Origin of the sequence: Novosphingobium sp. YAF33 (assembly GCF_052113265.1) — a bacterium.
GTDB lineage: Bacteria > Pseudomonadota > Alphaproteobacteria > Sphingomonadales > Sphingomonadaceae > Novosphingobium.
Genome location: NZ_JBFRCW010000006.1, coordinates 55,834 through 282,202 on the forward strand (window position 1 = coordinate 55,834; position 226,369 = coordinate 282,202).

At 66.3% G+C, this 226,369-nt stretch carries 217 protein-coding genes, 1 tRNA gene and 1 riboswitch (2 of these 219 running past the window's edge); of the genes, 89 read left to right on the top strand and 129 right to left on the bottom strand.

Annotated features, from left to right (window positions below; translation table 11 throughout):
• Positions 1–1,160, bottom strand: partial view of a 2-oxoacid:acceptor oxidoreductase subunit alpha gene (locus AB4Z00_RS13015; RefSeq protein ID WP_442046267.1) — the 5' portion only. 823 nt of this gene lie to the left of the window's left edge; 1,160 of the gene's 1,983 nt are visible here — the first part of the coding sequence; its start codon is at positions 1,158–1,160; the stop codon falls past the left edge of the window.
• A 293-nt stretch (positions 1,161–1,453) separates the two neighbouring features.
• Here AB4Z00_RS13015 and AB4Z00_RS13020 point away from each other — a divergent pair, with 293 nt between their 5' ends.
• The gene (locus tag AB4Z00_RS13020; protein WP_132264212.1) at positions 1,454–1,936 is read left to right on the top strand and encodes an RNA pyrophosphohydrolase; all 483 of its coding nucleotides are present in this window, start codon (positions 1,454–1,456) and stop codon (positions 1,934–1,936) included.
• Positions 1,937–1,993: 57 nt separating this feature from the next.
• On the opposite strand, the gene AB4Z00_RS13025 is transcribed toward AB4Z00_RS13020, so the two are convergent.
• The 4 genes from AB4Z00_RS13025 to AB4Z00_RS13040 form a co-directional block, all read right to left on the bottom strand.
• A complete protein-coding gene (locus AB4Z00_RS13025) occupies positions 1,994–2,536 on the bottom strand; it encodes a tetratricopeptide repeat protein (RefSeq protein WP_132263758.1) in 543 nt (180 codons plus the stop codon).
• Between the two features lie 13 nt (positions 2,537–2,549).
• A complete protein-coding gene (locus AB4Z00_RS13030; RefSeq protein ID WP_442046268.1) occupies positions 2,550–3,722 on the bottom strand; it encodes an RsmB/NOP family class I SAM-dependent RNA methyltransferase in 1,173 nt (390 codons plus the stop codon).
• A 22-nt stretch (positions 3,723–3,744) separates the two neighbouring features.
• Positions 3,745–5,202: an IMP dehydrogenase gene (gene guaB, locus AB4Z00_RS13035; protein WP_132263761.1), complete on the bottom strand. Its 1,458-nt coding sequence runs from the start codon at positions 5,200–5,202 to the stop codon at positions 3,745–3,747.
• Positions 5,203–5,312: 110 nt separating this feature from the next.
• Positions 5,313–6,872, bottom strand: a complete 1,560-nt coding sequence (locus tag AB4Z00_RS13040; RefSeq protein WP_442046269.1) for a M28 family peptidase — start codon at positions 6,870–6,872, stop codon at positions 5,313–5,315.
• 210 nt (positions 6,873–7,082) lie between these two features.
• Here AB4Z00_RS13040 and ypfJ point away from each other — a divergent pair, with 210 nt between their 5' ends.
• Together ypfJ and AB4Z00_RS13050 are read left to right on the top strand one after the other, a co-directional pair.
• On the top strand, positions 7,083–7,946 hold the full coding sequence (gene ypfJ / locus AB4Z00_RS13045) for a KPN_02809 family neutral zinc metallopeptidase (RefSeq protein WP_442046270.1): 864 nt from the start codon (positions 7,083–7,085) through the stop codon (positions 7,944–7,946).
• 73 nt (positions 7,947–8,019) lie between these two features.
• Entirely contained in the window at positions 8,020–8,658 is a 639-nt protein-coding gene (locus tag AB4Z00_RS13050; RefSeq protein WP_243654104.1) for a hypothetical protein, read from the top strand.
• Between the two features lie 58 nt (positions 8,659–8,716).
• On the opposite strand, the gene AB4Z00_RS13055 is transcribed toward AB4Z00_RS13050, so the two are convergent.
• The 6 genes from AB4Z00_RS13055 to sdhC form a co-directional block, all read right to left on the bottom strand.
• Positions 8,717–10,417, bottom strand: coding sequence for a M56 family metallopeptidase (locus AB4Z00_RS13055; RefSeq protein WP_442046271.1), 1,701 nt, complete (start codon positions 10,415–10,417; stop codon positions 8,717–8,719).
• Positions 10,414–10,812 carry a BlaI/MecI/CopY family transcriptional regulator gene (locus AB4Z00_RS13060; RefSeq protein WP_442046272.1) on the bottom strand — a complete coding sequence of 133 codons (399 nt, stop codon included), beginning with the start codon at positions 10,810–10,812 and terminating at the stop codon, positions 10,414–10,416. Before AB4Z00_RS13060 ends, AB4Z00_RS13055 begins: the two co-directional genes overlap by 4 nt.
• 53 nt (positions 10,813–10,865) lie before the next feature.
• Positions 10,866–11,459 carry an HdeD family acid-resistance protein gene (locus AB4Z00_RS13065; RefSeq protein ID WP_442046273.1) on the bottom strand — a complete coding sequence of 198 codons (594 nt, stop codon included), beginning with the start codon at positions 11,457–11,459 and terminating at the stop codon, positions 10,866–10,868.
• A gap of 147 nt (positions 11,460–11,606) precedes the next feature.
• Entirely contained in the window at positions 11,607–13,415 is a 1,809-nt protein-coding gene (sdhA, locus tag AB4Z00_RS13070; protein WP_442046274.1) for a succinate dehydrogenase flavoprotein subunit, read from the bottom strand.
• Complete coding sequence (sdhD, locus tag AB4Z00_RS13075; protein WP_132263773.1) at positions 13,415–13,798, bottom strand: succinate dehydrogenase, hydrophobic membrane anchor protein; 384 nt, start codon at positions 13,796–13,798, stop codon at positions 13,415–13,417. The genes sdhA and sdhD overlap by 1 nt, the downstream gene beginning before the upstream one ends.
• A 12-nt stretch (positions 13,799–13,810) precedes the next feature.
• The gene (sdhC, locus tag AB4Z00_RS13080; protein ID WP_132263774.1) at positions 13,811–14,206 is read right to left on the bottom strand and encodes a succinate dehydrogenase, cytochrome b556 subunit; all 396 of its coding nucleotides are present in this window, start codon (positions 14,204–14,206) and stop codon (positions 13,811–13,813) included.
• A gap of 233 nt (positions 14,207–14,439) precedes the next feature.
• Here sdhC and bla point away from each other — a divergent pair, with 233 nt between their 5' ends.
• The 3 genes from bla (at position 14,440) to sciP (ending at position 16,912) form a co-directional block, all read left to right on the top strand.
• A complete protein-coding gene (gene bla, locus AB4Z00_RS13085; RefSeq protein WP_442046275.1) occupies positions 14,440–15,396 on the top strand; it encodes a subclass B3 metallo-beta-lactamase in 957 nt (318 codons plus the stop codon).
• Positions 15,393–16,295, top strand: coding sequence for a 50S ribosomal protein L11 methyltransferase (locus AB4Z00_RS13090; RefSeq protein WP_431566690.1), 903 nt, complete (start codon positions 15,393–15,395; stop codon positions 16,293–16,295). The genes bla and AB4Z00_RS13090 overlap by 4 nt, the downstream gene beginning before the upstream one ends.
• Before the next feature lie 314 nt (positions 16,296–16,609).
• Positions 16,610–16,912 (top strand): CtrA inhibitor SciP, encoded by a 303-nt coding sequence (sciP, locus tag AB4Z00_RS13095; protein ID WP_132263779.1) that lies wholly within the window; start codon positions 16,610–16,612, stop codon positions 16,910–16,912.
• Between the two features lie 87 nt (positions 16,913–16,999).
• On the opposite strand, the gene ligA is transcribed toward sciP, so the two are convergent.
• Together ligA and AB4Z00_RS13105 are read right to left on the bottom strand one after the other, a co-directional pair.
• Positions 17,000–19,135, bottom strand: coding sequence for an NAD-dependent DNA ligase LigA (gene ligA, locus AB4Z00_RS13100; RefSeq protein ID WP_442046276.1), 2,136 nt, complete (start codon positions 19,133–19,135; stop codon positions 17,000–17,002).
• Between the two features lie 48 nt (positions 19,136–19,183).
• Complete coding sequence (locus tag AB4Z00_RS13105) at positions 19,184–20,524, bottom strand: cytochrome P450 (protein WP_442046277.1); 1,341 nt, start codon at positions 20,522–20,524, stop codon at positions 19,184–19,186.
• Between the two features lie 127 nt (positions 20,525–20,651).
• Between AB4Z00_RS13105 and AB4Z00_RS13110 the strand changes: the two genes are divergently transcribed.
• Entirely contained in the window at positions 20,652–21,284 is a 633-nt protein-coding gene (locus tag AB4Z00_RS13110; protein ID WP_132263785.1) for a trimeric intracellular cation channel family protein, read from the top strand.
• Positions 21,285–21,311: 27 nt separating this feature from the next.
• Here the strand turns inward: AB4Z00_RS13110 and AB4Z00_RS13115 are convergent, their stop codons facing one another.
• The 30 genes from AB4Z00_RS13115 to rpsJ form a co-directional block, all read right to left on the bottom strand.
• Complete coding sequence (locus AB4Z00_RS13115) at positions 21,312–21,704, bottom strand: hypothetical protein (RefSeq protein WP_442046278.1); 393 nt, start codon at positions 21,702–21,704, stop codon at positions 21,312–21,314.
• A 109-nt stretch (positions 21,705–21,813) separates the two neighbouring features.
• A complete protein-coding gene (locus AB4Z00_RS13120; protein WP_442046279.1) occupies positions 21,814–23,937 on the bottom strand; it encodes a prolyl oligopeptidase family serine peptidase in 2,124 nt (707 codons plus the stop codon).
• A 160-nt stretch (positions 23,938–24,097) separates the two neighbouring features.
• Positions 24,098–24,520, bottom strand: a complete 423-nt coding sequence (rplQ, locus tag AB4Z00_RS13125; RefSeq protein ID WP_132263790.1) for a 50S ribosomal protein L17 — start codon at positions 24,518–24,520, stop codon at positions 24,098–24,100.
• A 219-nt stretch (positions 24,521–24,739) separates the two neighbouring features.
• Positions 24,740–25,807, bottom strand: a complete 1,068-nt coding sequence (locus tag AB4Z00_RS13130; protein ID WP_134095333.1) for a DNA-directed RNA polymerase subunit alpha — start codon at positions 25,805–25,807, stop codon at positions 24,740–24,742.
• A 105-nt stretch (positions 25,808–25,912) separates the two neighbouring features.
• Positions 25,913–26,302, bottom strand: coding sequence for a 30S ribosomal protein S11 (rpsK, locus tag AB4Z00_RS13135; protein ID WP_132263794.1), 390 nt, complete (start codon positions 26,300–26,302; stop codon positions 25,913–25,915).
• Between the two features lie 66 nt (positions 26,303–26,368).
• Positions 26,369–26,737: a 30S ribosomal protein S13 gene (gene rpsM, locus AB4Z00_RS13140; protein ID WP_132263796.1), complete on the bottom strand. Its 369-nt coding sequence runs from the start codon at positions 26,735–26,737 to the stop codon at positions 26,369–26,371.
• Between the two features lie 467 nt (positions 26,738–27,204).
• Entirely contained in the window at positions 27,205–27,852 is a 648-nt protein-coding gene (locus AB4Z00_RS13145; RefSeq protein WP_442046280.1) for an adenylate kinase, read from the bottom strand.
• A 32-nt stretch (positions 27,853–27,884) separates the two neighbouring features.
• Positions 27,885–29,252, bottom strand: coding sequence for a preprotein translocase subunit SecY (gene secY / locus AB4Z00_RS13150; protein ID WP_132263799.1), 1,368 nt, complete (start codon positions 29,250–29,252; stop codon positions 27,885–27,887).
• A 247-nt stretch (positions 29,253–29,499) separates the two neighbouring features.
• Entirely contained in the window at positions 29,500–29,979 is a 480-nt protein-coding gene (gene rplO / locus AB4Z00_RS13155; protein WP_314464550.1) for a 50S ribosomal protein L15, read from the bottom strand.
• Between the two features lie 99 nt (positions 29,980–30,078).
• Entirely contained in the window at positions 30,079–31,347 is a 1,269-nt protein-coding gene (locus AB4Z00_RS13160) for a hypothetical protein (RefSeq protein ID WP_442046281.1), read from the bottom strand.
• Positions 31,348–31,657: 310 nt separating this feature from the next.
• Complete coding sequence (gene rpmD / locus AB4Z00_RS13165) at positions 31,658–31,834, bottom strand: 50S ribosomal protein L30 (RefSeq protein WP_132263804.1); 177 nt, start codon at positions 31,832–31,834, stop codon at positions 31,658–31,660.
• Between the two features lie 5 nt (positions 31,835–31,839).
• Complete coding sequence (rpsE, locus tag AB4Z00_RS13170; RefSeq protein WP_132263806.1) at positions 31,840–32,550, bottom strand: 30S ribosomal protein S5; 711 nt, start codon at positions 32,548–32,550, stop codon at positions 31,840–31,842.
• A 2-nt stretch (positions 32,551–32,552) separates the two neighbouring features.
• Positions 32,553–32,891 carry a 50S ribosomal protein L18 gene (rplR, locus tag AB4Z00_RS13175; RefSeq protein ID WP_086490045.1) on the bottom strand — a complete coding sequence of 113 codons (339 nt, stop codon included), beginning with the start codon at positions 32,889–32,891 and terminating at the stop codon, positions 32,553–32,555.
• Complete coding sequence (gene rplF / locus AB4Z00_RS13180; protein ID WP_132263808.1) at positions 32,891–33,424, bottom strand: 50S ribosomal protein L6; 534 nt, start codon at positions 33,422–33,424, stop codon at positions 32,891–32,893. The genes rplR and rplF overlap by 1 nt, the downstream gene beginning before the upstream one ends.
• Complete coding sequence (gene rpsH, locus AB4Z00_RS13185) at positions 33,424–33,819, bottom strand: 30S ribosomal protein S8 (RefSeq protein WP_132263809.1); 396 nt, start codon at positions 33,817–33,819, stop codon at positions 33,424–33,426. The genes rplF and rpsH overlap by 1 nt, the downstream gene beginning before the upstream one ends.
• Positions 33,820–33,831: 12 nt before the next feature.
• Positions 33,832–34,137, bottom strand: coding sequence for a 30S ribosomal protein S14 (gene rpsN / locus AB4Z00_RS13190; protein ID WP_132263811.1), 306 nt, complete (start codon positions 34,135–34,137; stop codon positions 33,832–33,834).
• Between the two features lie 29 nt (positions 34,138–34,166).
• Positions 34,167–34,748: a 50S ribosomal protein L5 gene (rplE, locus tag AB4Z00_RS13195; RefSeq protein WP_021233434.1), complete on the bottom strand. Its 582-nt coding sequence runs from the start codon at positions 34,746–34,748 to the stop codon at positions 34,167–34,169.
• Positions 34,741–35,058, bottom strand: coding sequence for a 50S ribosomal protein L24 (gene rplX, locus AB4Z00_RS13200; protein ID WP_054440323.1), 318 nt, complete (start codon positions 35,056–35,058; stop codon positions 34,741–34,743). Before rplX ends, rplE begins: the two co-directional genes overlap by 8 nt.
• Positions 35,058–35,426 carry a 50S ribosomal protein L14 gene (gene rplN, locus AB4Z00_RS13205; RefSeq protein ID WP_054440322.1) on the bottom strand — a complete coding sequence of 123 codons (369 nt, stop codon included), beginning with the start codon at positions 35,424–35,426 and terminating at the stop codon, positions 35,058–35,060. Before rplN ends, rplX begins: the two co-directional genes overlap by 1 nt.
• 161 nt (positions 35,427–35,587) lie before the next feature.
• Positions 35,588–35,857, bottom strand: a complete 270-nt coding sequence (rpsQ, locus tag AB4Z00_RS13210; RefSeq protein WP_021233437.1) for a 30S ribosomal protein S17 — start codon at positions 35,855–35,857, stop codon at positions 35,588–35,590.
• A gap of 12 nt (positions 35,858–35,869) precedes the next feature.
• On the bottom strand, positions 35,870–36,070 hold the full coding sequence (gene rpmC / locus AB4Z00_RS13215; protein WP_132263813.1) for a 50S ribosomal protein L29: 201 nt from the start codon (positions 36,068–36,070) through the stop codon (positions 35,870–35,872).
• Positions 36,071–36,082: 12 nt separating this feature from the next.
• Positions 36,083–36,517, bottom strand: a complete 435-nt coding sequence (gene rplP, locus AB4Z00_RS13220; RefSeq protein ID WP_021233439.1) for a 50S ribosomal protein L16 — start codon at positions 36,515–36,517, stop codon at positions 36,083–36,085.
• Positions 36,518–36,522: 5 nt separating this feature from the next.
• The gene (rpsC, locus tag AB4Z00_RS13225) at positions 36,523–37,233 is read right to left on the bottom strand and encodes a 30S ribosomal protein S3 (protein ID WP_132263815.1); all 711 of its coding nucleotides are present in this window, start codon (positions 37,231–37,233) and stop codon (positions 36,523–36,525) included.
• A 3-nt stretch (positions 37,234–37,236) separates the two neighbouring features.
• Complete coding sequence (gene rplV, locus AB4Z00_RS13230; RefSeq protein ID WP_132263817.1) at positions 37,237–37,614, bottom strand: 50S ribosomal protein L22; 378 nt, start codon at positions 37,612–37,614, stop codon at positions 37,237–37,239.
• Positions 37,614–37,892 (bottom strand): 30S ribosomal protein S19, encoded by a 279-nt coding sequence (gene rpsS / locus AB4Z00_RS13235; protein ID WP_054440312.1) that lies wholly within the window; start codon positions 37,890–37,892, stop codon positions 37,614–37,616. Before rpsS ends, rplV begins: the two co-directional genes overlap by 1 nt.
• A gap of 6 nt (positions 37,893–37,898) precedes the next feature.
• Positions 37,899–38,735 (bottom strand): 50S ribosomal protein L2, encoded by an 837-nt coding sequence (gene rplB, locus AB4Z00_RS13240; protein WP_132263819.1) that lies wholly within the window; start codon positions 38,733–38,735, stop codon positions 37,899–37,901.
• A gap of 4 nt (positions 38,736–38,739) precedes the next feature.
• Positions 38,740–39,051 (bottom strand): 50S ribosomal protein L23, encoded by a 312-nt coding sequence (locus AB4Z00_RS13245; RefSeq protein WP_086490055.1) that lies wholly within the window; start codon positions 39,049–39,051, stop codon positions 38,740–38,742.
• A complete protein-coding gene (gene rplD / locus AB4Z00_RS13250; RefSeq protein ID WP_132263821.1) occupies positions 39,044–39,670 on the bottom strand; it encodes a 50S ribosomal protein L4 in 627 nt (208 codons plus the stop codon). The genes AB4Z00_RS13245 and rplD overlap by 8 nt, the downstream gene beginning before the upstream one ends.
• 2 nt (positions 39,671–39,672) lie before the next feature.
• Entirely contained in the window at positions 39,673–40,428 is a 756-nt protein-coding gene (gene rplC / locus AB4Z00_RS13255; RefSeq protein WP_132263823.1) for a 50S ribosomal protein L3, read from the bottom strand.
• Between the two features lie 341 nt (positions 40,429–40,769).
• Positions 40,770–41,081: a 30S ribosomal protein S10 gene (gene rpsJ / locus AB4Z00_RS13260; protein ID WP_007011873.1), complete on the bottom strand. Its 312-nt coding sequence runs from the start codon at positions 41,079–41,081 to the stop codon at positions 40,770–40,772.
• Positions 41,082–41,293: 212 nt separating this feature from the next.
• On the opposite strand from rpsJ, the gene AB4Z00_RS13265 reads away from it, so the two are divergent.
• Positions 41,294–41,794, top strand: coding sequence for a hypothetical protein (locus AB4Z00_RS13265; protein ID WP_442046282.1), 501 nt, complete (start codon positions 41,294–41,296; stop codon positions 41,792–41,794).
• A 114-nt stretch (positions 41,795–41,908) separates the two neighbouring features.
• On the opposite strand, the gene tuf is transcribed toward AB4Z00_RS13265, so the two are convergent.
• The 4 genes from tuf to rpsL all read right to left on the bottom strand — a co-directional run bounded on the left by tuf (position 41,909) and on the right by rpsL (position 46,336).
• Positions 41,909–43,099, bottom strand: a complete 1,191-nt coding sequence (tuf, locus tag AB4Z00_RS13270; protein WP_132263826.1) for an elongation factor Tu — start codon at positions 43,097–43,099, stop codon at positions 41,909–41,911.
• 90 nt (positions 43,100–43,189) lie between these two features.
• Entirely contained in the window at positions 43,190–45,274 is a 2,085-nt protein-coding gene (fusA, locus tag AB4Z00_RS13275) for an elongation factor G (RefSeq protein ID WP_134095327.1), read from the bottom strand.
• A 127-nt stretch (positions 45,275–45,401) separates the two neighbouring features.
• Entirely contained in the window at positions 45,402–45,872 is a 471-nt protein-coding gene (rpsG, locus tag AB4Z00_RS13280) for a 30S ribosomal protein S7 (protein WP_132263829.1), read from the bottom strand.
• 92 nt (positions 45,873–45,964) lie between these two features.
• Complete coding sequence (gene rpsL, locus AB4Z00_RS13285) at positions 45,965–46,336, bottom strand: 30S ribosomal protein S12 (RefSeq protein WP_007682177.1); 372 nt, start codon at positions 46,334–46,336, stop codon at positions 45,965–45,967.
• A gap of 647 nt (positions 46,337–46,983) precedes the next feature.
• Between rpsL and AB4Z00_RS13290 the strand changes: the two genes are divergently transcribed.
• Complete coding sequence (locus AB4Z00_RS13290; protein WP_442046283.1) at positions 46,984–47,841, top strand: hypothetical protein; 858 nt, start codon at positions 46,984–46,986, stop codon at positions 47,839–47,841.
• 108 nt (positions 47,842–47,949) lie between these two features.
• Here the strand turns inward: AB4Z00_RS13290 and AB4Z00_RS13295 are convergent, their stop codons facing one another.
• Positions 47,950–48,267 (bottom strand): hypothetical protein, encoded by a 318-nt coding sequence (locus AB4Z00_RS13295; protein ID WP_314464585.1) that lies wholly within the window; start codon positions 48,265–48,267, stop codon positions 47,950–47,952.
• Between the two features lie 480 nt (positions 48,268–48,747).
• Here AB4Z00_RS13295 and AB4Z00_RS13300 point away from each other — a divergent pair, with 480 nt between their 5' ends.
• Positions 48,748–49,374, top strand: a complete 627-nt coding sequence (locus AB4Z00_RS13300; protein ID WP_442046284.1) for a hypothetical protein — start codon at positions 48,748–48,750, stop codon at positions 49,372–49,374.
• Positions 49,375–49,414: 40 nt separating this feature from the next.
• On the opposite strand, the gene AB4Z00_RS13305 is transcribed toward AB4Z00_RS13300, so the two are convergent.
• The 4 genes from AB4Z00_RS13305 to AB4Z00_RS13320 form a co-directional block, all read right to left on the bottom strand.
• Positions 49,415–50,647, bottom strand: coding sequence for an outer membrane beta-barrel protein (locus tag AB4Z00_RS13305; RefSeq protein WP_132263834.1), 1,233 nt, complete (start codon positions 50,645–50,647; stop codon positions 49,415–49,417).
• Positions 50,648–50,651: 4 nt separating this feature from the next.
• Positions 50,652–51,257: a polysaccharide biosynthesis/export family protein gene (locus AB4Z00_RS13310; protein WP_132263836.1), complete on the bottom strand. Its 606-nt coding sequence runs from the start codon at positions 51,255–51,257 to the stop codon at positions 50,652–50,654.
• Between the two features lie 427 nt (positions 51,258–51,684).
• The gene (locus AB4Z00_RS13315) at positions 51,685–52,941 is read right to left on the bottom strand and encodes a glycosyltransferase family 4 protein (protein ID WP_442046285.1); all 1,257 of its coding nucleotides are present in this window, start codon (positions 52,939–52,941) and stop codon (positions 51,685–51,687) included.
• Positions 52,938–54,338: a pectate lyase family protein gene (locus AB4Z00_RS13320; protein ID WP_165921340.1), complete on the bottom strand. Its 1,401-nt coding sequence runs from the start codon at positions 54,336–54,338 to the stop codon at positions 52,938–52,940. The genes AB4Z00_RS13315 and AB4Z00_RS13320 overlap by 4 nt, the downstream gene beginning before the upstream one ends.
• A gap of 215 nt (positions 54,339–54,553) precedes the next feature.
• Between AB4Z00_RS13320 and AB4Z00_RS13325 the strand changes: the two genes are divergently transcribed.
• The 5 genes from AB4Z00_RS13325 (at position 54,554) to AB4Z00_RS13345 (ending at position 61,708) form a co-directional block, all read left to right on the top strand.
• The gene (locus tag AB4Z00_RS13325; RefSeq protein ID WP_314464592.1) at positions 54,554–55,951 is read left to right on the top strand and encodes a hypothetical protein; all 1,398 of its coding nucleotides are present in this window, start codon (positions 54,554–54,556) and stop codon (positions 55,949–55,951) included.
• Complete coding sequence (locus tag AB4Z00_RS13330; protein ID WP_132263841.1) at positions 55,948–57,390, top strand: lipopolysaccharide biosynthesis protein; 1,443 nt, start codon at positions 55,948–55,950, stop codon at positions 57,388–57,390. Before AB4Z00_RS13325 ends, AB4Z00_RS13330 begins: the two co-directional genes overlap by 4 nt.
• Entirely contained in the window at positions 57,387–58,574 is a 1,188-nt protein-coding gene (locus AB4Z00_RS13335) for a glycosyltransferase (protein WP_165921341.1), read from the top strand. Before AB4Z00_RS13330 ends, AB4Z00_RS13335 begins: the two co-directional genes overlap by 4 nt.
• 180 nt (positions 58,575–58,754) lie before the next feature.
• Positions 58,755–61,124 (top strand): GumC family protein, encoded by a 2,370-nt coding sequence (locus AB4Z00_RS13340; protein ID WP_132263845.1) that lies wholly within the window; start codon positions 58,755–58,757, stop codon positions 61,122–61,124.
• Between the two features lie 14 nt (positions 61,125–61,138).
• On the top strand, positions 61,139–61,708 hold the full coding sequence (locus AB4Z00_RS13345) for a sugar transferase (RefSeq protein WP_314464598.1): 570 nt from the start codon (positions 61,139–61,141) through the stop codon (positions 61,706–61,708).
• A gap of 79 nt (positions 61,709–61,787) precedes the next feature.
• On the opposite strand, the gene AB4Z00_RS13350 is transcribed toward AB4Z00_RS13345, so the two are convergent.
• From AB4Z00_RS13350 to AB4Z00_RS13360, 3 genes are read right to left on the bottom strand one after another with little or no spacing between them, the layout of a single operon-like run.
• Complete coding sequence (locus AB4Z00_RS13350; RefSeq protein WP_442046286.1) at positions 61,788–62,453, bottom strand: HAD family hydrolase; 666 nt, start codon at positions 62,451–62,453, stop codon at positions 61,788–61,790.
• The gene (locus AB4Z00_RS13355; protein WP_442046287.1) at positions 62,446–63,504 is read right to left on the bottom strand and encodes an ATP-grasp domain-containing protein; all 1,059 of its coding nucleotides are present in this window, start codon (positions 63,502–63,504) and stop codon (positions 62,446–62,448) included. Before AB4Z00_RS13355 ends, AB4Z00_RS13350 begins: the two co-directional genes overlap by 8 nt.
• Before the next feature lie 28 nt (positions 63,505–63,532).
• Positions 63,533–64,687 (bottom strand): glycosyltransferase family 4 protein, encoded by a 1,155-nt coding sequence (locus tag AB4Z00_RS13360; protein WP_442046288.1) that lies wholly within the window; start codon positions 64,685–64,687, stop codon positions 63,533–63,535.
• A 364-nt stretch (positions 64,688–65,051) separates the two neighbouring features.
• Here AB4Z00_RS13360 and AB4Z00_RS13365 point away from each other — a divergent pair, with 364 nt between their 5' ends.
• From AB4Z00_RS13365 to AB4Z00_RS13395, 7 genes are all read left to right on the top strand, one after another.
• Entirely contained in the window at positions 65,052–66,821 is a 1,770-nt protein-coding gene (locus AB4Z00_RS13365; protein WP_134095316.1) for a hypothetical protein, read from the top strand.
• Between the two features lie 222 nt (positions 66,822–67,043).
• Positions 67,044–67,880, top strand: a complete 837-nt coding sequence (gene rfbF, locus AB4Z00_RS13370; RefSeq protein WP_132263855.1) for a glucose-1-phosphate cytidylyltransferase — start codon at positions 67,044–67,046, stop codon at positions 67,878–67,880.
• Positions 67,873–69,030, top strand: coding sequence for a CDP-glucose 4,6-dehydratase (gene rfbG, locus AB4Z00_RS13375; RefSeq protein ID WP_442046289.1), 1,158 nt, complete (start codon positions 67,873–67,875; stop codon positions 69,028–69,030). Before rfbF ends, rfbG begins: the two co-directional genes overlap by 8 nt.
• On the top strand, positions 69,021–70,241 hold the full coding sequence (locus AB4Z00_RS13380) for a DegT/DnrJ/EryC1/StrS family aminotransferase (protein WP_132263856.1): 1,221 nt from the start codon (positions 69,021–69,023) through the stop codon (positions 70,239–70,241). The genes rfbG and AB4Z00_RS13380 overlap by 10 nt, the downstream gene beginning before the upstream one ends.
• Complete coding sequence (locus AB4Z00_RS13385) at positions 70,234–71,505, top strand: methyltransferase domain-containing protein (protein WP_442046290.1); 1,272 nt, start codon at positions 70,234–70,236, stop codon at positions 71,503–71,505. Before AB4Z00_RS13380 ends, AB4Z00_RS13385 begins: the two co-directional genes overlap by 8 nt.
• Before the next feature lie 98 nt (positions 71,506–71,603).
• Entirely contained in the window at positions 71,604–72,560 is a 957-nt protein-coding gene (locus AB4Z00_RS13390; protein WP_442046291.1) for an NAD-dependent epimerase/dehydratase family protein, read from the top strand.
• 4 nt (positions 72,561–72,564) lie between these two features.
• Positions 72,565–73,545, top strand: coding sequence for a glycosyltransferase family 2 protein (locus AB4Z00_RS13395; RefSeq protein WP_132263859.1), 981 nt, complete (start codon positions 72,565–72,567; stop codon positions 73,543–73,545).
• Here AB4Z00_RS13395 and AB4Z00_RS13400 read toward each other — a convergent pair.
• Positions 73,499–73,966 (bottom strand): GtrA family protein, encoded by a 468-nt coding sequence (locus AB4Z00_RS13400; RefSeq protein WP_165921343.1) that lies wholly within the window; start codon positions 73,964–73,966, stop codon positions 73,499–73,501. The genes AB4Z00_RS13395 and AB4Z00_RS13400 overlap by 47 nt on opposite strands.
• Positions 73,963–75,051, bottom strand: coding sequence for an NAD-dependent epimerase/dehydratase family protein (locus AB4Z00_RS13405; RefSeq protein ID WP_442046292.1), 1,089 nt, complete (start codon positions 75,049–75,051; stop codon positions 73,963–73,965). Before AB4Z00_RS13405 ends, AB4Z00_RS13400 begins: the two co-directional genes overlap by 4 nt.
• Before the next feature lie 373 nt (positions 75,052–75,424).
• On the opposite strand from AB4Z00_RS13405, the gene AB4Z00_RS13410 reads away from it, so the two are divergent.
• Positions 75,425–76,507: a hypothetical protein gene (locus tag AB4Z00_RS13410; RefSeq protein WP_132263863.1), complete on the top strand. Its 1,083-nt coding sequence runs from the start codon at positions 75,425–75,427 to the stop codon at positions 76,505–76,507.
• Positions 76,508–76,514: 7 nt separating this feature from the next.
• Positions 76,515–77,684 (top strand): acyltransferase family protein, encoded by a 1,170-nt coding sequence (locus AB4Z00_RS13415; RefSeq protein WP_442046293.1) that lies wholly within the window; start codon positions 76,515–76,517, stop codon positions 77,682–77,684.
• Between the two features lie 7 nt (positions 77,685–77,691).
• On the opposite strand, the gene AB4Z00_RS13420 is transcribed toward AB4Z00_RS13415, so the two are convergent.
• Positions 77,692–78,144 (bottom strand): Rap1a/Tai family immunity protein, encoded by a 453-nt coding sequence (locus AB4Z00_RS13420; protein WP_442046294.1) that lies wholly within the window; start codon positions 78,142–78,144, stop codon positions 77,692–77,694.
• 120 nt (positions 78,145–78,264) lie between these two features.
• Positions 78,265–78,723, bottom strand: coding sequence for an Lrp/AsnC family transcriptional regulator (locus AB4Z00_RS13425; protein ID WP_132263869.1), 459 nt, complete (start codon positions 78,721–78,723; stop codon positions 78,265–78,267).
• 100 nt (positions 78,724–78,823) lie between these two features.
• On the opposite strand from AB4Z00_RS13425, the gene AB4Z00_RS13430 reads away from it, so the two are divergent.
• Together AB4Z00_RS13430 and AB4Z00_RS13435 are read left to right on the top strand one after the other, a co-directional pair.
• Positions 78,824–79,786, top strand: a complete 963-nt coding sequence (locus tag AB4Z00_RS13430) for an EamA family transporter (RefSeq protein WP_442046295.1) — start codon at positions 78,824–78,826, stop codon at positions 79,784–79,786.
• A 51-nt stretch (positions 79,787–79,837) separates the two neighbouring features.
• Positions 79,838–80,137, top strand: coding sequence for a YdaS family helix-turn-helix protein (locus AB4Z00_RS13435; RefSeq protein ID WP_132263872.1), 300 nt, complete (start codon positions 79,838–79,840; stop codon positions 80,135–80,137).
• 349 nt (positions 80,138–80,486) lie between these two features.
• Here the strand turns inward: AB4Z00_RS13435 and AB4Z00_RS13440 are convergent, their stop codons facing one another.
• The 5 genes from AB4Z00_RS13440 to AB4Z00_RS13460 all read right to left on the bottom strand — a co-directional run bounded on the left by AB4Z00_RS13440 (position 80,487) and on the right by AB4Z00_RS13460 (position 83,366).
• On the bottom strand, positions 80,487–80,795 hold the full coding sequence (locus tag AB4Z00_RS13440) for a hypothetical protein (RefSeq protein ID WP_442046296.1): 309 nt from the start codon (positions 80,793–80,795) through the stop codon (positions 80,487–80,489).
• Between the two features lie 165 nt (positions 80,796–80,960).
• Positions 80,961–81,036, bottom strand: a tRNA-Lys gene (locus AB4Z00_RS13445).
• Positions 81,037–81,076: 40 nt separating this feature from the next.
• Positions 81,077–81,586: a 2-amino-4-hydroxy-6-hydroxymethyldihydropteridine diphosphokinase gene (gene folK / locus AB4Z00_RS13450; protein WP_132263898.1), complete on the bottom strand. Its 510-nt coding sequence runs from the start codon at positions 81,584–81,586 to the stop codon at positions 81,077–81,079.
• A 41-nt stretch (positions 81,587–81,627) separates the two neighbouring features.
• The gene (aguB, locus tag AB4Z00_RS13455) at positions 81,628–82,491 is read right to left on the bottom strand and encodes an N-carbamoylputrescine amidase (protein ID WP_442046297.1); all 864 of its coding nucleotides are present in this window, start codon (positions 82,489–82,491) and stop codon (positions 81,628–81,630) included.
• A 14-nt stretch (positions 82,492–82,505) separates the two neighbouring features.
• Positions 82,506–83,366, bottom strand: coding sequence for a class I SAM-dependent methyltransferase (locus AB4Z00_RS13460; RefSeq protein WP_442046298.1), 861 nt, complete (start codon positions 83,364–83,366; stop codon positions 82,506–82,508).
• 116 nt (positions 83,367–83,482) lie between these two features.
• Here AB4Z00_RS13460 and msrA point away from each other — a divergent pair, with 116 nt between their 5' ends.
• Positions 83,483–84,028 (top strand): peptide-methionine (S)-S-oxide reductase MsrA, encoded by a 546-nt coding sequence (gene msrA / locus AB4Z00_RS13465; RefSeq protein ID WP_132263904.1) that lies wholly within the window; start codon positions 83,483–83,485, stop codon positions 84,026–84,028.
• A gap of 293 nt (positions 84,029–84,321) precedes the next feature.
• Complete coding sequence (locus tag AB4Z00_RS13470) at positions 84,322–85,398, top strand: choice-of-anchor A family protein (RefSeq protein WP_442046299.1); 1,077 nt, start codon at positions 84,322–84,324, stop codon at positions 85,396–85,398.
• Between the two features lie 180 nt (positions 85,399–85,578).
• Here the strand turns inward: AB4Z00_RS13470 and AB4Z00_RS13475 are convergent, their stop codons facing one another.
• Complete coding sequence (locus AB4Z00_RS13475) at positions 85,579–86,808, bottom strand: RsmB/NOP family class I SAM-dependent RNA methyltransferase (RefSeq protein ID WP_442046300.1); 1,230 nt, start codon at positions 86,806–86,808, stop codon at positions 85,579–85,581.
• A 54-nt stretch (positions 86,809–86,862) separates the two neighbouring features.
• Between AB4Z00_RS13475 and AB4Z00_RS13480 the strand changes: the two genes are divergently transcribed.
• Positions 86,863–87,054: a DUF1674 domain-containing protein gene (locus AB4Z00_RS13480; RefSeq protein WP_134095291.1), complete on the top strand. Its 192-nt coding sequence runs from the start codon at positions 86,863–86,865 to the stop codon at positions 87,052–87,054.
• Between the two features lie 21 nt (positions 87,055–87,075).
• On the opposite strand, the gene AB4Z00_RS13485 is transcribed toward AB4Z00_RS13480, so the two are convergent.
• On the bottom strand, positions 87,076–87,981 hold the full coding sequence (locus AB4Z00_RS13485) for a LysR family transcriptional regulator (RefSeq protein WP_442046301.1): 906 nt from the start codon (positions 87,979–87,981) through the stop codon (positions 87,076–87,078).
• A gap of 91 nt (positions 87,982–88,072) precedes the next feature.
• On the opposite strand from AB4Z00_RS13485, the gene AB4Z00_RS13490 reads away from it, so the two are divergent.
• The gene (locus AB4Z00_RS13490; RefSeq protein ID WP_132263913.1) at positions 88,073–88,477 is read left to right on the top strand and encodes a DoxX family protein; all 405 of its coding nucleotides are present in this window, start codon (positions 88,073–88,075) and stop codon (positions 88,475–88,477) included.
• Positions 88,478–88,505: 28 nt separating this feature from the next.
• On the top strand, positions 88,506–89,294 hold the full coding sequence (locus AB4Z00_RS13495) for a DODA-type extradiol aromatic ring-opening family dioxygenase (RefSeq protein ID WP_442046302.1): 789 nt from the start codon (positions 88,506–88,508) through the stop codon (positions 89,292–89,294).
• Positions 89,295–89,360: 66 nt separating this feature from the next.
• Here the strand turns inward: AB4Z00_RS13495 and AB4Z00_RS13500 are convergent, their stop codons facing one another.
• From AB4Z00_RS13500 to AB4Z00_RS13515, 4 genes are all read right to left on the bottom strand, one after another.
• A complete protein-coding gene (locus AB4Z00_RS13500; protein ID WP_132263917.1) occupies positions 89,361–90,344 on the bottom strand; it encodes a GGDEF domain-containing protein in 984 nt (327 codons plus the stop codon).
• A 264-nt stretch (positions 90,345–90,608) separates the two neighbouring features.
• Entirely contained in the window at positions 90,609–91,103 is a 495-nt protein-coding gene (locus tag AB4Z00_RS13505) for a L,D-transpeptidase family protein (RefSeq protein ID WP_442046303.1), read from the bottom strand.
• A gap of 4 nt (positions 91,104–91,107) precedes the next feature.
• Positions 91,108–92,397, bottom strand: a complete 1,290-nt coding sequence (locus AB4Z00_RS13510) for an adenylosuccinate synthase (protein ID WP_132263920.1) — start codon at positions 92,395–92,397, stop codon at positions 91,108–91,110.
• 166 nt (positions 92,398–92,563) lie between these two features.
• The gene (locus AB4Z00_RS13515; RefSeq protein ID WP_132263922.1) at positions 92,564–93,715 is read right to left on the bottom strand and encodes an ATP phosphoribosyltransferase regulatory subunit; all 1,152 of its coding nucleotides are present in this window, start codon (positions 93,713–93,715) and stop codon (positions 92,564–92,566) included.
• Between the two features lie 287 nt (positions 93,716–94,002).
• Here AB4Z00_RS13515 and AB4Z00_RS13520 point away from each other — a divergent pair, with 287 nt between their 5' ends.
• Positions 94,003–94,758, top strand: coding sequence for an EF-hand domain-containing protein (locus AB4Z00_RS13520; protein ID WP_442046304.1), 756 nt, complete (start codon positions 94,003–94,005; stop codon positions 94,756–94,758).
• A 79-nt stretch (positions 94,759–94,837) separates the two neighbouring features.
• Here AB4Z00_RS13520 and serA read toward each other — a convergent pair whose 3' ends face one another.
• On the bottom strand, positions 94,838–96,424 hold the full coding sequence (gene serA / locus AB4Z00_RS13525) for a phosphoglycerate dehydrogenase (RefSeq protein WP_442046305.1): 1,587 nt from the start codon (positions 96,422–96,424) through the stop codon (positions 94,838–94,840).
• A 130-nt stretch (positions 96,425–96,554) separates the two neighbouring features.
• Positions 96,555–97,688: a phosphoserine transaminase gene (locus tag AB4Z00_RS13530; protein WP_132263928.1), complete on the bottom strand. Its 1,134-nt coding sequence runs from the start codon at positions 97,686–97,688 to the stop codon at positions 96,555–96,557.
• A 272-nt stretch (positions 97,689–97,960) separates the two neighbouring features.
• Between AB4Z00_RS13530 and AB4Z00_RS13535 the strand changes: the two genes are divergently transcribed.
• Positions 97,961–98,683: an extensin family protein gene (locus AB4Z00_RS13535; RefSeq protein WP_442046306.1), complete on the top strand. Its 723-nt coding sequence runs from the start codon at positions 97,961–97,963 to the stop codon at positions 98,681–98,683.
• On the opposite strand, the gene AB4Z00_RS13540 is transcribed toward AB4Z00_RS13535, so the two are convergent.
• Both AB4Z00_RS13540 and AB4Z00_RS13545 read right to left on the bottom strand, forming a co-directional pair.
• On the bottom strand, positions 98,680–99,789 hold the full coding sequence (locus AB4Z00_RS13540; RefSeq protein WP_442046307.1) for a hypothetical protein: 1,110 nt from the start codon (positions 99,787–99,789) through the stop codon (positions 98,680–98,682). The genes AB4Z00_RS13535 and AB4Z00_RS13540 overlap by 4 nt on opposite strands.
• Before the next feature lie 271 nt (positions 99,790–100,060).
• Positions 100,061–101,329, bottom strand: a complete 1,269-nt coding sequence (locus AB4Z00_RS13545) for an amidohydrolase family protein (RefSeq protein ID WP_132263934.1) — start codon at positions 101,327–101,329, stop codon at positions 100,061–100,063.
• 178 nt (positions 101,330–101,507) lie between these two features.
• Between AB4Z00_RS13545 and AB4Z00_RS13550 the strand changes: the two genes are divergently transcribed.
• Entirely contained in the window at positions 101,508–102,815 is a 1,308-nt protein-coding gene (locus tag AB4Z00_RS13550; protein WP_442046308.1) for a cytochrome P450, read from the top strand.
• Positions 102,816–102,884: 69 nt separating this feature from the next.
• Here AB4Z00_RS13550 and AB4Z00_RS13555 read toward each other — a convergent pair whose 3' ends face one another.
• Together AB4Z00_RS13555 and AB4Z00_RS13560 are read right to left on the bottom strand one after the other, a co-directional pair.
• Positions 102,885–104,240, bottom strand: a complete 1,356-nt coding sequence (locus AB4Z00_RS13555) for an MFS transporter (protein WP_442046309.1) — start codon at positions 104,238–104,240, stop codon at positions 102,885–102,887.
• A gap of 55 nt (positions 104,241–104,295) precedes the next feature.
• The gene (locus AB4Z00_RS13560; protein WP_442046310.1) at positions 104,296–105,099 is read right to left on the bottom strand and encodes a 2-keto-4-pentenoate hydratase; all 804 of its coding nucleotides are present in this window, start codon (positions 105,097–105,099) and stop codon (positions 104,296–104,298) included.
• Positions 105,100–105,379: 280 nt separating this feature from the next.
• On the opposite strand from AB4Z00_RS13560, the gene AB4Z00_RS13565 reads away from it, so the two are divergent.
• The 5 genes from AB4Z00_RS13565 (at position 105,380) to AB4Z00_RS13585 (ending at position 111,083) form a co-directional block, all read left to right on the top strand.
• Positions 105,380–106,414 carry a LacI family DNA-binding transcriptional regulator gene (locus AB4Z00_RS13565; RefSeq protein ID WP_132263942.1) on the top strand — a complete coding sequence of 345 codons (1,035 nt, stop codon included), beginning with the start codon at positions 105,380–105,382 and terminating at the stop codon, positions 106,412–106,414.
• Positions 106,415–106,585: 171 nt separating this feature from the next.
• A complete protein-coding gene (gene kduI / locus AB4Z00_RS13570) occupies positions 106,586–107,422 on the top strand; it encodes a 5-dehydro-4-deoxy-D-glucuronate isomerase (protein ID WP_132263944.1) in 837 nt (278 codons plus the stop codon).
• 212 nt (positions 107,423–107,634) lie between these two features.
• Complete coding sequence (gene kduD, locus AB4Z00_RS13575) at positions 107,635–108,405, top strand: 2-dehydro-3-deoxy-D-gluconate 5-dehydrogenase KduD (protein WP_442046311.1); 771 nt, start codon at positions 107,635–107,637, stop codon at positions 108,403–108,405.
• 14 nt (positions 108,406–108,419) lie between these two features.
• Entirely contained in the window at positions 108,420–109,430 is a 1,011-nt protein-coding gene (locus AB4Z00_RS13580; protein WP_314464646.1) for a sugar kinase, read from the top strand.
• A 75-nt stretch (positions 109,431–109,505) separates the two neighbouring features.
• Complete coding sequence (locus AB4Z00_RS13585) at positions 109,506–111,083, top strand: carboxylesterase/lipase family protein (RefSeq protein WP_442046312.1); 1,578 nt, start codon at positions 109,506–109,508, stop codon at positions 111,081–111,083.
• Between the two features lie 3 nt (positions 111,084–111,086).
• On the opposite strand, the gene AB4Z00_RS13590 is transcribed toward AB4Z00_RS13585, so the two are convergent.
• Positions 111,087–111,368: a DUF1294 domain-containing protein gene (locus tag AB4Z00_RS13590; RefSeq protein WP_442046313.1), complete on the bottom strand. Its 282-nt coding sequence runs from the start codon at positions 111,366–111,368 to the stop codon at positions 111,087–111,089.
• 145 nt (positions 111,369–111,513) lie between these two features.
• Between AB4Z00_RS13590 and AB4Z00_RS13595 the strand changes: the two genes are divergently transcribed.
• Positions 111,514–113,682 (top strand): RNA degradosome polyphosphate kinase, encoded by a 2,169-nt coding sequence (locus AB4Z00_RS13595; protein WP_442046314.1) that lies wholly within the window; start codon positions 111,514–111,516, stop codon positions 113,680–113,682.
• A gap of 47 nt (positions 113,683–113,729) precedes the next feature.
• Positions 113,730–115,226 carry a Ppx/GppA phosphatase family protein gene (locus AB4Z00_RS13600; protein WP_442046315.1) on the top strand — a complete coding sequence of 499 codons (1,497 nt, stop codon included), beginning with the start codon at positions 113,730–113,732 and terminating at the stop codon, positions 115,224–115,226.
• A 184-nt stretch (positions 115,227–115,410) separates the two neighbouring features.
• On the opposite strand, the gene virB11 is transcribed toward AB4Z00_RS13600, so the two are convergent.
• The 8 genes from virB11 to AB4Z00_RS13640 form a co-directional block, all read right to left on the bottom strand.
• Entirely contained in the window at positions 115,411–116,481 is a 1,071-nt protein-coding gene (gene virB11 / locus AB4Z00_RS13605) for a P-type DNA transfer ATPase VirB11 (protein ID WP_132263958.1), read from the bottom strand.
• A gap of 18 nt (positions 116,482–116,499) precedes the next feature.
• A complete protein-coding gene (locus AB4Z00_RS13610; RefSeq protein WP_132263960.1) occupies positions 116,500–117,579 on the bottom strand; it encodes a TrbI/VirB10 family protein in 1,080 nt (359 codons plus the stop codon).
• Between the two features lie 3 nt (positions 117,580–117,582).
• Complete coding sequence (locus AB4Z00_RS13615; RefSeq protein ID WP_314464654.1) at positions 117,583–118,449, bottom strand: TrbG/VirB9 family P-type conjugative transfer protein; 867 nt, start codon at positions 118,447–118,449, stop codon at positions 117,583–117,585.
• Complete coding sequence (locus AB4Z00_RS13620; RefSeq protein WP_314464656.1) at positions 118,446–119,786, bottom strand: type IV secretion system protein; 1,341 nt, start codon at positions 119,784–119,786, stop codon at positions 118,446–118,448. The genes AB4Z00_RS13615 and AB4Z00_RS13620 overlap by 4 nt, the downstream gene beginning before the upstream one ends.
• Before the next feature lie 5 nt (positions 119,787–119,791).
• Entirely contained in the window at positions 119,792–122,221 is a 2,430-nt protein-coding gene (locus tag AB4Z00_RS13625; RefSeq protein ID WP_132263965.1) for a VirB4 family type IV secretion/conjugal transfer ATPase, read from the bottom strand.
• Between the two features lie 31 nt (positions 122,222–122,252).
• Entirely contained in the window at positions 122,253–122,534 is a 282-nt protein-coding gene (locus AB4Z00_RS13630; RefSeq protein WP_021233609.1) for a type IV secretion system protein VirB3, read from the bottom strand.
• Between the two features lie 28 nt (positions 122,535–122,562).
• Entirely contained in the window at positions 122,563–122,916 is a 354-nt protein-coding gene (locus AB4Z00_RS13635; RefSeq protein WP_132263967.1) for a TrbC/VirB2 family protein, read from the bottom strand.
• Between the two features lie 252 nt (positions 122,917–123,168).
• On the bottom strand, positions 123,169–123,543 hold the full coding sequence (locus AB4Z00_RS13640; RefSeq protein WP_132263969.1) for a hypothetical protein: 375 nt from the start codon (positions 123,541–123,543) through the stop codon (positions 123,169–123,171).
• Between the two features lie 297 nt (positions 123,544–123,840).
• Between AB4Z00_RS13640 and AB4Z00_RS13645 the strand changes: the two genes are divergently transcribed.
• The 4 genes from AB4Z00_RS13645 to AB4Z00_RS13660 all read left to right on the top strand — a co-directional run bounded on the left by AB4Z00_RS13645 (position 123,841) and on the right by AB4Z00_RS13660 (position 130,158).
• Positions 123,841–125,436, top strand: a complete 1,596-nt coding sequence (locus tag AB4Z00_RS13645; protein WP_134095274.1) for a hypothetical protein — start codon at positions 123,841–123,843, stop codon at positions 125,434–125,436.
• A 98-nt stretch (positions 125,437–125,534) separates the two neighbouring features.
• Complete coding sequence (locus AB4Z00_RS13650) at positions 125,535–128,243, top strand: TonB-dependent receptor domain-containing protein (protein WP_442046316.1); 2,709 nt, start codon at positions 125,535–125,537, stop codon at positions 128,241–128,243.
• 154 nt (positions 128,244–128,397) lie between these two features.
• Positions 128,398–128,581: riboswitch (yybP-ykoY riboswitch) on the top strand.
• Between the two features lie 36 nt (positions 128,582–128,617).
• Positions 128,618–129,208 (top strand): TMEM165/GDT1 family protein, encoded by a 591-nt coding sequence (locus AB4Z00_RS13655; protein WP_243654110.1) that lies wholly within the window; start codon positions 128,618–128,620, stop codon positions 129,206–129,208.
• Positions 129,209–129,378: 170 nt separating this feature from the next.
• Positions 129,379–130,158: a hypothetical protein gene (locus AB4Z00_RS13660; RefSeq protein WP_442046317.1), complete on the top strand. Its 780-nt coding sequence runs from the start codon at positions 129,379–129,381 to the stop codon at positions 130,156–130,158.
• Positions 130,159–130,217: 59 nt separating this feature from the next.
• Here AB4Z00_RS13660 and AB4Z00_RS13665 read toward each other — a convergent pair whose 3' ends face one another.
• Positions 130,218–130,892, bottom strand: coding sequence for a response regulator transcription factor (locus AB4Z00_RS13665; protein ID WP_132265239.1), 675 nt, complete (start codon positions 130,890–130,892; stop codon positions 130,218–130,220).
• Between the two features lie 220 nt (positions 130,893–131,112).
• Between AB4Z00_RS13665 and AB4Z00_RS13670 the strand changes: the two genes are divergently transcribed.
• Complete coding sequence (locus AB4Z00_RS13670) at positions 131,113–132,042, top strand: UDP-2,3-diacylglucosamine diphosphatase (protein WP_134095273.1); 930 nt, start codon at positions 131,113–131,115, stop codon at positions 132,040–132,042.
• Positions 132,039–133,109, top strand: coding sequence for a glycosyltransferase family 1 protein (locus tag AB4Z00_RS13675; protein WP_314464663.1), 1,071 nt, complete (start codon positions 132,039–132,041; stop codon positions 133,107–133,109). The genes AB4Z00_RS13670 and AB4Z00_RS13675 overlap by 4 nt, the downstream gene beginning before the upstream one ends.
• Before the next feature lie 63 nt (positions 133,110–133,172).
• On the opposite strand, the gene AB4Z00_RS13680 is transcribed toward AB4Z00_RS13675, so the two are convergent.
• From AB4Z00_RS13680 to AB4Z00_RS13715, 8 genes are all read right to left on the bottom strand, one after another.
• Complete coding sequence (locus tag AB4Z00_RS13680) at positions 133,173–133,985, bottom strand: IclR family transcriptional regulator (protein ID WP_442046318.1); 813 nt, start codon at positions 133,983–133,985, stop codon at positions 133,173–133,175.
• Positions 133,986–133,993: 8 nt separating this feature from the next.
• Positions 133,994–135,013, bottom strand: coding sequence for an LLM class flavin-dependent oxidoreductase (locus AB4Z00_RS13685; protein ID WP_442046319.1), 1,020 nt, complete (start codon positions 135,011–135,013; stop codon positions 133,994–133,996).
• Between the two features lie 278 nt (positions 135,014–135,291).
• Positions 135,292–135,978 carry a phosphate regulon transcriptional regulator PhoB gene (gene phoB / locus AB4Z00_RS13690; RefSeq protein ID WP_086490131.1) on the bottom strand — a complete coding sequence of 229 codons (687 nt, stop codon included), beginning with the start codon at positions 135,976–135,978 and terminating at the stop codon, positions 135,292–135,294.
• Positions 135,975–136,670 (bottom strand): phosphate signaling complex protein PhoU, encoded by a 696-nt coding sequence (phoU, locus tag AB4Z00_RS13695; protein WP_132265229.1) that lies wholly within the window; start codon positions 136,668–136,670, stop codon positions 135,975–135,977. The genes phoB and phoU overlap by 4 nt, the downstream gene beginning before the upstream one ends.
• A gap of 128 nt (positions 136,671–136,798) precedes the next feature.
• Complete coding sequence (gene pstB, locus AB4Z00_RS13700; protein ID WP_132265227.1) at positions 136,799–137,560, bottom strand: phosphate ABC transporter ATP-binding protein PstB; 762 nt, start codon at positions 137,558–137,560, stop codon at positions 136,799–136,801.
• Between the two features lie 4 nt (positions 137,561–137,564).
• Positions 137,565–138,497 carry a phosphate ABC transporter permease PstA gene (gene pstA / locus AB4Z00_RS13705; protein WP_134095270.1) on the bottom strand — a complete coding sequence of 311 codons (933 nt, stop codon included), beginning with the start codon at positions 138,495–138,497 and terminating at the stop codon, positions 137,565–137,567.
• Entirely contained in the window at positions 138,490–139,863 is a 1,374-nt protein-coding gene (gene pstC, locus AB4Z00_RS13710; protein WP_132265224.1) for a phosphate ABC transporter permease subunit PstC, read from the bottom strand. Before pstC ends, pstA begins: the two co-directional genes overlap by 8 nt.
• 37 nt (positions 139,864–139,900) lie before the next feature.
• Positions 139,901–140,944, bottom strand: coding sequence for a substrate-binding domain-containing protein (locus tag AB4Z00_RS13715; protein ID WP_442046320.1), 1,044 nt, complete (start codon positions 140,942–140,944; stop codon positions 139,901–139,903).
• A gap of 593 nt (positions 140,945–141,537) precedes the next feature.
• On the opposite strand from AB4Z00_RS13715, the gene AB4Z00_RS13720 reads away from it, so the two are divergent.
• Positions 141,538–143,004, top strand: coding sequence for an OprO/OprP family phosphate-selective porin (locus AB4Z00_RS13720; protein WP_442046321.1), 1,467 nt, complete (start codon positions 141,538–141,540; stop codon positions 143,002–143,004).
• Positions 143,005–143,062: 58 nt separating this feature from the next.
• Here the strand turns inward: AB4Z00_RS13720 and AB4Z00_RS13725 are convergent, their stop codons facing one another.
• A complete protein-coding gene (locus AB4Z00_RS13725) occupies positions 143,063–144,061 on the bottom strand; it encodes a sensor histidine kinase (RefSeq protein ID WP_132265220.1) in 999 nt (332 codons plus the stop codon).
• A gap of 385 nt (positions 144,062–144,446) precedes the next feature.
• On the opposite strand from AB4Z00_RS13725, the gene zwf reads away from it, so the two are divergent.
• The 6 genes from zwf (at position 144,447) to AB4Z00_RS13755 (ending at position 153,671) form a co-directional block, all read left to right on the top strand.
• Complete coding sequence (gene zwf / locus AB4Z00_RS13730; protein WP_279388319.1) at positions 144,447–145,904, top strand: glucose-6-phosphate dehydrogenase; 1,458 nt, start codon at positions 144,447–144,449, stop codon at positions 145,902–145,904.
• Between the two features lie 247 nt (positions 145,905–146,151).
• Complete coding sequence (edd, locus tag AB4Z00_RS13735) at positions 146,152–147,966, top strand: phosphogluconate dehydratase (RefSeq protein WP_134095269.1); 1,815 nt, start codon at positions 146,152–146,154, stop codon at positions 147,964–147,966.
• Positions 147,963–148,967, top strand: a complete 1,005-nt coding sequence (locus tag AB4Z00_RS13740; protein ID WP_132265217.1) for a glucokinase — start codon at positions 147,963–147,965, stop codon at positions 148,965–148,967. Before edd ends, AB4Z00_RS13740 begins: the two co-directional genes overlap by 4 nt.
• Positions 148,964–149,590, top strand: coding sequence for a bifunctional 4-hydroxy-2-oxoglutarate aldolase/2-dehydro-3-deoxy-phosphogluconate aldolase (gene eda, locus AB4Z00_RS13745; RefSeq protein ID WP_132265215.1), 627 nt, complete (start codon positions 148,964–148,966; stop codon positions 149,588–149,590). The genes AB4Z00_RS13740 and eda overlap by 4 nt, the downstream gene beginning before the upstream one ends.
• Positions 149,587–152,373 carry a phosphoenolpyruvate carboxylase gene (locus AB4Z00_RS13750; RefSeq protein WP_442046322.1) on the top strand — a complete coding sequence of 929 codons (2,787 nt, stop codon included), beginning with the start codon at positions 149,587–149,589 and terminating at the stop codon, positions 152,371–152,373. The genes eda and AB4Z00_RS13750 overlap by 4 nt, the downstream gene beginning before the upstream one ends.
• A 161-nt stretch (positions 152,374–152,534) precedes the next feature.
• Positions 152,535–153,671 carry a DUF2279 domain-containing protein gene (locus tag AB4Z00_RS13755; RefSeq protein ID WP_442046323.1) on the top strand — a complete coding sequence of 379 codons (1,137 nt, stop codon included), beginning with the start codon at positions 152,535–152,537 and terminating at the stop codon, positions 153,669–153,671.
• 5 nt (positions 153,672–153,676) lie between these two features.
• Here AB4Z00_RS13755 and AB4Z00_RS13760 read toward each other — a convergent pair whose 3' ends face one another.
• Both AB4Z00_RS13760 and AB4Z00_RS13765 read right to left on the bottom strand, forming a co-directional pair.
• Positions 153,677–154,987 (bottom strand): glycoside hydrolase family 130 protein, encoded by a 1,311-nt coding sequence (locus AB4Z00_RS13760; protein ID WP_132265208.1) that lies wholly within the window; start codon positions 154,985–154,987, stop codon positions 153,677–153,679.
• A complete protein-coding gene (locus AB4Z00_RS13765) occupies positions 154,959–157,346 on the bottom strand; it encodes a glycosyltransferase family 4 protein (RefSeq protein WP_243841139.1) in 2,388 nt (795 codons plus the stop codon). The genes AB4Z00_RS13760 and AB4Z00_RS13765 overlap by 29 nt, the downstream gene beginning before the upstream one ends.
• A gap of 311 nt (positions 157,347–157,657) precedes the next feature.
• Here AB4Z00_RS13765 and AB4Z00_RS13770 point away from each other — a divergent pair, with 311 nt between their 5' ends.
• The 4 genes from AB4Z00_RS13770 to AB4Z00_RS13785 are packed head-to-tail and all read left to right on the top strand — an operon-like array spanning position 157,658 to position 162,337.
• Positions 157,658–158,689, top strand: coding sequence for a 2-oxoadipate dioxygenase/decarboxylase family protein (locus AB4Z00_RS13770; RefSeq protein WP_442046324.1), 1,032 nt, complete (start codon positions 157,658–157,660; stop codon positions 158,687–158,689).
• A complete protein-coding gene (astD, locus tag AB4Z00_RS13775; protein WP_442046325.1) occupies positions 158,686–160,116 on the top strand; it encodes a succinylglutamate-semialdehyde dehydrogenase in 1,431 nt (476 codons plus the stop codon). The genes AB4Z00_RS13770 and astD overlap by 4 nt, the downstream gene beginning before the upstream one ends.
• A complete protein-coding gene (locus tag AB4Z00_RS13780; RefSeq protein ID WP_442046326.1) occupies positions 160,113–161,321 on the top strand; it encodes a hydrolase in 1,209 nt (402 codons plus the stop codon). The genes astD and AB4Z00_RS13780 overlap by 4 nt, the downstream gene beginning before the upstream one ends.
• Positions 161,318–162,337 (top strand): arginine N-succinyltransferase, encoded by a 1,020-nt coding sequence (locus tag AB4Z00_RS13785; protein ID WP_442046327.1) that lies wholly within the window; start codon positions 161,318–161,320, stop codon positions 162,335–162,337. The genes AB4Z00_RS13780 and AB4Z00_RS13785 overlap by 4 nt, the downstream gene beginning before the upstream one ends.
• A 31-nt stretch (positions 162,338–162,368) precedes the next feature.
• On the opposite strand, the gene AB4Z00_RS13790 is transcribed toward AB4Z00_RS13785, so the two are convergent.
• The gene (locus AB4Z00_RS13790; RefSeq protein ID WP_442046328.1) at positions 162,369–162,704 is read right to left on the bottom strand and encodes a hypothetical protein; all 336 of its coding nucleotides are present in this window, start codon (positions 162,702–162,704) and stop codon (positions 162,369–162,371) included.
• A 143-nt stretch (positions 162,705–162,847) separates the two neighbouring features.
• Here AB4Z00_RS13790 and AB4Z00_RS13795 point away from each other — a divergent pair, with 143 nt between their 5' ends.
• Positions 162,848–163,549 carry an HAD family hydrolase gene (locus tag AB4Z00_RS13795; protein ID WP_442046329.1) on the top strand — a complete coding sequence of 234 codons (702 nt, stop codon included), beginning with the start codon at positions 162,848–162,850 and terminating at the stop codon, positions 163,547–163,549.
• Positions 163,550–163,620: 71 nt separating this feature from the next.
• Positions 163,621–163,821: a hypothetical protein gene (locus tag AB4Z00_RS13800; RefSeq protein ID WP_132265197.1), complete on the top strand. Its 201-nt coding sequence runs from the start codon at positions 163,621–163,623 to the stop codon at positions 163,819–163,821.
• Between the two features lie 86 nt (positions 163,822–163,907).
• On the opposite strand, the gene maiA is transcribed toward AB4Z00_RS13800, so the two are convergent.
• The 4 genes from maiA to phhA form a co-directional block, all read right to left on the bottom strand.
• On the bottom strand, positions 163,908–164,555 hold the full coding sequence (gene maiA / locus AB4Z00_RS13805; RefSeq protein WP_442046330.1) for a maleylacetoacetate isomerase: 648 nt from the start codon (positions 164,553–164,555) through the stop codon (positions 163,908–163,910).
• Positions 164,552–165,142: a VOC family protein gene (locus AB4Z00_RS13810; RefSeq protein WP_442046331.1), complete on the bottom strand. Its 591-nt coding sequence runs from the start codon at positions 165,140–165,142 to the stop codon at positions 164,552–164,554. The genes maiA and AB4Z00_RS13810 overlap by 4 nt, the downstream gene beginning before the upstream one ends.
• 76 nt (positions 165,143–165,218) lie before the next feature.
• Entirely contained in the window at positions 165,219–166,361 is a 1,143-nt protein-coding gene (hppD, locus tag AB4Z00_RS13815; RefSeq protein ID WP_431568338.1) for a 4-hydroxyphenylpyruvate dioxygenase, read from the bottom strand.
• Positions 166,358–167,215 (bottom strand): phenylalanine 4-monooxygenase, encoded by an 858-nt coding sequence (gene phhA, locus AB4Z00_RS13820; protein WP_442046332.1) that lies wholly within the window; start codon positions 167,213–167,215, stop codon positions 166,358–166,360. The genes hppD and phhA overlap by 4 nt, the downstream gene beginning before the upstream one ends.
• A gap of 107 nt (positions 167,216–167,322) precedes the next feature.
• On the opposite strand from phhA, the gene AB4Z00_RS13825 reads away from it, so the two are divergent.
• Positions 167,323–167,784, top strand: a complete 462-nt coding sequence (locus AB4Z00_RS13825) for an Lrp/AsnC family transcriptional regulator (protein WP_132265189.1) — start codon at positions 167,323–167,325, stop codon at positions 167,782–167,784.
• Between the two features lie 334 nt (positions 167,785–168,118).
• On the opposite strand, the gene AB4Z00_RS13830 is transcribed toward AB4Z00_RS13825, so the two are convergent.
• Positions 168,119–172,849: an NAD-glutamate dehydrogenase domain-containing protein gene (locus AB4Z00_RS13830; protein ID WP_442046333.1), complete on the bottom strand. Its 4,731-nt coding sequence runs from the start codon at positions 172,847–172,849 to the stop codon at positions 168,119–168,121.
• 286 nt (positions 172,850–173,135) lie between these two features.
• Positions 173,136–174,260 (bottom strand): glycoside hydrolase family 68 protein, encoded by a 1,125-nt coding sequence (locus AB4Z00_RS13835; RefSeq protein ID WP_442046334.1) that lies wholly within the window; start codon positions 174,258–174,260, stop codon positions 173,136–173,138.
• Between the two features lie 220 nt (positions 174,261–174,480).
• Between AB4Z00_RS13835 and AB4Z00_RS13840 the strand changes: the two genes are divergently transcribed.
• From AB4Z00_RS13840 to AB4Z00_RS13855, 4 genes are all read left to right on the top strand, one after another.
• Positions 174,481–175,860 (top strand): MFS transporter, encoded by a 1,380-nt coding sequence (locus tag AB4Z00_RS13840; protein ID WP_442046335.1) that lies wholly within the window; start codon positions 174,481–174,483, stop codon positions 175,858–175,860.
• A 22-nt stretch (positions 175,861–175,882) separates the two neighbouring features.
• Positions 175,883–177,043 carry a LacI family DNA-binding transcriptional regulator gene (locus AB4Z00_RS13845; RefSeq protein ID WP_442046336.1) on the top strand — a complete coding sequence of 387 codons (1,161 nt, stop codon included), beginning with the start codon at positions 175,883–175,885 and terminating at the stop codon, positions 177,041–177,043.
• 199 nt (positions 177,044–177,242) lie between these two features.
• Positions 177,243–178,961 (top strand): Hsp70 family protein, encoded by a 1,719-nt coding sequence (locus tag AB4Z00_RS13850; protein WP_442046337.1) that lies wholly within the window; start codon positions 177,243–177,245, stop codon positions 178,959–178,961.
• Positions 178,958–180,685 carry a hypothetical protein gene (locus tag AB4Z00_RS13855; protein WP_442046338.1) on the top strand — a complete coding sequence of 576 codons (1,728 nt, stop codon included), beginning with the start codon at positions 178,958–178,960 and terminating at the stop codon, positions 180,683–180,685. Before AB4Z00_RS13850 ends, AB4Z00_RS13855 begins: the two co-directional genes overlap by 4 nt.
• Before the next feature lie 52 nt (positions 180,686–180,737).
• Here the strand turns inward: AB4Z00_RS13855 and AB4Z00_RS13860 are convergent, their stop codons facing one another.
• From AB4Z00_RS13860 to AB4Z00_RS13890, 7 genes are all read right to left on the bottom strand, one after another.
• Entirely contained in the window at positions 180,738–181,928 is a 1,191-nt protein-coding gene (locus AB4Z00_RS13860) for an NAD(P)/FAD-dependent oxidoreductase (protein ID WP_442046339.1), read from the bottom strand.
• Positions 181,929–182,016: 88 nt separating this feature from the next.
• Positions 182,017–183,669, bottom strand: a complete 1,653-nt coding sequence (locus tag AB4Z00_RS13865) for an NAD(P)/FAD-dependent oxidoreductase (RefSeq protein ID WP_442046340.1) — start codon at positions 183,667–183,669, stop codon at positions 182,017–182,019.
• Positions 183,670–183,783: 114 nt separating this feature from the next.
• Positions 183,784–184,782 (bottom strand): tRNA lysidine(34) synthetase TilS, encoded by a 999-nt coding sequence (gene tilS, locus AB4Z00_RS13870; protein WP_442046341.1) that lies wholly within the window; start codon positions 184,780–184,782, stop codon positions 183,784–183,786.
• Positions 184,763–185,731, bottom strand: a complete 969-nt coding sequence (locus tag AB4Z00_RS13875) for a tetratricopeptide repeat protein (RefSeq protein WP_442046342.1) — start codon at positions 185,729–185,731, stop codon at positions 184,763–184,765. Before AB4Z00_RS13875 ends, tilS begins: the two co-directional genes overlap by 20 nt.
• A 144-nt stretch (positions 185,732–185,875) precedes the next feature.
• Complete coding sequence (locus AB4Z00_RS13880) at positions 185,876–186,790, bottom strand: helix-turn-helix domain-containing protein (RefSeq protein WP_134095252.1); 915 nt, start codon at positions 186,788–186,790, stop codon at positions 185,876–185,878.
• A gap of 203 nt (positions 186,791–186,993) precedes the next feature.
• Positions 186,994–189,270 carry a phosphoenolpyruvate--protein phosphotransferase gene (ptsP, locus tag AB4Z00_RS13885; protein ID WP_442046343.1) on the bottom strand — a complete coding sequence of 759 codons (2,277 nt, stop codon included), beginning with the start codon at positions 189,268–189,270 and terminating at the stop codon, positions 186,994–186,996.
• A 235-nt stretch (positions 189,271–189,505) separates the two neighbouring features.
• On the bottom strand, positions 189,506–189,661 hold the full coding sequence (locus AB4Z00_RS13890; protein WP_132265170.1) for a YdcH family protein: 156 nt from the start codon (positions 189,659–189,661) through the stop codon (positions 189,506–189,508).
• Positions 189,662–189,885: 224 nt separating this feature from the next.
• Between AB4Z00_RS13890 and AB4Z00_RS13895 the strand changes: the two genes are divergently transcribed.
• The 7 genes from AB4Z00_RS13895 to AB4Z00_RS13925 all read left to right on the top strand — a co-directional run bounded on the left by AB4Z00_RS13895 (position 189,886) and on the right by AB4Z00_RS13925 (position 194,408).
• Positions 189,886–190,083, top strand: coding sequence for a YdcH family protein (locus AB4Z00_RS13895; RefSeq protein ID WP_132265168.1), 198 nt, complete (start codon positions 189,886–189,888; stop codon positions 190,081–190,083).
• A gap of 194 nt (positions 190,084–190,277) precedes the next feature.
• Positions 190,278–190,772, top strand: a complete 495-nt coding sequence (locus AB4Z00_RS13900; protein ID WP_442046344.1) for a DUF1465 family protein — start codon at positions 190,278–190,280, stop codon at positions 190,770–190,772.
• A 77-nt stretch (positions 190,773–190,849) separates the two neighbouring features.
• Complete coding sequence (locus AB4Z00_RS13905) at positions 190,850–191,737, top strand: MBL fold metallo-hydrolase (RefSeq protein WP_442046345.1); 888 nt, start codon at positions 190,850–190,852, stop codon at positions 191,735–191,737.
• A gap of 75 nt (positions 191,738–191,812) precedes the next feature.
• Positions 191,813–192,526: a hypothetical protein gene (locus AB4Z00_RS13910; RefSeq protein ID WP_442046346.1), complete on the top strand. Its 714-nt coding sequence runs from the start codon at positions 191,813–191,815 to the stop codon at positions 192,524–192,526.
• Positions 192,527–192,652: 126 nt separating this feature from the next.
• The gene (nadA, locus tag AB4Z00_RS13915) at positions 192,653–193,639 is read left to right on the top strand and encodes a quinolinate synthase NadA (protein WP_134095248.1); all 987 of its coding nucleotides are present in this window, start codon (positions 192,653–192,655) and stop codon (positions 193,637–193,639) included.
• A 296-nt stretch (positions 193,640–193,935) separates the two neighbouring features.
• Positions 193,936–194,142, top strand: a complete 207-nt coding sequence (locus AB4Z00_RS13920; protein WP_132265158.1) for a cold-shock protein — start codon at positions 193,936–193,938, stop codon at positions 194,140–194,142.
• Between the two features lie 95 nt (positions 194,143–194,237).
• On the top strand, positions 194,238–194,408 hold the full coding sequence (locus tag AB4Z00_RS13925; protein ID WP_165921374.1) for a hypothetical protein: 171 nt from the start codon (positions 194,238–194,240) through the stop codon (positions 194,406–194,408).
• Between the two features lie 310 nt (positions 194,409–194,718).
• Here AB4Z00_RS13925 and AB4Z00_RS13930 read toward each other — a convergent pair whose 3' ends face one another.
• The 5 genes from AB4Z00_RS13930 to AB4Z00_RS13950 all read right to left on the bottom strand — a co-directional run bounded on the left by AB4Z00_RS13930 (position 194,719) and on the right by AB4Z00_RS13950 (position 197,270).
• Entirely contained in the window at positions 194,719–194,868 is a 150-nt protein-coding gene (locus AB4Z00_RS13930; protein WP_442046347.1) for a hypothetical protein, read from the bottom strand.
• Positions 194,869–194,901: 33 nt separating this feature from the next.
• Positions 194,902–195,171: a translation initiation factor IF-1 gene (infA, locus tag AB4Z00_RS13935; RefSeq protein WP_132265156.1), complete on the bottom strand. Its 270-nt coding sequence runs from the start codon at positions 195,169–195,171 to the stop codon at positions 194,902–194,904.
• A gap of 180 nt (positions 195,172–195,351) precedes the next feature.
• Complete coding sequence (locus tag AB4Z00_RS13940; protein WP_134095247.1) at positions 195,352–195,900, bottom strand: pseudouridine synthase; 549 nt, start codon at positions 195,898–195,900, stop codon at positions 195,352–195,354.
• 122 nt (positions 195,901–196,022) lie between these two features.
• Positions 196,023–197,000, bottom strand: coding sequence for a TerC family protein (locus AB4Z00_RS13945; protein WP_134095246.1), 978 nt, complete (start codon positions 196,998–197,000; stop codon positions 196,023–196,025).
• Between the two features lie 84 nt (positions 197,001–197,084).
• A complete protein-coding gene (locus AB4Z00_RS13950) occupies positions 197,085–197,270 on the bottom strand; it encodes a DUF465 domain-containing protein (RefSeq protein WP_132265151.1) in 186 nt (61 codons plus the stop codon).
• Between the two features lie 277 nt (positions 197,271–197,547).
• Between AB4Z00_RS13950 and AB4Z00_RS13955 the strand changes: the two genes are divergently transcribed.
• The 4 genes from AB4Z00_RS13955 to AB4Z00_RS13970 all read left to right on the top strand — a co-directional run bounded on the left by AB4Z00_RS13955 (position 197,548) and on the right by AB4Z00_RS13970 (position 200,320).
• A complete protein-coding gene (locus AB4Z00_RS13955) occupies positions 197,548–198,459 on the top strand; it encodes an SPFH domain-containing protein (RefSeq protein ID WP_442046348.1) in 912 nt (303 codons plus the stop codon).
• 13 nt (positions 198,460–198,472) lie between these two features.
• Positions 198,473–198,694 (top strand): toxin-antitoxin system HicB family antitoxin, encoded by a 222-nt coding sequence (locus AB4Z00_RS13960; protein WP_132265147.1) that lies wholly within the window; start codon positions 198,473–198,475, stop codon positions 198,692–198,694.
• The gene (locus tag AB4Z00_RS13965; protein WP_442046349.1) at positions 198,691–199,287 is read left to right on the top strand and encodes a hypothetical protein; all 597 of its coding nucleotides are present in this window, start codon (positions 198,691–198,693) and stop codon (positions 199,285–199,287) included. The genes AB4Z00_RS13960 and AB4Z00_RS13965 overlap by 4 nt, the downstream gene beginning before the upstream one ends.
• A gap of 76 nt (positions 199,288–199,363) precedes the next feature.
• Entirely contained in the window at positions 199,364–200,320 is a 957-nt protein-coding gene (locus AB4Z00_RS13970) for a right-handed parallel beta-helix repeat-containing protein (RefSeq protein ID WP_314464733.1), read from the top strand.
• Between the two features lie 236 nt (positions 200,321–200,556).
• On the opposite strand, the gene ribA is transcribed toward AB4Z00_RS13970, so the two are convergent.
• The 8 genes from ribA to AB4Z00_RS14010 form a co-directional block, all read right to left on the bottom strand.
• On the bottom strand, positions 200,557–201,606 hold the full coding sequence (gene ribA / locus AB4Z00_RS13975) for a GTP cyclohydrolase II (RefSeq protein WP_442046350.1): 1,050 nt from the start codon (positions 201,604–201,606) through the stop codon (positions 200,557–200,559).
• A 47-nt stretch (positions 201,607–201,653) separates the two neighbouring features.
• Positions 201,654–202,442, bottom strand: a complete 789-nt coding sequence (gene xth, locus AB4Z00_RS13980; RefSeq protein WP_132265141.1) for an exodeoxyribonuclease III — start codon at positions 202,440–202,442, stop codon at positions 201,654–201,656.
• 478 nt (positions 202,443–202,920) lie between these two features.
• Complete coding sequence (locus tag AB4Z00_RS13985) at positions 202,921–203,592, bottom strand: LolA family protein (protein ID WP_132265139.1); 672 nt, start codon at positions 203,590–203,592, stop codon at positions 202,921–202,923.
• A gap of 60 nt (positions 203,593–203,652) precedes the next feature.
• Positions 203,653–203,820, bottom strand: a complete 168-nt coding sequence (gene rpmG / locus AB4Z00_RS13990; protein ID WP_039391223.1) for a 50S ribosomal protein L33 — start codon at positions 203,818–203,820, stop codon at positions 203,653–203,655.
• Positions 203,821–203,964: 144 nt separating this feature from the next.
• Complete coding sequence (gene ppk2 / locus AB4Z00_RS13995; RefSeq protein ID WP_134095242.1) at positions 203,965–204,771, bottom strand: polyphosphate kinase 2; 807 nt, start codon at positions 204,769–204,771, stop codon at positions 203,965–203,967.
• 15 nt (positions 204,772–204,786) lie between these two features.
• Positions 204,787–205,599 (bottom strand): undecaprenyl-diphosphate phosphatase, encoded by an 813-nt coding sequence (locus AB4Z00_RS14000; RefSeq protein ID WP_442046351.1) that lies wholly within the window; start codon positions 205,597–205,599, stop codon positions 204,787–204,789.
• Between the two features lie 183 nt (positions 205,600–205,782).
• Positions 205,783–207,930 (bottom strand): M13 family metallopeptidase, encoded by a 2,148-nt coding sequence (locus AB4Z00_RS14005; RefSeq protein ID WP_442046352.1) that lies wholly within the window; start codon positions 207,928–207,930, stop codon positions 205,783–205,785.
• Positions 207,931–208,059: 129 nt separating this feature from the next.
• Complete coding sequence (locus AB4Z00_RS14010) at positions 208,060–209,958, bottom strand: ABC transporter transmembrane domain-containing protein (RefSeq protein WP_132265131.1); 1,899 nt, start codon at positions 209,956–209,958, stop codon at positions 208,060–208,062.
• Positions 209,959–210,230: 272 nt separating this feature from the next.
• Here AB4Z00_RS14010 and AB4Z00_RS14015 point away from each other — a divergent pair, with 272 nt between their 5' ends.
• The 5 genes from AB4Z00_RS14015 (at position 210,231) to AB4Z00_RS14035 (ending at position 214,736) form a co-directional block, all read left to right on the top strand.
• Positions 210,231–211,475, top strand: a complete 1,245-nt coding sequence (locus AB4Z00_RS14015; protein ID WP_442046353.1) for a polyhydroxyalkanoate depolymerase — start codon at positions 210,231–210,233, stop codon at positions 211,473–211,475.
• 348 nt (positions 211,476–211,823) lie between these two features.
• Positions 211,824–212,405: a murein L,D-transpeptidase catalytic domain-containing protein gene (locus tag AB4Z00_RS14020; RefSeq protein WP_442046354.1), complete on the top strand. Its 582-nt coding sequence runs from the start codon at positions 211,824–211,826 to the stop codon at positions 212,403–212,405.
• Positions 212,406–212,496: 91 nt separating this feature from the next.
• Positions 212,497–213,111: a TetR/AcrR family transcriptional regulator gene (locus AB4Z00_RS14025; protein ID WP_132265127.1), complete on the top strand. Its 615-nt coding sequence runs from the start codon at positions 212,497–212,499 to the stop codon at positions 213,109–213,111.
• 18 nt (positions 213,112–213,129) lie between these two features.
• Positions 213,130–214,125: an XdhC family protein gene (locus AB4Z00_RS14030; protein ID WP_132265125.1), complete on the top strand. Its 996-nt coding sequence runs from the start codon at positions 213,130–213,132 to the stop codon at positions 214,123–214,125.
• Positions 214,122–214,736 carry a nucleotidyltransferase family protein gene (locus AB4Z00_RS14035; RefSeq protein ID WP_132265123.1) on the top strand — a complete coding sequence of 205 codons (615 nt, stop codon included), beginning with the start codon at positions 214,122–214,124 and terminating at the stop codon, positions 214,734–214,736. Before AB4Z00_RS14030 ends, AB4Z00_RS14035 begins: the two co-directional genes overlap by 4 nt.
• Before the next feature lie 50 nt (positions 214,737–214,786).
• Here the strand turns inward: AB4Z00_RS14035 and AB4Z00_RS14040 are convergent, their stop codons facing one another.
• Positions 214,787–215,305, bottom strand: coding sequence for a YqgE/AlgH family protein (locus AB4Z00_RS14040; protein ID WP_431568360.1), 519 nt, complete (start codon positions 215,303–215,305; stop codon positions 214,787–214,789).
• A gap of 146 nt (positions 215,306–215,451) precedes the next feature.
• Between AB4Z00_RS14040 and AB4Z00_RS14045 the strand changes: the two genes are divergently transcribed.
• The 5 genes from AB4Z00_RS14045 (at position 215,452) to AB4Z00_RS14065 (ending at position 219,945) form a co-directional block, all read left to right on the top strand.
• Complete coding sequence (locus AB4Z00_RS14045; protein WP_132265119.1) at positions 215,452–216,144, top strand: fumarylacetoacetate hydrolase family protein; 693 nt, start codon at positions 215,452–215,454, stop codon at positions 216,142–216,144.
• 67 nt (positions 216,145–216,211) lie between these two features.
• Positions 216,212–218,173: a TonB-dependent receptor gene (locus tag AB4Z00_RS14050; RefSeq protein ID WP_442046509.1), complete on the top strand. Its 1,962-nt coding sequence runs from the start codon at positions 216,212–216,214 to the stop codon at positions 218,171–218,173.
• Positions 218,174–218,284: 111 nt separating this feature from the next.
• Positions 218,285–218,869, top strand: a complete 585-nt coding sequence (locus AB4Z00_RS14055; RefSeq protein ID WP_132265117.1) for a (2Fe-2S)-binding protein — start codon at positions 218,285–218,287, stop codon at positions 218,867–218,869.
• Complete coding sequence (gene arsC / locus AB4Z00_RS14060; protein WP_132265116.1) at positions 218,866–219,210, top strand: arsenate reductase (glutaredoxin); 345 nt, start codon at positions 218,866–218,868, stop codon at positions 219,208–219,210. The genes AB4Z00_RS14055 and arsC overlap by 4 nt, the downstream gene beginning before the upstream one ends.
• Before the next feature lie 102 nt (positions 219,211–219,312).
• Complete coding sequence (locus tag AB4Z00_RS14065; RefSeq protein ID WP_132265114.1) at positions 219,313–219,945, top strand: class I SAM-dependent methyltransferase; 633 nt, start codon at positions 219,313–219,315, stop codon at positions 219,943–219,945.
• Positions 219,946–220,091: 146 nt separating this feature from the next.
• On the opposite strand, the gene AB4Z00_RS14070 is transcribed toward AB4Z00_RS14065, so the two are convergent.
• Positions 220,092–220,904: a hypothetical protein gene (locus tag AB4Z00_RS14070; protein ID WP_134095237.1), complete on the bottom strand. Its 813-nt coding sequence runs from the start codon at positions 220,902–220,904 to the stop codon at positions 220,092–220,094.
• A 105-nt stretch (positions 220,905–221,009) separates the two neighbouring features.
• Between AB4Z00_RS14070 and lipB the strand changes: the two genes are divergently transcribed.
• Entirely contained in the window at positions 221,010–221,693 is a 684-nt protein-coding gene (gene lipB / locus AB4Z00_RS14075; protein ID WP_132265110.1) for a lipoyl(octanoyl) transferase LipB, read from the top strand.
• Positions 221,690–222,028 carry a hypothetical protein gene (locus tag AB4Z00_RS14080; RefSeq protein WP_442046355.1) on the top strand — a complete coding sequence of 113 codons (339 nt, stop codon included), beginning with the start codon at positions 221,690–221,692 and terminating at the stop codon, positions 222,026–222,028. Before lipB ends, AB4Z00_RS14080 begins: the two co-directional genes overlap by 4 nt.
• Before the next feature lie 101 nt (positions 222,029–222,129).
• On the opposite strand, the gene AB4Z00_RS14085 is transcribed toward AB4Z00_RS14080, so the two are convergent.
• Positions 222,130–223,296: an N-acetyltransferase gene (locus tag AB4Z00_RS14085; protein WP_442046356.1), complete on the bottom strand. Its 1,167-nt coding sequence runs from the start codon at positions 223,294–223,296 to the stop codon at positions 222,130–222,132.
• Positions 223,297–223,443: 147 nt separating this feature from the next.
• On the opposite strand from AB4Z00_RS14085, the gene AB4Z00_RS14090 reads away from it, so the two are divergent.
• Positions 223,444–224,550 carry a fatty acid desaturase family protein gene (locus tag AB4Z00_RS14090; protein WP_134095434.1) on the top strand — a complete coding sequence of 369 codons (1,107 nt, stop codon included), beginning with the start codon at positions 223,444–223,446 and terminating at the stop codon, positions 224,548–224,550.
• Positions 224,551–224,642: 92 nt separating this feature from the next.
• Here AB4Z00_RS14090 and lptG read toward each other — a convergent pair whose 3' ends face one another.
• Both lptG and lptF read right to left on the bottom strand, forming a co-directional pair.
• The gene (gene lptG, locus AB4Z00_RS14095) at positions 224,643–225,740 is read right to left on the bottom strand and encodes an LPS export ABC transporter permease LptG (RefSeq protein WP_442046357.1); all 1,098 of its coding nucleotides are present in this window, start codon (positions 225,738–225,740) and stop codon (positions 224,643–224,645) included.
• A 1-nt stretch (position 225,741) separates the two neighbouring features.
• Positions 225,742–226,369 carry the 3' portion of an LPS export ABC transporter permease LptF gene (gene lptF / locus AB4Z00_RS14100; protein ID WP_132265104.1) on the bottom strand. 599 nt of this gene lie beyond the right edge of the window, so 628 of the gene's 1,227 nt are visible here — the last part of the coding sequence; its start codon lies beyond the right edge, outside the window; the stop codon is at positions 225,742–225,744.

Sequence of the window (226,369 nt, forward strand, 5' to 3'; positions counted from 1 at the left end):
TTGCGCCCGTAGACCGCCTGGTAGAGATCGGACTGCTCGGTCTTGGTCGGCAAGCCCGTCGAAGGCCCGCCGCGCTGCGAGTTGACGATGACCAGAGGCAGTTCGGTCATCACCGCCAGCCCCATGGCCTCTCCTTTCAATGCGATTCCGGGCCCGGACGAGGACGTAACCCCCAATTGCCCGGCGTAACTCGCGCCGATGGCGGAGCAGATCGCGGCGATCTCGTCTTCGGCCTGGAAGGTGGTGACCCCGAACTCCTTCATCTTGACCAGATGGTGCAGGATCGCGGAGGCCGGCGTGATCGGATAGCCGCCGAAGAACATCGGCAGCCCGGCAAGCTGGCATCCCGCGACAAGGCCGAGGGAGATCGCCTCCGCGCCGGTGATCGTGCGGTAGAGCCCCGGCGCGCTCGGCACCGGGTCGATATGCTGGCGCTTCAGCGGACCGGCCAGTTCAGCCGTCTCACCGTAAGCATGCCCGGCATTGAGCGCGGCTATGTTGGCCTGCGCCAGGACCGGGTTTTTCGCGAACTTGGCGTTCAGCCAGTCGATCAGCGGCTGCCGGTCGCGGTCGAACATCCAGAGCGCCAGGCCGAGCGTCCACATGTTCTTGCAGCGCAGCGCTTCCTTGTTGCCCAGGCCGAAGGGCTTCACCGCCTCCAGCGTCAGCGCGGAAATGTCGAAGGCCAGCACGTCCCATCGCGCGAGGCTGCCATCCTCCAGTGGATTGGCCGCGTATTTCGCCTTCTCGAGGTTGCGCTTGCCGAATTCCCCAGTGTCTACGACGACCATGCCGCCGGGCTTGAGCGCATGGATATTGGTCTTGAGCGCGGCGGGGTTCATGGCGACGAGCACATCCGGCGCATCGCCCGCTGTGGTGATCTCACTGGAGCCGAAATTGATCTGAAAGGCAGAAACCCCGAACAACGTGCCTTGCGGGGCGCGGATTTCGGCCGGGAAGTCCGGGAAAGTCGCCAGGTCGTTTCCGGCCAGGGCGGTGGAGAGGGTAAACTGGCCTCCCGTCAACTGCATGCCATCGCCCGAGTCGCCGGCAAACCGCACGACCACGGCTTCCACCGGCGAAGCCTCAGCCTCAGGATCGCCCCCTTCCAGCGGCGCGCGTTGCCGCGCCGAATCGCCAACCGATGAGATCGTCGCCATCATCGTCTCTCCCGGGAAGGCCGGTCTGACGCCGGCAGCATTTGTTTCCCGTTCACCAGACTATGCTGGCTTACTATCGGTGCAAACCGGAAAAATGCCCGGCGCGGCAGACCGCGCGCGGCGGCGGATCAGATCCCGGATCGGGAGCCGATCATCGGTTAGCGGACTGGGAACCATAGATCGCGCTGGCATTGCGCGAGCGCTTGGGCCATTCTACGGCCATGCGCTCCGGTAATCCCGCCGCCGATTTCCGAACCTCGCTTCTCCCAACGATCATGGAATACCGTTCACCGATGAAAGACTTCGCGTCCCTGCCCTACCGCCCCTGCGTCGGCGTCATGCTCGTCAATTCCGACGGCAAGGTCTTCGTCGGCAAGCGGATCGACACCAAGGAAGGCGACTGGTGGCAGATGCCCCAAGGCGGCGTCGACGATGGCGAAGACCTCAAAGCCGCCGCCCTGCGGGAGCTTTGGGAGGAAACCGGCGCGACCGAACAGCACGTCACCATGCTGTCCCAGACCCGCGAAGAGCTGTTCTACGACTTGCCGGACGAACTCATCGGCAAGCTGTGGAAGGGCAAATACCGCGGCCAGCGCCAGACCTGGTTCCTCGCCCGATTCGACGGCAAGGACGCCGACATCGATCTCGAAGCCCATACGCCGGCAGAATTCGCCGACTGGAAATGGATCGAGCCGGAATTGCTGCCCGACCTGATCGTGCCGTTCAAGAAGCGCGTCTATCGCGCCGTTCTGGAAGAATTCCGCGCGCTGATCTGATTCGCGCGTCGATCGATCGGGCTGACCAGCCCGATCGAACCTGCTCCTGCCGAAAAATCAGTTTTCGGAAACGACCGGCTTGGGCGCCGTCGCTTCGGCAGTCATGACCCGAGTCGCGGGAACTTTGGCAATGGCGGCGGCGAGCTTTTCGGTTTCCGCGCAATCCTTGCCACAAAGCGTCTGGAGCCGCGCCAGGTTGCGGCTCGCCTTGTCGGTCGCGCCCTTTTCCGCCAACGCCATGCCTTCGCCCGCCAGAGCCGCGACATTGCGCGGATCGCTGGTCAGCGCGACGCGGTAGTAATGCAGCGCCTTGCCCTGAAGTCCCTGCTTGCGCGTGGCATCGGCCAGGGCCAGCAGGACGGGAACGCTGCCGGGTTCCACGGTGAGAGCGGCTTCATAGGCATCGATGGCGCCATTGACGTTGCCCGCGTCGACAGCAGCGCGCCCTTCGGCCATCAGAGTCGCAGCGCGGGGATCGAGCGCCGCGGCGGGCTCGGACAGGATGGCGCTGGAAGAGATGGCAACAACAAGGGATAGAGCAATCGCGGCAGGCGTGTAACGCATCAAAATGTCCTTGGCCGAGGGCTTCGTCCTCATCATGACGCCGACGCTATCACAGCCGTTCGAAGCGCGCGACGAAAAAGCCATCGGTCCCGTCGTGCCACGGCGACAGCCTCAGCCCGGCGCCGCGCCGGGTACCGACTGGCAGGACGGGCGCTGCCGCCTGCCATCCGGGATTGCGCTTCAGGAAGCCATCGGCCTGGTTTGCGCCTTCCTCGTCCAGCAGCGAACAAGTGACGAAGACCAGCCTTCCTCCCGGCCGTACCAGTTGCGCGGCCACGTCGAGCAGACGGGCCTGCACGGCCGTGTAACGGGCCAGCTGCGCTTCGGTGAGCCGCCAGCGCGCCTCGGGATTGCGGCGCCAGGTGCCGGTGCCCGAGCAGGGCGCGTCGACCATGACCGCATCCGCCGATTCCGCGAAGCGCTGGAGAGCCTGCATTTCCTTGTTGGGATCGAGAAGAACGGTCTCAATCCCGGTCGCCCCGGCGCGCTCGGCTCGCGGGGGCAGGCGCGAGAGGCGGGTCCGGTCGGCATCGCAGGCGATCAGAACGCCGCGATTTTCCATGGCCGCTGCCAGAGCCAGGGTCTTGCCCCCTGCCCCGGCGCAAAGATCGATCACCGTTTCGCCGGGCCTTGCGGCCACGACTTCGCAGGTCAGCTGCGAGCCGGTGTCCTGAACTTCGATGGCGCCCTGGAGATAGGCCTCGGTCTGCTCGATGCGGGTTTCGGGAGGATAGCGCCAGCCGTGGGCCGTTTCGGAGCGTTCCCCGCCCTCGGGAAGATCCAGGTCACCCTGGCGGAGCGTATTCACGCGGATGTCCAGCGAAGCGCGGCCCAGCAAGGCTGCCGCGTCGCGTTCGGAGACGCCGCTGCCGGCAAAGCGATCGACCAGCCAGCGCGGGGCGAGCCCGGCTTCGGCCACAGGCTCGTCTGCAGCGATAGCGGCGGGCGCATGTCCCTCGCCATCGAACAGCGCGGCCAGTTCCGGATCTTCGGCCGCGACGCGAAGCATGGCCGCGCGCCCGGACTCCGGAATCTCACCGCATACGCGTATCGCCCGATAGGCCAGTTCGCGCACGGCACGGCGATCCTTGCTGCCGGCAAAGCGGCGCGCGCGAAACCAGTCTGCGATCAGTCGGTCGGCTGGCGCTCCGCCGGCACGCGCGGCGTCGATCACGAGATCGAGGATCTCGATCGCCGCCTGAACGCGCGCGCCCGGTGTCATGCCCTTGTGCCGCCCTGCGCGATCAGCGCGACGGGTAGTTCGGCGCCTCACGCGTGATCGTCACGTCGTGGACGTGGCTCTCGCGCAGGCCGGCATTGGTGATGCGCACGAACTGCGCGCCCTTGCGCAGATCCTCGATCGTGGCCGAGCCGGTGTAGCCCATGGCCGCCTTCACGCCGCCGACGAGCTGGTGAATGACGTCCTTGGCGGGACCCTTGTAGGCAACCTGGCCTTCGATACCTTCGGGAACCAGCTTCATCTGGTCCTTGATGTCGCCCTGGAAATAGCGGTCGGCCGAACCCCGGCCCATCGCGCCCACCGAACCCATGCCGCGATACGACTTGTAGGCGCGGCCCTGGTAAAGGAACGTCTCGCCCGGCGCTTCCTCGGTGCCTGCCAGCATCGAGCCAACCATGATGGTCGAGGCACCGGCGGCCAGCGCCTTGGCAGCGTCGCCCGAAGTGCGCAGGCCGCCATCGGCGATCACCGGCACGCCCGACTTGTCGGCCTCTTCGGCGGCATCCATGATAGCGGTCAGCTGCGGCACGCCGACACCGGCGACGATGCGCGTGGTGCAGATCGAGCCCGGCCCGATGCCCACCTTCACGCAGTCCGCGCCCGCGTCGATCAGCGCACGCGCCGCTTCGGCGGTGGCGATGTTGCCGGCGATGACCTGGGCCGAGTTCGACAGCTTCTTCACGCGCTCGACCGCGAGCGCCACGTCCTTGTTATGGCCGTGGGCGGTGTCGATCACCACGACGTCGCACTCGGCGGCCAGCAGCGCCTCGGTGCGGGCGAAGCCCTTGTCGCCGACCGTGGTGGCGGCGGCGACGCGCAGGCGGCCGGCGGCGTCCTTGGTGGCGTCCGGGTAGGTGACGGCCTTTTCGATGTCCTTCACGGTGATGAGGCCGACGCAGCGGAAGTCGTTGTCGACCACCAGCAGCTTCTCGATCCGGCGGGCGTGCAGCAGGCGGCGCGCCTCGTCCTGATCGACGCCCAGCTTCACCGTGGCGAGATTCTCATGCGTCATCAGCTCACGCACCGGCTGCGCCGGGTTGGCGGCGAAGCGCACGTCGCGGTTGGTCAGGATACCGACCAGCTTGCCCGAATTCTCCACCACCGGGATGCCGCTGATCCGGTTTGCGAGCATGATGGCCTGCGCTTCCCCAAGCGTGGCATCGGGCGAAATCGTGATCGGGTTGACGACCATGCCGCTTTCGAAGCGCTTCACGGCACGGACCGCCGCGCACTGTTCTTCGATCGTGAGATTGCGGTGCAGCACCCCGATGCCGCCCAGCTGCGCCATGACGATGGCCATGTCGGCCTCGGTCACGGTGTCCATCGCGGACGAGATGACGGGGATGTTGAGCGCGATGTCGCGCGTGAGGCGGCTGCGGGTATCGGCCTGCGTCGGGACGATGTCGGACTTCGCGGGACGAAGCAGTACGTCGTCGAAAGTAAGTCCGAGCTGGATATCCATGAGCGCCACCATAACCTTTACCGGGGAGAATCGTGGCGGCCCATGTAATCAAAGGGGGGCGTCAGGGCTAGAGCCTTTTCAAGCGGGGCTTCGGGCCGGGACGAAACGGCTCACTTGCGCTTCTTCTCCCCGCCCGCGACGGGAGGCCCTACCGGATTGACCGGCACGCGGCGCAAATCGCCGAACCACCTGCCGAGCGCCGTCAGCATCTTCACGTCATCCACCGCCCCGCCCAGTTCGAGCGGATGATCCATATGCACCAGGTCGTCGCTGGGGCGGTGGTAGTCGCCGTCGAAAAAGGCGCGCATGCGGGCGATGTCGCCATAGGCCGTCGTCACCATGACCGCCGGAATGTCGTGCTGGATCAGGGCCCAGCCGTCCTGCCGCTTGAGGTATTCATTGGCGTCGTCGCCCGCGCGCAGCTTGAAGCGCTCTGCCTTGGCGACCTTGGCGATCTCCCCGTCCAGTGCCGTCATGCCCCGCCCGACGATGGCGAAGGGCGTGCCGCGCGGGGCAATGGCGATCGAGTCTATATTGAAGGCGGCAACGATGCGCTCGGGCGGCAGCGGCGGATTTTCCGCAAAGGCATGCGCGCCGAGCAGACCGAGTTCCTCGGCCGTGGTGGCCAGGAAATAGACGTCGCGATCGAGCTGTGGCCCGCGCGACAGGCGGCGTGCCACTTCGGTGAGCGCGGCCACGCCGCTGGCATTGTCGATCGCGCCGTTGCAGATCACGTCCTCGGCGGGTGCCTCGCCGCATTCGCCGAAGTGATCCCAATGCGCCAGGAACAGCACGGCACCCGAATCCGGTCTTCTGCCGGGCAGCTTGCCGATCAGGTTGTGGGTGTGGATCGTGGTTTCGCGGGTGGTCGCCTCCAGCGAGGCGGTAAGGTCCAGCGTCAGCGGCACGAAGTCCTCCTTCGCGGCAGCCGCTTCGAGACTGGCGAGCGAACGGGCGGTACCCTTGAGCAACGCCGCCATGGCCTCGCGCGTGATGAAGGCTTCCAGATCACCGCCCAGCGCATCGTCGGACAGGGCATAACCCGTGCGCTTGCGCCGCGCCGCGACCTGCTCGAGGCTGCGGTCCCCGTCGAGCACGGTCAGCACCGCCGAGGCGCCGAGCGCCAGCAGGTCGTTCTGCCGCTCTCCGTCGGGCGTGTCGCCATCGAGCACGACGGCGACGCGGCCCGCCAGTTCGTTGCGCGTATAGTCCCGGCCCCGCCCCTTGCCCAGGAACAGCATCGGCACATTGCGCACGAGGCTCCGCTTGCCCGAAGTCAGCACCAGCACGCCCTCGGGCGAAACGGTGCTGCGCGCGCCCTTGCGCAGGAAGCGCGCCATCGAAGAGGAAGGCTCCCGCGCGACAAGGGTGACCGGGGCGAACCATTCGTGACCCGGGTCGTTGGTGCCCGAAACCAGGCCAATGTCGAACCACTGCTTGCCGAGATAGCGCAAGGTTTTGGCCTCGCCGTCCGTGCCGGGCTCGCGGCCGTCGAAATCGTCGCTGGCCAGAACCTCGATATGGGCGCGTAGGCGCGAGGCCAATTCCTGGTCGGCGCGGGAGATCGCGGAAAGCAGAGGATTGCTGCTCAACAGCAGGGCGCCGAGCGCCACCGCGCCGGCCGCACGGGCCAGTGCCGCCCGATATCCCCTGTCGTATCCCCTGTTCATCGCGTCGCTGCCTATACGATGGAAATCGGCCGGCTGTTACATTTTCTCGCAAGTGTCCGAACAGGAAGACACTTTTGTGGCCGCAAGGCAACGCCGGAACAACTTGCCCGAAATTCGATTGAACAGGCCTTAGGCCTATGGCTAGTCTGGAGCGCCCTGCTCCGGATCTGCGTGCAAGGCGGCAGGCCTGTTCGGAAAGGATCACATACGATGCGGCTCGACGAGTTCGACCCTGACAATATCCGGGTCAGCCAGGGTGGTCGCAGCTTTCCAGGAGGACGCGGCGGCAAGATGGGCTGCGGCTCGCTGGTCATCGTGCTGATCGGCGCACTGGTCTTCGGGGTCGATCCCGGACAGATGCTCGGCACTTTGGACAGCGTCCAGCAGCAGCAGGCGCCCAGCCAGATCGAGCCCGGCCAGCCGAAGGATACGTCCTCCATCTGCCGTGAAAACGCCTATTCCCTGGAATCCTGCAACGCCCTGTCCTCGCTGAACAGCACCTGGCAGCCCATGTTCCAGAAGGCCAACGTCGCCTTCGACCAGCCAAACCTTCACTTCTACAACGGCTCCGACCAATCGGGCTGCGGCGCGGCGCAAAGCGCGATGGGCCCGTTCTACTGCCCCGCAGACCAGGGCATCTACATAGACACCAGCTTCTATGATGAACTCGACCGCAAGCTGGGCGCCAAGGGCGATTTCGCTCGGTACTACGTGGTCGCCCATGAGTACGGCCACCATATCCAGCACCTCCTCGGCCTCGATGCCCAGGTCCGCCGCGCCCAGCGCCAGAACCCGCAGCAGGCCAACGCCTTGCAAGTGGGCATGGAGCTTCAGGCCGATTGCTATGCGGGCGTCTGGGCAGGACGAAACAAGGACCGCATCGAGCCCGGCGACATGGAAGAAGGCCTCACCGCTGCCAGCGCCATTGGCGACGATACGCTGATGAAGAACGCCGGGCAGCGCGTAAGCCCCGAGAGCTTCACTCACGGCTCCAGCGCCCAGCGAATGCAGTGGCTGCGCCGCGGTCTGGAGACAGGGAACGAGGACGCCTGCGACACGTTCAACCAGAAGTAAGACGAACCGAGGCTGGCGTTTCCCTCCTTCCCCGTGGGTGCGACCGCGCCGCCCGGTGTAACAGGAGGAACCTATGCGCCCCATTCTGATCATGGCCGCCATGGCCGGAACGCTGGCGGCCGGCGCCGCCGAGGCGCGTCAGGACAAGCCGATCACCAGCAACGAACCCAGCGCGGTGGATATCGCCAAGACGCCGGTGACCGACCTGAATCTGGAAAAGACCGACATTCCCCCGGTCCTCATCACCGCCATCAAGAAGCCTTACGATCTCAGCGCCATGCGCTCCTGCAAGCAGATCGGCGCGGCGGTGACCGAGCTGGACGGCATCCTTGGCGACGACATCGACCTCCCGCAGGACGCACGCGACCGTGTCAGCACCGGCCGCATGGCGAAATGGGTCGTCAGCTCCTTCATCCCCTTCCGCGGTCTGATCCGCGAAATCTCCGGCGCCAACGCGCAGGAACGTGCGGTGCTGGCCGCAGTCCAGGCCGGCGTCGCCCGTCGCGGTTTCCTCAAGGGCGTAGGCGCCGAGCGTGGCTGCAAATATCCAGCCTCACCGGCCACGGCCGCGGTCATCCAGGCCAAGGAACTCAAGCAGCATCAGGAAGACGCCAGGAACGGCGACAAGAAGGATGCCGCGGCTGACGACAAGACGGCCGCAAAGGACGGTGTCGCCTACACGGCGCAGCCGGTGGTCCAGAAGGTTCCGTGAACCCGGAAACGGCGCAGCGGCGGCGGATGGCCCGTGAAGCCTCCGCCACCGGGCGTGTTCAATCCGCCTCGCCGATCATCCCGGCTCGGGTCGCGGCCATCTCCTTGTCGAGCTCCGCAACGATCTGATCGCGCACCATGGCGTCGAGCGCGCGGTTCGACGCCACCGAGGCACGCGCCGAAGACATGGCCTGGATCGCTGCATTCATCGCCTGGCGCGGCGCGCCGGTGCAGACGTGCTTGCTCGTCCCTTCCGGATTTCCGGCAGATGCCGGCTTGCGATCGGCCGGGCAGGTGCTGTCGATCGTGATCGTCTTCTGCACCTGGCGGCGACCGCCCTCTGTCTTGTGCAGGATGCGAATGGTCTGGATCCTGCCGTCGGCGCTGGTGGTCTGCTCCACCACCGGGACGTTGCGCATGCGTTCGGCCATCGCCGCCCGGTAGTCGCGCGTCGCGGCCCGGCGAACCGCGTCCATGCTCTCGTGCGAAGGCGGGGCGGGCGGGGCTGGAGAAACGGGCGGCGCAGGCGGCGCAGGCGGCACGTCCAGGCGGCCGAACTGCTGGGGCGCCGTTGCAGCGGACCAGGGGACCGGAGGGGCCTCCGGAACGCTCATGGTCTGCGGAGCGGGCGGCTGCGGCGGCTCGGGGGGGACCGGCCAAGCCTCGGCCTCGTGGGATGACGGCACAGCCGGCGCGGCGGGGACCACGGGCGCAGGCGCGTCTCCCCGAACGTAGAGCGTTTCCGTGGGCGCTTCCGGTACTACCGGCACGTCCTGGTCATCCATGGCCGCATAAGTGACGGTTGCCGTGCAAGGCACCGCGACGACCGCAAAAGCAAACAGGCTTCGCGCCATCACGCGCCGGGTCGGCGAGACGTCCATGGTGCTTAGCGCCTTGAGACGCTGGATGATCGGCTTCTCACCTGCCAGAGCCCCGGCGATCGGCGCGGCCAGTGTCAGGCGCGTACCTGCGGTGAACGATGCAATCACGCGGCCATAGCGCGCGCGAACTTCACGGTCGCACCCGGCCATGACACGCGCATCGCAGGCCGCTTCCTGGTCGGCGCGCAGCGCGCGCCAGGCGGCCCAACCCAGCGGATTGAACCAGTGCAGCGCGAAGAGCGGTTGCAGCACCATGAGCGCCAGAAGGTCGTTGCCGGCGTGATGCTCGAGTTCATGGGCAATGGCGAAATCGGAGCTTTCCGAATCGACCGTCGCCAGGAACCCTTCCGGGAGGGCCACGATCCGGTCCCGCACTCCGAACGCCAGCGGCGCGGCGGCGGCCGGGGTCTCGACGATGCGAATATCTCCGGCGTGGGCCACCTGGCGCGCATCGGTCAGCAGTTCCGCGCGCATCAGCCGATAGTTGCGAAACCGCTGCACCAGGAAGATCGCTGCGCCTGTCAGCCAGATCGCCAGCAACAGCGAAACCCAAGGGATCTGCGTGAGCACGCCGGGATCGACAGCGCCGGTTGTCGCATTGGAAACGGGCATGTCCAGCATCGTGGCAGCCGGATCGATCACCGGTGCCGGCATCATCGGTTGGGCTGCCGCCGTCACGGTCTCGATGGAGACCTCCGGCCGCGCGAATATGCTGCGCGGGAGGGCGAGCGGCGGCAAGACCAGCCGCAGCACCGGCAATGCCCAGAGTGCATAAGCGGCCGCGGGGCCGAACCAACGCGAAACCGGGCGGCGGACCAGCAGGACCAGTGCCATCAGCGCACCGGTCATCACAAGCGTATCGGTAAGCCATTGGATCATGACTTCAGCTCCTTCAACAGGGCTTCGATCTCGGCAATGTCATCTTCGGTCAGGGCGTCGGATTCGGCAAGATACGCGAAAAGCGGTGCGGCGCGGCCTCCGAACAGGCGGTCGACAAGGCGGCGGCTTTCGCTGCCGACATAGGATTCGCGGGCGACGCGGGGGGAGTAAAGAAAGCGCTTGCCGTCAGGCTCGGTGGCCAGAGCCTGCTTCGCCACGAGGCGGGACAGCAGCGTCTTGACGGTGGCCAGGCTCCAGCCTCGCGGGGTGCAGACCTGTTCGCATACTTCAGCTGCGGTAAGGGGGCTGCGCTGCCACAGCACCTCCATTACCGCATGTTCGGCATCCGAGATACGCTCGGGCTGTTCAGGGGACTCGGACACCGCGGCCTCCATCGTTTACATACGTAATCGACTACGTCTGTAAACATGAACGCCAGATGAACGCGTCAGCGCGACAACCTGCGGAGCGACATCGCCAGCATGATCAGGAAGACGCCGCGAACCACGAGGCTGATCATGATGATTACCGCCAGAAACGCCAGCCCGGTCGCCGGGTTGGAGAACAGCAGGATCAGGCCGAGCACCACGTCAAGCACGCCAAGGAACAGCCGCCAACCGCGATCCATCCGCGCCTTCAGCGCGAAGGCGATCTGGAATCCGCCTGAAATCACCAACCAGGCGCCGATCGCCCAGACCAGCGAAAGGGCGCCGGCGACGGGGTTGAGAATGGCGAAGATGCCTGCGATCAGCGCCAGAAGGCCAAGCAGGACTTCCACCCAGCGGGCGCGCTGCGACAGGGAGGTCCAACCGGAGGCAATCGCCGCAATCCCGTAGATCACCAGGACTACGCCGATGAGCAGTCCGGTCGCCACGCCCGCAACCAGCGGATTGGCAATGACGATCAGCGCGATCAGCAGCAGAAGCAGGCCGTAGGCTAACACCCAGCCCCATGCCTTCCCGCTGGCCTGGGCCAGAGTATTGACCAGGGGATCGTTCTCGACGTGCGGTTCGAGTAGCGGATCCATTTCGGTGCGAGTCATGCCCCTRCCTCCAGCGTTGTCAGGTATTCCCGCTGGACAATGCACGAAACCCGGTTCGGTTTCGGCACCAAGGTGCAATTGTGAACGCAAAAAGGGCGGCGCTCCTTCCGGCACGCCGCCCTTTACAAGTCATTCCGACGAAGCGGATCAGTACACGCGAGCCTTGGGCTTGATGTACTCGATGTCGTCAGTGAGCGTATATTCATGGACGGGACGGTAATCGAGACGGACTTCACCGCCCTTGCCGCCCCAACCGTTGAACCAGCCCACGGTGTGCTTCATCCAGTTCGCGTCGTCGCGGTTCGGGAAGTCCTCGTGCGCGTGAGCGCCGCGGCTTTCCTTGCGCGCCTGCGCGCCATGCAGCGTGACCGAAGCCTGCGAGATCAGGTTGTCCAGCTCCAGCGTTTCCACCAGGTCCGAGTTCCAGATCAGGCCGCGATCGGAGACCTTGATGTCCTGCATGCGGTCATAAGTCTTGGCGAGCTGGTTCTTGCCTTCGACCATGAGTTCGTCAGTGCGGAACACCGCGGCATGGCCCGACATCGTGCGCTGCATCWCGGTGCGGACTTCCGCCGTCGACGAACCGCCGTTGGCATTGCGGAAGTGGTCGAGACGGGTGAGCGCCAGATCCGCCGAATCCTTCGGCAGTTCCTGCTGAGCGGCGCCCGCCTTGACGATTTCCTTGAGGCGGTGGCCGGTGGCGCGGCCGAAGACCACGAGATCGATCAGCGAGTTCGAGCCCAGGCGGTTGGCGCCGTGGACGGAGACGCAGGCCGCCTCGCCCACCGCGAAGAGACCCGGCACCACGGTATCCGGATTGCCGTCCGGACCGATGGTGACGACTTCGCCGTGATAGTTACAGGGAATGCCGCCCATGTTGTAGTGCACGGTCGGCACGACCGGCAGCGGCTGGCGGGTAAGGTCCACGCCTGCGAAGATCTTGCCGCTTTCGGTGATGCCCGGCAGACGCTCCGCCAGCACCTTGGGATCGATGTGATCGAGGTGCAGGTAGATATGGTCCTTGTGCGGGCCGACGCCGCGGCCTTCGCGGATTTCCAGCGCCATCGATCGCGAGACGACGTCGCGCGAGGCGAGGTCCTTCGCGGAAGGCGCATAACGCTCCATGAAGCGCTCACCTTCGGAGTTGGTGAGGTAGCCACCCTCGCCGCGCGCGCCTTCGGTGATCAGCACGCCCGCGCCGTAGATGCCGGTGGGGTGGAACTGCACGAATTCCATGTCCTGCAGGGGCAGGCCGGCGCGCAGCACCATGCCGCCGCCGTCGCCGGTGCAGGTATGGGCCGAAGTGGCGGTGAAGTAGCTGCGCCCGTAGCCGCCGGTGGCAAGCACGACGGCCTGCGAGCGGAAGCGGTGGATCGAGCCGTCATCCATGCAGAGCGCGATCACGCCGACGCACTTGCCGCCGTCCATGATCAGGTCGATCGCGAAGTATTCGATGAAGAAGTCCGCATCGTACTTCAGCGACTGCTGGTAGAGCGCGTGCAGCATGGCATGGCCGGTACGATCCGCGGCGGCGCAAGTGCGCTGCACCGGCGGGCCTTCGCCCATGTTCTGCATGTGACCGCCGAACGGGCGCTGGTAGATCGTACCGTCGGCATTGCGGCTGAAGGGCACGCCGGCGTGCTCGAGTTCGTAGACCGCAGCCGGAGCTTCGCGCACCATGTATTCGATGGCGTCCTGGTCGCCCAGCCAGTCCGATCCCTTGACGGTATCGTACATGTGCCAGGTCCAGTGGTCCGGCGTGTTGTTCTGCAGCGAGGCGGCAATGCCGCCCTGCGCCGCAACGGTGTGCGAGCGGGTGGGGAACACCTTGGTGATGCACGCGGTCTTCAGGCCGGCTTCGGCCGAGCCCATCGTGGCGCGCAGACCCGAGCCACCGGCGCCGACGACGACGGTGTCATAGATGTGGTCGATGATCTTGTAGGCAGGGGCGGACATCAATGGGCTCCCAGCGCGAGGCGGATGACGCAGAACGCGCCGAAGGCGATGCCGCCGCAGGCAGCAAGGTTCAGCGCGGCAATGCAGGCGAACTTGTTGGCGTGATCGTGGACATAGTCCTCGACAAGAACCTGGAGACCGATGCGCGCGTGCCAGAACGTCGTGACGACGAGCAGGATCATCATCACGGCCGGGACCGGGCGCGCCATCCATTCCGCGACCGACGCATAGGTCAGGTCAGGAAGGAGAAGGATCGAGACGGCCAGAAACAGCACCGAAAGCAGGTTGCCGATGGCGGTGAAGCGTTGCATCAGCCAGTGATGAACGCCGGTCTTCGCCGAGCCGAGGCCGCGAACGCGGCCGATGGAAGTTCCGTTACCCATGTTTCCCGTTCCTCAGCGAAGCAGCAGGATCGCCCAGAAGGCGACGGTGGCGAGCACGCCCAGGATCGGGCAGACGATCGACCAGGTCTTGTTCGTCTTGAGTTCGAAGCCGCCGCCCACGTCGAGCACGAAGTGGCGCAGGCCGCTCATCATGTGGGTGAAGAACGCCCAGGAGATGCCGACGAGGACGATATAGCCGATCGGCGTCGTCATGACCTTGCTGAAAGTCTCATAGGAGGCCGGGCCGCCCGCGAGAGCGCCGAGCCACCACAGCAGAACGCCGAGTCCGGCGAACGCCATTCCGTCACCGGTCACGCGGTGCAGAATCGAGACGAACATATGAGGGCCCCAACGCCAGATCTGGAGATGGGGCGAAAGCGGACGGTTCCTGGTGCCGTCTTTGGCCATGGCTCTTTCGAATCCCTTTTGCCTTGTGCAGCAGCCCGAGGCTGCCCCTGTCGAAAGTCCCCTTAGACAAATCACCGCTTGGCGCAAGTTCTGCGAAGCACATCGCGGATGCATCGCACACAACAGCCTGCTACCCCCTCTCGCTCGCCGCGCGCTCGGCTCGTCGTGTGGCCGAACCGCGGGCCGCCCCTGCCACTGGCCTTGCGCGCATCTCGGGATTAAAGCGCAAGACCATGACCCGCCTGCCAATCATCCTCGCCGCCGCGCTTTCGCTCATGGCATGCACCTCCTCCCCTGGCAGCGCGGACGCCCCGGCGACCTCGGATCGCCGGGAAGCGCCAAGCGCGCCGCAAGCCGCCGACGGCGCCCGGCTCGCCGCGGCCTGCAAGGGGAAGGAAGGCTGGGGCGATCCCGCGCCGCCTGCGCATCTGTTCGGCAACAGCTGGTATGTGGGTACATGCGGAATTTCGGCCATTCTCGTCACGGGCCGTGAAGGCCATGTCCTGATCGACGGCGGAATTCCGGAAGCCGCCTCCCTGGTGCTCGCCAATATCGCCGCGGCCGGCTTCAAGGCGAAGGACGTGCGCTGGATCCTCTCCAGCCACGAGCACTTCGATCATGCCGGCGCTTTGGCGGCTCTCCAGCGCGCTACCGGCGCACGCATCGCGGCCCTGCCCGCGGCCGCCGAGGTTCTGGAAACTGGCAAGCCCCCTGCCGCCGATCCGCAATTCGGTCAGCTCGCTGCATTTCCTCGCCTTCACGTCGACCGCCACCTGGCCGACGGGGACCGCGTGACGCTCGGCGACATCACTCTGGTCGCCCACGCCACGCCGGCCCATTCCGCTGGCTCGACCAGCTGGACCTGGCGCACCTGCGATGACAACCGCCAGTGCCTGACGATCGCCTATGCCGACAGCGTCAGTGCGATTTCCTTCAAGGGCTATCGCTTCAGCGACCATCCCGAGCGCATTGCCGGGGTCCGTCAGGGCCTCGCGCGGGTAGCCGACCTTCCCTGCGACTTGCTGGTCACCCCGCATCCCGGCGCGAGCGACCTGCTTGCGCGGTTTGCCGGCACATCCCCGCTTGTCGATCCCACCGCCTGCCAGCGCTATGCGGCCGGCGCCACTGCCCGCTTCGATCAGCGCCTCTCGCAAGAGGCCGCGGACGAAGCGAAGGAGACCCGTTCGTGAGTTGGAAAATCACTGCCTACGCCCCGCGCACCGTCGTCGAAGGCGCTCTTGTCGCGCATGAGGACGCATTCGACTGGGATCCGGACATCGTGCTTTCGGGAAGCGAAATCGCGGAAGACAAGCCGGACGACTGGCAACTCGAAGCCTGGCTCGGCCATGAACCCGGCGAGGCGGACCGCGCGGCGATCGCGGCGTTGTTCCAGGGCGAAGCGCCGGAATTTATCGTCGAGGAACTGCCGGACACCGACTGGCTTGTAACCAGCCAGCAAGGGCTGGAGCCGATCCGCGCCGGCCGTTTTCATGTCCATACGCCCGATCACCCTGCCCTCGACGAGCCCGGCGTAATCGATTTCACGATCCCCGCCAGCCAGGCTTTCGGCACGGGCCAGCATGCGACCACGGCCGGATGCCTGGCCATGCTCACGCACATGAAGGCGCAGGGCCTTATCTTCCGGAATCACGCCGACATCGGCACCGGCACCGGTCTGCTGGCCTTCGCGGCCATGGCGCTCTGGCCCCGCGCCCGCGCCACGGCCAGCGACATCGACCAGGTCTGCGTGGGCGTGGTGGAAGACAATGCTGCGGCCAATGGCGTGAAGATGGGCCCCCGCGGAGGCGAACTGGTCATGACCATCGCCGACGGCATGGATCATCCACTGATCGCCGCGCGCGGCCCTTACGACCTGATCATGGCCAACATCCTTGCGGGACCTCTGGTTTCACTGGCCCCGGACTTTGCGCAGTCGCTGGCGCCGGGCGGCAGCCTGGTCCTGGCAGGGCTGCTCGAGACCCAGGAAGACGCGGTGCGCCGTGCCTGCCGCCGCGCGGGACTTCGGCTGGCCGGGCGCCTAGTGAACGGCGACTGGTCGATCCTCTGGATGCGCGCGCGCCGCAGGTGACGCGCAGCTGATCCGAATGCGCGGCAAATTGTCCTCTGCCGCGCAGGGAACCGCGTCCCCTTCAGAGCATTCCTGGTTCCGCCGCGCGAACCCCACTCATCCAAAAGAGCCAAGAGCTACCCCTGAAAGTTAATATGGGTAAACCGGCTATGGATAGTGCAGTAAGAATTGGTTTTGCGGTTTATTGTGTAATTTCATAAAATTACGTACATGCGCGTAATTTCGCGTTAACCATGCCTGGTTACGTCGAATTAAGGGTTTGCACCAAGAATTAAGGCCAAGGGGGGCTGGTAACAACAGCTCAAGAGGCCAACATGCTTCAATCTGAACTCGATCGGCCCAAGGCCGTCGTGGGACCCCTGGGGGAAGCTCTCGACAGGGGCAGCTTGCCGCCGCGCAGTACGTCACGCTGGGTCGTTCGCCGCAAGGCGGAAGTCGTTGCGGCGGTGAACGGCGGACTGCTCACGATCGCGGAAGCCTGCGACCGCTACGACCTCACGCTTGAGGAACTGGCGTCCTGGCAGCGAGCGGTCGAACGCGAGGGCATGGCGGGGCTGCGCGCCACCCGGGTACAACACTATCGGCACCTGCACGAACAGCAGGCTCGCCGCATCTGATCAGAAAGGGGAACCGGCGGCATCTGTCCACCGGTTCCCCTTTTCGATTCTGCCCGGTTTGCGCCCCGGTCCGCGGCGATTCATGAGCTAGCCGGCCGCCTGTACGATCCGCGCCCATTCGGCTTCGTCGATCACCTGGATGCCCAAGTCCGCGGCCTTCTTCAGCTTCGAACCGGCCCCCGGCCCTGCCACCAGCAGGTCGGTCTTGGCGGAAATCGAGCCAGCGGCCTTGGCCCCGAGCCGTTCGGCCTGGGACTTGGCCTCATCACGGCTCATGGTTTCCAGCTTGCCGGTGAACACCACCGTCTTGCCGGCCACTTCGCTGTTCACCGTCTCGACCACATAAGGCGGCGGAGAAACTTCCGAGAGCAAGTCCTCCCAGACTGCGCGGTTATGCTCCTCGTGGAAGAAGTCTCCCAGCGCTTCGACCACGGCAGGGCCGATACCGTCGATCGAGACCAGTTCCGAATAGGCGTCGCTCCCGGCCGCCGCCGCCTCCTCCCCGTCCCGCACCTGGATCGCCTCGGCAACGATCCGGAGGTCCGGCAGGGTCTCGAACCGCTTCATCAGGTCGCGCGCCGTCACGGCGCCGACATGGCGTATGCCCAGGCCGAAAAGGAGCCGCGCCGCATCGGGGCGACGTTTGCTTTCCACGGCCGCCAACAGGTTGTCCACAGACTTGTCCTTCCACCCGTCAAGCGCGAGAATATCCTCGCGGCGCTTGCGCAGGCGGAAGATATCGGCCGGGCCTTCCAGCCAGCCTTTGGCGAAGAATTCATCGATCGTCTTTTCGCCCAGGCCCTCGATGTCGAGCGCCCCGCGGCTGACGAAATGCTTGAGGCGCTCCGTCCGCTGGGCCGGGCAGATGAGCCCGCCCGTGCAGCGCACGTCGACTTCGCCTTCTTCGGCCACCGCTTCGCTGCCGCACTGCGGGCAGTGATCGGGGAACCCGAACGCAGGGCGTTCCTCATCGCGAGTCGCGTTGTCGACCACCTGGGGAATGACGTCGCCCGCACGCTGCAGCACGATACGGTCGCCGGGGCGAACGCCGAGCCGGGCAATCTCGTCTCGGTTGTGCAAGGTCACGTTGGTTACGGTGACCCCGCCAACCAACACCGGCTTTAGGCGGCCGACCGGGGTGAGCTTGCCGGTGCGACCGACCTGGATATCAATCGATTCCAGCAGTGTCTCGGCTCGCTCGGCCGGGAACTTGTGCGCCAATCCCCAGCGCGGCGCCTTGGCCACGAAGCCGAGGCGCTGCTGCCAGTCGAGCCGGTCGACCTTGTAGACCACGCCGTCGATCTCGAACGGCAAGGCCGCGCGGCCGTCACGAATAGCGCGATAGGCCGTCAACATCTCCGCCACCGAATGGCAGAGGCGGAATTGCGGCGAGACCGGCAGGCCCCAGGATTCGATCTTGCGGATAACCTCGTGCTGGCTGGCGCCGGGAACGTGACTCGCCGCCCCCCAGCCATGGGCCCAGAACCGCAAGGGCCGCTTGGCGGTGACACCGGCATCCTTCTGTCGGAGCGAACCGGCAGCGGCATTGCGCGGATTGGCGAACTGGCGGACCTTGGTCTCGTCAAAGGCTTCGCCCTTGGTTTCCGCCAAAGCGCGGGCCTCGGACATCAGCGTCTCGTTAAGCGCCCGGAACGCCGCCTTCTCCATGTAGACTTCGCCGCGAACTTCAAAGACCTCCGGCACGTCGTCGCCCCGCAGTTCCTGCACGATATCGGCGATATGCGCGACATTGGGGGTCACATCCTCGCCCACTTGTCCATCGCCGCGCGTCGCTGCGCGCACGAGCTTACCATGCTCGTAGCGCAGCGAGCAGGACAGGCCATCGATCTTGTCTTCCGCCGTCAGCAGCACCGGCTCCTCGGCGGGCAGCGACAGGAACCGCCGCACGCGGCCGACGAAGTCGGCCACTTCCTCGTCGGTAAAGGCATTGTCGAGGCTCATCATGCGAACCTCGTGCGTTACTTTCGAGAGCGGCGAGGCAGCCACTTCGTGACCGACCTTGTTGCTCGGACTGTCCGGACGCGCGAGATGCGGGAACGCCGCTTCGAGTTCGGCATTGCGGCGAACCAGCGCGTCGTACTCCGCGTCCGAGATTTCGGGCGCGTCCTCGGCATGATAGAGCCGGTTGGCACGGCTGATCTGGCGCGCCAGGCGCATCAATTCGTTGGCGGCTTCGGCTTCACTGGTCTCGGACTGGGTCATGCCCGTGTGATAGGACAGACCGGCGCGGGTTGGAATTCCCCTCCCCGCTTAATCCCCCTCGATCGGATCGAACTCCAGATGGAGGCTGGCGAGCGCACGCAGGATATAGGTCGGCTCGTAGCTGAAGCTCAAACCGCCGTCGGGCCGCTGATGGGCGGGAGCCAAACGAATGTTGCCCATGCGGGCCAGCAACCGCTCGATACTGGTCACGACCTCCCGGCGGGCGAGCGGGGCGCCGATACAAGTATGGGCGCCGCGCCCAAAAGCCAGGTGCTCCTTGATCCTGGGACGGTCCATGTCGAACCGATCGGGCTGGGCGAACCGCGTGGGATCTCGGTTGGCGGCCATGTGCGAGAGGAGGATCGCCGTCCCGGCCTTGATCTCGACACCGCCGAGCGTGGTCGTCTTCTGGCATATCCGTCCGCCGCTCTTCACCGAGCCATCGAAGCGCAGCACTTCCTCGACAAAAGCGGGGATGYGGCCAGGATCGTCCCGCAGCTGTTGCTGGATGTCCGGCCTGGTCGCGATGATGCGGAAGGCATTGGCCAGCAGGCGATTCGTCGTATCCTGCCCGGCCCCGAACAGAAACGCGGCCAGGCTGGTAAGATCGACCAACGAAGGCTTCCTGCCATCGGGATAACTCGCCTGGGCCAGTTCATTGAGAATGTCCTCGTGGGCTAGCAAACCGCGCAAGGGGCGCATCAGCGGGTGGGCCGACATGCGCCGCTGGGCGATCAGCTTGAACAGGTCCTTCCCCACGCCCACGAGCGGGTTCTTCAACATCTCCTCTTCGCTGGCGTCCATGGGCACGGGAATCGCACCCTCCAGCAGGACGCGGAACTTGTTCCGCGTCCGCTCCGACAGCCCCAGCAAGTCGGAAATCACCAGAGCGCCGTAAGGACCGCCATATTGGCGAACGAGGTCCACATGGCCGTCCGCGGCGAACTCGCCGATCAGCCCTTCCGCCGTCGCCAGCAGCTTGGGCTGAAGTTCCTTCAGGCGGCTAGGCGTGAAGAGCCGGGCAATGATCGAACGCAAGTCGGCATGGCGCGCACCGCCCTCAGTGACGATCTGGTCGCCGAAAGCGATCTGCCCGCGATGGGACTCCAACTCGGCGGAGATGTCGTCTCCAGTCGGCTCGAACGGGAGCGAGGCCACCGGACCCGTCACCGCGTTGATCGAGGAAAAGTGCTCGGTATCGAGCATGACCTGAATGGTTTCCTCGTAGCCCGTCACGGCGACGGCATTGCGATAGGGCAGGCGCACGACCGACCCCTTCGCGCGGAGAAAGTCGAAATAGGCGTGCGGATCGTCGACCAGCGAGACATCGGTGTACCAGTCGGCCGTCTCGTAGGCCGAGGGCGCCGGATGAAGTGCTGGACTGGACACGGACTTGATCTCCCGATTCTTATGATCCTTTGTGTATCACAAATTCGAAAGCGGTCAATCGAAGGTGAGACCCGACCGGCGACAGCTTTCGCTCCCGTTTTTCCAGAGGCACGGCTATGAACCGGCGATGCCGACGATCATTCCGCCCGATGCCCCTGCCTTGCCTGCTGCTTTCGACATTCTGGGCATCGCGGTTTTCGCGCTGACCGGAGCGCTTTCCGCGGCGCAGATGCGGCAGACTTTCGTCACTGTCGCGTTTTTCGCGCTGATGACCGGCGTCGGCGGGGGCACCTTGCGCGACCTTCTGATCGGCGCGCCGGTCTTCTGGGTGCGCGATCCTTTCGTGGTCCCGGTGTGCCTCGCCGTGGCGATCCTTGCCTGGTTCACACCCGTGCGGTGGTGGCAGGGTCGCTTGCTGGAATGGGCAGACGCGATGGGCCTGGCGGTCTATTCCGGATTCGGCACGATCAAGGCCATGGCCTGGGGCGTACCGCCGGTGCCGGCCATGGTGATGGGCGTCGTCACCGGCTGCGTCGGCGGGATTGTGCGCGACGTCGTGGCGGGACAGCCGTCGATCCTCATGCGGCCGGAGCTTTACGTGACGGCAGGTGCACTTGCAGCAGCTGTCGCGGCGACCGGACTGGCCCTGGGCTTTGCGCCCGTGCTCACCTGGGCTATCGCCGCAAGCGCCGGCTTTGCCTTGCGCGGCGCCGCAATCCATTGGTCGCTCGGCCTCCCAGCGCACGAGGGGGCGGACTGAGCGGCAGGCAAGGCCGCGTCCGGACCGCTAAAGCCCGGGAACGTCGTCGAAACCGAGATCCACGATCCTTCCGCGAACGATCTTGCATTCGAATGAGCCGCGCGCAGGAGCATTGTCGCGCCAGGCCGGTCCGCCCCCGCCTACACGGACCCACCCTTCGATCTCATAACCTTCCGGCTTTCGCTCGACGCTCTTGAGCCCGATGACGTCGACACCGGTGAATTTCGCTGTCTTCGCCGCGCCCTCGGCGGCGGCCACGCACTTGTGGGCCGCCTGCCGCGAACTGACGCCATAAGCATCGGGCTTGTTGTCCAGCCTGGGATCCGCCGCGAAGCGATCGGTCTGGGCCAGTACCGGAGCCGCCATCACGGCTCCGGCAAGAAGTGCGCAGCGAGACAGTGTCCTGAAAAGGTTCGGCATGGTTCGTCGCTCCCTTGCGGTCGGCCGCCCAAGCGGCCCGCGAACCATGCCATAGTCCGGCTTTCAGCGCCGAACGCAACCCACTCTCATGCCCGCTTGGCGCGGGGCCTCACTTCGGAACCGACAGCCCGGTCCACTGCGCCACGAAAGACAGCACATCCGCACTCTCCTCGATCACCTTGTCCGTAGGCTTGCCCGAACCGTGCCCGGCGCGCGTCTCGATACGAATGAGGTGCGGCTTGTCGCCCAGAGGCGCCGCCTGGAGGGCCGCCGCATACTTGAAGGAATGCCCCGGCACCACGCGATCATCCGTATCGGCCGTGGTGACCAGAATGGCAGGATAATCCGTGCCCGCCTTGATATTGTGGTAAGGCGAATACGCGCGCAGCACGCGGAAGTCCGCCTCACGGTCAGGATAGCCGTAATCGTCGACCCAATAGCGCCCGGCCGTGAACCGGTCGAAGCGAAGCATATCCATCACCCCGACTTGCGGCACGCCGGCAGCAAACAGGTCGGGCCGCTGGTTCAGTACCGCACCGACCAATAGGCCGCCGTTCGATCCGCCCTGAATCGCTAATCCATCCTTGGCGGCGATGCCCTCTGCCTTGAGATATTCTCCCGCAGCGATGAAATCGTCGAACACGTTCTGCTTGTTGGCCCGGCGCCCGGCATCATGCCAGGCGCGTCCGTACTCGCCGCCACCGCGCAAATTCGCCATCGCGAAGGCGCCGCCGGCCTGCACCCAGGCCATACGGCTCGCCGAGAAGCCCGGCGTCAGCGATATATCAAACCCGCCGTAGCCGTAGAGCAGCGTCGGTACCGGCTTGCCTGCCTGCGCCACGTCCTTGCGGCGTACCAGGAACATCGGCACGCGCGTGCCATCCTTCGAGACGTAGAACCGCTGCTCGACTGCGATTTGCGCGGGATCGAAGTCCATCGCCGGTTCCGCGAAGGGCTCCGAAGCGCCGGTATCGAGATTCATGCGGAAAATCGACGCGGGACGGTTGAAGCTGGTGAACGAGTAGAACGTCTCTGGATCGCCCGGTTTACCCCGGAAGCCGGAAGCGGTGCCGATGCCGTTGAGAGCAAGCGCCCTGCCCGGCTTGCCGTCCAACCCGACGATCTCCGCATGGCTGGCCGCATCGCGCATATAGTTGAGAACCAGCTGGCGGCCGACGATGCCTGCCTTTTCGAGGATATCCTCGCGTTCGGCCACGACTTGCGTGAACACAGGATCGCTCGCGGCCAGATCGATGCTGACAAGGCGGTAGCGCGGAGCACTCTCGTTGGTCACGAACCAGAGCTTCTGCCCGGCCCCTTCCACAAGGCGCCAGTCATCCTTGAAGCCGGTGACGATCGAGCGCGCGTGCCATCCGGTCTTCCCGCGCTTAGAAAGATCGACCACCCGCACGTCGTAGCGGGAATCCGTGCCGATGTGCGACGTGATGACCGCCAGGCGGCCGTCCTGCGTAACCTCGGCGGTATGGCCGTAGTCAGGATGGTCGGGTGTGGAGTAGACGAGCTCGTCCGCGCTCTGGGGCGTGCCCAGGCGGTGGTAGTAGACGCCCTGATTGTAGTTCCGGCTCTGGAAAGCCGCGCCATCCTCCGGTGCGGGGAAACGGGAATAAAGGAAGCCTTCCTCCCCGATCCAGGCCAGCGCGCTGAATTTCACCCAGCGCAGCTCATCATCAAGGACTTTGCCACTGACGGTGTCCATCACATGGAGAATGCGCCAGTCGCTGCCGCCGTCCTGTACGCTGTACAGCAGATAGCGGCCCTGCTGCGACGGCTCCCAGGCGTCCAGCGCGGTGGCGCCATCCTTGGCCCAGGCATTGGGATCGAGCAGAAGCCGCGCCTTGCCGTGCAGGCCGTCGCGCACGAAAAGCTGCGACTGGTTCTGCAAGCCGGTGTTGCGCGTATAGAAATACCGGGTGCCAGCCTTCGTCGGCAGCCCAAAGCGCTCGAAGTTCATGAGCGCACTGATGCGCTGCTTAAACCACGCCCGCTGCGGCAGAGTCTCCAGGTATTCCTCGGTGTAGCGCGATTCGCGATCCACCCAGTCGGCCACTTTGGCGTCGTGGCGGACGTCCGCCTCCAGCCATCGATAGGGATCCGCGATCTTTTCCCCGAACAGGGTTTCGACCACATCGTCTCGGCGCGTTTCTGGATAGTTCATCGTGGCCACCGTCTGCGCCGAAACCGGCATGGCTGCAAGCAGCAGGCTGAATGTCATCGCACAAGCCGTCGCAATATGAGCCCCGCCGAGCCCGCCCTTCCAAGGCATTCCATTCCCCTGATTTCAAAAAACAAAAAGCGGCCGCGAGCCTAGCACTCGCGACCGCTCTTGCAATGTCTGGTCCGCCTCCTTGTGGAAAGCGGGCCTTCACAAGCTATCAGGCTTCTGCGTATTCTTCGGTTTCGGCAGCAACCGGACCCGAATCCTGGCCCTTGGCTTCCACGTCGCGATCAACCAGTTCGATGATCGCGATCGGAGCGGCGTCCGATGCGCGGATGCCGGCCTTGATGATGCGGGTGTAACCGCCTTCACGGTTCTTGTAGCGCTCTGCGAGCACTTCGAAGAGCTTGGCTTCCTGCGTTTCGTCGAGAAGGCGCGCGTGCGCGAGACGACGGTTCGAAAGGCCGCCATGCTTCGCCAGCGTGATCAGCTTCTCGATGTAGGGACGCAGTTCCTTCGCCTTGGGCGTGGTGGTCTTGATCTGCTCGTGCTTGATGAGCGCGGCGGCCATGTTGCGCAGCAGCGCGGTACGGTGGCCCGACTTGCGCTGCAGCTTGCGGCCGCCCATTTTATGACGCATGATTTCTTCTCCGTTCGTCAGGCAGCCGTCTCAGGTACTGCCTGCCGGGCGATGTGGTGCGGCCACCGCCCAAAACCGGCTCACGTATCGTGAAGCGCTGCCCTCAAGACGATCTGACTTAAAGAGTCAAGCGCGAAGGGCGGAATTCCGCCCTCATTAAAAGAAGAAGGGCTCCGCATCGCTGCGAAGCCCTTCTTCTTTACATATCGGAAAGACCGATCAGCCGAGCAGTTCCTGCTCGAGCTTCTTGGCCATTTCTTCGATGTTCTCGGGCGGCCAGCCTGGGATGTCCATGCCGAGGCGCAGACCCATCGAGGAAAGAACTTCCTTGATCTCGTTGAGCGACTTGCGGCCGAAGTTCGGCGTGCGCAGCATCTCGGCTTCGGTCTTCTGGACCAGATCGCCGATATAGATGATGTTGTCGTTCTTGAGGCAGTTGGCCGAACGCACCGACAGCTCCAGTTCGTCGACCTTCTTGAGAAGGTAACGGTTGAGCTGGTTGGTGTCGCTCTCCTCCGAAGCAGCAGCGCCGCCAGCAGCCATGCCGATCATCGGCGACTGGCCAACCGGAGCGATGTCCTCGAAGTGGACGAACAGCGCCAGCTGGTCCTGGAGAATGCGCGCGGCATAAGCCACGGCGTCTTCAGGGGTGACGGTGCCGTCGGTTTCGACCGCGAGGCTCAGCTTATCGTAGTCGAGTTCCTGACCGATACGGGCATTGTCGACCTTGTAGCTGACCTGACGGACAGGCGAGTAGAGCGAGTCGACCGGGATAAGACCGATCGGCGCGTCGACAGGACGGTTCGACACGGCCGGGACGTAGCCCTTGCCGGTGTCGGCGGTGAGTTCCATGTTCAGGACCGCACCTTCGTCGAGGTGGCAGATCACGAGGTCCTTGTTCATGACCTCGATATCGCCCGAAACGGCGATGTCGCCCGCCTTCACTTCACCCGGGCCAGTGGCCGAGAGCTGAAGACGCTTCGGGCCTTCGCCCTGCATCTTGAGAGCGATCTGCTTGACGTTCAGGACGATGTCCGTGACGTCCTCGCGCACACCGGCAAGCGACGAGAATTCGTGCAGCACGTTCTCGATCTTGATCGAGGTGATCGCGGCGCCCTGCAGCGAGGAGAGCAGCACGCGACGCAGCGCGTTGCCGAGCGTCAGGCCAAAACCGCGCTCGAGAGGTTCGGCGACGAAGGTCGCCTTCAGCTTGGGGTCGGGTCCCGGCTTGATCTCAAGGCTGTTCGGCTTCTTGAGTTCCTGCCAGTTCTTGATGTTGACAGTCATGGACTTCCCCTGGGAGTGATGGCGGTTACGCCCCGAAGCCTGGTGGAAAGGCTCGGGACGTTCCGAAGCCGGACAGCGACCGGTTCGCCGTCCGGATTAGCTCGATCAGACGCGGCGACGCTTGGAAGGACGCACACCGTTGTGCGGGATCGGCGTCACATCGCGGATCGAGGTAATGGTGAAGCCGACCGCCTGGAGAGCGCGCAGGGCGCTCTCACGGCCCGAACCCGGGCCCTTGACTTCGACTTCGAGGGTGCGGACGCCGTGCTCGGCGGCCTTCTTGCCGGCATCGTCAGCTGCAACCTGTGCAGCGTACGGGGTCGACTTGCGGCTGCCCTTGAAGCCCATCATGCCGGCCGAGGACCACGAAATCGCGTTGCCCTGGGCGTCGGTGATGGTCACCATGGTGTTGTTGAAGCTGGCATTCACATGCGCAATGCCGCTGGTGATGTTCTTGCGCTCGCGGCGCTTAACGCGCTGAGGTTCGCGTGCCATGTTCGTGTATCCTGTCGAAAAATCGCTGGGGGAAACCGGTTGGGTCGATTGCTCAACCCAATCAGCTTACTTCTTCTTGCCGGCGATCGGCTTGGCCTTGCCCTTACGGGTGCGCGCATTGGTATGCGTGCGCTGGCCACGAACCGGCAGACCCTTGCGGTGACGCAGGCCACGGTAGCAGGCGAGATCCATCAGGCGCTTGATGTTCATCGCGGTTTCGCGACGAAGATCACCCTCGACCGTGAGGTCGGCGTCGATCGTTTCGCGGATCTGCAGGACTTCGGCGTCCGACAGGTCCTGTACGCGACGGCTGTGATCGATGCCGAGCTTGTCGGCGATCTCGAGAGCCTTGGTACGACCGATACCATGGATGTAGGTGAGCGCGATGATAACGCGCTTGTTGGTGGGGATGTTTACCCCGGCAATACGAGCCACTTAAATCTCCATGCTCCACAGGGAGCGCCCTAGGGACGACCCCTATCTCAACGCTTACTCACCCGAAAGGTGAAATGACAAAAGCGCCCGGTCGGCGGCACACTTGGTGCCATCGCCACCCGGACTTGCCGAAACCTTTTGAGTGAAGGGCGCGCATAGAACGATTCGCAAGGGCTGTCAACGCCCGCGAACCTGCTGCCGCTCAATCCCTGTCGCATGTCGGAGCGGGGAGAGTGACTTCGCGATCTGTGTATCGCATCCAAGGGCGTTAGTCAAAGAAACGACCGGGTTCCAGGCGGATGCGCTGGCATAGAAGGGCCGGTCGCCGACCGGCCGCCTTTTCCATACTGTCCCTCGGCCGGAAAGACGAAGCCCCGACCCTCTGCGGCTCGCACCGGCAAAGGATCGGGGCTGTCGTCGGATCAGCTCTTGTCGGTCGAGGGGGGGGGGCGATGCCATCCCCTGGATCAGGTCTTCAGCGCGCCCTCAATGGCAGCGGTAACATGATCCATGTCCGCCATGCCATCCACCTTGGCCACGATGCCGCGCGCCTCGTAGATAGGCAGGATCGGCGCTGTCTTGGCGCGGTACTCGGCCAGACGGGTGCGCACGGTTTCTGCATTGTCGTCCGGGCGACGCTTGAATTCCGTCCCTCCGCACTTGTCGCAGACGCCGTCGACCTTGGGCCGCTCGAACGTGTCGTGATAGCCCTTGCCGCAAGTCGCGCAAGTAAAGCGCCCGGTGATCCGCTCGACCAGCGCCTCTTCGTCGACCTCAAGCTCGACCACATGATCGAGCTTGCGGCCACGAGCGGAAAGAATCGCGTCGAGCGATTCCGCCTGCGCGGCGGTACGCGGATAGCCGTCGAAGATCGCGCCGGTATCGGCACCCATCGCATCCAGTTCGTCGCCGATCAGCGCCGAAACGATGGCGTCCGAAACCAGCTCACCGCGTTCCATTACGGCCTTGGCTTCAAGTCCCGTGGGCGTGCCCGCCTTTACGGCGGCGCGCAGCATGTCGCCAGTCGAGAGCTGGCGCATGCCATGCCGTTCGACCAGACGCTGCGCCTGGGTGCCCTTGCCCGCCCCCGGCGGGCCCAACAGGATGATATTCACGCCTTACCCCTCATGTGTCCCTGAATGCGCTATCAGCGCATACGGCCCTTCAGTTTCGCCTTCTTGATCAGATCGCCGTACTGGTGCGCCAGCAGGTGCGACTGAATCTGAGTAATCGTGTCGACCGTGACGTTGACGACGATCAGCAGGCTGGTCCCACCCATGAACAGCAACGGCAGACCGGTCATCGAGAGGAAATACTCGGGAACGGTGCAGACGATGGTCAGGTAGATCGCGCCGATCACGGTCACGCGCGTCAGCACATAATCGAGATAGTTCGCGGTGTTCTTGCCCGGACGAATGCCGGGAATGAAGCCACCGTTCTTTTTCAGGTTCTCGGCCGTTTCCTCGGGATTGAAGACGACGGCGGTGTAGAAGAACGAGAAGAAGATGATGCCCGATGCGTAAAGCAGCATGTAGAGCGGCTTGCCGTGGCCCAGGTACTGGTTGAGCGCGACGACGATCTTGCCCCAGGTCGATTCGGGGTTCAGCGACTTGCCCGCGAACTGGGTGATGGTGAGCGGCAGCAGCAGCAGCGAACTTGCGAAGATCGGCGGGATGACACCCGCGGTATTGATCTTCAGCGGCAGATGGCTGCGATCCGCCTGCATCATGCCGCGCTGCGTGGCGCGCTTGGGATACTGGATCAGCAGGCGGCGCTGTGCGCGTTCTGCGAAGCAGATCATCAGGATCATCGCCACGATCAGCACGATCAGCGCGATGATCAGGAACGAGCCCGTGTCACCGGCGCTGTAGGCCTGCCCTACGTTGCTCGCGAAAGTCGGCATCTGTGCGACGATACCGGCCATGATGATCAGCGAAACGCCGTTACCGATACCGCGCGAAGTGATCTGTTCACCCAGCCACAGCAGGAACATGGTGCCGCCGACCAACGAGATGACGGCGCCGACGCGGAACAGAAGGCCCGGATCGACGACGGCCTGCAGGCCGCTCGACGCGCCGTAAGCCTCCAGGCTGACGGCCAGGAACCAGCCCTGGATGGCGCAGAGCAGCACAGCGCCATAGCGGGTGTACTGGTTCAGTTTCTTGCGCCCGGCTTCGCCTTCCTTCTTCAGCGCCACCAGCGCCGGGTGAAGCGAAGCAGCCAACTGCACCACGATCGAGCTGGTGATGTAGGGCATCACGCCGAGCGCAATCAGGCTCATTCGCGAAAGCGAACCGCCCGAGAAAGTGTTGAAGAGGTCGAGAATGCCGCCCTGGGTCTTGCTGTAAAGCTGCGAGAGAATCAGCGGATTGACGCCGGGCAGTGGAACGAAGCTCAGGAAGCGGAAAACGATCAGGGCGCCGATCGTGAACCAGATGCGGTTCTTGAGCTCGGTCGCCTTCGAGAAATTGGCCAGGCTCAGAGTGCTGGCGATATTGTCGGCGCGTGAAGCCATGACGTTTTGTAAAGCCTCGATAGTCGGTTCGGGTCCAGCCTTAGCGACTGCAAGAAGGCTTGTCGAACACCGGTTCTGGTCCGCTCATATAGACATTCGTACCGGGTCTGGAAGCCCTGTCGCCCCGCGCCCCATCGAATCCGCCATGTTCAAGGCCGATCCAAGTCAAGGCACCCGTTGGAATGAAGAGAGGGCGAAGCGCATGGCGCCCGCCCTCCCTTTATGAGCATATCGCGGTTGCGATGCCTCAGGCCTCAGCGGCTTCCTTGGCAGGAAGGATCACCGAACCACCAGCCTTCTCGACTGCGGCAACAGCGCTCTTCGAAGCACCGGCAACGTTGAACTCGACCTTCTCGGTCAGTTCACCCTTGGCGAGGAGGCGCACGCCGTCCTTACCGCCACGGGCCAGGCCGGCTGCCTGGAGAACAGCGTGGTCGACGACGCCCGAGATGTCGAGCTTGCCGGCTTCGATCGCCTTCTGGATCATGCCGAGGTTCACTTCAGCGTAGTCCTTGGCGAACTTCTTGTTGCTGAAGCCGCGCTTCGGGAGACGCATGTGAAGCGGCATCTGGCCGCCTTCAAAGCCATTGATCGAGACGCCCGAACGAGCCTTGGCACCCTTCTGGCCGCGGCCAGCAGTCTTGCCCTTGCCCGAACCGATGCCACGGCCGACGCGGATACGACGATGACGGGCGCCATCGTTGTCGCGGATTTCGTTCAACTTCATAGTCTGCACTCGCTTTCGCTTTTGGTCGCGCTAATGGGAAGGCGGCCCCATAGGCGAACCGGCCGGCCTTGTCACCCCTGAATCCGCGATGTCGCGGCTTCAGCTGCCCCGCATGCGAATCACCAGCTTCGCATCGCCCGGCATCGTTCGCCCTTCGGCGTTGCGTGCGGGCTTCCAATGCAGTTGCTCCCGGCCGAGCCGGCAAATGTCGGCGTCGAACGCCGTCGAAACGGTTTTTGGCTCAAAACTGCAAGATTTGATCTTGCCCTTGGCATCGATGGCGAACTTCAACTCGTGCCGCGTCATCGTGTCCTTGTTGAACACGGTACCGTAGGTGTCGCCCAGCTTGGCCAGTTCTGCGTTGAAGGCCGCCTTGTTGCCGTCCGGAAGCGCCGGCTCTTCCGCAAGCGCGTTATATTCCTGCTCCGTTACCAGCGACTTCATCCGAAGAACCAAGGCAGTCCAGGACAGCGCCCGCGCGATCTGCATCGGCGAATCGCGATCGACCAGGGCCTGGCACTGGGCACCCGACGGACTGGCATGCTGCGACAGCAGGAATCGCGCGGCCGCCTCGCGGCGATAGGCGATGGCCCAGGCGAGCGGAGTCATGCCGAAGAGATCGGGCGAATCGATCGTCGTCAGTCCGTCCAGCGCGTCGCCGGTTGCATCAGCAGTGGGCGCCTCCAGCAGCTTGCGAAGCACAGCGACATTCCCCCGGCGAGCAGCGTCGGCCAGTGTCGGGCTTTCCGACAAAGGCCCGAGGTTCGCATAGCCATAGTCGCGCCCGTTACGCTTCACGACCTTCCTCTCCGCCGTCTTGCCCGAAGCTGCGGCATCCGCGGGCTTTGCACTTGCGCCCTTCTTGTCGGCCTTTACCGGCTTGGAGTCTTTGACGGCCTGGTCCGACTTGCCTTCGCCCTCAACCGCCGGAACCACGCGGCAGACGTCACGATAGGGATAGGCATCATCGGCGATTAGCGTCTCGTTGAAGGTACGTGCGAAATCTCCAAGGGGATCCTCGCCCTCTTCGCCGGCACCCTCGGTGCCCGTGGCGATCGGGATGGGAGCCGGCGTGGGCAGCGCATCATCGCCGAAATACGTCACGACGCGCGCCATGCGGGGCGAAAGACCGCCGCGAAGCACGCATTGGGCCCCAAACTCAGTCGTGTCGATGCCGTCCAGCGTGACCGCAGCGACAAGACGAAAATCCCCGGAAGCGACCGCCTTGTGCGCTTCTGCAACGGGATCGGCCTGTCCAGTGGCTAGCAACGCCTTCAACGCCTTATCCGCAAGCCGGTCACGCTCGAGCGTCGCCGGATCCGCGAGCGGATCGTTACAGGCCGGTTCGGCAGCCGGGCTTTCCTGCACATAGGTTTCGCCGTTGTCGCTCGGTTCGCTGCCCTCGCATCCGGAAACGGCGAGAGCGGCCAGGCACAAGGATGAGGCCGCGATGGTCCTGCGAAGCAATGTATCCCCCGGGGAAATCCAAATCCCGCCGCGCTTAGCACAAGTCAGGACCGATTGGGGAGCCGGACACGCAGCCACACACAGATTTCGCGCGAGCGCGTCTAGCCTCGCCCTTTCCATAGCCCCCCAGCGCCCTGCCCTTCGCCAAAACCAGAAAGGCCCCGGTGTTTCCACCGAGGCCTTTCCGAATATCGTGCCTGAGGCAAGTCGATCAGTCGACCACCGCAACCATGTGCGGCAGCTTCGCGATCGCACCACGGACTTCCGGGGTGTCTTCGCGTTCGACGACCTTGTGCATCTTGCCGAGGCCAAGACCGATGAGGATCTTCTTCTGGCTCTCGGGGCGACGGATCGGCGAACCGATCTGCTTGATCTTGATCTTCGCCATGAGACTTACTCCACGATGGCTTCGGCAGCGGCTTCAGCCTCTGCCTCGGTGGCACCACCGCGACCAAGCAGGTCAGCGACCTTCTTGCCACGACGCTGTGCAACCGACTTCGGCGAAGTCTGGTTGACAAGCGCGTCGAAGGTAGCGCGGATCATGTTGTACGGGTTCGAGGTACCGACCGACTTGGTCACGACGTCGTGGACGCCGAGGCTCTCGAACACGGCGCGCATCGGGCCACCGGCGATGATGCCGGTACCGGCCGGAGCCGAACGCACATTCACCTTGCCGGCGCCGAAGTGGCCCCGACCGTCATGGTGAAGCGTGCGGCCTTCCTTCAGCGCCACGCGGACCATCTTCTTCTTTGCAGAAGCAGTGGCCTTCGTGATTGCCTCGGGGACTTCGCGAGCCTTGGCATGGCCAAAGCCTACGCGGCCCTTGCCGTCACCCACGACGACCAGTGCTGCGAAGCCGAAGCGCTTGCCGCCCTTGACCGTCTTCGAAACGCGGTTGATGTGGACGAGCTTTTCAATCAGCTCTTCGCCCTGCTCTTCCTCGTTCCGGCCACCACGGCGGTCGTCGCGACGGCCACGGCCGCCACGCTCACCGCGTTCGCCACGGCCACGGCCACGGCCACGACCTTCACGAGTCTCCTGCGCGTCGCCACCCTGGGGGTGCTCGGCCGCGATCGGTGCTTCGTTGATGTTTTCGTCAGCCATGATCAGAACTCCAGCCCGCCTTCACGGGCGGCTTCGGCCAGCGCCTTGACGCGGCCATGGAAGAGGAAACCGCCACGATCGAACACGACCGAGGTGATGCCCGCCTTCTTGGCGGCCTCGGCGAGTTCCTTGCCCACGCGGACTGCGGCATCCGTATCGGTGCCCTTGGCGCCAAGCGTGTTGGCTGCAGCCACGGTGTGACCCTGCGCGTCGTCGATGATCTGCGCATAGATGTGACGGCCGGTGCGGTGCACCGACAGACGGGGACGACCACCCGCACGGGCCTTGAGGGCGGTGCGGACGCGCCGGCGACGGCGCTCGAAAAGGGAAAGCTTGGCCATTACTTCTTCTTCCCTTCCTTGCGGAAGATGAATTCGCCGCGGTACTTGATGCCCTTGCCCTTGTAAGGCTCGGGCTTGCGCCAGCGACGGATTTCGGCCGCGAGTTGGCCGACCTTCTGCTTGTCGACGCCAGAGATCTCGACCGTGGTGTTGTCCGGGGTCTTGACCTCGATGCCTTCCGGCACAGCGATGTCAACGTCGTGCGAGTAGCCGAGCTGCAGCTTCAGGTTCTTGCCCTGAGCTGCTGCTCGGTAGCCGACGCCCTTGATCTCGAGGACCTTGGAGAAGCCGTTGGTAACGCCTTCCACCAGGTTCGAGACGAGGGTGCGCTGCATGCCCCAGTGGCTGCGGGCAGCCTTGGTCTGGTTGGCGGGCTGAACGGCAATCGAACCGTCCTCGACCGCGTAGGTCACGAGGTCGGACAGACCCATGGTGAGAACGCCCTTGGGCCCCTTCACCGTGAGGACACCGTTATCGATGGCGGCAGTGACCCCGCCAGGGATCACAACCGGCTTCTTGCCGATGCGGCTCATTAGAACACCTCCGCCAGCACTTCGCCGCCGACGTTCTGCGAACGTGCTTCGGCATCCGAGAGCACGCCCTTGGGCGTCGAGACGATGGTGATGCCGAGACCGTTGCGCACCACAGGGAGTTCCTTGGAACCCGAGTAGACGCGGCGGCCAGGCTTGGAGACGCGAGCGATGTGCTTGATGGCGGGCTCGCCTTCGAAGTACTTCAGCTCGATGCGAAGCTGCGGGTGTGCGCCGGTTGCGTCGTCGCTGAAGCCACGGATGTAGCCTTCGCGCTGAAGCACTTCGAGCACACGGGCACGAAGCTTGGAAGCCGGCGAGAGGACGGTGTCCTTCTTTGCCTGCTGTCCGTTGCGGATGCGGGTGAGCATATCACCCAGGGGATCGGTCATAGCCATTGCTTCGTACCCTTACCAGCTCGACTTGGTCACGCCGGGGATCATGCCCTTGTTGGCAAGATCGCGCAGCTCGACGCGGCACAGACCGAACTTGCGGTAGTAACCGCGCGGACGACCGGTGGTCGCACAACGGTTACGAACCCGGGTGGGGTTACCGTTGCGCGGGATCTCGGCCAGCTTCAGGCGGGCGATGAGGCGCTCGGTTTCGTCGAGCGATTCGTCATCGGCCACTGCCTTCAGGCGCGCGTACTTGCCTGCATACTTCTTAACGAGCTGCTTGCGGCGCTCGTTCTTGTTCACGGAACTCAGTTTCGCCATGGACTTAAGCTCTCTTCCTCAGCGGCGGCTCACGCCGCTTCCTTCTGTTCCGACTCTTCAGCCGGGAACGGGAAACCGAACAGACGAAGCAGCTCGCGCGCTTCCTCGTCGGTCTTCGCGGTGGTGGTGACGATGATGTCCATGCCACGCACCTTCTCGATCTTGTCGTAGCTGATCTCCGGGAAGATGATCTGCTCCTTGAGACCCATCGCGTAGTTGCCGCGGCCGTCGAACGACTTCGGGTTCAGACCACGGAAGTCGCGAATGCGGGGCATTGCGATGGTGACGAGACGATCGAGAAACTCGTACATGCGCTCACGACGCAGCGTTACCTTGCAGCCGATCGGCATGCCTTCACGCAGCTTGAACTGCGCGATCGACTTGCGAGCCTTGGTAACGACGGGCTTCTGACCGGCGATGGCTTCCATCTCGGCAGCGGCAGTCTGGACCTTCTTCTTGTCCTGGCTGGCCTCGCCGACGCCCATGTTGAGCGTGATCTTCTCGATCTTCGGCACTTCCATCACGTTCTTGTAACCGAACTTCTCGGTCATCGCCTTCGCGATTTCAGCGTCGTACTTCGAGCGCAGACGCGGAGTATACTTCTCAGCCATCGATGGTCTCCCCGGACTTCACGGCCACGCGGACCTTCTTGCCGTCCTTGGTTTCGAAGCGAACGCGCGTCGGCTTGCCGTCCTTGTCGGCAACAGCAATCTTGCTGATAGCCATCGGGGCCGGAATGCGCTCGATGCCGCCCTGCGGGTTCTGCTGGGTCGGCTTGCGGTGACGGGTTGCGACGTTCACGCCTTCAACCACGACCTTGCCGTCCTTCGGGAGAACCTGAAGCACGGTGCCGGTGCGGCCCTTGTCCTTGCCGGACAGGACGACGACGGCGTCACCCTTCTTGATCTTCGAAGCAGCCATTACAGCACCTCCGGAGCGAGCGAGATGATCTTCATGAAGCCCTTGCCGCGCAGCTCGCGAACGACGGGGCCAAAGATACGAGTGCCGATCGGCTCCTCGTTCTTGTTGATGAGCACCGCCGCGTTGCTGTCGAAGCGGATAACGCTACCGTCTGCACGACGGACGTCCTTACGGGTACGCACGATCACCGCACGGTGAACGTCGCCCTTCTTGACGCGAGCGCGGGGCTGCGCCTCCTTCACCGACACCACGATGATGTCGCCGACGCCTGCGAAACGACGCTTGGAGCCACCCAGTACCTTGATGCACTGGACGCGCTTTGCGCCGCTGTTGTCCGCGACGTCGAGATTGGATTGCATCTGGATCATCGATCCGAGTCCTTCTCAACTGGCTTGCCGGAACAAGTCCGGCAGTTCCTAAAAAGACAGGCCCACGAGGGGCCCGAGTCGCCCCGACGGGCGAAGTGCGGCCATTTGCCGCATTCACCCGCGAAGGTCAACACTCTTGTCCGGCCTTGAGGCCGAGGTCCTTAGACCTCGGCTTCGAGTGCCGTACCCTTGCTCGCCTGAAGACGGTCAAGAACCTTCCAGGTCTTGGTCTTCGAGAAGGGCTTCGTCTCCTCGATCCGGACGCGTTCGCCGGTCTTGAAGGCGTTATCTTCGTCGTGAGCGTGGTACTTCTTCGAGCGACGGATGATCTTCCCGTAGAGGGGGTGCTTCACCTTGCGCTCGACCAGTACGGTCACGGTCTTGTCGGTCTTGTCGGAAACGACGGTCCCGATCAGAATACGCTTGGGCATCGTGTTTCCTCCTTAGGCCTGCGCCGAACGCTCGGCCTGGAGCGTCTTGATGCGGGCGATGTCACGACGCACCTGCTTGATACGCGCAGGCGCTTCAAGCTGGCTGGTCGCGGCCTGGAACCGCAGGTTGAACTGTTCGCGCTTCAAGTCGGCGAGGTCAGCAGTCAGCTGATCGTCGGTCTTGGCACGAAAGTCTTCGATCTTGTTTGCCATGATTCGACTTCCTTACTCGCCGCCAAGGTGCGAGGTGTCGCCGAGGCGAGCCACGACCTTGGTCTTGATCGGCAGCTTCATCGCAGCGCGGCTGAAAGCCTCGGCTGCGAGCGGGCCAGCGACGCCGTCCAGTTCGAACAGGATACGGCCGGGCTTGACGCGGGCCGCCCAGTATTCGACCGAACCCTTGCCCTTACCCTGACGGACTTCAGCAGGCTTCTTCGAAACCGGCACGTCGGGGAAGACGCGGATCCAGAGACGACCCTGGCGCTTGATGTGACGCGTGATCGCGCGGCGAGCCGCTTCGATCTGGCGGGCGGTGATCCGCTCCGGCTCGAGGGCCTTGAGGCCGTACGAGCCGAAGTTCAGGTCGGTGCCACCCTTGGCATCACCCTTGATCCGGCCCTTGAAGGCCTTGCGGAACTTGGTCTTCTTCGGTTGCAGCATGACTCTTAGTTCCTGCGGTCATCGCGTGCCGGACGCACGCCGGAGGTCTGCGCCTCCATCATCAGGCGGTCCTGCGCCATCGGGTCGTGGCCAAGGATTTCGCCCTTGAAGATCCAGACCTTGATGCCGATGATGCCATAGGCGGTCAGCGCCTCGGCTTCGGCATAGTCGATGTTGGCACGCAGAGTGTGAAGCGGCACGCGGCCTTCACGGTACCATTCAGTACGCGCGATTTCCGCACCGCCAAGACGACCACCACAGGTGATCTTGATGCCTTCGGCGCCAAGACGAAGGGCCGACTGAACGGCGCGCTTCATCGCACGGCGGAAGGCAACACGGCGGATCAGCTGATCGGCAATGCCCTGAGCGACGAGCTTCGAATCGATTTCCGGCTTGCGGATTTCGACGATGTTCAGCTTCACTTCGCTCGAAGTCATCTTCGCAAGCTGCTTGCGCAGCTTCTCGATGTCCGCACCCTTCTTGCCGATGATCACACCGGGGCGGGCTGCGTAGATCGAGATGCGGCACAGCTTGGCCGGACGCTCGATGACCACCTTCGAAACCGCAGCCTGGGGCACGGTGTCAATGATGAACTTGCGGATCTTGAGGTCTTCCTCAAGCAGCTTGCCGTAGTCCCGGCCTTCCGCAAACCAGCGGCTGTCCCAGGTACGGTTGATCTGCAGACGCAGACCGATCGGATTGCTCTTATGACCCATGGATCAGGCCTCCTCGACTTCGCGAACGACGATCCGCAGGCGCGAAAACGGCTTGAGGATGCGGGTGGACTTGCCGCGACCACGAGCGTGGAAGCGCTTCATGGTGATCGACTTGCCGACCGACGCCTCGGCGACGACCAGAGCGTCGACGTCGAGGTTGTGGTTGTTCTCCGCGTTCGCGATTGCCGAAGCAAGGATCTTGCGAGCGTCCTGAGCCATCGCCTTCTTGGAGAAAGTCAGGATGTTCATCGCGTCCTCGGCCTTGCGGCCACGGATCAGGGCGGCGACGAGATTGAGCTTCTGGGCGGAACCACGGATGGTGGTGCCGACCGCAAGAGCTTCCTTCTCGCCAACGCGGCGGGGTGCTGCCTGCTTGCTCATTAGCGCTTGCCCTTCTTGTCGGCGGCGTGGCCGGGGAACGTGCGCGTAGGCGCGAATTCACCGAGCTTGTGACCGACCATGTCCTCGTTCACCGAAACCGGGATGAACTTGTGACCGTTGTAGACCGAGAAGGTCAGACCAACGAACTGCGGGAGAATGGTGGAGCGACGCGACCAGGTCTTGATCGGACCAGCGCGGTTGCCGGCATCCTGCGCGACCTCGGCCTTCTTGAGAAGGTACAGGTCGACGAAGGGGCCTTTCCAGACGGAACGTGCCATCGTGTCTTACCTCTTCTTCTTGGCGTGGCGCGAACGGATGATCATCTTGTCCGTCTGCTTGTTGTTGCGAGTGCGAGCACCCTTGGTCGGCTTGCCCCACGGAGTGACCGGGTGACGGCCGCCCGAGGTACGGCCTTCACCACCGCCGTGCGGGTGGTCGACCGGGTTCTTGGCAACACCGCGGGTCAGCGGACGACGGCCCAGCCAACGACCGCGACCGGCCTTGGCGAGGGTCTGGTTGGCGTTGTCGGGGTTCGACACGGCGCCAACGGTGCCCATGCAATCGCCACGCAGGTAGCGCTGCTCGCCCGAGTTCAGACGAACGATGACCATGCCGCGGTCACGACCGACGACCTGAACGTACGTGCCTGCCGAACGAGCGATCTGGCCGCCCTTGCCGGGCTTCATCTCGACGTTGTGGCAGATCGTGCCGACCGGCATCTGCGACAGGAGCATGGCGTTGCCAGGCTTCACGTCGGTCTTTTCGCCGGCAACAACGACATCGCCAACGGCGAGGCGCTGCGGCGCGATGATGTAGGTCAGTTCACCGTCGGTGTACTTCACGAGCGCGATGAAGGCGGTGCGGTTGGGATCGTACTCGATCCGCTCCACGGTCGCTTCCATGTCCCACTTACGACGCTTGAAGTCGATGAAGCGGTACTTCTGCTTGTGACCACCGGCGATGCCACGCGAGGTGACATGACCCTTGTTGTTGCGGCCGCCGGTCTTGCTCTTGCCTTCGGTCAGCGCCTTGAGGGGCTTGCCCTTCCAGAGCGACGACTTGTCGACGAGGACCAGGCCGCGGCGGGCGGGGCTGGTCGGGTTGTACTTCTTAAGTGCCATCGGATCAGCCCCGCACGCCTTCGGTGATGTCAATCGACTGGCCTTCGGCCAGCGTGACGATCGCCTTCTTCACGTCGCTGCGACGGTAAGCCTTACCGCGCCAGCGCTTGGTCTTGCCCTTGACGACCAGCGTGTTCACGCCGGTGACCTTGACGTCGAACAGTGCTTCGACGGCGGCCTTGATTTCGGGCTTGGTCGCCTTGTCAGCCACCTTAAAAACGACCGCGTTCTGCTCGGAAAGCAGGGTCGACTTCTCGGTGATGTGCGGCGAGAGGATCACGTCGTAATGACGGATGTCCACGTTGCTCTTAGCCATTGAAACGCGCCTCCAGCTTCTCGACCGCGGCGCGCGTCAACACCAGCGTATCATGCTTCAGGATGTCGTAGACATTGGCGCCGACAGCCGGAAGCACATTGACGCCGATGATGTTGCGGGCAGCCAGGGCGAAGCCCTCGTTGACCTGCTCACCGTCCATGACGAGAACCTTCTTGCCGAAGTTCGCCTTAGCGAGCTGACCGGCAAGCACCTTGGTCTTGGCATCAGCCACGTCGAGCGAGTCGACGATCACGAGGCCGTTCTGAGCCTTGGCCGAAAGGGCCATCTTCAGACCGAGTGCACGGATCTTCTTGTTCAGCGAGATGTTGAACTCGCGGCGACGAGCACCGTGAGCCTTACCACCGCCGATGAACACCGGAGCCGCACGGTCGCCGTGACGGGCAGTACCGCCGCCCTTCTGGCGACCGAACTTCTTGCCGGTGCGCGCGACTTCCGAGCGCTCGCGGGTCGCACGGGCGATGCCGCGGCGATTTTCGAGCTGCCAGGTGACGACGCGGTGCAGGATGTCAGCGCGCGGCTCGAGGCCGAACACGTCGTCCGAAAGCTCGATGTCGGCGTTAGCGGCCGAACCGTCGATATTGAGGACCTGAACCTTCATGATTAGCCCTCCTGGCCTTCGGTCGCTTCGGGAGCCGCGGCTTCAGCCGGGGTCACGGCAGCGGCCGTATCATTGGTGTTGCTGGCCGACTTGATGCCAGCGGGGTACGGAGCCTCGGCGTGACGGTCGACCTTGACGGCGTCCGAAACGGTGAGCCAGGCGTTCTTCGAACCCGGGACCGAGCCCTTGACGAAGATCAGGCCACGCTCGTCGTCCACGCGGACGACTTCGAGGTTCTGCTGGGTGCGCTGACGGTCGCCCATGTGGCCGGCCATCTTCTTGTTCTTGAACACCTTGCCCGGATCCTGACGGTTACCCGTCGAACCGTGGGCACGGTGCGAGATCGACACACCGTGGGTGGCGCGCATACCGCCGAAGCCCCAGCGCTTCATCGCACCCTGGAAGCCCTTGCCCTGGGTGTGGCCGCCTACGTCGACCAGCTGGCCGGGCACGAAGTGCGAGGCTGCGATCGTGGCGCCGACTTCCAGAAGGGCGTCGTCGGCGACGCGGAATTCCGCGACGCGCATCTTGAGGGGAACCTGAGCCTTGGCGAAATGTTCGCGCTGCGGCTTGGCAACGTTCTTCTGCTTTGCTTCGCCCGCACCGAGCTGAACCGCGACGTAGCCGTCGCGATCAGCAGTACGGACCGAAACCACCTGACAGTCTTCAAGTGCCAGGACAGTGACGGGCACGTGGCGACCGTCCTCCTGGAACAGGCGGGTCATCCCGACTTTCTTGGCGATCACGCCTGTACGCATGACCTTTCTCCTTACAGAGGCGCACGCAGGACCATCCCTCGTGCGCGTGTCCAACCCTATTTGTGATACGAACCCCGTCCGGGTCAGGTGTTCCCTGCATGCCCATCAAGGACAGCGGAAACGAGACGGGGGACGCATTCCCGACACTGCCCGAAGGCGGCGGCGGAGGTATCCCTTGTGTCCCCTTACGGGGCGCTGTCTCTGCGGGTTTCTCCCCGCAAAGCCGGCCTGCTGGCCGACAAGGACAATTTGGATCCGAAGATCCGAATTTCGCCTCGATCGTTTAAAGTCCGATCGGAAAGGACTTTCGGGGCAACCTTTCGGTTACCCCGCAAACCGGCTTAGGCCAGCTTGATCTCGACGTTCACGCCGGCAGCAAGGTCCAGCTTCATCAGAGCATCGACGGTAGCTGCGTTCGGCTGCACGATATCAAGCAGGCGCTTGTAGGTGCGGACTTCGAACTGCTCACGCGACTTCTTGTCGATGTGCGGACCACGGTTGACCGTGAACTTCTCGATCTTCGTCGGCAAGGGAATGGGCCCACGAATCAGAGCGCCGGTGCGGCGAGCCGTGTCAGCGATTTCGCCAGTGGCCTGGTCGAGCACGCGATGGTCAAACGCCTTGAGGCGGATACGGATGTTCTGAGCTTCCATTACCTACTACCGATGAGAAAGAGCCAAAGGGCCGAAGCCCCGTCAAATTCGAACCGCGCCACTACACGTTGATGCCGAGTCGGGCAAGCCCTGATTTCACCAAGTGCGGCAGGTTCCCGGGGGTCGCCGATGCAGTTCATCGCATCCCCTCTTCCCTGCCCCCGATCAGCATCCTACCTTGGCATGGCGACGCCTAACAGAAGGCGCTTTCAATGCCCTCCACTACCACGATAATTTCCCGCGCACTTGCCGCGCTAACACTTGCATGTCTGACACCCGAGCCCGCCGTAGCCGGCAATTCCCCCTACGGCCGCAACCAGACGGGAGTTCCGATCGACCTCGACGATACCGACGTGCTCACCGCTCACGCCGCCATGCCCGATGCCGGGAGTGACCCCGTGGACGACGCATGCCGTGAGGCTGCCCGCGCCAGCAATGGCGGCAATGACGGCACGATCGTTGTCTGCTCACATAACGGCGACGGCACGAACCAGCGCGTCCCGGCGTCGAAATCCGTCGACGAAAGCACGCGCACGGGCGCAGCGTACCCGCCAGACCTCTGGGACCTGCCCGGCTGCCTAGGCCCCTGCATCACCATACCGTTCGGCCGCGTGCCGGCGCCCGTTTACTACATCGACCTCGCGTCCATTCCCGAAGCACCCAAGGGCTCGGATGCATGGAAGATCGCACAGGGCGATTTGCGGGCCCGATAAAACTGCAAGCCGCGCTTTGCGCCCTTTAAATCCATTTGGCTCCATGAACGTGAAAAGCCCGGCGCCTCTCTCGAGACGCCGGGCCAATCACGTTAGCCGAAGCCGATCAGCGAATTACTTCGTGATCGTGGCAACGACGCCCGAACCGACGGTGCGGCCGCCTTCGCGGATTGCGAAGCGGAGACCTTCGTCCATGGCGATCGGAGCGATCAGCTTCACGGTCAGCGAAACGTTGTCGCCCGGCATGACCATCTCGGTGCCCTCGGGAAGGATCACTTCGCCGGTCACGTCGGTGGTGCGGAAGTAGAACTGCGGACGGTAGTTGGCGAAGAACGGCGTGTGACGGCCGCCTTCGTCCTTCGACAGAACGTAGACTTCAGCCGAGAACTCGGTGTGCGGGGTCACGGTGCCCGGCTTGGCGAGAACCTGGCCACGCTCAACGTCGTCGCGCTTCAGGCCACGAACCAGTGCACCGATGTTGTCGCCGGCTTCACCCTGGTCGAGCAGCTTGCGGAACATTTCGACGCCGGTGACGGTGGTCTTCTGCGTGTCGCGGATACCAACGACTTCGACTTCTTCACCAACCTTGACGATGCCGGTTTCGACGCGGCCGGTAACAACCGTACCACGACCCGAGATCGAGAACACGTCTTCGACGGGCATCAGGAATGCCTTGTCGGTGGGACGCGGGGGCTGCGGGATGAAGTCGTCGACTGCCTTCATCAGCTCAAGGATCTTTTCCTTGCCGATGTTGTCGTCGCGGCCTTCAAGGGCGGCCAGAGCCGAACCCATGACGATCGGAATGTTGTCGCCGTCGAAGTCGTACGACGAGAGCAGTTCACGAACTTCCAGCTCGACGAGCTCGAGGAGTTCCGGATCGTCGACCTGGTCGACCTTGTTCATGAACACGACAAGCTGCGGCACGCCGACCTGGCGGGCAAGCAGGATGTGCTCGCGGGTCTGCGGCATCGGGCCGTCAGCAGCGTTCACAACCAGGATCGCGCCGTCCATCTGGGCGGCACCGGTGATCATGTTCTTCACGTAGTCAGCGTGACCCGGGCAGTCGACGTGTGCGTAGTGACGGGCTTCCGTCTCGTACTCAACGTGAGCGGTCGAGATGGTGATGCCGCGCTCGCGCTCTTCCGGAGCCTTGTCGATGTTGGCGAAGTCAACGGCTTCACCGCCGAAAGCTTCCGACATGACCTTGGTGATGGCGGCCGTCAGGGTCGTCTTGCCGTGGTCGACGTGACCGATGGTGCCAATGTTGCAGTGCGGCTTGTTCCGCTCGAATTTTGCCTTCGCCATTGTTCAAACCTTCTTTTCGCTTGAAATCGAATCTGCGGGAATGGACGGCGCCCGCTGAAACAGGCGCCGCCCGTAGTCTGATCTTGCCTTTTAAGCAAGCTTCTCCTTGACCTCAGCCGCGACGTTCGCCGGGACCTCGTCATAATGGGAGAAGAACATCGAGTAGTTTGCACGGCCCTGGGTGAACGAGCGGAGCTGGTTCACGTAGCCGAACATGTTGGCCAGCGGGACCATGGATTCGACGACCTGGGCATTGCCGCGGCTGTCGGTTCCCTGGATCTGACCACGACGGCTGTTCATGTCGCCGATGACGTCACCGAGATATTCCTCGGGGGTGACGACTTCAACCTTCATGATCGGCTCGAGCAGCTTGATGCCGGACTTCTGCGCGACTTCACGCATGGCACCGCGACCGGCGATTTCGAAGGCCAGGGCCGACGAGTCGACGTCGTGGTAGGCACCGTCGTAAAGGACGATGTCGAAGTCGATGATCGGGAAGCCGACCAGCGAACCCGAGGCAGCGGTTTCGCGCATGCCCTTTTCGATCGCGGGGATATATTCCTTCGGAATGTTACCGCCCTTGATCTCGTCCTTGAAGGTGATGCCCGCACCGCGCTCTCCCGGCGTGACCTTGATCTTCACGCGACCGAACTGACCGGTACCGCCCGACTGCTTCTTGTGGGTGTAGTCCACATCGACAGGCTTGGCGAGGTATTCGCGATAGGCGACCTGCGGAGCACCGACGTTGGCTTCGACCTTGAACTCGCGACGCATACGGTCGACGATGATGTCCAGGTGAAGTTCGCCCATGCCCTTGATGATCGTCTGACCCGACTCGTGGTCGGTGGTGACGCGGAACGAGGGATCCTCAGCCGAGAGACGGTTGAGCGCAACGCCCATCTTCTCCTGGTCGGCCTTGGTCTTCGGTTCGACCGAGAGTTCGATAACCGGCTCGGGGAATTCCATGCGTTCGAGAACGATCGGCGCCTTTTCCGCGCAGAGCGTGTCGCCCGTGGTGGTTTCCTTCATTCCGGCCAGCGCGACGATGTCGCCCGCGAAGGCCTCGTCGATGTCCTTACGGTCGTTGGCGTGCATCTCGAGGATACGGCCAACCTTTTCCTTCTTGCCCTTCACCGAGTTCAGGTAAGTGCCCTTGGCGAGCGTACCCGAATAGATGCGGATGAAGGTGAGCGAGCCCACGAAGGGATCGTTCATGACCTTGAAGGCCAGCGCCGAGAACGGTGCGCTGTCTTCCGGCGGACGGCTGTCGGCTTCGTCGCTGTCAACCTTGACGCCCTGGACGTCTTCGATGTCGAGCGGCGAAGGCAGGTAGTCGACGACGGCGTCGAGCAGGGGCTGTACGCCCTTGTTCTTGAACGCCGAACCGCAGACGACCGGAACAAACTTGTGGTTCAGCGTGCCCTTGCGGATCAGCGCCTTCAGCGTGGCGACGTCGGGCTCGGTGCCTTCGAGGTAGGCTTCCATGACCGCATCGTCCTGCTCGACAGCGAGTTCGAGCAGCTTTTCGCGGTATTCGGCAGCTTCGTCAGCCAGTTCAGCCGGGATTTCTTCGTAGAAGAATTCGGCGCCGAGCGATTCGTCCTTCCAGACGATTGCGCGGTTGTGAACGAGATCGACCAGGCCCTTCAGGTCGGCTTCGAGGCCGATCGGAATGTAGAGCACAGCAGGCGTCGCACCGAGACGGTCGATGATCGACTGCACGCAGTACTTGAAGTTCGCACCGGTACGGTCGAGCTTGTTGATGAAGCACATGCGCGGAACGCCGTACTTGTCGGCCTGGCGCCACACGGTTTCCGACTGCGGCTCAACGCCGGCAACGCCGTCGAAGCACGCGACCGCACCGTCGAGCACGCGCAGCGAGCGTTCGACTTCGATGGTGAAGTCGACGTGCCCGGGGGTGTCGATGATGTTGATGCGGTATTCCTGGCCCTCGGACGTCCAGAAGCAGGTGGTCGCAGCCGAGGTGATGGTGATGCCGCGTTCCTGCTCCTGCTCCATCCAGTCCATGGTCGCAGCGCCGTCGTGGACTTCGCCGATCTTGTAGGACTTGCCGGTGTAGTAGAGGATTCGCTCGGTCGTGGTGGTCTTACCGGCGTCGATGTGCGCCATAATACCGATGTTACGGTACATATTGAGCGGATGGCTGCGTGCCATGGTGAAAATCCTTAGCAGGAGTGTTTGGGAGCGGAGCGGCCTTCAGATAAGACCTCGCCCCCTGAAATAAAAGTGTGACGCCCGGATGACCGCCGAGAGGCAATCGATCCGGGCGACACCACGCACATTACCAGCGGTAGTGCGAGAAGGCGCGGTTCGCGTCCGCCATGCGGTGCGTGTCTTCGCGCTTCTTCACGGCATTGCCGCGGTTGTTGGCAGCATCGAGCAGCTCGCCCGAGAGACGCGCCGACATGGTGGTCTCGGGACGGTTGCGGGCTGCGGTGATCAGCCAGCGGATGGCGAGAGCCTGGGCGCGCTCCGGACGGACTTCGACCGGGACCTGGTAGGTCGCACCACCGACGCGGCGGCTGCGGACTTCGATCTGCGGCGCGACGTTGTTCAGGGCGTCGTGGAACAGCTGGACCGGGTTGGCCTTGGCGCGGGTTTCCATGGTTTCCATGGCACCGTAGACGATCGCTTCAGCGACCGACTTCTTGCCGTCGTACATGAGGTTGTTCATGAACTTCGACAGGATGAGATCCCCGAACTTGGGATCGGGCAGGATAATCCGCTTCTCGGGACGACGACGACGTGACATCGTTGATATTCCTTGTTCTTTCGGGCGGGAGCGTGAGCATCACCGGCCGGTAAATCTTGTACCGTGCGAGGCGCGAAGCCCCGCGGGCCGGCTTACTTCGGACGCTTGGCGCCGTACTTCGAGCGGCTCTGCTTGCGATCCTTGACGCCCTGGGTGTCGAGCACGCCGCGCAGGATGTGGTAGCGAACGCCGGGAAGATCGCGGACGCGGCCGCCGCGGATGAGCACGACCGAGTGCTCCTGCAGGTTGTGGCCTTCACCCGGGATGTACGAAATGACTTCGCGGCTGTTGGTCAGGCGCACCTTGGCGACCTTGCGGAGAGCCGAGTTCGGCTTCTTCGGGGTCGTGGTGTAAACGCGGGTGCAAACGCCGCGCTTCTGCGGGTTCTGCTCCATCGCAGGAACCTTCGACTTGGCCTTCTGCGGCTCGCGACCCTTGCGGATCAGCTGGTTGATAGTGGGCATCTATACTCTTCTTTCAAATGGGAGTGCGATGGATCCGGGCCGGAGCGATGCCTGCAGCAGCAGGCGCACCGGCGCGAACCCTTCGCACCCCAAGGGACCGATCGACATCGGAGCCCGGAGCATCTGAAAGGGACGGAATATTTTCGAGAGTTCACGCGAGACGAGCCGGATATCGGAACCAGCCCTTTCACCCCGATCCGGAGTTACTGGCGGTTCGCCCCTGGCAACCGTCGAACGTGAGCCGAAAAACACTCCACCCGGGCAAATGCACCGGATTACTTTGCCATGCGCCCTTCCGGCAAGAACCACCCCGCGACTCGCGCAAGGGGTTCCCAAAGCGGCTTTTCCGGCAGCCAGGCTGCGGGAAAGTCCCGGAAATGCTGACATGACAATGTTCAGCTCTATGTCGTTTCCTGCGAGAACACTCACAGGAGATGGGCGCCCTTAGGAGATTTGGGGCCGCGGGTCAAGGAGAGCGGTAGCAAGGGCTCTGGGCCGGTAGGCGACCGTCTGGTTTGGAAAGACAACGGCCGGATAGCTGCCGGTCCCTAGCCTGGACGCGGTCAGCGGCTCTTGGCTCTTCTTTGCCGTTTTGCCATTTAGCACTGCAGCGTTAAGCTTTTTGTTTTTCGGGGTTAAGTGCGACGATGGTTGGATTTGGGGAATGGGTTGTCAGCACAATCGGCTCCGTGGCGATCACTGGTATCGTGATCAGTGCGGCCGCAGTGCTGATGCGCGACACACTCGCGAGATACCTGACCAAATCAGTAGAGCATCATTTTGAAGAGCGGCTCGAGAAGTTCAAAGGTGACATCCGCGGTAACGAGATAGAACTGGAACAGATCAGGGGCTTCCTAACTACAGCCCAGCGGGAACGAGATGCCGCGATACAGGCAAAAAGGTTGGAAGCGGCAGAGTCATTGCTTCGTGAGAGGCAGGTGCTGTCCAGGCTCTCCATGCTGATTGAGTACATGAAAATATTAAACACGGATAAAATGCTCGATGCTACCGGCGATCCGAAAGTCGCTGAGTTTGTCCAAAGTCTGCTACATCCGCTTCAGGTCGATAGAACACTTGAAGATTTAAAATCGTTTGATCGAACGATTTCCCGCCTGTACTTGAGTGAAGCAGCGTTAAAGACCTTTGATGCGTATCAAACTATTGTTATGAGTGCGGTAACGTTACTGAAGATGTTAAGTATACCGTTGGACAAAAAGAGTGATTTTATAAAATCGGGCAAGCTGAGCAAGACGGTGATCGAGTTATTGCCAGGGACTGCGGATGAATTTGAGAAATTCGGAGAGGGTTACGCCTATTATTGGTCCACCCACTTCCATGACGAAGTTTTACGAGTGCTCCGGAATGACATCCTGGGGATGGATGCGTCAGGAAAGGACGCCGCTTCAGCCGAACGATTGGTTCTGGAATCCCGGCTGGCGCAGGCCAACGTTCAAATGTCGTTGCGGGAGAACGGACTCTCTCAGGGTTTGATAAGGACTGACTGACGCCCCGCCTGCCAGATCAACGCGACAGCTTTCTGAACGGCAGGTTCCGGAGAAGACACCTGGCAGGCTAAACGGTTATAATGGGCGCGCGATCGCGTACCAGCGCACCTAAAAGCGGTTCGACATCGGCAGGTCTTTCGCCACATATTCGAAGTACAGTCGTACGGCCCTGCCGCGCTCATCGACTCCGGGCACTGCCTTGATGCGGTCACTCCGGAAGCCAGCGTGAAGCACTTCGGCCTCAGTCATTGCCAGATTGGCCATCAAGTGCATCACGCTCCGGCGACCTTCGTCCGTTGCTCTGCGTTTTTCTTCTTTCAGATAAGTTTCTAACGCTTCGCGGCAGGCACGCTGGGCAAGCCAGTAGCGGCCATAGGCGACCGTGGCGACCAATGCTGTAAGGATTGCCGCCCAATCGGATGCCATTCCTAGGAAATCCTTGCACATCCATCATTCCTCGGTCGGAGATCGCCGCGGCAAACTCTGCTGGCGGCGGAATGAAACTCATTCGTCTGTATGAGTAGCAAATTGAACGACCGCTTCTAGGACTCTTGCAGAGAAGGCTAAATGACCGACAAGGGAGCAAAGCGGCCCTTCGGCCCCATGCCTTCCATGCGCGTGACAAACCATTTTCCTACACGTCCCCGCTCGCGTTAGACCGGCCTGCCATTGGGAACACAGGTCCATCAGCGCGAGCGAGGTTGCCTTATGTCTTCCGGCAGAAAATCTTCAAATCCAGGTTCTTCGAAACGGCGTCACGGCGAGCGGCTTCCTCGACAGGCGCGGGATGAGCGGGCGCGAGGATCCTTCGCGTCTCCGGCGGCCGGCGTGGAATCCTCGGCTCCGGAGGCTCGCTGCGAAACGGCTTGTGCCAGTTCCTCTGCGCGGGTTGCCGCGGAAACGGCGGTGCGCTGCGCTTCCGTGCGGCCGGGGCGGCGGACTTCGCGGACGGCCTTCTTCGAGGATGCCATCGACCCCGAAGATCCCCTGCTGGGCTTCGCGCCCTATCGGCACAAGGCGCCGCGCGCCAACTCGATCACGCCGGAGCGGCAGCGGGCCTTCATCGCTGCGCTCGCGGCCAGCGGCATCGTCACGCAGGCCGCGCGCAGCATCGGCGCCTCGATGGAAGCGCTCTACAAGCTGCGCCACCTGCCCGGCGCGGAGGGGTTCGCGGCGGCATGGGACATGGCGATCGGCCGGGGAATGATGCGGCTGGAGGACTGCGCGCTCGAACGCGCGATCCGGGGCGAGGAGCGTCCGGTGGTGAGCCGCGGCGAAGTGGTGGCCTCCTGGACGCGCCACGACACGCAGCTCATGCTGTTCCTGCTGCGCCAGCGCCTGCCCCATCGCTATGGCGACGGCCGCCGCGATCCCCGGCCGGGCGATCCGCTCTACGAACGTATCCGGGCCGAGATCGAGGCGGAATATCCCTCTCTGGAGGAAGTCCGCGCCTCGATCCGGGCCAAAGTCGCCGGGCTTCGCGCGCAAGTCGAAGCGCGCGCGGCGACGGGGAATGGCGCCCTCGAGGAGTAGCGCCCTTCGCCTTCCCTTGCCGCCCGCTTCCCGGTTCCGATCAGAACCGCAGGCGGAAGGAGACGCCGACCTTGAGGCGGTCGAATTCCTGAGTCGCGTCGTCGCTGTTGCGCTTGCCGAAGTTGGCGTAGCCCGCGACCGACATGTTCCGCGAGAACAGGTATTCCACTTCGCCCGAGACCGTGGGCGTCTGTTCCTTCACGCCCGAGCCGATGTAGCGCGTGCTTCGGTAGCCCGCGCCCACCGAAGCGAAGAGATTGTGGCGGATCTCCTGCTGGAGCGAGAGCTTGACCGTGGTGTCGGTTCGCGACTGGGCGCCGCTGCGGAAAGTGGCGACATCGCCGTTGAAGGCGTCCAGCATGATCGCCGTGCGCTCGCGAGGCCGGTAGGTCAGGCTGCCCGAGACCGAGAGGCCGGTGCGATCGGGCACGGCCTTGTCGTCCGGCGTGAAGCGGAAGAAGCCGGCGGAAAGGTTGCCTTGCAGCACACCGCCGGGTTCGAACTCCACGCCCAGGCGGCCGCCCCAGGTGGTGGTGTTACGCTTGTCTCCCGCGGGGGTATATTCGATGCGGAAGTCGCGCCGCGCGACGAAGGCGCTGGCCGTCACGAAAGTGATGCCGGTCACGCGCCAGCCCACGGTGGCCACGCCGTTCATGCTGTTGAAGTCGCGGTTGTCGTCCACGGTGGAGACGGCATCGTACTTGGTGAAGTTGCCCTGGAGGTCGAACAGCAGGCGGCGGGTCATGTGCCGGAAGCGCAAGTCGGTGCCGAGGCTGTCGATCTCGCGCGGTCCGGCGTTGGGGTCCTGCCGCGATTCCGGGCTGCCGCGCTCTTCGACCGTGCGCTGCCAGAAGGCGCGCCCGACCAGCGAGGTCGTCGCCTCCGGAGACCAGCGCAGGGTGCCGTCCAGCGACCAGGCCTCGGTGTTCTCGGTCTTGAGATTGGCGAAACGGCGGACCGTGGCCGAAGCATGCGCCTGGCCGCTGAGCGTGCCGGGGCCGGTGTTGATCTGCAGTTCCGGCGTCAGTTCCAGGTGGACGTCGTCGCGCGCGTTGTTCTCCTGGGCGTAGACGTTGGTGTCGTATTCCACCCGCGCCTCGCCGCCGAGGCTGACGTTGAGCGAGCCGAGGTGCATCGGCAGCTCGCGATAGTCCTTGTCGTTGGGATAGACCGCCGAGGCGGTCGAGCCGATGTCGCGGGCCTGGGCCAGTGCCTGCTGCGGCATCGCGAGCAGGAACGGGACCGGCGCGGCCAGTACGATTGCCCCCCGCATGGCCTCAGAACCACCGCTCGTAGACGCGGATCCGGTCGCCGGGCTGGATGGTCGCCATCTCGTCGGCGCTGGCGGTGACGTCCTTGCCGCTGACCACGCGGGTCACGGCGACCTTGCCGGTCTGCGCGCGGTAGGTATAGCCCCCCGCGGCCGAGATCGCCGCGAGCACCGTCATCCCCTGGCGATATTCGAACTGGCCGGGCTTGTTCACCTCTCCCACCACGTAGAACGGGCGGAGTTCGACCGGGCCGACGTTGACCACCGGATCGCCGGTCATGATGCCCTGACGCAGCAGCGACGCGGCGATGCCCTGCTCGATCTCGCGATAGGTCAGGCCGGCGACGTCCACCTGCTTGATATAGGGCAGCGAGATCGCGCCGCTGTCCTCGACGATGTAGTCGCCGTTGGCGCTTTGCAGGTCCTGCACCACGATGTGGAGCTTGTCGCCCGCACCCACCTTGTAGGCTCCCGCCGGGGTGGATGCGAGCGTGGGCAACGATGCGGTGGGCGACGAACATCCGCCAAGCATCGAAGTCGAAATGAGCGAAACGGCCAGTGGGACCGCCAGAAGCGGCCGGAACCGGAACAGGCTTGCGAGACCATGTGACATTGGGTTGCCCTCCCTTGCGGAAATTAAGGCCCTTGCGAAAAATTGAGGCCCTTGCGAAATCGAGCCCGGCCCGCCCCCCGCGCGGCCCCTCGAAGCAGCGCGGCCCCAGCGAAACCGTCGTCCGACACGTTGACGCAAAGATCGGCGGAATGCCTTGGTTATTAAGGGTTATCCGGGGGAATACTCGGGCGATGAGAGCTAATCCTCGTGGGGGGAGGATGGGTTTCCTGTCCGATATCGCCAGGCAAAAACGGGGGGAGGATTTGGTTGGAGCGCCTTCGACGGATGTCGAAGGCTTGCGGCACCAGCCCGCAAGCTCGTCACGGACGTGACGAGCGCACCAAACAAAAACTCATCCCGGCACCGCGACCACATCGCGAAAAACGACGAGCGCACCGCCAGACCAGCCCGGTCCGGCGCGGGCGCCCTACCCTCGCGCCAGTTCCTCATAAGCGGCGGTGACCTGGCGGACGTGGTTTTCGCGCGAGAAGCGGCGGCGGGCTTCGCCTCGGGCGCGGGTGCGGATGGCGTCGAGGCGTTCGGGGTCGGCGAGCAGGCCCGCGGCGGCGCGGGCCATGGCCTCGGCATCGTCGAGCGGGCAGAGCACGCCGCAGCCGCCCTCCAGCGCTTCCGGATTGCCGCCCGAATCGGTGGCCACCACCGGCGTGCCGACCAGCATGGCCTCCACCAGGGTCCGCCCCAGGGGCTCGCGCGCGGCGGGAACCAGCAGGAGGTCGCAGCCGGCCAGCCATTCGTGGCCGGGCGTGCGGAAGCCCATCATGTGGACGGCGGAATTGCCCGAGACCCGCGCAATCCGCTCCGGCAGGGCGTCGCCCACTTCGGTATTGCGGGGATCGCCGAACATCAGGCCGACCACCGGCTTGTCCAGCAAGGCCCCGAGCCGCTCCACCGCATCGACGAATTCGAGCGGCCGCTTGCGCTGTACGAAGTTGCCGAACCAGCCGCAGAGCACGGCGTCCGGGGAGCAGCCGAGTTCCTCCACGAGGGTACGGCGCATGGCGGCCCAGTCGGCCGTGACGCTGGTGTCGAAGGGGCTGTAGACCACTTGCGCGGCCCGCGCCGCCCCGCGGCTGCCCTGCGGGAGCGAAAAGCGCGACACCGTGAAGATGCGGTGCGCCAGAAACGGAGCCACATAGCGCAGGCCGCGCGCGTCGGGATCGCCGCGGTGGTGCCAGATCAGCCGGACGCCGGCCAGCCGCGCCGCCAGTGCCCAGCTCGCATGGCTGCGCCCGTCGTTGCTGTGCACGACATCGATGGCATTCTCGCGCAGGAACCGCACCCGGCGCGGCACGCCGGCCATCGCGCGCAGAACCTTGCCGAAGCCGAAGCGCGCGCCGGGCACGAAGGAGCGGCGCGGCCGGGCCGGGTCGGGCACCTGGGCAAAAGCGGAGAAGAACTGCGCGATCGTGCCGCCCGGCACTTCGGGAACCACCAGAAGGCGATAGTCGGCGGGATCGAGCTGCTCCATCAGCCCGCGTGCGGAAACGTGGCTGCCGCCCAGCTCGTCACCGGCGAAGGGATAGCAGATCCGCAGCGGCGCGGACCCGGCGGCCACGCGGGCGGTCCCTCCTTCGATCCTGTCCAGCTCGGCCCTCTCGAATTCGGCGCTTTCGAATTCGGCCCTCTCGAACTTGGCCCCAAGCGGCCCTGCCAGACTGTTCAAAGACCGAACCCTTTCTCTCGGTAGCTCAGGAATTCCTCGATATTCTCGATGCCGTTGCCGTTCTTGTCGCCCCAGGCGTCGTTGCGCGTGGGGTCCAGGCCATTGGCGCGTTCCCAGGCATCGTCCATGCCGTCCTTGTCGTCATCGACATAAGGCGTGCCCGATGCCTGGGCCGGCAGTGCCGGAACCGGTTCGCCGATGCGGCCGGTGCGGTTCTTGACGTCGGCCACCACTTCCTTGTCGAGGGCATCGCGCGGGAAGGCCCCGGCGCGGGCGAGGACAGAGGTATAGGCGGCCGCGGCGGCCATCGGCTGGACGGTCAGCGGGCACGGCGCCTGCTGGATCTGGGCCGGCACCACTTCCGGGCTGACATGCTTGAAATTGCCGTCGAAGGCATTGTCCCAGAGGTAGATCGAGGCCGTGCCGGTCGATCCCTGGGTCTCGCGGGCGACGCCGCGGCTCTGGGCATTGGTATTGGTGCCGGCGATGAAGCTGTTGCCTACGATCGAGACCGGGCTGCCGCCGTAGCTTTCCCAGACTTCCGCGAATTCCGACATGGCGTTGTAGAGCACGTTGTTGATCACTTCCACGCAGGATCCCTTGGGGAAGTTGATGTCCGGGTTGCGGTCTCCGTTATGGGCGCAAAGGTTGCCGATGAAGCTCAGCTTCTGCTTGTCCACCGGATCGCTGGCGAGCAGCGCGCACTTGTCGTGCTTGGGCACGCCCCAGGCGAAGATCGAATTGCTGATGGTGATCTCGTCGTTGTCGTCATAGCCGTTGATCAGCTCGTCGCGCGCCCAGGAGGCGCTGACATGGTCGATCACCACGCGGCTGCTCTTTTCTATGGTGATGCTGTCCTCGGCCTCGCGGTTGCCGCCCACGCGGTCGTTGCGCACGCGGATGCCGCGCACCACGACGTCATGGGTGTTCTTGATGACCAGCGGGGTCAGCCCGTTCTTGCCGCCCGAATGGGCCAGGGTGATGCCGCCGCCCGGCGCGGTCTGCCCGGCGATGGTCAGGTAGGGCGTCATGATCCACGGCGGGCGCTGGGTGAAGCGGATCACGCCGCTGACCCGGAACACGCAGACGCGCGGGCCGCTGGCGGTAACGCAGGCGCGGTAGGATCCGGTGCCGGAATCGGCCAGGGTGGTGACATAGATGATCCGCCCGCCCCGTCCGCCGACGCTGGTGGCGCCGTAGCCGATCGCGGCGGGGAAGGACTTCTTGCCCGTGGGAATGCGAACCACCGGCGCCGCGGCCATGACGCGCTCGCTGACCGTGCCGGCCAGGCCCAGCACCAGGGCCAGCACCGCCAGACCCATCGCCGCCAGCACTATCAGCGCGCGCAAACGGGTCGTTCGGGAACGCGCTGTCTTGGAAAGCTTTGCCGCAACCATGCCGATTCTCCAGCCGAGGACCGGGCCAAGCATCGGAAATGGGCCCGGGAAACATGCGCGCGGCGAAACGTGATCCTTCGGCCGAACGCGCACAAGTTACCAATTGGACTTAGCGCCGCCCGCGCCCTCCTCCTTTTGCGCTAACATCTATGCGCTTGCCTATTGCCCGGACTGGCCTTTGCCTTGGGCCGATCCCCTGCCCATGATCCCGGTCCATGGCCGCTATCCTAACCCAGCTTCCCGACGACGGGGTGCAGCAACCGGCGATCCTGCGGGGCCCGTTCCGGATGGCGGGGGGCTATCGGCCTGCCCGCGCACCGGAATCCCCCTACGACCGCGCCATCGGCTTCCTGCTTCCGGCGGCCGCCTTCTTCCTCAGCTGGTGGCAGGTAGGGCGCATTCCCGCCTTCAACCTGACCATGTCGGACATGATCCTGATCGTCTGCACATTGCTGATGCTCGTCTCGCGCGGGCTGAACGCGCGGATGATGGGGCGCATGTCGGTGCTGTGGGTGGGCGGGATCGTCATGCTGCTGGGCGGCATGCTGGTGGGCTCGACCGTCCACGGCGATTTCACGCGCTGGCCGGTGGTGGCCGGGCAATATGCCTTCGCCCTGGTGCTGATCCCGATGGTCCTGGCCAATTGCTCGCTGACGGCGCTGCGCCGCAGCGGCCTGGCCTATGTCTGGGGCGTGGCGGTATCGCAGGCGGTGGGCGTCGCCCTGGTGAACCTGTTCAGCCGCGACATGATCAACCAGTACGTGAACAAGTACGTGGTTACCGGCAATGGCCGGCTGGGCGCCTTCACCGGCGAGCCCAATTCGAACGGCGCGGTCTGCGTCTTCGCCCTGATCTTCCTGCTCCATGCGGTGATCGAGAAGCGCCTGCGTCCGGTGATCGCCGTGCCGCTGGCGCTCGTGATCGTCGCGGGCCTGGTCTATTCCGCCAGCTTCACCGCCTTCACCGCCACCATCCTGGCGATCGGCTTCATCCTGGCGCTCTCGCGCATGCGCACGGTCGTCACCATCGCGCTGCCGGTGGCCCTGGCGGTGGGCGCCTACGTCGGCCTGGGCGGACCGGTTCCGGCCGTGTTCGAGCAGCGGGTGGGCGACGCGGTCGTCTCCGGCGATCCGACCAAGGCCGGCACGTTCGTCGGCCGCTCGGTCCTGATCCAGGAGGCCTGGCAGATGTCGGGCGACAACCTGCTGATCGGCCTGGGCAGCGACGGATACCGCAAGGCCAGCGTCTACGGCATGCCGGTGCACCAGCTCTATCTCCTGGTGCTCAACGAAGGCGGGCTGGTCTCCTTCATCGGGCTCAGCGTGATGTTCGCCGCCATGTTCGTGCAGGGCCTCTTCATTGCCGGGCGAAGTCGCACCGACGGGGTCTGCGCGCTCGCGATCCTGGGGGTCTTCTTCATGTACGCGATGTCGCTGCCGCACATGTTCGCGCGGATGTGGAACGGGCCGGTGATGCTGATGTTCGCGCTGTCCACGGCCGGAGCCGGAGTCGCCGCCCTCACCGCCACGCGGCGCCCGCAGTGGTACAATCAGGCTGGCCACCGGGATGCAGAACCGGCGGCCGACACAGAACGGACTTCGGAAGCAGGATGACTCCCATCGACAGCGCCAGCAAGGCCTCGTTCCTTCCGCGCCTGCTTTCCCGTTGGCGCGGCAGCGAGATGCTGAAGCCCCATCTGGTCAGCATCGGCCACTTGCTCTCGGGCAATTTCGGCGGCGTGATGATCATGATGGCGAGCCTCGCCATCGCCACCCGCGCGCTTGGACAGGAGCAGTTCGGCATTCTCGCCGTGGTCCTGTCGATCGGGCGCGTCTGCGAACGCCTGATCCGCTTCGAATCCTGGCAACCGCTGGTGCGCTTCGTGGCCGTGGAGGAGGAGAACGGAGACGTCTCGCGGATGTCCTCGCTCTATGCCTACGGGCTGTTCCTGGATGTCGGCAGCGCTCTGGTGGCCGCGGTCCTGAGCGTGATCGTGGCATGGACGGCGGGCGGGCTGATCGGCATCGGCCATGACAACGTGCACCTCGTGGCGATCTACGCCTGCGCCATCGCCTGCAACCCGCGCGGCATGGCCAGCGCGGCGCTGCGTCTGGCGGGCAGGTTCCGGGTGCTGGCCTATGTGCAGCTTGCCTCTTTCGTGGCCCGCTTCGCCCTCTCGGCGCTGCTTTACGGACTGGGCGGGGGACTGATCTGGTTCGTGCTGGTCTGGACGGTGAGCCAGATCTTCGACTCGGCCCTGTTCAACTACCTCGGCTTCCGCGCCCTGGCGGAGACCGGCATCCCCAGCCCGCTCAAGGCCGACTGGCGCGACCTGCCCGGCCGCTTCCCCGGCTTCATGCGCTTCGCCATATCGACCAACCTTTCCTCCACCCTGCGCACCATGACGCATGAGATGGACACGCTGCTGGTCAGCACTTTCGCGGGCGCCAGCGCGGCGGGGCTCTATTACCTCTCCCGCCGCATCGCCAAAGTGGCGCAGACCGCCGGGGACATGATCCAGACGGTGATCTACCCCGACCTCGCCCGGCTGTGGCGCAAGGTCGGCCCGGCGGCGATGGGGCAGCTGGTCTCGGTGCTCCAGGCCTCGCTGGCGGCCATCGCGCTGACGGCGGTGGGCGCCTGCTGGCTGATGGGGCGCCAGGCGATCGAGATCGTGTTCGGGCCGGGCTTCGCGGACAGCTACCAGCTCCTGCTGGTGCAGCTCTTCGCGGTGCTGCTGACGCTCCATGCGACTCCGGCCCGCGCGGCGCTGCTGGCGATGAACCGGCCGACCTACGTGCTGGCCGCCAGCTTCACCTCCACCGCCTCGTTCTTCGCCGTCGCCTTCGTGCTGATCCCCCGCTACGGCGCGCTGGGCGCCAACTACGCGCATATCGCCTTCGGCGTGGTCACGGTGATCCTGCTCGACATCGCGTTCTGGCGCGGCCTCCGCAGTGCCGACCACAACCCGCGCGAAACGGGGCCGGAAGCGGCGCCCAAGGGCCCTGCGGCATCGCCCAAGGCCGCCTTCGCCCTGGAGTCCGAGGCGTGACGGCCCACGCCCCCGCCGGAGACTTCGCCCGCGACGGCGAATTCCCGGGCGGCGACGGGGCGCCGAGGCCGCTGCGGGTCAGTTCGGTCATCACCAGCCTGACCTCCGGCGGGGCCGAGATCCTCGTCACCAACCTCAACGGCGCTTTCGCCGCACGGGGCGCGGCCGGCACCGTCGTCGCCTTCTGCGACGCCCCCACGCTCGGCAATTCGCCCGAGATGGAGGCCGAACTCGCCGGACAGATCGCCGAGAGCGGCTGCCGTTTCGAATCGATGCAGCTCACCCGCAGAAGGGGCCTGCTGCGCGGCGCGCTCGCGCTGCGCCGCCACCTGGCCGCCGCCCGGCCGGACGTCGTCCACGTCCATACCGTGCGCGCGGTGGCCATGATGGCCTTCACCGGTTTCGCCGGCCCGGTGGTCTTCACTTACCACAACAGCCGCCTGAGCTTCCCGCCCGGCCTGTTCGCCGCGGTCGACCGGGTGGTGCATCACTATGTCGCGATCAGCAACGACACCGCGGCCATGTACCGCCGGCTGTCCCGGCGGCCCTATACCCTGATCCAGAACGCGCCCTCGGCCCGCTACAAGGCCAAGGCCCCGCGCGTGGCCGCGCGGCGGCCCGGCAATGTCCTGAGCGTGGGCGCCGTGTCCGACCAGAAGAACTATCCCCTGCTCATCGAGACCGCCCGCATCCTGCGCGACCGCGCCACCGAGGCGATGCCGCCGCCGGTCCTGCGCGTGGCGGGCGGCGGCGAGGGGCTGGAGGACCTGCGCGCGCAAGTGCGGACGCTGGGCCTCGAAGGGGTGGTCGAATTCCTCGGGGAGCGGCGCGACGTGCCGGACCTCATCGCCCGCAGCGACTTGTTCCTCAATACCTCGCACTACGAGGGTTTCTCGGTCGCAATCCTGGAGGCGATGGCCATGGCCATGCCCGTCGTCGCCACTGACGTTGCCGGCAACCGCGGGCTCGTGCGTCCCGCGCAGAACGGACTGCTCTGCGCGCCGGACAAACCCCAGGCCCTGGCGGCGGCTATCATGCGGCTGATGCAGGACAATTCGCTTTACCGGCAGTTTTCCGCGGGCGCGCTGGCCACGAGCCGCGAATATACCATCGAGAATGCCGCCGCCCGGCACCTCGAACTCTACGCGTCGCTGCTGCGGCTGCGCGCTCCCCAAAAGGACTAGTCTCTATTAGGGCGCGCCCGTCCCGGATGCCCTTTTTGCGCGTCCCGGCTTTGATCGCATAGTCCAGACTGAAGATCGCCCCGCGTGGGCGGTCCCGCACCAGGCCCGTCCCGAGGGGGGGCGGCAGGTATTACAGGGCCGCCCTGTGGCGGCGAACTTCACCTCGCTGGAGGGGCACACATGTCAACTGCAATCGCGCCAAGCCCGATCGGCGGCGCGCCGGCGCATTATCGCGGACCGGCGCTGTCGCGGGATGCTTCATCACCATCCGAACAACAAGTCGGGCCACGCGACCTTCTTCGCGTCATCTACCGTCACCGAACGATGATGGCGCTGGTCGTGGGGGTCATCACCCTGGGTGTGCTGGTGCAGCAGTTGCTCTCCCCCACCCAGTACCGGGCCTCCTCGACCGTGCAGGTCGAGCTGATCGACGAGGTCGGCACCAACCAGGCGGATGTGAACTCCCGCAATGCCGAGCGCGTGGCCAATGCCGTGCGCCTGCATCGCTCGCGCTCCGCGGCCGAGCAGGTCGTCAACGACCTTCACCTCACCCGCGACAACGACTTCCTCAAGGAACTCGGCAAGGTTCCGGCCGACCGCCGGGCGCTGCAGCAGGCGGCGACCAACAAGGTCCTGTCGATGGTGACGATCAATTCCGAGGCCGGTTCCGACCTTGTCGAGATCGCCGTCACCGCCCGTTCGCCGGTCGTCGCCGCCGAGATCGCCAACCAGATCCCGATCTCGGTCCGCTCGCTGCGCACGATGAAGACCAACGAGCGCCGCTCCGAGCTGCTGGCCTCGCTGGAGCAGGAACAGCAGTCGCGCGCCACCGAAGCCGAGGAGACCGCCCAGCGCGTCGCCGACTTCCGCGGCCAGCACCAGATGCTGACCGGCGCCGGCGGCGAAGAGGACCTGGCCCAGATCAACCGCATCGCCGTGCAGAGCGCCTCGGCCATGGCCGCGCGTGACGCTGCCGCCGCCCGCAGCGCCGGCATCGCCCGCGCCAGCCGGATGCAGAGCACCGCGCTCGCCAGTTCCGGCGTGCTCGACCAGCTCGAACGCACCCGCGGCGAACTCATCGCCGAAACCTCGAAGCTCTCCACCAGCCTCGGGCCGAACCACCCCGACGTGAAACGCCTGAATTCCCAGCTTGCCACCGTCAACGAGGGCATCACCAAGGAACAGGCCCGCGTCCAGGGCGCCGCCCAGGCCGACGCTTCGGCCAAGGCCTCGCAGATGACCGAGATCGCCCGCAGCGAAGCCGCCGGCGACAGCGCCCAGGCCAACCGCCTGGAAGGCATCGTCGCCGGGCTCAGCTCGACCGCCTATCGCAACACCGCCAATGCCGTGCAGCTCGACAAGCTGGTGCGCGAATCGACCTTGGCCGACGATGCCTACAAGGCCATCGCCGGCCGCGTGGAGCAGGTTCGCGCGCAGATGCAGATGGAGGGCGTGTCCTCCTCGGTCGTCTCGCCCGCCGTGCCGGACTACGACCCGGTCGCCCCGGCGCCGGTCAAGATGGCCATCACCGCCCTGCTGGGATCGAGCGTCCTGGCCTTCCTGATCGCCTTCGCCCGCGACTTCCTGGACGACCGCCTGCGCACCACCGCACAGATCCGCCGCCTCTTCGGGCTGCCGACCCTGGGCATGCTGCCGCTGCTGAACAACAGCCTGTCGGAAGACCCCAAGGACAGCCCGGTCATCAAGGAGCCGCAATCGCTCTTCGCCGAAGTCGCCCGCTCGACTTATACCGAAGTGCGGGCACTGGACCGGCGGCCCGCCGCCGCGCGCGGGAATTCGCAAGTGGTGCTGGTCACCTCCCCGCTGCCCGGCGACGGCAAGTCCACCGTCTCGCTGACGCTCGCCGCCGCCGGCATCGCCATGGGCGACCGCACGGTGATCCTCGACCTCGACTTGCGCAAGCGCGGCGCGCTCCAGCGCCTCCAGAACGAGATGCACATGCCCGACCTCGTGGACATCGTCTGCGGCCGGGCCGATCTCGACAGCCTGGTGGGCCCGCGCTCGGCCCATCCCTATGACGGTTCGCCCAATGCCGGCACGATCGTCACCGGGCCCGACGGCAGCCAGATCATCGAGCCGGAAGGCGCGAACCAGATCGTGCTGCTCAGCGCCAAGGATCCGGTGGCCGAACCCGCGCTGCTGCTCTCGTCCAATCGCCTGAAGACCCTGCTCGAACAGCTGCGGGAGCGCTTCGAACTGGTCATCATCAACGCCCCGGCAGCCCTTGCCGTGCGCGATGCCCGGGCCATGTGCCACTTCGCGGACCAGACCGTGCTGGTCGCCCGCTGGGGCCACACCACCGGGGACCAGATGCGCGCCGCCCTGGAAATGCTGGACGACAGCGTCAGCGGCGTGATCTTCGACCAGGTCGACTACGTCGAGCACGCCCGTCGCCGCTATGGCGACTCGGTCCAGTACTACGCAGACTCGGCCAGCTACTACTCGTCGCCGGTCCCGGCCCGCGACGAATGGGCCGCCAAGATCCGTCGCTTGTTCCGGGGCCACTCCTGGCGCCCCGTGGAAGCGTGAGCAGGAGCGCGCGAGTGGCCTTCGCTTCCCTTCGATTGCTCGCCTCGCTGCTCCTGCTCACCCTTCTGCCGCTGCTCCTGCTGTTGGGGCTCGGCGTCCTGCTCTCGATGGGTCGCCCGGTGCTGTTCCGACAGCGCCGGGCGGGCCGCGACGGGCGGGATTTCACCCTGCTCAAGCTGCGCTCCATGCGCGAGGCGACGGGGCCGGATGGGCAGCCGCTGCCGGACGAAGCCCGCGTCACCGCCTTCGGCCGCTTCCTGCGCCGCAGCCGGCTGGACGAACTGCCGGGCCTGTGGAACGTCGCGGCCGGGGACATGACTTTCGTCGGCCCGCGCCCGCTGCTGCCCGAGACCATCGCCGGTCTCGGACCACGCGGCGCGGCGCGGGGTCGGGTCCGGCCGGGGCTGACCGGCTGGTCGCAAGTCAACGGCAATACCCTGCTTTCGCTGGACGAGAAGATCGCGCTGGACTTGTGGTACGTGGACAATGCCTCGCCGCTGCTGGACTTGCGGATCGTGGCGCTGACCCTCTGGGTCATGGTCGGCGGCGAACGCCGCTCGCAGGCGGTGGTTCTCGCGGATTGAGGGAGCGCGCGGCGCCGCGGGCGCCTGCTCTTCCTGCGCGTGACTCTTCTGAAAACCCGGAACCAGATCAGCCGCCCGATCAGGCCAGCCTCAGTTCGTCCAGCGAAACCACCACATGGTGCGCCGCATGGTCGGGCGTCGGCGCGGTGCAGCCGTGGATGCGCCGCTCGCGCAGGATCTGCACGGTCGTCCACCCTCGGGCGCGGGGGGTCACGAAGTCCTTGGCGGCATTGTCGGCAATATAGACGTGGTCCGCCGCAGGACGGCCGGACCATTGCTCGACCATCTCGTACGCCATGGCATGAGGCTTGCCGCAGCCTTCGGGCAGCAGGCCGGTGAGGATCACTTTGCCGATCCGGTCGTGGAGGCCCAGCGCCGCCACTTTGTTGCCCTGGGTCTGCGCCGGGCCGTCCGTGATGATCGCGCTGGCCCGCGCGCCAAGCCGGTCGAGCAGGCGTCCGGCGTCTTCGGCCAGCGCGATCTCGGGCACGTGGCCACGGTAGAGCGCCACCAGCGGCGCGACCTCGATCGCGGCAAGCCCCATGGCCGCCAGCGCCGCGTCGAACACGGTGCCGCGGTGCCCTTCGTCCAGCAGCCGCGCGCAGTGCTCGGCATAGCCGGTCAGGCCGTGGCTCTCCTCCAGATGGCGCCCCACGGCCGCAAAGCCGCTGCGCGCGAAGTCCCGTTCGAGATAAAGCGTGTCGTCGAGATCCAGCACCACGACCGGATGCAGGATATCAACCACGGAACACGGCGCTGTCGTAGCGCACCATGGTCACGCCCTCGCGCCAGTGCTCGCTGGCGCATTCGGGCAGCCCGGAGACGCGGGCGAGCAGGCTCTCGGCAAAGCGGCCCCCGGCCTGGTCGGCCAGGGGATAGCCGCCGCCGAAGCGGGCATTGATCTCGAAGACGCGGGGACCGCGATCGGGATCGTCGATGAGCTGGAAGCAGAGCACGCCCTCGGCGCCCGGCCCGCTCGGAACCGGGGCGACGAGATCTCCGGCGTTCGGGTCACGCGCATTCAGGCCACGCGCGTTCAGGCCACGCGCATTGAGGGCAGCGGCGATGTCTGCGGCAATGGCTATCATGCGCGGGTCGCGCACGGTGCGCCCCTTCTCCACTTCGCCGGCCCGGGTCGAGATGCGCAAGTGCGGGATCGCCGATCGCATCCGGCCGCGCGCATCGAGGTACATGTTGATCGTGTATTCCGGGCCGCGCAGCAGTTCCTGCACCAGCATCGGCTCGGGATAGTCCGCGCGGATGTCGGCCGCCGCGTGCAGCACGCCGATGCCGCGGCTGGCACTGCCGCCCACGGGCTTGGCAAAAAGCGGGAAGGCCCAGCCCGAGGGATCGGCGCGCACATCCTCGATCCGCGCGGTGCGCGGCACGGGCACGCCCGCCTCTGCCAGCACGGCGATCGTGCGTTCCTTGTCGCGCACGACGTCGATCACTTCGGGCGCGCTGACGTGGACCAGGGTTCCCACTTGCGCGAAGCGGTCCCGCGCCCGCGAGAGCAGGTCCAGCTCGGTATCGATGGTCGGCACCAGCAAGGCGATCTTCTCGCGCGCGCAGTGCTCCAGCAGGCGTTCGACATAATCGGGCGCCGTGCAGCGCGGCACCGCGAAGGCCACTTCCGCCTCCAGGCAGGCGGCGCTCAGTTCGGGCTGCAGGTCGCAGGCATGGACTTCCGCGCGCAGGCCCAGTTTCTCGGCCGCGCGGCGGAAGCACCGCGTCAGTTCCACCCGGCGCCCGGCCGACGTGAAGAGTATCCGTACCACCCTGTTTCCCCCGTTCATGCCTTCGGCCCCATGGCTCCGGCGCCCCTCAACCTTCCGCCCCGGCCCTGCGCCCGGCCGGACCGGACACCGTGACCGACCGCGCGCCACGATGCCGCGGCGAGACGACTTGCGCCAGGACCTGGTCCCATTGCTGGAGTATCCGCGCCGGCTGGAACCGCGCCATGGCCTCTGCGGCCTCGGCGCCCATGCGGCTGCGCGCCAGGGGATCCGCGATCAGGCCCGCCATCGCCTGCGACAGCGCGGCCGGGTCCTCGCTCGCGACCAGCAGCCCGCTGCGGCCATGCTCCACCATGTCGGCCGGGCCGAAGTCGCAGTCGGCAGCGATCGCGGGCAGTCCCGCGGCCATGGCTTCGCCCAGCACATTGGGAAAGCCTTCGTAGCGGGAGGACAGGACGAAGATCCCGGCCTCCTCCACCCAGGCGCGCGGCCGGGGGCTGAGCCCGCGCAGCAGGACGCGGCCCTCCAGGCCGAGAGCGCTCACTTGCGCCTCCAGCGCGGCGCGTTCCGGGCCTTCGCCCCAGATGTCGAGCCGCCAGTCCGGCCAGAGCGGCGCCACGGCGGCGAAAGCCTGCACCAGCAGGTCGAAGCCCTTCTGGTGCGTCAGCCGGCCGACCGCGCAGAGGCGCTTCACCTCGCCCTCGGCCCGCATCACGTCAGGCGCGGGCACCGGGTTGGCGATGGTCACCAGCTTGGCCTGCACGGCGGCGGGAAAACAGCGCCTTACCGCCGCCGTCTGGCAGACGATGGCGTCGGCGCGGCGATAGAGCAGGCGCAGCAGCAGGTTCCACAAGGGATGCGTGCCCTGCCGCTCGGGATTGTTGCGCTCGGCACAGACGAGGCGCGTGGGCGTGCCGAGCGTGGCCAGCGCGGCGATCAGGTTGTTCTTGGTCAGGAACGAGACGATCACTTGCGGCTGCCGCGCCTGCAACACCCGCCGCAGCGCCGCGACCCGCCCCGCCATGCCGGCAAAGCCGCTGCCCCCACCGAGCCGGTGCAGCGTGACCGGCTGCGGCAGGCGGTGGAACACGGGATCCTCCGGCCTGTCGAAGGCGATCACGTCCACCGTATGTCCCGCCGCGCACCAATGGTGCGCGAGCTGGGCGATCACCTGCTCCGCCCCGCCGGCGCCAAGGCCGGAGGCGAGGATCGCGATGCGCATCGTGCTGGTTGGAAGTACCAAGGCCCCCTCTTCCGCCTGCGTGAAAATCTGCCTGCGTGAAAACCGCTTCGTCAATTGCGCCAGAACCTAGCGAAAGCCTGCCGCGCAGGCAGGCGTTCATGCGGTCTAACCCTTTATTGGAGCGGGCGATTTGGGAGCAATGCGGGAGGGCGACCCGGCAGGATCGGGACCATGACGGACCGGGCGCCGGCCGAAACATCACGATGAGCCTTCGGCAGGCCCCGGCACCCCCACCCGGCGGTCCGCCGTCATCCTGAGTGGGTACGCCCTAATCGCGCTCACGGTCGCTGGCGGCATCGGCCACACTCCCGTGTCAGGGGTGCGGCCAGGCTGCTGGCGCCGCAGGCAACAGGGGATCCCGATGATGGAACGCGACAGGCCGCAGAACGCGGGGCAAGCCGCGGGGCAGGGTTTGGGCCAGAACGCAGGCCAGAACGTGGGTCAGGCCGCAGGTCAGGGCCGGGACTACGCCGCGCCGCAATCCGCGCCGGACCTCGGCGCCGAACCCGCGGGGCTCTCGGCCGCCTTGCCGCAAGGCCTGAGCGACGGCCCGGGCAATACCGCGCGAACCGCCCCCAGCCCGGCCATCGTCGCCGCGCTCGGCCTGCTGGCCGTGCTGTTCCTGGGGCTGGCCGGACGGATCCTGGCCTTCCCGATCGGACGGGACGAGAACCTGTTCATCACCGTCTCCCGCCTCTGGGGCACCGGCGATATCTACCGCGATTTCGGCTATAACCACTTGCCTTACCTGCCCTATATCCTGGGCGGGTTCTACTGGCTGACCGGCACCGGGCACGTCCTGCTGCTGGGCCGCATGCTGATCGTGGCCGCCTGGGCCATGGCGATCGGGGCGCTCTGGCTGATCGCCCGCCGCCAGCGAACCGGCTTTCCGGCCTTCTTCACCGCCGCCATGCTGCTGATGGGCAATGTCCTCCTGATCGGCCCCCCGGGCATGATGGTAAGCAACAACTTCCTGCCCATTCCCTTCGCGCTCATGGCGATCCACTTCCTACTCTGCGGGCTGGACCGCGAGCGGCCCTCCTGGATGTGCTGCTTCGTGGCGGGCGTGCTGGTCTCGGTGGCGGTGGGGCTCAAGGCCAACTACATCTTCATCGCGCCGTTCCTGGCGGTGACCACGCTGCTGGCGCCGCTGGCCCATCCGCTGCGCCAGCGCCTGACCTGCGGCACCGTGCCGCTGGCGCTGGGCGGGCTGACCGGCGGCATCCCCGCGCTGATCGCCATCGCCTCCGACCCCGACGCCTTCTTCGCGCATACGATCCGCTACTTCACCCAGCTCCAGCCGGTCTACTGGATGCACTCCACCGAGCCCAAAGTGATCGGCGTGGCCCAGAAGATCCTGCTGGCGGAAGACATCTGGACCTCGAACGCCACGCTCCTCGCCCTCGTCGGCGCGGTGGCCCTGGTCGCCCTCCCCCTGCGGCGGCGCGGCTGGCGGGACGGAGTCCTGGCGGTCTGGTCCTGGCCGGTGGTGCTGGCCGCGGTGCTGGCGCTGATGGGCGTGGTCGTGGCCTTCGTGCCCAGCCCGTCCTTCCCGCAATATTTCGCGCCGCCGATCCCCTTCCTGATCCTGCTGGTGGTGCTGCTGCGCGCCCGCACGCTCAGCGAAAACCGGCTGGCGGCGGACGCCGTGCTGCTCTCGCTGGCTTTCGTGGCGCTGCTCTGCGCGGGGTCCAGGCTGGGGCCGGGCCTGATCTCCCTCGCCCGGCCGACGTCGTGGGAAGGCGTGAAGATCCACCGCGAGATGCGCGCTCTCGCCCGCAGCGCCGGGGCCTCCTCGGGCGACAGCGTGGCGACGCTCTCTCCGGTGCTGGCGCTGGAGGGCGGCTTCTCGCTGCCGGGCGAGTTCGCCGCCGGCCAGTTCGTCTACCGCGTGGCGGACTACATGCCGCCGCAGGACCGCACCTACTGGACGACAACCTCACCCACCCGGCTGGTGTCCTGGCTCGATGCCAATCACCCCTCGGCCATCCTGATCGGCGGGGAAGAGCCGCTGGAGCAGGCTTTCGCGGACTATGCGCGCAGCCACGGCTACCTGGAATTCGCCAGCCGCCGCAACGGCACCGGCCCGGTGCTCTACCGCCGCCCGCTGGACCCGGACGAGGCTTCGCAGTGATCGCGCGGAAACCCGGCGCAGAAGGCGTGGCCGATCCCTCTGCGGAGCCTACCCGAATGGTTCCTTCGGCCATTTGCAGAGCACGGGTTAACCCTTTGGCACCCCTGCTGGCTAAAGCTGCCTAACCCCGATGAACACTTCTCCGCCGGACCGCTCTGCCCTTAACCTTCCCTCATCGACCGGAGAAATTCTCCAGAAAATTCCGACACCGGAGGTGCGGTTATGAAAGTCGTCCTGCTCGCCGGGGGCCTTGGGTCCCGCCTTGCCGAAGAAACGGTCCGCGTCCCCAAACCCATGGTGGAAGTGGCGGGCCGCCCGATCATGCTTCACGTCATGGATATCTACGACCGCTGGGGCCACAACGACTTCATCGTCGCCTGCGGTTACAAGGCCATGGCGATCAAGAGCTTCTTCCAGGACCTCCACCTCATGTCGAACGACTTCACGGTCGGCATCGGCAATGGCGAGATGGCCCTGCGCCCCACTTCCAAGGTCGACTGGCGCGTGTCGGTGGTGGACACCGGCCTGGCCACGATGACCGGCGGACGCCTGAAGCGCCTGCGCTCCTGGCTCGACGACGAGACCTTCATGGTCACCTATTCGGACGGCGTCGGCAATGTCGACCTGGACGCGCTGCTGGCGTTCCACCGCTCGCACGGCAAGCTCGCCACCGTCACCGCGGTCCAGCCGCCCGCCCGCTTCGGCAACCTGGAGCTGGGTGAGTGCGACGGCAACGGCGGCCAGGTGGTCGAATTCACCGAGAAGGTCGTCAAGTACGAGACCTGGATCAACGGCGGCTTCTTCGTCTTCGAACCGGGCGTGCTGGACTATCTCAGCGGCGACGAGGAACCCCTGGAGCAGGCGCCGCTGACGCGCCTGGCCCATGACGGGCAGCTCATGGCCTACAAGCACAAGGGCTTCTGGCACCCGATGGACACCGTGCGCGACCGCGACACGCTGGACAAGCTGGGTACCTCGGCGATGCCGCCCTGGATGGATTTCGAAAACGGCCAGCCGGTGCTCAGCACCGACCTGCCCGCGAAGTTGCAACATGCCTGAACAAGGCACACTGAATCAGGCGCTTGTTTCGGCATATCGGGGCAAGCGGATTCTGGTGACCGGCCACACCGGCTTCAAGGGTGGCTGGTTATGCCTCTGGCTCAGGCAACTGGGCGCAGAGGTCACCGGGGTCGCCTTGCACCGCCCCCCGCAAGGCCCTGACATGTTTCATTCGGTCGACCTGGGGGGGCTGGTCGACCACCGCATTGCCGACATCCGCGACGCCGCCGCCTTCGATACGGCCTGTGCGGACCTGCGGCCGGACCTGGTGTTCCACCTCGCCGCGCAGGCGCTGGTGCGCCCGTCCTACGACGATCCGGTCGAGACTTTCGCCACCAACGTCACCGGCACCGCCGTCGTCCTCGACGCGGTGCGGCGCATGCCATCGGCGCGCGGCGTGGTCGTGGTCACCAGCGACAAGTGCTATGAAAACCGCGAGTGGGAATGGCCCTACCGCGAGACCGACGCGCTGGGCGGGGCGGATCCCTACAGCGCCTCGAAAGGCTGCACCGAGCTGGTCGCCGCGGCGTTCCGGCGGTCGTACTTTTCCAGTCCCGACGGCTGCCAGCTGGCCACCGTGCGTGCGGGCAACGTGATCGGCGGGGGCGACAACTCGCTCGACCGCCTGCTGCCCGACGTCGTGCGCGCCACCATGGCCGGCACCGCCGTGACCATCCGCAACCCGGCCAGCGTGCGCCCCTGGCAGCATGTTCTGGAGCCGCTGGCGGGATACCTGATGCTGGGTGCGCGGCTTCTTGGAGAGGATGCGCCGCGCTTTGCCGAGGCCTGGAACTTTGGCCCCAGCGCCGATGGCTTCATCGACGTCGAGGAAATCGCGCGCCACTTCCAGCGGGCCTGGGGCCCGGGCGTGGCGCAGATCGCCTTCGGGCGCCGTCCCGACGACCCGCACGAGGCGGGGCTGCTCACGCTCGATTCCAGCAAGGCCCATGCCCGGCTCGGCTGGCGCCCGCGCCTCTCGACCGAGAAAGCGGTGACGATGAGCGCCGAATGGTACCGCGCCTACGCGCGCGGCAACGCCGACATGCGCGCCTTCAGCGAGGCGCAGATCGCCCGGTACTCCGATCAGCTCTCCGGCTCGGAGACCGGGATCACTGAAACTCTCCAGGGGGAAACAGCAATATGCGCGTGAATTATGGTCAGACCGTCCACGGCGAGGAAGAAATCGCCGCCGTCCTCGAAGTGCTGCGCACCTCCACCCAGATGGGTCCGAAAGTGCGCGCCATGCAGGAGCAGGTCTCGGCGCTCTTCGCCAAGGACCACGGCATCATGGTCAATTCCGGCTCCTCGGCGAACTACCTCGCGATCGAGCTGCTGAACCTGCCCGAAGGCAGCGAGGTCATCACCCCGGCGCTGACGTTCGCCACCACCGTGGCGCCGATCGTGCGCTCGCGCCTGGTGCCGGCCTTCGTCGACTCGGCGGTCGGCACTTACAACATCGACGTCGAGAAGATCGAGGCGATGATCGGGCCGAACACCAGGGCGATGATGATCCCTTCGCTGATCGGCAACCTGCCCGACTGGGACCGCATCCGCGAGATCGCCGACAAGCATGGCCTGATGGTCGTGGAAGACAGCGCCGACACTCTGGGCGCCACCTTGCGCGGCACCAGCACCGGCACCCGCTCGCACATCTCCACCACCAGCTTCTACGGCTCGCACGTCATCAATGCGGCGGGTAACGGCGGCATGCTCTGCGTCTCGGACGAGGACCTCGCCCGCCGCGCGCTGCTGCTGCGTTCCTGGGGCCGCACCAGCTCGCTCTACGTCGATTCCGAAAGCATCGAGAAGCGTTTCAACGTCGCGCTCGACGGTATCGACTATGACGCCAAGTTCCTGTTCGACGAGCTGGGCTTCAATGTCGAGCCTTCGGAAATGGGCGCCGCCTTCGGCCTCGTCCAGCTCAAGAAGCTCGACAACAACATCGCCGCGCGTGAGCACAACTTCGAGCGGCAGTACCAGTTCTTCAAGCAGTACGAGGACTGGTTCGTCCTGCCCGAACAGCTGCCGGAATCGCGCACGGGCTGGCTCGCCTTCCCGCTGACGATCCGCGAGGACGCGCCCTTCACCCGCACCCAGATGCAGATCTGGCTGGAAGAGCGCGACATCCAGACCCGCCCGGTCTTCACCGGCAACATCCTGCGCCAGCCGGCCATGAAGGACGTGACGCTCAAGGCCCCGCCGGAAGGCTGCCCGGTCGCCGATGCGGTGATGAAGGGCGGYATCCTGCTCGCCTGCCACCACGGCCTGACGGAAGCGCATATCGACTTCATGCACGAGACCTTCGAAGGCTTCGTTCGCTCCCTGACGACAACGTCCTCGCGGGAGGCGGCGAATGCTTGAAATGTCCATTCCCAAGCCGGCCGATGCCGCCGATTCCGCCTCGAAGCTCAGCGAATGCCGCGCGTGCAAGGCGCCTTCGCCCTACCTCTTCCTGCCGCTGGGCGACCATGCCCCCGGCCAGATGCTGATCCGCCCGGAAGACCTGGGCGCGGAGCAGCCGGCCTTCCCGCTCAACACCCAGGTCTGCCTGGAATGCGGGCTGGTGGAGATCGCCGACCAGATCCCGGTCGATTTCTTCCGCCACTACCTCTATGTCCCCTCGGGGGCCGCGCGCATGCACACGCACTTCTCGGACTTCGCCGAAGTGCTGGCCGCGCGCGCGGGTGACGGGCTGATCGTCGACATCGGCAGCAACGACGGCCTGCTCCTGGCCGCCTGCAATGCGCTGGGCTGCCGGACGCTGGGCTTCGACCCGGCCGAGAACATCGCCGCCATGGCCGCCGAGCGCGGGGTCGAGACATATATCGACTACTTCACGCCCGCCTCCGCCGAACTGGTCCGCTCGCAGCGCGGCCCGGCGAAAGTGATCGTCACCACGAACACCTTCAACCACATCGGCGACCTGCACACTTTCATGGCGGCCATCAGCATCCTGCTGGCGGACGACGGGACGTTCGTGATCGAAGTGCCCCGCGCCAAGGAGTACATCGACCACACCGAATTCGACAATATCTACCACGAGCACGTCTCCGAGTTCAGCCTGCTCTCGATCGTCAAGCTCGCCGCCTTCTTCGACCTCGAAGTGACCGACGCGCTCTCGCTGCCCGACATTCACGGCGGCTCGATGCGGGTGTTCCTGAACCGCAAGGCGGCCGGGATCGGCCCCTCGCAGTCGGTCGGCACGATGCTGCGCGACGAACTGGCTGGCGGCATGCTGGTCCAGGAGACTTATGACGCGCTCGCGCTCGAAGTGGAGGACATGGGCCGGGACATCCGCGCCATGCTCGACGAGATGAAGGCCCAGGGCCTGAAGATCGCCGGCTACGGCGCCTCGGCCCGCGGCAACACCCTCATCACCCATTTCGGGATCGACACCGATTACCTCGACTTCCTGGTAGACCGGAATCCGCTGAAGCACGGTCTCTATTCGCCGAACACGCGCATTCCGATCCGCCCGGTCGAGGCGATCGAGGAAGAGAAACCGGACGTGCTCTTCGTGCTCGCCTGGAATTTCTTCGACGAGATCTTCGAGCAGCAGGCCGCCTTCCGCGAGCGCGGCGGCCGCTTCCTCGTGCCCCTGCCCGTGCCGAGGATCGTCTGCTGAACCGATCAAGCCGGGCCGGAGCGTAATTTCCGGCCCGGATCTTTTGCGGAAGGCCGGATTGTCGTGGAAGGCCGCAATTCTTGTAGAAGGGTCGCCAAGTGGCCGAAGGCGTAACGCTGCTCACAGGTGCCGGCGGCTTCATCGGCGCGCATCTCGTCCGCCGCCTTCTCGATGAAGGCGGGGACGTCCATGCCATCGTGCGCCCCTCCACCGAGCTGGGGCGGCTCTCGCCCTTTGCCGAGCGCCTGACGATCCACCGCATCGACTTGTCGGACCGGCTGGAGATCCGCCGCTGCATCCGCGGCATCGCGCCCCGGCGCGTGTTCCACCTGGCGGCCGAGACCCGCCTGCCGCCCCAGCCCGATTTCGCGGCGGCCCGCGCCTCCCACGCCATCTACCTCCAGCCCGCGCTCAACTTGCTCCAGCCGCTGGCCGAGCTGCCCCGGCCCCCGGAAGTGGTCGTGCGCGCAGGGACCATCGCCGAATATGGCCGGGCCGCGCTGCCCTACCGGGAAGACGCCCGCGCGGTGCCCTCCACGCCTTATGGCGCGGGGATGCTGGCGACCACCGAGGCCATCGCCATGCTGGCCCCGCGCCTGCCCTTCCCGGTCGTCACCGCGCGCCTGGCGCTCTGCTACGGCCCGGGCCAGGCCCCCAGCTTCCTGATACCCGCGCTGATCGACGCCTGCCTCTCGCGCCAGCCGATGACGATCCGCCGCCCGGCCGACCGGCGCGACCTGATCCATGTCGACGATGCGGTCGACGCGCTGCTGCAGATCGCCCGGCAAGCGACGCGGCGGGATGTCCCGGACTGCGTGAACATCTGCTCGGGCGACGCGCCGACGATGGAGGAGGTCGCCTGCCGGATCGAGGCCATGACCGGCTGCCCGGAGAACTTCCTGCCGCGGGCCGAGCCCGAGGACGCGCCCGTGGAGCTTTGCTCCAGCCCCGACCTTGCCGCCGGCGTGCTCGGCTGGCGCCGCCGCATCGAACTCGACGAAGGCCTCGCCCGTACCATCGCGGGCGAGCAACTCATGTGCACGAAAGCAGGATAGATCCGTGAACGCCGAGCCGAAGACCCTGGTTTCCATCCTCGTTCCCGCCTTCAACGAGGAACTCAACGTCGTGCGCTGCTACGAGGCGATCGTGCGCGTCTTCGAGAAGCTGCCCGAATACGCCTACGAGATCATCGTCACGGACAACCATTCCACCGATCGCACTTTCGAGCTGCTGGAAGACCTTGCCCGCAAGGACCCGGCGCTGAAGGTCATCCGTTTCTCGCGCAACTACGGCTACCAGCGCTCGCTGCTCTGCGCCTACAAGGCCGCCACCGGCGCCTGTTCGATCCAGCTCGATTGCGACCTCCAGGATCCGCCCGAACTGATCCCCGAGATGCTGGGGCTGTGGCGCGTGGGCCACCAGGTGGTCTACGGCATCCGCCGCTCGCTCAAGGACGGCTTCGTCATCGCGACGCTGCGCCGCGCCTTCTACCGCTTCATTTCCTGGACCAGCGACGACGACCTTCCCGTCAACGCCGGGGAATTCCGCCTGGTCGACCGCCGCATCCTGGTGGAACTGAACAAGGTGGAGGACGCCTCGCCCTATCTGCGCGGGTTGATCAGCGCGATGGGCTTCTCCCAGGTGGGCCTCGAATACGACCGCGGCGACCGTATCGCCGGAGAGAGCAAGTTCCCGCTCAAGTCGATGATCTCGCTGGCGGTGGACGGGGTGCTCAACCACTCGCTGATGCCGCTGCGGATCGCCTCGATCTCGGGGATCGTGATCGGCGTGCTCAGCATGGTGCTGACCTTCATCTACCTCGTCGGGCGGGTGTTCCTGGGCCAGGCCTGGCCCGCCGGTTTCGCCACGACCACGATCCTGCTGCTCATGTCGATCTCGATCAACGCGGTCTTCATGGGCATCCTGGGCGAATATGTCGGCCGCCTGTTCCTCCAGGCCAAGCCGGGCACCCGGCCGATCGTCGAGCAGAAGATCAACTTTCCCGAAGTGATCTCGCTGGTTGCGCGCGAAAGACAGTGATGCGGGTGAGCACGAAGAGCACACCCGCATAAGTGCAGATCGCCAGGCCCTGCACCAGGGCGCTGCGCTCGAAGCCCGCCGCGCGGCCCAGCGCGATCACGCCCAGGTTCGCGGCATAGGACACCAGAAACGCCGCGCCGTAGCGCAGGGCCTCGGCCGTGGAGGCGCGGTGGCGGGCGCGGAAGGTGAGGTGCCGGTGAAGGGCGTAGGAGATCGGCAGGCCCATCGCGAAGCCCGCCAGATTGGCCGCATAGTCGCCCAGCCCCGCCCGCAGCCAGCCCAGGATCAGGCCGTAGCCGATCGCCGTATTGGCCAGCCCCACCAGCACGAAGCGCGCCAGCGTCGCCGCCTCGCGCGCCAGCGCCGACCTGTCCAGTGGGGGCCTGTCCACGGGCCGGCGTTTGCGCGGAATATCGGTCACTCCGCCTCCTGAGACTGCAGCGATTCCACGTCGTAGAACTGGCGATACCAGTCGGCGAAGCGTTGCAGCCCTTCTTCCAGCATGACGCGCGGGTGGTAGCCGCAGATCGCCTGCAGCTTGCTCACGTCGGCATATGTGGCGGTGACGTCCCCCGGCTGCATCGGCCGCATGATCTTCTGCGCCTTGCGGCCGAGCGCCGTTTCCAGCGCCTCGATCATGTCCATCAGCCCCACCGGGCGACTGTCGCCGATGTTGAGAACACGGTGCGCCCGCGCTTTCGCGCCGCCGGCGCCCGGCACATTGTCGAGCGCGCCCAGCACACCGTCGACGATGTCGTCGATATACGTGAAGTCCCGCGCCATCCGGCCCTCGCCATAGACCTCGATCGGCTCTCCGGCGAAGATCTTCCGCGTGAAGCCGAAGTAGGCCATGTCGGGGCGGCCCCAGGGTCCATAGACCGTGAAGAAACGCAGCCCGGTCTGCGGCAGCCCGTAAAGGCTGGCGTAGGACTGGCTCATCAGCTCGCAGGACCGCTTGGTAGCGGCATAGAGCGAGACCGGCTCCGTGGCCGGATCGTCCTCGGAGAAGCCGCCTGCCCCCCCTTCCTGACAGGCCCGGCCGTCCGGCCCGGCCAGCGGCCGCTCGCCGTAGACCGAGCTGGAGGAGGCATAGACCAGATGCTCGAAGCCTTCCGCATGGCGGCAGGCCTCCAGCACGGCGAGATGGCCGGCCAGGTTGGAGCGCTCATAGGCGAAGGGGTTCTCGATGCTGTAGCGCACCCCGGCCTGCGCGGCGAGATGGACCACCCGGCGCACGCCCCGGCTGCGGACCAGCGCGGCCACGGCGGCGGCATCGGCCACGTCCAGGCGGTGGAACTCGAACTCGGGCAGGCCCTCGAACGTGGCGAGGCGCGCATGCTTGAGCGCGGGGTCGTAGTAGTCGTTGACCACGTCGAGCCCGATCACCTGCTCGCCCCGGTCGAGCAGGCGGTGCGCCACGGCATGGCCGATGAAGCCGGCCACGCCTGTGACGAGGACAGGTCCGGTGACATTGGCGGCAGCGAGTGCGGGATCGGTAGGGTTCAAGAGCGGCTTCCTGTTGCGACGGGTTCCGCCGCAAGGTTGGGCATCGCCGGGCGGGCCGACAATCACCCGGAAGCATAGCGCGCCCGGTCATTGGGGCCGCACCGCGACCCAAGGGATTAACCCCTCGCAGGAAACCGGCGATCCCGCATCGCAGGGGCGCGGCTCGGGCGCGGAAACGCGCCGGAACCGGCTGTATATATCGATCCACCCTAGACTTTCGGAGGACCATCCGGGCGATTCATGGCAATTGACCCGACCCGCCCCGTCATGGTCTCTCGTTTGTGTTCAAGGTGTTGTCCTGAACGTGACAAACGATGTCCTCGCGGCCTGACCTTCCCCGGCATGCACGCGCGGAGGAGCCAGGGAGCGCGACGTGAAGGAGCCGGGTACAAGACCACTTGTCCATATCGGATTCCACAAGACTGCCTCAACGCTGCTCCAGAACGCCCTGTTCTCGCGGCGCGAACTCGGCTTCGAGCGGCTGGAGAACGATCGCTATCACATCCAGCTGGACTTCGTGAAACAGGGCGCCTTCGACGACCTCTCTCCCCACCGGATCGAGAGCTATCGCCGCCGCAGCCGCGAGGCGCAGGCGCGGGGCAATACCCTGGTGGTCTCGCACGAGCGGCTGTCCGGCTATCCCGCCTCGGGCGGATACGACGCCAAGCTGATCGCCGACCGCATCAAGAACTGCCTGCCCAACGCCCGGATCCTGGTCTTCGTGCGCGAGCAGCGCTCGATGATCTTCTCGTACTACCTGCAATATATCAGCGACGGCGGCTCGCTCTCGTTCCGCCGGCTGACCACCCCGCTGCAATGGACCCTCTCGCGCAAGCCGGACTTCGACTTCCGCTCCTTCGCCTATGTCCAGTGCATCGAATATTATCGCCAGCTTTTCGGCCCCGAAAACGTGCTGGTGCTGCCTTACGAGGCCCTGCGCAACGACGCGTCGCGCGTCGCGCGCGAGATCTCGCAGTTCTGCGAGCACGACGCCTCGCTGATCCCGCACGACATCTTCGGCGCCCCCGCCAACGAGGGCATGCCGATCCTCATGCAGGCCCTGCGCCGTCCGCTCAACGCCCTGTTCAACCGGAACCAGCTTTCGCCCCAGGCGCCGGTGGTGTTCCCCCCGTTCGACCGCTACTACCGCAAGCTCCGCCCGATCTTCGCCTTCACCGCCATGTTCGACAAGCCGCTCCGCCGCCGCCTGATGCGCCAGATCGAGCAGTCGGTCGGAGAGCGCTATGCGGAAAGCAACCAGCAGCTTCAGCGCATGACCGGCTACGACTTGCGCCGCTTCGGCTACAGCCTGCCCAGTCCCGCCGCGCCGATGCTGGAACCCGGTATCAGGGGCGCGACGGCCGCCGGCGTCCCGCGCAAGACCAAGCGCTCGCGCGCCGCCCTCCACGCTCACGGCCAGGCGCACAATCACACAGGCGGGTCGCGCACGGCATGACATCCTTGTGACCCGGAGCTGCGCCACTGCCCTCCCGCTCGAGCGCGAGCCGGGCGGGTCGCCCGCGCCTGCGGCCGATGCCGCAAGGACGGGTGACGGCAGGGCGTCCCGATCCGGCGCAGGCTTCAACCCCACCGTCCACGGCCTGCGCGGCGTCGCGGCGATGATGGTCTTCCTTGCCCATGTCCTGGGCGGCCTGGGCGAGAACATCTACCCGCACGACGCCGCCTACCTGGCCGTTACCGAGGCACCGTGGAACTTCGGCCGCTGGGGCGTCTGGCTGTTCTTCGTCATCAGCGGCTACGTGATCCTGCCCAGCGTCATGCGCTATTCCGCGCGCGAATTCGCGCTGCGGCGATTCTTCCGCCTCTATCCGCTGTTCCTGGCCTTCTCGCTGCTGTTCATCGCGGTGAACGCGGCGACGGGCACCATGCCCGAACTGAACACGCTGGAATCGATCGTGCCGGCGCTGCTGCTGGTCAACCTGCTCACCCATACCGAGCAGCTCACGCCCAATGCCTGGAGCCTCAGCTACGAAGTGCTGTTCTACGCGATGGCCTGCCTGACGGTGCACACCGCGCTGCGCCGCGGGGACCGTGTGCTGACCGTGCTCCTGGCCCTGACCGCGGCCGGCCTCGTCTACCGTTTCCCGGCCATGGCCTTCTTCCTCACCGGAATGGGCGCGAGACTGCTCGACGAGCGGGGCCTGCGCCCGCCCCCCGCCTGGCGCCCGGCGCTGGAGGCCCTGGCGTTCGCCGGGTGCCTCTATTTCGGTTCGATCCAGCACTACGATTTCATGCTGAAGAACATGGGCGACCCGCGTAACTACGCGATGCTGTTCTTCACTTCGGCCTATTTCTACATGGCCATCGCCCCGGGCAGCGTGACCGGCCGCCTGCTCGACCGGCCCTCGGCGTTCTACCTCGGCACCGTCAGCTACAGCCTCTACCTGGCTCACCCCTACACGTACCTGACGACGCGCCTGCTTTTCGTGCGCCTCGGCCTGTTCAGCGCCCACTGGGCACTGTCGCTGGCCCTGTTCCTCTCCGTGGTGATCCCGGTGACGCTGGTCTTCACCGAGATCGTCTACCGCCTGCTCGAACGCTACCCCTACCAGTGGTACTTCCACGAACGCATCTTCCACCGCCGCAACCGCGAGCGGCTGGAGTCGGAGTAGAAGCCCCCTAGCGGTTCTTCTTCGTAGTCGTCTTCTTGCCCGTGCTCTTCTTGCCCGTGCTCTTCTTTCCAGTGCTCTTCTGGGGCGTGCTTTTCGTTGACGAGGCGCAGGGCCAGGCCTTGCGGGTGGCCTTGAAGACCTGCTCCGAGGCCGAGCCCTTCCGGTCGTTCGGGTTGCGCGCCAGGTAGTCCATGGTGACTTCCTTCAGCTGGCCGATGGTCACGTCCGCCGGCAGGCAGCTGTCGAGCTTGTTGGTCTTGCGCGTGGTGTTGAAGGCATCGACGGCGCCGGTGATATAGGCGATGCATTCGTAGCTCTTCTCGACATAGGTATTGCTGCCGCGCTCGGTCATGCAGGCCGCATAGAGGTCGTCGCCGGTGTAGAAACTGGCGTTCGCGGCAACGGGGAACAGGCCAAGCGGAGCGATCAGGAAGACGCAGGCCAGCTTTACGGATTTCATTCTCGAGTCTCTCCAACCAATTCGCGAACCCTTGGGACAAATCCCCGGCGCGTCAATCGCTGCCGGCAGCCTGCTGCGAAAGCGGGCAGCGACCCTCATGCCTCGCCGGCCGGTTCCGACCTAGGCCGCCGGCAATGCCGCCGCGCGTTTCGCATGCTGCATCACCACCAGCGTCTTGAACGCGCGGACGTGTTCCTCGCCGTGAAGCACCCGGCGCGAGAAGGCATCGTAATGCGCCATGTCCTGCGCCGCCACCTGCAGCACCAGGTCGTGGTCGCCGGTGACGTACCAGACATCGATCACCTCGCGGGTCTGCCGAAGCCGGGCGACCAGGTCGTCCACCACGCGGCCCTTGTCGGTCTCCAGAGAGACCAGCACGATCATCGTCACCAGCCAGCCCATCGTCCGGGGCGAGACCAGCGCCATTTCCCGCTCGATCGCGCCTTGCTCGCGCAGCGTCCTGACGCGGCGATAGCAGGCGGGAGCGGAAAGCCCGACCGCCTCGGAGAGGTCCGGCATGGAAATCCGCGCGTCGCGCTGAAGCTCGGTAAGGATGCGCAAGTCGAACGCATCGGGCATGAGGCTGATCTCCGATAAATATTATCGCCGCGCGGCAATCATAGACCGCTTTTATCGCCGTCCCCGGATAAAAGCATCGCCGATTCCAGCCGAGGGTTCCATGGTCATTCGCCGCATAGCAACGCGTTCCTCCTCCAATGACTTCGCGCCGCTTGCCGCGGTGGCGACGGCCATGGTCTCGATCTGCTGGGGCGCCTCGGTGGCCAAGTCGCTCTTCCCGGTGACCGGCCCGGCCGGCACGACGGCGCTGCGCCTGGCGCTGGCGGCGGCCATCCTCTGCGGCGTGTTCCGCGTCTGGCGAAAACCGCTGGACCGGCAGATGCTCCGCGCCGCCCTGCCCTATGGATTGGCGCTGGGCTGCATGAACATGCTGTTCTACTTCGCGATCCAGCGCATCCCGCTCGGCATCGCCCTCGCCACCGAATTCACCGGCCCGCTGGCCGTGGCAACGTTCTCCTCGCGCCGCCGCATCGACCTCGCCTGGATCGGGCTGGCCATCGCGGGCCTGGCGCTGCTGGTGCCGATCTCCGCCTCGCCAGAGGCCGCCGCCGCCCCCCGGGCCATCGACCATGCCCTCGACCCTGCAGGCGTGCTGCTCGCTCTGGCCGCCGGGGTGTTCTGGGGGGCCTACATCCTCATGGGCAAGCGCGCGGGCGAGGCCCTGGGCGCCGCCGCGCCCGCTTACGGCATGACCGTGGCCGCGCTCGTCGCCCTGCCTTTCGGCATCGCCCAGGCCGGCATGGCCATGATCCAGCCGCATGTCCTGGCCATAGCGCTGGTCGTGGCGATCTTCTCCAGCGCCATCCCCTATTCCCTGGAGATGTTCGCGCTGCGCCGCCTGCCGACCAAGAGCTTCGGCATCCTCACCAGCGGCGAACCGGCCGTAGGCGCGCTGACCGGCGCCCTGCTGCTGGGCGAAGTGCTGCCCCTGGCCAAGTGGCTGGGCATTGCCGCGATCGTCGGCGCCACGATCGGCACCACGCTCACCGCGGGCACCGGCGCAGCCTCCGGAGAGCCCGGGAATTCCGGGGCCGGTACGAAACCTGTCGGTAGCGAGGCCTGACCGGCCCGGCGCCGCTTGCGCGCGGCGCCGATTACGCCCATGCCTCCCCACATGCCGCAAGCCTCCGATATCCAACTCGCCATCTTCTCACAGGCCGTCGACGCCCTTGGCGGCCAGCGCGCGCTGGCCCGGCACCTCGGCATCGCCGAACGCGACGTGCGCGAATGGATCTCCGGCGAAGCGCCGCTGGACTATGCCACCCTGCGCGAGACGGCCCGCGCATTGATCGCCCATTCGGACATGTGCCGCCGCCTGGAGCGCAAGCTCTCGCCCGCCTTCAGCGAAAACCTGACCGAAGCGCAGATCGAACACCTCGGCAATCCCGAAGGCAAGCGCCCCACCGCACTCTGATCCCGGCGCTCCCGGGCGCTCTGATCCCGGCGCTCTGATCTCGGTGACCTCGGGCAAAAAGAAAGGCCCCACGGAAAATCCGCGGGGCCCGAAGGATTGGGTCCAGTCCGAAATGCATTCCGAAAGTGCACGATGGCGACCGACGGGAAGCGTTCCTAAATTGCCGCGCGCGCATCCCGTGGGTGCGGGATAGGGTTCGCAACTGCGCCCGGCAGTGACTTAAGTCATTGGCGATGTCTTTGTTCCTGCGCGCAAAAATAAATCTCGCAGTTGCGAGATCGCACTGCCGCAAAGTCTCCCCGAATGCGCGGGAGACCTCTGCTTGTCTGGGGCCACCCAGATCGGGCCGTTACTCCATCTGCTGCTGCGCGAAGGGCATTTCCTCGGCGGGACCGAGCTTCTCCGCGCCGGAGAAAATCGCGTCCAGACGCGCGCAGACATCCCGGCGAAAATCCTCTCGCAGTATCGGCCGCGGCGCGGTGAGAGCGATCTCGTTGGCGATCGCTTCCTTGACGCGGCTGACGGCGGCATCGCCCAGCACGCCCACGGCCTGCAGCTCCTTGCAAAGCTGCACCAGCCCCGCCGCCGTCGCCTGCGCACGAAGCCCCACGTTCTTGAGGTCCTGATGCAGCCTCTTCTGTTCCACGCCGATCGACATCGCTCTCTCCTTTTCTGGCCGTTATAAATCTAACGCACAAATGCCGGAGAGTTCCGAAAAAGAACGATATATCGCGCTCGATCGCAGGGGCGCCGCAAGGCAGCACCGAGGCGAAGAGCAGCGACCTGGAAAGCCGCCGGAATGTCCGGAAAGCGGCAAAAACGGTGGTGAGCCCTGCTGGGTTCGAACCAGCGACCTACTGATTAAAAGTCAGTTGCTCTACCGACTGAGCTAAGGGCCCCCGTTGCCGGGCGCGGCCGGCGAAGCGGCTGCGGAAGGGGTCACCTAAGGGCAGGGCGAGGCTTGGTCAAGCGGGCATGAAGCTGATTAATGGTGAGACCCGTCAAAGGATCGCGCCAGGGCCCCGCAATCCGCCGCGCCGGGCCGAGCACGAAATCGCGGCTGCGGAAGGCAGGGTGCGGCAGAATCAGGCTTTTCTCGCCCTCGCCGCCCGCCCAGGGACCGCCGCTCCAGAGCACGAGGTCGAGGTCCAGCACCCGCGAGCCCCAGGCCTGGCCCATGCGGCGGCGGCCGAACTTGTTTTCCAGCTTGTGCAGTTTGTGCAGCATCTCGTCGGGTTCGCGCTTGCTGCGCACCAGCGCCACGCCATTGGCATAGCGGCGGCGCGAGGGGCCGAGCGGCGCGCTCTCGATGATGGGCGAGGCAGCCAGCACCTCATACTTGCCGCTATCGAGCGCGGCCAGCGCCGCGGCGAGCACCTGACGGGGGCCGCCGTGGCGCGGATGGCGCATGTTCGAGCCGAGCGCGACGAGATACTGGTGCTTGGCCAAGGCCGATGTCCCCCGATGATGTCGTAACTGTCGAGGGTGTATCAGATATCCTGCGCAATGCGCGTGTAGAGTTGCGGACGGCGATCGCGGAAGAAGCCCATGCCGGCACGGTGCTTTGCGGCGCGGGCAAGGTCGATCGTGGAGACCAGCACGCCGCTTTCCTCCTTGCCGAATTCCGCGACGTAATCGCCCCATTCGTCCGTGATGAACGAGTGACCGTAGAAGGTTTGCTCGGTGCCGCATTCGGTTTCGACGCCGATGCGGTTGGCGGCGATCACCGGCATGCAGTTGGACACCGAGTGGCCCACCATCGCCCGGCGCCACATGCGGCTGGTGTCCAGCGTCGCGTCATAAGGCTCCGAGCCGATCGCGGTGGGGTAGAACAGCAGTTCCGCGCCCATCAGCGCCATCACGCGCGCGCATTCGGGATACCACTGGTCCCAGCAGACGCCGACGCCGACCTTGGTGCCGAGTACGTCCCATACCTTGAACCCGTCGTTGCCGGGGCGGAAGTAGTACTTTTCCTCGTAGCCGGGGCCGTCGGGAATGTGGCTTTTCCGGTAAGTGCCGATGATCTCGCCATCGGCGCCGATCATCGCCAGCGTGTTGTAGTAGTGGTGGCCGTCGCGTTCGAAATAGCTGGTGGGGATCACCACTTTCAGCTTCGCCGCCAGTGCCTTCATCGCGATCACCGAAGGATGCTCGGCGGTCGGGCGGGCGAGCGCAAAGAGTTCCTCTTCCTCGACCTTGCAGAAGTAGGGGCCGGAGAACAGCTCGGGCGGCAGCACGATCTGCGCGCCCCTGGCGACGGCTTCCTCGACGAGCGCGGAGACGGCGGCGATATTCTCGCCCTCGTCCGCGGAATTGAGCGCGAGCTGAAGCGCGGCGACGGTGATTTCGGTCATGGAGGGGGCCTCTATCAGTCCCGCTTGCGGAACAGAAGGGTCATCCGGTCGCTCTCGCCGATGGCGAGGTACTTGTCGCGGTCCTTGTCCTTCAGCGCCAGGCTGGGCGGCAGGGTCCAGACGCCGTCCGGCCAGTTCGCGGTGTCCTTGGGATTGGCGCTGATCTCGGACTGGGCGACGAGATCGAAGCCGTTGTCCTTCATGAAGCGGATCACGTCGGCCTCGCGCAAGTAGCCCTTGGAACCGTCGGCATAGTCGGCCGGGGCGTCCGGGCGGGCGCGGTGCTGCTCGATGCCGATCAGGCCGCCGGGCTTGAGCAGGTCGCGCATGGCCGCGAATTCGCTGCCGGCGATGTTCCAGCGCAGCAGGTTGTGCATCATGCGCGGGACGACGATGACGTCGAAAGTGCCCTTCTCGCCCTGGGGGATGGCGCCGAGCGTGTAGGCGGCGAACTTGTCGGCCGGCATGCCGGTGAACTTGGCCACGTCTGCCGGGTAGTTCGCGGCGCCCTTGCGGATGCCCTCCCGGGTCTCGGGCTTGAAGGCCGGGGCCTCGGGGTTGAAGTAGAGGCCGACGAGGTGCCCCTGCTGGCCGAGGTAGAGCCCGAGCAGGCGCGAGTACCATTCGCCGCCCGGCGCATATTCGCCCACTTTCATGGTCGGCGCGACGCGGAAGAAGCTGAGCGTTTCCACCGGGTGACGATACTTGTCACGCGCGCGGTCTTCCTTGCGCGAAGGATTGGAGGCGGCGAGTTCGAGCAGCGCCTCGCAGCCCTTGCAGGATTCCGCCTCGGTGGTTTCGTCGGCAGCGGTGGCGGCGCCGGGCATGGCGATGACGCCGAGAAGGGACGAAAGGGCGATGAGGGCGCGGCGCATGCGATTCTCCCGTGGAAGCTGGTCAGTCCTGAACCTAGTTTCCGACGCCCCAATGACAAGCCGTCCCAGTGTACCTATCTAGCGACAAATTCCCCCTCATGAGGACATTCAAGACAATGGAAACGGCAATCGTTGCAGGCGGGTGCTTCTGGTGCACCGAAGCGGTGTTCCGCGACGTCATCGGCGTGGACTCCGTGGAAAGCGGTTATATCGGCGGCACCGTGGCCAACCCGACCTACAAGCAGGTCTGCGGCGGCGACACCGGCCATGCCGAGGCGATCAAGGTGAACTACGACCCTTCCGTGCTGTCCTATGGCGACCTGCTCGACGTGTTCATGGGCACCCATGACCCGACGCAGCTCAACCGCCAGGGCAACGATGTGGGCACGCAGTACCGTTCGGCGATCTTCCCGCTCGACGATGCCCAGGCCGCCGAGGCCGAGGCCGCGCTCGCCCGTTCGAACCAGGACAACGCCGGCAAGGTCGTCACCACGATCGAGGGCTTTGCCGAGGGCAGGCAGAACGAGGCGTGGTATCCCGCAGAGGACTATCACCAGGAATACTGGGACGGCGAAGGCCAGCGGAATCCCTATTGCCTCGCGATCATCCCGCCCAAGCTGATGAAGCTGCGCAAGAGCTTCCAGAACAAGGTCAAGGGCTGAAGCGCCTGCTCTTCGGGGCTTCGGACTGTGTGGCGACGGACGTGGCGGAAGCCATCCCGTCCTTCGTCATTGCGCGCGTAGCGAAGCAATCCAGGGGCAGTTCCGTGCCGCTCTGGATTGCTTCGTCGGCTTCGCCTCCTCGCAATGACGAACTGGGTGGCTCTACCCACTTCGCGTAAGGCATTCGCTTTCGCCGTGTCTCACCATGAGACACGGCGAAACGAACCATATCCAAACCTTCCCGGACAAGTACTTAGCTCGCCTATCGATCCGTTCCATTGGCGAGTCCCATCATGTCCCGTCTCCGCAAGCTGTCGCTTTCCGTCGCTGTTGCCGCCGTCGCCTTCGCGGCCAGCCCCGTGCTCGCATCCTCGGGCATGATCGCCGGGATCGACGTGCTGAAGACCTGGAACCTGGTGGTGCTGGGCGACCTCACCTCGTCCTCCGAAGTCGAGGGTCGCACGTTCGTCGGCGGCAATCTCGAAGGCAATGCCTCGAACTACCAGATCACCGCCCTTCCCGCCTCCAGCACCGGAACGCCGGGGCTGACCGTGGTGGGCGACGTCAATGGCGGCTACAAGAACCTCAACAACGGTTCGGGCGCGATCGTCGGCGGCAACGTCAACAGCGGCCTCAACCTCAACGGCGCGGCGCAGACGGTGCTGGTGGGCGGCACGATCAGCAACACCAACGTCAACAACAACACCGTCACTTCGGGCCTGGCCTCCAGCGATCCGCAGTTCGCCCAGAACCTCACGCAGCAGAAGAGCCTCATCGGCACCTCGATGGAGGGCCTGAGCCATTCGATGAGCACCGAGACGGCCAACAGCCAGCTCTCGATCAGCGGCAACACCGGCACTTTCAATGCCCAGCCGGGTGCGGGCGGCGTGGCCGTGTTCAACATCTCCGCCGCCGACCTCGACAAGATCGGCGAGATCAAGTTCAACCTGAACGGCGCGGACACCGCGATCGTCAACGTCTCAGGCACCTCGATCAAGCTGGACGACAACTTCCTCGGCGGTACCGCCAACCTGGGCGAGCACGTCGTCTGGAACTTCTACGAGGCGGAAAACCTCGCGCTCACCACCGCCTGGGGCGGCTCGGTGCTGGCGCCGGGCGCCAATGCCACCACGTCGAACTACATCCAGGGTTCGGCCGTGTTCGGCAATCTCGTCCAGAACGGCGAGATGCATGTCGGCACTTATACCGGCGGCTACACGCCGGGCGATCCGGGCAGCTCGACCAGCTCGGGTGGCGGCAGCAGCTCGGGCGGCAGCACCGATGTGCCGGAGCCGGGCATGATCGGCCTCTTCGCGATGGGCCTCGGTGCGCTGGTGTTCTGGCGTCGTCGGCGCGCCGTCGCAGCCTGAGAAGCAGGGGCCATCGCTCCTGCACCCCAATAATGTCGAGGTCACGCACCACGTATTCGTCGTGCGCCCATGGCCGCGTCGGTAGGCTTAATGGCTGCGCCGCCAGGAGCGCTCGATCGCCAGGCAGCGCGCCACGCTAACATTTCGAGGGCCTGGGGGATGATCCCCCAGAACTTCCCCTTACTTCTGCCACCTTCCGATAAAGAACCCGTCCAGCCCGCCGACATCGGCCAGCATCCCCGGATCGGTCCGCGCCCAGCCCTCGGCCGTGGGAGAAAGCCCTTGCGGCAATTCCGATGCCGTGACCGGAACCGGCGTCAGCGAGACCTTGTCCGCCTGTTCCTCGCCCTCTTCCGGTTCCATCGAGCAGACCGCATAGACCAGCCGCCCGCCCGGCTTGAGCCAGCCCGCAGCGCGTTCCAGCATCTTTTCCTGGATCGCGGTCATGTCCTCGATCTGGCGCCCGGCGATGCGGTGGAGCACGTCGGGATGGCGGCGGGCCGTGCCGGTGGCAGTGCAAGGGGCGTCGAGCAGGATCGCGTCGAACTTTTGCTCGGGCTCCCAGGTCAGGACATCGGCCTGCACCACTTCGGCCTCCAGGCCGATGCGCTTGAGGTTGTCGCGCAGGCGTTCGAGGCGGCGCTTGGAATTGTCGATCGCGGTGACCTGCCAGCCCGCCGCCGCCAGTTGCAGCGTCTTGCCGCCCGGCGCAGCGCAGAGATCGAGCGCCTTGCGCCCCTCACCCGCGCCGAGCAGCCGCGCGGGCAGGCTGGCGGCAAGGTCCTGCACCCACCAGGCGCCGTCGCGGAAGCCTTCGAGATGCTCGACCGCGGTGCCGCGTGCCAGACGAACATGGCCGGCCATCAGGGAAGTGCCGCCAAGGCGCTCGGCCCATTCGGCGGTCTGCCCGGGATAGCGCAGCGCCAGATCGAGCGGCGGCGGCTCGGCCAGACCGGCAGCAATCGCCTCGGCGCGCACGCCCCAGCGCCCGGCCACGTCCTCGGGCAGGGTCGGCACGTCGGGAAGCGTGACGCTGTTCTTGGTCAGGGTGGAGAACACGCCATGCGCCAGCCGGCGCGGGCCGCCCATCAGCAGCGGCAGGCCGGTGGCGATCACCGCGTGAGCAGGCGTTTCCAGCCGCAGGACTTGCGCCAGCATGATCTGCAGCACGGCGCGCGCCTTGGCATCGGGGGCGAGCGGCAGACGCGTGGCGCTGTCGATCAGTTCGTCGAGGTCGGTGCGCCAGCGCAGCACTTCGCCGGCAATGGCGCGGGCCAGCGCCCGGTCGGCATCGCCGCTGACACGGGCCAGCGCGGAGCCGCCCGCCTGGTCGAGCGTTTCGCCCCGCCGCAGCACGGCATCGATAAGGTTGAGCGCGGCACGGCGCGCCGGAAGGCCGGGAATGTCCATCGCCTGCCCCTATAGCGGATTGCGTTTTGACGCTACCTCCACCACATGGGCTGAATGACACAGCGCGCCACCCAACGTCCCGAAGGCTTCACCAAGCCCACCCACTGGACGAACGACCCCGCGCCCCAGCCCTCCCCGCCGGCCGCAGAAACGGCAGGGGCCGCGCAGGAGGAGCAGGACCCCGACGGGATTTCGCCCACCCGCTACGGCGACTGGGTGCGCAACGGCATCGCCATCGACTTCTGATTCCCCGCTACCGGGGACGGCCTACCAGTCCCGCGCCATCGGCGGCAGGCGTTCGACCAGGAAGTCGATCCAGGCCCTCGTCTTCGCCGCCGGCCGCCGGGTGCGGTGCGTGACGGCGTGGACCGCGCCGAGGTCGAGCAGTTCGGCGCCCAGGTCCAGTTCCACCAGCCTCCCTGCGGCGATGGCGCGGTCCACGAAGAAGCGCGGGCCGTAGACGAGCCCCATGCCCGCCTCCGCCGCCTGGGCCAGAACCTGCCCGTTGTTGGCGTGCAGACTGCCGCGCACCGCGACCGCGCGGCTGCCGTCGCGGCCGAAGCCCCAGCGCGTGGCGCCGGTCTCGTTGCCCAGGGTGTAGCCGAGGCACTCATGCCCTGCGAGATCCTCGACGGACTGCGGCCTGCCGTGCCGTGCGAGGTAGGCGGGCGCAGCGCAGATCGCCATGCGCACCGGCGCCAGCTTGCGCGCCACCAGGTTGCTGTCCGCCAGTCGGCCGATGCGCACGGCAACGTCCCAGCGCTCTTCGAGCAGGTCCACCACCCGGTCGTTGAGGCCAAGCTCGACCGTGACGGCCGGGTAGAGCGCGTGAAATTCCGTTACGAGGCACGCCAGGTAGGCGCTGCCGAAAGCCGCCGGGCCGGAGACGCGCAGCAGGCCCTCCACTGCGGCGGACTGGGCCATCGCCTCGGCATCGGCATCCTCCAGTTCGGCCAGGACGCGCTCCGCCTTGTCGAGATAGGCCGCGCCCACTTCGGTCAGCGCCAGCCGCCGCGTGGTGCGGTTCACCAAGGTCGCGCCCAGGCGCTGCTCCAGCGCATTGAGGTGCTTGGCCGCCATCGCCGGCGACATCGAAAGGTCCCGCGCCGCCGCCGAGAGGCCGCCGAGCCGGATCGCCTTCACGAAGACTTCGATGCCTTTCAGCCGGTCCATTCAACACCCCTGGTAGAAAGTCATTCAACGCATGGCATGATTATCACCAGCGGGGCGAAGGTCTAGAGGAGTCTTCGAAAGGAAGCCCCCCATGACATCTACCCCTTCCACCAGCCCCTACGGCGCGTTCATCCTGCGCGTCGCGCTCGGCGTGCTGTTCCTGGCGCACTTCTCGCTCAAGATGTTCGTCTTCACCCCGGCCGGCGCGGCCGGCTTCTTCGGCAGCCTCGGCCTGCCGCCGGCGCTTGCCTATGTGACCATGGCGGCGGAACTGCTCGGCGGCCTGGCGCTGATCCTGGGCATCTACGCCCGCGCCGTGGCGCTGGCCTTGATCCCGCTGCTGCTCGGCACCATCGTCATGGTGCATGGAGCCAACGGCTTCTTCTTCGATGGCAAGGGCGGCGGCTGGGAATATCCCGCCTTCTGGTCCATTGCCCTCCTCGTCCTGGCCCTGATCGGCGACGGCGCCCACGCGCTCGTGCCGACCCGGCGCTGAGGCTTCCGCTCTGAAAGGAACGCGATCCATGACCCGCCAACCCACCTTCTTCATCCCTCACGGCGGCGGCCCCTGCTTCTTCATGCCCGACCCGCAGGGCAACTGGGCCTCCATGGCCGCGTTCCTGCAAGGCCTTCCCGCGCGCCTGCCAGAGGCACCCAAGGCCATCCTGGTGGTCTCGGGACACTGGGAAACCGAGGGCTTCGCCTTCACCGGCGCCGAGCAGCCGCCGCTGCTGTTCGACTACTACGGCTTCCCGCAGCACACCTACGAACTGCGGTTCGACGCGCCCGGATCGCCTGCCCTGGCCGCCCGCGCCAGCCAGCTCCTGCGCGAGGCAGGCTTCGCGGCCGCCCCGGACCCGCAGCGCGGCTATGACCACGGGGTGTTCGTTCCGCTCAAGGTGGCCTGGCCCGAGGCCGACGTCCCCGTCGTCGAGATGTCGCTCGACCGCTCGCTCGACCCGGCCTTGCATCTTGCCGCCGGACGCGCGCTCGCCCCGCTGCGCGATGAAGGCGTGCTGATCCTGGGATCGGGCATGAGCTTCCACAACATGCGCGGCTACGGCAATCCAGCCTCCACCGAGCCCTCCCAGACCTTCGACCAATGGTTGACCCGGGCCGCCGGATCCGGCGCCGAAAACCGCGCCGAAGCGCTGTCGCACTGGGCCGAAGCACCCGGCGGGCGCTTCTCCCACCCGCGTGAGGAACACCTCCTGCCGCTGATGGTCGCCGCTGGTGCGGCCGAAGGTGCGGGCGAGAAGGTCTATTCGGACCTCGTGCTCAAGACCGCGATCTCGGCGTTCCGGTTCGACTGAGACAAGGGAAGTCGCGGGGGTCCGGGGGCATTCCCAGCGTCCGGGCCCCGGATCCTCGCTCTTTCCTCAGTGCAGCAATTCGCAGCGGTTTCGCCCGCCGCGCTTGGCGGCATAGAGCGGGCCGTCCGCCGCGGCGAGCCAGTCCTCGACGCTGCCGATCGCCTCGCTCAGGGGCGCGATGCCGAAACTGGCGGTGACGCGGATGCTCATGCCGCCGGGCAGCGGGATGTCGTGCTCCGCCAAAGTCTCGCGGAACCGTTCCACCGCCGCGAGCGCTTCACCGGGGCCGGTTTCCGGAAGGAGCACGGCGAACTCCTCGCCGCCCAGCCTGCCGAGAAAATCGACGGGGCGCGTGGAGCCGACCACCGTGGCCGCCATTTCCCGCAGCACCGCATCGCCCGCCGGATGGCCGTGCGTGTCGTTGACCTGTTTGAAGTGGTCGAGATCGATCAGCACCAGGCAGCAGGGCCGCCCATAGCGGCGGAAGCGCGCGATCTCCTGCTTCGCCTTGTCCACGAAGCCGCGGCGCGTGAGCGCGCCGGTCAGCTGGTCGCGCTCGGCGATGCGGCGCAATTCCAGCTCGTTCATGACGATGCGCGCGAAGTTGCCGAGGATGGCGACTTCCGCCTCGTTGAAATCGCGCACTTTGTCGTCGATCGCGCAGAGCACGCCGATATTGTAGCCTTCCGGCGTCAGCAGCGGGATGCCCGCGTAGCTGCGCACGCCGGGGTCGGTGGCGACGAAGGGATTGTTGGCGAAGCGCGCATCGAGCCTGGCGTCGGAAATCAGGAACGGCGCGGTCTGCTGGATCGCATGGGTGCAGAACGAGACATTGCGCGGCGTCTCGGCCACATCCAGYCCGCTGCGCGCCTTGAACCACTGCCGATCCGCATCGACCAGGGTGACGGCGGCCATCGGCACGCCCAGCACGGCCCGCACCAGCGAGACGACATGTTCGAACGCTTCTTCCGGTTCGGTGTCCAGCACGTCGAGATTGCGCAGCGCCGCGAGGCGGCCCTGCTCGTCGTTGAGGATGGTTTGGGGGAGCATAGAGGCGTTCCGACCGCGCCATGGCCGCAAGGGCCCTGGCGATGTTGATCCACTGACCGAAAACCGGCGGTTCGACCTGCCGGCACCCGATCTCGAAAGGGCGCTTGAGCCACGCGCAAGGCATTCGTGCCGATTCCCGGCGGCGGCTCCCTATCCACGTAGACATCCCTGGAGCAGGATTGAATTCCTAAAAACGCCCGTCGTCGTCCGTGGAATGCAATCTACATCAATTTTCGAGAGCGGGCGGCAGGTGTGATCGCAATATCAGGGGTTTATCTCGATCGGCGTGCCATCGGGCACCGTTTCGTAGAGCGCCTCGATCTCCGGGTTGGAGACGGCAATGCAGCCGTCCGTCCAGTCGCCGCGCACTCGGCCGGTCTCGAGGTCGTTGGGCTGGCCGTGGATCATGATCATTCCCCCCGCCGAACGGCCGCGAGCCTGGGCATAGGCCCGGTCCCCGGCACTAGGGTAGGAGATGTGGAGCGAGAGGTGATAGGCGCTTTGCGGATTGCCCCAGTCGATCTCGTAGCGACCTTCGGGGGTGCGCTCGTCGCCTTCGAAGCGCTTGGGGCCGATGGGCGCATCGCCGAGCTGGATGTGCTCGATCACATGGACGAGCCGGTCGTCGGACCAGAGCTCCATGGTCCGCGCCGCCTTGCGCACGCGGATCAGGTCGATTGGGGGGAGCTGGAGAGCAGGCTCGGCTTCCGCGGCGCCCAGCAAAAGCAGGAGCGGCGCGAGTCTGAACCCGCGCCGCACCGCATCAATCCAGGAAGGGATCGCGCACGAGGATGGTGTCCTCGCGCTCGGGGCTGGTGGAGACCAGCGCCACCGGGGTTTCGATCAGTTCCTGCACGCGCTGGATGTACTTGATCGCCTGTGCGGGCAGATCGGCCCAGGAACGGGCGCCGGCGGTGGTGCCCTGCCAGCCGTCCATTTCCTCGTAGATCGGCTCGACATTGGCCTGGTCGGCGGCGTGGCTGGGGAAGTAGTCCAGCACCTTGCCGTTCAGGCGATAGCCGGTGCAGATCCGGACCTTCTCGAAGCCGTCCAGCACGTCGAGCTTGGTCAGCGCGATGCCGGTGACGCCGGAGATCGCGCAGGACTGGCGGGTGAGCACGGCGTCAAACCAGCCGCAGCGGCGCTTGCGGCCGGTGACGGTGCCGAATTCATGGCCGCGTTCGCCGAGGCGCTGGCCGGTCTCGTCCTCCAGCTCGGTCGGGAACGGGCCCGAGCCGACGCGGGTGGTATAGGCCTTGACGATGCCCAGCACGAAGCCGGTGGCCGAGGGGCCGAGGCCCGAACCCGAAGCCGCCGTGCCCGAAACCGTGTTCGAGCTGGTGACGAAGGGATACGTGCCGTGATCGACGTCGAGCAGCACGCCCTGCGCGCCTTCGAACAGGATGCGGGCGCCGGCCTTGCGGACCTTGTTCAGGCGCTTCCACACCGGCTGCGCGAACTGGAGCACGAACGGCGCGATCTCGCGCAGTTCGTTGATCAGTGCCTCGCGATCGACCGGCGGCTGGTTGAAGCCGGCACGAAGTGCGTCGTGATGCGCGCAAAGGCGGTCGAGCTGCGGCTCCAGCGCATCGAGGTGCGCAAGGTCGCAGACGCGGATGGCGCGGCGGCCGACCTTGTCCTCGTAAGCCGGGCCGATGCCGCGGCCGGTGGTGCCGATCTTGCCCGAACCGGCAGCGGTTTCGCGCAGGCCGTCGAGGTCGCGGTGAAGCGGCAGGATCAGCGGGCAATTGTCCGCGATCGCGAAGTTGTCCGGATTGATCTCTACGCCCTGGCCGCGAAGCTTCTCGACTTCGGACTTGAGGTGCCAGGGATCGAGCACCACGCCATTGCCGATGATCGACAGCGTGCCGGTGACGATGCCCGAGGGCAGCAGGCTGAGCTTGTAGACCTGCTCGCCCACGACGAGCGTGTGGCCGGCATTGTGGCCGCCCTGGAAACGGACGACGGCGTCGGCGCGGCTTGCCAGCCAGTCGACGATCTTGCCCTTGCCCTCATCGCCCCACTGGGCGCCGATCACGGTTACGTTGGCCATGGATATACTCCTCCACCCTGCCACGGTGGATCCTATAACGCCCTTCGACAGGTCTCGGCGATATGGATTTTCATTGGGGCGGAAGCGCCCCGGCTTTTCGTCCGCGCCCTAGTGGCAAGGCGCATGGCTAGTCAAGGGCCGTGATCCCGGACCCGATCGGCCGATATCAGAGCGCGACAGCCTCTGCGCCGTCCAGCCGGTGCGAGCAGCCGAGCGCGACGGGATCGTCGCTTTCGGCCAGCGCCGCCACGGTGGTCCAGCCGATGGCACGCTGCTGCCCGGCCACGCGCGGGTCGTGGCCCAGCGGCAGGAACAGCTTGCGCTGCGCCTGCGGCTCGGCAGCCAGCAGGTCCACCAGCGGATCGGGATAGAGCGAGAAGCCGGTCGCCGCTTCCGGGTGATGCCCGGTCTGGCCGAGGATCCGGTAAGTGCCGCCCCGGCCGAGGCTGCCGGAGATGCCCTCGGCATAGATCGTGAAGCCGAACCACGACTGATATTCGAAGCCGTGCCGCTCCGAAGGGTCGAGCGTGATGCGGGCCTTGTCGCCCACGCGCGCGGCGATCTCGCGCAAGCCGGCGATGCGGCTGGCGAGCGCCCCGGCACTGCCGACGACGCCGGCTTCACCAGGCGTGTCGAAGGCGGCAAGACGCTCGATCGCGCTGGCGAAAGGACCGACCGCGTAGAGCAGCGGCAGATAAGCCTCGCCGCCCACGTCGACGAGGCCGCCGGCATCCTTGGCGTCGAGCATCTGGCGCACCGCGCCGATCCGCGCTTCCGGCAGCGGCAGCGCTTCTGCGGAAAGGGTGTCGACAATATCGGGCAGCGTGAAGTCCACCGAGATCCCGGTGGCCCCGGCCGCGCGCAGCGCTTCGATCGCCAGTTCCACCACTTCCCCGGCGGCAGCGACCGAATCGGTGCCGATCAGCTCGGCGCCGAGCTGGAGATGCTCACGGCGCGGATCGAGGCCGTCGCCCTTGATGGTGCAGACTTGTCCCGAATAGGACAAGCGCAGCGGGCGCGGCGCTTCCGCCAGCCCCGTGGCGGCAATGCGGGCGATCTGCGCGGTCATGTCCGAACGCAGCGCCAGCATCCGCATCGACACCGAATCGACGAAGCGGAACATGCGCCGCACCTGCACGCCGGCCATGCGGCTGGCCAGCGCCTTTTCGAATTCGATCAGCGGCGTTTCGACACGCTCGTAGCCATGGCCCTGAAGCACGTCATGCGCCATGCGGCGCACTTGCTGGGAGGCCCAGGCCTGCTGCGGAAGACGGTCGCCCAGTCCTTCGGGCAAGAGATCGCGGTCGTTGTCCTGCATGATGGTGGCGCCCTTAGCGGGGTGGGCGGGAAATGTCGAATGACACCTGCCCCCTGCGATGCATCTGTCGCCAGAAAGCGAAAGCCTGCGACAATTTGCGTGAAATTTCCTGTCAACAAACGCCGGCCATGACGCTATCCCGCCGGCATCGTCTGGCGGGACGACACATCCAGTCACAGCCCATCCCTGCATGGGCCGGACCGCCAGGCATGCGCCCAGCTCGCGACCGAGCCCGGCTGTCCTGCCCGCTGCGTCCTGCCCTGCCCTGCGAACAACGGTCGAGGTCCATGCGCAAGATTTCCCTGCTTCTCCTGCCCCTGCTGCTCATCCAGACGCCTGCCCATGCCCAGATGGGAGGCGGCGACGACATGGGGGGAATGGGCGGAATGGGTGGAGGCGGCGGAATGGGCGGCGGCGGTGGTCCGGGGGGCGCCCCTCCCGGGGGATCCGGCGGCGGCGGAAAGCCCCGCGCCCCGAAGCCGATCTCCCGCGCGCGCTATGACAAGATCGTCACCGCCATGTTCCGCGAAGCCGATACCAACCATGATGGACTGGCCACGCTGGAGGAATTCCACGCCCTGGTGAACGCCCGGCGCGACGCCGCGATCAGGGGCCGCTTCGCCAAAGTCGACGCCAATGGCGACGGCACGATCTCGATGGCGGAGTTCACCGCCTGGCAGCAGCAGATGGGCTCGCTCGCCACTGACGAACGCGGCGCGGTGGGCGATCGCGCCGGCCAGGTCCTGGAAGTGATCGCCCCCGACCTGGGCTCCGGCAGGGACGATGAAGATGCCCTGCTCGGCAACCTGATCGAGCCGATCTCCGGCACGCTGATCGCCAGGGCCAACACGAATTACGACGCGGGCGTCTCGCTGGAGGAACTCCTGGCTTACGAAGGCGCGAAGTTCGAGGCCGCCGATACGGACAAGGACGGCTATCTCTCGATGCAGGAACTGCGCCCCAGGGGCAGCGGCCGCGATGGCCCGGGCGGCATGGGGCCGCGCGGCATGCCGCCGATGGGCCCGCCCCCGTCAGGCCAGTAAAGCACCCGGGACACAGAAAAGGGGCCGACATCCGAAGATGCCGGCCCCTTTTTGCGTCAAGAGCCTTGAACGTGAACGATCAGGCGAACTTGAGCGCCTTGACCGTCTTCACGCCGGGAAGTGCGGTGGCCGCCTTCAGCACGTCTTCCGACACGGCGCTGTCGACCGAGAGCAGCAGCACGGCTTCGCCGCCGGTGTCACGGCGACCGAGGTTGAACGTGCCGATGTTGATCGCGTTCTCGCCCAGCAGGGTGCCGATGCGGCCGATGAAGCCGGGGGCGTCTTCGTTGACGATGTACATCATGTCGCCGGCCAGCTCGGYCTCGACCTTGATGCCGAACATTTCGACGAGGCGCGGCTCGACGTTGTTGAACAGCGTGCCGGCCACCGAACGCTCGCCGGCTTCGGTCTTCACCGAAACGCGGATCAGCGTGTGGTAGTCGCCCTCGCGCTCGGTCTTCACTTCGCGCACTTCAAGGCCGCGCTCCTTGGCGAGGAACGGGGCGTTGACCATGTTCACCGTGTCCGACTGGACGCGCAGGAAACCGGCCAGCACGGCGGCGGTGATCGGCTTCTGGTTCAGTTCGGCAGCGGCGCCCTCGACGTGGATCGAGATGCGGGGAACCGAGTCGCGGGTCAGCTGGCCGACCATCGAACCCAGCATTTCGGCCAGCTTCATGTAAGGCTTCAGCTTCGGCGCTTCCTCGGCCGAGAGCGACGGCATGTTCAGCGCGTTGGTGACGCCGCCATTTACCAGGAAGTCGGCCAGCTGCTCGGCAACCTGGAGCGCCACGTTGACCTGGGCTTCGGTGGTCGAGGCGCCGAGGTGCGGGGTGCAGATGAAGTTCGGCGTGCCGAACAGCGGCGAGTCCTTGGCGGGCTCGGTCTGGAACACGTCGAGCGCGGCACCGGCGACGTGGCCGTTGTCGAGCATGGTCTTCAGCGCGGCTTCGTCGATCAGGCCGCCGCGGGCGCAGTTGACGATGCGCACGCCCTTCTTGGTCTTCGCCAGGTTCTCGGCCGAGAGGATGTTGCGGGTCTGGTCGGTCAGCGGCGTGTGCAGCGTGATGAAGTCTGCCCGTTCGAGCAGGGTGTCGAGATCGACCTTCTCCACGCCCATTTCCACGGCGCGCTCAGGCGTCAGGAACGGATCGAAGGCGGCGACCTTCATCTTCAGGCCGAGCGCGCGGCTGGCGACGATCGAGCCGATGTTGCCCGCGCCGATCAGGCCCAGCGTCTTGCCGGTGACTTCAACGCCCATGAAGCCGTTCTTCGGCCACAGGCCCTGCTGGGTCTGCGCGTTGGCTTCGGGGATCTGGCGCGCGAGGGCGAAGATCATGGCGATGGCGTGCTCGGCAGTGGTGATCGAGTTGCCGAACGGCGTGTTCATCACCACGACGCCCTGGGCCGAAGCGGCCGGGATATCGACGTTGTCCACGCCGATACCGGCGCGGCCGATCACCTTCAGGTTCTTCGCGGCGGCGAGGATTTCCTTGGTGACCTTGGTCGACGAGCGGATGGCAAGGCCGTCATAATCGCCGATGCGGGCGATCAGCTGCTCGGGGGTCTCGCCGGTGATGACGTCTACGTCGCAGCCGCGGATCTCGAAGATACGGGCGGCATTGGGATCCATCTTGTCCGAAATGAGGACGCGGGGCTTGGTCATGGAATTATTCCTTCACTCGTCATCCCGGACCTGATCCGGGATCGGTGGAAGTGTTGACGGAGCTTCGCCGGTGGTTTGGCTTCGGCTCCGTCAGCGGTCCCGGATCAAGTCCGGGACGACGTGGAATGGTTTAGCCGGCCTTGACGGTCGCGTAGGCCCAGTCGAGCCACGGTCCCAGAGCCTCGACGTCGGCCGTGTCCACGGTCGCGCCGCACCAGATGCGCAGGCCCGGAGGGGCATCGCGGTATCCGGCGACATCATAGGCCGCGCCTTCCTTTTCGAGGAGCGCTGCAAACTTCTTGATGAAGTCGGCATCGGCGCCTTCGACGGAGAGGCAGACCGAGGTCTTGGAGCGGGTGCCGCTGTCGACTGCCAGATGGCTCAGCCAGTCACGCTCGGCGACGATCTTGTCCAGCGCGTGGGCATTGGCGTTCGAACGGGCCTTCAGCCCTTCGAGACCGCCCAGGCCCTTGGCCCATTCCAGAGCGAAGATCGCGTCCTCGACGGCGAGCATCGAGGGGGTGTTGATGGTTTCGCCCTTGAACACGCCCTCTGCCAGCTTGCCCTTCGAGACAAGGCGGAACACCTTGGGAAGCGGCCAGGCCGGGGTGTAGTTTTCAAGGCGCTCGACCGCGCGGGGGCCGAGGATCAGCACGCCGTGGCCGCCTTCGCCGCCCAGGACCTTCTGCCAGGAGAAGGTGGCAACGTCGATCTTGGACCAGTCGATGTCGTAGGCGAAGACCGCCGACGTGGCGTCTGCGAAGGACAGGCCCTCACGGTCGGCCGGGATCCAGTTGGCGTCCGGAACGCGCACGCCCGAAGTGGTGCCGTTCCAGGTGAAGAGCACGTCGTCGGACCAGTCGATCTTGTCGAGGTCGGGCAGCTGGCCGTAGTCGGCGCGGAACACGGTGGGTTCCAGCTTGAGCTGCTTGACGGCGTCGGTAACCCAGCCCTCACCGAAGCTTTCCCAGGCCAGCGCGGTCACGCCGCGGGCGCCGAGCATGGTCCACATGGCCATCTCGAAGGCGCCGGTGTCGGAGCCGGGGACGATACCGATGCGATGCGTGTCGGGCAGCTGCAGAACTTCGCGCATCAGATCGATGCAGTACGCAAGGCGCGTCTTGCCGATCTTGGCGCGGTGCGAGCGACCGAGCGCTTCGGTGTTCAGTTTTTCGGGGGCATATCCGGGCGGCTTGGCGCAGGGACCGGAAGAGAAGTGAGGACGCGCAGGTTTGCGCGCGGGTACGCTAATAATATCAGTCATTTCTGACTCTCCTTACAGAGAGCACGCGCGGCGTTGGGACCGCGTGGCCCGGCGCTGCGTCTAAAGAGGCCGGGAAATTTGTCAAACGATTCTCCGGCCGCTTGCGCCAGATCGTTTCCCGTTTTCGATCTTTCGCAGTGCTTCCATGCGCAAAACCAGCGGAATTCCGCGCATTCGCTATTCGGTGGAAAACCGCGCGCCGCGCGTTTCCCGCCTCATGGCTGGCCGGGTAAGCTCCCGTTCACGCCAGTCCCGGATGCTTGGACGCGATGATGACGCCCCGGATTATGACGCCGCCGCACCGATTGCTGCCTTCACGGTCTTCGCTGGGCCTCTCGCTGCTGCTGCCGCTGGCGGCGGTTCTGAGCGGCTGCATCGATCGCGCGGAACAGCCGCGCGGACGAGGCGCCCGCCCCTCGGCCCAGTCGCGCCCCGCCGCGCCGCCGCCTTCCCGCGAACTGCGCCAGTGCATGGCAACGCTCGGCGCGCAGAACGCCGTCTTCACGCCCGTGACGGACCGCTACTATGGGAACGGCTGCTCCACCCTGGGCACGGTGAAACTCTCGGCCCTGAACACCGACCGCGCGACCGTATCGGTGACCAACCTCGGCCCCGTGACCTGCACCACGGCCACGCCCTTCGCAGCCTGGGCGCGCTACGGCGTCGACCGGGCGGCGCAGCAGATCCTCGGCAGCCGCATCCTGAGCATCGAGACTTATGGCAGCTACAACTGCCGCAATGTCGCCGGTACCGCGCGCCGCTCAGGCCATGCCACCGCCAATGCCATCGATGTGTCCGGCTTCGTCCTGGCCGACGGCCGCCGCATCACCGTGCTGGGCGACTGGAGCAACGGCACCCCCGCCGAACGCCGCTTCCTGCGCGTCGTCCACGACAGCGCCTGCAAACGCTTCGGCACCACGCTCGGCCCCGATTACAACGAAGCCCACAAGAACCACTTCCACCTCGAAGCGGACGGCGCGAACTTCTGCCGCTAAGGCTTCGCGTTCATTTTGGAGGTCAGGTCCATCGTCATCAGTTTCGGCAGGCCGGCCTTCAGGTTGAGCCGCGTGTTCGTGACTTGTGCCGTATCGGCTACGACCATGAAGCGCTCCCGGCGCAGCATACCGGTGGAGTCGGCCGGAAGGTCAAGCGGCGCATAGCGGCGCCCGACCAGGGCCTTTTTCATGGTGGCGATCAGCCCTGAGCTTACTTTGGGGGCCTGAGACACGATCTCCACATCCCGAACCGCCCCGTCCGGGCCGATCCGATAGTTGAAATCGACCCATTGGCTCGCCCCCGCGGTCGGCATGACATAGCCGAGTTCGGCGGACGAGCCCGCCCCCAATTCGACCGAAGGCGCATAGATCAGGAGCGGCGTCGAAACCTTGACCCCGGCCAGCCCCCGCATGACCTCATCCACGTTTGCATCCTTGTCCGAAAGGAGCTTGAGCCTGGCGGTCAGGGCATGAGCCGCATCGCGCATGGGCTTCATGGCGGGATCTGTCGTCTCGCGCAAAGCCGCGTAGCGCTTTCGGCTTTCATAGGCATAAGCCGGATTGACGCTGGCAGCCATGGCATAGAACCGCAGCGAGCGGAACATGGCGGCACCCTGCACCGCCGGCCAGCCCGATTCCTCCGCGCGCCGCGCTACCGCATCGTACATGTGAACTGCCGCGGAATACTTGCCTTGTCGCAGGAAAACGTCGGCCACCGTCAGGCGTTTGGCGGCAATGGAGGGATCGTCGGCCGGCAAGCCTGCCTTCAAGGCATCGATCGAATCGAATGTCGCTATTCGCCCATAGTCCGGCATGCCCAGCAATGAAGCGACGTCCGCATCGAACTGCAGCAATCCGCTTACTTCCCTGGGCAGGCTTTCGGCATAGCGCTTGTTGCGGGAGCGAGACTTTATGAGCGTTTTACGCGCGCCCTGGATCTCACCGGCGACGAGCTGGTTCTCCGCATGCTCCATGGAGGCAGCGATGTCTTCGGCGGGCGTGCAACGCCGGGCGAGGCACTGTTCCAGCGAGGCCGCCGTGGAGCGCAGGCTGCGCCCGGTGACCGTTACCATCGAATCCGCGAATTCGTCCTGGGCCGGCGACACCCGAACGGGGGGCGCCTTATTCGCCGAGTCGGCGGCTTGCAGCAGCAGAAGCGGTAGAATGAGCATCACGATCTCCTCCAGGGGCGAGGATGGAACGAGGACCGGAACGGGGCACGATCCAGCGATTACTCATTAGCATGTAGTAAAATACAAGATTATCAAGGCTTCGTAGCACGCCTGCGCGCGATCGCCGCATCAGAAACAACCGAACCGGATTGAACAGTGCCGGAGCGACTGCTCGCCCCGGCACGGCTTCAGGCTTTCGATCTACTCAAAACGGCAGTTTGTAGAAATTGACCGCGTTGTCCTGGAGGACCTTCTTCTTCACCGCGTAATCGTAGCCGCCCAGCACGTCCTTGATATGCGCCTGCACGCCCGGATAGAGCGAGGTCGGGTGCGGGAAGTCGGTTTCGAACATCACGTTGTCGACGCCGATGGTTTCCAGCAGCAGCTTGGGCGCGATCTTCTCGAACCAGAAGGTGCACTTGAAGTGGTCGCGGAAGTAGTCCCAGGGCTGCTTCTTCAGCACGTTGCGCTTGCTGGGGAGCATTTCCTGGAACTGGTGCTCCAGCGCTTCCACGGCGAAAGGCACCCAGCCCATGCCGCTCTCGATCAGGCCGATCTTGAGGTTCGGGTGACGGTCGAGTCGGCCCGAGACCATCCAGTTGCCCAGCGTCGCGGCATTGCCGATGGAGAACATCGTCGCGACCACCGACAGGGTCTGTTCGAAAGCGAAGCCTTCCCAGGTCAGGGTGTTCGGATCGATCGCGGCGTTGAGGTGGAAGTTGAGCGAAATGCCTTCCGCGTCGATCATTTCGAGGAACGGCGTCCAGTATTCATGGTTGAAGCTGGGCACGCCGACGCGCTCGGGCGTATCGGGCAGCACGAAGCCGCGCAGGCCCATGTCGATGCAGCGGCGCGCTTCCTTTTCCATCTCCGCCTTGTTCCAGAACGGCAGGTGCGCCATCGGGAACAGGCGCTCGCCCGAGTCGCGCTGATATTCGGCGTTGAAATCGTTGAACACTTTCATGATCGTGACGGCGAGATCATCATCGCCCAGCGTCATCAGCATGCCCGCCTGGGTGATGCCCGAGTTCTGGAAGCAGATCTGCGCATAGACGCCCATGTCGTCCATCGCCTTCAGGCGCGGGGCGATCTCGTGACCACCCGGATGGGCTTCCTCCAGGGTGGGGAAGGCCAGGCGACCGAGCAGCTTGTTGTTGTCCTTGCGGATCACGTTGCCGCCCAGCGAGCCGCAGTTGCGGTCACCGATGTACCAGCGGTCCACCCCGTCGGCATCGCGCTTCACGAACGGCATCTTGGCCTTCAGGCCCACCGGCGCGCGGTCCGTGAACAGCGTTGGCGGTTCGCTGAGGTGCGTGTCCGTATCGACGATCTTGATGCCTTCCAGCGTCGGATCGAGGCCGCCGGACTGGGTTGCGTAGTCAACCTCGCGGATCACTCCGCCCTTGGTATAGCCTTCCGCCGACCAGTACTTGCGCGCAGATTCCTGCATTTCCTTCGTGTCGCCATCAGCCATGGCCTGTCTCCCAAAACAATTGGGGCTCATGTCGCAACCTCGGGGGCTGCGGGTCAATCGAGAGCCCAACGCCGAGACGATGAATGGCCGCAACCCCTGCCGGGAACGGCGCGCGCGCTGCGCTGCGCCTTGCCGCGCGGGGGATGCCCGGGCATCCATGGCCTCGGGAGAGAACATCATGCCACAAATCCGAACGCTCGACGACATCCGCGTCGATTTCGATGCCGCCCCGGACAACGTTCCGAAGGATCGCATCGTCGACCTGGGCTTTGCCATGGGCACCGAGCCCAACGACCTCCTGGATCCCTATGAGCCCTGCGGCTGGCTTTCCGGCCCGGAGATCCCGCGCCTGCTCTACGCGCCGCCGGCCCGGCACGGCCTGGGCGCAATCAGCGGGCGGCAGCAGGGCAACTGGGTGGTCAGCCACTATGAGGACATCGAGCGCGTCTATACCGACAATGCGCATTTCTCGAACGCGGGCACGGCCGAATTCCAGCGGCTGATCGGCGAGACCTTCAAGTCGATCCCCCTCGCCATCGATCCGCCCGACCACCAGAAGTACCGGCTCTACCTGATGCCCTATTTCTCGCCTGCCCGGATCACGCGCGAGCTGGAACCGCGCATCCGCGACGTGGTGACCGAGATGATCGATGCCGTGGCGGGCAAGGGCGAGGTCGACATGGCCTGGGACTTCGCACGGGTCTATCCGGTGCGGATATTCATGGGCCTGATGGGCTTTCCCGACGAGAAGTTCGAACAGTTCCTCGACTGGGAATGGGACATCCTCCATTCCGGCAGCCTCGAAAAGATGCAGGCCGCACTGCGCGGCGTGCTCGAATTCCTGCGCGGCTTCATCGCCGAGAAGGAAGCGGAACCCGACGAGCACCTCGTCTCCGCCATCGTCCACGGCAGGATCGGCGGCCAGGCCGAAGGCCGCCCGCCAACCGAGGACGAGAAGATCGGCATGGTGTGGTTCCTCTGGCTGGGCGGCCTCGATACCGTGGCGGCCACCATCGCCCAGATGTTCCGCCGTCTCGCGCTCCAGCCTGACCTGCAGCGGCGCCTCCGCGAGAATCCGGCGCTGATCAACTCGGCGGTCGAGGAATTCCTGCGCACGCAGCCGATCCTCTCGTCCGCCCGCACCGCCACCCGGGACTTCGAGTGGCACGGGATCCAGGTGCGCAAGGGCGATTCGTTCTCCTGCCTCAACCCCTCGGGCAATTTCGACCCTGCCCATTTCGAGAACCCGCGCACCTTCGATCCCGAGCGCAAGGCCAACCGTCACTTCACGTTCGTGGGCGGGGTGCACATCTGCCTCGGCGCGCACCTGGCGCGGCGCGAGCTGCGGCTGCTGCTGGAGGAATGGTTCGCGCGCATTCCCGAATTCCGGGTGAAGCCGGGCGCGGACACGGCCGTGTTCCCGGGGCTGCTGTCGATCCGCAACCTGCCGATCGTCTGGGACGTGACGTCACCGCCAGCGTCGTAGCCGAAGCGGCAGGTGGCCGCAGGTTCCGGGGGCATCGCCCCCGGAACCTGGCCGTCAAGTCCGGCGCTCTCAGACTTTCGCCGGTGCCAGCCTCGGGCTGAGCAGGTGAACCACCGCCAGCGCCAGCAGATAGGCCCCCGCGCAGATCCCGAAGAGCACCTCGTAGCTGTGCGTCGTGTCGAGGATGTAGCCCGCGAAGAGCGCCATGCCCATGCCGCCGAAAGCGCCGACGGTGCCGCCGATGCCCACCACCGATCCCACCGCGCCGCGCGGGAAGACGTCGGACGGGAAAGTGTAGAGATTGGCCGAGAAGGCCTGGTGTGCGGCCGTGGCGATACCGATTACCAGCACGGCGGCCCAGACGCTGTCCAGCGACTGCGCGAACCAGATCGGCAGCACGCAGAAGGCGCAAATCAGCATCGTGATCTTGCGCGCGAAGTTCGGCGTCTTCCCCGCCTTGATGAGCCTGGAGGAAAGCCAGCCGCCGCCCACGCTGCCAAGGTCGGAAATCAGGTAGATCGCCGCAAGCGGCAGGCCGAAGGTCTTGAGGTCGAGGTTGTAGCGCTCGAACAGGTAGCCCGGCAGCCAGAACAGGAAGAACCACCAGATCGGGTCGATCAGGAACTTGCCGAGGGCGAAGGCCCATGTCTCGCGGACGGTCAGCAGCTTCGACCAGCCGATCTTCTCGACCGGGTCGGCCGGGTCCTGCTGGATCCAGGCGAGTTCGCCGCGCGTGACGCGGGCGTGCTCGTTGGGATGGCGGTACATCGCCCACCAGGCGATCAGCCAGAGAATGCCGAAGATGCCGGTGACGAAGAAGGCCACGCGCCAGTCGAACCAGAGCACCAGCAGCGGCACGATCAGCGGCGTCAGGATCGCGCCGACATTGGCGCCGGCATTGAACAGGCCGATCGCGAAGGCGCGCTCCTTCTGCGGGAACCAGTCGGTGACGGCGYGGATGCCGGCGGGGAAATTGCCCGATTCGCCGATGCCGAGCCCGAAGCGCGCCATCGCGAAGGAGGTCACCCCGCTGGCGAAGCCGTGCGCCATGTGGCTGATGGTCCAGATGACCAGGGCGATGGCATAGCCGATCCGCGCGCCCAGGACGTCCACCACTTTGCCGAAGGAGAGGTAACCGATCGCGTAGGCGAGCTGGAACCAGAAGACGATTCCCGCGAAGTCGGACTCGGTCCAGTGGAATTCGGCCTCGAGCGTGGGCTTGAGCACGCCGATCATCTGCCGGTCGATATAGTTGATCGCCGTCGCCGCGAAGAGCAGCGCGACGATCACCCAGCGATAGCGCCCCGCGGTGGGATGGATTCCCTGGCGGTCGGCCCCGGAACCGTCTGCTCCGGGAACCCCCGTTGCGGATTTGGCGGCTCCGGAACCATCCGTGAGATGGCTTTCGGGAATGCCTGCGTTCATCTAATCCTGCTCCCTCTTCGGCGGCACCGTTTTCGGGCCTGCCGATGCATTCTTCCTATGCGGGCACCGCCGCCGCGATCTTGCAGCCTATGCTGCCATGTCCCTCGAAATGCGCCAGAACCCTTTGCCCCGGCACCACCGGATGGACCCCCGTGACCGCGCCGGTCGAAACCCAGGTCCCGCCGCTGCAGTCGATACCGCGCGAGGCAAGGTTCGCAAGCAGGAACCGCACCGCGCCCAGCGGGCCGTCCAGCATGGTCGCGGTGGTTGCCGAGGCGATCTCCTGCCCGTCGATCTCGAAGCGCACGGTGATCGCCTCGAAAGTGGCGGTTTCCCAGCCTTCCAGCACCGGACCGATCACCATGCCGGCGTTGTTGCCGAAATCGGAAACGGTGACCGGCGGCCCATCGGCGTTGATGCCGGGGTAAGGCGAGCTGGCCACTTCGATGCCGATGTGCACGGCGTCCAGCACCTTGCGGGTGCCCTCGTCATCGGCGGGCACGACACCGTCCCAGCCCGGCGCGACATGCAGCAGGAATTCCGCTTCCGCCGCGGCGAAGCCCCGGGCGAAGACCGGCATTTCCGGCGCCTCGGCCGCAGCGACAGTGACGACGCTGTCCGTGAAGATCGGCCCGGTCAGCCGGTCGGCGCCCAGGCGCGTGTCTTCGGGGACGTTGATCCTGCCCACTTTCCAGCCGGCGACCGTGCGGCCGTCCAGCCCGATGGCAAGGTCCTGGATCGCATAGGCAGCGGCAAGATCGGAAGGTGCCTCTCCGGGGTATTCGGCCAGCGCCCGCATCTCGCGCCGCGCCGATACGAATGCCCCCGCAATCGTTCTGGCCTGCTCGTTGGAACTCATCCCAAACCCTTCGTTGTTCTGGTTGCCGTCGTTAAAGGAAACCGGTGTCATAGGCAAATCAAAAGCGCGATGCCTCTCGATCCCGTGGCCTTGTCAAAGGGTTGCATTACCGGGGCAGCGGGTGGAGCGGAGGGCGTGTACGCCGCAGCTGGCGGTAACGCGAAATTGAGGGCTTCCAAGATATGGAAACCGGTGTCATCTTGCCTTTCCGCGCGCAAGAAGGCAAGCGGCTCACAACATATCGGGCGAAGCCGCAAGCGGTGCCGCCAAAGGGGCTAGGATGCCGGACGAATTCAGACGCGACACCAAGCCGACCATCAACGACGTCGCGCGCCTTTCCGGCGTCTCCAAGAAAACCGTCAGCCGCGTCATCAACAAGTCCCCGCTCCTGGGCCAGGCCACGCGCGAGAAAGTGGAAGCCGTGATCGCGGAGATCGGCTACGTGCCCAATCCGCAGGCGCGCGCACTGGCGCTGCGCCGCAATTTCCTCATCGGCCTGATCCACGACAACCCGAACGCGCAGATGGTGCTGGGCGTGCAGGAAGGCATTCTCGAAGCCATCCGCGACACCGAGTTCGCCCTCGTCGTGCGCCCGGTGGACCGCCACTCGCCGACGATGCTGGAGGACATCCGCCGCTTCATCGAACAGCAGCGGCTCTACGGCGTGCTGCTGCTGCCGCCGATTTCCGAGAACGACGGGCTGGCGGCGGTCTGCCGCGAACTGGGCTGCACGCTGGTGCGCATGGGTTCGGCCCGGCTGGATGACGACAGCCACCTCGTCGCCTCGAACGACCGCCATGCCGTGCGCGAAGCGGTGTCGTGGCTGACCAGCCTGGGCCATCGCCGCATCGGCTTCATCGCCGGACCGGAGGGCTTCCGCTCGGCGCACGAGCGCGAACTGGGCTTCATCGACGGGCTGGCCTCGGCCGGGCTCAAGCTCGATCCGAAGATCGGCGCGCGCGGGGACTACCGCTTCGAATCGGGCCTGGCCGCGGGGGAACGCCTGCTCTCCGCCGATCCGCGCCCCACCGCGATCTTCTGCAGCAATGACGAGATGGCCGCCGGCGTCCTCCATGCGGCGCGGGCCAAGGGCATTTCCGTGCCCGAGCAGCTCTCCATCATCGGCTTCGACGATACCGCCATCGCCGCCCATATCTGGCCGCCGCTCACCACCGTGCGCTGGCCGATCGTGCCGATGGCCACGGCCGCCGCGCACAAGCTGATCGACCCGGGCGGCGCGGCCGACCAGCCTTCGCTGTTCCTTTCCGACCTGGTGCGCCGCGCCTCGGTAGCCGCGCCCGAACGCACGGCCTGAGCGCCGACCGGACACCCGGCCCGCTGCCGGGGCCGAAAACGGACGCGCCGGAACCGGGGAGAAACACGCCCGGCGGAACATTGACACCGGTTACCAAGACCGGATAAGACTTGACCTGAAGCGTAATAACGTCCCACCATACGGAACTGAATTCCACAAGGGAGAGCCCCCGTGTTCTGCAAGACCTACCACGCCACCCATCCCGACATGATGGAGTGCGTCTCCAACGAGGAACTGCGCGATCGCTACCTCGTCACCGGCATGTTCGAAGACGGCAAGGTCAGCCTCAACTATTCGCACAACGAGCGTTTCGTGATCGGCGGCGCGGTGCCCTCGCAGGGGCCGCTCAAGCTGCCCGCCCAGACCGTGCCGAAAAGCGCGGAAGGCCACCCCTTCCTTGAACGCCGCGAAGCCGGCATCGTCAACATCGGCGGCCCGGGCGCGATCACGGTCGACGGCCAGCGCTTCGAAATGCAGAACAAGGAATGCCTCTACGTGCCCATGGGCTCGACCGAGGTGACTTTCGAGGGCGAGACCGCCCGCTTCTACATCGCCTCGGTTCCCGCCCACAAGACGCTGCCGATCAAGCACATCACGCTTGACCAGGCCAACCCGCTGGCGCGCGGCGATCTTGCCAATTCGAACCAGCGCACGATCTACCAGCTGGTGATCCCCGGCGTCTGCGAGAGCGCGCAGCTGCTGCTGGGCCTGACCGTGCTGGAAGAAGGCTCGGTCTGGAACACGATGCCGCCGCACCTCCACGACCGCCGCTCGGAAATCTACCTCTACTTCGAGCTGCCGGAAGAGAACGACCGCATCTTCCACTACATGGGCGAGCCGGACCAGATGCGCCACATCGTGATCGCCAACGAAGAGGCCGTCATCAGCCCGCCCTGGTCGATCCACATGGGCTCGGGCACCAAGAAGTACGCGTTCATCTGGGCCATGGGCGGGGAAAACCTCGACTATACCGACATGAACGTGCTGGACATCTGCCAGCTTCAGTAAGGCAGCAGCCTTTCGGAACTTGCCTCGTCGCTCCCCTACCCTCGTCTTTGCGAGGAGCGGAGCGACGAAGCAATCCAGGGCGTCGTGGACCACCGCTCTGGATTGCTTCGCTACGCTCGCCATGACGAAGTGAGGGCCGAAGAGGAGCGGGGGCCGAAGATGGGTTCGGGCGATTTCCGGGCCACGAGCGAGATTGGGACAGGACTTAACGTATGGCGATTTCCTTCAGCCTCGAAGGCAAGGCCGCGCTGGTGACCGGCGCCAACACCGGGATCGGGCAGGCCATAGCCGTGGCGCTTGCGGAAGCGGGCGCCGACGTCGCCCTCGCCGGCCGCAGCGAACCGGCCGAGACCATCGCGCTGATCGAAGCGACCGGGCGCAAGTGCGTGAACATCAAGGCCGACCTCTCCTCGATCGAGCCCGTGGGCCGCGTGATCGACGAGGCGGTGGCCGGGCTGGGCAAGGTCGACATTCTCGTCAACAATGCCGGCATCATCCGCCGCGACGACTTGCTCCAGTTCTCCGAGGAGGACTGGGACGCGGTGATGGACACCAATCTCAAGACGCTGTTCTTCCTCAGCCAGGCGGCGGCCAGGGGCATGGTTGAGCGCGCCCGGGAAGGCAACAGCGCCGGAAAGATCGTCAACATCGCCTCGCTGCTGACGTTCCAGGGCGGCATCCGCGTGCCCAGCTATGCGGCGRCGAAGTCCGGCGTGGGCGGCGTGACCAAGGCCATGGCCAACGAACTGGCGCCAAAGGGCGTGCAGGTCAACGCCATCGCGCCGGGCTACATTGCCACCAACAACACCGCCGCGCTGCAGGGCGACGAGACGCGCAACCGCCAGATTCTGGAGCGTATTCCCACTGGCCGCTGGGGAGATCCCAAGGATATTGCCGGCGCCGCCGTGTTCCTGGCTTCCCCGGCTTCGGACTATGTGACAGGACACGTCCTCGCCGTAGACGGCGGTTGGCTCGCGCGCTGAGGAATTTCTAGACTATGACTGGCCACGTTACCTGCTTCGGCGAAGTGCTGATCCGTTTCGCCACCCATGACGCGCGGCTGGTGGTCCAGTCCGATGCGCTCGACATGGTCGTGGGCGGGGCCGAAGCCAATGTCGCCTCGGGTCTTGCCTCGCTCGGCCACGAAGTGCGCATGGTGTCCCGCCTGCCCGCCAACCCGCTGGGCGACAAGTGCCGCGCGGCGCTGGGCGCAGCAGGCGTGGGCCTTTCGGGCGTGACTTCCGGGCCGGGCCGCATGGGGCTCTATTTCCTGGAGACCGGCGCGGGCCTGCGCCCTTCGGCCATCACTTACGACCGCGCCGGCAGCGCTTTCGCGCAGTCCGCCGTGGATGATTTCGACTTCGCCGCCGCGCTGGACGGCGCGCGTTTGCTGCACTTGTCCGGCATCACCCCGGCGCTCGGGCCGGGCGGCGTCTCGCTGGCCAAGGCCGCAGTGCGCGCCGCGCAGGAAGCCGGCGTGCCGATCTGCTTCGACGGCAACTACCGCGCCCTCCTCTGGGAAAGCTGGGACAGCAACCCGCGCGAGATCCTTACCGAGATGGTTTCGGCCGCCACGGTGATGATCGGCAACCACCGCGACATCTCGCTGCTGCTGGGTGAGACCTTCTCCGGCGATGGCGCCGACCGCCGCCGCGAAGCGGCCGAGGCGGCCTTCGCGGCCTTCCCGAACCTGCAGGTGATCGCCTCGACAGCGCGCCATGTCGTCAATGCCGGTCACCACCGCATCGCCGCCCGCGTCGACGGCCGGGACGATGCCGTCCAGACCGCCGAAGCCGACGTGACCGGCATCGTCGACCGCATCGGCACCGGAGACGCTTTCGCGGCCGGCGTGCTGCACCAGTGGCTGGAGGCGGGCGACTTGTCCGCCATGGCCCACGCGGGGCTGGCCTATACGGTGCTCAAGCACTCGCTGCACGGCGACATGAGCCTCATCGGCCGCGCCGAACTGGACGCCTTCTCGATTTCCGGAGGCGATGTCAGGCGGTGAGCCTGGGCGCAAGCTGAGGCCGGCCGGATCGTCGCCCCGGACCCGATCCGGCACGACCTGGGGGAGAGGGAGCATATGACGGCACCGCGCATCACTCGCCGCACCCTGGTGGCCTCGGCAGCGGCCCTTGCCGCAGCCCCCGCGCCGCTTCTGGCACGGCCCTCACCGGGCTCGGCCGCCGCGCCGGTCGTCGGCCGCTACACCGGCCTTGCCGAACAGGGCGTGCTCGCCTTCAAGGGCATCCGCTACGGCCGCGCCGCGCGGTTCGCGCGGGCAGTGGCCGAACCCTGGGCCGGGCCGCCGGTCAAGGCCCAGGCCTTCGCCCCGATCTGCCCCCAGCGCGGCCTCGACAGCGAGCGTCAGGCCGAGGACTGCCTCTTCCTCAACCTCTGGACGCCCGAGGCGAACCCGGCCGCCAGGCGCGCGGTCATGGTCTATTTCCACGGCGGCGCCTATACCACCGGCTCGGTCACCGACCCCCTCACCCACGGCGCCCGGCTGGCGGGCAGCGGCGACGTGGTGGTCGTTTCGGTGAATCACCGCCTCAATGCCCTCGGCTATGCCTGGCTCAAGCCCTTCGGCGCGACGTATGCCGATAGCGGCAACCTGGGCCAGCTCGACCTCATCCTCGCGCTGCAATGGGTCCGCGATCACATCGCCCGGTTCGGCGGCGACCCGGCGCGCGTCATGGTGTTCGGCCAGTCCGGCGGCGGTGCCAAGATCGCCACGCTCATGGCCATGCCCGCCGCACGGGGACTGTTCCACAGCGCCGCGACCATGAGCGGCCAGCAAGTCCAGGCCAGCGGCCCGATGCATGCCTGGGCGCGCACGCAGGCGCTGATGGCCGCCGTCAAGCTCGCGCCCGGCGATGTCGAGGGCCTGCGCAACCTGCCGATCGAACGGCTGGTGGACGGCCTTGCCGCCACCGATCCGGTCATGGGCAGCGGCCCGCTCTACTTCGGCCCGGTGCTGGACATGACCAATCTGCCGCGCCATCCCTTCTGGCCGGACGCCGCGCCGCAGTCCGTGTCGGTGCCGATGATCCTGGGCAATACCCGCGAGGAGACGCGCGCCTTCCTCGACCCGCGCGGCCCCAGGCTCAAGGGCCTCGACTGGAGCAATCTGGCCGAGCGCGTCGGCCGCGAGGTCAAGATCGACCTCGATCCGCAGTGGATGATCGACCAGTACCGCGCCCGCCAGCCGGAATGGACCGCCGAGCAGATCTACTATGCCGCCACCACCGCGGGCCGCTCATGGCCGGGCCAGGTGATCGAGGCGGACGCGCGCGCCAGAGCGGGGGCCGAGGCCACCTGGGTCTACCAGCTCGAACGCCCCTCGCCCATCGATCCCCTGCGCGGCGCGGCGCATACCGACGACATTCCCTATGTCTTCGGCACGCTCGACGCTCCGGGCAGTTTCTCCGGCACGGACGACAAGGCCCGGGCGCTGAGCAAGACGATGATGGCGGCCTTCACCGGCCTTGCGAAAACCGGGCGTCCCGGCTCCGGCGATCGGGCGGCGGACTGGCGCCCTTACACCGTCCCCACGCGGGCGACGATGGTGTTCGGCGACGAGACGCGGATGGAGGACGACCCGCGCGGCTGGCAGCGCAAGCTCTGGGCTACCGCGCCTTATGTCCAGCCCGGCACCTGATCGTCAGGCCCAGGCGGCCCAGATCAGGCCCGCCACCACACCCACCTGAACCGTCACGATCCAGCGCAGCCGGTCCACGAACGGCTGCTTGCGCGTCTTGTGCCGCAGCACGCGGCGCGCCAGCAGGGCGCCGGGCGAGCCGCCGAGCGCGGCGAAAGCCAGCAGGCGCCGCTCCGGCACGCGCCGTCCGCCCGCGATCGCCCGGCCCTTGTCGAAGGCGAAAGCGAAAAAGGCGATGAGGTTGGCCAGGGCGAGATAGGCGGCAACAAGGGTGGGAATGTCCATCCCCGCCGCCATTCCAGCAGAGCGCGGCTCCGTCCAGCCGAAAGAACCGGCAAACCGCCCGTAAGACTGGCCAGACTGCCCGCAAACTGTCATCGTGGCATGCAAGTGCAGTGACTGACACGGAGCAGATGTGAAGAGCCAGGACATGCTCGAAATTACCGAGACCACCGAAGCCCCGGAAATCGTCGAGGTCGACGATATTTCCACCCAGCCCGCGCGGTTCTTCAACCGCGAGCTGAGTTGGCTCGCCTTCAACGAGCGCGTCCTCGCCGAAGCCACCAATCCGAACTATCCGGTACTCGAACGTCTGCGGTTCCTGTCGATTTCCGGCAGCAACATTGACGAATTCCTGATGGTGCGCGTCGCCGGTCTCGCCGGGCAGGTCCGCCGCCAGATCGAGGAAATCTCGATCGACGGCCTCACCCCCTCGCAGGCGCTGACCTCCACGCACGAGAAAGTGATCGAGCTGGAGCAGATCCAGCAGGAAACCTGGAAGGACCTCAAGCTCCAGCTGGCCGATTGCGGCATCCGCGTGGTGGGCGACGCCCGCCTCGACGGCGACCGCGAGGCCTGGCTGCGCAGCTACTTCCTCGAACACGTCATGCCGGTGATCACCCCGCAGGCGATCGATCCCGCGCACCCCTTCCCCTTCGTGGCCAACCAGGGCATCGGCGTGCTCTTCGCGCTCACGCGCCTGGCCGACGATGCGCCGGTCATGGAAATGGTCCTGATCCCCGCCCCGCTGCCCCGCTTCGTGCGGATCCCGGGTGAGGACGCGGCCTGGATTTCCATCGAGGACCTGATCTGCCGCAATGCGGACGAGCTGTTCCCCGGCTTCGGCGTGAACGGCCACGGCGTGTTCCGCATCCTGCGCGACAGCGACATCGAGATCGAGGAAGATGCCGAGGATCTGGTGCGCTACTACCGCACCGCGATCCAGCGCCGCCGCCGCGGCCTGGTGATCGTGCTCCAGCTTCAGGGCGCCTTCGATCCTTCCGCAGAGGAACTGCTGCGCAACCAGCTTGGCCTCGACAAGGCGCTGATCATGAAGACGGGAGGCCTGATCGGCTTCTCCGGCCTTTCCGCAATCTGCGACGAGGATCGGCCCGAGCTGAAGTTCGAGCCTTATTCCCCCCGCTATCCCGAACGCATTCTCGAACATGACGGCGACATCTTCGCCGCCATTCGCGAGAAGGACATCGTCGTCCAGCACCCTTACGAAAGCTTCGAGGTGGTGATCGACTTCCTGCGCCAGGCCGCGCGGGACCCGGACGTGATCGCCATCAAGCAGACGCTCTACCGCGCCGGCAAGCAGTCCGCGATCATCTCCGCGCTGATCTACGCCGCCGAACAGGGCAAGTCGGTGACGGCGGTGGTCGAGCTGAAGGCCCGCTTCGACGAGGAGCAGAACCTGCTCTGGGCCAGCCAGCTCGAACGGGCCGGCGTCCAGGTGATCTACGGCTTCGTGGACTGGAAAACCCACGCCAAGACCTCGATGATCGTGCGCCGCGAGGGTGAGGGTTACCGCACCTACTGCCACTTCGGCACCGGCAACTATCACCCGATCACGGCACGCATCTATACCGACTTGTCCTACTTCACCGCCGATCCCGCGATCGGCCGCGACGTGGGCCGGCTGTTCAACTTCATCACCGGCTATGTCGAGCCCAAGGTGACCGAGTGCCTGTCGATCTCGCCGATCTCCCTGCGCTCGACGATCTACGCCGGGATCGACGGCGAGATCGAGAATGCCCGCAACGGCAAGCCGGCGGCGATCTGGGCCAAGCTCAATTCGCTGACCGATCCCGACCTGATCGACCGCCTCTACGCCGCCAGCCGGGCCGGGGTGGACATCGACCTGGTGGTGCGCGGCATCTGCTGCCTGCGCCCCGGGATCGAGGGCCTGTCCGAGAATATCGCGGTCAAGTCCATCATCGGCCGCTTCCTCGAACACTGCCGCATCTGGGCCTTCGCCAATGGCGCGGAACTGCCCAACCGCAAGGCCAAGGTCTACATCACCTCGGCCGACGCGATGAGCCGCAATCTCGACCGCCGGGTCGAGGTCATGGTGCCGATCACCAACAAGACCGTGCACGACCAGGTGCTGGACCAGGTCATGCTGGCCAACCTGCTGGACACCGAACAGTCCTGGATTCTCCATCCGGACGGCACTTCTGAGCGCGTGGGAGAGAGCGACAACCCGTTCAATCTCCACCGCTATTTCATGACCAACCCGTCGCTCTCCGGGCGCGGCGCATCGCTTGCCAGTGGACGAAAGGTGCCAAAGCTCTCGCTAAGGCGCGGCAATATCTGACATAGGGAGCGCAGGCAGCCCGCTCCCGGGCGATTCGTCTGAACGGAATGATCGGCATTAGCCACAGCAGCGAAAAGCGCGCGATTATCGACATTGGTTCGAACACCGTGCGCATGGTCGTCTACAACGGGCCGCCGCGTGCGCCGGTCGTCATCCTGAACGAGAAGGTCAATGCCCGGCTCGGCCGCGATCTGGGCAAGACCGGCGCGATCAACGACAAGTCGATGAAGACCGCGCTGGTGGCGCTGGCCCGGTTCTCGGGTCTGCTGCGCCTGCTCGACGTCAAGGACGTGGAGTGCGTGGCCACTGCCGCCGCGCGGGACGCTTCCAACGGCAAGATCTTCCTCGATGCCGTGCGCCAGTTCGGCCTTTCGCCGCGCCTGCTTTCGGGCGAGGAGGAAGCCCGCGCCAGCGCCACCGGCGTGATCGCCGCCTTCCCCGGCGCGCACGGCGTGGCCGCGGACCTCGGCGGCGGCAGCCTGGAACTCGTGGAAATCGCGGAAGGCCGCAGCACCGGCGGCATCACCCTGCCGTTCGGCACCCTGCTGCTGCCCGACTTGCGCGCCGCGGGCGAGAGCAGGTTCTCCGAAACCGTGCACAAGGCCCTCGACAAGGCCGGTTGGGGCGATCCCCATGACGCCAAGGGCCGCGGCCAGCCGCTCTACATCGTCGGTGGATCCTGGCGCGCCCTGGCGCTTCAGGCGATGCGCGCGCTCGACTTCCCGGTGGACGATCCCCACGGCTTCGAGCTTCCCGCCTCCGAAGCGCTGCGCCTCGCGCGGGTCTTTGCCAAGGGCAAGCTCAATGACGTGGATCCGCGCATTTCCGCCAGCCGCCTCGCCACCCTGCCCGATGCCGCCGCGCTGATGGTGGAAGTGATCGCGCGGCTCAAGCCTTCGAAGCTGGTGTTCTCCTCGTGGGGCCTGCGCGAAGGCCTGCTTCATGCGCAGCTCCCCGCCGAAATCCAGGCGCAGGACCCGATGCTCGCCAGCGTCGCCGGTTTCTCCGCCTCGGCCCGGGTCACGGCGGACGACGCCATGGCCCTCGCCCGCTGGACCGCGCCGGTCTGCCGCGAGGAACCGCAGGATCGCCAGCTTCGCCAGGCCTCCGGCCTGCTCGCCCTGGCCGCGATGCGCACCGAACCGAACCTGCGTACCGAGGAAGCCATGACCTGGGCCCTGCGCAAGCGCTGGATCGGCCTCGACATGCACGGACGCGGCATGATGGCCATGACCGTCTTCGCCAATTCCGGCCAGACCGAAGTGCCCGAACAGTTCACCCGCCTCGCCGTTCAGGAAGACCTGGACCGGGCGATCGGCTGGGGCCTGGCCGTGCGGCTGTGCCGCCGCCTTACCGGCTGTTCGGCGCAGGGCCTTGCCCAGAGCGCCGTCCGCAGCGAGGACGGCAAGCTGGTGCTCACCCTCTCTCCCACCATGCGCCCGCTCTACAGCCCCGGCGTGGCCAAGGACCACAAGGCGCTGGCCGATTGGCTGGGCCTGGCCTGCGAGGTTCGCGATTCCAGCGGGCCGGCCTTGGTGGATTGAACGCCGCCGGAAGCTGACCCGATAGGTGCAGCCGGTCGCCGAACGGGCCACTCGGCGGTCACGAACGGGTCCTGAAACACGTTCGCGATGACGGGGGTGTTTGCGGGCATGGAGGCGCGCGGCGCGCGGTTCTGGACGATCGCGGGCTCGCTTTGGGGAGCGCTCGAAGGTCGAGCGCTCCGTGCTATCCCACCAGGGTCGCGCTTTCGGCGATCTGGCTGATGCCGCGCTTGCCGCCCTGGCGGTCCAGCTGCACGACGATGTCGATCACGGACGCCGCATACTCCAGCGTCTCCGCGCGCGTGAGGCCAATGCCGGTCTGCATGGACATCAGCGCGATCTGCTCCAGCGCGCCGCGCGGCGTGTTCGCGTGGACGGTGGAGAAGGAGCCGGGATGGCCGGTGTTGATGGCGCGCAGGAACGAGACGGTCTCGCTGCCGCGCAGTTCCCCCAGCACGATGCGGTCGGGGCGCAGGCGCAAGGCGGCCTGAAGCAAGTCGTTGGCCGAGACCTTGGCCTCGCCGAGTTCGCCCTTCACCGCGATCAGGCCGACGCCATTGGCGCCCGGCAGTCGCAGTTCGGCGGTATCTTCCACCACGACGACGCGCTCATGCTGCGGGATTTCCGAAAGCATGGCGTTGAGGAAGGTTGTCTTGCCGGTCGAGGTGCCGCCCGAGATCAGGATGGTGCGGCGGCGGCGGATGGCATCGCGCAGGAAGGCGATCGGCTCGGCCATGGGGTCGGGCGTCGGCTCTTCCACCAGCGGGGCGATCGGCCCGCGGTCGTAAGCGTCCAGCGGCAATTCGAGCAGACGATGGCGACGGATCGCCATGGCCCAGTTGGAGCGCGTCGCCGGCGGCCCGACGAGCTGGATACGCGCGCCGCCGCCGCTCTGGCCGGAGTGGCTGCCGTAGCCGGGCAAAGTGGCGGAAAGCAGCGGATGTTCGCGGTTGATGCCCTGGTGGCTGATCCGCGCCACCTGTTCCGCCAGGCGCTGGAGCAGGCGGTTGTCCATCTCCGGCAACCGGATATGCTGCATCCCCGGATGCGCCGCGTCCTCCACCCAGATCTCGCCGGGGCGGTTGACGAGGATCTCGGTCACCGTCTCGCGGTCGAGCCACGGGCGCAGCGGCGCCAGATAGGCGTCGAGATAGACCGATCGCGCCGCGGAAAGGCCGGCCCCGGCTTCGGGGTCAGTCACGGGCTTGCCGATCGCGGAGCGCTCGGGCTGAAGGGAGAAGACGTCGGCGACCATGTTGCAACGAGACCTGGATCACTGGACCTGGCTGAAATCCAGGTCCTTGGCGGTGAAGACGCGGATCGGTTCGCCCTGGCGGACGCGGATCGTCGGACCGACGCTGCCGCTCTGCTGGACGGCGGCTGCCGCCGCGGACTGACCGCCGCCGACCACCACGCTAGAGCCGCTGGTGGCGAGCGTGGACAGGCCGCCGACGACCGAAAGCAGCATGGCCGAACCGAAGCGTTCGAAGAAGTGGCTGTTGACCTTGCCCGGAAGGCCCGTCTCGCCGCCGAAGGCAATGGCCGGCGAGCCGAGGTTGACCGAGACGCCGTCCGGACGGATCAGGCGGCTCCAGATCACGTAGGCGCGCTTCTGGCCCGCGGTTAGGCCGCTCTTGTACTGGCCGATCAGGCGCGAGGAGCGCGGGACCAGCGTGCGCTTGCCGTCGAAGCTGCGGACGTCGGCCGAGACGATCGCGCGGACGTAGCCGGGCACGTCCGTGTCGATCGCCGTTTCCAGCACGGCCGGGATCAGGGTGCCCTGGGTGACCGTGGTGGCGGGATCGAAAGTATGGGCCGCAGCGGCCGTGGTGCCGGTGCCGCCGATGCGTGCGGCGAAATCGTCGTTGGGATTGGCCGCCTTGCCTTCTCCGGCTGCGCCCACGGCGGGGATCGTCACGGCATTGCCGCCGGCATCGAACACCACGGTGGGGTTGGCGAAGGGATTGGCCTCGGGCGCGGGCGCGGCGCCGGGAGCGGCCGCCAGGACCGGAGCGGGCGCAGGCGCCGGCAGCGGGGCGGGCGTCGCTTCGGGCTGCGGCGCAGCGGCGACCGGCGCAGGAGCGGGCGGCGCGATCGGCTGCGGCGCGGCGGGCTGGGGCTGGGCCGCCGGTCCATTGCGGACCGAGTCCATCGACCAGAGGGTCAAGCCGCCCAGGGCGGCCACGATCAGGACGCCGGCGGCCAGGCCCAGGCCATCGGCCTTCTTGCGCTGGCTGACCTGCGGCATGACGTTGCGCGTGGCCAGGTCGATGACCTGTGCGCCCTCGCCGTCACGCGGATCGGCGCCGGCCGTGCTTTCGAACTTCTCACGCAGTGTGGAATTGGGCGCCATGTGTCAGTTCCCGTTCGATGAAGCGAGGTTTGCGGCAGTCGCCACCGGAGCCGCGGCGCTCGCACCCGAGCCGGCGGGGGCAGGCGCGTCGGGCCGCTGGTTTTCCAGCGTGGCGCTGGCCTTGCCGGAGCGCAGGATGATGAGCTTGGGCACTTCGCCCAGCACGATCGTCTGGCCGCGCACCGCGTAGTTCACCGGGCCTTCGTCGCCCTTCTCGTTCTGCACGAGAATGGCGGGCACGGCTGTGTTGTCCGGCCAGAGCAGGTAGGTGGAGATCCCGTCGTCATAGACGCGCGCGGGTTGCAGCTTGGCGATGCCGGCGCGCTTCCATGCAAAGTTCAGGGCCGAGGCGTCGACCGGCGTGGCCGCCGGATCGCCCGCCGCCAGCGCCTGTTCGGCAGGGTCGAGCGCAGCCGTCCGCGCGGCACCGGGGGCACCGGGCACGGTCTCTGCCGGCTCGTCCTTGTACGTGAAGCGCAGCATGTAGAGCGGGCGCGCCTTGGGCGAGGCGACGAGGTCGAAGAAATAGGTATGGCGGTTGGTCACCACCGTCATGTTCGTGCGGCCACTGGCGTCGAGCGGCTTCACGAACAGCAGATCGGCGCGCTTGTTGGGCGTGATCTGCCAGGTCTGCGAATCGCCGACCGCCACGTTCTCGATCGCTTCGTTCTTGCCGAAGGCGATGGTCGCCTGGACGCCGGTGCGGCCATCGATCCGCACGACTTCGTTGTCGGAATAGGCGTGCTGCACCAGTCGCTCATCCGCCTGCGCGGGCGCGGCCAGAAGTGCAAGCGCCGGGACGGCGGTCGCGGCCAGGGCGCAAGCGTAGGCACGGGCATAGGCGCGGGCCGGGGCCTGAAGCCGAATCATGTGAACTTCTCCTTGGCCGGAGCGCGGCCCGTATTGCCGGACGCGCCTTTTCCGGGCCCGTTTTGACTTTGGCCGTTATGAATTGCCGCGGTGTCGTTGGATGCGCGGAAGCGGCTGCCGATGCCGCGTGTGCGCGAGGCCTGACTCGCGCCCAGCGGTTCGATCCCGCCGCCCGAGACCTGGGTGATGACGGTGCGCCGGTCGCCCGAAGACGCGCCGCCAGCCTGATCGTGACCGGGAACGGGCGCCATGGCGGCCGCACTGGCGGCCGAAACCGCCGCGGTGCGCGACTGGGTGGCGGTGTTGACGAAAGGCTGGACCTGCCCGCCGGAAGCCGGGGCCGAAGCGGCCGGCGCCGCGGCGCCGCGTCCGCCGCGCCCGCGCTCGGCATTGGCGAGGCCAAAGACCTGCCAGCCGGACACCAGCGTTCCCGCAACTTTAAGAACCATGCCCATCAGCGCCAGATGCACCGCCGCCACCACGAAGAGCGCCATGGCGGCGCGTCCGTCGATCTGGCCGAGCTGCGCGCCCTGCACCAGCGCCGAGACGATCGGCACCAGCAGTTCCAGCGTGATCCCGCCGCCAAGCACGACGAAAAGCGGGGTGGTCGCCGTCAGCACGACGCCGCGCAGCCAGCCGGCGGTAAGGCCCCGCGTGCCGCCGAACAGCGCCATGACCACGAAGATCGGGCCGAGCGCCAGCAAAATGGCAAGGGCGATGCGCGCCGTCAGCAGGACGCCGACAGTGCCGAGCAGCAGCATGAGCGCGCCCATCCACATCACGCTGTCGGGCGAAAACAGACCCGCCGCGCCGCCGCTGGCGGCAACCGACTTGGCCGCACCGGCCGTCTGCGCAGCGCCCTGGGCCGCGCCCTGCGCCACTTCACCGCCGCCACTGCCCTGCCCCGCGTTCTGCGAAGCCTCGGCAATGGCGTTGAAGACCACGTCGATGCGGTCTCCGAAAAGCTGGGTTGCCGAACCCTTGGCACCCATCAGCAGCGAGGCGATCCAGTCCGGCCCGCCCACCGCAAGGTTCCAGACAACGCCCTGATAGGCGATCCAGCTCGTCGCGAACGTGAGGACGAGGCCCAGCGTCAGCATGCGCGGCGTAAGCGCCGAAATGCCGAGGCTGGAACGGCCCGTCAGCAACGAGATCGCGAAGAAGGCTATGTAGAGCGTGAGCAGGATGGTCAGCACCGGGGCCATGGCCCCTTCGGCGCCGAACAGGCGGCCGAAGGCGGCCGAAGCCATCTCGTTGGCCACGCAGTCGACCGCGCGGAGCGCCGGGGCGACACCGCCGCTGGCGACTTCCGTAAGCTGTTCGCAGGCGGTGCTCATCGCCCTTACTCCGCCGCCTCGATCCAGGCGGCGTCGTCATCGCTTTCACCGGGCCACTGGAAGCCGGTCAGCACCGGATACCAGGCTGCCGGGTCATCGCCGTAGCGCTCGCGCAGCTGGTCGAGCTTGCGCACGGTGCTCTCGCGGCCCGAAAGCACGGTGAGCACCTCGGGCATGCCCGAAAGGTCGAGGCGCACCACGACCGACGCGTCCGACTGACGGATCAGGAAACAGCGCGACTGCGCGGGCAGCGTCTTGATGACGTCCAGTTCGTGCTGCGAAAGGCCGAAGCCCTCGCAGTAATCCTCATAGCGGGCGCGGGCGTTGGGCATGAACACCATCGTCGCGGTCTGTTCGACCAGGGCCGTGGCGATCTTGCTGTCCAGCGCGTCGCGGGCCGACTGGGTGGCGAAGCCCACCAGGGCGTTGCGCTTGCGCAGCGTCTTGAGCCAGTCGCGGATGCGGGCAGCGAAGACCTCGTCGTCAAGCGCCTTCCAGCCCTCGTCGATCAGGATCATCGTCGGCTCGCCGTCCAGGCGCTCGTCGATGCGGTGGAACAAGTACATCATGACCGGCGTGCGCAGGCGCGGGCTTTCGAGCAGCGCGGTCATGTCGAACCCCAGCACGCGGGCCGAAAGGTCGAGCTTGTCGTACTGGTTGTCGAACAGCCAGCCATGCTCGCCGCCCTGGATCCAGGCATCGAGCCGCGATGCGAGATCGCCGGGTTCGGGGCGGCGCGCGCCCGCCAGCAGCTCGCGGAAGTGCGAGAGGCGGCGCAGCGACGGGTCGTTATGATAGGCGGCATCCACTGCGCCCGCGACCGTTGCCAGTTCCTCAGGCCCCTTGGCATCGAGCAGCACACCCAGCCAGTCGCGCAGGAAGGCGCGGTTGGCGGCGGTGTCCGGCAGGGAGAGCGGGTTGAAGCCGGTCGGATGTCCGGCAGCGACGCGGCTGTAGGTGCCGCCGATGCCGCGCAGGAACACTTCGGCGCCGCGGTCCTTGTCGAACAGCACGGTGCGCGGATTGAACTTCTGCGCCTGGGCGGCAAGGAAGTTCATGACCACGGTCTTACCGGAACCCGACGGACCGATGACGGTGAAGTTGCCGAGGTCGCCCTGGTGGAAATTGAAGAAGAACGGCGTCGAGCTGGTCGTTGCCAGCAGGGTCACTGCATCGCCCCAGTGGTTGCCGCTCGCCTGGCCCATCGCGAAGCCGTGAAGCGAACCGAAGCAGGCCATGTTGGCGCTGGAAATCAGCGCGCGGCGGACGATGAAGGCCTCGTTGCCGGGGAGCTGGCCCCAGAACGCCGGTTCCATGTTGACGTCTTCGCGCACGGCGACCGCACCGGCATCGGCAAGCGAGGCCGCGCAGAGCGCCGTCACTTCATCGAGGGCGTCGAGCGAATCGGCGCGCACGAGAACCGAAAGATGATGGTCCCCGAAACCGACCGCGCCGGTGCCGAGCGAATCGCGCGCGGAAGACATCTCGCGGCGTTCCGCCATCGCTTCCTCGTCGGCCGAGCGTAGGCGGCGGATGGCAAGGTCGATGCGTTCGCGGGCGATCTGGCGGTCCGAAGGCGCATACGTCTCGGTCAGCACCAGTTCGCAGGGCAGGCGCAGCAGCGCGTCCGTCAGGCCCGGCGCCGTGCTGTCGGGATAGTCCTTGAGGCTGACGAGCGAGCCGAACGAAGCGCTGGCGGCGCCGCGCAGTTCGAGCGCGTCCATGCCGAAGTTGATGCGGCGATAAGGCAGCATATGGCCGATGTCGGTGCCGTCCACCGGACGGCGCACCGGGCGCATCTCGCCGTTATAGAGCGCCGAAAGCAGTTCCAGCACTTCCGAGCACTGGCCCGCCTGGCCCTCGTAGTCGCCCAGGAGGCGCGCGCCATAAGCGCCCAGCGACGCGACCATGGCCGAAGCGGCGGCGCGAAGCGCGCGCACGTCGGCGGGATCGGCCTCGGCCGGGGCATTGCCCTTGTTGCGGAGCATGCGCGAAAGCTTGTCGGGCCAGCCCGCCTTGCCGCGCGCCGGGCGGCGCACCAGGGTGACGAACTGGTCGTTGACGAAGAGCGCGCCCGATCCGGTGCGCGCACGCCAGCGAGCATCGATATGTGCGGCGAGCGAGTCCTCGAACTGGCCCTCCATCGCGATCTCGACGCGGCGGCGGATGACGTGATGATAGAGCACGAAGCGCGCATCGAGCGCGGAACGCAGCAGCACTTCGCGGGTGGCGACGTGGGCGTTGAGTTCCTCGCTGTCGGCGGTTTCGAAAGCGAAGCCCGGCACCATCAGCGAGAGCATCACCGAACCGTCGCGCAGCAGCACGACGTTTTCGTCCACCAGTGCCTGATAGGGCAGCCGGTCGCCGACCAGCGTTTCCTTGGCGCCCCAACCCCCGAGCGCACTCTTGAGGACCGATTTCCTGTTCTTCGCCATCGTCATTTCCCCCGCGTCCCTTGTTATTCGATCAGGGCGCGTAGCTGTTGCAGCCCCATCGCTGCCAGTTCGGCACGCGGGGGCATTTGCTGACCTTGGCGATCCACAAGTCGAACACCCGGGGTTCGCGAAGACATGCGAGGTATCCGGCGCCGTGGATCGCGAGCGCTGCAGGCAGCGCCCAGAAGCTCTTGGTGATGAGGAAGATCTCCGTCGTCACCGCGGCATTGATGATGAAGAAGCTGTACGTCACCCCCGCAAACATCTGCGGGCGCGTGAGCGCGCGGTGCACGGGATAGCGTGCGAGGCTCATGAGCAGCTCCTGGACCCGGGGGCCGGCATCAGCCGGCGGCCGACTGGATGCCCGTCACGATCGCGCCGGCGCCGAAGAGCACGAAGCAACCAATGATGACGGTGGCGCCGAAGCGCCAGTTCATGCGGCCGGTCAGCATCATGAAGCCCACTGCGGCCACCGCCATGACGGCCACGGCCGTGGCGACATTGCCGAGCAGCGTGCCCTGCAGCCATCCGAGCGCGGCCACGATCGGGCCGGATCCGGCCGGATCGGCACGCGTCACCTGCTGGGCCTGCGCCGCCATGGGCGCGAAGCCCAGCGACGCGGCAACCAAGGTCGCGAAAATCGAGAAATATCCCCGTACCTTGCGGGTTTGAAGCTGTGCGTACCGAATCACCATGCCCTCCGTATGAGGGCGCAGTGCTCCATCTGGATGACAGCAATGTGACGACGAGACGGCCAATCTGGCAGTCCTGTTGCACGCGTCACAGAAATTCAGGTCAACTCAGAAGGGGCGCCGCAACCCACCACACCCTTTTTTGTGTGGGCGTCTTATAATTCAGGTGCGTCCCGAAAGGCCAGCGCCGCTTGATTCATCGGGGAGGGAACGATCCCTCCCCGCATTACAGAGACTTGATCGTACAAACGGCGTTCAGCGCGATGCGCGGGCCGTCGTACGCAGCAGGTTATTCAACGCAAGACGGGCAGCGGCGCGCGAATCGACCCACGATCCGTCCGCCAGTTGCAGGTCGTAGCGATCGGAACTGGCGACGGCGGCGCGATAAGTCGCCAGCGCCTTTTCGGTCTGGCCATTGGCGGCATAGGCCGACCCCAGGTTGATCAGCGTTGCCGGATCTTCGGACTTCGTGGCTCCGGAGGCTTCCAGCTTGCTGACGGCGGCCCCGGCCTGTCCGCTCGACAATTCGGTGTAGGCCACGTCGATCCTGTCGTTCAGCGGCGTTGCGGGTGCGGCCGAAACGGCGGCCTGGCTGAGCAGGAGAGTGGCGGCGAGGGCAGTGAAGGACATGGCAATCTCCCGGTTTTTCGATCTGTTGATGAAATGCAACATCCGCGCAAAAACCGTGTCTCACAAGAAAATGACGCAACTGTCATAAAACTGCAATCGACGTGTGAATCCGGGTAAAAACGCGAGTCGCCCCTACCTCTTCCGAGGTAATACCGGTCAATTGTCACATCACCGTCGCATAACTGCAGATTAGTGTCACGTTAGCGCCAACAAACTGTCACTCCCCCCTCCTAGACCCCGCGCTCAGCGAAGGCGGACTCGCCGCCTCGGCTCGACCTGACAAACGGGGGAATTCACGTGAAGACCATTCATGGCGCGCTGCTGATCGGTTGCAGTGCTCTCGCTCTCGCCGGCTGCGGCGCCGACGACATCTCCTCGCCGGGTGCCGGCAGCATCGTCATCAACAATCCGACGCCGACTCCCGCTCCGACCCCCGCCCCGACCTCGGGCACGGTCGTCGCGGCAGCCAGCTGCCCGACCTTCAACGCCACCGGCGGCCTGACCGACAGCGGCACCGTTTCCGGTCCTGAAGGCTCGTGGCGCGTCTGCACGCTGCCCGCGCTCGTCGACGTCAACGCCAGCCTCCCCAAGGTTGCCGGCGTTCTCTATCGCATCGCCGGCCGCGTGGACGTAGGTTGCGATGGCGGTTTCGCCGCGCCGACCTCGGCCGCGACGTTCACCACCACCACCGCCAGCTGCAACGGCCGCGTCCTCTCGGCCGACACCAACGTCACGCTGACGATCGATCCGGGCGTGATCATCTACGGTGAAAACGGCGCCGAAGCCGCCTGGCTCGCCGTCAACCGCGGCAACAAGATCAACGCGACCGGCACTGCCGCGAAGCCGATCATCTTCACCAGCCGCGAAAACGTCGTCGGCACCAACAACGACAGCTCGATGGGCCAGTGGGGCGGCGTCGTGCTGCTCGGCCGCGGCAAGGTCACGGACTGCAACTACGGTTCGACCGCTGCCGGCACGTGCGAGCGCGACACCGAAGGTGCGGTCAACAAGGCCGTCTTCGGCGGCGCCGACAACACCTACAACGCCGGCACCATGAAGTACGTGCAGATCCGCTACTCGGGCTACATCCTGAGCAACGGCAAGGAACTGCAGTCGCTCACCACCGAAGGCACCGGCACCGGCACGACCCTGGACTACTTCCAGTCGGTCAACAGCTCGGACGACGGCGCTGAATTCTTCGGCGGCGCCGTGAACTTCAAGCACTACATCTCGGTCAACGCCGACGATGACAGCCTCGACATCGACACCGGTCTCCAGGGCAACTTCCAGTACGTCATGCTGCTGCAGCGCAGCGGCGGCGGCGACGCCCTGGTCGAAGCCGACTCGAACGGTGCCGAAACCGATACGCCGCGTCAGGTCACCAACATCGCGAACTTCACGATGGTCCAGCCTGCCGCCAGCTCGAACAACGAAGCCAACGACCTGGCCTCGCTGCTCATCCGCGGCAACGCCGACGTGACGCTGGCCAACGGCATCATCGTTTCGCCGGCCAACGAATGCCTTCGCCTCAACGGCTCGGGCACCGTTCCTGCCACGCTCAAGGCCTTCTCGGTGGTCATGAGCTGCAACGCGACCAAGTACCTGGGTTCGGGCACCTACACGGCTGCCAACACCCAGACCCAGTTCGCCACCGGCACCAACAACAACAGCGACGCCTATACCTCGACGCTGACCAGCACCTTCATCAACGGCGCCAACGAAAGCGGCGTTGCGGCCTACGACGTGACCACCCTGTCGAGCTTCTTCGACAAGGTGACCTACATCGGCGCCGTCTCGGGTGCCAGCGACACCTGGTACAAGGGCTGGACCTGCGACAACGCGACCGCGAACTTCGGTTCGAACGCAGCCTGCACCGCGCTGCCGACGACCTGAGCGGACCGCCCGTGACACCGGGGGGCGGTCCTTAGCGGCCGCCCCCTTTGTCACATCCGATGCTTCGTAACGAAATCCGTGTTCCAGGGGGACCAACCATGACCAAGCCGCGGCTCGCATCGCTGCTGCTGCTCTCCACGACGATTCTCACGCCGGCGATGGCGTGGGCGCAGGACAGCACTTCGCCTACTACCGATCAGGGCTCCGCGGCACCGTCCACGCCGACGAACGACGTCGCGCAGCCGGCCGACGAAGCGGAAGCCCCGGACGTTTCGCTGCCCGGCGGCGCGATCGTCGTCACCGGCCAGCGCAACCGCAACATCATGCGGACAACCCCCCAGGTCATCTCGATCCTGTCGAGCGAGGAAATCGCGCGCACCGGCGAAGGCGACATCGCCGGCGCCCTGGGCCGCGTCACCGGCCTTTCGGTGGTCGGCAACGGCTACGTCTACGTGCGCGGCCTTGGCGACCGTTACTCGCTGGCCCTGCTCAACGGCTCGCCGCTGCCCAGCCCCGAACCGCTCAAGCGCGTGGTTCCGCTCGACCTGTTCCCCACCAGCATCGTCGCCTCTTCGCTCGTGCAGAAGAGCTATTCGGCGAACTTCCCGGGTGAATTCGGCGGCGGCGTCATCAACCTGACGACCAAGGCGATCCCGACGGAAAGCTTCCTCACCATCGGCGGCGGCATCGGTTGGGATACCGAAACCACCAACCAGATGGGCTACACCTACTACGGCAGCAAGACCGACTGGACGGGCTGGGACAACGGCAACCGCTCGGTGCCTTCGGCGCTGAAGGACTATTTCAACAGCGACACGGTCATCAACCCGACTTCGGACCTGGCCCAGCAACTTGGCGGTCTTCTGGTCAACGGCCGCAACGCCGTCGTTCAGCGCGACGACCACGTCCAGCCGAACTTCTCGGTGGATGTCTCGGCAGGCACCAAGTGGGAACTCGGTGAATTCACGCTCGGCGTGATCGCCGCGGGCGGATATTCCAACAAGACCCAGACCAAGGCGATCACGCAGCAGCGCGCCCAGGGCCTGACCGCCGACCCGAACCAGCTGTTCGAAAACTTCCAGGCGGTGAACACCGACAACCGCGTGGTCGCCAACGGCCTGCTCGGCCTCGGTCTCGAATGGGGCGAGAACTCGGTCCGCTGGACCAACGTCTACATCCACGACACCGACAAGCACGCCAGCCTCCGTCTCGGCAAGCGGGAGAACAACCCGAATGCCGATTACATGGAGCAGACGACGGCCTGGTACGAACGCCAGCTGATCGACACCCAGTTCGTCGGTGAATTCCACCCCGCCGACAACACCGAGATCGACCTGCGCGCCGGTTACGCGAACTCGAAGCGCCTCGCGCCCTTCGAAATCAACGCCGAGTACCTGCGCACCAACACCGCGACCGACGATTACGGCAACGACTTCGTCAACCGTCTCGGCAACGGCAACCAGGACCCGACCACGATCACCTTCTCGCGCCTGAACGAGGATGTCTGGTCGGCCGGTGCCGACGTTTCGCATCAGTTCTCGCCGGGCTGGACGGGTACGGTGGGCTATGCCTACCAGATCAACACCCGCACCAACACGCGCCGCTCGTTCTCGATCTACGCGAATGGCGACCAGACGCAGATCTCGAACTTCGGCCTGCTGCGTCTCGACGTGCTGCTCCAGCCGGGTACCTGGTACCTGCAGGACAACGGCGTCAACTACGGCCTCGAACTGCGCGAACCGGATGCCAGCACGGCCCAGTTCGACTCGCGCCTGCTCAACCACGCCTTCTACGGCAAGCTCGACGGCAGCCTGACCGACGCGCTTTCCTTCGATCTCGGCGTGCGCTGGGAATATGCCAAGGAATCGACGATCCTGCGCCCGATCGGCCAGCCGGCGACCAAGGCGACCGACCTCAAGAACGAATACTTCCTGCCTGCGCTCACCCTCACTTACGAGATCGAGCCCGGCATGCAGGTTCGCCTGAACGGTTCGAAGACGATCGCGCGCCCGCAGTTCCGCGAGCTGCTCTATCAACCCTACTTCGATCCGGACACCAACCGCACCTATCAGGGCAACCCGTTCCTGATCGACAGCCAGCTCTACAACGCCGAAGCCCGCTACGAGTGGTACTTCGATCGTGACCAGCGCGTGGCCCTCGGCGCCTTCTTCAAGCGGATCGACAACCCGATCGAATCGTTCCTGACCGGCACCGAAACCTTCGTCACGTCCTATGCGAACGCGCCGAAGGCAGACCTCTACGGCGCCGAATTCGAAGTGCAGAAGTACGTGCCCCTGGAAAACATGGGCAAGTTCTTCGAAACCCGCCGCCTGCTGCTGCTCGGCAACTACACCTTCACCAAGTCGAAGCTGAAGGTGCAGGACGGCGACACCGTGCGCATCTACGGCGCCGGCACGGGCACCTCGCTGGCCACCGACTACTTCCGCGACGGCGCGCCGCTCACGGGCCAGTCGGAGCACATCGCCAACGTGCAGATCGGCTTGGAGGACACGGCCAACCTGTCGCAGCAGACGATCCTGTTCAACTACGCCAGCAAGCGCGCGGTCAGCCGCGGTCTTGCGAACTCCGGCCAGCCCGACCTGTTCGAGTATCCCGGCCTGACGATCGACCTGGTGGTTCGCCAGGGCTTCGTGGTCGCCGGCAAGGAACTGGAACTGAAGTTCGAAGGCCGCAACCTGACCGGACGGAGCCATCAGGAATACCAGCAGATGGTCGATGGCCGCGTCGACTACAACACTTACGACGTCGGCCGCACCTTCTCGCTCTCGGCTTCGGCGAAGTTCTAACCCACTCACCAGGGAGGCTTCCTGCCCTCCCGACGGCAACTCAAGGGCCGGTCGCAGCAATGCGGCCGGCCTTTTTTTCGCCGACCGCCCGTTTCGCAGCCGCTTTGTCACCGGCCGTTTTTTCTTTGCCAGCGGCGGCCGCACGCGCTAAGGGCGCCGGGTCATCTGGGGAGTAGCCGCTTGCGCCCCCTTGCCTCGGGACTGTTCCCGGCAAGATCAGCAGGACCTGTCGTCAACACACTTGGTCGAGAGACCATGGCGCACAGGAGCGCGGGAAACCGCTCGGGCGAGACCAATGGCGTTGCAGCTCCGTCCGGCCGGGCGGGTTCTGCCGCGCTATTGTCTTGTCTGTCGCCCGGCCCGGAGAATTCAACTTGCCAATCCTGTTCTCGTCGGCCCTGCTCACCTCCACGGCGGTGGTGGCGCTTGCCGAAATCGGCGACAAGACCCAGCTCCTCGCCATCGTCCTCGCCACCCGCTTCAAGCGTCCCTGGCCCATCGTCGGCGGGATCTTCGTGGCGACACTCGCCAACCACTTCCTTGCCGCTCTTGTGGGCGAGCAGGCCTCGGCCTTCCTCGACGGCCAGTGGTTCCGCTATCTCGTCGCCGTCAGCTTCATCGTGATGGCCGGCTGGACCCTGATCCCCGACAAGTTCGACGAAGACGACGAGCCCAAGCCCAGCCGCTTCGGCCCCTTCGTGGCCACCGCGATCGCCTTCTTCCTGGTCGAGATGGGCGACAAGACCCAGCTCGCCACGATCGCCCTCGGCGCCCGCTTCCAGAGCGTGCTTCCGGTCATGGCCGGCACCACCATCGGCATGATGCTGGCCAACGTGCCGGCGGTGTTCCTGGGCAACGAGATCATCAAGCGCGTGCCCCTGAACGTGGTCCGCACGATCGCCGCGCTGCTGTTCCTGGTAATCGGCCTCTGGCTGCTCGCCCAGACCGCAGGCCTGCTGGGCTGACCTGACGGGAGCCGCGCATGGAGGACAGTGCTTTGTGTCCCCATGCGCGGGTCCGGAACGCGCAGGACCCAACACCTCGTACGCAGCCACGGAATAACACGGCTGGATCAACGCGACCATTGTGGCATTGTCGAAAGATGGACGGCGACACCGGCACCCGGAAACTTTAAATGAAAGCCAGATCCTCGCTGACCGCCGCCGCCATCTCCCTGCTTCTTTGGGGCTGCGCGACCGAAACCGGCGTCCCGCTCGGGAGGCGAGGCGTCAGATGCGAGCTTAGCGGCGTGACGACCGTCCTGATCGAAGACGGGCCTGCCCACGCCACGGGCTCGCGGCTGCTCCGCCGATGGGACCTTCCGAACGACCAGCAATGGGATGAAACTGGGACGCCGACGGGTCCTGCCTATCAAGGCTACCTTAGGCAGATTGAGAACAATGGTTTCGACGGCAATCCGGCGAAGATCCTCAAGACTAACGACACGTTCAACAATCGTCTTGTCGCCAGCCATCTGGACGACTGGATGAAACCCGCTTCCTGTCTGGAAAAGCGCCTGCTTCTGGACCAACATGAGCGGCTGAACATGATTTCCGCCCCTACGGAGTTCGCGGCGTTTGCCCTGCTCTCATCCGACCAGAAAACGGTTCGCGTCTATATCTACACCGTCAATCGAAATGGCATCGGCAAGGCAACGCCGCTGACCACTCCTGTTGGCCAGGACGTTCGCAGTGGATGGATTCCCTTGTTCGCGCTGCATAACCACCCGTTCGTTCCCGGCGACAAGCGCCTGAACGGGGCCCCTGCTCCCAGTGTTCCAGACGCCGATTTCCAGAACAACTCGGCGAAATATCTCGGCCTGCCGGAAGCGAGGATCACCAACGGGGTCGACACGGCGCATATTCCAGCCTCCGCTTTTGCGACCTTTCGCCTTCAAGGAAGCGAAGAGCCCTAGACAAGGACGCCGCAAAGGTCGGAAAAACGCCGCAGGATTCGATGCTCGAAGCCGAACCCTCAGATCGCGTCGAACACATACCCCAGCGAGCGCACGGTGCGCAGGGGATTGCCGGCGCCCACGCCCTTGAGCGCGCGGCGCAGGCGGCCGATCCAGACGTCCACCGTGCGTTCGTCGACGGCGGGTTCCTGCTTGCCCAGTGCCGCGATCAGCTGCGTGCGGGTGAAGACGCGGCCGGGATGCTCGATGAAATAGCGCAGCAGGCGCAGTTCGTTGGGCATCAGCGAGATCGGCTTGCCCTGCCAGCGGGCCTGGAAGGCGGCAACGTCCACGGAAAGCTCGCCTTGCGCCAGCACGCGGCCGTTGGCGGTGTCCTGTTCGCTGATATTTGCGCCCAGCACGCGGTCGAGCAGCGCCGAGCGGGTCAGCGGGCCGACCATGTAGTCGTCCGCGCCCATGCGCAGCGCGCGCTTGCGGTCGTCGACATTGTCCTCTTCCAGCACGATCGTGACGTGGGCGTGGCTGGTCAGGCTATCCGCGCGCAGGCGGCGGCAGAGTTCCAGCCCCGACATCTCGGGCAGCACCCAGTCGATGAAGACCCAGAGCGCCCCTTCGATCAGCGGCAATTCGGCAAAGTCGGTCCAGCGATGAAGGACGACATCGAAATCGTCGTGCCGGAACGCCGCGAGACCACCCGAAAGTTCACTCGCCAGCAATATGTCGATCCGCCGCATGGCCCCCTGCCTGATTACCCCCAAACCTGGACTACGCGCGGCTAATTGCCGCGCCAGTGTGACGAACAAGTGACATATCGATGACTTGCGGCGGAAAAGATCGAGCAGCGAAAACATCGCGCCGGCCCCTTCGGCACCTGTCACGGAAGTGACCCGCAACCGTCACGGGCGCGCAACGGGAAAATGCCATTATCCGGGCAACTGGAACGGGGGCGCAACGATGCGGAAAGACGTGGACACCCTTCTCGAACACGCCACTGCCGGAAATGGCGGAAACAATACGGGTTTTGCCGGAACGAACATCCCGGCCTGGCTCGACTTGCCGGATCCCAAGGGCTTCCGCCCCAAGCGCAAGTACGAGACCATCTGGATCTCGGACGTGCACCTGGGCACGCGCGGCTGCAATGCCGAGATGCTGGTGGACTTCCTGCGCTCGGTGGAATGCAAGACGCTCTACCTCGTCGGCGACATCGTCGATGGCTGGCGGCTGCGCAAGGGCTGGTACTGGCCCGACGCCCATAACGAAGTGATCCGCCGCATCCTCAAGATGGCGCATCGCGGCACCCGCGTGGTCTTCGTCGCGGGCAACCACGACGAAATGCTGCGCGACTATGCCGGGCTCACTTTCGGCGGCGTGGAACTGGTGCTGGAAGCGGTGCACGAAACGCTCGACGGCCGCCGCCTGCTGGTCACGCATGGCGACGCCTTCGACGGCGTGGTGCTCTATGCCAAGTGGCTCGCCTTCCTGGGCGACAAGGCCTACGGCGCGCTGCTTCGGGCCAACATCATCTTCAACGCGGTGCGCCGCAAGCTGAAGATGCCGTACTGGTCGCTCTCGGCCTACATGAAGAAAAAGGTCAAGAACGCCGTCCAATACGTCTGCAGCTACGAGGAAGCGGTCGCTGGCGAGGCGATTTCGCGCGGGTTCGACGGCGTGGTCTGCGGCCATATCCACTGCGCGGAAATCCGCCAGTTCGGCGGCATCACTTACTACAACGACGGCGACTGGGTGGAAAGCTGCACCGCGCTGGTCGAGGATCTTCAGGGCCACATCGCGATCATCGACTGGATTGCGGAAACCGGCGGCCACACCGCGGAAGGCGTCGAGGCGATCCACCACGAAGCCGCCCATCACGAGGCCGCCGAGTGAAGCTGACCCTGGCGACCGACGCCTGGCTTCCCCAAGTCAACGGCGTCGTCCGCTCGCTTTCGGCCACGCTCGACGAGCTGACCCGGCGCGGCCATGAGGTGGAAACGCTCACGCCGGACCGCTTCTTCACCGTACCGATGCCCGGCTACGCCTCGATCCGGCTGGCCATGGCACCGCGCTTCGGGGTGCGCCGCATGCTCGACAAGGCGCAGCCGGAGATCGTCCATATCGCCACGGAAGGTCCGATCGGCTGGGCGGCGCGCGGCTGGTGCCTTTCGCGCGGGGTGCCGTTCACTTCGGCATTCCATACGCGCTTTCCCGAGTATGCCGCCGTGCGCACCGGCCTCAGCGCCGAGCGTTTCTGGCCGATCATGCAGCGCTTCCACGCGCCCAGCCAGGCCGTGCTCGTCTCTACCGACAGCCTGGCCGAGGAACTGGCGGGGCGCGGCATCGGTCATACCCGCCGCTGGAGCCGCGGCATCGACCAGGCGCAGTTCAAGCCCGAAGGCGCACGGCACCCGGCCATGGCCGCCCTGCCCGGCCCGGTGCTGCTGAACGTCGGCCGCGTGGCCCCGGAAAAGAACCTCGACGCCTTCCTCGACGCCGATGTGCCGGGCAGCAAGGTCGTGGTGGGTGATGGCCCCGCGCTCGAAAGCCTGAAGCGCCGCCATCCCGACGTGCTGTTCCTCGGCGCGCTGTCCGGCGAGGAACTGGCAAGCGCCTATCGCGCCGCCGATTGCTTCGTGTTCCCCAGCCTTACCGATACTTTCGGTCTCGTCGTCATCGAGGCGCTGGCGTGCGGCACCCCGGTTGCGGCCTTCCCGGTGACGGGTCCGGTCGACATCCTGGGCCGCGACGGCTGCGGCGTCGACGAGGGGCTGGAAGCGCCGGCCGGCGCCGTGGACACCGTGCTGGAACGCGCCATAGCAACCGCACTGACAGTGCGCCGCGAAGATGCCGCCCGGCTGGGCGCGCGCTTCTCCTGGCAGCGCGCGACCGACCAGTTCCTCACCACCATCCAGGGCGCGCTGGAAGCCTCGGAACGCCCGACCCGCGCCGCGGCCTGACAGCGCGACAGTTCCGAAAAGACCGGCTTCCCCGGCGAATCCGCTTCGGCCCGGCCTGCCCGTTCAGCGAAACCCCAGGCTGCGCGATATGTCGGCAGCTTCCTTGCGCACGCGCACGGCGAGGTCTTCCAGCCTGTGCTGCGCGCGGGGCGTGGGCGCTGCGACCACCAGTGCGCCCAGCACCAGTCCGGCGGCATCGCGGATGGCGGCCGCAGTGCCGGTCACCCCTTCCGCCGCCTGGTCGACCGTCTGGGCCACGCCCTGATCGCGGGCCGTCGCCACCGCCTCGCCCAGGGCCAGCGGGTCGACCAGCGTAGCCGGCGTGAAAGCCTCCGCTTCGAGGCGGCGCAAGTAGCTCTCCACCGCTTCCGGCGAGCATGTCGCCAGCAGCGCGCGGCCCCCGGCCGTGGCGTAGAGCGGCCGCCGGTCGCCCACGCTGACCGAATAGCGCACGACATTGCGGCTTTCGATCATGTCCACATAAGTCAGCTGGTCGCCTTGGGCGTCGCCGACGGCGAACAGCACGGTCTCCCCGGTTTCCGCGCAAAGGCGGCGCATGCCGTCGCGAATCAGGTCCGAGCTTTGCAGGCGCCGCCGCGCCTCGGTGAGCGCACTGCCCAGCCCGAAGGCGCCGGGGCCAAGCCGCCAGGAACCTTCGGCGGCGATCACGAAATCCTCGTCGGCCAGCCCGCGCAGCAGCGCTGCCAGGCTGCTTTTCGGCGTGGCGAGGCGGCGGCTGAGGTCGGCCAGCGAAACCGGCTCGCTGCTGGCGCAGAGCGCCTCCAGCAGCCGGACGACGCGCGTGACCGACTGGGGAGAAGCAGCGCGCGCCGCGCTTTCGGGAACTGCTGCGTCCTGATGCGTAACCGTGTTCAAGCCTGCCCTCACCGAAATGCCGGGATCACTTCATCCGCGAAGGTCCGGGCATAGGCAAGGAAGCGCTCCGCCGGAAGCCCGGGCGGCATCATCATGGTGAAATGCTCGACCGGCGCCTTGGCCCGTATCGCCCGGAAGCGCTCCACCGCTTCGGCCGGGGTGAGGATCTGCAGTGCGCCGCTGCGCTTGAAGGTATCGAGGTCCATCGGCTTCATCACCGCATCCTCGGCGCTGCCCCCGATACCGAGGGCCCTGTCCTCGGCCATCCAGGCCGCGTAGCTATTGCTCACATGGTGGTAATAGGGCGCCAGTTCCTCCATCGCCGCGGCCTTGTCATGCGCGACGACGAGCATCAGTTCCTGCAGCCAGATCCTGGCCCCCGCCGGATCCTTGCCCTGCTCTTCCAGCTTGGCGCGGTACAGCGGCCAGATATCGGGGTTGCCGAAGTAGCCATCGCCATAGCGGGCCACCCGTTCCACGGCCTTGGGCGCGAAACCGCCGATGTAGAGCGGCACTTGCCCGCGGCTGGACAGCGCCGCCACGCGGGCCCCCTCCAGCCGGAAATGACGGCCTTCGAAATCCACCGTCTCGCCGGCCCAGAGCCGGCGCACCACTTGCAGGAATTCGTCGAACCGCGCGCCGCGGCGGGTGAAGTCCAGGCCGTGCGCCGCATATTCCCGGGCGCGGTAGCCGATCGCCAGTCCCATCGCCAACAGCCCGCCGGAGAGMGTGTCGAGCACCGCGCAGTCTTCGGCAAAGCGCAGCGGCTCGTAAAGCGGGCCGAGTGCGATGCCGCCGCCGATCCGCATCCGCCTGGTGCGCGCCGCTATGGCGCCGAGCACGACGAGCGGCGAGGTCATGTAACCGTCTTCGGCCAAGTGATGCTCGGGCACCCAGGCGCCATCGAAACCGAGCGCTTCGGTCTCGGCAATGACGTCCAGCGTATCGGCGTAAAGCGCCTCGGGCGCGCGGCGCCAGGGCGCCGGATTGCGGAAGTCGTATAAGTAGCCGAAGCCTAGCTCGCCCATCGCGTCCTGTCCCGTCCGTTCCGGGCACAAGCCTAGCGAGGGGCGGCGCAGCGGCAAGGCGCGGGGGCGATGAGTCCGCGGGCCGCGCGCGGTTTATGGGAAGCAGCTTATCGGCTCGGGCCAAGTCCGCCCATCACCGAAGACCGCCTCCCGATTGCTCGCGGGCGCAGATGCCCCGGCATTTTCCGCGGTGATCCGCGAAGCCGCCCGCCCTGGCAGGAACGGCGGGACCAGGCGGCGGGCAGAGCGGCTGTCGATGGCCGCCCTGCCCGGCCCGATCAGGTCACGTCCATCGCGTAGCCGGCGGCGCGGACGGTGCGGATGGGATCGGTGTCGCCATCGCGGTTGATCGCCTTGCGCAGGCGGCGGATGTGGACGTCCACGGTGCGCTCGTCGATGTCGGAATCCATGCCCCAGACGCCGTCGAGGATCTGCTGGCGCGAGACCACCCGGTTCGGACGTTCCATGAAGTAGCGCAGCAGGCGGAACTCGGTGGGGCCGAGATGCAGCGCCTCGCCCGAGCGGCGGACGCGGTGGCTGGTGGCGTCCAGCTCGATATCGCCCCACTGGAGCACGTTGCCGGCCAGCGAGGGCCGTGCGCGGCGCAGCAGCGCCTCGATGCGGGCAAGCAGTTCGCGCGGGGAGAACGGCTTGGTGACGTAATCGTCGGCGCCGGTCTTGAGGCCGCGGATGCGGTCCTCTTCCTCGCCGCGGGCGGTCAGCATCAGGATCGGGATCTGCGCCGTGTCCTTGTCCTTGCGGAGCTGGCGGCAGACTTCGATGCCCGGCACATGCTCGATCATCCAGTCGAGGATGATGGCGTCAGGCGCCTGTTCCTGCACCATCAGCAGCGCTTCCTCGCCATCGCTGGTGCTGCGCACCTGATAGCCTTCGGCGCTGAGGTTCCAGGTGAGCAGTTCGCAGAGCGCGCGGTCGTCTTCGACGACGAGAACGGAGGGGTTCACGGCAGGTCCCTTGTATCGTCGGTCTGGCTGTCGCGCTCGGCGTGGTATTCGCCAGTCGCGGCATAATAGACCATTTCGGCGACGTTGGTCGCGTGATCGCCGATGCGTTCGAGGTTGCGGGCGATGAAGAGAAGCTGCGCGGCGCTGGAGATCGTCGCCGGGTTCTCCATCATGTGAGTCAGCAGCGAGCGGAACAGCGTGTTGTAGAACTGGTCCAGCTTCTCGTCGCGGCGGATCACTTCCTGCGCCAGCGCGGCATCGCGCGAGCCATAGGCATTCAGCACGTCGCGGACCATGCCCTCGGCGATCTCGGCCATCATCGGCACGAGTTCGAGCGGCTCGATCTTGCCGCGGTTTTCCAGCGCATTGACGCGCTTGGCGATGTTCTTGGCATAATCGCCGATGCGCTCGATCACGCCCGAGATCTTCAGCGCGGCGATCACGTCGCGCAGATCGTCGGCCATGGGTGCGCGCAGGGCGATCGTGCGGACGGCCAGGCGGTCCACTTCGGCCTCCAGCGCATCGAGGCGGGCGTCGGCGGCGACGACTTGCGCGGCCAGTTCCTCGTCATGATGCGACAGCGCGATGATGGCGTCGCGGATGGCGACTTCGGCGAGGCCGCCCATCTCGGCGACCAGGCCGCGAAGCTGCCCGATCTCGCTGTCGAAGGCCTTGACTGTATGATCGACCATTTGGTGTCTTCCCTGAGTGTCCCTGACTTATAGCACCGGCTTCGCAGTCTGTTCGGAAAATGCCCGCTGGGCCTTTTCGTCCCGGCGCCGGCCGCGAAACGCGCCTTGCGGCGAATTTCGAACCGACCTCAGCCGTAGCGGCCGGTGATGTAGTCCTTGGTCTTTTCCTCGCGCGGGGTGGTGAATATCTGGCTGGTGTCGCCGTATTCCACCAGGTTGCCCAAGTGGAAGAACGCAGTGCGCTGCGACACGCGGGCCGCCTGCTGCATCGAGTGCGTGACGATGACGATGGCGTAAGTGTCCTTCAGCTCGTCGATCAGTTCCTCGATACGCGCGGTGGCGATCGGATCGAGCGCGGAGCACGGCTCGTCCATCAGGATGACTTCGGGGCTGACGGCAATGGCGCGCGCGATGCAGAGGCGCTGCTGCTGGCCGCCGGAAAGGGCGGTGCCGGCATCATGCAGGCGGTCCTTCACTTCGTCCCACAGGCCGGCCTTGGTCAGGGCGTTCTCGATGATCCCGTCCATGTCCGCCTTCGACGGCGCCAGGCCGTGGATGCGCGGACCGTAAGCGACGTTCTCGTAGATCGACTTGGGGAACGGGTTCGGCTTCTGGAACACCATGCCCACGCGGGCGCGCAGGGCGACGGGGTCCATCGCCGCGGCGTAGATATCCTCGCCGTCGAGCAGGATCTCACCGGTGACGCGGGCGTCGGCGATGGTGTCGTTCATGCGGTTGAGCGAACGCAGGAAGGTCGACTTGCCGCAGCCCGAAGGCCCGATGAAGGCAGTGACGAGCCCGTTGTCGATTTCGATCGAGACGTCGTTGATGGCCTTCTTGGGGCCATAGAAGACGTCGACGTTGCGGGCGGTGAGTTTGGCTTTTGTCATGTCCCTACCAGCGGACTTCGAACTTGTTTCGAAGGTAAATGGCCAGACCGTTCATCGCCAGCAGGAAGATCAGCAGGACGATGATGGCCGCGGATGTGTTCTGGACGAAACCGGAATTGATCTCGTCAGACCACAGGAAGATCTGCATCGGCAGCACGCTGGAGGGATCGGTGATCCCGCCCGGCGGCGTCACGACGAAGGCGCGCATGCCGATCATCAGCAGCGGCGCCGTCTCGCCCAGGGCGCGGGCCATGCCGATGATCGTGCCGGTGAGGATGCCGGGCAGCGCGAGCGGCAGGACGTGGTGGAACACGGTCTGCATCTTGCTGGCGCCGATCGCGAGGGCCGCGTCGCGGATCGACGGCGGAACCGCCTTGATCGCGTTGCGGCCGGAAATGACGATGACCGGCATCGTCATCAGCGCCAGGGTCAGGCCGCCGACCAGCGGCGAACTGCGCGGCATGCCCAGGGTGTTGATGAACACCGCCAGGCCGAGCAGGCCGAAGATGATCGAGGGCACGGCCGCCAGGTTGTTGATCGACACTTCGATCCATTCGATCCACCGGCTGCGCGGGGCGAATTCCTCGAGGTAGATCGCCGCCAGCACGCCCATCGGGAACGAGAGCAGCAAAGTGACGAGCATCGTCAGCAGCGAGCCCTTGGCCGCGCCCCACACGCCGGCGATGTCGGGATCGGTCGAGTCGGAGCCGGACAGGAAATTCCAGTCGAGACCGCCGAGGCCGTTCTTCAGCATGATCACCAGCAGCAGCGCCAGGAAGGCGAGGCTGAGGGCGATCGCGCCGAGGCCGATCAGCTTGAAGCGGCGTTCGGCGGCGTTGCGACGGGCGATCCGCCGCTTGGCCTCCGGCGTTTGCCACCGCGCGTTGCCGAGGGGCTCGATGCCCGAGCGCGCGTTACTGAGACCTGCGTTACTCATAAGCTTCCCGGAAGCGCTTCACGACGCGGAGCGCGATGATGTTGAGGATCAGCGTGACGATGAACAGCACCAGGCCCAGCGCGAAGGCGGAGAGCGTCTTGGGGCTGTTGAACTCCTGGTCGCCGGTCAGCATCTGGACGATCTGATAGGTGACCGTGGTCATCGAATCGAAGGGGTTCAGCGAGAGCCGCGCGGCGGCGCCCGCGGCCATGACCACGATCATGGTCTCGCCGATGGCGCGGCTGACCGCCAGCATCACGCCGGCGACGATGCCCGGCAGCGCAGCGGGGAGCAGCACCTTCTTGATGGTCTCGGACCGGGTGGCGCCCATCGCCAGCGAACCGTCGCTCATGGCGCGGGGCACGGCGGCGAGCGCATCGTCGGCCATCGAGGAAACGAAGGGGATGATCATCACCCCCATCACCACGCCGGCCGCCAGCGCGCTCTCGGTGGAGGGGTTGGCCATGCCGAGCGAACCCGCAAAGTCGCGGAAGATCGGCGCCACCGTCAGCGCGGCGAAGTAGCCGTAGACCACGGTGGGAATGCCGGCCAGGATCTCGAGCATGGGCTTGAGCCACTTGCGCACGGTGCTGGAGGCATATTGCGTGAGGTAGACCGCGCTCATCAGGCCGAGCGGGATTGCCACGATCATGGCGATGATCGCGCCGATGTAGATCGTGCCCCAGAACAGCGGCACCGCACCGAAGCTGTCGGCAAGGTTATCGCTGCGCGCATTGCCCGGCGACCAGTGGATGCCGGTGAGGAAGTCGATCGGCGAGACGTCGCGGAAGAACAGTCCGGCCTCGAACAGCAGCGAGCCGACGATGCCGAACGTGGTGAGGATCGCCATCAGCGAGGCGATCAGCAGCAGCGCCAGAATGCCGCGCTCCACCTGGGTGCGCGCCGGGAAGTTCGCCCGGATGCGGGTGAAGGCCCAGCCGCCGCCGGCCAGGGCGACGATCGCCACCAGGAGCGCGCCGATCAGGCCGAAGCGGGAATGGGCGTCGCGCACCGGCACGGACATCGCGTTCGACAGCGGGTTGAACGCCACCGTGTCGGGATTGTCGGCAATGGCCTTGGCTTCGGCGAGGATCGCCGCGCGGCTCATCGGGTCTGCGGGAAGCTGGGCTGCCGCGGGGTCGGCCATGACCGCCCCGTCGACAAGACCCGGCATGATCGCCTGCCACGCGCCCCAGGCGATCAGCGCCGGGACGACGATCCACAGGGCGACGTGCCATGCGTGATAGCCGGGCATCGAATGCATCGTGCCGCGGCCGGTATGGAGCAGCCGGGCCCGGCCCCGTGCGGCAAACCAGCCGACGAGACCGAGGCCGAGGACGGCCAGAAGTACTCCGGTAAGAATCATGTATGGCCGCCCTTCGCGTCCCTGCCCGCTAAGGGGATTACTTCAGAACCGAGGGATCGAGCGGAGTCATCTTGGCGACGATGTCGGCGCTCTTGGCGCGAACGTCGTCAGGCGAGATCACCATGCCCTTGGCCTTCAGGGCACCATCGGGACCCCAGGACTTGGCCCATTCGGCCACGTAGCCCTGCAGGCCCTTGATCGGGGCGAGGTGCTGCTTCTTCACGTAGATGTAGAGCGGACGCGCGCCGGGGTACGAGAAATCGGAGATCGAGGCGTAAGTCGGCACGATGCCGGACATCGGGATGCCCTTGATGGTGCCCGCGTTCTCTTCGAGGAAGGAGAAGCCGAAGATGCCGATCGCCTTGGGATTCTGCGAGATCTTCTGGACGATCAGGTTGTCGTTCTCGCCGGCGTCGACATAAGGACCATCCTCGCGGATGTCGTGGCAGGTCGCCTCGTACTTGTCCTTGTCGCTGTCCTTCAGCGCGGCGGTGGCGGCATCGGTCTTGCAGCCCGCTTCAAGGATCAGTTCCTTGAGCGCATCGCGCGTGCCCGAGGTCGACGGCGGGCCGTAGACGAGGATCGGTTCGGCCGGAAGCGAGGGGTTCACGTCTTTCCAGGCCTTGGCGGTGTTCGGCTTGCCGAAGGGATTGGCCGCCAGCGCCTTGTAGATGTCGGCAGGCGTCAGCTTCATGTTCGGGCCGCTCTTGCCTTCTGCAAAGGCGATGCCGTCGATGCCGACCTGGATCTCGACGATCTCGGTCACGCCGTTCTTGACGCATTCGTCGTATTCCGACTTCTTCATGCGGCGCGAGGCGTCTTCGATGTCAGGGTGCTGGGCGCCGACGCCAGCGCAGAACAGCTTCATGCCCGCACCGGTGCCGGTCGATTCGATGACCGGCGACTTGCCGCCGGCCTTGGCGAACTGCTCGGCCACGGCGGTGGCGAAAGGATAGACGGTGGAGGAACCCACGGCCCGCACGAAATCGCGCGAGCCCGCAGTCGAGCCGCCCGATCCGCCGCAGGCGCTCAGAGCCAGGACGGAGGCAGCGGTGAAGATGATGGTCTTGGTCGAACGCATGGTTTTAACCCCTTGGGCTTTCATTCTCCGACGCCCCTATTGGGGTAGGATGACACTTCCATGACAATGAAGTGACATAACTCGCCAAGTCACGCAAATCCGGGCGGTTCGCAGCTCCATACCTCTTTCGGGCGAGCTTGGCCAAACCCCATTTGCGCCCAGGTCCCTCCTGTCGGGCCTGGCCATGCCGCCCGACCGGGTAATGTCATGAAAGCGTCCGCGGACGGCCCCACCTTCCCGCTTCATGGAGTCGCGTTGCGACCCGGCGCCCTCCATGCGCGGTGTGTCGGGATTGTTTCCCGGCCATGTCGATGAGAAACTTTGCCGCGACTCGGATCGCTCCGGCGCCGCCCCTGCGGATGCCGGTCGTTTCGGGGACTGGCTTGCGCCTGTCTCGATTCGGACTTGCGGAATTCACCGGGTCAGGGGGCTTGGGCACACTAACCTGTAAGGGGCGGTCGAATCGCCCGGACGAAGCGCTGATACTGATCGTCATATTCGTCACATTCACCGTCACATTAGTCATCAAACTGTCATTGAACGGCAATAATCGGCCTCGTCGCGCCCGGCACATCGGTGCAGCGCTTAGGAGAATGCCTGATATGCGTCTCATCATGGCCAGCGCGACCGCGGTCGCCGTCGTTCTTTCCGCACCGGGCGCCCATGCCCAGGCCATCTCGGCGCGGGAGGCCGAGGAACTGCGGGCGCAGATCCGCACGATGAAGGCGCAGATGGAGGCCATGGAAGCGCGGCTCAACGCCGCCGCGCCCGGCGGCGGCGGCCCCGGTGCAGCCCCCGACGCAGCCACCGATGCCGGATCCCCCGCCGGTCCAGGATCGCAGCCGGCCCCTGCCGCGGCGCTCGCTGCCGGAACTGCAGGATCCGCCGGCGCGGCCAAGGCCAAGGACGACACCGCCATCGAGTGGAAGGGCAGCCCCCAGTTCGCCAAGGGCGACAACCTCTTCAAGGTCAAGGGCCGCATCCAGGCGGACGCCAACTACGTGGGCGCGCCGAAGGGCCTCCACGACAAGGGCCTCGGCTTCTCCAGCGAGATGCGCCGCATCCGCCTCGGCGCGGAAGGCGCCATCGGCGCGGGCTTCGACTACAAGCTGGAACTCGAACTTTCCGACAACGCCGTCGACCTCGTCGACACATATGTCGGCTACCACACCGGCCCCTGGCAGATCCGGCTGGGCAACCAGAACTCGTTCCAGTCGCTGGACGAACTGACCGGCGACACCAGCGGCAGCGTGATGGAACGCGCCGCCTTCACGGACGCCTTCAACTTCGAGCGCCGCCTGGGCATGGCGTTCCAGTACAACAAGGGCCCCTGGCTGGCGCAGGCGGGCGTGTTCACTGACGATATCGGCGCACTCTCCAACAGCAACGACGGCGAGAACGGCGGCGACGAGAACAACAGCTTCGGCCTCGACGGGCGCCTGGCGTTTTCGCCCAAGGTGGGCGACTTCCAGCTCCACTTCGGCGGCTCGGCCCACTGGCGCCGGCTCGGGCGCCTGGCGGACAGCGACACGCGCTACCGCCAGCGGCCCTATGTGCATTCCACCAATACCCGCCTGATCGGCACCCCGGCGATGAACGTCTCGGAAGAAGATCACTACGGATTGGAATTCGCCGCGATCCGGGGCCGCTGGCATGCGGCGGCCGAATATCACGTACTCACCGCCGACCGCCTCGACGCCTCCACCGTCACTTTCCAGGGCGCTTATGCCGAGACCGGCATCTTCCTTACCAAGGGCGACCACCGGGGCTTCAAGGAAGGCATCTTCCGCGTCGAGAAGCCTGCCCACCCGCTGGGCCAGGACGGCTTCGGCTCGGTCCTGCTCACGGTGCGCTACGACTGGCTGGACCTCAACGACCGCGACATTCGCGGCGGCACCCAGAACGGCTATATCGCCGCGCTCGTCTGGGAGCCGATCCAGAACCTGCGCTTCAACGTGAACTACGCGCTCCTGGCCTATACCGGCGCCACCCCCACCACTTCGGGCAAGACCGACTACGACGCGCAAGTCGTGGGCACGCGGTTCGAACTGGACTTCTAAAGGCCGAACTTGCCTGGCCAGCCGGTCAGCCAGCCAGGCGACCAGCCGGCCAGACGCCTCAGGCGCCGGCCTCTTCCTTGCGCAGCGGCAGCATCAGCGAGGCGGTCGTGCCCATGCCCGGGCGACTGTCGATATCGAAGCGGCCGCGATGGCGCTCGACGATGTGCTTGACGATCGACAGCCCCAGCCCGGTCCCACCGACCATGCGGCTGCGGCTGGTGTCCGCCCGATAGAAGCGCTCGGTCACGCGGGGCAGGTGCTCGGGCGAGATGCCGTCGCCGTGGTCGCTGACAGTGACGAGCAGCCAGCCGGTCGGCGTCGATTCGAGGCCGACGTCCACCGGACCGCCCTGCTTGCCGTACTTGAGCGAGTTGTCGATGAGGTTGCGCAGCACTTGCGCCAGTTGCCCGCGATCGCCGGTGACGACGGCGTTGTCCCCGTTCGAATGGACGGTGATCTGCGCATCGCCCCGCGCCTCGCCCGCGATTTCCTTCGCCAGCGCCACCATCTCCACCCGCTCCGAGGGGACCTCGTGCTTCACCGCCTCGATCCGCGAGAGCGACATCAGGTCCGAGATCAACGCCTGCATGCGCTGCGCCTCGTGGCGGATGGTGTCGAGGAAGCGCGTGCGCACGCTCTCGTCGCCGCCGGCCTTGGGATTGTGCAGCGTCTCGACATAGCCGAGCACGTTGGCGAGCGGGGTGCGCAGTTCATGGCTGGCATTGGCGACGAAATCGGCGTGCGACTTGGCGACGCTGACGCGTTCCGACAGGTCGTAAAGGCTGACCAGGCGGTCCGTCGCCGAAACCACGCGGCAATCCACTTCCCAGACGCTGCCGCCGGTGGAAAGCCCTGAGACGCGGGCGATACCGCCCTCCTCGCTGAGAATCGCGCCCACGGCCCGCGGTTCGCGAATGGCGATACGCACGTCCTGCCCCACGATATGCGCTCCCAGAAGCGCCCGGGCGGCGCTGTTGGCGAAGCGGACCTGCCCGCGCGAAACCATCATCGCCGGGGTCTGGAGGTGTTCGAGGAGGTGGGTGCCGTCACCGGCCATGATCGTGCTTCCTGTTCTTCGCCCGGATTGCCTCTCCGATGCGGACTGTCGAGGCCGTTAGCGCGGCTGCTGATCGTTCTCCATGCCCTTACCTGACGACAGGACAAAGACGCCATCGCAACGAACTTGCGGAAAATACCGGGATCACCCGATGCCAAATGCGCTTGCGGCCACTTCTCCTGTTCAATCCGTGCAAACGAGGTTGAGGTTTTGCGCGCTCTCGCCTAGCACGTCGCACGCAGTCCGTGTCATGCTGCAACCGCGAAGAGAGGCAGCTCTTCCTCGCGGGAAGGTATGACAGGGAACGCAGGAGGAGGAGCCCGTCGATCCCCGGCGGAAAATGACCCTATAGGTGGATAAACCCCCAGAAGGTGGACAGCGCCAAGTGACCAATTCCATTTCCGCTCCATTCACGTCAGACCGACTGCTCCTGTTCGGCGCGACGGGCGATCTCTCCCGCCGCATGCTGCTTCCCTCGCTCTGCGCCCTCGATGCGGAGGGCCTGCTGGACCCCAAGGTCGAGATCATCGGCACGGCCCGGTCCGAGCATGACGACGCCGAGTTCCGCAATTTCGCGCGGGCCTCGCTCGAACAGTTCCTGCCCGCCGAACGGCGCGGCGGCATGGCGCGCTTCCTCAACCGGCTGTCGTACCAGACGCTGGACGCCAACCAGATGGAAGGCTTCAACGCCCTGGCCGCCAAAGTCGGCCAGCCGCAGGACGGCCTCTCGATCTTCCTCTCCACGGCGCCCAGCCTGTTCGAGCCGACCATTCGCGGCCTTCAGGCCAGCGGCCTGGCCGGCGAAAACGTGCGCATCGGCCTGGAAAAGCCGCTCGGCATCGATCTCGCCTCCAGCAAGGTCATCAACGACGCCGTCGCCCGCGCTTTCCCGGAAGACCGCATCTTCCGCATCGACCACTACCTGGGCAAGGAAACCGTCCAGAACCTGCTGGCGCTGCGCTTCGCGAACCTGATGTTCGAACCGCTGTGGAACGCCGCGCATATCGACCATGTGCAGATCACCGTGGCCGAGACCGTCGGCCTTGAATCGCGCGTGGCCTATTATGACGATTCGGGCGCGCTGCGCGACATGGTGCAGAACCACATGCTCCAGCTGCTCGCGCTTGTCGCGATGGAGCCGCCGGTCAGCTACGACGCCACCAGCGTGCGCGACGAGAAGGTGAAGATCCTGCGCAGCTTGCGCAAGGTTGCCGCCAACGAGACCGTCACCGGCCAGTACCGCGCCGGCGCCATCGGCGGCCAGGCCGTGCCGGGCTATGACGACGAACTCGGCAAGGATTCGAACACCGAGACTTTCGTCGCGATCAAGGCGCATATCGACAACTGGCGTTGGCAGGGCGTGCCCTTCTATCTGCGCACCGGCAAGCGCCTGCCCAAGCGCACGACCGAGATCGTCGTGCAGTTCCGCGACGTGCCGCACTCGATCTTCCACGGCCGCGGCGCCCGCACGGTGCCCAACCGCCTGGTCATCGGCATCCAGCCGAGCGAGAACATCACGCTCTCGCTCATGGCCAAGGTGCCGGGGCTGGACCGCAACGGCTTCGGCCTGCGCTCCATCCCGCTCGCCATCACCATGCCCGACGCTTTCGCCGGCCCGCAGCGCCGCATCGCTTACGAGCGCCTGCTGCTCGACCTGATCGAGGGCGAGCAGACGCTGTTCGTCCGCCGTGACGAGGTGGAAGCGCAATGGGAGTGGATCGACGCCATCCGCGCCGAGTGGGAAGACCAGGGCCAGGAGCCGAAGACTTATACCGCCGGAAGCTGGGGTCCCTCCGCCGCCATCGCCCTCGCCGAGCGCGACGGCGTCACTTGGCACGAGTGATCGCGCATGCGTGATCGGGCTCCAGCAAGGCAGCCGGCGCGGGCATGAACCCGGCACGCACCCTATATGACCGGGTGCGTGAACGGTCCTCCATGCCCGGCCGCGTGAAATTCCCCCGCAAACCGGTGGAAGATATGTGTTGACACCGGTTACCTGAATGCCTTCAAGCCCCGCTCGGGAGATCCCGCAGCGGCGGCTTCGGGAGGCTGAGACAAAAAAGACAGACGGAAAGTGCAGGAGTAACCCCATGAGCAACCTCAGCCCGGTGGTCGCCCGCGTGACCGATCGCATCATCGAACGATCGAAGCCCAGCCGCGCCCGCTACCTCGCCCTGGTCGAGCGCGAAGCCGGCCGTCATTCGGACCGGTCGTTCCTTTCGTGCTCGAACCTCGCGCACGGATTTGCCGCCAGCGGCGAAGACAAGCCCGCCATCGCCACGGGCAAGGCGATCAACGTCGGCATCGTCACCGCCTACAACGACATGCTCTCGGCCCATCAGCCTTATGGCCGCTATCCGGAGCAGATGAAGCTCTATGCCCGCGAAGTGGGCGCAACCGCGCAAGTCGCAGGCGGCGTGCCCGCCATGTGCGACGGCGTGACCCAGGGCTTCGACGGCATGGAACTTTCGCTGTTCAGCCGTGACACCATCGCCCTGTCCACCGCCGTCTCGCTCAGCCACGCGATGTACGACGGCATGACCCTGCTGGGCATCTGCGACAAGATCGTGCCGGGCCTGGTCATGGGCGCTTTGCGCTTCGGCCACCTGCCCGCCGTGTTCATCCCTTCGGGCCCCATGCCCAGCGGCATTTCCAACAAGGAAAAGCAGAAGGTCCGCCAGCTCTATGCAGAGGGCAAGGTCGGGCGTGAGGAGCTGCTGGCCAGCGAAAGCGCCTCCTATCACTCGGCCGGTACCTGCACGTTCTACGGCACGGCCAACTCCAACCAGATGATGATGGAGATGATGGGCCTGCACATGCCCGGCGCCGCCTTCGTGCCGCCCGGCACCTCGCTGCGCCAGGCCGTGACCCGCGCCGCCGTCCACCGCGTGACCGAGATGACCCGCAAGGGCGACGACTTCCGGCCGATGGGCCACCTCGTCGATGAGAAGGCGATCGTCAACGCCATCGTCGGCCTGCTGGCCACCGGCGGATCGACCAACCACGCGATCCACCTGCCCGCCATGGCCCGCTGCGCCGGCATCCAGATCGACTGGCAGGACTTCGACGAGCTTTCGGCCGCCGTCCCGCTCATCACCCGCGTCTACCCCAACGGTTCGGGCGACGTGAACCACTTCCACGCCGCCGGCGGCATGGGCTGGGTGGTGCGCGAATTGCTGGATGCGGGGCTCGCGCATGAGGACATCCTCACCGTCTCGAAGGACGGCATGCGCGCCTATGCCACCGAGCCGACCCTCGACGACGGCGAACTCAAGTGGAAGCCCGCCCCCACCGTCAGCGGCGACGATGCCATGCTGAGCACGGTGGCAAAGCCCTTCCTGCCCGACGGCGGCATGCGCCTCGTCTCCGGCAATGTCGGGCGCGCCACGTTCAAGACGAGCGCGGTCGACCAGGAGCGCTGGACCATCGAGGCACCGTGCCGCGTGTTCGAGACGCAGGAAGCCGTCATCAACGCCTTCAAGGCGGGCGAGCTTGACCGCGACGTCGTGGTGGTCGTGCGCCACCAGGGCCCGCGCGCCAACGGCATGCCCGAACTGCACAAGCTGACGCCGCCGCTGGGCGTGCTGCAGGATCGCGGCTTCAAGGTGGCACTGGTGACCGACGGCCGCATGTCGGGCGCTTCGGGCAAGGTTCCTGCCGCGATCCACGTCACCCCGGAAGCCCTGGCGGACGGCCCCATCGCCTATCTCCAGGACGGCGATATCGTGCGCCTCTCGGCCGAGGACGGCACGCTGTCCACCACGGCCGACCTCTCGGGCCGCACCCCCGCGCCCCTGCCCGCTCCTGCCGAGGGCATGGGCCGCGAACTCTTCGCGATGTTCCGCATCAACGCGGGCGGCGCCGAACAGGGCGGCTCCTCGATGCTGGAGGTCGCGGGCCTGTGAGTGCGGCTGAGACAACCGAACTCGTCGCCGTCGATATCGGCGGCACGCACGCCCGCTTCGCGCTGGCCTCGGTAGACGGCCAGGGCCGGATCACGCTGGGCGAACCCGTCACCCTGCACACCAGCGAACACGGCAGCTTCCAGCTGGCATGGCAGGCTTTCCGCGAGCGCAATGGCGGGCATCTGCCCGATGCCATCTCGATCGCGATAGCCGGCCCGGTCGGCGGCGAGGTGATCCGCTTCACCAACAACCCCTGGATCATTCGCCCCGCGATGATCCCCGAGAAGATGGGCGTCGAACACTATACCGTCGTCAATGACTTCGCGGCGGTCGCCTATGCCGTGGCGCTGGCGCCGGAAGACCAGTTCCTGCACCTGGCCGGGCCGGAAGGGCCGCTGCCCGCCACCGGCACGCTCAGCGTGCTCGGCCCGGGCACCGGGCTCGGCGTCGCGCACTTGTGGCGCAACGGGCTCCCGCACGGCCAGGGCGGATTCTACCATGTGCAGGCCACTGAAGGCGGCCATGTCGACTATGCCCCGCTCGACCTGATCGAGGATGCCGTGCTCGCGCGCCTGCGCAAGCGCCACAACCGCGTCTCGGTGGAGCGCGTCGTCTCCGGCCCGGCCATCGTCGATATCTACCAGACGCTCGCCGCCATGGAGAACCGCGCCGTCCACGACCTGACCGACGTGGAGATCTGGACCGCCGGCACCAACTACGAAGACCCGCTGGCCGCCGCCGCCGTGGACCGTTTCTGCCTCTCGCTGGGCAGCGCGGCGGGCGACTATGCGCTGGCGCACGGCGCCGGCGGCGTCGTCATCGCCGGGGGCCTCGGCTACCGTATCCGCGAAACCATTCTGTCCTCGGGCTTTTCGGAGCGCTTCCGCGCCAAGGGGCGCTTCGCCTCTATGATGGCGCAGATCCCCGTCAAGCTCATCACTCACCCGCAGCCCGGCCTCTACGGCGCGGCTGCCGCCTATGTCAGGGAGCACGTCCAATGAGCAGCCCGTCCGAAGCCGTCGAAAAGGTCATGCGTCTGGCCCCGGTGATCCCGGTGCTGGTGATCGAGGATATCGAACACGCCCTGCCGATCGCCGAAGCGCTCGTCGCCGGCGGCCTGCCCGCGCTTGAGGTGACGCTGCGCACCGAATGCGCGATCGAGGCGATCAAGATCATGAAGCAGGTTCCCGGTGCCGTGGTGGGCGCGGGCACCGTGCTGTCGCCCGACGACCTCAAGCGCTCGATCGACGCGGGCGCCGAGTTCATCGTCTCGCCCGGCCTCACGCCGATGCTGGCCGAAGCCGCCTACAAGTCGCAAATTCCGTTCCTGCCCGGCACCGCCAATGCCAGCGACGTGATGTTCGCGCTGGAATGCGGATTCGACCGGCTGAAGTTCTTCCCCGCCATGGCGGCGGGCGGACCTTCGGCGCTGAAGGCGATCGCGGCCCCGCTGTTCAAAGCGAAGTTCTGCCCCACCGGCGGCGTGACGCCCCAGAACGCACCGGAATGGCTCGCCCTCGATGCCGTGCTCTGCGTCGGCGGCAGCTGGATGGTCCCCAAGGGCAAGCCGGACGTCGCCGCGATCGAGACGGCGGCCCGCGCGGCAGCAGGGCTCGCCCAGTGAGCGGGGCGGCTCTGACCACCGTCGAGGACCTCGACAAGCGGCTCCAGGAACTGCACGTCCTCACGGCCCAGACGCCGCTCTACAACCCGGTCTTCCAGCTCGGCCTCGAACTGTCGCGGCGGCTGGAAACCGGCGAGATGAGCCTCGATCATATCGAGGCTCTCGTCGCCGAGATGGAGTGCGAGGGCCTGCGCGCCCGTGCCGCCCGTCTCGACCGGCTGCTCGCCCCCGTCGGCCTTGCCGAGAACGACGCACGGATCGACGCGGCGGCCGAGGAGGACGACTTCACCGCCTTCGCCGTCCGCTGGCAGCGCCCGGCCGCCCATGTGGTCTTCACCGCACACCCCACGTTCCTGCTCTCCACCGCGCAGACCGAGGCCGTGGCCGTTTCGGCCTCGAACGGCGATTTCAGCGACGCCACGGTCTGCGCCGCATCTTCCGATCGCGACCAGATCACGCTCGATTACGAGCATGACAAGGCGATGGAAGCGATCGCGCGCGGCCAGAAGGCCCGCGACCGCATCAACGCCCGCCTCTTCGACATTGCCGCCGCCCGCTGGCCGAAGCGCTGGCGCGGGCTGAACCCGATGCCGGCGCGCTTCGCCTCGTGGGTCGGCTACGACATGGACGGCCGCACCGATATCGGCTGGTCCACCTCGATCCGCTACCGCCTTCAGGAAAAGGCGCTGCGCCTCGCCGGCTATGCGGAAAGCCTCATGCAGGCCGCGCCGGACATCGCGCAGAAGCTGGCCCGCGCCGGCAAGCTGACCGAGGAGATGGTCGCCCGTTTCGCCGCCGATCTTTCCTCACCGGAGGCGCTTTCGGAAGCCGCCAACGCGCTGACCGCGGATCATGCCGACCGGCTGGTCAGCCTGGAAGGGGTCATCACCGCGCTGGAAAACGAAGCGCGCCATGCCGATCAGGAAATTGCGCGCACCCTGCTCGTGACTGCCGCCGCCATGCGGGCGGACGGCCTGGGCATGGGCTGGATCCACTTCCGGGTGAACGCCTCCCAGCTCCAGAACGCGATCCGCCTCCGCATCGACCCGGAAGGCAAGCTTTCGCTCGCCAGCCAGGCCGCGCTGGTCCGCATGCGCGAATTGCTGGCCGAAGTCGTGCCGCTCAAGTCCAACTTCGCCGCGCTCGCCATCGAGAATTCCACCGCCGTGCGCCAGTTCCTGGCCATGGCGCAGATCCTGGCCCATATCGACGCCGATGCACCGATCCGCATGCTCGTGGCCGAGTGCGAGGAACCGACGACGATCCTGGCCGCGCTCTATTTCGCGCGCATGTTCGGGATCGACGACAAGGTGGACGTCTCGCCGCTGTTCGAGACCGAAAGCGCGCTGGAACATGGCGGCCGCTTCGTCGATGCCGTGCTGGCAGAGCCTGCCTACCGCGACTATGCGCGCAAGCGCGGCCGCGTCTCGATCCAGACCGGCTTCTCGGACGCGGGCCGTTTCGTCGGCCAGGTGCCCGCCGCACTCGCCATCGAGCGTCTTCAGGGCCGCTTGTCCGAAGCGATGGTCGCCAACGGGCTGACCGACGTTTCGGCGCTGATCTTCAACACCCACGGCGAATCGATGGGCCGCGGCGCTCATCCTTCCAGCATCAAGGACCGCTTCCAGTGGCCGATGTCGCCCTGGGCGCGCCGGCGCTTCCTGCGCGCCGGCATCCGGCTGGAACCGGAAGTCTCGTTCCAGGGCGGGGACGGCTACCTCTGGTTCGGCTCGGACGAACTGGCCCTCGCCACGCTCACGCGCATGGCCGAAATGCCGCTCTGGGGCGCCGATGCCGATGCGCCCACCGATCTGTTCTACCGCCGCACCGATCTCAGCCTCGATTTCTACCGGGCGATCCGCGGCGTCCAGCACGAGCATCTCGAAAGCGCGACCTATAGCCGCGCGATCACCGCTTTCGGGCTGGGCCTGCTCAACGATACCGGCAGCCGCAAGTCGCGCCGCCAGTCGGACCTCGCTTCCGACCGTTCGATGAGCCTGCGGCAGATCCGCGCGATCCCGCACAACGCCATCCTCCAGCAGCTCGGCTACCCGGTGAACGTGATCGCCGGGATCGGCACCGCCTCCGACGGCAACCGCGAGGAAATTGCCGTGCTCCTGCGCGAAAGCGAGCGCGGCCAGCAACTCATGCGGCTGGCGCGCAGTGCCAATGCGCTGGCCTCGATCAAGACCGTGGCGGCTTATGGCGAGCTGTTCAATTCCGCCTACTGGGCCAGCCGCCCCTATCGCGGCGACGAGCAGTATATCGCCGAGGCCTGCCTGAAGCTGGCCGAATACCTGACCAAGGACGATCGCACCGGCGTGTTTCGCCGCCTCGCCTCGCGCCTGCGCGTCGACGCGATGAAGCTGCACTTCCTGCTCGACCTGCTGCCGGACGAAGCCCCGCTGCCGGACCGCGAGCACACCCGCCGCAGCCTGGGCGTGCTCCAGTCCCTGCGCATCGCCTTGTTCAAGCACATGTTCCTGCGCGCGGTGATGGTGCCGCCCTTCAGCCGCGCCAACGACATCAGCCGCGACGACGTGCTGGAGATGTTCTTCACCTTGCGCGTCGAGGATGGCCTGGCCCAGCTGCGCCGCGCCTTCCCCACCAGCTTCCCCTCGATCGACGACTTCAAGGTGGATTGCCCCAGCGACTACCCGGACTCGAGCGCGACCGGCTATACCCGCATCCACAGCGATTACATCGACCCGATCGCCCGCTCCTATGCCCTGTCCCTGCGGATCACCACGGCGCTGGCGAACGAGTTCGGCGCGCACGGCTGATCCGGCCCAGGGTTCCGCCGGGCGGGGCGGGAGAGCGGCGATGCTCTCTCGCCCCGCCCGGCATATCCATGAAAGTCCTAGTTGAATTTCCGGTTTTTCGGGCGCCTACTCGCACCCGGTTGGTCGCACATCACGTCTGCTCCGGGGGCCGGGGATGATGCATGCGCAACTTGCTTCTCGGTTCCTTGGTCCTGACCGTTTTCCTCGCCGCGCCCGCCCGGGCCCATGGCTTCGGCGAATGGCCCGATCTCGCCCCTGACGCCGAGGCAGACGCCAGCCTGGCGCAGTGGGATCTGGCCGATCTGGCCGAGGCTCGGGAACGCCCGCGCAGCCCGTTCGACACGCCGCTGTCCGGCACGGAAACCGGCCAGATTTCGCTGGAGGACCCGGGTGATGCGCCGCTCGTCCGGCCCAGCGGCGAACCCGGCGCCGGTCCGGGGGATCGCCTGCCGCCCATGCTCCCTGCCGAACTGCAGCCGCGCCGCTGGTCGGACCATGTGCCGCGCGCTTACGCCGCCAATCCCGACTTCTTCAGCCAGCTCGGCACGATCAAGTGGGAGACGCTGATCCTGCTCGGCTATTTCAGCCTCCAGAGCGGCAAGAAGCTGTTCCGCGAGACCACCAGCTTCCACTTCCACAACGAGGGCTGGTTCGGGAAGGACACCACCAACCTCGGCATCGACAAGCTCACTCATGCCTTCGACACATACCTGATCGCCGAAATCCTGCACATGCGGCTCCACGACAAGACCCATGCCTCGCAAGGCGACGCGGTGACGGCGGCGATCCTCGCCTCGACTTTCATGGCGCTCAACGAGATTTCGGACGGGATCGAGACGGACAGCGGCTATTCGATGCAGGACATCACGATGAACCTGGTCGGCGCGGGCTTTTCGGTCCTGCGCAACACGGTGCCCGGCATGCGCGAGAAAGTCGCCTTCAAGATCGAGATCATCCCGGACGACAATATCTACAGCTACCGCGGACAGGCCCATTATGCTCAGCAGCGCTACATGCTCTCTTTCAAGGGGGCGGGTTTCGAAGCACTGGAGCGCACGCCGCTGCGCTTCGTGGACCTGCAAGTGGGCTACTACGGCAGCGATTTCATGATCGACGACCGCCTAGCCGGCAAGGAACCCAAGCGCCACTTGTTCGTGGGCCTGGGCCTCAACCTCGGCGAACTGCTGTTCGGCCGCTCCCGCTCAAGGCTGGGCAAGGCGGGCTACACGGTGCTGGACTACTTCCAGGTGCCCTATACCTCGATCCGCTACGACACGACCGGGCACCTGGGGACCTGAGGCGATCAGGCCATCAGCTTCAGCAGCCCGTCGATCTCGCAAGTGGCGAAGCCCACGGTGCTATCGGAAATGCCGTAGGGCAGGAGCAGCCGCTCGCCCACTTTCAGGGCGCCGCAGGTATAGACCACGTTCGGCACATAGCCCGAGCGGTCGGCATTTTCCGCCGTCAGCACCGGCTCGACCGTGCGGGCAAGGACTTTCGACGGGTCCTTCAGGTCCAGCAAGGCGCAGCCGAGCGCATATTTGCGCATGGCGCCGACACCGTGCGTGAACAGCAGCCAGCCGTGCTCGGTCGGGATCGGGCTGCCGCAATTGCCGATCTGGATGAATTCCCAGGGGTATTTCGGCTCCATCAGCAGCACGCCGTCGTCGTCCCACATGTCGAGCGAATCGGAGCGGAGCAGGAACAGGTTCTTGCCGTCCTGCCGCCCGACCATGGCGAACTGGCCGTCGATCTTCTCGGGAAACAGCGCCATGCCCTTGTTGCGACCGGCACGGCCGCGGATTGGCTCCAGCTCGAACGCCCGGAAATCGCGCGTGCGCAGCAGTTCGGAACGGATCGAACTGCCCGAATAGGCCGTGTAAGTGCCCACCCATTCGAAGTCGCCGCCGCCATGGTCGAACCGCACGAGGCGCAAGTCTTCCAGCCCGCCGCGCTGCTGTTCGGTGATCGGGAAGATCACGGTGTTGGACAGGCTCGATTCGGGATGGCGGTGGACCGAGACGGCGCCGTCGGCATCGACTTCGCCTTCCTCGTCCAGTTCCACGGACGTCGCGAAGGAGGCCTGCGGCCAGAGGCAGAACGTGCCGTCGGCCTCGGCTATGCCTTCGCGGAAGGCGATGGAGCTGATGTGCCCTTCGCCCACGGCCCGCAGCGACATGATGAAGCGCACCGCGCCGTCCTGCATTCCAGACTGGTCGGGCGCAGGCACGATGGAAGGGTTCATCAGGGCCGCTGCCGCGAAGGTATATTCGTGGCAGAAATAGGCCCCGATCAGCCGCTGGCGCGTCTCGGAAAACTGGGTGGGATCAAGATCCAGATTCGACGCAACTTCCAGGAAGCGGTCGGCGAATATGTTCTCGGTCTGCCAGTGCCGCTCCTTGAAGTCGCGCAGCACGCGCTCGTACTCGGAGGCCACCTGCTCTTCGCTCAGGCCGGCGATATCCTCCACGAGTTTGTTCGCACGGCCGCCGGGCGCGTTCTTGCCCTGCCAGCCCAAGTGGAACGGGCGCAGCACGACTCGCGCCGGATCGGCGTAAAGGCGAGTCTCAAAAACATGGAGCGGTTCAGACCAGACGTTCTCGGGCCGATTCAAGCAATCCTCCTCCACGTCCGAGCGGTGCCGACACGGCAAGCTCGGCCAGAGCATAGTGCGAAAGTTGGAAGGCGAGAATGGATTCCGCACCGCAATTGGCGTTGACTCCCCTCGGTGTGACCCCATCCCGGCAACGGCCCGTCGCAATGTCCGCCAGAATGACGCCGCGATCATTGCCGCCGAAGAACCAGCGCCATGCCGTCAGCGCATGTTCCACCCAGAAGGCACCATGCGTGGCGGTCCAGGCGGAGCAGGCTGCCTCGATGGCGGCCTGGGCTTCCAGTGGCTGCTGGTCGAACGGCAGGTAGCCATGCGGCTTGCCGAAGCTTTCCGAGCCGATCGGGCGGAACTGGCCGCGCGCGGAGACCTGCTGGCGGCAAATCCATTCCAGCGTTTCCAGGCCGGCCCCGATCCAGGCTTCCCGGTCCAGCGCGCGGCCCGCTTCGATCAGGGCCTGCGGCAGCCGGGGGTTGTCATAGCCGAGCACGGCTTCGAACCAGGCCCAGTCGGGACGGCGCCCATGGCCGAGCAGGCGCATGAGAAAATCGCCCCCGTCCCGCGCGCACTCCAGCGCCGCCGCATTGCGGGGATCGCGCCGCAGCACCGCGCAGGCGCCGAGCATGGCGAAGGCGCGGGCGCGGGGCGCCTCGATCGTGGCCAGCCGGGGGAGCACGTCCTCGAACAGCTGGAGCGCCCATTCCGAAAGGCTCTGATCCGGCGCCCGTTCGTATGTGTGCCCCAGTGACCAGATGGCGCGACCGTTGGAATCTTCCGAACCCTCGTCCTCGCACCAGCCCCGGTCGAAGCGCATGAAGTTGCGGAAGCGCGCAAGGTCAGGGTTCCATGCCGACTGCACGAAGGCCGCGTAGGCAAGGCTCCACTTCATCCGCTCGGCCACCGGCAGGCCGCGCGCGACGTTCATCAGCATGAGCGCGCGGGCATTGTCGTCCAGGCAATACCCGTGGCGGCGGTCCGGCACCACGCCCACCGAGTGCTGGAGCATGCCGGTGGCGTCGCTCATCGCCAGCACGGCGGCGAGGCCCGGCGTCGCGGTAATCGGCGGCATCGCCGGCTCAGGCGCGCGGGCCCGGTCTACCAGGCGCAGGCTGGCGTCGGCGAAGCGCGGCCAGATCATCTCGCGGCCCCGCGCCCAGGCGCGGCGCTGCATGGCGGTGAGGTCTGCCGGACGATCGAGCAGGGCGTTGACCGCTTCGGCGATCGCCTCGCTGGAGCCCGGCTCGATCAGGCGGCCGATCCCCTCGCCCAGCAGTTCGCGGGCATGGACATAAGGCGTGGACACCACCGCCTTGCCCACCGCCACGGCATAGCTGAGCGTGCCGGACGTCGATTGCTGCATCCCCAGATAGGGCGTCAGGTAGATGTCGCAGGCTTCGAGCTGGTCGAGCAGTTCGTCGGTTTCGAGGAAGCGGTTTTCCCAGGCGATGTGCGAGAGCACGCCCAGCCGATCGGCCAGGGCCTGCAATTCCTCGCGATAGGCCTCGCCCTCGTAAGCGACGAGATTGGGATGCGTGGCGCCGACGATGCGGTAGATCACCTCGGGATGGCGCGCGACGATGGCCGGCAGCGCCCGGATCGCGTGTTCCAGGCCCTTGCCGCGGCTGAGCAGGCCGAACGTCATGAGCACCTTGCGGCCGTCGAGACCCAGCTGCTCCTTGAATTCGTCCTGGCGGCCGAAGGGACGGTCCGGCGCGCCGTGCTCGATCACTTCGAGGATGCGCGGCGGGGCGTCGTATTCGCTCTCCAGCAGGTTTCGCGAATGATGCGACATGACCATGATGCGCGAGGCGCGCGCGATCAGGTGGCGCAGGATCTTGCGCTGGCGCTCGGACGGATCGGACAGCACGGTGTGCAGCGTGAGCACCAGCGGCGCGGCCAGACGGTCCACGAAGTCCAGCACCATCTCGCCATCCTCGCCGCCGAAGATGCCGTATTCATGCTGGACCCAGACCGCATCGACGCCGGCTTCGTTGATCTGGCGTGCGGCGCGCGCGTAGTCCTCGGGATCGTTGCAAGCGATCGTCCCAGTGACGTCCCGGTAGTCCAGCCGGTGGTCGGGATCGTCCAGCGCGTGCACGTCGAGTGTGATCTCGGGATGGAATTCCCGCAGCTTCTCGAAGATGTCGGTGGTGAAAGTGGCGATGCCGCACTTGCGCGGTGCAAAGTTGCCGACAAGCGCGATGTGCAGGGGCCGCGGTGCCGGCCGATCCGCTTCGGGCCTGTTCGCTTCGAGAGGCCCCGCCTCGGCGTCGCCGCTGGAGGGGATCACGTCGAAGATCGAACGGACTTTGTCCGAACCCGATTTCCGGCCGGGTTCTTCGTCACGAGGCATCAGGTTCATGCGCACCCCGCAGAAGGTGGAGGAGAATGCTCAATGAAAGCCCAAGAGTGCCATGAGTTTCCCGCTGCACTGCAAAAAAACTGACATGTCGCGGCAAAGCGCCCGCCGCGAAGGCCGTGCAGAGGCCGGAAACGCGTTAAGTTCACATTTGTGCAGTTGCGAATCGGGAGCTGGCGGCACGACGGAGGCGCAAGCAGGTCGCGATTTAGTATAGACAAAAAAGCATGGGCCCACCCCTGCCCGGCATGGACTTGGCTCCGGGGCTTTCCTATGTCCGTCGAACGCGCAAACTGAGAAACGACGGGAACACCATGCCCTCCGCCTCCACCCCTTTCGCGAATCGGGACCAGACGCTCTACCGGCTGCTGTCAGCCGCCGTGGGCGACGATGCCGCGACTTCGGCCCTGACCGTTCTGACCATAGACCCCGCCCTTGCCGGCTCGGGAGATACCGTGTCCCGCGCGCAAGTCGCGATGGCGCTCAACGCTGCGCTGTTCGCGGACCTGCTGGTCCGCGTGCCCACCGCGGCGCGTTACGTCCAGACCGTGCGCGAGGCGGGCGAGACGATCGTCTTCGACCACGGCGCCCTGCGCACCATCGACGGAGAGACCGGCGACCTGCCTGCCGGCCACGAGGCTTTCGGCCGCTTTCTGATCCCGCTCGGCTATGAAGTGGGCGGCCTCTATCCGCTGCCCAAGCTGAAGATGACCGGCCGCGCCTATGTCCAGCGCGACCTGCCCGAGACGATCCCGCAGTTCTTCGTCTCCGAACTCCATGTCGAGCAGCTGGCCGAAGCGGCCCGGGCGGCCTGCGCCAGTGTCTTCGGCACTTCCGTCGATCCACTCGGCGAAGCGGAATGGGCGGCGCTGGACGCGCTTTCCGCCAAGGGCGCCTGCCCCTTCGAGCAGGGCGTCACCGCGCTCAAGGGCGCGCTCGCCTGTTTCGAGCGGCAGCATCAGCCCCCGGCGCTGGCGGATTACGAAGTGCTCCTGCCGGAAACCCGCGAAGGCGCCTGGATCGCCACCGAGGGCAATGCCTTCAACCATGCCACGACCCGGACGGCCAATGTCATGATCCTGGCCGAGGAACTGAAGGAAGACGGCTATCCGATGAAGCCGTCGGTGGAGATCTCGCAGAACGGCCGCGTCCGCCAGACGGCGATCCTGGCCGACAAGGTCGTGCGCCCCTTCCGCGAGGCCGACGGCAGCGAAGTGCCGCTGCCGGTGCCGGGCTCCTTCTACGAATTCATCACCCGCGACATCGATCCCGAGACCGGCAAGCTCGATCTCACGTTCGATTCTGGCAATGCCACCGGCATCTTCGCCGTCACGAGGAACGCATGAACCAGCTGAGGTCCTACGATCCCGCCAGCGGCGCCCTCGTCTGGGAAGGCCCGATCGCGGACGCCGCGGCCGTGGACGCCGCGCTGGAACGCGCCCATGCGGCCTTCCCCGGCTGGGCGGCGCTGCCCGTGGCGGCCCGGGTCGAGGCGGTGCAGCGCTACAAGGCCGTGCTGGAAGCCCGCACGGACGCCGTGGCCGAGGTCATCGCGCGTGAGACCGGCAAGCCGCTCTGGGAGACGCGCGCCGAACTCGCCTCGATGATCGGCAAGATCGGCATCTCCATTGCCGGACAAGCCGAGCGCGCGGGCGAGAAACGCAGCGACATGCCGTTCGGACAGGCCGTTCTGCGCCACCGTCCACACGGCGTCATGGCCGTGCTCGGGCCTTTCAACTTCCCCGGCCACTTGCCCAACGGCCACATCGTCCCGGCCCTGCTGGCGGGCAACACGGTGGTGTTCAAGCCCTCCGAGATGACCCCCGCGACCGGGCAGGCCATGGCCGATGCCTGGTTCGAAGCGGGCCTGCCCGAAGGCGTGTTCCAGATCGTTCACGGCGCCCGCGCCACCGGCGAGGCGCTGGTGGCAGGCCATATCGACGGCTTGCTGTTCACCGGCTCGGCCGGCGCCGGCGCGCATTTCCGGCGGATCTTCGCGGATCGGCCGGACGTGATCCTCGCGCTCGAACTTGGCGGCAACAACCCGCTGGTGGTATGGGACGGCGATCTCGACGAGGCCGCCTCGGTCGTCGTCCAGTCCAGCTTCATTACCACCGGCCAGCGCTGTTCCTGCGCGCGCCGCCTGATCGTGCCGGACGACGATTTCGGCGCGGCCCTGGTCGATGCCGTCGCCGCGCTGGCGGACCGGATCACCGTGGGCGCCTGGAACGAGACCCCCGAACCGTGGATCGGCCCGCTGATCTCCGAGCGCGCGGCCGAAGCCGCTGCGGAGCGTTACGACGAACTGGTCGCGCGCGGCGCCCGGGTCGTGCGGCCTTTCGGCGGGATCGAGGGCCGCAGCGGCGCCTTCGTGACGCCGGGCATTCTCGACGTGACCGGCGTGGACGTGCCTGACGAGGAAGTGTTCGCCCCCATCGTCCAGGTCACGCGGGTCCCGGACTTCGATGCCGCGATCGCCGCTGCCAACGCCACGCGCTTCGGTCTTTCCGCCGGCCTCGTCAGCGCCGACGACGGCTTGTGGGACCGCTTCGTGCTGGAGAGCCGCGCGGGCGTGGTCAATCGCAACCGCCCGACCACCGGCGCGGCCGGATCGATGCCCTTCGGCGGCCTTGGCGACAGCGGAAACCACCGCCCCAGCGCCTATTATGCCGCCGATTACTGCGCCTATCCGGTGGCCAGCTTCGAGGCGGCCGACGCGCAGGGCAACAGCGCCGCCCTGAACGGCAAGCTTCACGGCAAACTGGGCGGATGAGCGCTCTCACCGCCGAGGAACGGGACCTCCTGGCCCCGATCGAGCGGGCGCCGATCCTCGCCCACACGCTCGAATGGGCGGCGATCAACAGCGGCACCGCCCATGTCGAGGGGCTGGCCGCGATGGCCGGGCAGCTCGCCCAGGCTTTCGCGGCGCTGCCGGGGGAAGTGCGGCTGGTCGATCCCGCCCCGGTGGAGAAAGTCGACAGCCAGGGCCAGACCCGCGCCGTGGCTCACGGCCGCCACCTCGTGCTCTCGGTACGGCCGGAGGCGGCCCGCCGGGTCATCCTGACCGGGCACATGGACACCGTCTACCCGCGCGAGCACCCCTTCCAGACCTGCGACTGGCTGGACGGGAACAGGCTGCACGGCCCCGGCACGGCCGACATGAAGGGCGGCCTCGCGCTGATGCTGGCCGGGCTTGCCGCTTACGAGCGCTCCGGCCCGACCCTTGGTTACGACGTCCTCATCAACAGCGACGAGGAGACCGGCTCGCTGTCCTCGGCCGCTCTGATCGCCGATCTGGCGCGCGGCAAACTGGCAGCATTGACTTACGAACCGGCGCTTCCCGGCGGGCAGATGGCCCGCGCGCGGCCGGGATCCGGGAACTATGCCGTGGTGATCCACGGCCGCTCCGCGCACGCGGGCCGCAATCCCGAAGAGGGCCGCAATGCCGTGGTGGCAGCGGGCGATCTCGCCCTGCGCCTCGCCGCGATGCGCCGTCCCGGACTCTCGGTGAATCCGGCCAGGATCGAAGGCGGCGCGCCCAACAACACCGTGCCGGACCTGGCGATCCTTCACTTCAACATGCGCCCCGCCACCCCCGAGCTGGCGGCAGAGGCGCAGGCGCTGGTCAAGGCCGCCGTGGCCGAAGTCTCCGCCGCGCATGACGTGCACATGCACGTCCACGGCCACGTCTCGCGCCCGCCCAAGGCGATCTCGGCCGAGACCGAGGCGCTCTACGGCACCGTCAGCAAGGCCGCCGCCGATCTTGGCCAGCCGATGAACTGGAAGGACACCGGCGGCGTCTGCGATGGCAACAACATCGCCGCCTGCGGCGTTCCGGTGCTCGACACCATGGGCGCGCTGGGCGGGTCGATCCATTCGCCGGACGAATTCCTGCTGGCCGACTCCCTCGATGCCCGCGCCCGCCTCACCGCTCTCGTCCTTCACCGGATCGACCGCCACGGAGTTTTGCCCGCATGACGTTTCTCCTGCGCACCGCACAGGAAAAGGACCTCGACGCGCTCTATCGCATGGCGAAGGGCACGGGCGGCGGCTTCACCAACCTGCCGCCGGACAAGCCCACGCTGGGCGCCAAGCTGAAGCGCACGGCCAAGAGCTTCGCGCGCGAAAGCGAGGACATCGCCAACGATCTCTTCGTGTTCATCCTGGAAGATACCGCCACGGGCAAAGTCCGCGGCACCTGCCAGGCCTTCTCGCAAGTGGGCACGGAGTTTCCCTTCTATTCCTATCGGATCGGCCGGATCACGCAGCACTCGCAGGAACTGGGCCGCACCTTCCGCGCCGAGATGCTGACGCTCTGCACCGATCTCGACGGCGCCAGCGAAGTGGGCGGGCTCTATCTGGACGCCACCGAACGCTCGGCCGGCGTGGGCAAGCTGCTGGCCCGCAGCCGCTACCTCTTCATCAAGACGCACCGCGCGCGCTTTGGCGATACCACCCTGGCCGAACTGCGCGGTGCCATCGACGATGCCGGCAACTCGCCGTTCTGGGACGGTCTCGCAGGCCGCTTCTTCGACATGAGCTTCCGCGATGCCGACGAATTCAACGCCAAGCACGGCAACCAGTTCATTGCCGACCTGATGCCCAAGCACCCGATCTACTGCGCCCTGCTCTCAGAGGCGGCGCGGCAGGTGATGGGCCAGCCGCACTACTCCGGCCGCCCGGCGATGCGGATGCTGGAGAACGAGAACTTCGCCTTCCAGAACTACGTCGACATCTTCGACGGCGGCCCGACCATGCTCGCCCGGACCGACCAGATCCGCACCGTGCAGGACGCCCGCAGCGCCGCCGTCACCGCGATCGCCCAGGCCGACGACACCGAGGCCAGCCACCTCGTCGCCACCGGCCACCTCGCCACCTTCCGCGCCTGTCTCGGCAAAGTGGACGTCTCGGAAGGCGGCGTGACCCTGGACACCGCCGCCGCCGCGCTGCTGGGCGTGAAGCCGGGCGACACGGTGACATACGCCAGCGCGTGAGGGCGCCCGATGGAAAGCTTATGACTTGAGCCTAATAATCCATCGGCAAGATGCGATCTCGCCGCCGCTTGCGATATCGTACAAACCCGATGGCGATGGTGATGCCAGCGAACAGCACGGGCATCGACCAAAGCAGTGCGAACATGGCCAACTCGTAGGCATTTCCTGATCCGAGAAGCATGGGGCTATGCCACAACTGCGTGAACAGACAGCCTCGGCCACCGCAGCTAAATCCGTAAGCACGGGGCCAGTCGATTTCTTCGGACAGCCATATATCGAGGATGACCCACGGCGATATGAGGACAAGGCAGCCGGCCAGTATCGCCGTGCCACGCCAAAAACCGAAACCTCGGTACAACTCGATCATTTGCATTTCCAGATATCTGTCCTTCGGGAAGTCCCGAGATGTCCTTCGCTTGCCCAGCACGCCATGCCATAACTTGCCGTATCCGCAAGCCGACATTCCTGTTTTGCAATGGTCCCGCCACGGGGAGGGGTCATATTGGACTCATGACCTCCCTTCCCGATACGCTTCGCTCCCCCGTGCTGCCCGACCCGATCCGCGCGGCGATCTTCGACATGGACGGGACGCTGCTCGATACCGAAGCCGCCCACGGCCGCGCTTTCGCGCAGACCGGCAAGGCGATGGGCTATCCGCTCGCAGCGGAACTGCAGAATTCGATGGTCGGCATCCACCGCGACGGTTCGCGCCGCCTGGTGGCCGACCACATGGGCCCGGACTTCCCGCTGGATCGCTTCTTCGAGGAGAGCGACCGGGCCTTCGCGGCCATGCTCGATGCCGGAATACCGCTGCGGCCCGGCGCCGAGGTGATCCTGGAGCACTTCGCCAAGGCCGGCATTCCCATGGCCATCGCCACGTCCTCGGAAGCGCCTTATGCGCAGCAACGCCTCGAAAAGGCGGGCCTGCTGCGCTATTTCGATCTCGTGGTCACCCGCAACGACGTGACCGAGGCCAAGCCCCACCCCGAACCCTACCTGCTGGCCGCCAGCCGCCTCGGTGTCGATCCGGCGCACTGCGTCGCCATCGAGGACAGCCCCGCGGGCATCCGCTCGGCGACTTCGGCCGGGATTGCCACGGTGATGGTGCCCGACCTGCTGCCCGCCACCGAGGAACAGACGCTGCTCTGCGCGCAAGTGCTGCCCAGCCTCCACGCCTTGCGCGACCTGCTGCTGGCGCCTGCCGAAAGCTGAGCGAATTGGGCGGTGCATAGCTTGCCCCGCCCGCTGGACCGCCCCGCCACGATCTCGCTACGGGCGGGCGGATGAGCATTATCGCCACCATCATGAATTCGACCACCGGCCAACCCATCCAGAAGATGACGTTCGGCCGCATGCCCAAGCCCTGGGCGAGCTTCAACCTCGCCACCGGCGAACTCGTCACCGCCGACCGCGTCCACGTGGGCAAGCCCGCGCCGGGCAAGTTCGCCGCGCCCGTAGAGGTCTGGGTCACGCCGAAGGCCTGAGGACGCCCGTCAGGTAGTCTTTTCCCATCGGGACGCAGGGAAAGCGCCGGATTCTCTGCGTCTCCGCCGACGGGAGCCTTACGCGCTCAGTTCCGGTCCGGCTGACGGTCGGGATGCGCGGCGATGAAGGCCGGATGCTCCCGGCAGGCCGCATCTATCCGCGTCAGGTGCGGATAGGCCGACAGATCGCAGGAAAACCGCCGCGCATTGTAGAGCTGCGGCACCAGGACGCATTCGAACAGCCCCGGCGCATCGAACAGGAAATCTCCTGCCCCGCGTGACGCCTCCAGACGCTGCGCCAGCCGCGTCTCGACGCTTTCGAACGTGCGGGCGATCCAGTGGCGATACCAGGCGTCCACTTCGTCCTGCGCATGGCCGAGGTCGTTTTTCAGGTATTTGAGCACCGGCAGGTTGAGCGGCGCATGAAGCTCGGTGGCGATCGCCAACGACAGTTCGCGCGACGCGAAGCGGTCCTCGATATCGCGGGGGAGCAACGGACGGTCGGGAAAGCTCTCGTCGAGCCATTCCAGTATCGCCATCGACTGCGCATAGATGCGCCCATCGATCTCCAGCGCCGGAACACCGCCGTAGGGGTTGAGGCGGCGGTACTCCCGGGAGCGCTGCTCCCCGTCGAGCAGGTTGACCGCAACCTGCTCGTATTCAAGCCCCTTGAGACCCAGCGCGATGCGCAGGCGGTAGCTGGTGGAGCTGCGCCAGTAGCCGTGGAGCCTCACGTCTCCGCCGCGATCTTCTCGTGCAGCCAGGCCGCGTGACGCGGGGCCTTCTTGGTGCGCGCCCATTCCTCCAGCATGTCGTCGGCCACGGCCTTGAGCTGGGCCATCTGGCCGGAGCTGCCGAACTGCCAGGCGAGTTCGAGGCGGTGGCCGTTGGGATCGAACAGGTAGATCGACTTGAAGACGCCGTGATGGACCGGGCCGACCACCGAAATGCCCTGCGCCTCGGCCCGCTGCTTGGCCGAAAGGAGGTCCTGCTCGCCCTCCACCTTGAAGGCGATGTGCTGGACCCAGGCGGGGGTCGCCTCGTCGCGACCCATCTCGGGTGAATTCGGAAGCTCGAAGAAGGCCAGCACATTGCCGCCGCCGCAGTCGAGGAAGACGTGCATGTAGGGATCGGGGGCGCCGGTCGAGGGCACTTTGTCCTCGGCGATGGCCAGCATGAAATCCATGCCCATCACCTCGCGGTAGAACGCGACGGTCTCCTTCGCGTCGTGGCAACGGTAGGCGACATGGTGGATCCCACCAAGTTTCGGCGCCAAAGTCGCGTCGGGCATCGGGACTGGCATCGGGCTCTCGTCAGTCATCTTCGGTCTCCCGGGAATTGCGGGCGAGCCTGCGTGGGCCCGCCCGTCTCTCCCAATTTCGTGTGCGCCGCGCCGCTTATCCGGCGGGCTCTTCCACCTTCAACACGCCGCGGCGGATCTGGTCGCGCTCCATGCTTTCGAACAGTGCCTTGAAATTGCCGTTTCCGAAACCGTCGTCGCCCTTGCGCTGGATGAATTCGAAGAACACCGGCCCGACGCGGGCCTCGGCAAAGATCTGGAGCAGCAGGCGCGGCTGGCCGCCCGCGCCGACTTCATCGGTGGTGCCGTCGAGCAGGATGCCGCGCATCTTGAGCTGGTCCGCAGGCTCGCCATGGCCGGGAAGCCGCTCTTCGAGCATCTCGTAGTAGGTTTCCGGCGGCGCGGTCATGAACGGCACGCCCAGCGCCTTGAGCTTGTCCCAGGCGCCGACGAGATCGTCGCAGATCAGCGCGATGTGCTGGATGCCCTCGCCGTTGAAGGCGCGCAGGAACTCGTCGATCTGGCCCTTCCCGCCCTCGGCCTCTTCATTGAGCGGGATGCGGATCTTGCCGTCCGGCGCGGTGAGCGCCTTGGAGGTGAGGCCGGTATATTCGCCCTTGATGTCGAAATAGCGGATCTCGCGGAAGTTGAAGAGCTTCTCGTAATAATCCGCCCAATAGGCCATGCGGCCGCCGTAGACGTTGTGGGTCAGGTGGTCGATCACGTCGAAGCCGGCGCCGACCGGGTGGCGATCGACGCCGGGCAGATAGTCGAAGTCGATGTCGTAGATCGACAGGGCGCCGTCGCTTTCGCCGTTTTCATCGGCGCGCTCGTAGCGGTCGATCAGGTAGATGATCGAGTTGCCGATGCCGCGGATGCCCGGCAAGTGCAGTTCCATCGGTCCGGTCTCGACCGAAACCGGCTCGGCCGAACGGGCCAGCAGTTCGGCATAGGCGGCGCGGGCGTCACGAACGCGGAACCCCATGCCGCAGGCCGAAGGGCCATGCTCGCGGCTGAAGAACCAGGCCGGGCTGTGCGGCTCGTAATTGGTGATGAAATTGATGCCGCCCTGGCGCCAGAGTTCCACGTCCTTCGAGCGGTGACGGGCGATCTTCGTGAAGCCCATCGCCTCGAACACCGGCTCCAGCACGCCCTTTTCCGGCGCCGAGAACTCGACGAACTCGAAGCCGTCCAGTCCGATGGGATTTGGCTCGATGGAGGTTTCGAGAAGGTCGGTCATGGAAGCGTTTCTCCGAAAGGAATTTCGCCGGAAAGCGTCTCTCCGGCAGGAATGGGCGGCGCCGCGCGCCAGGTTTCGTAGACAGGGCCGAAATCCAGCCCGACCAGATCCTCGATCAGCTGCGGCAGGCTCTCCAGGACGAAGTAGGTCTTCTGGAAAGCATCGATCATGTAACCGGTGCGCATGACGCGCACGGCATCGAAGGGCAGCCGCAGGACCGCGCGATCCTCTATGGAAAAGCGGGTTTCGCTGGCCGAGGAGATGATGCCGGCGCCGAAGACCTTCAACGCGCCGTCCTCGCGGACCAGCCCGAATTCGATGGTGTACCAGTAGATCCGCGCCAGCATCCCCAGCGCATCCATCGCCATGGCCCGCGCCCCGGCCTTGCCGTAAAGCTCCAGGAAATCGGCGATGGTGGGATCGAGCAGCATCGGCACATGGCCGAAGAAATCGTGGAACACGTCCGGCTCGACCAGATAGTCCAGCTCATGCTCCTCGCGCAGCCAGCGGGTTACCGGGAAGCGGCGATGGGCAAGGTGGTCGAAGAACACGGCATCGGGAATGAAGCCCGGCACGCCTACCAGCTCCCAGCCCGTGGCGGGGCCGAGGATCGCGTTGGCATCCTCGAAGCGCGGGATGCCGTCCGCGCAGTCCAGCCGCGCCAGGCCCTCGCGGAAGGCGCGGCAGGCATATGTCTCGACAAGCGCCGACTGCCGCGCATGAAGGCGGCGCCAGCGTTCGTGCATTTCGGGGGTGTAGGCATGCCAGTCCTGCCCGACCGTGTAGTCCGCGGCAGCGCCTTCATACTCTCCCCGAAGCTCGCTCGTCGATGTCTCGGTGGAGGGCTTCTTCATTCCCTAGAGAATACCACAAGTCTCATGGCAGATTCGTGCGATTGCGCGCGCGCTGGTGGCCTGTAAAAGGGGATTCCACCAGTAAGTCGGCTCAAGGCAGGGGATTCATGCAGCTGGATCTATTTGACCGCAAGATCATCGCGTCCTTGCAGGAAGACGCGCGCATGCCGGTGGCGCAAGTGGCCGAACGCACCGCGCTTTCCGCCACGCCGGTCAGCCGCCGCATCAAGCGGCTGGAGGACGACGGGGTGATCCTGGGCTATGCGCCGGTGCTCGACCCGCGCAAGCTCGGCTTCGAACTGGAAGCCTATGTGCTGATAAACCTGAACGCCCATATCGACGAGAACATCACGCGCTTCGAACAGGCGATCCGCGACAATCCCTATGTCATCGCCTGCCACGCCGTGACCGGCGACATGGACTACATCATCCACATCATCGCCCGCGACGTGGAGCACTTGTCGCAGATCACGCTGAAGACGCTCGTGCGCATTCCCGGCGTGCGCGACGTGAAGTCGAGCATCGTGCTGGAGGCGATCAAGGAACCGCGCACCCTGCCGCTGGAGTGAGGGGTGGTTTGGGTGGCGGGGATGGAGGTGCGGCAAGGCACTCGGCCTGCCCCGCTATGCTCGTCATCCTGAACCTGTTTCAGGATGACGAGTGAGATTTCGGCCGACCTGCGCGCTGATGATGGGCCGTGTCCGGCCATCAACTCGCCCCTACGCCCGTCGTCCTCACGCTCCCACACTCCTACGCCCCTGCCCCCCACCTTCGTCATTGCGAGGAGGCGAAGCCGACGAAACAATCCAGAGCGGCTCTGCGCGACTCTGGATTGCTTCGCTCCGCTCGCAATGACGAAAGGAATGGAGACGGTGCAGGAGAAAACCCCTGACCCGTCTCCACTTACCGGCCGAGCAGGTTCCGCGCCTGGCTGGCGATCTGCGCCAGCATGGCGGGGCTCAGCGGCACGGTGTTTTCCGCGCGCTGCACCATCGCGCGGAAGGTCTGGATCGCGGCGATATGCGCGCGGCCCCATTCCTCGGCGGCGGCGGCCGGGTCGGACTTGCCGGCCTTGGTCGCGGCCAGGCGCTTCAGGAAGTCGAGGCGCATCTGCTGGAAGTCGCGGGCAAGACCGGCGACGAGCAGGCGCTCCCACGGGTCCGAAGGGTTCATGATCGAGGCACTGGCCTGCGCCCAGTCCAGCCCCAGTCCCGCGCCGATGCGGGTGAAGGCCCCCACCAGCTGACGCGGATCGATCCCGGCATCGGCCGCCAGCGCGGCGATGCCTACGGCCCCGTCGAGGTCGTAGAGGTTGGCCACCATGCCCGCCTCGTCCTCGGGCGCGCCGAGTTCGAGCAGGCCGCTGCGCAGCTTCTTCGAATGCGCGACGATGCGTTCGCCCAGCAGCTCGTGCGTATCGACCGAGAGCGTGGCCACCGGCTTGCCGATCCGGGCCATGACTTCGGACGGCGCGGCCTGTCCCGCGCCCGCCCGCAGCAGGTCCGCCATGTGCCCGCGCACCACGCCGGCCGTGCGGTCGAACAACGCGATGCGGGCGTCTTCGCTCATCGGCGCCACTTCGAGGCGTTCCCAGAGGGCGTCGAGATCGAAGAGCTGCTCCGCCAGCGCGAAGGCGGCGGCGACTTGCGCAAGGTCCGCGCCCTCCTCCTCGGCCAGTTCGAAGGGATGGACGATGCCCAGGCGATTGACGATGCGGTTGGCCAGCTTGGTGGCGATGATCTCGCCGGCCAGGCGGTGGCCTTCGATGAAGCGGGCGAACCTGGCCTGCATCGGCTGCGGGAAGGCCGCCAGCAGCATCGGCTGGAGCGTTGCATCCGTCGCCAGGGCCGAGTTCTCGATCGCCGCCTGAAGCACCAGCTTGCCACTGGACAGCAGCACCGCCAATTCGGGGCGGGTCAGCCCGCGTCCGTCCTGCGCGCGGCGGCCGAGCGTTTCGTTGTCGGCCAGCCCCTCGGTCTTGCGGTCGAGGTTGCCGCCTTCCTCCAGCGTCTCGATCAAGCGGATATGCGAAGGCATGGCCGTCGCCCCGCCGCGCTCGGCGATGGAAAGCGCCAGGGCCTGGAGGCGGTTGTCCTCCAGCACCAGCTCGGCCACTTCGTCGGTCATCTCGCGCAGCAGTTCGACGCGCTCTTCCTCGGTGAGCTTGTCGGCCCGCTTGGCGGCGGCGAGCGCGATCTTGATGTTGACCTCGTTGTCCGAGCAGTCGACGCCTGCCGAGTTATCGATGAAGTCGGTGTTGATGCGCCCGCCCCTGGAGGCGAATTCGATGCGCGCGGCCTGGGTGACGCCCAGGTTGGCGCCTTCACCGATCACGCGCACGCGCAGTTCGTTGGCGCTGACACGCAAGGCATCGTTGGCCGGATCGCCCACAGTGGCGTTGTTCTCGCCGGAGGACTTCACGTAAGTGCCGATTCCGCCGAACCACAGCAGGTCGACCGGCGCCCAGAGGATCGCCGAGATCAGCGATTCGGGGTCCAGCTCGTTCGCCTCGATGCTCAGGGCGGCGCGGACTTCGTCTGTCAGCGCGATCGACTTGGACTTGCGCGAGAACACGCCGCCGCCCTTGGAGATTAGCGCCTTGTCATAGTCTTCCCAGCTCGAATGCGGCAGGTCGAACATGCGCCGACGCTCGGCCCAGCTTTTCGCGGCATCGGGGTCCGGGTCGAGGAAGATGTGGCGGTGGTCGAAAGCGGCCACGACCTTGAGCGAGCGGGAGAGCAACATGCCGTTGCCGAACACGTCGCCCGACATGTCGCCGCAGCCGATCACGCGGACCGGGTCGTTCTGCACGTCCACGCCCATTTCCAGGAAGTGGCGCTGCACCGAAAGCCAGGCGCCGCGCGCGGTGATGCCCATGGCCTTGTGGTCGTAGCCGTTGGAGCCGCCGCTGGCGAACGCGTCGTCCAGCCAGAAGTCGCGCGATTCGGCGATGCCGTTGGCGACGTCGGAGAACTTGGCCGTTCCCTTGTCCGCCGCGACCACGAAGTAGGGGTCCTCGCCGTCGAGGATCACCACGCCCTTGGGGTGCACGACCTTGTCCGCGACGATATTGTCCGTGATCGAGAGCAAGGTGCCGATGAAGATCTCGTAGCTCGCCTGCCCCTCGGCCGCCCATCCGGCGCGGTCGAGCGCCGGATCGGGAAGCTGCTTGGGATAGAAGCCGCCCTTGGCGCCGGTCGGCACGATCACCGCGTTCTTCACGCGCTGCGCCTTCATCAGGCCCAGGATTTCGGTGCGATAGTCGTCGCGGCGGTCGGACCAGCGCAGTCCGCCGCGCGCGACAGGGCCTGCGCGCAAGTGGATGCCTTCCACGCGGCGCGAATAGACGAAGATCTCGCGCCAGGGCAGCGGCTTGGGAAGGCCGGGGACCAGCGCGGAATCGAACTTGAAGGCCAGCGCAGTCTCACCGGCGGGCGCGAAGGCATTGGTGCGCAGCATGGCGGCCACGACATCGCGGAAGGCCCGCAGGACGCGGTCGTCGTTGATGGCGTTGACCTCGGCCAGGCCGGCGCGGATGGCTTCCTGCGCCTGGGCCTTGGCCTGGGCGCGGTCGCCCTTGAAGGCGGGATCGTGAATGCCGCGGAACAAGTCGATGATGCCCAGCGTCACGGCCGGAGCGCCGAGCAGCGCATCGACCACGGTGCCGATACCGAAGTGCATGCCCGCCTGGCGCAAGTAGCGATACCAGGCGCGCAGCCAGTCGGCCTCGCGCTTGGAGAGGCCGAGGCCGGGGACCAGGCGGTTGAAGGGATCGTTCTCGGCCTGGTTGTTGAGCACGCCGGCCAGGGCGTCCTCGATCATCGGCGCCAGCTTGAGCACCTCGCGCGCATCGCTGCCGGTCGGCAGGGCGAGCGTGAAATCGTGGATCGTGCCGATCCGGCCGCGGTCGAGCGGGGTCGGCATTTCCGCCAGCACCCGGAAGCCGAAGTTCTCCAGCGCGGGCACCGCGTCGGAGAGGGGCAGGCTGCCCTCGGCCTGGTAGATCTTGAGGCGAAGCTGCGGCGCTTCGCCCGAATCGTGCTGGTAGAGGCGCACCCCGCGGCTGCCGCGCGCTTCGGTACCGGCATCGCCGACCACCAGTCCGCGCATGTGGCCGATGTCGATGGCGGCCTCGCCCGGACCGTAGTCGCTGCGATAGGCCATCGGGAAGCCTTCGGCATAGCGGGTGGCGATGGCGGCGGCGCGGCCGGGTTCGAGCGACTGGGCCAGCGCGGCTTCCACCGCCTCGCCCCAGCCGCGCAGCATGACCTGCAGACGGTGGTCGAGCGCTTCCTCGTCAAGCGCCTGGGTGCCCTCGCGAATGTCGAGCGTATAGCGCAGCATGGCCAGGTTGCCCGCCTCGACACTGAGCGCCCAGTCCAAGGTGGGGGCTTGTGCGGCTTCCTCGATCATCGCCTGGATGCGCTTGCGCATCTGGGTGGAGAGCGTGTCGCGGGCGATCCACACGAATGCGAAAAGGTGGCGCGACAGCGGCGAGGCAGTGACCACCAGGCGCGGGCGCGGACGGTCGACCAGCGCGGTCATCGTCGTGGCCAGGCGCTCGACGTCGGCTTCGCCGAAGCCCAGCACCAGGTCGTGCGGCAGGCTGGTCATGGCATGGGCCAGGGCCTTGCCGGTGTGGCCGCCCGGGTCGAAGCCCAGCTTGCTGCCAAGCCCGGCCAGGAGGCGGCGCAGACGGGGAACCCGGTCCGGCGCAACGGCCAGCGCGGCGCTCGTCCACATGCCCGCATGGACCGAAAGCGCGGCGATCCTGCCGCCCTCGATGACCGGCACCAGGAACAGGTCCAGCGGTACGCGGCGATGGACGGTGGAAATGACATTGGCCTTGATGACCATCGGCGCACGCACCTCGCCCGCGGCAAGCTGGGCATCGAACGTCTCGAAGGCGCGGTCGTAGCTGGCGTCGGACAGGAGGTCGCGGGCCTCGCGCTTGCACACGCCGAGCTGGTCGGCATGGCTGCCGTCGCGGCGGCGGGTGACATGGCCCAGCTGGGTGAGCATGCCGCCGGCGAACCAGCGCAGAAGCTCGGCGCCTTCGGCATCGTCGACGCGGTCGGCATCGGCGTCCATCGCCTCGACCATCTTCGGCCAGTCGGCCACGGCGATCCGCACGTCGGCCAGCGTGGTTTCCAGCGCGGCCTGGATGTCGCGGCGCTGGCGCGCATCGGCACGGGCGGTCTCGATGTAGATCATCGATTCGCGGCGCGCGCCTTCGCCGGCCTCTTCCGGGAGGGCGACGAGGTCGCCCTTGGCATCGCGCTCCACGCGAACGACCGGGTGAGCCAGACGGTCGATCACGAGGCCCGCCTCGGCAATGACCGCGGCGACCGAGTCGACCAGGAAGGGCATGTCGTCGTTGACGATGGCGATGCGCAGATAGCGGCGCTCGTCGTTCTCCGAAGCGATCTCGATCACCGGCGTCTCGGGCGCGCGGTGCGCGGCCAGTTCGAGCAGGACGTGCGCGGCTTCCTCGACCCAGGCGCCTTCATCGGGCGCGTCGCCGGGCAGCAGCGAATCGCGGATGCGCGCCACGATGGCAGGCTGCAGCGCGGAGGCCTTGCGACTCGGCTTGGTTCGGGTCTTGGGGGCGGCGGTCAGATCGTCTGCGCTCATTGCATTCTCCCGCATATCAACGGCAGGCGAGGCGTCGCAGTGCGCCTGCTGCCAGACGACGAATATAGGGCCGGTCCAGCGATCCGGCATCCTTCCGCTTTTCCGCCACGGGCGAAAGATGACGGCAGGGCCTTTTCAACCACACACATGACGATGCGGCGACCCGAAGCGACCGGCCGGTCTCGTCGGCATGGCGAGGTTGTAACGTGATTTCCCTGTCACGCAACATTCGTTTAACGGTGCGAAATTGATTTATTTGCACTTCGGCGGCGGAGGGAATTGCCGCCTAGCCGAGCCCGGCCCTGGCACCGTCCAGCCGAAGCTGGAGGAAGGGCGCGAAAGTGCCCCCGAAGTGCGCTCTCCCGCGTGGTTTGCCCCGCTTCGGCCCTTCGCCCGCACCCCGGTAATCGACGAAGCTGGCGACTTGCAGGTCTGGCAGCACCCACCAGCTATAGGCCTGCCACGGCGCGTCCTCGGGATTGGCGAAAACCAGCCCGTGCCCGTTGAGCAGACGCCACGGCGCGCCGATCCCGGTGGAGACCGCCCCGTAAAGCCCGGTGGGCGCGGCGATCCCCGGCGCGAAGACACCTGCCTGGGTCGACCAGAAGAGATAGCAGAGCCCCCCATGGCTCACGATATGCGGCCGCTCCAGCTCGTTGTTCACGCCTGCCGCGTCGACCAGTGGCGGCAGTTTGGCGAACATGCCGTCCGACTCTTGCCGCGCCAGACCGATCACCCCGTTATGGGCGCCGCGCCGCACGGCCGAAGAGGCCGTGAACAGCACGTAGCGCGTACCGTCCGCCGCGCGGAACAGGCTGGGATCGCGAAACGCCTTGATCGCCCCGGCCCGACCGCCGCCCTCGTGCCGGGTCATGTAGTGGAGGTCCGCCGGCGCGACGATTTCCTCCGGCTCGGACCAGTCTCCAAAGGCCTCTCCGCTCTCCGGCAGCCGCGCCCGGCTGGCAAAGAGGCGCTGACGGAACGAGGGATCGCGCTCCCCCCGCAGCCCCGCCGCGGTGAAGCGCAGTGTCGCCACCCCGTCCTCTATCGTGGCGGAACCGGACCATTCGCGGCTGCCGGGCGTAAACCCGTCCGGGAACGTCGCGCCGAGATGGCGGAAGCGTCCGTCCTTGCGATGGAAGTGGTGGATGCGCGCGTGGGCATGACGCATCTCGGGGTCGGCAAAAGCCGGAGCGGCGAGCGCGAACCACAGTTCGCCGCTGCGCCAACGCCGCGGCGTGCCATCGATATCGGCCAGCGGCCAGGCGTCCCAGACGTCCAGATCGCGCGAAATGCGGCGGACGTCCGCGTCCTCCAGCCGCGGCGCCCTGTCGAAGGCGCCTGCTTCCAGCCGCGCGAGATCGCGGGCAGTCCACGGCAGCGGCGAGAGGGCCAGTTCGGTTTCGGACATGCGCGAATATCCCTGCAATCGAGGACTTTAGACTCGGAGCTTCACGGCTCGGCAGCGAGCAATGGATTGCAGGGTATCCGTGACTTTTCGTCAATTCCGCAATTAAACCTAGGAAATCGCCGCTAAAACCCCGGCCCAATGCCAGGGCGGTAGATCGACGGATTTGAAGCGCACCGGTTTCGCGATAGAACAAGGCACGGCCGCAAGTTCGGAGGAGCCCATGAATCCAGGCGCAAAGCCCGAACTCTCGCTGCTGCGCATCTGCGAAATGAACCTCGGTTTCTTCGGTCTCCAGTTCAGCTTCGGTCTGCAACAGGCCAATATGAGCCCGATCTACCGCACGCTCGGCGCTACCGAGGCGATCCTGCCGCTGCTCTGGCTGGCCGGGCCGATGACGGGGCTGATCGTGCAACCCCTGGTCGGCGCGATGAGCGATCGTACCCGGTCCCGCTTCGGGCGGCGCACGCCCTACTTCCTGATCGGCGCGGTGATCTGCTCGCTGTGCCTGCTCGCCATGCCCTATTCGCCCTCGCTCTGGGCCGCCGCGGCCCTGCTCTGGTTGCTGGACGCGGGCAACAACGTGACCATGGAGCCGTATCGCGCCTATGTGGCCGACCGGCTGCGTCCCGCGCAGCGGGCCACCGGCTTTCTTACCCAAAGCGCCTTCACCGGCCTCGCCCAGACACTGTCCTACCTTGCGCCTTCGCTGCTGGCCGCCACGATCGACCGTGACCTGCTGGACGCCAACGGCATTCCCGCCATCGTCCGCGTGGCCTTCGCGATCGGCGCCGTGCTCTCGCTTTCCACCGTGGTGTGGTCGCTCCTGCGCGTGCCGGAACTGCCGCTTGCGGAAGCGGATGGCGGGCTGCAAACCGGCGGCGAAACCGCGACCTCCCTGGCCCCGCGCGCGCTGCTGCGCGAGCTTGGCGCGGCCTTGCGGGAAATGCCGGCGCCGATGCGGCGGCTGGCGCCTTCGATGCTCTGCCAATGGTATGCGATGTTCGTCTACTGGCAGTTCATAACCGACGCGCTGGCCCGTTCGATCCACGGCACGTCCGACCCCGCCACGCCCGCCTATCGCGCGGCGATCCTGGAGACCCAGCAACTCGGCGCACTTTACAACGCCATCGCCTTCGCCGCGGCGCTGGCGCTCATCCCCCTCGTGCGGCGATTCGGCGCGGCATGGATTCACATGGCCTGCCTCGCCGCTTCGGGACTGGCCATGCTCTTGATACCCCAGGCCAATTCGATGGCCGCCCTGGCGCCGCTGATGATCGGACTTGGCCTCGGCTGGGCCGGAATGATGGCAAATCCCTACATCATTCTCGCCAGCGCGATCCCTCCCGAACGGACCGGGCTCTACGTTGGTCTTTTCAATATTTTAATCGTGGCGCCCATGTTGATCGAGACGGTGACGATGCCATTGATCTATAAATCGCTGCTGGCTTCGGATCCGCGCAATGCGCTGGTCCTGGCCGGGTTCCTGATGCTGGCCGGTGCAGGCGCGACGCTTCTGGCAGTCGCCCCGCGCCGGCCGCAGCGTGGAACACACAGATATCAAACGGACCACCCGCTTCCGCCGCGGGATTCGAACAGTTAGCCGGCCGGAAAAAGGAAGATGGATGGCGGGGAACGACGATCAGCTGATGGACATGCCGGCGCCCGGCCCGCTTGAAGGGACCGAAGCCGCGCCGAATGAGGGTGGCCTGCTAGAAGGGGGCCTGCATGCTGGAGCTGGGCATGGCGGGGCTGGGCATGGCGACCGCCCCCATGTCCGCACCCTGGCCGATCTCGCCCGCATCGCCGGCGTTTCGGCAGGAACCGTCTCGCGCGCCCTGGCCGGCAAGGCCCTGGTCAATGCCGAGACGCGCGATCGCATCCAGGCGCTGGCCCGCCAGCACGGATTCAAGCCGAACCAGATGGCCAGCAAGCTGCGCACCGGGCGTACCGGGGTGATCGGCGTGGTTATTCCGCTCGGCCATGAAAAGCGCCAGCACATCTCCGACCCGTTCTTCCTGACGCTGCTGGGCCATCTGGCGGACGAGCTGACCGAGAGCGGCTACGACGTCATGCTCAGCCGCGCGATGCCGGACGGCTCGACGGACTGGCTGGAGCGTCTCAGCGGGTCGGGCATGGTCGACGGGATCATCGTCATCGGCCAGTCGGACCAGTTCCCGGTGATCGAACGGGTGTCGCAGACCTACCGCCCCATGGTCGTCTGGGGCCACTATCGCAGCGGCCAGAGCCACTGCGTGGTCGGCACCGACAACGAACTGGGCGGCCGCGTCGCCGTGGAGCATCTGCTGGCTGCGGGCGCCCGCAATCTCGCCTTCCTGGGCCAGACCGGCGGGATCGAGATCGCCACCCGCTATCGCGGCGCCGCCATGGCGGCCGAGGCGGCCGGCGCGCCCTTCGTCCATCTCCCGGTCGAACTGGCGGACGAATCGATGGGACCACAGATCGAACAGGCGCTCGCCACGGCCGGTCGCGCGATCGATGGCCCGATAGACGGTATTGTCGCCGCGTCGGACCTGATTGCCATGTCAGCCCTGCGCATCCTGCACGACATGGGCCGCGCGGTTCCCGGACAGGTGCGGATCGTCGGTTTCGACGACCTGCCGCTGGCCGCGCAGACCACGCCGCCGCTCACCACGATCCGACAGGAAATCGCCGAGGGCGCGCGGGCGCTGGTCGAAAAGCTCAGGGCCCGGATCGAAGGGCTGCCCACCCAGAGCCTGGTCATGCCGCCCCGCCTCGTCGTGCGCCAGACCACGCAGAGCTGATCGCCGCCGGCTTTCGTCTCCATCCGCCCGTTTCCCGCTCTTTTTCCTGCCTGGGCATTTCCCGGCCTTCTGGTGATTCCACCTGCGCCGAAAATGCTCTAGGCAACGATTGCCTCGCCGGTGGAATCACGCCCGGCGGGACAAAGTGCGAAGATGAGGGGGTTTTTTCGGTGGTCCGGGAAGTGAGCGGCACGGCGGGATGCTGATCGGGATCGATCTGGGGACGACGAACAGTGCCGTGGCGATCTGGCAGGACGGCGAAGCCGTGCTCGTGCCCAATGCCCTGGGCGAATTGCTGACCCCTTCCGCCGTCTCCGTCGCAGCCGGCGGCCAGGCATGGATTGGCCGTTCCGCGCTGGACCGCCTTGCCGCGCATCCGCAGGATACTGCCACCAGCTTCAAGCGCCTGATGGGCACCGCCGCCACGGCCCGGCTGGGAAGCCGGCTCGGCGGCAAGGACTATGCTGCCGAGGACCTCTCGGCGCTGGTGCTGAGCGCGCTCGCCGCCGATGTCGAGGCGCTGACCGGCGAACGCCCGACCGAGGCCGTCATCACCGTCCCCGCCTACTTCAACGACCGCCAGCGCAAGGCGACGCGCCGTGCGGGCGAACTGGCCGGGCTTGCCGTGCGCCGCCTCATCAACGAACCGACCGCGGCCGCTCTTGCCTTCGGCCTTCAGGACAAGGGTGACCGCGAGCCGTTCCTCGTCTTCGACCTCGGCGGCGGGACGTTCGATGTCTCGGTGGTCGAGATGTTCGACGGCATCGTCGAAGTGCGCGCCTCGGCCGGGGACAACCGGCTGGGCGGGGACGATTTCGACCATGCCCTGGCAGCCTTCGCCAAGCCGCGCATTGATCCGGAAGCCAGGCTGGACGCCTTGCCCGCCGACCGGCGCGAGGCGCTGCTCAAACGCGCGGCCGAGAGCTGCCGCCGCGCCCTGACCACAGCCCCCGAAGCGGAATTCGCGGTAGTTCTGGGCGAGGAACGCCTCGCCGGCACGATTACCGAGGCCGAGTTCGAGAGCGCCTCCGAACCGCTGCTGCGCCGGCTGCGCGAACCCGTCGTCCGGGCCTTGCGCGATTGCGCGATCGACGCTTCGGAACTCTCCGAGATCGTGCTGGTCGGCGGGGCAACGCGCATGCCGGTGATACGCCGGGCGATCACCCGCCTGTTCGGCCGGTTCCCCAATGCCTCGGTCCATCCCGACCACGCCGTCGCGCTGGGGGCGGCGATGCAGGCCGCGCTGCTGGGCCGCGACGCGGCGCTGGACGAGATCCGCATCACTGACGTGTGCCCCTTCACGCTCGGCGTCGAAGTGGCGGAGCAGGACGGCCACGGCGGCTTGCAGCGCGGGCTGTTCTCGCCGGTGATAGAGCGCAATACGCCGGTTCCGGTCTCGCGAGTGAATACCTATTCCACTCTGGGCGACAACCAGAAGACGCTGGAATTCGGCATCTACCAGGGCGAAGCCCGCGAAGTGCGCGGCAACGTCAAGCTGGGCCACATCGCCATCCCCGTGCCGCCGCGCCCGGCCGGCGAAGTCTCGGCGGAAGTGCGCTTCTCCTACGACAGTTCCGGGCTGCTGGAGATCGACGTCCACATCCCGGTCAACGGTACCGAGCGCAACCTCGTCATCGTCGACGAGGAAGACCGGCCCGGCCGCAAGGAACTGGATGAGCGCCGCGCGGCCCTGGCCAGGCTCAAGTTCCATCCCCGCGAGGATGCCGCTCACGTCGCGCTGATGGCCCGCGCCGAACGCTGCTACGAGGATCACATCGGCGACGTCCGCCAGGCGATCGGCCATTGGATCACGCTGTTCGCCGGTGCGCTGGATACCCAGGACCCGCGAAGCATCGCCGATGCCCGCGCTGTCCTCGCCGCCCGGCTGGACGAAGTCGAAGGGAGCAGCCCCTTATGAACGCCCCCTGGTCGATCCTCGGCATCGGCATGACGGCCGACACCGCCTTCATCCGCAAGGCCTATGCCGCGCGGCTGAAGGCCATGGACGTGGACCGGGACATCGAGGGATTCGCGCAGCTTCGCGAGGCCCGCGACCATGCGCTGCGCCTGGCGCGGGGCATGGCCGCCGCCGCGACCGAAGAGCCGGAACCGATCGACGAGGATGCGGAGTTCGAGCCGGAATTCGGACCTTCTCCCGAAGCGCCCGCGCGCTGGACTTACGCCGCGCCGGAACTGCCGGGCGAATGGAGCGGCGCCCAGCCGCTGGCCGCCCGCCCGGGCGAGCCGGACGACACCACCATGCTCGGCCGCATGGCCTGGGCCGCCGCCGCCGCGCGCGAGGGCGTGAGCGGCGCGGGCATTCCGCTCACCACCATCGATCCGTTCACCGCGCCCTTCCTGCCGGGCAACCACGCCGCCGACGATGCGCTGGGCCTGCGGCCCGGCGAAAGCCCTGCCGAGCGACTGGCGATCCTGCTCGATCCCGAGAGCGCAGCAGCCAGCGAGCCGCTCTCCGAAACCGAGGCACGGCAAGCCACGCGCGCCTTGCGCAAGATCCTGGACGATGCCGCGCAGGCCCATATCACCCGCGCCCAGCAGATCGAGGACTGGCTGGCCGAAGTCCTCGCCCGCGGATGGCCCCGCTCGGCGCCGTTGCTGGAGGATGCCAATGCAGCCTTCGGCTGGGAACGGGAATGGGCCGCTCACGACGCGCGCCCCGGCGTCGCCTTCCTTGGCGCGCGCCTGCGGGGCTATCGTTTCCAGCAGAACGTGCTCCAGCCCGGCCACCGCTATCACAAGGCGTGGAACGAGTTGGCCCGACCCGGCAAGGCCGGCCTGTTCCGCATGCTCCGCAAGCCCGCGCAAGGCGACGTGGACGGCCTGCTGCGCGGCGTGCGCAAGAACTTCCCCGAGCTGGAAACCCATTTCGCGCCGGAACGCGTCGCCTCGTGGGAAGGCGGCAATCCTTTCGCCGCCGGTCTCCTGGTGCTGCTGGGCGTGATCGCCCTGGGGGTCGTACTGGCACTGGCGGACAGCCCTTCGGGCCGTCGCTCCACGCTGGAGCACGATAGCTGGGCCGCCATGCAGGCCGCCGTCGAGGAGACCTTCGGAGAAGGCCACGACCCGTCCTGGCTATGGGACCGTCAGCCGGAACTGGCCGGGCTGCTCAATGCGCAGGCGCGCGACCTGCTGGAGAACGGGCAGGACCAGTCCGCCGTCGTGCGCAAGTCCGTGGAGATCGTGCGCGGCCGCAGCTTCCTCAATGGCCGCGAATTGCCGGGCGCAGACCTCGACACCGCCATGACCCTGCGCCTTGCCCAATTGCGCGCGGCCCGGGCGCAGAGCGATGCGGCCTGCATCCACTTGCGCAATTCCGGCGTGCTCGACGGGATCACCCCGGTCCCGCCCGAACTGCGCGGGAAAGAGCGTGAATTCGCGGCGCACCTCGCGGAAACCGGCAAGCTCGGTCGCCCGCAGGACCACGGCGAGCGGACCGCCATGGTACCCGGCGAACTGATCGACGAAGTGGTCGGCACGACTCGCCTGAGCCATGACAAAGTGCGCGAGGCCATGTCGGGCAAGGGCGACGATGCCACCGGCTGCGCCGTCACGATCGCCCTGCTGGACCGCACCCTGGCCTGGAAGGGCGCGAACCGCCGCGAGATCCTGATGACGCTGTGACGCGGTGCCCGGGCAGAATTCGCCAGGCCCGCGCCAGAGACACCCGAAGCCGCTAGAGCGCCAGTCCGGCGGCGCGAGCGCTCGCCCAGGCCCATTGGAAGTTGTAGCCGCCCAGCCAGCCCGTCACGTCGGCCGCCTCGCCGATGACGTAGAGCCCCGGCACCTTGCGCGCTTCCATGGTCTTGGACGAAAGCGCGCCGGTATCGATCCCGCCCGCCGTCACTTCGGCCTTGGCGAACCCTTCCGAACCGTCCGGCACGAATGGCCAGCGCGCCAGCTTTGCTTCGGCAGCGCCCAGCGCCTTGTCGGACATGGCGCCGAGTTCGCCGGGGAGGGCCAGCCTCTCGCAGAGCGCTTCCGCCAGGCGGTCCGGCAAGGCCTCGGCCAGAACCTTGCGCAAGCTTGTGCGCGGGCGTTCGCGCTTGGCGTCCTTGAGCCAGCCTTCCGCCCGACCGGGCATGAACTGCGTGGTCACCGTCTGGCCGCGCTGCCAGTAGCTCGAAATCTGCAGGATCGCCGGACCGGACAGCCCGCGATGGGTGAACAGCGCCGCTTCCCGGAAGGCCGCCTTCCCCGCCTCCTTGCCGCTGACCCGCGCGATCACTTCCGTCGAGACCCCCGAAAGCTCGCGAAACAGCGCCTCGTCCCCGGCCAGCGTCAGCGGTACCAGGGCCGGGCGCGGCTGCACGACCTTGAGGCCGAACTGCCGTGCAAGATCGTAGGCGAAGCCGGTGGCGCCCATCTTCGGGATCGATGGCCCGCCGGTGGCGATCACCAGCGCCGGAGCCTCGGCGACGCGGCCGCCGAAGGCCACGCGGTAGCGGCCGTCGGCATGAGCGATCTCACCCAGGGCATCGCCGCAGTTCACCTCGACCCCGCCCCTAGCGCATTCTTCCAGCAGCATGTCGACGATCTGCCGCGCCGATCCGTCGCAAAACAGCTGGCCCAGCGTCTTCTCGTGCCAGGCGATGCCGTAGGCCTCCACCAGTTCGAGGAAATCGGCCGGTGTGTAGCGGCTCAGCGCCGACTTGGCGAAGTGCGGATTGCTGGAAAGATAGCGATCGGGCGCCGTGTCGAGATTGGTGAAATTGCACCGCCCGCCCCCTGAAATCAGGATTTTCTTGCCCGGCTGGTCGGCATGGTCGAGCAGCAGCACGCGCTTGCCCCGCTGCCCGGCGGAGGCCGCACAGAACAGCCCGGCGGCTCCTGCGCCAAGGACGATGGCGTCGTAGGCGTCTTTCAAGGCCTGGGCCTTTCGGCTGACAGCGGACGAGCAGTGGGGATCGCGGGAGCCTTGGAGAAAGCCCGCTCCTGCGCCGGGTGCGAAAGGATCACTGGCCGGTCTTGCCCCCATCCCCTGCCGCAACCGGAGCCAGCTCCAGCGCGAGCGCCTCCGCCACGCGGATGCCGTCCACCGCTGCCGAGAGGATGCCGCCGGCATAGCCCGCGCCCTCGCCCGCGGGATAGAGCCCGCGCGTGTTGAGGCTCTGCAGGTCCCGGCCGCGGGTGATTCGCACCGGCGAGGACGTGCGCGTCTCCACGCCCGTCATCACCACGTCGGGATGGTCGTAACCCGGCACCTGCCGTCCGAAGACCGGCAGCGCCTCGCGGATGGCGTCGACGACGAAGTCCGGCAGGCAGGTCTTCAACTCGGTGAGGTGAACGCCCGGCTGATAGCTTGGGATCACTTCGCCGAATTCGGTGGAAGGCCGGTCCGCAAGGAAATCTCCCAGCTTCTGGCCCGGCGCCTTGTAGTTCTCGCCGCCCGCCTTGTAGGCCAGCTCCTCGAACTTGCGCTGGAAGGCGATGCCGGCCAGCGGGTCTCCGGGATAGTCTTTATCGGGATCGATATCGACGACGAGGCCGGAATTGGCATTGAATTCCGCGCGCGAATACTGGCTCATGCCATTGGTGACGACGCGGCCCGGCTCGCTGGCCGCCGCCACCACGCGCCCGCCCGGGCACATGCAGAAGCTGTAGACCGTGCGGCCGTTCGAGGCCTTGTGCGCGATCGAATAGGCCGCCGCCCCCAGGATCTTGTTGCCCGCATTGTCGCCGTAGCGCCCGGTGTCGATCCAGCTTTGCGGGTGCTCGATGCGAACGCCGATCGCGAAGGGCTTGGCCTCGATATAGACCCCGCACTTGTGCAGCACTTCGAAAGTGTCGCGCGCCGAATGGCCCACCGCCATGATGACGTGACTTGCGGGCAGCAGTTCCCCGGTGGAGAGATGCAGGCCGGTGATGCGGCGTTCCCCGTCCGCACCCTCCTCGACTTCGAAGTCGTCGACACGGGTGCCGAAGCGATATTCGCCGCCGAGCTGCTCGATGGTCTCGCGCATGGACATCACCATCGTCACCAGACGGAATGTGCCGATATGCGGATGGGCCTCGGTGAGGATGTCGTCCGGCGCGCCGGCCTTCACGAATTCGGTCAGGACCTTGCGGCCGAGGTGGCGGCTGTCCTTGATGCGGCTGTAGAGCTTGCCGTCCGAGAACGTGCCCGCGCCGCCCTCGCCGAACTGCACGTTGCTCTCGGTATCCAGCACCGAGCGGCGCCAGAGGCCGAACGTGTCCTTGGTCCGCTCGCGCACGGCCTTGCCGCGTTCGACGATGATCGGCCGGAAGCCCATCTGCGCCAGGACCAGCGCCGCGAGCAGGCCGCAGGGCCCTGCCCCGATCACCACCGGGCGCGGGCCGTCGAAGCCTGCCGGCGCATGCGTGACGAACTTGTAGGAGGTGTCCGGCGTCAGGCGGACGTGCTGGTCGCCGTGGTGTGCGGCCAGGACTTTCGCCTCGTCCCTGACCGCCACGTCGAGGGTATAGACCAGCTTGATCGCGTTCTTGCGCCGCGCGTCATTGCCGCGGCGCACCACGGTGACGCGCTCGAGTTCGCCGGGCTCCAGACCCAGCCGCGCGCAGACGGCGGCATCGAGATCCTCGGGAGCATGGTCGAGCGGCAGGGCAAGGTCGGACAAGCGTAGCATCCGCGCGCCCTTATACCCGTTCGCGCCGCGACGCCACGGGTTTGCGGAGCGGCGGACCGAGAGCGCCGCCCGGACATGCCCTCGCGGCCCTGGGGCGGCGCAAGGGCCGGGACGCTAGGGCCTGGTCTTGCGAGCCGCGCGAACCGGCGCGCGGGCGAAACTCCAGCCCCCGGCATTGGGGCGAACCACGAGATCGCCGATCGAGGCGGGACGTCCCTCGCGCAGGCTTTCCAGCAGGCGCGCCACGGCGCTGCCGCGCGGTTCCTCGCCGCCCAGTTCGGTGATGCAGCGCGCCAGCACCCGCAGCGCGACGGCGCGCGGGGCCTGGGGACGATAGCGCAGGCCCATCGGCTCCTTGCTCACGCAGGAGCGCCATTCGAGCGCTGCCATCCAGTCCAGCGCGGCATCGGCTTCGGCGAGATGTTCGGCGCTGCGCGCGATCGCAGCCACGTCCAGCCAGTCCGCCCCGGCCAGCGCCTTGCGGATCCGCACGCGGTCGAAACGGTCGTTGGCATTGCTCGGGTCCTGCACCGTGCCGATCCCCGCGACGACTTCGGCAAGCGCGCTGCGCCGCCAGTCCAGCACCGGGCGCAGCAGTGGTATCGCCGTCAGCGGCACATGGCCGCGGCTGCGCGCGCCGGCCAGCCCGGCGACGCCACTGGCGCGGTTGAGGCGCATGAGCAGGGTTTCGGCCTGGTCGTCGGCATGGTGGGCGGTGGAAAGGGCCGCAAGGCCGCGCCGCTCGATCCACTCCGCCAGCGCCGCATAGCGCGCCGCGCGGGCCTCGGCCTGGACATTGCCGGGCGCCAGCGACACCTTCAGCGTTTCATGCGGGACACCCAGGCGGAGGCAGAGCGCGGCGACATCGTCCGCCTCCTGCCCGCTTTCGGGGCGAAGGCCATGGTCGACGGTGGCCGCTTCCACCCGCCCCGGCAGGGCCGCCTGCGCCAGCAGGAGCAGCGCCGTGCTGTCAGGCCCGCCCGACACCGCCACGGCGAGCCTAGCCTCCGGCGCGTCGACGCCTTCGGCCCAGAGCGCCGACAGCCCTGCCCGGAACCGTTCGACGGCTTCGGGCGCGGGCGTCAGCTCGGGATCAGGCGCAGCCCAGTCCACTGCGCGTGGAATCGTAAGTGCCCTTGAGGCGGCCGGCGGCCTCGCTGGCATAAGTTTCGCTGAATTCGGCCAGCGCGATGCAGGCCCGCTTGTTGTCCTTGAGCTGCTTCATCGACACCGCAAGGTACAGCAGGCTGTCCGGCGCGCGATCGCCGCGCTTGTCGGTCTGGTAGTTCTGGACGAACCACTTGGCCGCCTCCAGCGGATTGCCATCGTCCAGATAAGCGCGGCCAAGCAAGTTGCGGCCCCAGCTCGAACGGGCGTGCTTGGGATACTTCTCTAGGTAGAGCTTCAGCTGCTGCTGCGCCTCGGGGTAGAACTTCGCTTCCCACAGGCGGTAGCCATAGCTGTATTCGTCATCCGCGGCATCGGCGGTCTGCGGCTTGACGATGGCGCGAACGGCCTCGATCCGCGAATTCGACGGTCCGGCCGGGCGCGCGGGCGTGGCGGCGACGGGCGTTGCCGTGGGCGCCGGGGTCGCGCCGGGCGTCGGTGCCTTGCCGGGAGACGGCGAGAACGATCCGGGCTGCTGGCCCTGCTCCGGCGCCATGGCACCGGGCATCGGCGCCGCCGGAGCGTTCGCCGCCAGGCGGGCCTCAAGCTGGTTGATGCGGTTGGTGTTCTGCTCGACTTGCGAGGTCAGCTGGCGAAGCTGGCCTTCCACGGCATCGATGCGCAGCAGCATGTCGCTGATCGGCGTCGAGGCGGGCTGGCCGGGGGCCGGCGTGGGCGTGGGCGTGGCCGGCTTGATTTCGGGCTCGAAGAACTTGCCGTCACCGCCCGGGAAAACCTTGCGCTGCAGCGCGCGTACTTCGGATTCCACCTTGTTCAGGCGGGCACCGGTATTGTCCTGCGCCTGGGCCGGCATGCTCGCGCCGACCAGAGCCAGGGCCACGACAGCCGTTGCGGCCAGCCGCATCCGGCGCACTTCCATGGAAAAACGGTTCATCGCCAAGTCTACTCCGTGCCAGGGCGCGCCGTGCGCCCTCTCGGGTTCCGGGACGCCATGGACAGGAGAAACGGAACCGCGTGTTAACCAGAAATGCCTTGCGGGCGGAATTGCCGCAAACGCTGCCTCCTTGTCGAGGCAGGCTCAGTTGGAAGTGGTGGAAAGCGGCGCCGGAGCCGAAGCCCCGGCCGTGGGGACCGTCGCGGGCGCTGCCGGAGCAGGTGCTCCCGACGGCGCAGACGCGCCTGCCCCCGATTGGCCCCGCGCCAGCAGGTCCGCCGGTACCAGGGAAACGCCGGACATGACCATCGGCTTGGTGGCGAGCGGCGCGATGGCCTTGCCGCCGACCGTGATCGCCAGACCGTCCGGCCTGCCGAGCCGAAGCTGCGGCGCCTGCGCGCCCTGGGGCACGGTCCAGCTCTCGTTCTGCTTCAGGGTCTTTTCCACCAGCTTGCCGGTGGTATCCGTGACGCGCAGCCAGACGCCGTCGACCGTGGCCGTCAGCACGACCGGGCCGTTCGTCGGCTGCGGCGCGGGCGCCGGGGCCTGCGGCGCCGCGGCACTGGGCGCGGCGCTGGGCGTATCGGACGTGAGATCGGGCAGCTTGCCCTCCGGCGAGAGGTAGTTGCTCCAGAACACCAGCAGCACCGCGATCACCACGATCGCGCCGGCCGCGGCAACCCAGGCAAGGCGCAGCGACGGAACGCGGGCGGGATCGCCGGGCTCGAAATGCGGGACCACCACCGGTTCGCGCGCACCCTCGGCATCGAGCTGGCGGCGCACTTGTTCGGCGATCGCCTTTTCGTCCAGCCCCAACGCCCGGGCATAAGTCCGCGAGAAGCCCACCGCATAGGTGCGCGCGGCAAGGTCACCCAGCCGGTCTTCCTCGATGGCGGAGAGATGGCGCTCGGCAATTCTCGTCTGGACGGCGATCTGCGCGAGGCTCAGCCCCGCAGCTTCACGCGCCCGGCGCAAGGTCGCACCGACCGTGGACGAAGAACTTCCGGCCGCAGCATTGGCCAAACCTTCGGACGGCCCCTGATTTTCAACGTTTTCCATTCCGCTCCCGAAGGGATGGTAACTGAACCTGACGGGAATCCACCAAACCGCGCGAGAATCCAAAGTCAATCACGACAAGGCAGATAACTCGAATACTTTGCGGCGGATGCGACCCCGTGCACGGCGAGTAACATCCGCGCAAGTCTGCTTTATGTCAATCGGGGCGCCGGGGCTGAAACGCCCGATCCCCGAAAACACGGGGATCAATCCACTGCAATGTCGCGTTCGGCCGCCCAGGCGGTCAGCGCGGCGCGCATGTCCGCAGGCGGATGGGCCAGCCACTGGTCCATGGCGGCGCCGATTTCGCGCAAATCGACCTGGCCGACCAGGTCCTTGGTCGGCCCCACCGAGGCGGGCGTGATCGACAGGCGGCGAATACCCAGGCCGAGCAGCGCCAGCGCCTCCAGCCGGCGCCCGCCCATCTCGCCGCAGACGGCGATCTCGACATTGTGGCCATCGACGCTGCGGATGACCCGGCGCAGGAAGCGCAGGATCGCCGGGCTCACCCAGTCGTAGCGCTCGGCCAGCTTGGGATTGGCCCGGTCCGCCGCGAAGAGGAACTGGGTCAGGTCGTTAGTGCCGATCGACAGGAACGAGATCTTCGGCGCCAGCAGGTCGAGCTGTTCGGCCAGGGCCGGGACTTCCAGCATGATCCCGTAGTGGATCGCTTCTGGAAGAAGCTTCTTCTGGCTGCGCAGGAATGCGAACTGCTTTTCGAAGACCGCCTTGGCCTGGTCGAACTCCCAGGGCTCGGCCACCAGCGGGAACATGACGTGGAGCGTGCGCCCGCCCGCCGCTTCCAGCAGCGCGCGCGCCTGCACCTTGAGCAGGCCCTCGCGCTCGAGAGCGACGCGCAGGGCGCGCCAGCCCATCGCCGGATTTTCCTCACCCTCGCCGTCGTCGTGACGCAAGTAGGGCAAGGTCTTGTCGCCGCCGATGTCGACCGTGCGGAACTTCACCGGCTTGTCGCCCGCGGCTTCCATGATGTCGCGGTAGAGGCGGGTCTGGCGTTCGCGCGAAGGGAGCGTGGCGGAGACCAGGAACTGGAATTCGGTGCGGAACAGGCCGATGCCGTCCGCCCCGGTCATGCTGAGGTTGGCGATGTCGTCGCGCAGGCCGGCATTGATCATGACCTGGATGCGGGTGCCGTCCAGCGTGGTCGGCTGCACTTCACGCAGGGCGGCATAGGCGGCCTGGCGCTGGCGGCTCTTGGCGAAACGCGCTTCGAAAGCCTCGATCACGCCGGCCGGCGGGCGCACCATCGCCGTGGCCTGGTCGGCATCGAGCAGGAGCTGGTCGCCTTCGCGCACCACGCCGCGCAGACCGCGCACGCGCCCGAGCACCGGAATGCCCATCGCCCGCGCCACGATGACGACATGGCTGGTAAGCGAGCCTTCCTCCAGGATCACGCCCTTGAGGCGGCGCTTGTCGTATTCCAGCAATTCCGCCGGGCCGAGGTTGCGGGCGATCAGGATCGCATCGTTGCGCAGCCCCAGCGAGGCCGCCGTGCCCATCTGGCCGGAGACGATCCTGAGCAGGCGGTTGGCCAGATCCTCCAGGTCGTGCATGCGATCCGCCAGCAGGGGATCGTCGATCTGGCGCATGCGCATGCGGGTGCGCTGTTGCACGCGTTCGATGGCGGCTTCGGCGGTGAGGCCGGAATCGATCGCCTCGTTGATGCGGCGGGTCCAGCCTTCGTCGTAAGCGAACATGCGGTAGGTCTCGAGCACTTCCYCGTGCTCTCCGCCCATGCCGAATTCGGCCTGGCTGGCCATGCGGTCGATCTGCTCGCGCATCTTGTCGAAGGCATGGATCACGCGCTGGCGCTCGGCCTCGGTGTCTTCCGCGACGATATGCTCGATATTGACGCGCGGCTGGTGATAGACCGCCTGGCCCGAGGCCAGGCCCTTCACCAGCGTCAGACCGCGAAGCTGCTCCGGCCCGGTCTGCGCGGCGCCCAGGGCATGGACGTCCACTTCGTCGATCAGGTCGGCATTGGTGATGAGTTCGGACAGGACCATGGCCACCGTCTGCAGCGCCTCGATCTCCACTTCCTCATAGCGGCGCGGCTCGACATGCTGCACGCAGAGCACGCCGGCGGCCCGCTCCCGGCGCACGATCGGCACGCCCGCAAAGGAGTGAAAGCGGTCTTCGCCGGTTTCCGGGCGATAGGAGAAGTCCGGATGGGCGGCCGCTTCGGCCAGGTTCAGCGTCTCGATCCGGTCGGCGATGCTGCCGACAAGGCCCTCGCCCACCGCCATGCGGGTAACGTGGACGGCTTCCTGCGCCAGGCCGCGCGTCGCGAACAGCTCCAGCATGCCTTCGCGCAGGAGATAGATCGAGCAGACCTCGCTATCGAGGCATTCGCCAATCACTTCGACCACCGTATTCAGCTTGGCCTGGGCGTGATTTCGCGACGCCATGACCTCGTGGAGGCGGGTGAGGATGGTTCGTGCTGCTTCTACGGCTCCGCTGGTCATGAAACCCGAGTAACCCAAAGCGAGCGCTTTGGAAACGCGGCCGTTGTGAAAAGATGTGTCGGGAAAAACGTCCGCGCGAAATGCGGATACCTCCAAGGCGGCCCCCGGCACGTTACCGCACCGAGGGCGCCTGAGGGAGCGGCTTCACCGCCCGGGAAATCGGCCTCGATGCAAGGGAGACCGAGGGATCGCCACGGGGGATGGCTGCTCTGGTACTGACCCAGTAAGCGACAGGTCAGTGACGAGAGATTTCTTCCTTGATCCTGAGCTTCCGCTTCTTGAGGGCCTGGATCATGGCTGCGTCAGGTATCGGACGGCACAATTCGTCATGAATCTGCCTTTCAATTCCGGCATGCTTGAGCTGCAAAGCGCTGACGTGCGAACTATCCATGGACGGTTCTCCTCTTTGTTCGGGGGGTGGGCCGGCCCCTTTGCCTGCGACCTCTCTTGGCGACTCGGCATGGGCAATCCGGCGCAAAACGGATGGAACCACATCCTGCCCATCTTGCGAAGACCGCGAATGGTTCATATCGGTGAATCGCGTGCCTGCTGCGTCGAGCGGGGCATGTGAATTTCGCATCCGCAGACTGTCATTCGAGAGTAGGAAATCCTGGCGTGACCGAAGAGGAAATGCGCAAGCGCCTCGAAATCCTCAAGATCGAGCACCGCGATCTCGATGCGGCTATCGATGCGCTCACCGTGCCCGGCGCCGGCGACCAGCTGCAGATCGCGCGCCTGAAAAAGCGCAAATTGAAACTCAAGGATCAGATCGCGGTGATCCAGGACTTCCTGATCCCCGATATCATCGCCTGATTTCTTGCGCAGGATGGTGCTTCACGGGTGCCGGGTGCGCTCGTCACATCCGCGGCGAGCTTGCGGCACCCCCGCTTTTGCCTGACCGCACGTCCGCGTAAAACGTACCGATAGGGGACAAGCACCGGATTCGTTTCGGAAAATGCCTTAAGGGCAGTTGCCGCGGACTCGCCGGTAAGAAATATGGGCAGCGCATGCCCAACTCCGCGACCATAAACCCGCGCATCGTCGAGGCGCTCTATTGCGAGGCGCTTCTGCTCGCGGACGAGGTGCGCGAGGCGTTCGCCCTGCCCTGCCCGCCGCGGGAAGCCGCGGCGGAAGCAGGTTTGAGCGAGACGCTGGAAACGGGTGACGAGCCGGAGCGTATCGCCCTGTCGAGCGAGGGCCTGCGCACGACCACGCGCATGATGCATGCGATCGCCTGGCTGCTGAACCAGCGCGCCTTCATCATGGGCGAGATCAGCCAGTTCCAGCTTCGCCGCAATGGCCGTCTTTCGCCGCTCCTGCGCCATTCTGACGTCGCGCAGCTCGCCCGCCTGCAACCGGAGATCGTCGACCTGGTGGAAACGACGCAGCGCTTCTACGACCGCCTGCTCCGGATCGACGGCCGCTGGCGCCTGCGCGACGACGTGCAGCCAAGCGCGATCGAACGCCTGCGCGAACGGATCGAGCGGCGACTGGCGAGCTGAAGCACAGAGGCTCCGCGCACGCGCCTGCCTGGAAGGCCGCGCTCGACAGGCCCCTCGCGAATGCCCATATCGGCCGAATGGACGCGCTGAAAGACATCGACAAGCCTTATGCCGAAGCCGAGCGGATCGCGCCGCTCGTCCGCCGGGTGCTGGCCCGCAACCCCTCGCCGTTCACGTATACCGGCACGCAGACCTACATCGTCGGAGACGGCGCGGACGTGGCGGTGATCGATCCCGGCCCGGCCGAGGACGAGCATATCGCCGCGATCCTGAGCGCGGTCGGCGAAGCGCGAATCGCCGCGATCTGCTGCACTCATACCCACCGCGACCATTCGCCCGCCGCGGCGCCTCTGCAGGCCCTGACCGGCGCGCCGGTGGTCGGCTGCGCGGCACTGACGCTGGAGGACGACGGCCCCCGCGCGGATGCCGCCTTCGATCCCGACTACCGCCCCGACCGCGTGCTGCACGACGGCGAGACGATCGGCGGAGACGGCTGGACGCTCGAAGCCGTCGCCACGCCCGGCCACACCTCCAACCACGTCTGCTTCGCCTTGCCCGAAACCGGGGCGATGTTCACCGGCGACCACGTCATGGGCTGGTCCACCAGCGTCGTCTCCCCGCCGGACGGCGACATGACGGACTATCTCGCCAGCCTGCAGAAACTCTACGAGCGCGAACAGGACAGCGTCTATTTCCCGGCTCACGGCCCCGCGGTCGAGAAACCGCGCCAGCTGGTCCGCGGCATGATCGGCCACCGCCGCCAGCGCGAACGCCAGATCCTGAAGCAGATCGAGGCAGATCATGGCACCGTGGCCGCTATGGTGCCGCAAATGTACAAAGGCGTGGACAAGCGGCTCTGGCCTGCCGCGGGCCGATCGGTACTGGCTCATCTTCTTGATCTGGAAAGAAGAAGCCTGGTAACGCGGCATGATGACGGTTGGTCACTGGCCCTTACGGAACAGTAATTTACCGAATTACTGTATCTCTACTTGGCGATGAAGAGTATACCCCGCCCCACTCATGGGGTGAGGGGATTTTTCATGGCAACATTGCCTTTGGCCCGCCTTGGCGCGCTATCGTTCTGGCAGAAGATGGCGATCGGCCTTTCGCTGTTCATCGTCTTCGCTTTCGGACAATTCGCAATGCGGGGCTTCGTCGACTATCGCGGCGCGCCGCTCGTCATGCACCTGCACGGCCTGATCATGCTGACATGGCTGGGACTGCTGGTGACTCAATCCTTGCTGGCCGGACGGGGCGGACTGGCGATCCACCGCCGGCTCGGCTGGGCGAGCGCGGTCATGGTGCCGCTCATGGTCGTCTCGATGAGCGCGCTAAGCATCACCGCCCTGCGCGCCCACGCCCAGCCGCCGTTCTTCACGCCCGCCTACTTCCTGGCCACCGTGCACATCGGCGCGGCGTTCTTCGCGCTGCTGGTGACGCTGGCGGTGTCCCACCGCCGCCAACCGGACTGGCACCGCCGGCTGATGCTGGGCTCGACGATCCTGCTGACCGACCCGGCGCTGGGCCGGGTGCTGCCGATGCCGCTGATCATGCCCTGGGGCGAATGGGTGTCGCTGGTGGTTCAGCTGGGCTTCGTCGCGCTGATCCTGCGCCATGACCGGCGCACCATCGGCCATGCCCACCCCGCCACCATCGCCGCGACGATCGCCCTGCTGCTCACCCATGTCCTGACCGAATTGCTGGCGATCACGCCCTGGTGGATCGATCTGGCGACAAGGGCCTCGGCCGCCTGAACCCGGCGCATATTTTCCTTGGGCATTGCCGCAAGCGTCCCTAGATAGGCCCCAAATCCCGGCAGCCGGCCAACCCCAGACGGGGAGGGCCGGTAAAACGCCGGAGCGACCAGACAGAGGGACACCATGACCGTAATGCCCGCCGACCTTTCCGGTATCGACGTGCGCGCCGAAATCGAGCGGCTGCGCAAGGAACGCAATGCGGTCATCCTCGCGCATTATTACCAGCGCCCGGAACTCCAGGACATTGCCGACTTCGTGGGCGACAGCCTGGAACTCAGCCGCAAGGCCGCCGAGACCGACGCCGAAGTGATCGCCTTCTGCGGTGTAAAGTTCATGGCGGAAACCGCCAAGATCCTCTCGCCCAACAAGATCGTGGTCCTGCCCGACGTCGAAGCCGGCTGCAGCCTGGAAGATTCCTGCCCCCCCGAAAAGTTCAAGGCTTTCCGCGAGGCGCATCCCGATCACATCGCGCTCACGTACATCAACTGCTCGACCGAGGTGAAGGCACTGTCCGACATCATCGTCACCAGTTCCAGCGCCGAGACGATCCTCCAGCAAATCCCTGCCGACCAGAAGATCATCTTCGGCCCGGACCGCCACCTGGGCGGCTATCTCAGCCGCAAGTTCGGCCGCGAGATGCTGCTCTGGCCCGGCGTCTGCATCGTGCACGAGGCGTTCTCGGAAACCGAGCTGCTCAAGCTCAAGGCCCAGCATCCCGCCGCGCCGATCGCCGCGCACCCGGAATGCCCGCCGCACATCGTCGATCACGCGGACTATGTCGGTTCGACCAGCGGCATCCTGCAATATGCCAAGACCACGGATGCCGACACGCTGATCGTCGCCACCGAGCCGCACATCATCCACCAGATGCAGCTGGCGATCCCGAACAAGACCTTCATCGGCGCGCCGGGGGCGGACGGGAACTGCAACTGCAACATCTGCCCCTACATGGCGCTCAACACCATGGAGAAGCTCTACGTCGCCCTGCGCGACCTGGAGCCGCGGATCGAGATCGAGGAGCAGCTGCGCCTCGATGCCAAGAAGAGCCTCGACCGCATGCTGGACATGGCGAGCGGAACCGTGGGCAAGGGCGATCTGGGCACGCGCTGAGCGGGCCCGACCCCCGACTGTTCACGATTGCACACTGCCGCCATAGCCCCGGCAATGGCGCAATGCCGCCGTTTCGCGCCTCGATCCCGTTGCCGTTAGGTATTCGCAACGGAGCGTGTTATATCGGCGTGGCTGATGTCGAATTTGCGACGGGTGTCGCCAATCTTCGTTCGGGTTCGGAAATTTTTCCGCGCAAGATCGGGTTGGGACGATTTCCTTTCAATTGACGAACTGACGCACGACCGGATCCCGCAATTTCGCAGGATCCAAAATTCGTTTCTTGAAAGGAACCTAATATGCCGATCGGCACCGTGAAATTCTTCAATACCGACAAGGGCTACGGTTTCATCGCTCCGGAAGACGGCGGCCAGGACAGCTTCGTCCACATTTCGGCCGTTCAGAACGCCGGCATGCACACCCTCGAGAAGGAACAGCGCCTCTCGTATGACGTCGAAGTCGGCCGCAATGGCAAGGCATCGGCTGTCAACCTGAAGTCGGCCTGATTTTCAGAGGTGCGCGGCGGCCGGGCTTCGGTCCGCCGCCGCGCGCTTCTTCCCGGTGCCTTGCCCCAAGGCGCCGATACATAGCGAGCAAGCAGATGGCATTTACCCGTGACTTCTGCGAATCGCGCGCCCAGGAAGCGGCCGAGGCCGCCTCCATCGCGAAACTCGCCAATGTGCGCGATCGCGAGCTTCGCTCCGAAGCCGCCTGGCGCGCCATGTCCGACCAGATCCGACGCATCGAGGAAGGGCGCAAACCCGCCTTCTGACCGGCCGACCTGACAGCGCCGTCGCGCGAGGTTCGGCAGATGCCAGCTCTGTCGTTTGAAGACGCTTCGGAGTGAACGCACTTCGAAAGCGGCAGGCAATATCGGTTCGCGCCCTTGCGCGTCCGCCTCTCTGGAGGATTCGCGCGGACACCCGCTCGAACGAAACCAACAGCCTTGCCTCGGCCTGCAACCGCGAAGCCGATTCTCTCCCTGCCCGCACGCCTGTCCCAGACATGCCCCCCCAGACATGAAAAACCCCCGAAGGCTTCGGCCTGCGGGGGTTTTTTCCTGTGCTCCAGGTCGGGCGGTGTCAGTCCACCATGGCGGCGACGAGGCGCCGCAGGTCCTGCCTGGAGAGCGCTCCCGGTTCCACGTCACGCCGGAAACCGACGGTAGGAAGCGAGAAGCGGTGGGGTACGGATTGGACGCGATCACATGCGTCCGCTTTATGGTAGTTCATGTATTCCTTGTTCGCGGCTCACTGCCGCATCTGTCATCTTTTGAAATTGCTGCGCCGTTTCGGCGGGCCGCCGGTCTGACCAGGCGTACGTTCGCGGAACACGATCCGACCCTTGGTCAGATCGTAGGGCGTCATTTCAACGTGCACGCGATCGCCCACGACCGAGCGGATGCGAAACTTGCGCATCTTGCCCGCGGTGTAAGCGATAATGCGATGCTCATTGTCGAGCACCACAGCGAAACGTCCGTCGGGAAGGATTTCTTCGATGAAACCCTCCATGGTCAGCAGTTCTTCCTTGGCCAATGCATCCTGTCCGAAAAAAGGGTTGCCCCAAGTCTGCCGCGCGCGAAGCACGCTTCGGCCTTGAGGGCCAGGCAGCTGTAAAGGGGAGGAGTGGCTGCCGGAATGCAGCCGCAAGTTCCCGTCGCAGGCGACGTAGCTCGGCCGATATAGACTATATCGGCGAAATTGCAACACCAACCGTCAAATGGTGACTTCGCGCCACTCGCCCGGCGCCAGGCCGTCGAGCGCCCAGTCCCCCACCCTGTCCCGCACGAGGCGCAGCGTAGGATGGCCGATCGCGGCGGTCATGCGCCGAACCTGGCGGTTGCGGCCTTCCGCGATGGTCAGTTCGATCCAGCAGTCCGGCACCGTCTTGCGGAACCGGACCGGCGGATTGCGCGGCCAGAGCTGCGGCGCGTCGATACGGCGCGCCCGCGCGGGTCGAGTCGGACCGTCGTTCAGGATCACGCCCTTGCACAGCGCCGCGATCGCGGCCTCATCGGGCTCGCCTTCGACTTGCGCCAGGTACGTCTTGGTGATCTTGAAGCGCGGATCGGAGATTCGCGACTGGAGCCGGCCGTCGTCGGTCAGCAGCATCAGCCCCTCGCTGTCGCGGTCGAGCCGCCCGGCGGGATAGACGCCCGGCACGTCGATGAAGTCCGACAGCGTCGCGCGCGGCGTGGGCGAACGGGCATCGGTGAACTGCGACAAGACATCATAAGGCTTGTTGAAGAGAATGAGGCGGGCCATCGCGGCGCTCTAGCAGCGAGCGGGGCCGGAGTCCTTCGCAAAAGGCGCCCTGCCCCGCCCCCCCCCCACCGGCCCGCCGACCAAGCGGCCGACGGCGGCCGGCGGGAATCCGACCATCCGGACTAGGCGCTCGGCAATTCGCCGCGTGTCTTCCACAAGGACCAGCCCACGCCGCCCGCGATCAGCGCCAGCGTCACGCCCAGGCTGATGAGCGGCGGGAACTTGGCCCCGCCCAGCACGAAGTCCGCAACCAGGATCTTCGCCCCGATGAACACCAGCACCAGGGCAAGAGCATACTTCAGGTAGTGGAAGCGGTGCACCATCGCCGCCAGCGCGAAATAGAGCGCGCGCAGGCCCAGGATCGCCATGATGTTGGACGTGTAGACGATGAAGGTATCGGTGGTGATCGAGAAGATCGCCGGCACCGAATCCACCGCGAACACCAGGTCCGCCAGGTTGATCACCACCAGCGCCAGGAACAGCGGGGTCGCGGCCCAGACGAGCCTGCCCGCCGCATTGTGCTCGCGGACGAAGAAGTGCTCGCCGTGATGCGCCTTCGTCACACGCATGTGGCGCGAGATCCAGCGGATCGCCGGGTTGTTGCCGATATCCGGGTCCTGCTCCTTGGCGAAGAGCATCTTCACGCCGGTGAACACCAGGAAAGCGGCGAAGATATACATCACCCAGTGCGCCTGGGAAACGAGCGCCACGCCGCCCGCGATCATCAGGCCGCGCAGCACGATCACCGCCATGATGCCCCAGAGCAAGGCACGGTACTGGTACTTGGGCGCGATCGCGAAGAAACCGAAGATCATCGAGATCACGAAGACGTTGTCGATCGAAAGCGCCTTCTCGATGAAATAGCCGGTGAAGTAGGCGATGCCGTCCTCGGAACCCTTGGCCCACCACACCCAGCCGCCGAAAGCCATGGCGATGGCGATGTAGAACACCGAGAGCCTCAGCGATTCGCCAATGCCCATTTCCCGGTCCTCCTTGTGCAGGAAGCCGAGGTCGAAGGCGGTCAGTACGAAAACGAGGCCGGCGAATGCCAGCCAGAACCAGGCCGGCGTACCCAGCAGGTCATAGAAGAGAAAATCCACGGGACACTCCCGAAACGCGGCCCAAACCTGGGCAAAACAGGAAGCGCCGGCGCGAAAATGGGGGGAAACGCGCCGGCGCGAGGGTTACAGACTGCCTGCAACGGTTGCTGGGGGGAGTAGCAACCGCGCGAGTCTGCCCCTGAACTCCTGTTTCAGTCTCTTCAGCTTCGCGATCTCGAAAGGATCGGGAGAGCGTCTGCCCTGCGCGAGGCGCAGCAGGGCGTCGAGCTTCTGGTGTCGCTCGAGCATACGGAACATAATGTCGGTCATCGTAAAATCCCTATCGAACGGAAATGGGTTCGATCGGGTGAGCCTGACAGGTATCCTGTTGCCTGAGCTGTACGGGCTGGATTGAGCCCCTGGAACCTGCATCGGTTTCACCCGATGCGGTCCGACATCACGAGGCGTTCCAGGACAGGAACGCCGCGCCAGAGGGGCCCGGCCCGCAATCCCGACATAGACGCCGCCCGGGCGATTTTCAACCCTGCTTGACCAATTGTGCGCTTTTGATATTAATGTGATATCACTTTAAACAAGGACACGCCCGATGGCCGAGTCGCACCTTCCGATGAATTCCTCCCGGGAATCCACAGGCTCCAGCATGAACGGCTACTTCATGCTGCTGATCTTCCTGGGGATCATGGCCGCGATCCTGCTGGCGCTGTTCTCGCTGGCCGGCATCGACCCGTCACCGGGCGGAGTCCTGGGTTTCTTCGCCTTCATCGTCCCGGCCATCGCTGCCGAAGTGCTGATCGCCGCGGGCTTCTACATGATCCAGCCGAATCAGGCGGCGGCCATCACCCTGTTCGGCTCCTATCGCGGCACGGACCGGGTTGCTGGGCTGCGCTGGGTCTGGCCGTGGATGGCCAAGCGCAAGATCTCCGTGCGCGCCAACAATGTCGTGTCCGAAAAGCTCAAGGTGAACGACTTGCGCGGCAATCCGATCGAGATCGCCACCAATGTGGTCTGGCGCGTCGCCGACACGGCCCAGGCGCTTTACGACGTGGACGACTACAAGGCCTTCGTGAACGTGCAGATCGAGGCCGCCGTGCGTTCGATCGGCTCGCGCTATGCCTATGACGATGTCGAGGATGCCGAGATCACCCTGCGCGGCAGCCATGCCGAAGTGAACGCGGAACTGCGCGCCGAACTGATCGAACGCCTGCGCGTGGCCGGCATCACGGTGGACGAATGCGGCCTCACCCACCTGGCCTACGCGCCCGAGATCGCCGGCGCCATGCTGCGCCGCCAGCAGGCCGAAGCCGTGATCGGCGCGCGGCGCAAGCTGGTGGAAGGCGCGGTCTCGATGGTCGAGATGGCGCTTTCGCAGCTCTCGGAAAAGAACGTGGTCGAACTCGACGACGAGCGCCGCGCCGCCATGGTCTCGAACCTGATGGTCGTGCTCTGCGGCGAGCGCGACACCCAGCCGGTCGTCAATACCGGCACGCTCTACCAGTAAGGCGACCGGGCGGATGGCGAGTCCCGGCAAGAAAGCATTCGCCCTGCGGCTGGATCCAGCGCTTCATGAGGCGCTGGAACGCTGCGCCGCGGCCGATTTCCGCTCGGTCAACGCCCAGGTCGAAGTGCTCCTGCGCGAGGCGCTGTCCCGGCGCGGTCTCAAAGTGGATGTCAGCGAGCCCGCACGCCGGGGACGCCCGCCCACGGCGACGGAAGAAACGGAGGACGAGGCATGATGCACGAATCGCTCGACGACGGCGCCTGGTTCGCACCCAAGCGCTTCGGTATCGGAGTCGGCCTGCCGATCGCCTGGCAGGGCTGGCTGCTGCTGGCCACCTATTTCGGGGCGCTGGCTGGGACGAAAGGGCTCATGCATTCCGGTTTGGCTGGCAGCCGGCCTCTGGCCTTCGCGCTGTTTCTGGCCGCCACTGCCGTCTTCCTGGTCGTGTCGCACCGGCATACGCGCCGCAGGACGGTCTCAGCCACGGCCGAGGCCAGCCTGGCGGACGCCGCGAGGACATCCGACCAGGACACGCTGTTCCTGTGTTATCGAAGCGGCTTGAAATTCACCTGCCAGCCGCGCGGCCGGGCCGGATGGTTCGCACTCGCCGCCTGGACGCTTCCCCTCCTGCCGATGAGCTTCTGCCTGGCCTGGCTGCTCCTGCGCTTTCCGGAAAGCGTCCTGCCGATCGCGATCGGCTTTTCGCTGATCGTGCTGTTCTGGTCGGCGGTCATGGTGTTCTGGATCCTCAKTCGCAGCGAGATGATCGACCTGAAGGCGCTGCCGAAACCACCCCGCCGGGGCAAGCGCGGACCGGGGCAACGATAGCACCGGGGCTTGTCCCGCTGTGGGACGCAGCGAAACGGGCGCCTGCGTTGCCCCGCGAAGACGCTAGACCTCCCGCATGAACCGTTCCGCCCGACTCGCCCTCGCCTTTGGCATCCCCTTGCTCGCAGCCGCTCCCGCCGCCGTCTCGTTCGGGCAGGCTGCCGACAATGCGCCTTATACGGTGGCGGAAACCGGGCGCGGCTTCACCCGCCTGCAGGACGCGGTCGATGCCATCGGCGACGGCAGCGGCACGATCCGCTTCGCCTCGCTGCGCTTTTCCGACTGCGCGGTGCAGAGCAAGGGCGAGATCACGTACCAGGCCCAGGTCCCCGGCCAGTCCGTGCTCGACGGCAAGGCCTGCGAAGACAAGGCGGCGCTGGTGCTGCGCGGGCGCGCTGCCCGGATCGAGGGCATGGTCTTCGCCAATATCCGCGTGCCCGACAAGAACGGCGCGGGCGTGCGGCTCGAACACGGCGACCTCTCGGTGTCGCAGGCCTGGTTCCGCGACAGCGAACAGGGCCTGCTGAGCGGCGAGGATCCCCAGGGTTCGATCCGTATCGACAAGTCGACGTTCACCCGCCTCGGGACCTGCGAAGGCTCAGGCTGCGCGCACGCGGTCTATATCGGCAATTACGGCGCGCTCACGATCACCCGCAGCCGCTTCGAGGCGGGAACCGGCGGCCACTACGTCAAGAGCCGCGCGGCGCACGTCGAGATCACGGATTCCAGCTTCGACGATGCCGCCGGCCGCGCGACCAATTACATGATCGACCTTCCCGAAGGCGCCACCGGGCGCATTGCCGGCAACTGGTTCGTACAGGGACGCGACAAGGAGAACTACTCCGCCTTCATCGCCGTGGCCGCAGAGCACCGCAGCCACCCTTCGGCGGGGCTGACGGTGGAAGGAAACAATGCCCGTTTCGCGCCCGGCATCGACCGCAACAGCGCTTTCGTGGCGGACTGGTCCGGCGAGCCACTGAAGATCGGCCGCAACACCCTCGGCACGGGAATCGCCGGGTTCGAGAAGCGCTGAACGCCATCTGCGCTGGACCGGCGACCGGGCGGACAAGCGCGCGCCTCGATCCGTCATTTTCGAGCGTGTCGGGTTGTGCTGGCCGCTGGCCCAGGTTCCGTTGGCTGACCGGAAACCAGGCCGGGGCCGCGGGATGGACGCTGAAACAGGATCAGGATGACGCGCCTGGGAGTGCGTTGCCTCGACCGAATCGGGCACGGGGCCGTTTCAGGTAACGGAGCGCGCGCTCCGGACGCTTACAATATATGCCCGGTCCGGTCCCGCTTGGTGTCGAGATAGCGGGCATTGTGCGGGTTCGGCGGCAGCTGGTGCGGTACGCGCTCCACCACCTCAACGCCCACGCCTTCCAGCGCCGCGACTTTGGCCGGGTTGTTGGTCATCAGCCGGATCGCCGAGACGCCCAGCAGTTCGAGCATCCGCGCCGCCACCGGGAAATCGCGCGCCTCCGTGGGCAGGCCCAGGCGGTTGTTGGCGTCCACCGTGTCGTAGCCGAGGTCCTGCAGGCTATAGGCCCGCAGCTTGTTGACGAGACCGATGCCGCGGCCTTCCTGCCGCAGATAGAGCAGCACGCCCCAACCACCCTGCTTCGTTTCCTCGGCCATGGCGCGCAGCGCGGCGTCCAGCTGCGGGCCGCAATCGCACTTGAGGCTGCCGAGAATGTCGCCGGTCAGGCATTCCGAGTGGAGCCGCACCAGCGGTGCCCGGTCGCCGTCCTGGGTGCCGATCACCAAGGCGACATGCTCGCGCAGGTCATCCAGCGCGCGGAATGCGACGATCTCCGCCTCTTCGCAGGCTGCCACCGGCAGGCGCGCGCGCGAGGCCACGACCAGGCGGCTGGTGTCCTTCCACTCGGCCAGGTCGGCGGGAGCAACCGTCTGCGCTTCCCCCCCGATGTCGGGCGCCACGAGGAACGCGGGCAGGATGCCGGCGAGTCGCGCCAGTTCCATGGCGGTTCGCGCCATGTCCATGTCGCCGATGTGCTCGGCCGCGAACGGCCCCTTCATGGGATGCGCAAGGTCAAGCGCGGGGTCTGCCACGGCGCGGGCGGTCTCGAGATCGAAGGGCTCTGCCGCGCGGATCAGCACCGGCGCCTCGGGCACGGCCGCTTCGCGCTGGTTCGCCAGTTTGAGCGTGACGGCGCGGGCAGCGGAGATCAGCATGCGCGGCGCCGTAACACCCGGCGCGAACCCGGTCTCGGCGGGAAGCAGGACGGCGCCGCTTCCCTCGCCTTCCGGCCCCATCCGCACCGGCCAGCCATGGCGCAGCGCATCGAGCGCCAGCGCCACGCGGCGGGCACCTGCGGAAGGCAGCGCCTTCCCGGGTGCGTCGGCGCTCAGAGTTCGAACTCGGTGATCAGCGGGACGTGGTCGCTCGGCTGCTCCCAGCGGCGCGTTTCCTCGACGAAGCTGTGCGCGCGGGCCTGCTTCGCCAGGTCGGGCGAGGCCCACATGTGATCGAGCCGGCGGCCCTGGTCCTTCTGCCGCCAGTAGCTGCGGTAGGACCACCAGGAGTAGTTGCGCTCGGGCGCGGGAATGAATTCACGGCCGAGGTCCACCCAGCCATGGGCATCGCGGAAGCGCGCCAGTGTCTCCACCTCGATCGGCGTGTGGCTGACGACCTTGAGCAGCGCCTTGTGGTTGTAGACGTCCGATTCGAGCGGGGCGATGTTGAAGTCGCCTACGATCAGCGTGGGGCGGTCCACTTTGTCCGCCCAGCGCGTCATGCGTTCGAGGAAGTCCAGCTTCTGCCCGAACTTCAGGTTCACCTCGCGGTCGGCGATGTCGCCGCCGGCGGGGATGTAGACGTTCTCCAGGATCATGCCCTGCCCGGCGCCCTGAAGCTCCACGCCCACATGGCGCGCCTCTCCGTTGTCCTGCCAGTCGTAGCGGCTGAACTCTGTGAACGGCACGCGGCTGACGGTGGCCACGCCGTGGTAGCCCTTCTGCCCGTGGATCGCGCGGTGGGTATAGCCGAGTCGCTCGAACATATCGTGCGGGAAGAGATGCTCGGCGACCTTGATCTCCTGAAGGCAGAGCACGTCGGGCGACTGTTCGGTCAGAAACCGCTCGACCTGATCGATGCGAAGGCGGACCGAATTGATGTTCCAGGTGGCAATCTTCATGCCGCAGGCTTTAGGCATGGCGCCCCGCAATTGCCAGAGGGCGTGCCCCATCTTCTGAAGTGCTTGGGAATGATCTGCCCTTGCGGACTTGTGGATTGTGGGGTTGTGGATTGGCTCAGGCCGGAGCGAGAATGGTGCTGTTCGAGAACCGGAGCGCAGCGGCCTTCTGGCCGTGAGCACCGGAAGCGCAGAACAGTGCCGTTCGCAGCCCGGCATGGGCCAATCCACAACCCCACAAACAAAAACCCTCGGTCCGGGGGCAGAGGACCGAGGGTTCATGTAAGCGTTCGTCACGCTAAATCAGAGGACCCTTGTGGAGGCGTGGGCAACAGGGGGGAAACCCGCCTCGAGCCGCTCTGACCATTTCAATCTAGGCGCTGTTGGCTTGCTGCCAAGTGAACGGAATTCAGAAAAGTGTCGCATTCCGTCGCAGCCAGCGGGCAACTCGCGACCAAGCGTTCCCCCTTATCGACGAGACCTATCGGCGCGTCCGGGGACGCGGATCGTTCCAGCGGAAATCGTTGTCGGAGACCGGAACGCCGTAGCGCTGATTCGACAGCGAGATCGTGGTGCGCTTGTTCTGCGAATCGAGCGAGACCCAATAGGTCAGCTCAAGCCCGCCGGGCGCGGACGCCTTGCGGGTGAAGATCAGGGTGATCACGCCATATTCGGGATGCGAACGATCGCGGACCTCGATGCTGACGACATTGGGATTGCCGGTCTGCTTGACCGAACCGTACTTGGCGACATCGCGCTTGGGATCGAGCAGCGCGCCGAGCGGGCTGTTGCTGATCGGCCAGCGCTGCACCTGCTTCACCGAGTAGTCGATCATGGTCAGCGCCTTGCCGTCGCTGACGATCAGCATCTGGGCGCTTTTCTCGTACTGGAAGCGGATCTTGCCGGGACGCATGAGCGTCAGCTCGCCGGTCAGGCTCTGGCCGTTACGGTCGGTCTGGACGAAGTTGGCCTTCATCGTCGAGATCGCGCGCAGCGCTTCGACGGCCTGGCTCAACTGCGCCGCATCGGCGGACGGGGCCGCGAGCGCGGGCGTCGCCGGAAGGAGGGCAGGAACGGAAAACGCGGCCGCGCCAAGAAAAACCTGGCTGGCCGCGCCTACGCAAGAGCGAAAGATCTTGAAGGTGCGGTTCATAATGCTCCCATTGGGTTTGCAGGCTTGAACCGCCCCTGAATTGTAAGGTTCCGAAGAACCTTACTTGATCTTGGCTTCCTTGAACTCGACGTGCTTGCGCACGACGGGATCGTACTTGCGGAAGTTCATCTTCTCGGTCGTGTTGCGCGGGTTCTTCTTCGTGACGTAGAAGAAGCCGGTGTCGGCGGTCGAGACAAGACGGATCTTGACGGTTGCGGGCTTCGCCATGGCGGTTTCCTGTATCTCTCGTTTCAGCCGCCCTGGCCGGCCGGCGTTCCGTTGAAAAATTTCAGGGCGGCAATCGAGCGCCGCCCCTCAAGGTTGCGGCCCATGCGATAGTGGCAGGCCAAAGTCAAGCGGAAGAGGCTTGATTCACTCCGTGTCGAACGGCTCGATCGGCTTCAGAACGCCGAATTTCTCGTTGTACGGCGCGTGATTCAGTTTCGGCATCTTGATCGTCTGCGGCTCGACCTTGGTGTCCGGCAGCCGGTCCAGCAGGTCGCGCACGAGGGTGAGGCGGCCGATTCGCTGGTCGTTGAAGTCCACCACCGTCCACGGCGCGTGCTTCTTGTGCGTGGCCTTGAGCATCGCCTCGCGCGCCTTGGTGTACTCCTCGTACTTCTCGCGCGCGGCGACGTCGATCGGCGAGAGCTTCCAGCGCTTCAGCGGATCGTCGAGACGTTCGTGGAGTCGCTCCTCCTGCTTCTCCTGGTCGCAGGACAGCCAGTACTTGAACAACAGGATGCCATCGTCGACGAGCATGCGCTCGAACACCGGGACCTGCTTGAGGAAGCGCTTCACTTCGGAGCCGGTGGCGAAGCCCATGACCTTTTCCACGCCGGCGCGGTTGTACCAGCTGCGGTCGAACAGCACGATCTCGCCGCGGGTGGGCAGATGCTCGACATAGCGCTGGAAGTACCACTGGCCCTGCTCGCGCTCGCTGGGCGCGGTGAGCGCCACGGTGCGGCACTGGCGCGGGTTGAGCTGGCCGCCGACGGCCTTGATCGCCCCGCCCTTGCCCGCCGTGTCGCGTCCCTCGAACAGGACGACGATGCGGGCGCCGGTGGCGGAGGCCCAGCGGGCCATGCCCACCAGCTCCTCCAGCATCGGCTCAAGCTGCCTTTCGTAGTCCTTGCGCCCCAGTTTCTGGCCGAGTTTCTTGTGATCGTCCTCGGCCATGGCGTAAATCCCTGATCAGACCCGCGAAAGCAGGAAGAGTGCGAGTGCGCCCGCCACGATACGATACCAGGCGAACGGTGCAAAGCCCGAGCGGCTCACGAAAGCCATGAAGGCCTTGATGACCACCAGGGCCACCACGAACGAGACGACGAAGCCGACGCCGATCTCTCCCCAGCCCACCGGGCCGGTGCCGGCCATCAGCTCCTCGTGGTGCTTGAGCAGTTCCAGCGTCGTGGCGCCGACCATCGTGGGCACGGCAAGGAAGAAGCTGAACTCGGCCGCCGTGCGGCGCTCGATACCCATCGACAGCGCGCCCATGATCGTCGCGCCCGAACGGCTGACGCCCGGAACCATCGCCAGGCACTGCGCAAAGCCTACGCCGATGCACTTGATGGCGGGAAGCTCGGAAACGCCGGTCAACGGACCGGGCTTGGCCACTTTCTCGATCCCCAGGATGGCGATGCCGCCGATGATAAGCGCCCAGGCGACCACGGCAGGTTCGCCCAGCAGTCCCTCGATGTAATTATTGAGCAGCAGGCCCAGCACGGCCGAGGGAATGAACGCCAGCAGCACGTTGCGCACGAAACGGATCGAGGCGGGGTGGAGCTTGAGCAGGCCCATGCCCACCGCCCAGAACGTGCGCCAGAACTGGACGATGACCGCCAGGATCGCGCCGAGCTGGATGACGATGTTGAAGGTCGCCCACTGCGAGGCGTCATAGCCGAACAGGCGGGTGGCGAGGATGAGATGGCCGGTCGAGGAGACGGGCAGGAACTCGGTGAGGCCCTCGACAATGCCGAGGAGGATCGCGGTAAGGGTGAGGCTCATGGGCCGCAGGTCATGCCGGACGCACCGGCCAAGTCAACCCGCTGCGCGGCTCTCTAGTACCTATAGTCGTTCAGAAAATACGGTTTGGCGCGTTTTGGACCAAATGCAGCGCACGGCGAAGTTCGCCAGAAGAATTCAGGGCCCGGTCGCTATCCGACCGAGCCCTGTTTTCTTACAGTTTCCTTACCAGATGCGCACGCGCTCGGCGGGCGGGAGGTAAAGAGCGTCGCCGGGCTTCACGCCGAAGGCCTTGTACCATTCGTCGAAGTTACGAACGATGCCGTTGATGCGGTAGTGCGCGGGCGAATGCGGGTCGGTGATGAGCTGCTGGCGTACCGATTCCTCGCGGTACTTGCTGCGCCATACCTGCGCCCAGGCCATGAAGAAGCGCTGGTCGCCGGTCAGGCCGTCGATCACCGGGGCTTCCTTGCCGTTCAGCGAGAGCTTGTAGGCGCGGTAGGCCAGGCTGAGGCCGCCGAGATCGCCGATGTTCTCGCCCATGGTCAGCTTGCCGTTGACGCAGGTCTTGCCGTCGTCGAACGGGCAGAAGCTGTTGTACTGGGCTTCCAGCTTGTCCTGCAGCTTCTGGAAGTTGGCCTTGTCGGCCGGTGTCCACCAGTCGCGAAGGTTGCCGGTGCCGTCGGACTTGGCGCCCTGGTCGTCGAAGCCGTGGCCCATTTCGTGGCCGATCACCGCGCCGATGCCGCCATAGTTGACCGCAGGGTCGGCCGAGACGTTGAAGAACGGCGGCTGGAGAATGGCGGCCGGGAACACGATCTCGTTATAAGGCGGATTGTAGTAGGCGTTGACCGTCTCGGGCAGCATGAACCATTCGGTCTTGTCGACCGGCTGGCCGATGCGCTTCATCTGGTCGTCGTTCTCCCACGAACCCGCAGCGATGGCGTTGCCGAGCGGATCGGTGGCCGAGAAGGTCAGGCCTTCGTATTCCTTGAACTTCGCCGGGGCGCCGATCTTGGGCGTGAAGGCGTTGAGCTTGGCTTCGGCCTCCTTGCGCGTTTCCGGGCCCATCCAGGCGAGGCTCTGGAGGTTCACCGCCATGGCCTTGCGCAAGTTGGAGACGAGGTCGGTCATCGCCGCCTGCGCTTCGGGCGGATAGTACTTTTCGGCGTAGATCTTGCCGACCAGTTCGCCGGCCATGCCTTCCACCGCCGCAACGCCGCGCTTCCAGCGAGCCCGCTGCTCCGGCTGGCCGCTCATGGTCTTGCCGTAGAAGGCGAAAGTGGCGTCATCGATGTCGGTGGGCAGGACCGAGGCATTGCTGCGCAGGAAATGCGCGGCGAGCCAGGCCTGCCAGGTGGCCACCGGCACTTCGGAGATCAGCTTGCCCACTTCCGGCACGCCGCCGCCGAACAACGTCTGCGCCTTGGCGGGATCGATGCGGGCGGCCTTCAGCTCTTCGGCCGTCGGCGGCATCTGGTCGACGATGATATAGGCTGCCTTGCCGGCGCCCATGGTCTCGACGAAAGTGCGCATCAGGCCAGGCGCGGCGAGCACTTCGAACTCGGCGACCGTCAGCTTGTTGTAAGTGAGGTCCGGGTCGCGGCTGGCAGCGCGGTCCCACTGGGCCTTCGCCAGGCGGGTTTCGAGCGCGAGCACCGATTTCGCGGYCGATCCGGCGTCGGCATAACCGGCCTTGCCGAGCGCGAAGGTCAGGTAATCGAGGTACTTCGCGCGCAAGTCCTGCGAGCGGGCGTCGTTCTTCAGGTAGTAGTCGCGGTCGGGCAGGCCGAGGCTGCCGACACCGACTTCGAAGGCATTGACGTCGCTCTGCTTGGCATCGGCGGTCACATAGGCGCCGAGCGGCGAGGCATAGCCGGGCGCCGCGAAGATCTTCATCAGGTCGTCAGGCGTCTTGGCGGCGAAGATGCGCTCAAGGTAAGGTTGCGCGGGGGCGAGGCCGGCCTTGTTGATGGCATCCACGTCCATGAAGGCGGCATAGGCTGCCTCGACACGGGCGGCATCGGTGCCGGCGGCGGGCTTCGAGGCGATCAGGCCGTCCATGATGCCGTGCACGCGCTGTTCCGAAAGGTCGCGCAGCGCCGTGAACGAGCCCCAGTTGGTGCGGTCTGCCGGCAGCACGACGGCGGCTTCCCACTTGCCGTTCACGAACTTGTCGAAGTCCGCGCCGGCCTTGGCGGCAGGGTCCTGCCACTGGGTCTGGATGCCGGACTTGCCCCAGTCCATCTTCGCCGGATCGATCTGCATCGGATCCGAGGAGGCCGGTGCATCGGCCAGGGCCGGCATGGCGGAAAAGCTGAGTGCGGTAGCGAGCGCCGTCGAAGCGAGCACCCGGCCGAGAATGCGGGTCATGGTCCCACCCTTTCTGAATTGCATGACACGAACGGTCTGGCGACAGGCCGGAACGGCCCACCGATGATGGCGCAACATAATTGCCATATTCGGCAACGCCAGCCCTGAAATGCAGTTCGTCGGGGTGAGTCAGCCGTTCGTCGAACGGGAGAAAGCGGCCACTGCGTCGGAATCGAACTGGAGCGACGCCAGCCGGGCATAGAGCCCGCCGGCCTGGCTGAGGCTCTCGTGCGTGCCCTGCTCGGCAATGCGCCCGCCGTCCATCACCACGATCCGGTCGGCCTTGCGCACCGTGGCCAGGCGATGCGCGATCACCAGGGTGGTGCGGTGCTCCATCAGGCGTTCGAGTGCATCCTGCACCAGCCGCTCGCTTTCGGCATCGAGCGCGCTGGTCGCCTCGTCCAGCAGCAGGATCGGCGCATCGCGCAGGAGCGCGCGGGCGATGGCGATGCGCTGGCGCTGGCCGCCGGAGAGGCGCGCGCCGTCTTCTCCCAGGAAAGTGTCGAGCCCTTGCGGCAGCTCGCGCAGGAAGCCTTCCGCATTGGCGGCGCCGGCCGCCTGCCAGATGGCCGCATCGTCGGCCTGCCAGTTGCCATAGCGCAAGTTGTCCCGCGCGGAGGCGGCGAAGAGCACGCCTTCCTGCGGCACCAGCGCGATCCGCTGGCGGATCTCGGAGGGATCGGCGGAGGTCAGCGGCACGCCGTCGATCTTGATGGCCCCGCTCTGGGGATCATAGAACCGCTCGGCCAGCTGGAACAGCGTCGACTTGCCGGCGCCCGAGGGGCCGACGATGGCCACGGTCTCGCCCGGCTCGATCGACAGGGTGAAATCGTGCAGCGCCGCCATTTCCGGGCGCGAGGGGTAGCGGAAAGTCACGCGCTCGAAGGCGAGCTTGCCGCGGCCGGGCGAAGGCAGCGTCAGCGGACGCGCAGGCGCCGAGATCGTGGGATGTTCGCTCAGCAGCTCGGCCAGGCGGCTGGCCGCTCCGGCCCCGCGCACAAGGTCTCCGTAGACTTCGGTGAGCGAGCCGAAAGCGCCGGCAACGATGCCCGCCGTCACCACGAAGGCGGCGATCGTGCCGCCGGTGATCGACCCCTCGGCCACGCCGATCGCGCCGCGCCACATGATGACGGTGATCGAGCCGAAGATCAGGAACATGATCACCGCCGTCATCACCGCGCGCAAGGCGATGCGGCGCTTGCCGGTTTCGAACGTGCGTTCGACCGCGCCGGAAAAGCGCTCCATCTCGCGCCCTTCCTGGTTGAAGGCCTGGACCACGCGCAAGGCGCCGAAGACTTCGCTGGTGGTGGCGCCGATATCGGCCACGCGGTCCTGGCTCTGCCGGGCGACGGCACGCAGGCGGCGGCCGAAGGCGGCGATGGGCAGGATCACCACCGGGATCGCGACGACCAGGCCCAGCGTCAGGTGCGGGGCCAGCACGAAGAGATAGGCCACTCCGCCCGCTGCCATGATCGCATTGCGCAGCGCCACCGAGACCGTGGTGCTCACCACCGTCTCGACGATGGCGGTATCGGCCGTCATGCGGGAGGCGATTTCCTTGGGGCTGTTTTCCTCGAAGAAACTGGGCGAGAGCGTCAGCAGATGGCGCTGCACGCGCAGGCGCACGTCGGCCACGACGCGCTCGCCAAGCCAGGAAACGCTGTAGAAGCGCACCGCCGTCGCCACGGAAAGCACGATCACCACGCCCAGCAGCATGATGAACCACCAGCGGATCGCCGCCGGATCCGCGCCTTCCGCGAAACCCTGGTCGACGATCTGGCGGAAACCGTAAGGGATCGCGAGAGTCGAAGTGGCCGTGGTCAGCAGCGAAAGCCCGGCCACGGCCATGCGGCCGGGGTAGTGGAACAGTTCGCGCCAGACCATGCGCAAGGCGCCCAGACTGCGCGGGCGCTTGCCTGCTTCCGGACCGCGCGCTTCGGCGCTGCCGGCCCCTGCGGCGGGGGTCGCCTGGCCCGTTGCAGCGTTCTCGTTCTCGGGCGGCCGTGCCTGCCCCGCGTTGGCATCCATGCGCGCCCTTAACTTTTCCTTGGAAAACGTCCCCACCGGAGCGTTTTCGGACCGGCAGGTGCCGGAATGGTCGAACGGGCTCTTATCGCGTCCCCGGCTTGAGGAAAAGGTGTATGAAATGCGCCTTTACGATCAGCATGATCGCCGCGCTGGGCCACCTGGCTGCGCGCGATTTCGTTTATGCCGCATTGCACAAGCAACGATTCGGTATCAAATGGCGTTGATAACCACGCAGGATGGCCGGGGTCGCTTCGCCGTCCGGGAGACGCACTTTGCTTTACAACGCCTACGAATTGCAGCGCACCATGCTGAGCGGGGCCGCCGCCTGGGCTTCGGTAGGTGCCGAACTTCTCTCGAACCCCGCCCTGCCGATGGGCTATTTCGGGTTCGGCCCGGTCATAGCCTCGGCGCTGGACGTCTTCGCCCATGCCGCCGCCCCGCGCGGAAAGCCGGCCTTCGACATCGAGAACGTGACCACGGGCGGCAAGTCCTACCCGGTCACCGAATCGATCGTGCTGCGCCGCCCCTTCGGCGACCTGATCCGCTTCACGCACCCCGGACTGGCCAAGGACGCGCCGAAGCTGCTGGTGGTCGCGCCGATGAGCGGCCACTTCGCCACCCTGCTGCGCGGCACCGTCGCCCGCATGCTGGAAAGCTGCGAGGTCTACATCACCGATTGGGCCGACGCGAAGCTGGTGCCGGCCGATGCCGGCCGCTTCGATCTGGACGACTATATCGACTATGTGATCGGCTTCCTCGAACACATCGGCCCCGGCGCGCACATGCTCGCCGTATGCCAGCCTTCCGTTCCGGCTTTCGCGGCTGCGGCGATCATGGGCAAGCAGGAGCATCCCTGCCGCCCCGCCACGCTCACCATGATGGGCGGCCCGGTCGACACCCGCGAGGCGCCCACCAGCGTCAACGACGTGGCGATGCAGCAGCCGCTCTCGTGGTTCGAGAACAACGTCATCGCCACCGTTCCGCTGAACTATCCGGGCGCCGGACGCCGGGTCTATCCGGGCTTCCTGCAGCTCGCCGGGTTCATGGCCATGAACCTCGGCAACCACATGATGAGCCATTACGGCATGTTCAAGCACCTGGTTTCCGGCGACGGCGAAGGCGCGGCATCCACCAAGGCCTTCTACGACGAATATCGCTCGGTCTGCGACATGACCGCCGACTATTACCTCCAGACCATCGAGCACGTCTTCCAGAAGCACTCGCTGCCGAAGGGCGAATTCGTCCATCGCGGCGAGCGGATCGATCCTTCGGCGATCCGCGACACGGCGCTGCTGGCCGTCGAGGGTGAGCGCGACGACATTTCCGGCATCGGCCAGACCAAGGCCGCGCTCAAGCTGGCGACGCACCTGCCCGATGACAGCAAGAAGTACCTGCTGGCCGAGAATGTCGGCCACTACGGCATCTTCAACGGCAGCAAGTGGCGCACCCGCATCGCCCCGGTGCTGGAAGACTGGATGCGCCAGCACGCGCGCAAGCCGGCCAAGACCGCAGCCTGACGAATCGCGGGTTCGCGGGCCCGCTTTCAGGGCTGGTTCGCGAACGCGTTCAAAACGTTTGAAGGGCGGGGGACTTCGGTTCCCCGCCCTATCCACAGCGCGAATCGTCCTTAACGACAAGGCGGTTGGCGCTTGCGGCAATCCGCACCCCTGGCGGGAACCGATCCGACAATCGCGCTAGAAAGTTCCCCGCGATTAGGTTAACTTACCGGTATGGAACAGACGTTGGGTCGGCGTGCTGTCCTCATGGGCGGGTTGGTGGCAGGCGCAAGCCTTGCATTGCCATCGCGTGTGCTGGCAGCAGAAAATCTGGTAGGAACAGCGACAGGACAGATCGGTCCTGCCGGAGTGCAAATCGGCCCTGCGGGAGCAGCTCCGATCGGCATGGGCGCGGTGCCGAGCGCCCTTACGCCCTACCAGCGCCGCGTGCTGGACGTGGCATCCCGCCAGGTGCAGCGCCTTGGCACGCAGATCTGGCGCCATGACCTGGTCGGCATCGCCGATTTCGCCCAGCCCTCCTGGAAGCCGCGTCTTCATTTCGCCAATATCGAGGCGGGCACCGTGCGCTCGTTCCTGCTTGCCCATGGCCGCGGGTCGGATCCGATGCACAGCGGCTGGCTGCAGAGCTTTTCCAACATGCCCGGCTCCGAAGCCACCTCGCGCGGGGCCTTCCTCACTTGCGAGTGGTATTCGGGCAAGTACGGCACCTCGATCCGCCTCAAGGGGCTGGACAACGACAACTCGATGGCGCTGGAACGCGCGATCGTTATGCATCCGGCCTGGTACGTCGATGCCGCCATGATCGAGAAGTGGGGCAAGCTCGGCCGTAGCGAGGGCTGCTTCGCCATGAGCAATACCGACTTCAACGAGGCGCTCTGGCACCTTTCGGGCGGCCGCCTGCTCTTCGCGGACCGAATCGGCGAATACTGAATCCCGTTCATCACGGCATGCCGAAATCCGCCATACCGAAGTCGGGTGCGGTGGATTAGACACCCTTGAGGCAGGGTGTTACGGGTCGTTCATGGACGGAAATCTCGCGGGATTCAGGAAAGACGCGCCCACCGATGCGCGGCAGGTGCGCTCACGCAAGGCGCTCAACGCAGCCATGCTGTGCCTGCTGGAGGAAAAGGCCTTCGACCAGATCACCATCCGCGAGATTTCGGCGCGGGCGGGAACCGGTTACGCCACTTTCTTCCGGCACTACCCCACCAAGGAAGCGCTGCTGGGCGATGTCGCCTCCGAGGAGATCGCCGGTCTGCTGGCGCTCTCCATCCCGCTCCTTCACAATGCCAACAGCTACGAATCCACCTTGGCGCTCTGCACTTACGTCGGCGAGCACAAGGCGCTGTGGTCTGCCCTCCTGGGCGGCGGCGCGGCGGCCATCGTACGCGACGAATTCATTCGCCAGGCGCGCGGCCTGATCGAAGGCGTGGCCCGCCCGGCCGACTGGCTGCCGCAGGACCTGGGCGTGGTGCACGGCACCGGCTCCACCATAGACATTCTCGCCTGGTGGCTCACCAAGGGCCAGGACCAGAGCGCCGCGGATGTCGGCCGTATCCTGCACCGGCTGGTCATCGCCCCGCTGGTCGGCGACCATGTCGAAACACGGGCGCGCCCGGCGGCGGCAGCAGAATGACGACACTGGGATGATCCCATGAGCGGCGAGATCGAAGGCGCGGACTGGCCGCTCTTCGGCTGGGTGGACGATATCCGCGCGCCGCTTGCGGAAGCCCGCCGCCGCGGCCGCCCCGCCGCCCTCGCCACGCTTTACAAAGTAGAAGGCAGCGCCCCGCGCGGTCCCGGCGCGCAGATGCTGTTCGTGGAGCCGGGCGGACCGGAAGAGGCGATCGCCGCCAGCGGCTATTTCTCGGGAGACTGCATCGAAGGCGATGTCGCCAGCCATGCCGCGCATGTCCTGGCGGACGGCATGCCCCGGCACCTCCACTACGGGGCGGGCAGCCCCTGGATCGACATTCGCCTGCGCTGCGGCGGCGCCCTCCACGTCCTGGTCGAGCGGCTCGCGCCGGACTCGGCCGCGGCCGGCGATGTCCTGCACCATGCCGAAGCGCGCAGCGCCTGCCGCTGGCACAGCGACGGCAAGACGCAGCAGGTCACGCCGGACCGCGGCCCGCTGCTCGATTTGCACGAGGCCCCGTTCTCGCTGGCGCGCCGCTACGATCCGCCGCGCCGGCTGATCGTCTCCGGCGGCGACCCCGGCGCCCTGGCCGCCGCGCAACTGGCCGCGCTTTCCCAGTTCGAGACGATCCTTCTGCGCCCGGACGGCCCGCACGAACCGCCGCCCTTCGCGGTCTCCCGCTATCTGCGCACCGAGCCGGCAGCGGCACTGGCCGAGCTGGGGGTGGACCGCTGGACCGCTTATCTCGGCGCCACGCACGAGGATCATCACGACCTCGGCGGATGCCTGGCTGCGCTCCGGGGCGGGGCCGGTTATGTGGGCATGATCGGCGCCAGGTCCCGCGCCGGGGCGCGTCTGGCCGCGCTGGAAGCGGCAGGCGCAACGCCCGGGGAACTGGCAAGGCTGAACCTTTCGCCGGGGGTCGCCGGGCTCGGCAAATCGCCCTGGGAAGTGGCCACCGGGATCGTCGCGGAAATCATGCAGGCGCTGAACCCCGCCCACGAGCGCGCGTGAAACGCCCCGGCACTTTGGCGGCACTGGTGCTGGCCGCCGGGGCCTCGCGCCGGTTCGGGGGCGACAAACTCTCGGCCCCGCTCGATGGCGAGCCGCTGCTGTTCCACGCCATCCGTGCCGCCCGCGCCGCGCCGGTGGCCCGCGTCCTCGTCGTGGCGCGGCCGGGGCTGGACTGCGGCGCCTGGCCGGAAGGACCGCCGGTGGAAGTGCTGCGGATCGACAGCCACGCGCTGTCCGAATCGCTGAAGGCGGGAATCGCCGCGCTGGACGAGGCCGAGCAGGTCTTCGTGTTCCTGGGCGACATGCCGCGCGTGCCTCACGGCACGGCATCGCAACTGGCATCGGCGATCGGAGGGGGCATTGCCGCCCTGCCCCGTCACGGCGGTCGGCCCGGTCATCCGGCGCTGCTGTCTTCCCGCCTGTTTCCCGAAATCGCCGCGCTTACGGGCGATCAGGGCGCTGGCCGGTTGCTGCGGGACCGGTTGCGGCTTGGACTCGACGATGTGGTGTTCGTGGAGAGCGACGATGCCGCGATCCATCTCGACATCGATCGCCCGGAAGATCTTTCGGCGCTGACGAGCCGGCCGGTCAGGCCCTCACCGGGCACCTGATACGGCACCTGACACGGGAACGGCGCGGATCAGGCCGCGCCACCCCATGCTCAGGCGCTGCCGGTCTGGCTCGACAGCAGCGCGGGATCGATACCCTCGGCCCGCCAGGTCGCGGTCCAGCGGTCATCCACCGCGGTATCGAACAGGATCTCCGGATGCGGATCGGCCGCATACCAGCCGTGCTGCCGCATCTCGCCTTCGAGCTGGCCCGGCGCCCAGCCGGCATAGCCCAGGGACATCAGCCAGCGCTCCGGCCCTCGCCCCTCGGCGATCGCGCGCAGCACATCCATCGAGGCGGACAAGGCGCAGAGCGGATGCACCTCGATCGTATCGCTGCCGCCCCATTCGGTGGAATGAAGAATGAACCCGCGCCCCGGCTCCACCGGCCCGCCCTCGTGCACTTCGCAATCCGGCGCGACGCCAGGGTCGATGCCCAGCTCGTCGAGGATTTCGTGGAAGCGGACGCCTTCGCGCAGCCGGCCGATGCCGATGCCCAGTGCGCCGTTCTCGTCATGCACGCAAAGTACGCTCACGCTGTGGTCGAAGCGGGGATCGAACATGCCCGGCATCGCCAGAAGGAGTCGCCCGGCAAGGAATTGTTTCTCGGTCACGGGGGCAAATGTAAGCCCTTCGCAGGGGACGGCAAGCCGCTTGCACTTTTCCCGGCGGGAATCGCGCTTTATGCCTCGCCGCCAAGCAAGGGAGGAAATCGCGAGTGAGCCTGCTGTTCGAACTGCCCGAAGTCCCCGCCGTCCCCGTTCTCGGGGAAGAAGCCCGCTACCCGGTGCGCCGCATCTTCTGCGTCGGCCGCAACTACGCCGCCCATGCGCGCGAACTCGGCAATGCCGTGGACCGCGAGGCGCCGATCTGGTTCACCAAGGCCCCGGCCGCGCTTTGCCATTCCGGCACGGCCATCGCCTATCCGCCCGGCACGCAGGACTGCCACTACGAGATGGAACTCGTCGTCGCCATCGGCGGCCATGGCTTCGAACTGGCGGCCGAACAAGCCATGGACCTGGTCTACGGCTATGCCTGCGGCCTCGACATGACCCGGCGCGACCTCCAGAACGCCGCCAAGGCCAAGGGCTATCCCTGGGACACCGGCAAGGACTTCGAGAACGGCGCCGTCATCGGCCCGATCACCCGCGCCGATGCCTTCGGCCAGCCGGGCGAGCAGCGCATCTCGCTCGCGAAGAACGGCGAGACGAAGCAGGAAGCCCCGCTCTCCGAGATGATCTGGAGCCTGCCCGAGCTGATCGCCGACCTCTCCCGCCTCTATCACCTAGCCCCCGGCGACCTCATCTACACCGGCACCCCTGCCGGCGTCGGCCCCGTCGCGCCGGGCGACCGGCTGGAAGGCCGCGTCGAGGGACTGGAGCCGGTCGTGCTCGCGATCGATCCCGCCTGACGTGACCCGTCCTCACCACCGCGCCGCATGGCTGGCGGGCTGCGCCGTCCTTTTCACCGCCCCCGCCATGGCCGAAGAGGCCGCCGACGCCGGCCAGACGCCAGGCACGCCGATCGTCGTCACCGGACACGGCCTCGAATCGGGGCCGGCCACCCCGGCCTACGATGTCGAGACGATCGAGCGCGACGCGGTGATTTCCAGCGCGTCGGGCCGGATCGAGGACGTGCTGAACGCGGTCGCCGGTTTCGCGCAGTTCCGCCGCTCGGACAGCCGCTCGGCCAATCCCTCCTCGCAAGGCGCCACGCTGCGCGCGCTGGGCGGCAATGCCTCCAGCCGCACGCTCGTGCTGCTGGACGGCGTACCGATCGCGAACCCGTTCTTCGGCTATATTCCCTTCAGCGCCATCGCACCCGAGCGGCTCTCCGCGATCCGGGTGACACGCGGCGGCGGATCGGGTGCCTTCGGATCGGGCGCGGTGGCAGGCACCATCGAGATGACCAGTGCGGGTCCCGACCAGATCGGCATGTTCCAGGGCTCGGCGCTCGTCAACGATCGCGGCGAGACCCAGGCTTCGGCCACGGTCGCACCGAAACTGGGCGCAGGCTTCCTCGTCGCCAGCGTGCAGTGGGACCGGGGCGAAGGCTTCTGGACCACACCCCGCGACCAGCGCGTCCCCGCTTCCGCCCGCGCCGCCTATGATAGCTGGTCCGCCTCGCTCCGCGCCGTCGCGCCGATGAGCGATACGGTGGAACTGCAGGCCGCCGCGCTGGCCTATGGCGATGCGCGCACGCTTCGCTTCAAGGGGGCGGATTCCACCTCCGACGGCCAGCAGGCCTCGCTGCGGCTGGTCGGCCGGGGCGCGTGGCAGTTCGACGTGATCGGCTACGTTCAGGCGCAGGACTTCTCGAACGTGGTCATCAGTTCGAGCACGTATCGCAAGACGCTCGACCAGCATCGCACCCCCACCACGGCCATCGGCGGCAAGGCCGAACTGCGCCCGCCGGTGGGCGAGAATCACGTCCTGCGAATCGGCAGCGACTTGCGCCTGACCGAGGGCAAGCTGCTGGAACTGCCCTATAACGCCAGCGGCGCCTTCACGGCCGTGCGCCGCGCCGGAGGCAACCAGTCCGACCTCGGCTTCTATGCGGAGGACGACTGGACCCTGGGCAAGCTCGTGCTCACCGCGGGTGGTCGCGCCGACCGCTGGACGATCCGCAACGGGTTCTACCGCTCGGTCACCCCCACCGGCGCCGTGACCGAGAACGATTCCTATGCGAATCGCTCCGGCTGGATGGGCAATGGCCGCGCCGGTCTGGTCTGGCACGCCGGCAAGGCCGTGAGCCTGCGCGCCGCGGCCTATACCGGCATGCGCCTGCCCACGCTCAACGAACTCTACCGCCCCTTCGTGGTCTTCCCGGTCACCACCGAGGCCAATGCGGCTCTCAAGCCCGAACGCCTGCGCGGTTATGAAGCGGGGATCGACATCCAGCCGCTTGCGGCGCTGACCCTGTCGCTCACCGCCTTCGACAACAAGGTGAAGGACGCCGTCGCCAATGTCACCGTGGCCACCAACACGCGCGAGCGGCAGAACGTGAACGCGGTCCAGGCACGCGGGCTGGAAGCCAGCGCGGCGCTGGATCTCGGCACGGTGCGTTTCGACGGTTCGCTGGCCTGGACCGACGCCAAGGTCAGGGCGGACGATCCCGATCTCGACGGCCTGCGGCCCGCCCAGACCCCGAAATTCGCCGCCAGCGCCACGCTCGCCTGGCTCCCGCGCGAGGGCTGGCGCCTGGCGGCGACGCTGCGCCATGTCGGCGCGCAGTACGAGGACGATTTGGAAACATACGTGCTTCCGGCCGCGACCACGCTGGACGGCTATGTGCAATTGCCCGTGGCCGGTCCCGTCTCCGTGGTCCTGCGCGCCGAGAACCTGACGGACGAGACCATCGTCACCCGCAACCAGGACGGCTCGATCGATCTCGGCACCCCGCGCACGTTCTGGGCCGGTCTGCGCGTGGCGCTTCGTTGAGGGCGATCGGTGCGGCGCGATTCGCAATCGGCACGACAGGCCGTGCATGAGCACCGGCCCGTCGCACGGCGCGCACTGGCGCAGCGGCGCCTGCACGCATAAGGAGGCCGGATGCCGCGCCTGACCGTCAACGATCACCCGGTCGAAATCGCCATGGACCCGCAGACCCCGCTTCTTTGGGCGCTGCGCGACGGAGCGAATCTGACCGGCACGAAATATGGCTGCGGCGTGGGCGACTGCGGCGCCTGCACAGTCCTGGTCGATGGCGGCGCCTTGCGCGCCTGCCTCGTGACACTGGGCGAGTGCGAGGGGCGCTTCGTCACCACCATCGAAGGGCTTTCGGCCGACCGCTCGCACCCGATGCAGCAGGCCATGGTCGCCGAACAGGCGATCCAGTGCGGGTTCTGCACGCCCGGCATCGTCATCGGCGGCGCCGCGCTGCTCGCCCGCAATGCCAATCCCAGCGAGACGGAGATTCGCGAGGCGCTCCCCAATCTCTGCCGGTGCGGCGTCTATCCGCGCCTGGTCGCCGCCGTCCAGCGCGCCGGCCGGGTCATGCGGCGCGAGGAAACCATCAGCGCCGCCCCGGCCCCCGGCATCGCCCCGCGGGATGCCGCGAGGGCGGTTCCGGCCATGGCGCCCCTGAAACCGGCGTCCACACCGACATCCCAGGCACAACAGGAGAAGCGCCCGTGAAGGCAACCATCTGGCACAACCCGAAATGCGGCACTTCGCGCAAGACCCTGGCCGTCCTTGAGGAAACGCCGGGCGTCGAGGTCGCGGTGATCGAATATCTCAAGACCCCGCCCTCGGCGGAAAAGCTGGCGCAACTCTACCGCGATGCCGGCATCACGCCGCAGCAGGGCCTGCGCCTGCGCGGCACCGATGCGGCCGAGCGCGGCCTTCCGGATGCCGACGATGCCACCGTCCTGGCGGCCATGGCCGCCGAGCCGGCGCTGATCGAACGTCCCCTCGTGGAAACCGAAAGGGGCGCCAGGCTTTGTCGTCCTCAGGAAAAGGTCCACGAGATTCTGTAATCCCCACGTAACATTGGCCGACGCTCGCTTGCATTGTCGGCCTCGATCTGTCACCGAATCGCCCTTCGCCGGACGACAACAAAAGCGAGAGCTTCCTCCAGCATGACCAGTACCGAGCTTGCCCGAGAGGCGCTGCCCCAGCGGATCAAGCGGAAGATCAAACATAGCCTTGGACCCTGGGGCGTGTTCATCGAAGGCTTCCTGCGCAATCCCGTGATGGTCGGTTCGATCGTTCCGTCCTCGCGCTTCACGATCAATCGCATGCTTGGCCCGGTGGACTGGGCCAATTGCAAGCTCTTCGTCGAATACGGCCCCGGAGTCGGCACGTTCTGCCGCCCGGTGCTCGACCGCCTGGGTCGCGACGGCCAGCTGATCGTGATCGACACCAACCCGCTGTTCATCGACTATCTGCGCCGCACCATCACCGACAGCCGCTTCATTGCGGTGCTCGGCTCGGCGGCCGATGTCGAGGACATCGTGCGTGCCCATGGCCACGACAAGGCGGACTATGTCCTGTCCGGCCTCCCGTTCTCGACGCTGCCCGACGGCGTCGGCCCGGCGATCGCTTCCGCCACCTACCGCGTCATTCGCAAGGGCGGCGCGTTCCTGGTCTACCAGTTCACGCCCAAGGCGCGCGAATTCATGGCGCGCCACTTCAAGCGGATCGACAACGGCATGGAGCCGATCAACGTCCCGCCCTGCTTCCTGTTCTGGGGCTGGAAGGACGAGGATTGAGCAGGCGCTGACGCCTTCTCACGTCTCCCTATATGAAAAAGGCCGGCGCCCAGCGCCGGCCTTTTTGGTTGTGCGTCCCGATCCGCCGGGAGTCCGAACGCGCCGGGCCGGATCGACCCAGACCCGGCGCGATTCGCTTGGCGGTCCTATTCGAAAGGCCGCGCCGGGCTTTCCTCGCCCCTGCCCGCCAACTGGCGATGGACCTGCGCCACGACCGCCACGAAATAGAGCGCCATGATCGTCGCCATGATCGATTCGACGATGGCCGCAACCACCCGCACCACTTCTCCGGGAGCCAGGAGCGTGACCGGCAGGGTCAGGATATTGCCGAAGATCATCAGCACGATCATCGCCAGCATCAGCAAGGCATAGAAGCCCAGGAGCCGCGCCGTATTGCCCTTTGTGAGAGTCCATGACCGGCCCAGGGCAAAGATCGGGTTGAGCGTCTTCTCCACGGCCACGACCGGCGCCGTCACCGAAAAGCGCACGAAGATGACGAGACCCAGCACCAGCGCGAGGAAGAGGCCGATGGTGGCGCCGATCGCGCCGCCCGCCGCGCCGAGGCCTCCGGCGACGACCAGGGCGAACAGCCCCAGCGCCAGGCCGATCACGATCTGCGCGACCAGATAGGGCACCAGCCCCTTCACGCCCGCCCGGATGGCTTCCCCCACGGTGGGCCGACGGTCGGTGTCCAGCAGGCAGAGCAGCGACAATGTGCCCAGCGCCTGAAGCAGGGCGATGGGAATCATGATCGGCAGGATGGAGCTGTAATAGCTTTTCACCGCCGCCATGACCTGCTGCTCGTTCATGCCGGTGCCCATGTCCGGCTGCGGGAAGAAGATCGCAAAAACCAGCTGCGGCAGCAGGAAGAACACCCCCGCCAGCGCCAGGACAACCTCCCTGTTCGCGGAGACCGCCTGGGACGCCTGGCTCCAGGCCCTGTTGCTGTCGAACTTCATAACTGCTCCTGATGCCGCCAAATGAGGGGCCAAGTGAGAGCCGAAGTGAAAGACGACCCTCAAAGTGACTTGATAACCGCAGGGAATGACGCCACGCAACGCGGCATGACTGTTCCCTCCACGCTTCCGGGTGATATCGAACTGCGCGTCAGCGCCGAACCGGTGCCCTACCGCGCCGCGCTCGAGGAAATGACCGAGCGCAATGCTGCCATCGCCGCCGGAGAGGCGCGCGAACTGATCTGGCTCCTCGAACATCCGCCCGTCTATACCGCCGGCACCAGCGCGGTGGCCGGCGAATTGCTGGATCCCCGCTTCGAAGTGGTGGAGGCCGGACGCGGCGGGCGCTACACGTACCATGGGCCGGGCCAGCGCGTTGCCTATGTCCTGCTGGACTTGCGCAAGCGGGCACGCGATGCGCGCGGCTTCGTCCATGGCCTCGAAGGCTGGGTGATCGACACGCTCCAGGATTTCGGTGTCGACAGCTTCCGCAGCGAAGGCCGCATCGGCATCTGGACCCAGGATGTCGACGGCCGCGAAGCGAAGATCGGCGCCATCGGCGTGCGCATCCGCAAATGGGTGACGATGCACGGATTCGCCGTGAACATCCGGCCGGACCTCGCGCATTTCACCGGCATCGTACCTTGCGGGATCGAGGAATTCGGCGTCACCAGCCTCGCTCGCCTTGGCCGCCAGGTTGAATTCGAAACCTGGGACGAGGCGCTGATCGCCCGCGCCCCTGCCTTTCTTGCGGCGCTCGACCGCCCCTGCCCCCCGGAGAAGCCCGCATGACCCCGGCCCGCCACGCCACCAGGCTGACCCTGCTGCTCGCCGCTTCCGCCTGCCTGTCGCTCGGCGCCTGCAAGAAGGAAGAGGCTCCGGCCCAGAATGCGGCTACCGGCGCGAAGATCCTGCCGCGCTCGGTGAGTGACGACATGCTGCCGTACGATACGGTCCGCTCGCAATCGCCGATGGCAGCGCCGGTGGCCGAAACGCGCAGCGGCCGGCCCGCAACCAGCAGCAGTGCCAGCGAGGCGGCACTGCCGGAAGACACCGCTGCCGATGCCGCCGCGGCGGCCGCAGCGGATGTCGAGGCCGCAGCCGCGCAGCCTTCCCCGCAACCCTGACCGGGGCAGGATCCGGGCGCGACCGAAGTCGCGGCCCGGATCGCTCCCGCCCGAACGCCTTCCCCCGGGGCCGCTCGCGCCGCTCGCGCCGCTCGCGCCGCTCAGAGCGCCTTTTCGTAAATCGCGTATTCGCGGTTCATCTTGCTGTCGATGGCGCCGGCAATGGCCACCATGCCCTGGTTGTCCTCCAGCACCCAGCCGATCTCGCCGCGCCTGGCGCCGAACTTGCTGACGGCCGCACGGCGGATATATTCGATCATCATGAAAGCCAGCTGGCTGGCGAGACGCGAGGACTGCAGCTTCTTGCGCACGCCCATCAGCGGCACGCGCATGTCGGCCGGTTTGGGCTTGCGCAGCCAGAGCAGCAGGCGAATCAGTCCCAGGATCGACGGCTTGCCCTTCGGTCCGTTGAAACGCTTCTGCGCCTGGTTGAGGTCTGGCCAGGTCATCATGAAGGCCACCGGCTCGCCTTCATATTCGGCGATGCGGATCAGTTCGGGATGGACCAGCGGCTTCAGGGCCTTGCCGGTATATTCGATCTCGCGGTCGGTGAAGGGCACGAAGCCCCAGTTGTCCGACCAGRCATCGTTGAGGATGTCGCAGATCAGCGCCGCTTCCTCGTCGAACCGCTTGGGATCGACCTCGCGGATGCGGATCTTGGCGTTCTTCTCGCCCGAGGAAATGATGCGCTGGATCAGCGGCGGATATTCCTTCCGCACGTCGATATCGTAGGTGTAGAGCGTCTTCACCCGGTCGTATCCGGCACCCTCGATCCACGGCTGATAGGCCGAGTCGTGGTGCGCCATCATCACCATCGGCGCGTGGTCGAATCCGCTAACCTGCAGGCCCGGCTCTTCCCAGACCGAAAGGTTCATCGGCGCCAGGACACGGGTCATGCCTTCTTCGCGAAGCCACTGTTCGGCCGCGGCGATAAGCGCCTTGGCGACGTCTTCGTCCTCGGCCTCGATCGCGCCCCAGTTGCCGGTGCCGGGACCCATGCCCTGCTCCGCCGGCTGTTTCAGCGCCAGTTCATCGATGTGGGCCGATATGCGCCCGACGATGAGATCGCCCCGCTTGGCGAGGAAAAGCTGGCCGCGGGCATGGTCCCAGAAGGGATTCTTGCCCGGGGTGAACTTGGAGATCTCTTCCGAGCGCAAGTTCGGCACCCAGTTTTGATCTGACGCATTGTGCCGATAAGCGTAATCGACAAAGGCGCTCCTGTCGGCCTTGCTGGACACGGGTGTGATGACTAGTTCGGCTTTGGCCACGATCCTGCCTTTGTTCCGCTTTATGGGAATTGCTGGATCGCGACCTGCGGTCGGTCCCGGCACCTTGTCAAGCCGGACCGCGTGGCAGGGCCGCCCACAACACACGCAGCGGGCCGTTTATGCCCGGGGACTTTGGACTTGAAGAGTATGACTGCCCAGGAAGCCATCGATCTGTCGCCCTCGGCGACCCGTCCTGCCGCTTTCGCCAGAGAAGCGGCTCGCCCGCGTTCGTCGGACATTCCCGACGACAAGGCGATGCTGCGCGCCGCGGTGGAACTGACGCGCGACATCTCGCACGCCCGTCCGGAAATCTATTGGCCGGACATGCTGGCCTCGGCCGCGGTCGGCTATGCCGCGCTGGCGGCCGCGATTCTCGTCGACGGCGTCTGGGCCAGCGTGGCTTTCGGCCTGCTTTCGGCCCTGGCGCTCTATCGCGCACTGCTGTTCATCCACGAACTGACCCATATCCACCGCGACGCCCTGCCCGGCTTTCGCTTCGCCTGGAACGTGCTGGTCGGCATTCCCATGCTGATCCCTTCGCTGATGTATGAGGGGGTTCACACGATCCACCACACCCGCACCCGCTACGGCACGGTGGAAGACCCGGAATACCTGCCCCTGGCGCTCATGAAGCCATGGAGCCTGCCGGTCTTCGCGCTCACCGCGATCCTGCTGCCGGTGGCCCTGCTGATTCGCTCGGCCGTGCTGATACCGCTCGGCGCCGTGATCCCGCCGCTGCGCAAACTGGTATGGGGCCGCGCCTCGGCGCTGGCCATCAACCCCCAGTTCAGCCGCCGTCCGCCCGAAGGCGCTTTCGCCCGCATGGTGTTCTGGCAGGAACTGGGCTGCTCGGTCTGGGCGATCTCGGTGCTCGCGGCGAGCTATGCCTATGGCTGGCGGCCCCTGCTGATCGCGCTCTGCGTGGTTTCGCTCACCGCCTTCCTCAACCAGGTCCGCACCCTCGTCGCTCACCTCTGGGAGAACGACGGCGACGCCATGACGGTGACGGCGCAGTACCTCGATTCGGTGAACGTGCCCCCGCCGGCCCGCTTCTCGGAGCTTTGGGCCCCCGTGGGCCTGCGCTACCACGCGCTGCACCACCTGCTGCCCTCAGTGCCCTATCACTCGCTGGCAGAGGCTCACCGCCGCCTTGCCCGGCATCTCGGCACCGATTCGACATATGCCAAGGCCAACTATCCCGGCCTCCTGCCGCTGGTCGGCCGCCTGATCGAAAGCACCATGCGGAGCCGCTGACGGCGCTCGCGACAATTCGACAACGAAAAAGGGCCCGCGGAAACGCGGGCCCTTTTTCGTTTGTCCGGAAGAGCGGATCGCGATCCCGAGGTCTATTCCTCGGTGCGGATCAGCACCGTCTCGCCGATCAGGGCGAAGAGCACGAAAGGCGCCCAGGCCGCGACCAGCGGCGGATAACCGCCGAAATTGCCCATCGCCAGCGCCGCATTGTCGAGCACGAAGTAGGCGAAGCCCAGCGCCATGCCGATCACGGCGCGAATCAGAAGCTGGCCCGAACGCGCCAGGCCGAAGGCCGCAACCGCGCCCAGCAGCGGCATCAGCATCGAGGAGAACGGCCCGGAGAGCTTGTGCCACCATGCCGCCTCCAGTTCGCTGGTACGCCGCCCGGCCACTTTCATCGCCTCGATCGAGGATGAAAGCTGGAACAGGTTCTCCGAATCGGCATCGACGTTCGAGATCATGATCTTCGCCGGCGTGATGCCGGGAGCGACCGTGGCGGATACCAGCTTGGTGGTGCTCGTGGTCGCCACGTCGAATCGAGTGGCATTCTCGAAACGCCAGCCCGGATTGGCGAAAGCCGCGCGGTCGGTTCGCAGCTGTTCGACGATGATCCCGTTGCCATCGCGGCGGTAATAGGTCACCCCGCGCAGCACCATGCGGTCGTTCTGGCCTTCCAGGCTGGAGGCCAACAGCAGGTCCCGCCCGTCCGCCAGGTACAGGTTGGCCTTGACGCCGGGGTCCTTGGGGATCGGCCCGTATTTCACCGCCTGCCAGGCATTGAGGGTGGCGGTGGACCGGGTGACGACACGCTCGTTGAAGGCGAGGCTGGCCAGCGAGATCGCCAGCGCCGTCAGGATCAGCGGCGCCAGCACCTGATGCGCCGAAAGCCCCGCCGCCTTCATCGAGATGACCTCGCTGTTCTGGTTCAGCGTGGCTAGAGTGATGATCRTCGCCAGCAGTACCGAATAGGGCAGGAACCGCGCGATCAGCTGCGGCACGCGCAAGGTCACGTAGTAGAGGAGCTGCTCCTGGCCATTGCCGGGATAGGCAAGGATGTCACCGCTTTCGCCCAGCAGATCGAGCATCTGGAGCACGAGGACCAGCATCAGCAGCACCGCCAGGATGCGCGTGATGAACAGACGCGCGAGATACCAGGTCAGCGTGCGCGAAGGGAAGAATTCGAACTGCATCTCAGGAAGGGTCCGCCGGTTCGGGCAGGAGCGGCCCGCGCTTGCTGCGCTTGAGCAGCGACTTGAAACGCTTCACGACGATCTCAGCGCCCTTCTCCAGCCAGCCGATTGCCTGACCGCCCGGAACGTAGGCGACGCGCCAGTACATCCAGAGGATCAGCGCGGCGAAGACGAAGAAGGGTCCCCACAGGCCGAGAATCGGGTTCATCTTGCCGAGCGAGGCCACGTCGGCCGCGTATTGGTTCACCTTGTGATAGGCGACGACCATGACGATCGAGACGAACAGGCCCAGCGCCGAAGTCGACCGCTTGGGCGGGATCGCCAGCGCCACCGCCATCAGCGGCAGCAGCAGCATCATGATGACTTCGACCATGCGGTAATTGAAATTCGCCTGGCTCGAAATGCGCTCTTCCTTGGGCAGGTTCTTGTTCCAGCCCAGGTTCGCGAGTTCGGGCAGCAGATATTCGCGCTCGGTGCCGCCGCGCTTGCGGAACTTCTCGATTTGCGGAAGCTCGATGGGCAGGTCATGCCGCGTGAAGGACAACACGCGGGGCTGCTTGCCCGGCATGTCCTGGATGATCTGGCCCTGGTCGAGTCGCAGGATGATCGTGTCCGGCGCGCCCTTGAGC

Bases quoted from the DNA above. Each gene is read 5' to 3' on its own strand.
- AB4Z00_RS14090 (WP_134095434.1), top strand. From the start codon at position 223,444: ATGACTGCCCAGGAAGCCATCGATCTGTCGCCCTCGGCGACCCGTCCT.
- rplX (WP_054440323.1), bottom strand. From the start codon at position 35,058: ATGGCTGCTTCGAAGATCAAGAAGGGTGACGCCGTCGTCGTCCTGTCC.
- AB4Z00_RS13565 (WP_132263942.1), top strand. From the start codon at position 105,380: ATGCCGGACGAATTCAGACGCGACACCAAGCCGACCATCAACGACGTC.
- ypfJ (WP_442046270.1), top strand. From the start codon at position 7,083: ATGCGGCTCGACGAGTTCGACCCTGACAATATCCGGGTCAGCCAGGGT.
- AB4Z00_RS13835 (WP_442046334.1), bottom strand. From the start codon at position 174,260: ATGTCCGAAACCGAACTGGCCCTCTCGCCGCTGCCGTGGACTGCCCGC.
- AB4Z00_RS13290 (WP_442046283.1), top strand. From the start codon at position 46,984: ATGGTTGGATTTGGGGAATGGGTTGTCAGCACAATCGGCTCCGTGGCG.
- AB4Z00_RS13420 (WP_442046294.1), bottom strand. From the start codon at position 78,144: ATGAAATCCGTAAAGCTGGCCTGCGTCTTCCTGATCGCTCCGCTTGGC.
- pstA (WP_134095270.1), bottom strand. From the start codon at position 138,497: ATGAGTAACGCAGGTCTCAGTAACGCGCGCTCGGGCATCGAGCCCCTC.
- rpmG (WP_039391223.1), bottom strand. From the start codon at position 203,820: ATGGCGAAGCCCGCAACCGTCAAGATCCGTCTTGTCTCGACCGCCGAC.
- rpsL (WP_007682177.1), bottom strand. From the start codon at position 46,336: ATGCCCACTATCAACCAGCTGATCCGCAAGGGTCGCGAGCCGCAGAAG.
- AB4Z00_RS13725 (WP_132265220.1), bottom strand. From the start codon at position 144,061: ATGGCCGGTGACGGCACCCACCTCCTCGAACACCTCCAGACCCCGGCG.
- AB4Z00_RS13625 (WP_132263965.1), bottom strand. From the start codon at position 122,221: ATGGCGAAGAACAGGAAATCGGTCCTCAAGAGTGCGCTCGGGGGTTGG.
- AB4Z00_RS13795 (WP_442046329.1), top strand. From the start codon at position 162,848: ATGACCTCCCTTCCCGATACGCTTCGCTCCCCCGTGCTGCCCGACCCG.
- AB4Z00_RS13120 (WP_442046279.1), bottom strand. From the start codon at position 23,937: ATGACATTCAGCCTGCTGCTTGCAGCCATGCCGGTTTCGGCGCAGACG.
- sdhC (WP_132263774.1), bottom strand. From the start codon at position 14,206: ATGGCCAAAGACGGCACCAGGAACCGTCCGCTTTCGCCCCATCTCCAG.
- tuf (WP_132263826.1), bottom strand. From the start codon at position 43,099: ATGGCGAAGGCAAAATTCGAGCGGAACAAGCCGCACTGCAACATTGGC.
- AB4Z00_RS13115 (WP_442046278.1), bottom strand. From the start codon at position 21,704: ATGCCGAACCTTTTCAGGACACTGTCTCGCTGCGCACTTCTTGCCGGA.
- AB4Z00_RS13580 (WP_314464646.1), top strand. From the start codon at position 108,420: ATGACTGGCCACGTTACCTGCTTCGGCGAAGTGCTGATCCGTTTCGCC.
- AB4Z00_RS13460 (WP_442046298.1), bottom strand. From the start codon at position 83,366: ATGCGCCGCGCCCTCATCGCCCTTTCGTCCCTTCTCGGCGTCATCGCC.
- rpsS (WP_054440312.1), bottom strand. From the start codon at position 37,892: ATGGCACGTTCCGTCTGGAAAGGCCCCTTCGTCGACCTGTACCTTCTC.
- AB4Z00_RS13620 (WP_314464656.1), bottom strand. From the start codon at position 119,786: ATGAGCACCGCCTGCGAACAGCTTACGGAAGTCGCCAGCGGCGGTGTC.
- AB4Z00_RS13310 (WP_132263836.1), bottom strand. From the start codon at position 51,257: ATGTCACATGGTCTCGCAAGCCTGTTCCGGTTCCGGCCGCTTCTGGCG.
- AB4Z00_RS13325 (WP_314464592.1), top strand. From the start codon at position 54,554: ATGGCCGCTATCCTAACCCAGCTTCCCGACGACGGGGTGCAGCAACCG.
- rfbF (WP_132263855.1), top strand. From the start codon at position 67,044: ATGAAAGTCGTCCTGCTCGCCGGGGGCCTTGGGTCCCGCCTTGCCGAA.
- AB4Z00_RS13295 (WP_314464585.1), bottom strand. From the start codon at position 48,267: ATGGCATCCGATTGGGCGGCAATCCTTACAGCATTGGTCGCCACGGTC.
- AB4Z00_RS13800 (WP_132265197.1), top strand. From the start codon at position 163,621: ATGAGCATTATCGCCACCATCATGAATTCGACCACCGGCCAACCCATC.
- sciP (WP_132263779.1), top strand. From the start codon at position 16,610: ATGCTTCAATCTGAACTCGATCGGCCCAAGGCCGTCGTGGGACCCCTG.
- AB4Z00_RS13845 (WP_442046336.1), top strand. From the start codon at position 175,883: ATGGCGGGGAACGACGATCAGCTGATGGACATGCCGGCGCCCGGCCCG.
- AB4Z00_RS13355 (WP_442046287.1), bottom strand. From the start codon at position 63,504: ATGAACGGGGGAAACAGGGTGGTACGGATACTCTTCACGTCGGCCGGG.
- rfbG (WP_442046289.1), top strand. From the start codon at position 67,873: ATGCCTGAACAAGGCACACTGAATCAGGCGCTTGTTTCGGCATATCGG.
- AB4Z00_RS13030 (WP_442046268.1), bottom strand. From the start codon at position 3,722: ATGACACCGGGCGCGCGCGTTCAGGCGGCGATCGAGATCCTCGATCTC.
- rpsC (WP_132263815.1), bottom strand. From the start codon at position 37,233: ATGGGTCATAAGAGCAATCCGATCGGTCTGCGTCTGCAGATCAACCGT.
- AB4Z00_RS14010 (WP_132265131.1), bottom strand. From the start codon at position 209,958: ATGGATGCCAACGCGGGGCAGGCACGGCCGCCCGAGAACGAGAACGCT.
- AB4Z00_RS13055 (WP_442046271.1), bottom strand. From the start codon at position 10,417: ATGATCCAATGGCTTACCGATACGCTTGTGATGACCGGTGCGCTGATG.
- AB4Z00_RS13590 (WP_442046313.1), bottom strand. From the start codon at position 111,368: ATGGACATTCCCACCCTTGTTGCCGCCTATCTCGCCCTGGCCAACCTC.
- AB4Z00_RS13595 (WP_442046314.1), top strand. From the start codon at position 111,514: ATGCTCGAAATTACCGAGACCACCGAAGCCCCGGAAATCGTCGAGGTC.
- AB4Z00_RS13715 (WP_442046320.1), bottom strand. From the start codon at position 140,944: ATGCGTTCGACCAAGACCATCATCTTCACCGCTGCCTCCGTCCTGGCT.
- AB4Z00_RS13025 (WP_132263758.1), bottom strand. From the start codon at position 2,536: ATGATGAGGACGAAGCCCTCGGCCAAGGACATTTTGATGCGTTACACG.
- phhA (WP_442046332.1), bottom strand. From the start codon at position 167,215: ATGAAGAAGCCCTCCACCGAGACATCGACGAGCGAGCTTCGGGGAGAG.
- AB4Z00_RS13430 (WP_442046295.1), top strand. From the start codon at position 78,824: ATGGTCATTCGCCGCATAGCAACGCGTTCCTCCTCCAATGACTTCGCG.
- AB4Z00_RS14065 (WP_132265114.1), top strand. From the start codon at position 219,313: ATGACCAGTACCGAGCTTGCCCGAGAGGCGCTGCCCCAGCGGATCAAG.
- AB4Z00_RS14080 (WP_442046355.1), top strand. From the start codon at position 221,690: ATGACCCCGGCCCGCCACGCCACCAGGCTGACCCTGCTGCTCGCCGCT.
- AB4Z00_RS13920 (WP_132265158.1), top strand. From the start codon at position 193,936: ATGCCGATCGGCACCGTGAAATTCTTCAATACCGACAAGGGCTACGGT.
- AB4Z00_RS13490 (WP_132263913.1), top strand. From the start codon at position 88,073: ATGACATCTACCCCTTCCACCAGCCCCTACGGCGCGTTCATCCTGCGC.
- AB4Z00_RS13875 (WP_442046342.1), bottom strand. From the start codon at position 185,731: ATGAACCGTTTTTCCATGGAAGTGCGCCGGATGCGGCTGGCCGCAACG.
- AB4Z00_RS13305 (WP_132263834.1), bottom strand. From the start codon at position 50,647: ATGCGGGGGGCAATCGTACTGGCCGCGCCGGTCCCGTTCCTGCTCGCG.
- eda (WP_132265215.1), top strand. From the start codon at position 148,964: ATGAGCAGCCCGTCCGAAGCCGTCGAAAAGGTCATGCGTCTGGCCCCG.
- AB4Z00_RS13470 (WP_442046299.1), top strand. From the start codon at position 84,322: ATGTCCCGTCTCCGCAAGCTGTCGCTTTCCGTCGCTGTTGCCGCCGTC.
- AB4Z00_RS13320 (WP_165921340.1), bottom strand. From the start codon at position 54,338: ATGGTTGCGGCAAAGCTTTCCAAGACAGCGCGTTCCCGAACGACCCGT.
- rpsK (WP_132263794.1), bottom strand. From the start codon at position 26,302: ATGGCACGCGAACCTCAGCGCGTTAAGCGCCGCGAGCGCAAGAACATC.
- AB4Z00_RS13495 (WP_442046302.1), top strand. From the start codon at position 88,506: ATGACCCGCCAACCCACCTTCTTCATCCCTCACGGCGGCGGCCCCTGC.
- fusA (WP_134095327.1), bottom strand. From the start codon at position 45,274: ATGGCACGCAGCCATCCGCTCAATATGTACCGTAACATCGGTATTATG.
- AB4Z00_RS13840 (WP_442046335.1), top strand. From the start codon at position 174,481: ATGAATCCAGGCGCAAAGCCCGAACTCTCGCTGCTGCGCATCTGCGAA.
- hppD (WP_431568338.1), bottom strand. From the start codon at position 166,361: ATGACCGACCTTCTCGAAACCTCCATCGAGCCAAATCCCATCGGACTG.
- AB4Z00_RS13130 (WP_134095333.1), bottom strand. From the start codon at position 25,807: ATGACTGTCAACATCAAGAACTGGCAGGAACTCAAGAAGCCGAACAGC.
- AB4Z00_RS13810 (WP_442046331.1), bottom strand. From the start codon at position 165,142: ATGACTGACGAGAGCCCGATGCCAGTCCCGATGCCCGACGCGACTTTG.
- AB4Z00_RS13600 (WP_442046315.1), top strand. From the start codon at position 113,730: ATGATCGGCATTAGCCACAGCAGCGAAAAGCGCGCGATTATCGACATT.
- rplD (WP_132263821.1), bottom strand. From the start codon at position 39,670: ATGAAGGTTCAGGTCCTCAATATCGACGGTTCGGCCGCTAACGCCGAC.
- AB4Z00_RS13670 (WP_134095273.1), top strand. From the start codon at position 131,113: ATGCGGAAAGACGTGGACACCCTTCTCGAACACGCCACTGCCGGAAAT.
- AB4Z00_RS13560 (WP_442046310.1), bottom strand. From the start codon at position 105,099: ATGAGTTCCAACGAGCAGGCCAGAACGATTGCGGGGGCATTCGTATCG.
- xth (WP_132265141.1), bottom strand. From the start codon at position 202,442: ATGAAGATTGCCACCTGGAACATCAATTCGGTCCGCCTTCGCATCGAT.
- rplC (WP_132263823.1), bottom strand. From the start codon at position 40,428: ATGCGTACAGGCGTGATCGCCAAGAAAGTCGGGATGACCCGCCTGTTC.
- AB4Z00_RS13850 (WP_442046337.1), top strand. From the start codon at position 177,243: ATGCTGATCGGGATCGATCTGGGGACGACGAACAGTGCCGTGGCGATC.
- rplN (WP_054440322.1), bottom strand. From the start codon at position 35,426: ATGATCCAGATGCAATCCAATCTCGACGTCGCGGACAACAGCGGCGCA.
- rplV (WP_132263817.1), bottom strand. From the start codon at position 37,614: ATGAGCAAGCAGGCAGCACCCCGCCGCGTTGGCGAGAAGGAAGCTCTT.
- pstB (WP_132265227.1), bottom strand. From the start codon at position 137,560: ATGACAAAAGCCAAACTCACCGCCCGCAACGTCGACGTCTTCTATGGC.
- AB4Z00_RS13765 (WP_243841139.1), bottom strand. From the start codon at position 157,346: ATGAACCTGATGCCTCGTGACGAAGAACCCGGCCGGAAATCGGGTTCG.
- AB4Z00_RS13435 (WP_132263872.1), top strand. From the start codon at position 79,838: ATGCCGCAAGCCTCCGATATCCAACTCGCCATCTTCTCACAGGCCGTC.
- AB4Z00_RS13640 (WP_132263969.1), bottom strand. From the start codon at position 123,543: ATGTCCTTCACTGCCCTCGCCGCCACTCTCCTGCTCAGCCAGGCCGCC.
- AB4Z00_RS13660 (WP_442046317.1), top strand. From the start codon at position 129,379: ATGAAAGCCAGATCCTCGCTGACCGCCGCCGCCATCTCCCTGCTTCTT.
- AB4Z00_RS13985 (WP_132265139.1), bottom strand. From the start codon at position 203,592: ATGAACCGCACCTTCAAGATCTTTCGCTCTTGCGTAGGCGCGGCCAGC.
- pstC (WP_132265224.1), bottom strand. From the start codon at position 139,863: ATGATTCTTACCGGAGTACTTCTGGCCGTCCTCGGCCTCGGTCTCGTC.
- AB4Z00_RS13110 (WP_132263785.1), top strand. From the start codon at position 20,652: ATGCCGACGATCATTCCGCCCGATGCCCCTGCCTTGCCTGCTGCTTTC.
- AB4Z00_RS13485 (WP_442046301.1), bottom strand. From the start codon at position 87,981: ATGGACCGGCTGAAAGGCATCGAAGTCTTCGTGAAGGCGATCCGGCTC.
- AB4Z00_RS14050 (WP_442046509.1), top strand. From the start codon at position 216,212: ATGGCCGAAGAGGCCGCCGACGCCGGCCAGACGCCAGGCACGCCGATC.
- AB4Z00_RS13780 (WP_442046326.1), top strand. From the start codon at position 160,113: ATGAGCGCTCTCACCGCCGAGGAACGGGACCTCCTGGCCCCGATCGAG.
- ligA (WP_442046276.1), bottom strand. From the start codon at position 19,135: ATGACCCAGTCCGAGACCAGTGAAGCCGAAGCCGCCAACGAATTGATG.
- AB4Z00_RS13245 (WP_086490055.1), bottom strand. From the start codon at position 39,051: ATGGCTAAGAGCAACGTGGACATCCGTCATTACGACGTGATCCTCTCG.
- rplP (WP_021233439.1), bottom strand. From the start codon at position 36,517: ATGCTGCAACCGAAGAAGACCAAGTTCCGCAAGGCCTTCAAGGGCCGG.
- rplE (WP_021233434.1), bottom strand. From the start codon at position 34,748: ATGGCTGAGAAGTATACTCCGCGTCTGCGCTCGAAGTACGACGCTGAA.
- AB4Z00_RS13785 (WP_442046327.1), top strand. From the start codon at position 161,318: ATGACGTTTCTCCTGCGCACCGCACAGGAAAAGGACCTCGACGCGCTC.
- AB4Z00_RS13550 (WP_442046308.1), top strand. From the start codon at position 101,508: ATGCCACAAATCCGAACGCTCGACGACATCCGCGTCGATTTCGATGCC.
- AB4Z00_RS13955 (WP_442046348.1), top strand. From the start codon at position 197,548: ATGGCCGAGTCGCACCTTCCGATGAATTCCTCCCGGGAATCCACAGGC.
- rplB (WP_132263819.1), bottom strand. From the start codon at position 38,735: ATGGCACTTAAGAAGTACAACCCGACCAGCCCCGCCCGCCGCGGCCTG.
- AB4Z00_RS14030 (WP_132265125.1), top strand. From the start codon at position 213,130: ATGAGCGGCGAGATCGAAGGCGCGGACTGGCCGCTCTTCGGCTGGGTG.
- bla (WP_442046275.1), top strand. From the start codon at position 14,440: ATGACCCGCCTGCCAATCATCCTCGCCGCCGCGCTTTCGCTCATGGCA.
- virB11 (WP_132263958.1), bottom strand. From the start codon at position 116,481: ATGGTCGCCGACGTCTTCTCCCTTCAGCCCGAGCGCTCCGCGATCGGC.
- astD (WP_442046325.1), top strand. From the start codon at position 158,686: ATGAACCAGCTGAGGTCCTACGATCCCGCCAGCGGCGCCCTCGTCTGG.
- AB4Z00_RS13890 (WP_132265170.1), bottom strand. From the start codon at position 189,661: ATGGATAGTTCGCACGTCAGCGCTTTGCAGCTCAAGCATGCCGGAATT.
- AB4Z00_RS13930 (WP_442046347.1), bottom strand. From the start codon at position 194,868: ATGAACTACCATAAAGCGGACGCATGTGATCGCGTCCAATCCGTACCC.
- AB4Z00_RS13520 (WP_442046304.1), top strand. From the start codon at position 94,003: ATGCGCAAGATTTCCCTGCTTCTCCTGCCCCTGCTGCTCATCCAGACG.
- AB4Z00_RS13585 (WP_442046312.1), top strand. From the start codon at position 109,506: ATGACGGCACCGCGCATCACTCGCCGCACCCTGGTGGCCTCGGCAGCG.
- AB4Z00_RS13910 (WP_442046346.1), top strand. From the start codon at position 191,813: ATGGCAACATTGCCTTTGGCCCGCCTTGGCGCGCTATCGTTCTGGCAG.
- AB4Z00_RS13755 (WP_442046323.1), top strand. From the start codon at position 152,535: ATGCGCAACTTGCTTCTCGGTTCCTTGGTCCTGACCGTTTTCCTCGCC.
- AB4Z00_RS13545 (WP_132263934.1), bottom strand. From the start codon at position 101,329: ATGGCTGATGGCGACACGAAGGAAATGCAGGAATCTGCGCGCAAGTAC.
- AB4Z00_RS13940 (WP_134095247.1), bottom strand. From the start codon at position 195,900: ATGGCCCGCCTCATTCTCTTCAACAAGCCTTATGATGTCTTGTCGCAG.
- AB4Z00_RS13040 (WP_442046269.1), bottom strand. From the start codon at position 6,872: ATGAACAGGGGATACGACAGGGGATATCGGGCGGCACTGGCCCGTGCG.
- rplQ (WP_132263790.1), bottom strand. From the start codon at position 24,520: ATGCGTCATAAAATGGGCGGCCGCAAGCTGCAGCGCAAGTCGGGCCAC.
- AB4Z00_RS14025 (WP_132265127.1), top strand. From the start codon at position 212,497: ATGGACGGAAATCTCGCGGGATTCAGGAAAGACGCGCCCACCGATGCG.
- AB4Z00_RS13790 (WP_442046328.1), bottom strand. From the start codon at position 162,704: ATGATCGAGTTGTACCGAGGTTTCGGTTTTTGGCGTGGCACGGCGATA.
- AB4Z00_RS13770 (WP_442046324.1), top strand. From the start codon at position 157,658: ATGCCCTCCGCCTCCACCCCTTTCGCGAATCGGGACCAGACGCTCTAC.
- msrA (WP_132263904.1), top strand. From the start codon at position 83,483: ATGGAAACGGCAATCGTTGCAGGCGGGTGCTTCTGGTGCACCGAAGCG.
- AB4Z00_RS13665 (WP_132265239.1), bottom strand. From the start codon at position 130,892: ATGCGGCGGATCGACATATTGCTGGCGAGTGAACTTTCGGGTGGTCTC.
- AB4Z00_RS13480 (WP_134095291.1), top strand. From the start codon at position 86,863: ATGACACAGCGCGCCACCCAACGTCCCGAAGGCTTCACCAAGCCCACC.
- AB4Z00_RS13610 (WP_132263960.1), bottom strand. From the start codon at position 117,579: ATGGCGCCCAATTCCACACTGCGTGAGAAGTTCGAAAGCACGGCCGGC.
- AB4Z00_RS13265 (WP_442046282.1), top strand. From the start codon at position 41,294: ATGCCCTCCACTACCACGATAATTTCCCGCGCACTTGCCGCGCTAACA.
- aguB (WP_442046297.1), bottom strand. From the start codon at position 82,491: ATGACCGAAATCACCGTCGCCGCGCTTCAGCTCGCGCTCAATTCCGCG.
- AB4Z00_RS14070 (WP_134095237.1), bottom strand. From the start codon at position 220,904: ATGAAGTTCGACAGCAACAGGGCCTGGAGCCAGGCGTCCCAGGCGGTC.
- AB4Z00_RS13905 (WP_442046345.1), top strand. From the start codon at position 190,850: ATGGACGCGCTGAAAGACATCGACAAGCCTTATGCCGAAGCCGAGCGG.
- AB4Z00_RS13535 (WP_442046306.1), top strand. From the start codon at position 97,961: ATGACGCCCCGGATTATGACGCCGCCGCACCGATTGCTGCCTTCACGG.
- AB4Z00_RS13475 (WP_442046300.1), bottom strand. From the start codon at position 86,808: ATGGACATTCCCGGCCTTCCGGCGCGCCGTGCCGCGCTCAACCTTATC.
- rpmD (WP_132263804.1), bottom strand. From the start codon at position 31,834: ATGGCGAAGATCAAGATCAAGCAGATCGGTTCGCCGATCCGTCGCCCC.
- AB4Z00_RS13830 (WP_442046333.1), bottom strand. From the start codon at position 172,849: ATGAGCGCAGACGATCTGACCGCCGCCCCCAAGACCCGAACCAAGCCG.
- AB4Z00_RS13900 (WP_442046344.1), top strand. From the start codon at position 190,278: ATGCCCAACTCCGCGACCATAAACCCGCGCATCGTCGAGGCGCTCTAT.
- AB4Z00_RS13385 (WP_442046290.1), top strand. From the start codon at position 70,234: ATGCTTGAAATGTCCATTCCCAAGCCGGCCGATGCCGCCGATTCCGCC.
- AB4Z00_RS13425 (WP_132263869.1), bottom strand. From the start codon at position 78,723: ATGCCCGATGCGTTCGACTTGCGCATCCTTACCGAGCTTCAGCGCGAC.
- rplR (WP_086490045.1), bottom strand. From the start codon at position 32,891: ATGGCCAAGCTTTCCCTTTTCGAGCGCCGTCGCCGGCGCGTCCGCACC.
- lipB (WP_132265110.1), top strand. From the start codon at position 221,010: ATGACTGTTCCCTCCACGCTTCCGGGTGATATCGAACTGCGCGTCAGC.
- AB4Z00_RS13515 (WP_132263922.1), bottom strand. From the start codon at position 93,715: ATGCAGGACAACGACCGCGATCTCTTGCCCGAAGGACTGGGCGACCGT.
- AB4Z00_RS13050 (WP_243654104.1), top strand. From the start codon at position 8,020: ATGCGCCCCATTCTGATCATGGCCGCCATGGCCGGAACGCTGGCGGCC.
- rpsJ (WP_007011873.1), bottom strand. From the start codon at position 41,081: ATGGAAGCTCAGAACATCCGTATCCGCCTCAAGGCGTTTGACCATCGC.
- AB4Z00_RS13065 (WP_442046273.1), bottom strand. From the start codon at position 11,459: ATGACTCGCACCGAAATGGATCCGCTACTCGAACCGCACGTCGAGAAC.
- sdhD (WP_132263773.1), bottom strand. From the start codon at position 13,798: ATGGGTAACGGAACTTCCATCGGCCGCGTTCGCGGCCTCGGCTCGGCG.
- AB4Z00_RS13855 (WP_442046338.1), top strand. From the start codon at position 178,958: ATGAACGCCCCCTGGTCGATCCTCGGCATCGGCATGACGGCCGACACC.
- AB4Z00_RS13970 (WP_314464733.1), top strand. From the start codon at position 199,364: ATGAACCGTTCCGCCCGACTCGCCCTCGCCTTTGGCATCCCCTTGCTC.
- AB4Z00_RS13340 (WP_132263845.1), top strand. From the start codon at position 58,755: ATGTCAACTGCAATCGCGCCAAGCCCGATCGGCGGCGCGCCGGCGCAT.
- rpsQ (WP_021233437.1), bottom strand. From the start codon at position 35,857: ATGCCCAAGCGTATTCTGATCGGGACCGTCGTTTCCGACAAGACCGAC.
- rpsE (WP_132263806.1), bottom strand. From the start codon at position 32,550: ATGGCTGACGAAAACATCAACGAAGCACCGATCGCGGCCGAGCACCCC.
- AB4Z00_RS13865 (WP_442046340.1), bottom strand. From the start codon at position 183,669: ATGCTACGCTTGTCCGACCTTGCCCTGCCGCTCGACCATGCTCCCGAG.
- AB4Z00_RS13650 (WP_442046316.1), top strand. From the start codon at position 125,535: ATGACCAAGCCGCGGCTCGCATCGCTGCTGCTGCTCTCCACGACGATT.
- AB4Z00_RS13060 (WP_442046272.1), bottom strand. From the start codon at position 10,812: ATGGAGGCCGCGGTGTCCGAGTCCCCTGAACAGCCCGAGCGTATCTCG.
- AB4Z00_RS14040 (WP_431568360.1), bottom strand. From the start codon at position 215,305: ATGCCGGGCATGTTCGATCCCCGCTTCGACCACAGCGTGAGCGTACTT.
- rplO (WP_314464550.1), bottom strand. From the start codon at position 29,979: ATGAAGTTGAACGAAATCCGCGACAACGATGGCGCCCGTCATCGTCGT.
- AB4Z00_RS13365 (WP_134095316.1), top strand. From the start codon at position 65,052: ATGGAACGCGACAGGCCGCAGAACGCGGGGCAAGCCGCGGGGCAGGGT.
- AB4Z00_RS13635 (WP_132263967.1), bottom strand. From the start codon at position 122,916: ATGGTGATTCGGTACGCACAGCTTCAAACCCGCAAGGTACGGGGATAT.
- rpsN (WP_132263811.1), bottom strand. From the start codon at position 34,137: ATGGCGAAACTGAGTTCCGTGAACAAGAACGAGCGCCGCAAGCAGCTC.
- guaB (WP_132263761.1), bottom strand. From the start codon at position 5,202: ATGGATATCCAGCTCGGACTTACTTTCGACGACGTACTGCTTCGTCCC.
- AB4Z00_RS13440 (WP_442046296.1), bottom strand. From the start codon at position 80,795: ATGTCGATCGGCGTGGAACAGAAGAGGCTGCATCAGGACCTCAAGAAC.
- rpsG (WP_132263829.1), bottom strand. From the start codon at position 45,872: ATGTCACGTCGTCGTCGTCCCGAGAAGCGGATTATCCTGCCCGATCCC.
- AB4Z00_RS13615 (WP_314464654.1), bottom strand. From the start codon at position 118,449: ATGATTCGGCTTCAGGCCCCGGCCCGCGCCTATGCCCGTGCCTACGCT.
- AB4Z00_RS13880 (WP_134095252.1), bottom strand. From the start codon at position 186,790: ATGGAAAACGTTGAAAATCAGGGGCCGTCCGAAGGTTTGGCCAATGCT.
- AB4Z00_RS13925 (WP_165921374.1), top strand. From the start codon at position 194,238: ATGGCATTTACCCGTGACTTCTGCGAATCGCGCGCCCAGGAAGCGGCC.
- ppk2 (WP_134095242.1), bottom strand. From the start codon at position 204,771: ATGGCCGAGGACGATCACAAGAAACTCGGCCAGAAACTGGGGCGCAAG.
- secY (WP_132263799.1), bottom strand. From the start codon at position 29,252: ATGGCTTCACGCGCCGACAATATCGCCAGCACTCTGAGCCTGGCCAAT.
- nadA (WP_134095248.1), top strand. From the start codon at position 192,653: ATGACCGTAATGCCCGCCGACCTTTCCGGTATCGACGTGCGCGCCGAA.
- rpmC (WP_132263813.1), bottom strand. From the start codon at position 36,070: ATGGCAAACAAGATCGAAGACTTTCGTGCCAAGACCGACGATCAGCTG.
- AB4Z00_RS13510 (WP_132263920.1), bottom strand. From the start codon at position 92,397: ATGGCCAACGTAACCGTGATCGGCGCCCAGTGGGGCGATGAGGGCAAG.
- AB4Z00_RS13950 (WP_132265151.1), bottom strand. From the start codon at position 197,270: ATGACCGACATTATGTTCCGTATGCTCGAGCGACACCAGAAGCTCGAC.
- AB4Z00_RS14000 (WP_442046351.1), bottom strand. From the start codon at position 205,599: ATGAGCCTCACCCTTACCGCGATCCTCCTCGGCATTGTCGAGGGCCTC.
- AB4Z00_RS13630 (WP_021233609.1), bottom strand. From the start codon at position 122,534: ATGAGCCTCGCACGCTATCCCGTGCACCGCGCGCTCACGCGCCCGCAG.
- edd (WP_134095269.1), top strand. From the start codon at position 146,152: ATGAGCAACCTCAGCCCGGTGGTCGCCCGCGTGACCGATCGCATCATC.
- AB4Z00_RS13960 (WP_132265147.1), top strand. From the start codon at position 198,473: ATGGCGAGTCCCGGCAAGAAAGCATTCGCCCTGCGGCTGGATCCAGCG.
- AB4Z00_RS13825 (WP_132265189.1), top strand. From the start codon at position 167,323: ATGCAGCTGGATCTATTTGACCGCAAGATCATCGCGTCCTTGCAGGAA.
- AB4Z00_RS13020 (WP_132264212.1), top strand. From the start codon at position 1,454: ATGAAAGACTTCGCGTCCCTGCCCTACCGCCCCTGCGTCGGCGTCATG.
- AB4Z00_RS14055 (WP_132265117.1), top strand. From the start codon at position 218,285: ATGCCGCGCCTGACCGTCAACGATCACCCGGTCGAAATCGCCATGGAC.
- AB4Z00_RS13720 (WP_442046321.1), top strand. From the start codon at position 141,538: ATGCCTGATATGCGTCTCATCATGGCCAGCGCGACCGCGGTCGCCGTC.
- rpsH (WP_132263809.1), bottom strand. From the start codon at position 33,819: ATGGCTATGACCGATCCCCTGGGTGATATGCTCACCCGCATCCGCAAC.
- AB4Z00_RS13330 (WP_132263841.1), top strand. From the start codon at position 55,948: ATGACTCCCATCGACAGCGCCAGCAAGGCCTCGTTCCTTCCGCGCCTG.
- AB4Z00_RS13530 (WP_132263928.1), bottom strand. From the start codon at position 97,688: ATGACTGATATTATTAGCGTACCCGCGCGCAAACCTGCGCGTCCTCAC.
- phoU (WP_132265229.1), bottom strand. From the start codon at position 136,670: ATGGTCGATCATACAGTCAAGGCCTTCGACAGCGAGATCGGGCAGCTT.
- rplF (WP_132263808.1), bottom strand. From the start codon at position 33,424: ATGAGCCGCATCGGCAAGAAGCCGGTTGTGATCCCTGGCGGGGTCACT.